This window comes from Stakelama portus (genome assembly GCF_003171655.1).
In the GTDB taxonomy this organism is placed as follows: domain Bacteria; phylum Pseudomonadota; class Alphaproteobacteria; order Sphingomonadales; family Sphingomonadaceae; genus Sphingomonas; species Sphingomonas portus.
On sequence record NZ_QFZL01000003.1, the window covers coordinates 1 to 225,326 of the forward strand.

The following is a 225,326-nucleotide window of genomic DNA, read 5'->3' on the forward strand; positions in this document are numbered from 1 at the left end:
CTTCTCCAAGCTGAAGCACTTCCGCCGCGTCGCCACCCGTTACGACAAGCTCGCAGCCAACTTCCTCGCCATGATCCAGCTCGCCTCAATGCGGCTGTGGCTGCGCGCTTATGAGTCTACGGCCTAGGCCTTCCGGACTTGTCCACGACTTGGTTGCTCTGTCGAAGGTAAGCTTCGTTCCCTTCGGTAGACTCTCTGCGGCAGCTAGATTCTGATTACTTCCGTAATATTATTAGTGCCCGAACCACCCGCGGTTACATGCAAAATTATCTTATCGATATCCTTCTTTATACTACAAATATAGTTTCCCGGCTCCAATGAAATAAATCCGCCGCCCCACGAGCCATCAGGCTCAAATCCTCCGCCGGATATTTCCTCACCAGGCCCATAATATACCTTACCAGTTTCCGTCTTGAAGCTATATCTATGATCAGTCTTAATATCTTGATCTGAAAATATGACCTCATATGTTCCATCCGATCCGAGGTCGCATATTATTATGTTACCTTTATTTATCTCTACAATCTTGTCTGCGTGGATCGACCACCAGTCTCCCGCATCGTCCTTCCGATGCCGAAGGCACGCAAGGTCAAACAGACAAAACGTGGCTGTGTCGGTTGTGATGCTGGTCATACTTGCAACTCTTATCTGAATATCACACTGTTGATTGGAGCCCCTGGGGCGAGGTTGGCACGCTTCGCAGCCTGTCTCAAGGACGAACCTACGCTCTGATTGATTGTGTCGTTCAGCAGCCTAAGCCGTTGATGGGCCGCGCCGCCGATGATCAAATCGACGGGATGGTCGGCATTAAACCTACCGAGATCAAGAAGCTTCCCATACATGCTTTCATAGCGTGCAGCGACATCGGCGCGATATGCTTCCTGCAAGCTTTTGATGCGAACGCTGTCAGTTCCAGGAGAGAATGTAAGCTCGCCGCGATTTGCCGCACGCTGGATCGACAACTCTTTTCTGGAGAACTGCTTCTGCAAATAGGCCAGCTCATCGGGAGGCAAGCTCGCATCGCTCAATATTTTTGGCCTGCTAGCGATCAGGTCAGCGCCACCCCTCTCTGCGGCAACAGAGCGCTTTAGCAAGGTGGTGCCAAGTTTCGCCAAAGGCTTGCCAACCAATGAAACTCCAGCTTTCGCGGCGGCGCCCACGCCGAAAGTGGCAATGCCATCAATAATCATATCGCCCACAAGACCAGCCCCCTTCAACGGCCGATCATTTAGCGCATACATGGTATACTTAGGCTCTTCCAATACACTAATTATAACGGAGTAATCATCCCATGCAAAATATTCAAACTCTTTATCATTCATGTTTTCTTGCATGAAGTATGCAACGCGACGAATTTTTTGGAAATTATCATACGACCTATCACTGTAGTCATCAAATGGACTTTGCCTAAACAACCTCTCTGCCCAACTACCCCATTCTTCATTAGAAACATCTGGATCGCGCCCAGTGAGTCCTATAATTAGTTCTGCAGCTTCATACTTATGTCCATTATCAAGGTAGAACATAATTTCATCTAAATCTTTTAGATCCCCTTCACCGTTTGCAACGCGAACGCCAATTCCCACCTCATTATCAAGCGGATCAAGGCCGTATTCATTGTTAGAAGCGCCTTCTTCTTTATAACTAGAAGAATTTGATGCGCTTGGAGAGTTGTCGTTGTCCTCCGTAACAGTTGGCATATGGCTCGACAAGTCCGCCGCCATCGCCGCTATGTCCCCGGCAGAGAGTAAGCTGGCCGGGGCACCTTCAACAATTAGCCTGCGCAGCGCCTCGCTATTTGCGACGTTTGTATTTCCCGCAGGGGTATCGGCTTTCTCTGCGCCCCCCCCCACCCCGAACGCCACCAGATCCCCAAGCGTCTGGGCGATCACATCGGGCATGGCGGCGCGGAAATTGTCGCCGAAGCTGCCGCCGGAAATCGCGCTGCGGGTGGCCGCGTTCGCCATCGCGCTGACCGTGCGCTGGCCGAGCATCGCCGCGTAGTTGCCCGCGCTGTTATTTTGCGCCAGCGACTCCACGCCGAATGCTTTGCCGGCAGCATAGCCGACACCCGCGCCGATCCCTGCGGCGGCAACGCCGGCAAAGTCAAAATGCGACTGCAATTTCGTCGCCACGCCGATGCCTTGCGTGATCGCACTGCCCGCCGCGCCTCGCGCCGCTGCCCCTGCGATCCGTCCGAAGGTCAGCGACGATTCCGGTTTCGGCCCCGGGAATACCTGGCCGATCCCGGCGGATACACCCGCGCCAATGCCCGCCATCGCGACGGCACTCCAACTGAACTTGTGCTGGATGCCGGTCGCGATCCCGACACCCTGGCTGACTGCGCTGCCGACAGCACCGCCGATGGCGGCAGCTCCGATCATCGCACCAGCGCCGACTTCGCTGGCTACGACGCCGCCAAAGACCGATGTTCCCAGAACGGTCGACATGCCGCCGGCAAGTCCGCCCTCGACTGCACCAGTGGCAGCCAGCACGGCCCCGCTCGTTACCACGGTAACCGCCACTGCGACCACCGCGAGCAGGATCGCGCCGAACACGCCGCATTTGCTGCTCTTCTGAGCGACCTGCGGTGCGGGGTTGGTCGGGCTGGTGTCGCCCAGCGTTTCGGTGGGGTCATAGGGGCGCAGCGTGGTCGACGAATGGTGCGTGCGCTGTACCCCCGCCGGCAGGATCAGCGACTGGCCCGCGACCAGCGTCGTGCTGCCCGACATGCCATTGGCTTCGGCCAGCTTGTACCAAAGGCTCGCATCGCCCCACAGGTTCGCCGCAACCGCCGCCAGGCTCTCGCCGCCCTGCGCGGTGTACATGCCGCCCGAACTCCCCTGTGCATAGCTGGTGATCGCATCATAGCCGAGCCCGAAATCGGCGTTCTGCTGATAGCCCTCGCGGAACGCCGTGTTGCTGCCCTGCACGCGCTGGCGATCAGTTACCGACGCGTCATACGCCTCGTTGCGCGTCCCGTTATTGCCGACATAGCCGATCTGCTTGCCGCCGAAACGATACCATAGCTCATGCGGATCGCCGACGGTCGCGGAACTGGAATCGCTCTCGTCGCGCCGCAGCACCTGGCCGTCGGCTGCGTTGAGATAGGTTACCGTGCGCGGACGCCCGTCGTTGATATGCGCCGATTTAAGCTGGCCCGATCCGTTGTAGCTGTAGGTCGACACATAGACCTGGTTCGATGTCGTTCCGGTATCGCTGTCATATTCGACCTTGTTCTGAACGGCGCCGTCCCACCATTCATAGGTGTTGGTGGTTTTCGTATCGGGAGCTGCGCTGTCACCGCTGGTTGTGCGACTGTTCTTGTAGTTCTTGGTCGTGACACTGGCCGCCGAGCCCAGCGCATAGCTGGTCGTGCCACTGGTGCCATAATTATACGTTGAGTCCGCCAGATAGGTGTCGGCGCCGCGCCGCGTCGCCGTATTCTCCGTCGCGATCCGACCGACGCTGTTGTAGGTCAGCGCGCGGCTATAACCCACCGTCGTGCCGCTGGTATAATCGGTCTGCGTCAACATCCGCCCGGCAAGGTCGTAGGTATAGAGCGCCTTGTTCGTGCCCGTCGTCGGCAGAGCGCCGACATAATTCTGCGCGTCGTTGAACTCGGGATCCAGCTCCCAGGCCGCCTGATTGAAGCTTGATTCCGCCATCTGGACTGTCGTCAGATGCCCGGCATCGTCATAAAGATAGTCTTCGCGCTGATCGACGATGATCGTATCGTGGATGGTGATGATGCCGCCCGGCGGCGCCATCTGAGGTTCCGGACCCGAAGGCGACGACATGGCCGATGCCGAGGAAAGGAAGGGGTCGCCGCCGATAATGACTGCAGTGACGTTGCGCTGCACCGAGCGCGTCACCGAACTTCGCTGACCATCGAGGTGATAGGCGATGTCGGTGCCGCCCACGCCGCGGACAATGGTGGTTCCGGTGGCCCCGGCAGTCCCGCTCAACGTGCCGTTCGCCGTCACCACGCGGTTCATCGCGTCATAGCGGAACCAGTAATCCTGGGTCGTCGTGCCGTCGGCCTGACCATATTGATTGAGCTTGGTATAGGTGGCGTTGGTCCGGCGAATATTGCCGTTGGCGTCATATTTATACGACACCGAAGCCGGCAGGATTTTCGGGTTGCTCTCGCTGCCGCCCGCTTCGGACCAGGTGCTCAACCGACCGAGCGCATCATAGGTAGCGGTGATATTCTGCGTCGTGTTCGACCATGAAACATGATGCGTGATCAGCCCGCCGTTCACGCCATCGTCGAATTTCCAGTTATAGGTTTCATAATATTCTTCGCCGGCATCGACCGTGTTCTGGCGAATCAACTGGCCGATTTTGTCATACTGGTAGGTAGTCGTCAGGCTGGACCAGTTATCCGTTTGGGTGTCACCCGTTGTCGTGGCAATGCTCTTTACCTGACCGTTATTGTAGTAGGTATAGGCAAGGTTCTCGCCAACCGAACTGGTGCGCCCTGAGAGCCGTCCCGCCACGTCATAGCTGAAGGTAAAGTCATGTCCGCCCAGATCGGTCCGGGTGATCATGTGTCCGGCGCTGTCGCTCTTTTCGATCAGTTTTCGGGTGTTGGCGTAGGTAGTCGTGACCGTCCATCCACCGCTAACGGAGATGCCGGATGCGCCTTCGTCATGCCATTCATATTCTATTGTCGTCGTATCGCCGCCGATCGTTGTCGACACCACGCGGCCGAGCGCGTCATAGGCAGTTGTATCGATTGTCGTGTTCGATGCGCTGGACGAATGCAGGACCTGCTGGCCCAGATTGTCGTATCGGATCTGCTCGACCAGCGTGCCTGCACTCGTGGCAGGCCGGATGATCGTTTCCACCCGCCCCATCTGATCATATGCGTAGCTGGTATATTTGCCGCGCTCATTGCGGACCTTTCGCAGGTCGCCGAAGATGTCATAGCTGTTTTTGATGTAGCCTGAGTCGGGATGCCATTCGGTCGCAACCAACGCATCGGAGCCATATCCCGTGCCTGCCAGCAGCAGCTGCGAGATGATGTTGCCGTTCGCATCCTGGGAACCAATTCGCCGGCCAGAGATATCGTAGAAGACATTCTCAGTCGGGCGTGACGGGGCGTTGTCATGGCCGTTTTCAAGGGTAACCGTTACTAACGGGTATTCCGTCTTCGTAAGACGACCCATGGTATTATAGGTATAATTGACCGTATAGCCCAAGGCATTGGTTTCGCTGGCAACCTCGCCAAAGGCGTTATAGGTCCGCGAGGTCGTCAATGTATCTGCCGTCGTCAGGCTGGCGGTATCGTGCTGCCGCCCTTCTTCGGTGACCGTGATTGCCAGATTGCGCTTGTCATAGGTCGTATAAGTCGCATTGACGCCCGATTGGCTGACCATGCCCAACGCAGTTGTGAAACTGGAAACATTGAGGCTGGTGCCGGCCGAAGTAATGACAATCGTCTGATTGCCGTTCTTGTCATAGCCGTAGACCTTCCAGATACCGTCGCCGGCATTGGTCTTCCACAAACGCCCGGCCGAGTCATAATAGTTGGTAATCTGGGTCTGACCGTGCGCGCTGACCGTCACGACCTCGCCAAAGCTGTTATAGGTGGTCTGCGAATAATCGACTTCGCTCATGCTGGTGGAATTGCCAGTATAAACGCCTGAATAGATAACCCGGCCAGCCAGGTCGTAGCGCGTTGCCTGTGCCTCCGTCACCCCGCTTCCCGAGACGCGGGTGTAGCTCTCCTTTTTCACCCGCCCCATTGCGTCATAGCCATAGCTGCGGGTGAAGCCGCTTGCGTCGGTCATGCTAAGGAGCCGCCCTGAACCCGCGGCATAGGTGTAGGAGGTCACCCGGGATGGCAGGCTTCCCGATCCTGCCTGGGTAACGCGCGTCAGATTTCCCAGTCCATCGTAGCGATAGCTTGTGGTCGGCGTCACGGTGGTCGAACCATCGGAAAAGGACGAGCGCGCTTCGCTGGTCAGGCGGCCGGCAGAGTCATAGGTGTAGCTGGATGTTTCATCGGTCGCTTCGGTCTTGGTCAGCACCTGGCCGAGGCCGTTATAGGTGTATTCTATCGTGGAATTTGCGTTCGCTCCGCTCCGCAGCGTCAGCGCGCCGGTGCTGCTGTTGATCGTGTACGACGCGACCGATGCGCGCGTCTCGGACGTACGGTTCCCGGCCTTGTCATATGTGAAGGTGGTAACCCGATCCGCGCCGTTGGTCGAAACCGCCGGCGCCGACGCAGTCGAAACCGTACCGGTCCACCGGGTTGCATAGCGCCGCTCGCTGACGACATTGCCATCCGGATCGTAAGACCATTTGGTCAGATACCCTTCGGCATCGAGCCGCGCAGTCTCGTGATTGCGCTTGTCGTACCAGCTATAGGTCGTCCCCCCATTGGGATCAGTGGTCAGAACTACATTGCCCGCCGCGTCATATTGATAGCTAGTCGTGCGCGTTGCAGAGGCAAAGCCACTTGCAAGCCCCCCCGACATTGCAGACATTGCCGTCGTCGATATCAGCCGGTTCAGCGCATCATAGACATAGGCCACGCTGCGGCTGCTACCGCTCGGAGCCGATGGAATCGTGTGCGAGCTGGAGGACGGCAGCGTGACGGCAGTTGCGTAGACCCGGCTGGCCGACAGATTGCCATTGGCATCATATGTGAACGACGAGTAGGTGCCCTTTGTGTCGCTGGTCTGCGCCAGCTCGCTGATCTTGCGATTGAGGCTGTCATAGCCATACAGCGTGCGCGCGCCACCTGCGTCGATCGTTTCAACGACATTGCCGCGCGCGTCGTAATAGACATATTCAGTGGGAATTACGTTGGTAGTCGCGATCAGACCGTCGTCGATCACCGTCACGGAATCGCCCGCTGTCGATTTCAGGCGATTAAGCTTGTCATAGGTATAGCTGGTCGTTCGTTTATAGCTGAGATTGTCCGCCTCGACCTTTTTCGTAAGGTTGCCCCGCGCATCATATTCATAACGATTGACGACTGTCGACACGGTCCCCAGTCCATTGTCGACCGTAATCGGCGTGGTTTCGGTCAGGACGCGGCCGAGTTTATCGTAGGTGTAAGTAACGGTCGCACCACTCGCCGCGGCCGACGCAGTCGCCGACTTGCCCGTGACCGAGATGCGATTGCCAAACGCGTCGTAGCTATAGCTTTCGACAAATCCGAGTGCGTCCGTCGATGTCAGGACGCGCCCCAGTTTGTCGTAGCTGAACGCGGTAACGGCATCTTCGCTTGTACTGGCCGAAACAGTCGGCAGGCTGTTGGCAGAAGCGGTGCCTGTAGCCTTGTTGTAGCGCTGTGTTACACTGCCCACCTCGCCAAAGGCGGTATAGCTGGTTTCGGTGACATAGCTTTCAGCGTCGCGGGTCGCGACCGTCCGACCCAACGTGTCGAACCAGGCATAGCTAAAATTGCCGCGGGCGTCAGTGGTACGCCAGACCTCACCAAAGGCGTTATAGGCCTGGGCCTGGGTTGACCCGTCATTATAGGTGACCAGCGTCACCCGCCCCAGGCCGTCATAACTATATTGCGTCTGCTGGCCATTGGTCGTGACGCTGACCATTTCGCCAAAGCTGTTATAGGCATAGCTGGTGGTAGCGGCGACCGACGTGCCCTGCGCGTGGATCTCCTCGATCAGTCGTCCAACGGCATCATAATCATAGGTCGTCGTGACCGCGCTCGATGTGCCAAACGCATCCACGCGCTGCGTCAGCTGGCCGTCGGCACGATAGGTGTAAGACGTCTTCCCACCCTCGGCGTCTGTCGCGAGTGTGAGACGGCCATCGATGCCGTAACTATAGCTTTGCGTTGCCGCATCACCTGCGCCCGAAGCCAGGCTAACCACCTGGGAAAAAGTTGTGCTGTCGCTTACGCTGATCGCGTTGTTCCACCGCGTCGTCGCGACGGCACGTCCGAGCGCGTCAAGGTCCTGATGCGTAACATATCCCGCGGCATCGACCGTATAGAGGGCGTCTCCGCGCGCGGAATACCAGCTGCGAGTGATGCGATTGCCGGAATCGCTGGCATGCGATGCGGCCCAGCCATCCATCGTCGCAAGCGAGGGCAGCGACGTAGTGCTCCGCACACTCGCAAAGGCAATCGATTTGATCAGGTTGCCATAGGAATCATAAGTAAATCCGGCAACGCCGCCGCCAGCATCGATGGCATAGGCCAGATGACCTGCTGGGTTATACACGCTCCAACTGGTGCGATTGTTGGTGTTGCCGGCCATCGCGCTGACCAGCGACTGGATATTGTCGAAGCTGTAATCGGTGGTCGCAGCCAGCGTTGCGGCATAGCTGGTCGCGCTGGCGACCTGCCCGGCGGCATTGTAAGTCGATGAAACGACGTGCCGAAGCGGATCGACGGTGTAACGCAGCACGCCAGCGCTATCATACACATAGTGGCTGGTGCGGTCGTTGCTGCTGGTTCCCACACTTGCAACCAACGCTGTGAAGCTGCCGGTTGCCCGGAGGCTCGATGTCGTTGCCGTAGCAAACGCAGTGTCGGATATCTTGCGCCCGGCGGCGTCATACTCGCTGCGCGTCAAATAGCCGTTGCCGTCCAGCGCACCGACCAGATTGCCACTGGCATCGTAGAAATAGCGTGTAACGATATCATTGGTGTGTGCGGTCGGATAGACCGGCGTCGATGGCGCAGTCGTTCGGTAGGTGTTGAGGTTGCTGGCAGAAAGCGTGTTGAAATAGGCCAAGGTGGAAACCAACCGACCCGCAGCGTCATATTTGTAAGCCGTCGCCGTGCCGTCATTGTTGATCCGCTCGACCACGCGACCGGCGCTATCATAAACAGTCCATGACCAAAGGTCGTCCACGGTCGCTGTCGGGCGAATGCTGCTGATATCGAAAGCGGCGTCGGGATTGCTCAGCGTGGTCAGCACCGAAGCGGAAAGCGCCGTCTCATATTGTGCAGTCGCGACGAGTCGATTGTCGTCGTCATAGCGGTATTCGGTCAGCGCGCCGGTGCCATTCGCAAGCTTGATGGCTTCGCCAACCAGTCGCCCTGCCTTGTCATAGATATAGAATTGCTTGCCACCGGCTGCGTCGGTTTTGACACGAACACGACCTAGGCTGTCATAGGCATAGCTGGTCGTGCCGCCGTTGACGTTGGCCCCGCTCGTCACCTGACTGATCAGATCGCCAGCCAGATTATAGGTGCTGGTGACGGTATAACCTGAACCCGTTGTGATCGTGGTCGTCTGCTGAGGCTCGTTGAACAAGAACGTCGTCGTGCCGCCGTCAAGGTCGGTTGATGCGGTAACGCGCCCCATGCCATCATAGACAAAGGTCTCTGCGTTTTGTCCCGAGTGCTGGCGCGACAACAATTGCCCGGCCTGATCATAGACATAGGCGGTCTGCTGCAGCTCGGCGCCGGATGCCGCTGCGCCCGCCGAGGTCAGCTTGCTGTAGGTGGTTTCGCTGACCACATTTCCGCGCGCGTCATACGATACGAATGTCGCCTGCATCGCGTTCTTGTTCTGCGCTGATATCCAGCTCTGCAGCGCCGACTGACTAACCGACTGGTTCGACGCGAGGCCACTGATATTATAGTAGGTTTCACTGAGCGAGCCGGTCTTGAGAACCTGGCCATAGGTGTCGCGTTCGATCGTGGTAACTTCACCACGCGGCCCGATCGTTCCCACCAATCGGCCCACGCCGTCATAGACGTAGCGCGTGGTTTCCGACACAGAGGCGCCACTCTCGTTGATTCCGCTATGGGTCTCGGTCAAAAGCAGACCGCCCGACCCATAGGTTCGCGTCACGACATTATTGAGCGGGTCTGTACTGGTGAGGAGATTGCCGTCCGCGTCATAAGTGAAGCTGCTCAGCTTGCCATTTGCATCGGTCGAACTCGTCAGATCACCATTGCTATTATACGCAAAGCTGACGATCTGTTGCGCGGCTCCGGAATAGGCAGGCGGCGCCTTGATCTGCTTGAGTTGACCCGACGTATCATAGGTAAGCCGCGTGACCTGACCGGACGGATCGGTAACTTCGGTGTAATTGCTACCATAGCTAAGCGTTGTTGTGCGCGAGACACCGGTAGAAGCCGCCTGGGCGATGGTCGCCACCCGCCCGGAGCTGTCATAGCTTATCGAAAGGCTTGAACCGTCACTCTGTTGGATCGTCGTGACGCGCCCAGAAGAATCGTAGAGATACTTCGTCCAACTCGACCGACTGTCGGTCGGAGAGCTATTGTCAGATGGCGTCAGATCGGTGCGCACTTGGGAAAGGCGACCACTGGCATAGACATACCAGACGCGCGTCAGGGTTTTCGACGTGTTGGTCGCAAGATCGGTATAGCCGGTCTGAACATTGGTAATGTTATTGCCCGACCAATTGTACTGGACCCACGCACCGTCTGCGGTCGTTACACGATAGAGTTTGCCGCTCGAATAGGTGAAGGTAAGCGTATTGCCGCTACGATCTGCCTGCTGGGTTATCCTGCCGCCGTTACTGTCATCATAGGTTTCCGTAATGCCGGTGTCGCCGTCGGTCCACACCCAGTTCGTCCCCGACTTGACGATTCTGTCATAGGCTCCGCCGCCAGCTTTGCTGACATAGGCAGCCTTTGACGTGTCATAGGTGTAGACAATCTCAGAACCATCGGCCGCGACACGTTTGATCGTGCTGCCGGCAGTGTTAAGCGTCCCGCTGAGCCCGTAAACTATGCGATCGGTACTCTGACGCCACTTGTCCCCATTATCGTCGGACAACGTCGTCAGGCTGTTATAGCTTCGCGAAATGCCCACATCGGGACCTAGTCCGACCAGAAATTCATCCTGCCGCTGCACGACAAGGTTCCCGGTCGACGCATTGACGTAGACCTTATCTCCAGATCCGCCCTGTGCCGCGCTCCCCAGCAAGCCAGCACCGCCAAGCACCGATGCGGATCCGGATTGCAGCCCCGTGCCCTGACCCGTGAAGATCGCAACCATTGCGTAAGCCCCCTCGTGCGGCACGCACCTGCCTGCCACTTCAGAGGATTAGTCAGGGGATTGCGGGAATAGTTTAGGTCGATCCGACAAAAAAGTTAGAAGTTCTGCGTCCGGGAAAGTTGCAAGGCGGATCGTCGAGATCATTGCGATCCGACCGATCTTGTCTAAGATCATGATTAACGCGGCAGAGCGACAGCCGCCCTGACCAACCGGAGAGTTCGAGTGGAAGCTGATCGCGCGTTGAATCTTCTCGACGATATGCTGTGGAATTGCGCGATCGTGGCTGGGCCGATTCTTTTAGCCATTCTGCTTGTCGGCCTGTTGATCAGCATCGTTCAGGTGGCGACACAGGTTCAGGAAATGACGATCAGCTTTGTTCCCAAGCTGATCGTCGCGGGAACCCTTATGGTTCTGCTTGGACCATGGATGATTGCACGCATTAGTGATTTCGCGCGCGGCCTATATCTGCTTATCCCGACCCTCGCAGGATAAGCTATCCCTCCAACTTTACGATGTCGAACGATTTGAGATCTATTCTGAACGGAATCTCGCTGATCGAAAGGATGGAAAGGCGCGGCAGTGCTCGCCGTGTCAACCCCCGCAAGTGACGGCGCAGTTCGGCGCCACACAGAAGCACCGGCGCCCTGCCTTGTCGGAACATTTCGTCGCTGAGCGGCGCAAGCTTGCGAAGCATCTGCTCCGCCAGACGCGGATCGAGCGCCATTCCCCCGCTGGCGCCTGGGCGGGCTGCTCCGATGATCTGGTTTTCGAGGCGCGGATCAAGACTGAGCACTGCCAAGTCGCTGTGCTGGCCGCGCAGCTTGTGGCAGATCGCGTAGCTCAGCTTCTGACGAACCAGTTCGGTAAGTTCGGCTGGATCCTTCTGATTGCGACCGACATCGGTAAGGTGCTCGATTATGATGTCGAGATTGGCGATCGACACATTCTCCGCCAGCAGATTTTGCAGGACGCGTTGCACATCCGCCATCGATAGAATGTTCGGCACCAGCTCTTCGAAAAGGCCCGGTTGCCGCTCGCGCAGACCATCAATCAAGGCAACTGCCTGCGAACGGGTAAGAAGCGTCGCCGCTTCGCCGCGAACAATCTCGCTGAAATGAGTGATCATCACCGTCAGCGGATCGACCAGCGTATAACCTGCCTCACGCGCCTGACCGGCACGCGACGGATCAATCCAGACCGCGGGCAACCCAAATGCGGGATCAACAGCCTCGATCCCGTTCAGACGCATTTTGACGCCGGGACCCGAAACCGCCAGCTGTTGATCCGGGTATATCTCTGCGGCACCATAGCGAGCGCCGAACAAGCGTATTTCATATTCTTGGCCCCCCAATCCATGCCCATCGGCGATTTGCACAGCAGGAAAACCGATACCCAATTCCTGCTCATATGCCTTTCGCAGCGTCGCGATCCGATCAAGAATTTGGGCGCCATCCCGCCCCCAGGACTCTCCAAGCAATTCGCCAAGGCGAAGCTGGAGTACAGGCGGCTGCTCGGCAGATGCCAAGGAAGCGGAGTCCAGTATGGGCACGTCGTTGTCGGCCTCGCGTGCCCCCTGCCGACGATTTCGCCACCAGGCAATCGCGGTGCCAGTGGCGATGATGACGATCGGCCATTTGGGCATTCCGGGCAGCAGCAGCAGCGCTAACAGAATTGCTGCCACGATCAGCGGAATTCTGGGCTCGGAACCCAGTTGCCGCAGCACTTCTGCTCCGAGCTGCTTATCGGAGCCCGAACGCGTGACGATAATCCCGGTAGCAATGGAGATGATCAGCGCGGGAAGCTGCGTAGAAATGCCATCGCCGATCGTTAGCAGCGTGAACTGGGCCAACGCTTCGGACCAGTCCATTCCCATCTGCGTGATGCCGATGATCCACCCGGCAATGATATTGATCAGCAATATGATGATGCCGGCGATCGCGTCGCCCTTCACGAATTTCGAAGCACCGTCCATCGCGCCGTAGAAGCTCGCTTCTTTCTCGAGCTCCTCCCGGCGGCGAACCGCTTCCTTCTGGTCGATCAGACCCATGTTGAGATCGGCATCGATGCTCATTTGCTGACCAGGCATCGAATCCAGCGTGAAGCGCGCTGCAACTTCGGACACACGCTGTGCGCCGCTTGTCACGACGACATATTGCACCACGACCAGAATGAAAAAGACAACCAGGCCGATGACGAAATTGCCCTGCACGGCGAAAGCGCCGATCGATCCGATCACCTGACCCGCGCTGCCGTGATTGAGAATCAGACGCGTCGCCGCGACATTGAGCGAAAGGCGATAGAGCGTTGCCACCAGCAACAGGGAAGGAAATGTCGAGAATTCGACCGGCTTGGCTACGTAGAAGGTCAGCAGAAGGATCGTCAGAGCAAGCGCGAAATTGATGATGATCGCCAGATCCAGCGCAGCCGGCGGCACAGGCGTAAACAGGATGGCGAGGATCGCCACGGTTGCCGTCACCAGCGCCAGATCCTTCTGGTTGCGCAGGATATTTGCGATCATGCTCAATGCGTCCCCATTCGCTGCGAACTACGCAACAATTCCCCATAGATTTCTGCGACTTCGCGAAATTTTTCGCCCGGTATCGCTTCGCCTTCCGAACAAGCGCGAAACAGCGCGCGGGCAAGCGGGGGCCGCGAAAACACCGGCATGCCAAGCCGAGCCGCCTCCTCCCGCAACGCAAGCGCAAAACGGTTACGTCCCTTAGCGGTGATAATCGGCGCTTCGTCTTCTTCGGCGCGATAGCGCAGCGCCACGGCAAAATGCTGAGGATTAACCACCAGTAGATCCGACCCGGGCAACTTGCCTTTACTCTGGCTTGCCTGGGCGAATTCGGCGTGTAGTTGCTTGCGCCGGTGTCGCAGGCGCGGATCGCCTTCGCGATCCTTTGTCTCGCGGGTGATTTCGCGGCGACTCATCCGCATTTGCTTCAGAAATTCGCCACGAACGAGGATCTGATCGAGCAGCACAAATGCAAGCGCGATCCCGGCAAAGGTGAATGTCGTACGCAATGCGAGCGCGAACATCGCCTCGGACAGCCTCACGGCGCTTCCTCCCGCCTCGGCCAAGCGCGACGCCGCATCGCGCGCCAACAGCCAGGTGGCTACGCCGTACACCAGCGCCTTGAACACCGTCTTCAGCGTTTCTTTCAGCATTCGCGTCGAAAACAATCGCTTAAGCCCGGTCGCTGGATTGAGTCGCGAGAAGTCCGGCTTGAGCGGCTCGGCAGAAAAGACCAGCCCGCGCAGCTGAATGATTTCGAGCAGCAGAATGATCGCAAGCGCCGTCCCACCGAACAGCAGCACCGGTGCGAACATGGCGCTTGTGAATTGCCCGGCCAGGGACAACGCCTGTTCAGGATCGCCACCGGTGGTGCTGACGCTGTCGATCACGGTTCCCGTCAGATCTGCAAGTCGTCCCGCCCAGTGACGACCTGCGACCGACAGAAAGACACCCAGTGCAGCCAGCCCGCCCATAAAGCCCAGTTCGCTGCTACGCGCGACCATACCCCGCTCGCGCGCGCGCTTGAGTTTGTAGGGAGTCGGAGCCTCGCTACGGTTCTGGTCCTGCTGCTCAGCCATTCAGAACAGCCCCGTCATCGTGTCGAACGCGGCCCGCAAAAGGTGCAGAAAAAGCGCCGCCGAAGCCGAGAGCGCGAGCGGAACGACGAGAATGGTCGCAAGTGCCTTCACCTGAAATCCGATGAACAGCACATTCATCTGCGGCAAGGTGCGTGAGAGATAGGCAAGGATGAGATCCAGAAGAAACAGCACCAGCAGCACGATACCAACCATACCGAATGCGATCGCGAGCGCTGACGAAAAGAATTCGATCAGCGTCACCGGTCCGCCCCTCAACGCGACCGCCCCCAACGGCACGGCGCGCAACGACGCAGCAAGGATCGCCAGCAGATCCTGCATGCCGCCCACAGCAAAGAAGACGGCACCGGCAGCATAAACGAACAGCGAACCGACCAACGGCATATTATTGCGCGTCGTCGGGTCGGCCAACATCGCGAGGCCAAATCCTGCCTGGATGTCCACCGTCCGGCCGGCAATCTGGATCGCGGCAAAGGCAAGCTGCAGAGCAAGCGCCAGGGCAATGCCCAGCAGTAACTCCCCCGCCGCCACTCCGGGCAATGCGGAGGTCAGCGCCGGGCTCTGCCAGCTTTCAACCGGATATCCCGACACAAGCCATGCGGAGAGCGACATGGCAATCATCACGCGCGCTACCGTCGGCATTCGCAGCAAGGTGAATGGCTGCCCAAATGCCAGCATCGGCGCTATTCGCAGGCTGGTCAGCAGAGTCGCGACCGCCTGGGCAGTCAGATCGCCCATCGCTTGCATTTACGCTGTGCCAATTCCCAGCCGGACAAGCGACGCAGCGATTGTCCTGCCGCTGGCGTCGATGGGCGTTTCCAGTGCGCGCCGAAAGATCATTTCAGCCCGCGCCTGCTCTCCCGAGCCGGCTGCCAGCAGCGTTGCCGCCAGCGCTCCGGAGAAACATTGGCGATCGAGCCGCAACGCCACCTCAGTGCGCTGACGGGCAGCATCCATGTCGCCGCTGAGCAATTCGACAACTGCCAGCGATCCATGCGCTTCAGCGAAATTGTCATCGATCGCCAGCGCCCTGCCAAAGCGCTGGCGCCCTGCCCCCGTGTCTCCGGCAATCACATATGCCCAACCGGCGGCGATCCAGCTTCCTAGATGCGTGCCGAAAATCTCGGCTCCGCGATCCAGGTCGTTCGCCGCCGCGGCTTCATTGGCGAGCAAGCGGACGAGCCCGCGGCCTATCAGTGCGCGCGGCGATCCGGGATTGCGAGCCAGCGCAGCATCGAACAATTCCCCCGCTGAAGCAGGATCATCGTTTTCGAGGGCGAGTGTTCCAATCGAGGTCAAAGCGTCAGGATGGTCACCCGCAGCCCTGGCGCAGCGCGCGGCCAATTCGCTGTCCTCGATGTCGAGCGCCAGCACCGAAATCGCCGCATTCAACCCCCGATGCTCCGGATGTCGCGCCACATACTGATGCGCCCGCGCAGTTGCCGCGTCCAGATGGCCCAGCTGATGCAAAAGCTGAATCTCCAGCTCGGCAGCCTGCGGCAATGCTTCGCCCGTGCTTTCGTCGAGCAGTTCCAATGCCGCATCGAAATGCTGCTGCATGGAGAGAGACCAGGCAAGATTGAAGCGCAACGGAGGGGCATCGACGCCGTCTGCCCGAAGCGATGCCAACGCCTCTGCCGCGTGCGACCAATCCTGTGCCTGCATCGCTATGACGGCGCTCAGATGCCGCGCCTCGATCGACAGAGGCGCAATCCGCTCGTGACGCGCGAGCAACTCGGCTGCCGCCTGCAACTCGCCTTCATCCAGCGCCGCTTCCGCCGCGTCGACCAGCAGTCGGATATTATCCGGATCCTCTTCAAGGAAGCGTGACAAGGTCGCAAAGCGTCCCGCTTTGGTCATTTCTCCTCCACCCCCAATTGTACGATTGCCCGCTGCATCGCCGCTCGTCCGCGTTCATCCTCGCCCAGCATTGTCACCACCTGCTCAATCACTTTCTGAAATGCCGCATCATTGGCGACGGCCTCGCCAAACTCTTCGGTAAGGATTGCGCGAACCACGAGCCGACGCACATGCCGCTCGTCCAGATCCTCCATAGCCGCCAGCGCGCGAATCCGGTCGATCGGTCTCGCCGCGACGGGCTGCGCTGAACCGGCGCGTCCGCTTCGCGCACTGCCGCGCTGTTTCTCGGCGCGTTGCAGTTGGGCGCGGAGCATCAGCAATATCTGATCAACGCCGCCGATCCGGGTCATCTCAATGCGTCCTTCCCGGCCCAAACTGCCCAAGCAACAGCGACGTTGCCGATGCTTCATCCGCTTCGGCTGACGGGCGCCCGATCAGGCCTTCGCACTCGTCGATGATGAGTTGCATGTCATTGTTGAGCGGTAGGTTTTCCTCATTCGCATCGATCCCCGATCGCAAGGCCAGTACCGTTTCGACAAATTCGTTTCGGATCAGATGGGCCAGGCCCTCGGCAAACCGGCGAAGATATGCAGTATCTGGCAGCGCGCCGAGGGGCTCCCAGGTCGCCAATGCCCGCTGCGCCTCTCCGGAAGTCAGTTCGAAAAATCCCAGCTGGAAACGGGCCAGTGCGAAATCCGGCGCGAGCGCAACTGCACGGCTGAGCGAAGCATGCGCCTCGATTGGTCGACCTGCTCCGGCAAGGATCGACCCGCGCAGAAAATGCAATCGAGCATCCTCCGGATACGCGTCGATCATCTTCTCGGTCAGGACGATTGCATCGTCGGTCTGCACCTGCATCGCACCGAGCAATTGCTGCATTTCATCGTCCGGACATTGGGTCATGTTCCCGCCTCCTTCATCCTATTCGCCAATTCGCCGGCGAAGCGTACGCAAAGCTTTGGCGTGAAGTTGCGATACGCGTCCGGGCGTAACGCCCAGTAACTGCGCCACCTGTCTGAAGCTAACACCGTTGCCGTAATGCTGGCGGATGATCATCGCTTCCCTCTCGGGCAAGCGTTCGATTTCCGAGCGTAGCTTCCCATGCAGCTGGCGCCAGGCAAGGCTCTCATATGCGCTCGGTCGGTGATCTGCCCCGTCCTCGCGTTCGATCATGCCGGTATCGTCCAGCATAACTCCAATCGCCATGCTTGAAACCATTTCGGTCAGAACGGCCAGGGTATCGCCAGCCCCGGTCGCGGCATCCGCCACCGAAGCCAAGCGTTCGGATGCCATTTTGCGTCGATAGCCATACTGCGCATCAAGCTCGTTCAGCCGTGCCGCGCCATCGATGATACAGCCTAGGATCCGGCGGCGCGCGAAGGCACCGAACGGAACCCCGCGAACCGGATCGTAGCGATCAATCGCGTGAAGCAGCCCTTCATAGGCGAACTGCTCCATATCACCCAGTTCGATCCCGTTATCAGGTCTGCGCCGGAGCTGACGCACCGCCAGCCCCCGGGCGAGGTTGCGATAGCGCGAGAAGAGCTGTTCGCGACACCGGATTTCGCGCTCGAAACGCAAGCGGCGCCAAAGCGACGCTTCAACGCGAGGCGGCACCAACACGATGTCGAGCCCGACGCGGGTCACCGGAAGCTGCCCATTACACCCTGCAGTACCAGCCCCCAGCCGTCGATCAGAACGAACATCAGAATCTTGATCGGCAGCGATATCGTTGCCGGGGGAACCATCATCATCCCGAGCGACAGCAAGATGCTGGCGACTACCAGATCAATCAGCAGAAATGGCAGCAGGATGACGAAGCCGATCGTAAAGGCGACCCGGAGTTCGTTGAGCAGAAACGCTGGCGTCAGCTTGAGGATTTCCACGTCTTGCGGCCGTCGTGGCAACGGCGCCTTTGCGATTGCGTAAATGGCCTCGATATCGCTGTCTCGGGTCTGCGCCAGCATGAAGTCGCGCAGTGGCCCGCTCCCCCTGATCATTGCGTCCTGGACGGAAATCCCCCCCTCCATCAGCGGCGTGATCGCCTGGCTGTTCACGGCGGTGAGAGTCGGCGTCATCACAAAGGCCGTGAGAAACAGGCCCAGGCTGATCAGGACCGAACTCGGCGGCGTTTCTGGCATGCCGAACGCATGTCGGATCATCGAAAGAACGACGACGATCCGCAGAAAGCTGGTCATGCTCATCACGATCGCCGGCAGAACCGCCAATATGGTGAGCAGAAGCGCCGTCCGGACGACATCGGTGGAAATGCCGGCGTCCGGCGCCGCAATCGCAGGCAGCGGAAGCGCGCACGCGCCGGTCAACAGGCCGCCGAACAGCAACGCCCGCCGTTTCACTGCGCGCCATCCTCATCGGCAACCTCGATCTGCGCTTCGCGCAGGACACGCTGCTCCCGGGCAGAGGACAGGACCAGATATTCACGGGAATCACAGCGAAAAACGCAAATATCGGCATGCTGGCTGATACGTCGCGTCTCGATTATTTCGATCCGCTGCGGCACCGTTTTGGTGCTCACCAATCCACGCATTGCGGCAAGGTCGATCCGACCACCACCACGCTTGAGAACCAGGGCAACGGCGCCGGCAAGCAGCAGGCAGACAAACAGGGCGCCGAGGATACGAACGATCGAAATATCGGGCGCATGGCCGCCGCCCAGCCGTTGGGCGGCGGCTGGCCCGGACAGCACGAGAAGCAGCAGCGCCCCGCCCGCCGGTATCATTCGGGCCATTGCGTGATCTCGTTCAGCCGCACGGCAAAATGGTCGTCGGCGGCCACCAACTCGCCCCGCGCGATCGTGATTCCGTTGAGTCGCAGTTCGACCGCAGCGTTTAGTGCCGCATCGAGCGGGACGACCGAACCTGGGCTGAGTGACGCAAGTTCCCCGACGCGCATTGTGGCACCGCCCAACACTGCCTCGAGATCGACACTGACGTTTTCGATCAGTCGATTGTTGATCCGCTTCTGCTCTCGCTGGCGGGCGGAATCGTTTTCTGGGGAGATATCGGCGTCAGCCGCCTCAATGGAGTCCATTGCAATGCTTACCTGAACTGAGTTTTGGAAATCTGCAGCGCGAGCCCGCCCGGCGCCTCGATAACCGCACAGGTACCCGCACCGGTCCGATCCGAAACGAGCAGTTCCAGCGGCACCGACAGCGGCTGGTCGAGGCGCAGCACGTCGCCGGTAGCGAGATCGGATAACTCCGCCGCGCTGATCCGGCAGCTTCCCAGCGATGCTCCGATTGCAACGCGCACGTCCGCCAGCGCAGCGGAGCCCGATCCCAGCGGGGCATGCTGCGGCACGGGCAGGGTCGAACGGACAAAGCTGGCGAAAAGGCCCGGCGACAAATGAAACACCAAGTTCAACTGGCGTGTATCGTCGCAAATCTCAAAACTGTGCATCTTCGCCCGGGCAGCCTCCCCCGGAGACGCTTCGACCCAATTTGTGGGCTTGGCGACGCCGAATCGGCTGCCCAGCCGGGCATAGAGATCGGCGAGCGCATCGCAGCCGATCTTCTCCAGCAGCAGGCGATCCGCATCGTTGAAAGGGTGATCGTGCCCAAGCGAAAGTAGCTGTGCACCGACGGCAACCGCCGCTTCCGGACTGACATCAACGAACAACTCGTTTCCGCAGCGAAGCTGCGTCGTGTTAGATATCGATCGCCTGACCGGCTGCGCGAAGAGCTCCCCGACCAATAGCGCCTCGCGACCGACCCACTCCATTGCCCAGCCGTCCACGATCTCAACCAAAGCCACTCTGGCGGGACGCGGCGGTCGGGTTTCGGGGGGCAACCAGCTTCGAACCTTGGCATTCATCCCTGACCTCGAATGCCGAATAGCTGCTGGATCATGTCGTTAGCGACACTGACAATTTGCGAGGACGCCTGAAATCCGCGCTGGACCATGATCAGGTCACCGAATTGCGCCGAAAGATCGACATTGGATGCTTCGAGCCGGTTCGACAGCACGTCGCCCATACGGGGATCAGTGCTGGCGAGCAGAAGCCGCTCGGTAGCGTGCGTCTGTTCGAAAATGCCGCCATCCATTTGGCTGAGCGCCTGGGGATCTCGGAAGTCTGCCAGAGCAAGCGCACCGAGAATGGAAGTCTGCTCGTTCGAATAGCTGAGTTCGATTTCTCCGTCGGCGTTAACAACCAGCCCGGTCACCGTCCCCACGCCAAAACCATCAATTTCCGCAACCCGCAGCGTGGAAACTTCGCCCGCCGAGAACGACGACACGTCACTGAAATCAAGCGTAAGTTCAATTCCGCTATCGGCATCAACAATCGAAAGCGTGCTGCGCTCGGGATCGATCACGCCGTCGGTTCCAAACGAAAATTCCGACGTGGCCACCTGGGTACCATCCTCGTCAGTGACAGCCACCGTCCAGGCATTGCCCTCGGCATCCGTGTTGCGGGTAAAGGTGATGGTCCAGTCATGCGACCCGCCAGAGGAGTCCCAGACGGTAAGATCGCTCACGGAATAGGGGTCGGTGGCGCTTGAAGACAGATAATCGGCAAAGCGGATTTTGGTCGTTGCTTCGGGCGGGTTTGTCCGCTGCGGGTCGATCGACAAGCTGACTGCGCGCCCTGCTGAATTGAGCGTAGCCAACCGATAGCCGGTTTCGGCATGGACGATATAGCCTTGCTGGTCGACTTCGAACGAACCGGTACGCGTGTAAAATACCTTATCGCCGTCCAGCAGCACCAAAAAGCCGTTGCCGCGAACCGCAAGGTCGAGGCTGCTGTTGGTCGTCTGCAGGTCACCGGACGAAAAATCAAGCCGGCTATTGGCCAGTGTTACACCGTTGCCTCCGGTGGGATCGCCCGAATAGTTTACTCCGCTCTGCCCCCCGGAATAGTAATTTCGGAAACTGACCGTACTCCCTTTAAATCCGGAGGAATTGAGGTTGGTAACGTTATTGCTGATCTGTTGCAGGCCTTTCGAATAGGCATTCATGCCGCTCAGACCGATATAGATTGCGCCGAACATCGTTACTCCCCTTCCCTGACTTGCGAGATGTTGTCGATCGACACTGCGGAGATGGTCTGGTCGTTTTCGGTTTCTATGGTGAGCAGCGGCACGCCATCCTTGAATGCGACCGCCGTTACCGTGCCAGTAAGCACCGTGGCGCCGGCCGGCACATCGACAACCCTTCCCAGGATCGAAGTTGCCTGGAATCCAGCCTGCGACTCTGCAATGCGGGTCAGACGATCCGTCATCGTTTCGCCTTGCTGAATCTGCGAGAACTGACCGAGCTGCGAAACGAACTCGTAATTGTCCATCGGCTTGAGCGGGTCCTGATAGGTCAATTCGGTAAGAATGATCTTGAGCAAGGACTCAAAGCTCAGCCCATAGGCATCGGCGGCGCTTTGGGAGCCGGCGTTGCTCGACGAAGTCGAAGTCGACTGTGTGGGCACAAGATCCTGAATCGGCGCGATAGCGCTCATTGGTTTTCCCCCTGTCTGAATGTTTCGGCGCTATTCGATGCCATGATCCGAATGGCCGCAATGGCACGACCGTGCCGCGACAGAAGTCCCGCAACCGTAGCCCGCAATCGATCGCGTTCTTCCTGCGGCAAACCGTTGACATGAATCATCGCGATCTCCCCGCCGCTGCTTGCTTCGAGGACAATCCTGGGCGAACCGCCTTCCCGCCTCGGCTTAGCCGTCCGCGCCGGAGGCGGTGCCTCCGCTTCCGGCGCAGCCGTGCCTGCGGCCGGATGGCTTTCAGCGCGGCCAGCGATGACCGGCAGCAGGTCCAGACGAGGAAGGTTGGAGACCGGTAGCGTAGGAAGGGGCCGCCGCCCTCCCACTCCGACAGCGCAGCTCATCGCTGTCGCAAGCGTATCGGAACGTGCCTTCCCGATTGCGATTTCCAGGCGATCGCCATCCACCGAATGTTTCGCCTGGCGGGAATCAGGCAGCAAGGCGGCAGCATCTCCACCGATATCTGCCGCGCGTTGCGCGCGTTCCCATGCCAGCGATCTGGTCTCAAGGAGCCCATCATGCTCGAACGCCCGCACAGGCCGGATCCGGTGCCCATCCCCGACAGCGTTGTCGGACATGTCCTGAAGCACCGCTGGATCGCCCGGCCCGTTTCCGATCTCAACCGTGGCCGCCCATCGATTTCCAGGAACGTCCGGCTCATATGCTCCGTCGGCAGGTACGCTGATCAGCGCAGCGGGAAGCAACGATGCGAATGGACGACCGGGATGATCCCCGTTCTGACCGCCATTTGCGGACTCGCCACGCTGAGGCGAGAACGGAACGACCGGAGCGATCATCGTGCGCTCCATCGCTGCGTTGCGCGATCCGACAGTGCATTTTGCATCCGCTCGTCTTCGCGCCGCTGTTGCTTGCGCCGCGCGGTCGCCAGCACATCCCTGCTGCTCGACAGTTGCGCCTCGGATCGATCGCGCGCGGATCGCGCAAGGTCGGTTTTCGCCTGCATCGCGTCGCGATGGTCGCTCGCTGCCATCCTCGCTTGCGCAGCATCTATCGCGCGCTGTCCAAATCCCGTCGCAAGCTCGGGAATCATCCTTTGACCAGCCAGATAATCGGCCCATTGCGCGGATGCTTCCGCGCTGCGCTGTTCGGCACGCAACAGGGCCTCGGTCGCTGATCGCTCGCGATCAGAGACTTCCAGCAATCGCTGGGTCGACAACGCATTCTGCGCTTCGCGGATCGCCACAATACGGGCGAGCAGGCGTACTTCCGATCGCCTATTCATGCTGCGCCCCCGCAACGGCATGGCGCAGCGCTGGTATCGCCGTAGCGAAATCAATCCTTTCATCCCAGCGCTGCTGCAAAAACTGGAGCAGTGCCGGTCGAGCAGCCAGCGCTGCGTCCGTTTCCGGATTGGACCCCGGGCGATACACGCCGCTTTCGATAAGGACCCGAGATTCCTCGTAGATGGACAGGATACGTAGCGCCGCTCGCGCGGCGTCGCGATGACCCGGCTCGATGATCCGCTCCGCCTGGCGACTGATGCTGCGTGCAATATCGATTGCGGGAAAATGTCCCCGCTCTGCCAAGGTTCGCGACAAAACGATATGACCGTCGAGAAGCGATTTCATCGTCTCGGTAATAGGATCGTCGACCTCGTCCGTTTCACTGAGGATCGTCATGATTGCCGTGATGGCGCCGCTGCGCCGCCGTGCGCCGCACCGCTCGACCAGGCGTGGCAGCGCAGCGAATACATTTGGTGTATAGGCCCGCACGGTCGGCGGCTCCCCGGCAGACAGTCCGATTTCGCGAAGTGCCATGGCAAGCCGCGTCACCGAATCCGCGATGAAGAGCACATGCTCCCCCCGGTCGCGCCAATGCTCGGCAAGGCAAAGCGCGACATCGACAGCGCGTGCCCGTAATGCTGCGCTGTCATCCGATGTCGCAGCTACCATAGTGAACCGGCTTGCGTCGTTGCGGCCCGCAACCATCCCCCAGATGCCCTCGACTTCGCGCCCACGTTCGCCGACAAGGCACAGGATACACCGATCGCACGCAATCTGGCTGGACAGTTGCTCGATCAGGCTGGTCTTGCCGACACCGCTCGCCGCGAAAATGCCGACGCGCTGTCCCATGCCAAGCGTCAAAAGCCCATCAATGGCCCGAATTCCGGTCGGGACGACAGAGGTAGGACCGACCCTATCGAGCGGAGAAGCCGACACGCCACCGCGCGGCACCAGGGCATCGGGAATAAGCGGCGCGCCACCGTCGATCGCTTCTCCAAGCGGGTTTATCGCTCGCCCTGCAAATGCCTGACCGACGGCGACGTCACCGCCGCTGCGTAGCCGAAAAACGCGGTCTCCGGGGCGAACCTGTCGGATTGTCCGCACCGGCGTCAGGACGACTCCCGATTCCGAAATCGCAACTACTTCGGCGATTGCCACGGCTTCGGTCGGGGCGTCAGATGCGATGATCTCGCAAAGATCACCCACCGCGCAATCGGGCCCAGAAGCCTCAAACCGACTGGCTGTCGTTGCCCGAACCACGGCGAAAGGCCGCAACAATTCCGCGCTATCGAGCAGGTCGAGGTAGCGACGCTTCAGCACGACACCCGTTCCATTTCCGATAGCAGCGCCAGAATGGCGTCTCGTTGCTCACGCACGTCGAGTGCGATTTCCTGCATCCTGCAGCAGATCCGGCATTGCCCTGCGTGGAGATCGTGACCGAACCCCAGTTGATATTCGCCCTGCGCCAGGGCCCCGTCCTGCGGAAGCGTCGCAAAGTCACGTGGGCTGACTTCAATCGCCACCACCGATTTCGTCCGCAGATCGCGCAATGCTCGAAGAACCATAGGCTCAACCATCCGGCTCCAGTTCGCGGGATCGCCAAACAACTTCTGAAGCACCGCATGGATCAGCATCGGCGCCAGTGCATCGAGCTCCGTCATCCGGGCCTGGAAATCGGATATTGCGGCCTTTGCTGCGTCACGAAAGATCGCAAGCTGGGCTTCTGCATCGCGCGCTGCCTGTGCCTGGCCTTCGGCAAGCGCCGCCTTTCGCGCTTCCCGGATCGCTTCTGCATTGCCCGCCTCGTAACGCTTGAGACCTTCGGAAAGGCGCGCGATTTCTCCTCGTAGACGATCGATCTCTACGTCTTTGAGGTCGAGCGCGGACACATGTTGGTCAGCGTCGGCCGTCGTTTTCGGCGCAGCGGCATAGGCACGGATCCCGGTCGCCAGCCTGCTCTTGATAACCGCCGTCATTTGCCGCGCCTTGACGGGACGAAACTGTGCAGCATCGCATCCGCAAGCGAGCGGCCGACGCCACCCTCGCAGGCGAGGGTCGCACGATTGACCGCTTCCCGACTGCGCTGGGTAAGCGTGTCTGTGCCGCGTTTCACCTGGTCGAGCCGCGCCTGCACCTTCGGCGAATATTCGGCTTGGCCTCTGCCCTGCCGTTCGGCAATCCGCAGCAGAAGCCATTGCCGGTCATCCAATTCCAAACGCGCCAGCACGGCCTTGCGCTCACCCGCCGACAGCGCGAGCAGTTCGTCAATGGCCGCTGCCAATTTGCGATCAGACGCCGGCATCGGCACGAGCCTCCCGAATACCGTTGCGCAGTTGATCGGCGAAGTTTTGAAACTGTTCATCCGTCATCATGGGGCGCGAACGAAAGCGACGAACAAGCGTGACAATGGCGATGACGAGAAGCAGCGCGACAAGTCCAGCAACGAGAGTGGGCCACCAGATTCCGCCGGACCTGCGTGTCGTCGGCTGGAGCATTTCGTTCGCCGACGCGCCGGGCAAAGGCACTGTCATGGGTTCCGCAACCGGCGCGACGCTCGGCTCAAGAGGCCCGGTCTCGAATACGATATTATCACCGAGTGCGGGATCGAAACCGATTGCGCGTGCGATCGCGTCGCGCGCTATCGCCACATTATCGGCAGGCATTGCGACAGGCGTCACTACCGTCGCACGCAACGGGAAGCTTCGCTGCGTTGGCGCTCGTTCCTGCGCAGCGATGACCTCTCCCGCAGTTAGAGCAATGCCATCCTCGATCGCCAAAATATGGATACGAAATGCCTGACCCGGAAGCGCCGCGTCGACCGCGCCCCGGGCTCGTGCGTGGTAATAGCTTTGAACCGCGGCACGTTGCTCGGCTTCAGGTGTGAGTTCGGGCCGGACAACCACCGGTTCCGGCGTCAGCAATCGGCCGGAGGAATCGAGCAGAACGACATTTTCCGGATCGAGTTCGGGCACTGCGGCGGCAACCAGATTGCGGATCCCCGCGACCCGGTCCGACGTGGGAGGGCGATCATTGCGTAGAGTCAGCGTCACCGCAGCCTTGGGCGCAACGCCATTGTCGCGGAACAGGGATCGCTCGGGAAGCGCCAGATGCACGCGCGCATCGACAATCCCGTCCATGTGCAAAATGGTGCGCACCAGTTCGCCCTGCAGCGCACGCTGATAGTTGATCTTTTGCGCGAAGCTCGTGAGCCCCATATCGGATTTATTGAACAGCTCGAAACCAATCTCGCCCCGCGCCGCTGCCTCCGACTGAACCAGCGCGAGCCGCGTCGCATCGGCGGCAGCGGACGATACCAGGATCGTCGTCCCGGCATCCTTCAATCGATAGGAGGTATGGCTGGCATCCAGCTCGGAAACGATCGCCGCGGCTTCTTCGGGCCGAAGATCTTGCGCTAGCACGACATAGCCGGGTCGCAGAAATGCAAGATAGGCAATGATCAGGAGTACCGCGATGATCGCGAAAATCGCCGCGCCGATCAGCGGCATACGCATGGAGCGCCGCAGCGCGTCATCGGTTGTCGGGGTTTCGGCCATCTCAAAGCTGCATGTTCATGAGTTCGCGATAGCCTTCGACCAGGCGTGAACGCACCTGCATCGCGAGCTCGACGGAAATCCGGGCCTCGGCCAGCGCCGTCGTGACCTGATGCACCGGCATTGACGGATCGAGTGCGAATGCGCGCGCCAATCCGTCTGCGCTCGCAACCTTCTGATCGACTGACTGAAGCCCCTGCATCAGGATCGATCCAAAGCTCTGGCTGCCGCCAATCGCAGTCGTTGGGACAGGCATATCGAGGCGCAGCATGAGGACCGGATCGACGACCGATGAAATCGCAGCAACGGGTTCGAAACTGGTCATGCGGCCCGCCCATATTCGGCTGCACGCGCATACATTTGCTGCGCGATCGACATAGCGGTCAGATTGGCCTCATAGGCCCGCGACGTTCGGATCAGCAGGGTCATTTCCGCCGCATGGTCGATTTCCGGATAGGCGACATAGCCATAGCCGTCGGCGTCAGGATTTTCAGGTTCATAGGCGAGACGAATATCGCCGGAATCGACACGCGTGACACCGACGCCTCCAAGCTCGTCCGGATTCATCATGGTCGAAAAATCGCCGATCGGGCCCGAAACCAACCGAAGTGCCCGATAGGGCGCGCCGTCCGGACCGCGCGTGCTGTTCATATTCGCCAGATTCTGCGCGATCACTTCCATGCGGCGCCACTCAACGTCCAGACCGGTGGCGCTGATCTCGATTGGTCCCACGATCACCTGCCCCCTTCAATCACGGTACGCATAAGACCCCCGCGTCCCTCCAGGACCGACAGCAGCGCACCGAAACGCAACGCTGTTTGCGAAGCCGTCGCGATCTCCAAGTCGAGGCGCAGCCCTTCCCCCTCTGGAACCAGGCTCATCTGTGGGGTGACGTCGGCCAGGTCCGCCCGGCCGCTTGCTGCAGCCGCCTTCAGACTGTCTTCGAAGGATACGCGCATCGCCCGGTATCCGGGGGAATTGGCGTTTGCGATATTCTGCGCTGTGACGGTCTGACGCGCATAAAGCCCGTCGAGCGCCTTCACGATCAGTTCCGTGGTGAAATTGCCCATAGCCAGCCCTATTGAATGATGATGTCGGCATGGAGCGCGCCGGCGGCCTTGATCGCCTGCAGAACTGCAATGACGCGGCGCGTGTCGACCCTGGCCCGAAACAGTGCCTGAACCAGATCGGCGACCGTAGTACTGGGCAAGGTGATCGCGAGATCGCCGACACCTTCTTCAACCGAAACGTCAGTGTTGGTTACGATCAGGCTCGCAACACCATTGCCGGTAGCGACGGCATAGCCGGGCTGCGAAGCGACGCTTTGCGCCTTTACGCTCACCCTGATGTCCCCCTGCGCCACCACTACGCTCGAAATGGTGACATCGCCCCCCGCGACGACCGTTCCCGTGCGTTCGTTAATGACGATGCGCGGCATGCTGTCCGGTTCCACGGATAAATTCTCGACGCGGGATATGAAGGCCGGAATTTCCGATTCCGCCCCGGAGTAAGCGATACGGATTTCGTCCGCATTGACTGCCGTTGCCGTGCCATAGCCGAGCCGCTGGCTGATCCGTTCGGCAATGCGTTCGGCGGTCGTGAAGCTCGGTTCGCGCAGCAGAAAGCGCAGCGCGCCATCGGTAATGGTTGGCCGAGAATCGAGGTCGCGCTCGATCGTCGCCCCCCCTGGAAGTGTTGCCGCAGTGGGATAATTGCGCTGCTCGCGATCATAGCCGCTATCGAACTGATAGCCACCAGTCACCAAGGACCCCTGCGCAAGTGCATAGGTGCGCTGATCGGGCCCCAGCAGGGGCGTGAGGATCAGCGTGCCACCGGCCAGACTGCGCGCATCGCCAATCGAAGAGATAGTAACATCGATCCGGTCGCCGGAATTTGCCGATGGCGGCAAGGTTGCCGTCACAAGTACGGCTGCGACGTTACGGCTGCTCAGCTCGTCCTCGGTAACGCCAGCACCCAGCCGGGAAAGGATATTGCGAAGCGCACGTCGAGTGACGAGGCTCCGTCGCGAATCTCCTGACCCTGAAAGGCCTGTAACCAGCCCATATCCGACCAGAACATTGTCGCGCCACCCCGCGAACCGACCCAGGCTTTTGATCGGGACGTCCTGGGCGCTTGCCGGAATCGGAACCAGCAATGTCGAAGCACATAGCAACGACAGCAGCCGCCAATATCGCAAGCACATCACAATAGACCCAGAAAGTTGAAAATGCGCGTGATGATACCCGGTCGAGCACCACGCGAGACAAATCCTTTTCCGTCATAATCAATCTCAGCATCCGCAATGCGGCCCGAGGCAATTGTATTGTCGCTTTCAATATCTGCAGGTCGGATACGCCCGCGGACTGCGATGCGCGTATCCTCGCCGTTGACGTGCAACTGCTGCTCCCCCGCGATCCGGAAATCACCATTTGGCAGAATGTCGACCACGGTAACGCTGAGCACCGCGACAAGCCGCTCGCTTCGACGTATTTCGCCGCGACCCGAATATCCGCCACCAAAGCCGAGTTGCGCCGCTTCTGCCACTCCGCTGAAGCCGATATCGCCACTCAGTTGGGTCGAACCATTGGCTGTGCTGGTCTGACTGCTCGACGATTCCGCCTGTTGCTGCACCACCACGGTGATCGCATCGCCGACCGCCGATGCACGACGATCCGCAGCCATCGCGGCCCAGCCCCCCTCGCGATAGAGACTCTGTGCGAGGGCCGGGTGCGCTTCGCACAAAAGCATGGCCGCCAGCGCGCATATGCGAAGGCGCATCAAGGTGCCTCCACCACAAACTGCGCGGCAAATATCGCGCCATCGGCATCTTGCACGAAAATCCGATCGCCCGACCGGCCATGTTGAAGCGCCGACACTGGTCGCTCGATCGTAACCGCCCCCACCGAGGAACGAAGCGTTACCGTATCGCCATTTGCGACAACATCGTCGCCTATCGCAGTGACTTCGCCCAGATAGGTTCCGACCGGTATCAATATTCTTGTCACTGCGACGCCCGCATGCCCGTCATAGGCGAGCATCGCTGCGGGACGCTCCTCCTGTCTGCAAGGCACCGAAACGACGTCTCTCGAAGCCAGGGGCATTCCCGGATCGATGTTGCGGGCCGCAGCATAGCATTGCCCCGGCATCGCAGCGCTCAGATAGGCAAGCATGCCGATCATCGACGCAATCCGTTCGCGACACCCATCAACTGATCCGCAGCCTGGACGATCTGCGCATTTGCTGCATAGGCGCGCTGAACAAGCATCAGGCCCACCATTTCGTCCGACAAGACGACATTCGAGTGCTCGATGGCACCTTGAACGAAGCGCCCCAACCCGTCTTCACCGGCAACCCCTGAAATGGCCGAGGCGCCGTCGCGAAGCCGGTAATAGCCATCATCAAGTTGGTCGACGGAGGCCGCATCGTCAATTCTGACGAGGCCGAGTTGGCCGATTTCCGTAGCGGTGGTCTCGCCATCAATAATCGCGCTAACCGTACCGTCTGGCGAAATAGAGAGCGCCGTCGCGTCCCATGGCACGGTCACCCCCGAGAGCAGGCCGAAACCTTCAGAAGTGGCGAGCAACCCGTCCTCGTTGATGCGCAAACTTCCGCCACGCCATAGCAAGGTCTGACCGCCGGGGCCCATTACTTCGACAAAACCATTTCCCGAAACCGCCACATCCATGGGGTTCCCGGTCCTTTCTATTTCGCCCGGCTGATTAAGCATCAGCTGGGTCGATGCCGCTACACCCGCACTCGTAGACACCTGGCGCGACGGATCAGACGCGTCGACTTCCGGCTGCCGTACGGAAGCCACCAGATCGGAAAAGCGTATCTGGGCACGTTTGAACGCGGGCGTATTCACGTTTGCGATATTGTTGGCGATCGTATCGAGCGCTTTCTGTTGCGCATTCAAACCGGTCGCTGCGACGCTAAAGGCGTCGCTCATTGACCGACCCTCCCCAGCGTGGAGAACACTCTTCCCAACAGTTCATCATAGGTCTGTACTAGTCGGGCACCTGTTTCGAAACCGCGACTGGCCTGCATCGAGCTGACCATTTCGTCGCCCAGGTCGACATTCGAACTTTCGAGCATACCCTGGCGCAGAACAGGGGTGTCGACCAACTCGATCTCACAATCATCCAGCAGCGCGAAGCCATTTGTCGCCGCCGCGGGCATAGCCTCATCCACAACTGCGAACACACCGATCTTCGATACCGGCACCCCAGCGTCGAGCACCACGCCATCGGCTTCAATCGTCACCGCACCGTGATCAAGGACCAGATCTCCGCCGCCAGCCTGCTGCAGGACCATTCCCTGCGGATTGACGACCTCTCCGGTCGATGCGAGCGCGAATTGCCCCGCGCGCGAATAGACATATTGATTGCCGTTCCGGAGACGAAAATATCCGTTACCGCTGACAGCGACATCCAGCGCATTTCCAGTTTCGGTCAAGCCGCCTTGACTATGATCATACCGCACTGACCGCATCGCTGCAGTATCGGCGCTGGATTTCGAGATCAAATCACTGAACGGAATTTCGCGTTTATATCCCGGTGTCGAGATATTGGAGACGTTACGCGCGACCGATTCAAGACGCCTTTCTGCCGCGACCATAATACTGGTCGCACACTCGACAAAATCTGACATACACCCCCCGGCGAATCTGTCCCACAATGGGACACTGAGTCGCAGAGCTTGTCAAGGAGATATTGATTTATGTCATTAATGCAGATTCGACCGAGCCCGCGCGCCAAGGTTTGGCGACTCGTAAAACCAAATACATTTGTCCTGAACCTGCTCGCGATCACGCTTTTGGTGCTGGCAGAGTAGTCGCCCTTACGCGCCACGTTCGCCCTTCCAGGCGGCCTAGGCTTTCTGTTCCGAAGCCTCGTTCAGCATCCGATCGGCGAAAACGCGTTTGTACCAGCGGAGCAGGTCCAGCGCGGCGTCAATCTTCTCGGGCTTGCGGGTGATCAGCCGTTCGATCATCAGTCCGCGAAATGCCGCCTGGTGGAGCGTGTGCATGGCTTCGACCAGATCGTCATTTTCGATCCCTGCCGCCCTGGCTATCCGCTGCGTGCCCTCCAGCTGGAAATGGTCGAGATCATCGGCGACGTCGATCAGCCGCTCCTCCAGCGCCTCGTCACCGCGCTGCGCCATCAATATCTCGAGCGACGCCATCATCTCGGGCGCGGCCATCGTTGCCCAGGTGACGTCGGTAAGTGCCAGGAACCGCTCGACCCCTTTGGGATAGCGCAGGATCTCGTCGCGGCGCATCATGTGCACGCGCTGTTCGATTTCCTGCATCACCGAAACGATCAGGTCGGTCTTGGTGGGGAAATGATGCAGCATCCCGCCGCGGCTGATATTGGCACGCTTTGCGACGGTGATGGTGGTCGTCGCGGCATAACCTTCTTCTGCGAGGCAGGCGATTGCAGCGTCGATCGCGCGTCGCCGCGTCTCCTCGCGCCGCTCGGCCTGGCTGCGGCGCTGGCGCGGGGGAGCACAGGCGGCGGGAGAATTTTCTTCTGACATCATCAAATTATGGCGCTTCAACGAACCAAAGGAAAGATGGGCCCGCACCGATCGGCGCGGGCCGCGCAGGCTATTTCAAAAGCGGGCAGTGAAGCCGGTGAAGAATCGACGCCCGATCACATCATAGGTCGACGTCGCCGTGGTCGCAGGCCCGCCGAACTGAGGCGGCTGTTTGTCGGTAAGGTTGGTCACGCCGGCGCGAAATTCGAACTGATCGCCCACATGGATGCGGCCGATCAGGTCGAAATAGCTCACCGCAGGGACACCTGCGGCAGCGGCAGCGCTGTTGCTGACGGTGGAGGAATCCCGCATCTCGCCGATATACCGCCAGCGCAGCGACAGCGCTCCCGTTTCGCCGCCCAGTGTAAGCGTCGAAACATGCTTCCACCGGGGATGAGTCGAGGAATAGCCGTCGATCTGGGCATTGCCGATGGTGCCGGCATAGTCATAGGTCGGCTCGGATTCGATCGACTGGAGCTTATAGGCGATCACATAGCTGACCGCGCTGTTCAGCGAGACAATACCCAGCCCCTGGACATTCACTGCCGCGTCCAGCTGAAAGTCGATGCCCGAGGTTTCGTACTTGGCAAGGTTGAACAGCGGCTCGTCGATCGAGGCGAGAAGCCCGGAACCGTCGCGCGCGATCAGGGCGCAATACAGGTTGTCCGGATCATAGCCCGGGTTCTGCCCACCGAAGTTGAAGCATTGCTGAAGCGCCACCGGGCTGGTGACGTAACCGATCGCGTCGTCGACGGTGATCTTGTAATAATCGACCGAGACCGTGAAGTTGCGCAGCAATGGCCGCATGAAGGCGGGCCGCACCACCGTGCCGATCGTATAGCTGTCCGCCGTTTCTTCATGCAGATTCGGGTTGCCGACGCGATATGCGGAATTCGCCTGACCGGAATAGGAATATCCGTCGATCAGTGTGGCGGGGACGCCTTGCGCCAGACAGAGCGCACGCACCTGCGCAGGATCGACGCCGGCGACGCCGCCGTTGCGCGCCGCGCCATGCACGTCGCACGGATCGCCTCCGCCCGCCGACGCCAGCCCGATGATCCCGATCGCGCCTTCGCGCGGCGAATAGAGATTGCCGAGACTGGGCGCGCGGATCGCCCGCGAATAGCCGCCGCGGATACTGATGCCGCGCATCGGAGACCAGGTGCCGCCCGCCTTGTAGGTGTGCGTGCCGCCGATCCGGTCATAATCGGAATAGCGATACGCCAGATCGAATTCGAGCAGTTCCAGGAACGGCTGGTTGCGAAACACCGGAAGCAGTAACTCGCCATATAGTTCGCGCACCGCGATATCGCCGGCGGTGGACAATTGTCCCGACGTGCCCAGCGCTTCCGGGGCCGTGGTGACACCCGGCGTGGCAGTCGCGGTCGGACTGTTGCGCGGGTCGATGTCGGCGGAATAGGCATTGCGGCGATATTCCGCGCCGACCGCGAAACCCACGGGGCCCCCGGGAAGGTCAAATATCTCACCGGTGACGTTCCCCTGCACCACCGTCTGCTCATAATGGTAGCGATTGGTGGTGCTGAAGGTCAGATACGCCTGACACCCCGGCGAGGCTGGCGCAAAGCCGAACGGATCATAGCCTCCGTCGCACAGGCTGCGGCCGCCATCGGCGGCGTTTACCACCGCATTGAAGCGCGTGCGGCTGACCTGGTTGCGCGCCGTCGCGTCCTGATCGGTTTCCCCATGGCTGACATAAACGTCGTAGCGCAGCCCTCCGCCCAGATCGCCGCGAAAGCCGCCAAGCCCCTGGAACGCTTCATATTGCTGCTCGACCTCCAGCCGGCCGAGCCGGGTGCTCGTGAAATAATAAGTGATCGGCGCATTCGGCCGCGGCCGCGCGTTCAGCAGCACGCGCAGATCGGACGTAACGAACGGATTGTCGGCGCGAATCTGGATCGGTTCGACCACCGATTGCAGCACGCCCGACCCCGACAGCTGGTTGGTCGTATAGGTGGCGTAGTTGAACTGCGCATAGGCAGTGAGCGCGTCCGAAATCGCGAACTCCGCACGACCAAAGCCGGTATAGCGTTCGATCGGCAACTGCAGCGTGGAATCATACAGCGAACGCTGTCGCACCACGCCGTCCGATACGAGGTAGCCGGTGGCAGGATCGTCGCGCAGATTGATCGCGCCGGTCCGGCCCACCAGGCTTCGGTCGGCGTTGAGCATATAGCTGCTCGAAACCGGCGGCACGGCAGTGCCATAGCCATTGGCGAACAGCTGGCGATACGCCGCCACCGACGCAGGCGCGCCAAATCCGAACGGATTGGTGCCCGACTGGATGATCAGCCCCGAAGTGGGGGAGGATGTGCCATTTTCATCGTCGAAAAAGGACCGCTGATGCTGCGAAGCGGTATCGCGTTCCAGATAGGATCCGGAGAAGAACAGGCCCAGCCGGTCGTCGGCAAAACGCCCGCCCCAGGTCACCGACCCACTATAGGTGGCGGCATCCCCCAGTCCGGAGATCCCGGCATCGCCTTGCACTTCCAGACCGGTGAACCGGTCGTTGAACCGAAAGTTGATCACCCCGGCAATTGCGTCGGAACCATAAACCGCCGATGCGCCGCCGGTGATCACCTCGACATTGGAAACCAGTGCAGTGGGGATTGCGTTCAGGTCGATCGCGCCGGAAGGATCGGATGGCTGGAGCCGGCGACCGTCGAACAGGACGAGCGTCCGCTCGGGCCCCAGACCGCGCAGATTGGCCGTAGACCGCCCGCCCGAGGATCCCGCACCCGACGTGCCGATGGACGACGTCTGCGCGCCCTGCGAGGCTGAAAATTGGGGAAGCGCGTTCAGCGACTGATCCAGCGTCGACGGGCCGCTATTCTGGATGAACGTATCGTCCACCGTGATGATCGGGCTTTCGGCGGTGAAATCGCGACGGGCGATACGCGATCCGGTGACGACGATCTCGGCGGATTGCTCAGTCGGGGAATCCTGTGCCGGAGCACCTCCCGGCGCCTCCTGCGAGAATGCGGGCTGAATCAGAGCGGCAGCACAAACGCCGCCCAGAATTATCGGGCGCATAGCCATCGTGATTTCCTCTCCTCACCGCTTGAGCGGCGTCCTGTTTTCCGGCGCGCTCATCCGGCGCCCCTCGTCGAAAGCTGCGCCATCATTTAACGACCGTCAAGACTGTTTGTAAGTTGCGGCGAGTCGGGCGCTCTAGTAGATGGTCCGTAACGACAGGCAGAAAGCCGCCATTTTCGAACGGGAGGAGAGGATAGAATGCGCAGCAGCTTCAGCGCCGATCGTCGCGTCGTGATCACCGGAATTTGCGCGACGGCGCTTTTGTCGTCGGCGTGCACGCGCGGCATGCCGCAAGGCAGCGCGGCGCGAATTTGGGACTGGCCGCTGGCGGACCCGTCGGCAGTCGGGCTCGATGCAACAAAGCTTGATGCCGCCGCGAAACAGCTCGCCGCGGCGGGCGAGCGGCAGGGGCTGGTGATCGTCAGGGACGGGCATCTGGTCTTCGAACGTTACTGGGCCAACGCCTATCATCGCGCCGAACCCGGCTGGCAGAATGTATCATTCTCCGCCGGCAAATCATGGGGATCAACAATGGTCGGGCGCGCGGTGACGCAAGGGCATCTGTCGGTCGACGATCTTGCGCGCCGCTATGTCCCCGCGGCGCAGACCGGCCTGCATCCCGAAACCCGTATCCGTCATTTGCTGACGATGAGTTCGGGCGGCACGCTGGTGACCAAGCCGAGTTCGAAACCGCCCCGCAGACTGAACGACGATACGCCCCCGGGACCGGCCGAGGAATATAGCCGCTCCGAAGGCCATAGTCGCGAGCGCGGTGCGCCCGATGGCTATGGTGTCTCGCTCGCACCCGGATCGATTTTCTTCTACGACGGCGGCGCCGCAGACCATCTCGCCGAGATCGTATCGGCCGCCGTTGGCGTGCCGAGCTACGATTACATGATGCGCGAAATCATCGCGCCGCTCGGATGCCGCCATACCGATTACCAACCGCAGGGAATCGATTCGAACCGCGACGTGCGCATCGGCGGATCGATGCTGATTTCGTGCCGCGATCTGGCGAGGCTGGGGCGTCTGTATCTGGAGGGCGGCGTATGGAACGGCGAACGGCTGATCTATGCTGATTATATCGCCGCCGCCACCGCTCCCTCGGCGCGCAACCCCGATTATGGCTATCTGTGGATTCTCAACACGAGCGGACGGATCAGCCAGGCGCCGCGATCCATGTATTTCGCCGCCGGTGCGCGGGGGCAATTCTGCTTCGTGCTGCCCGAACAAAGGATCATCGTCGCGACGATGGGGTTCGGGCGCGAACAGCTCGGCTGGGGCGAGGCATGGGACGTGCTGGGCCCGGCACTGCTGACCTGACGTTGCCGCAAAGGGTGCGGCGGAGCAGATGCTGCCCCGCCGCCGCTCACTTCATTCGCTTTCGGCCTCACTGCCGCCGACCTCTTCCCAAAGCGTGCGGAATTCGGCACGTGGATCGTCCTCGACCCGCGTATCGGTGTCGAGGATCAACGTTGCACGGCGGTCGCTGGTATATGCCGGCCAGTCGGGCAGACGCGGGTTGTTGGGATCGCCCTTTTCCGCGAACGAATCCCATGCCGACGCGATGCGATCGGCCATCGCCAGACTACCCGCATTGGGCCCGTTCAGCGCGCTGCGGATATTGTGCAGGCTGGGTGCGACGTCGATCCCGTGCACCGCACCATAGCGCCCGCCCCATGCCGGGCTCGGCCAGGTCCAGAGATATTTCCACACCGGCGCGCCGCCCTGCCGTGCCTTCAGCTCGGCCTGCGTGAACGCAGCTTTGAAGAAACTGCGGTCGCTGTCCATCCGCGCGGCAAGCAAGAAGGGTTTCGCGTCGGGATCCGCCTCGCGATACATGGCAACCACCTCCTGCGCGCGATCGCCGGCGCGGCGGCGCGCAAAACCGAGCAGCTGCTCCTGCGTCATCGCATTCGCCGGCATCCGATAGGCACGCTCGTCAAGCGCGCTGGAAATAATCATCGGCACGTCGCGCGATACGTCGGGCGCATCGGGGAAGAAGGGATGGCGCGGCAGCGTGATCCCGTCGACCACCGGCGCAAAGGATCGCGGCGCTTCGCCCCGTGCACGGTCGGCCGCCTCGAGAGTCGCCTGCGTCTCGAGCAACGTCTGCCACGGCACCTGCTGCAACCGCCGCACGTCGCCCGGGCCAATCTCGAGCGCGTCGAGCAGCCGCCGGGCATTCGCGCGCGCCATTTCGGCGGGCATCATCTTGAGCGCCGATCCGCTCATCACCCCGGCGCGGTGGAACAGCCCCCTGGCGCCCGGCATCGCCATCAGCGTGCTGGTCTTGGCGCCGCCGCCCGACTGGCCGAACACCAGCACCCGATCCGGATCGCCACCGAACTGCGCGACATTCTCGCGCACCCAGCGGAGCGCCGCGACGATGTCCTGCATGCCGACGGTGCCCGATGTGGCAAAATCCTCCCCGGCAAATTCGGCGAGGTGGAGAAAGCCGAACGCGCCCAGACGATGCGTCACGGCGATCACCACGCTGTCGGCGAAGCGCGCCATCTGCTCCCCATCCATGCCGGTCGAATTGCCCGACCCGCCATAAAAGCCGCCGCCATGCAGCACGACGATTACCGGCTTCTTCGCAGTGGCGTCGAGCGTCGGCGTCCACAGATTGAGCGACAGGCAATCCTCGCCCGGGCCGCTCGGCTGGAGATCGAACATGATCAGATCGGCATAATCGTGCCGCCGATCGCCCGGCACCTGCGGCGAGACCTCCGAATAGGCAAGCGCATCGCGGATCCCGGCCCATGGCTCGACCGGCTGGGGCGGCCGGAAGCGGTTTGCGCCGCCGGTCGGCGCGCCATAGCGCACGCCCTTGAAGATCGCGACGCCGCCGGTGTTGGTCCCGCGCAGCTTGCCCTGGGCAGTATCCACCACGGGAAATATCTCTGCAGCGGCAGGACGAAGTCCCGCGAACAGCATCGCGCCGAAGCCGACCCCAAGCGCCGCCCGCCGATTCAAGCCGATTCAAAGTGAAGCTCATCGATTCCTCTCCCAAGCTGCCGGCTCTTGCTGAGTCAGCTTTCGCGCCTTCACGGTGCCTTGCCCGAAGATTGCCCTGCCTCGGCGTTGGGATCAAGAAACAATCTTGACTGTCGATAAATGAACGCCGACTCTTGCCGCAAGAATCCGCAACGACGGACGAACGGGAGAGATATGATGAGAGGCTTTCGGCATTTTCGAACCGCGCGGGCGCTTGTCTGTGCCGCCGCAGCTGCGGCTCTGGCGGCATGCACCGCGCAGGGCATAGCCGAACGACCGGGCGGCAGCGATGCGATCGCGCGACCTCTGCTTCAGACCAGCTACGGACCCATGCTGGGAACCCGCGAAGGCAATGGCAGCGTGATGGTGTTCAAGGGCGTGCGCTATGCCGCCTCCACCGAAGGCCGCCGCTTCCAAACCGCGCTTGCACCGCAGCCGTGGAACACCCCTGCGGATGCGAGCGAATATGGCAATGACTGCCCCCAGATTCCCGGCGGCGACGTGCCGTTGTTCGCAAGCTGGTCCAATGATCGCCCCGACAGCGAGGATTGCCTGTTCCTCAACGTCTGGACACGCGGACTGAACGACGGTGGGAAGCGGCCTATCATGGTGTGGCTGCACGGCGGCGGCTATGTCACCGGATCGGGCTCGGCGCTCGGCTATGACGGCACGCGACTGGCTCAACGCGGCGACGTCGTGATCGTGACGATCAATCACCGGCTCAGCGCCTTCGGCTATCTCTATCTGGCGGAGCTGACCGACGATCCGAAATATGCCGATTCGGGCAATATCGGCAGCCTCGATATCCAGCGCGCGCTGGAATGGGTGCGCGACAATGCGGCTGCGATCGGCGGCGATCCGGACAATGTGACCATCTTCGGCGAATCGGGCGGCGCCGCGAAAGTGTCGACGATGATGGCGATGGAAGGAGCGCGTGCCCTGTTCCACAAGGCGATTGCGCAGAGCGGGTCGATGTCGCTCGCCGGATTCACGCCGCGGGTGGGCACTGCGATTGCAACCGATCTGCTCCACACCGGCGGCATGACGCCCGCCGATATCGACCGGCTCGCGACGATGCCGATCGAGGAATTCGTCCCGATGATGATGCGCTCGCGCAGCCGCGGCGCCTATTTCCGTCCCGTCGTCGATGGCCGTTCGCTCACGCGCCAGCCCTTCACGCCCGACGCTGCGCCCACGTCGCGCGATGTGCCGTTGCTCGTCGGCACGAACCGTACCGAGATGCGGTTGCAGGCCGGCCTGTCGGGCGAAAACTGGAACCTCGGCTGGGAGCAGCTTCCCGAGAAGCTGAAGCCGTTCCTCGGCGCCGATGTCGATCCCGCGCCGATCATCGCCGGGATGCGTGCGGCCCATCCGGATGCGGATGCGAGCGAGGTGTTCTTCCAGGCCGCGACCTATCGCAACTATCGCGGCACGGCGATCACCCAGGCCGAACGCAAGTCGGCGCAGGGCGGTGCGCCGGTGTGGATGTACCGGCTCGACTGGGAGACCCCTGTCGATGGCGGCAAATGGAAAACGCCGCACGCGCTCGACATCGGCTTTGTGTTCGACAATGTGGCACGCTCCACGTCGATGACCGGCAGCGGGCCCGGACAGGACCGGCTCGCCGAACTGATGAGCGAGGCCTGGATCGCGTTTGCGCGCACCGGAAACCCCAACACCGCCGCGCTTCCCGACTGGCCGATTTATGACGCCCGCACACGCGCGACGATGATCTTCGACGTGCCTCCGCACGTAGTGAACGACCCCGACGGCGCCGAGCGCGAACTGCTGTCGCAACTCCCCGAGGGTCGCGGGCTGTGACCGGCATCACCCGGCGGAGTGCGATCGCCGGGGCGCTGGCGGGTGGTGCGATCGGGCCGCTCGCCGCGCAGGCCGCCCGCGCGCGCCCGACGGCATCGCGCGCGCAGGACAGCGAGACGGTGATGCCGGTGATGCCGCCGCTCACCGAATATATCGCGGGCGCGCAGAACGCGGCGGCGCCCGACGCGATCCGCGAACGCGCACGGCTCCACATCCTCGACACGCTTGCGTCGATCGTCGCCTGCCGCGATCTCGAGGCGGCGCGCCTCGGCCGCGCCTATGCGCTCGGCCCCGGCGGCAGCGGCACGACGACGATCCTCGGCACGACCCGGCAGGCCGCGCTTGTCGATGCGGTATTCGCCAGCGCGATGACCGGCCACGCCGCAGAGATCAACGATTTCATCCCGTCCGCCTATGTCCAGCCCGGTCCCGCAATCGTCAGCGCCGCACTGTCGCTGGCGCAGGCGCGCGGGCTGTCGGGTCGACAAGTGGTGAGCGCAGTGATCGTCGGCTATGAACTCGCCGGGCGCATTCCCAAGGCGATCGGCGCCCCGCGCCTCTATCGCTCGGGGCTGGCCAATCACGGTATCGGCCCGGTGTTCGGCACCGGCGCGGCAACCGCTTCGCTGCTCGGGCTCGACCAGACGCAGGTCGCGCACATGCTCAGCTACTGCGCGCAGCAGGCGTCGGGATCGTGGCAATGGCTGCTCGACGTCCGCCACGTCGAAAAAGCGTTCGTGTTCGCCGGCATGGGCGCCCGGAACGGACTTCAGGCAACGTTGATGGCGGAACTCGGTTTCACCGGCGTGCCGGACAGTTTCGATGTCGAGGGTGGCTGGCTGCGCTGGCAATCCTTCGCCGAGGCGGACCGCAGCGTGCTGATCGACGGGCTGGGACGCGACTTCGAATTAAGCCATGCCGCGTTCAAACGCTATCCGACCGGCGGCCCCACCCAGCCTGCGGTGGAGGCTTTGCTGGCACTGCGCGAACAGATACGCCCCGACGCCATCGCGCACATCCTGATCGAAATGCCGGGCCGCGCCGATGCTTTTCGCAGCGCGAATATGCCTGCGCTCAACCTTCCCTATCTTGCCGCAATCATCATGCTCGACGGAAAGCTCGATTTCACTGCGGCCCAATCGCTCGAACGGATGCACGGCGACCGTGCCGTTGCCGCGTTCCGCGAGAAAGTCGCAGTGGTGGAGGATGCTACGCAGGAAGCGGCGGAAGGCGAAGCTCGCGTCGAATCGGCGCGAGTCACCATCGTCCGCTCGCAAGGCGCCCCGCTGGTGAAGTTCATTCCCTATGTGCGCGGCTTCCCATCGCATCCGATGTCGCGGGAAGATGTCGAACGCAAGGCGAGCGAACTTGTCGCCCCCGCGCTTGGTCAGGCCCGTGCTCGCGATCTGATCGACAGAGTCGCCGGCCTGGATACCGCTCGGCCCGTGGACGACCTTGTCGCAATGATCGGCACCTGAACCGCTCGCTCGTCAGCCACGCCATCGGCCGGCGCAATCGACAAGATCGATCCGGTGCAATCGCGAACCTCACATAGGGCCCTGCGCGGCAATTCATGCTATGCGTGCCGGTATGAATGAACCTACGATCATCGAGCGCGCCTTCGCGCTGGCGGAGGGCGGCAGCTGCCGCAGCGTCGCGGACATCCGGCGCGCGCTGGTTTCCGAGCGTTTCGGCAATGTCGATGCGCACCTTGCCGGCAGCGCGATCAAGAAACAGCTCAACGCGATCCTCGCGCGCGCCGCTGCGTCGCGCGAAAACCCCGCGCCGACCGATCCCTAGGCGCCGCGTTTCCGCCAAAGGCCGGACGATGCCCGCCGATATCACGCCGCCGATCCGCATCGCGTCCGCGCTGATCGACGATGGCGCGGGGCGGATGCTGCTGGTCCGCAAGCGCGGATCGCGCTTCTTCATGCTTGCGGGCGGCAAGATCGAGCCCGGCGAATCGCCGGAAGCCGCTTTGTTGCGCGAATTGCGCGAAGAAATCGGCCTGGTCCCCGATCCACGGGCGCCCCGCTATCTGGGCAGCTTCACTGCCGAAGCCGCGAACGAACCGGGCCGGCGCGTCGAGGCCGAACTCTATCACCTGCGAATCGCGCCGTCGCTGGCGCATCCCCGCGCCGAAATCGCCGAGGCGCGCTGGCTCACCGAATCGCAAGCGCGCAGCCTGCCGCTCGCCAATCTGGCGCGCGACCATGTCCTGCCGATCTTCGAATCGCTGCTGCGCGCGGACGCCGGCTGAGCCCGCCCTGGAAACGCTGTCGCGCCGTCCCTCTTTTCGGATCGCACGACAACGCGTATAGCGCGCGGCATCATGGCATCGTCACCTGTATCCGCGTCCGCGCTATCCATGCCCGCCGACTGGCGCGATTTCCTCGCGCTGACCAAGCCGGGCGTGATGCGGCTCGTGGTCTTCACCGGTCTGTGCGGCATGCTTGCCGCGCCGGTCCAGACCCATCCCGTGCTCGCCTTTACCGCGATCCTGTGCATCGCGATGGGCGCCGGCGGCGCCGCAGCGCTCAACCAATGGTATGAGGCCGATCTCGACGCAAAGATGAAGCGCACGCGCGAACGCCCGCTGCCCGGCGGGCGGATGGAGCGCCAGTCGGCGCTGCATTTCGGCGTCGGCCTGTCGGTCGCATCGGTGGTGCTGATGTATTTCGCGATCAACCTGCTGTCGGCAGCGATCCTGACCGCATCGATCCTGTATTACGTCGTCATCTATACGGTGTGGCTGAAGCGCCGCACGCCGCAGAATATCGTCATCGGCGGCGCCGCCGGCGCCTTTCCGCCGCTGATCGGCTGGGCCGCGGCGACCGGACAGGTGTCGTTGCTGCCGGTATTGCTCTTCGCGCTCGTTTTCCTGTGGACGCCGCCGCATTTCTGGGCGCTCGCGCTGTTCGTGAAGAGCGATTACGCCAATGCCGGCGTGCCGATGCTGCCGGTGGTGGCGGGCGAGCGGACGACACGAACCCAGATCGGCCTCTATACGCTGCCGATGATCGCCGCTGCCATCGCGCCCTGGGCACTCGGGCTGACCGGCGCGATCTATGGCGTGGCTTCGATCCTGCTCAACCTGGTGTTCGGTGCGCTGGCGCTGGCCGTCACGTTCCGCCGCACCGGCACCGACGATGCGATGAAGCCTGAAAAGCGCCTCTTTGCGTGGTCGATCGTCTATCTGTTCCTCATTTTCGGCGCACTGGTCGCCGACCGGTGGCTGGCATGACCGACAAACGCGACGACGATCTGATCGCGGGCCGCGCCAGCGCCCCGACCCCGCCGAACGCCGAACAGGAAGCGCGCGACCATGCGATACAGGTGCGCAAGCGCCAGAAATCGCGCGCGCTGGTGATGGCGCTGATGCTCGGCGCGTTCGTGCTTCTGATCTTCGCGATTTCGATCGTGAAGATCGCAGCAGGGGTGGCGCCATGATCAATCGCAAGGTCCGTACCGGCCTGCTGGCGCTGGCCGGCGTGTTCGGCATGACCGGCCTGGGTTTCGCCAGCGTGCCGCTCTATCGCGTCTTCTGCCAGGTTACCGGCCTCAACGGCACGGTCAGCCGCGGGCTTCAGGCGCCGGGCGAAAGCGGGCAGAAGATCGTCATCGGTTTCGATTCGAATATCGATCAGCGGCTCGACTGGAGCTTCAAGCCCGAGCGCCGCACCGAAACGATCGATATCGGCGGGCGCGACCTGGCGTTTTTCATCGCCACCAACGACAGCGATCAGCCGGTTACCGGGCGGGCGACCTATAATGTGACGCCCGCGCGCGCCGGGAAATATTTCCGCAAGATCCAGTGTTTCTGCTTCACCGAACAGACATTGCAGCCGCATCAGACGGTGCGGATGCCGGTGATCTTCTATGTCGACCCGGCGATCCGTGACGACCCCGACACCGCCGATGTCGAAAAAATCACGCTTTCGTACACATTTTACCCTGTGGATTCCGGTCGAAGCCCGAGCTAGAGGGTTTGCGGAAATTCGCGGCATGGGGCATGTCGCTGCCGCCCAGAGCGGGAACAGATCAAAAGGGACAATCGATGGCCGGAGCCAGGAACCACCAATATCACATCCTCAATCCCAGCCCCTGGCCGCTGATCGGATCGATCGCGGCGCTGGTGATGACGTCCGGTCTCGTCATGTACATGCACGAAATTGCGGGCGGTCCCTGGGTCGCGGGCGCGGGCCTGATCGGCGTGCTGTTCACGATGTTCAGCTGGTGGGTCGATGTCATCAAGGAAGCCAATGGCGGCGAACACACGCCCGTCGTTCAGCTTCACCTTCGCTATGGCATGATCCTGTTCATCGCTTCGGAAGTGATGTTCTTCGTCGGCTGGTTCTGGGCGTGGTTCGATTTCGCGCTCTTCCCCTCGAGCGTCGAAGCGGTCGGCGGTCAGTGGCCGCCCAAGGGCATGGAAGTGCTGAACGCGTTCGAACTGCCGCTGCTCAACACCTTCATCCTGCTGCTTTCGGGCACCACCGTCACCTGGGCGCACCATGCGCTGATCCATGGCGATCGCGACGGCCTGAAAAAGGGTCTGTGGCTGACGATCATCCTCGGCATGATCTTCTCCTCGATCCAGGCATATGAATATATCCACGCCCCCTTCCCGTTCGCCGCGGCCAGCGAAGGCGGATCGAGCTATGGCGGCGCCTTCTACATGGCGACCGGCTTCCACGGCTTCCACGTGCTTGTCGGCACGATCTTCCTGATCGTGAACCTGATCCGCGCATATCGGGGCGACTTCACGCCGCGCCAGCATTTCGGCTTCGAAGCCGCTGCCTGGTACTGGCATTTCGTCGACGTGGTATGGCTCTTCCTCTTCGTCTCCATCTATGTGTGGGGCAGCTGGGGCGCCCCGGTCCACGGTGTCTGATCCGCAACCGAAAACACCGGAGCCGGCACCTGTCGACTCCGGTACCAAAGGCAGTTGCCCGCGCTGCGGCGCGGGCACGCTTTTTTCCGGTCCGGTAAAATTCGCCGATCGCTGCAGCGAATGCGGGCTCGATTTCACGCAGTTCAATGTCGGTGACGGCCCGGTCGTTTTTCTGACGCTCGGCATCGGCGCATTCGTCACCATCCTGGCGGTCGTCGTCGAACTCAGCTTCTCGCCGCCCTTCTGGGTGCATGCGGCGCTGTGGATTCCGCTGACGCTGATCCTGGTGGTCGTCACGCTGCGTTTCGCCAAGGGGCTGCTGCTCGCCCTCGAATACCGCAACAAGGCGGCCGAGGGGCGCATCGCGCGCGACGAATAATGCCGCGTCTCCCGATCCTCCCCACCCTGCTTGTCGCGCTTGCGGTCGCGGCGATGATCGCGCTCGGCATCTGGCAACTCGATCGGCGCGACTGGAAGCTGGGACTGATCGAACGCTATTCGGGCAATCTGGAAAAGCCCGAAATCGCCTTTCCCCGGCCGCCCGTCGGCGAACGCTATCTCTTCCGCCGCGCGCATGGCTTTTGCCTGCGCACCACCGGGTGGCAAACGCGCGCGGGCCACAGCGTCGATGGCACGACCGGCTATCGTCAGATCGCCGAATGCGCGACCGGCGGCGCCGAAGGGCCGGTGCTGCTTGTCGATATGGGCGTTACCAGCGATCCCAAGGCGCAACCGCAATGGCGCGGAGGCCCGGTGCGGGGCGTGATCGGCGCGGCGCCGGGCAGCGAATCGGTAATCGGATCGGCGCTTTCGGGAAAGAGCGCGCCGATATTGCTGATGCTGGTTTCCGATACCCCGGCGCCGGGGCTGCAGGCGACTCAGCCGCCCGATCCGGCCAGCCTGCCCAACAATCACCTCGCCTATGCCGTGCAGTGGTTCCTGTTCGCCGCAGTCGCCGTCATCATCTATCTGCTGGCATTGCGCCGCCGACAGCGTCGGGCTGAAACGCCTGACGAGGCCGCACCCAAGTCCTAGGCCGTGAACCCATAAGCGGCGCCGTCGAGGTTTGAGGCAAAATGGCTCAGCGCAAGGAGGCAGGGCGCAGGAATATGGCGATATTTCAAGCTCTGCCGACGCAGCGCCGGGCCATTTTGGTCAAATCCCTTCGGGACGCCGGAATGGCTTCCATCTCGGCCCAAAACGGCCTTGAAAGGGCGCCCAGCCCTCCCGGCGGCCGCTTTGGCCCGATATGTTCGCCATTCCAGCGCCTCGGCGGTGTCGTTTATGGGTTCACGACCTAGTTTCTTGCCGCATGGCGCCCCCGCCGCTAAGCGATCGCCCACCATGCGCTATCAGAGCACCAGAGGCGCCGCGCCAACGCTCGGCTTTCGTGACGTCACGCTGACCGGCCTGGCGGCCGATGGCGGACTCTATGTTCCCGAAACCTGGCCGTCCTTCGCCGCCGCCGACATCGCCGCGTTGCGCGGCCTCAGCTATGTCGAAACCGCCGTCCGGGTGATGCTGCCCTTTGTCGGCGAGGATCTGACCGAGGATGAGCTGCGCGACCTGTGCACGCGTGCCTATGGCCGCTTCGCCCATGCCGCGGTGACGCCGCTCGTCCAGCTCGATCGGCAACAATGGCTGCTCGAACTGTTCCACGGCCCGACGCTCGCGTTCAAGGACGTTGCGCTTCAGCTGCTTGGCCGTTTCTTTGAAAAATTCCTCAAGGGCAGCGACGCCCACCTGACCATCGTCGGTGCGACATCGGGCGATACCGGCAGTGCCGCGATCGATGCCGTTGCCGGGCGCGAAGGCGTCGACATCTTCATGCTCCACCCCAAGGGGCGCGTCAGCGACGTGCAGCGCCGCCAGATGACGACGGTGCTGGCGCCCAACGTCCATAATATCGCGATCGAAGGCAGTTTCGACGACGCGCAGGCGCTGGTGAAGGCGATGTTCAACGATCCCGGCTTTTCGGGACGGTTCCAGCTGTCGGCGGTCAATTCGATCAACTGGGCGCGGCTGATGGCGCAGGTGGTTTATTATTTCTACGCCGCCGTCCGGCTGGGCGCGCCCGAGCGCGAAGTCGCCTTTTCGGTCCCGACCGGCAATTTCGGCGACGTCTTCGCCGGCTATGTCGCGGCAAGGATGGGGCTGCCGGTCGCAAAGCTGATCGTCGCGACCAACGTCAACGACATTCTCCACCGCGCATTGTCGAGCGGCGATTATTCGACCGGCACGGTGACGCCCACCGCCGCGCCGTCGATGGACATTCAGGTCAGCTCCAATTTCGAACGGCTGTTGTTCGACCTCGCCGATCGCGACGGCACCGCGATGGCGGATCAGATGCGCGGGTTCGAATCGAGCCGCGCGATGCGGCTCACCAATGCACAGCGCGAAGGCGCGTCGGCGCTGTTCGTCAGTGACCGGGTGGAGCCCGCGCATATGAGCGAAGCGATGCGCTGGGCCGCGTCCGAAGCGGGCAATGTGATCGATCCGCACACCGCGATCGGCCTTGCCGCCGCGCGCCGCGCCGATATCGACCCGGCCATTCCGATCGTGACGCTGGCGACGGCGCATCCGGCGAAATTCCCCGAAGCGGTCGAACGCGCCACCGGCAGCCGCGCGTCGCTGCCCGGTCGGGTCGGCGACCTGTTCGAGCGACAGGAACGCTATGACGTGCTGCCCGGCACGTTCGAAGCGGTCACCGAATATATCGCCGCCCGCGCGGTGCCGAAAAGCTAAGGACAAGCCATTTGGGCTGAGCCTGTCGAAGCCCTGTTCTTCTTGTCGATCCGGCCACAGGAAGAACTGCCTTTCGACAAGCTCAGGGCAAACGGGCATTGGAGCGACGATGCAACTGGTCACCCTCACCGGCGAACCCTGGGCCGATTATGGCCTGATCGATTGCGGCAATGGTCGCAAGCTCGAACGCTATGGCGACTATCGCTTCATCCGCCCCGAACCGCAGGCGATGTGGGCGCCGGCGAGCGACGACTGGGACGCGCATGCCGAATTCGTCCCCGGATCGGACGAGGATGGCGGCGGCCGCTGGCAATATGACAAGCCGGTTCCGCGCGAAGGATGGCCGCTGCGCTGGAAGCAAGTGACCTTCACGGCGCAGACCACGCCGTTCCGCCACCTCGGCTTTTTCCCGGACATGGTACCGGTATGGGACTGGATGCGCGACCGGCTGGAAGGCGCGCAGGAACCCGAATGCATGAACCTGTTCGGCTATACCGGGGTCGGCACGCTGGCGCTGTCGGCGGCGGGCGCGAAAGTGACGCATGTCGATGCGTCGAAAAAGTCCGTGGCCGAGGGCAAGGCCAATGCCGCGCTGTCGGGCATGGAGGATAATCCGATCCGCTGGATGATCGATGACGCCGGCAAATTCACGGCCCGCGAAGGTCGCCGCGGCCGGCGCTATGACGGGATCATCCTCGATCCGCCCAAATGGGGCCGCGGACCCAATGGCGAGGTGTGGAAGCTTGAGGAAGGGCTGCCGCAGCTGATCGCCGATTGCCGGGCGCTGCTCGACGAAAATTCGCGCTTCCTGTTCCTCACCGTCTATGCCGTGCGCATGTCGGCGCTGGCGATCGGCGAACTGGTCCGCCAGCATTTCGCCGATCTTGGCGGCACAATCGAATGCGGCGAGCTGACCGTGCGCGAGGAATCGCGGGGGCTGTTGCTGCCCACCGCGATCTTCGCGCGCTGGAGCCGCGACTGATCAGCTTTTCACTGCCACCATCGTGAAACGCGCGGTCGCCGCATCGCGCCGTTCCCCGGTCAGCAGGTCTTCGGCGATCAGATCGACCGAAACGAGCACCGAATCGATCCCCGCCATGCGGACGCGCGCGACCAGCTCGACCATTTCCGCTTCGCGCACGGGCGATGTGAAATCGATGCGGTCGGAAGCCGCCATGCCCATTACGGCGCGCGCATGCCGTGTCGCCGCGATGAACGCCGCCCGCCCCATCATCTGAAGCGCGTCGCCGCCATAGAGCGTGCCGTAATGGTTGGTCTGCGGCGGAAACACCATGTCGACGATGCGCAACGTGTCGGGCTCTTCGGGCAAGGTCGCGTCGCGCAGCGGCGGCAGCGGCGCGTCGCCATCGGTCGCGACCAGCGTGAACAGGCCACAGGTGCACAGCCGTCGCTCGCCGGTCAGCGGCGCTTCGGCCTCCAGCGATACTTCGACGTCGAGCGACTTGCGCCCGACACGCACCACCCGGCCCGAAACCTCGACCATATCGCCCAGCAGCGCGGGCGCGGCGAAATCGATCCGGTCCGACGCCGCCGTGACGAATGTGCGACGCCCATGGCGCGTTGCGGCCAGAAAGGCGATCTTGTCCATATGGGCGAGCGCGGCGCCGCCGAACAATGTGCCATGATGATTGGTATCGCCGGGATAGACCATGTCGATCAGCCGCACTGCGGCAAGCGGCGACGCTTCGTAGATCATTGTGCAACCCTTTATTGTTCCGGTCGGGACAACAGGGCGGACACACCTGACCGCGGCGCACAGGCACCGCCGAAACGCGGCCCGACCGGACACCCCGCCGGTGGTCGTTATTGCGTCGCAGGCAGGTCTCCTGGCTCGCGGTTTCTCGCCCGGTCACGCCTTCCCGGCTTTACGCCAGTGGCATGCAGTGACCTGGGCCTGCCGCTTACAGTTGCGGGGGCAGCGCCGGATTTGCGAGCGGACCCGCGCACCGGCTTCCCATCTTCGCTTCGGCATGACCGAAGAACCTGTGACCCGCCCGCGTTCGCAGTGACCCGTGGCGCTGTCAAGAAACATATAAAGAATTCTTTATATCAATGGATGCGCTCGGGGTTGTGGCTTTCCCGGCTGCCGCGCTGCTCGCTCCCAAGAAGAAGATTATCTCACGCAAAGGCGCGAAGGCACGAAGAGAAGAAAACAGGAATTTTGCAGCGAAGCTGCGACTCTTCTCACTTCTGCTTCTTTGTGCCTTCGTGCCTTTGCGTGAGAAAAAACCGTCTAACTCCGCCCCATCCGGATCGCCGCGCCAGCGACAAAGGGGCAACCGGCAACGAGCAACAGCGAAACCGCGCCGAGCAGCTTGAGCGCGCTCGCCTGCCCGTCGATCGATCCGGCTCCGAAGATCAGCAGCGGCACCGCAAAGGGCAGCATCACCAGCCCCGCCAGCGCGCCGGCGCCGCGCAGCCCCGCAACCAGCGCCGCAGTCGCCACGCCCAACGCCGCCAGCCCCGGCGTACCGATCGCCAGCGCGACCAGCAGCTGGCCCAGCTGATCCCCCGACAGGTTGAGCAATGCCGCCGCGACCACCGTCGCCGCGAGCAAGGGTGGCGCAAAGCCCAGCCAATGCCCCGCCATCTTCGCCGCGGCGACCATCGCGTCGGTAATCCCGCGCACGGCATATTGATCGAGCACGCCGGCTTCCTGATCGGGCGCGACCAGCCGCTCGACCGGCAACAGTGCCGCGAGCAACGCAGCCGCCCAGATCACCCCGCCGCCGACCCGCGCCAGCAACTTGCCGTCGGGACCGATCGCAAAGGGAAACAGGATCGCGACCAGCAGGAAGAACGCGACCGGAAAGACCAGCCCGCCCGAACTCCATGCGCGCCGCAATTCGCGCCAGGCGATCGCCGTGAAGGCGCTCATGCCTCACCCTCCCCAAAACCCGGCCGGGCCGAGCCTGACGAAGCCCTGTTCTGCGTCTTTCCTGCGCCGGAAGCAGAGGAAGAGCCGCACTTCGACAAGTTCAGTGCGAACGGAATTGGCCGAGGCAAGGTCACGATCCCAGCTCCAGCGTCTTCACATCCGTCAGCGCGAGCGGCAGATGCGTCGCGACGAGCGCGATCCCGCCGGCCTGCCGATGCGCCGCGATCAGCGCCTCGAGCACCGCGACCGACGCGATATCGAGCCCGTTGGCCGGTTCGTCGAGCAGCCAGACCGGCGCGCCGCTCGCCACCACCCGCGCCAGCGCCGCGCGCCGTCGCTGGCCGGTCGACAGCAACCGCACCGGCACCGGCGCAAGATCGGTCAGGCCGACTGCCGCCAGCGCCGCGCCCACCGCTTCGCCGCGCCCGTCGAGCCGCGCCCAATATCCCAGCGCATCGGCAAGCGCGCGTTCGGGATCGAGCGCGGCGTTTTCCGCCATCAGCGCGCGTGCGCCTTCGCACGCCACCTGTCCCGCCGCCGGAGCCAGCAGCCCCGCGACCATGCGGATCAGGCTGGATTTTCCCGCGCCATTGGGCCCGGTGACCAAAGCCGCCTCACCCGGCCCAAGCGCCAGCGAAACGCCGGTGAACAGCATCCGCCCGCCGCGAAAACAGGCAAGATCGGTCAGGGTCAGGCGCGCAGCCGCGCTCAATCCGCCGAATCCTCAAGCAAATGCATGTCATCGTCGGACAGGCCGAAATGATGCCCCACTTCATGCACCACGACATGATTGACCATTTCCGCCGCCGACACGCCATCGCGATCGGCTTCGGCGAGCATCGGCTGGCGGAACAGGCGGATCATGTCAGGCAACCCGCCGCTGTCGAAACTCGACTTCTCACCGATCGGACGCCCGTGATACAGGCCCAGCAGGCCCCAGGGACTGGCGATTTCCATCCGGTCGAGCGTTTCGCGATCGGCGAACTCCTCGACAATCAGCACCACATTCCCCAGATGCGATGCGAAGGGTTCGGGAATGCGCGCCAGCGCGGCACGCGCGAGCCGTTCGATTGCATCGGCATCGGGGTGATGGGGCTGGCCGGTCATGGTTCAGCCCATAAGCCGCGCAGCGAACCAACGGCAAGGAGTGAAAGATGGTCGACCAACTCAACGACAAGGCGCGACAGAACGCGCTGGCAGAGCTTGGCCAGTGGATTCACGATGCCGAACGCGATGCGATCAGCCGCCGTTTCACCTTCGCCGATTTCTCCGAAGCCTTTGCCTTCATGACGCGCGTCGCGCTGCTCGCGGAAAAGGCCGATCATCATCCCGAATGGTCGAACGTCTATAATCGCGTCGATATCGCGCTGACGACGCATGACGCCGCCGGCCTTTCGGAACGCGACGTGGCGATGGCAAAGGCGATCGAGGCCTTGCTGGCCGACCGATAGGCAGTGCCTAACGGCGCAGCCCGCGCGAGCGCAACTGCTTGCGAACGCGGTTGGGAAAGAAGCGCGCGCCGAATTGCAACCGCCGGGCGGTCTTGCCGACAATGATGTGCAGCGTGTCGCCATGCACTGCCTGCCACACGGTTTCGGCGACATCCTCCACCGGCGTGAATTCCAGCCCCAGCGAACGCACCTGATCGCGCACCTGGCGGTTCGAACCCGTGATCGTTTCGTCGAGCAATGGCGTGTCGATAAAGCTCGGCATCAGGCACGCGACGCGGATGCCGTCCTTCGCCCATTCGGCGTCGAGCGATTCGGAAAGGCCGCGCACGCCCGCCTTGGTCGCCGAATAGATCGCTGCGTTCGCCGAACCCCAGATGCCCGCCGCCGAAGCGGTGTTGAGCAGGCACGCACCCGGCGTAGCCTTCAAATACCGATAGCCGACATGCGCGCCATGAACGACGCCCATCAGATTGATCGCGACGATCCGTTCCAGCTCGGCCGGGTCGGTCTGCGCGAACGGGCCGGAAACCGCGATCCCGGCATTGTTCATCAGCACATCGATTCGCCCGCCGGTGATCGCCGTGAATTCCGCAAGCGTCGCTTCCCACGCCGCGCGGTCGCGCACGTCCATGACATGCGTGCTCGCCTTGCCCTCCGGCAGCAGCGCCGCAGTTTCGGCCAGCCCGGCGGCATTCACATCGGCCAGCCCGACATGCCAGCCTTCGCGTGCGAAACGCTGCGCCACTGCGCGGCCGATGCCCGATCCGCCGCCGGTGATGAAGATCGCCTTTGCCTGTTCGTCCACTTTGCCTCTCCCCGGTGCTTTTGACCTTTGCACCCTCATCCTCCACAATCGGTCCGGATGCCAGAGCCCGCGCGCAGCCTCGGCCAGTCGGTCGCCTTTGACCGACTCTCCAAAACCTATCCCGGCGGCACCACCGCCGTCGGCAGCGTGACGCTGGAAATCGCGGCGGGCAGCTTCGTCGCGCTGGTCGGTGCATCGGGTTCGGGCAAATCGACCTTGCTCAAGATGATCAACCGGCTGATCGATCCCAGCGACGGCATGGTGACGATCGGCGATACGCCGGTCGGCGACACCCCGCCCTATGCGCTGCGCCGCCGGATCGGCTATGTCTTTCAGAATATCGGCCTGTTCCCGCACATGACCGTCGGCGAAAATGTCGCGATCGGCCTGCGCCTGCGCGGCGAAAGCGATACCGGCGATCGCGTCGCCGAACTGCTCGACCTGGTCGAGCTTCCCGCCGATTTCGCCGGCCGCATGCCCGAACAATTGTCGGGCGGACAGCGTCAGCGGGTCGGCGTCGCACGCGCGCTGGCGACCCGGCCGGGGCTGATGCTGATGGACGAACCGTTCGGCGCGCTCGATCCGGTGACGCGCGACAGCCTGGGCAACGCCATCCGCGCGATTCACGACCGGCTGGGCCTGACCACCATCATGGTGACGCACGATATGGCCGAGGCATTGCTGCTCGCCGATCGCGTGCTGGTCATGTCTGCGGGGCAGATCGTCGCCGACGCCACGCCGCAGGAACTGGTCGCGGGCAAGGGTGGCGAGGAAGCCGACGCGCTCGTCGCGATCCCGCGCGAACAGGCGCATCGCCTCGCCGCACTGGAGGGGAAATGAGCGCCGCCTGGTCGCGCGTGCCGGATCTGCTGGCGCAGCATCTCCTCCTGTCCTTTTCGGCGCTGCTGGTCGGATTGCTGGTCAGCCTCGGCCTGATCATCTGGTCGGCACGCAGCGCGACCGTGGCGCGGATCGCGCTGGGCTTTGCCAGTCTGGTCCAGACGATCCCGTCGCTGGCGCTGCTCGCACTCTTCTATCCGATCCTGCTGTGGATGCGCTCGATCGTCGGCGACGGGCTGCCTGCGCTGGGTTTTCTCCCCTCGCTGCTCGCGCTGTCGCTCTATGCGATCCTGCCGATCCTGCGAAACGGCGTGACCGGGCTCGCCAATCTCGACCCGGCGGTGCGCGAAGCCGCAGACGGCGTCGGCATGACGCCGCGCCAGCGGCTGCTGATGGTCGAAGCGCCCTTGGTCGCGCCGGTGCTGATGGCGGGGATTCGCACATCGGCGGTATGGGTGATCGGCGCGGCAACGCTGTCCACCACGGTCGGCCAGCCGAGCCTTGGCGACCTGATCTTCACCGGCTTGCAGACACAGAACTGGACGCTGGTGCTGGCCGGCTGCATCGCCTCGGCGCTGTTCGCGCTCGGCGTCGATGCGCTGCTCGGCCTTGCCGAACATGGCATCCGGGTGCGCAGGCGCTGGATGGCGTTCGGCAGCCTTGGCGTGTTGCTCGCCGGGGTGCTGATCGCGCTGGTGCCGATGCTCCCAACCGGTCAGAAGACCGTCGTGATCGGCGCCAAGGGCTTTTCCGAACAGTTCATTCTCGCCCGGATGATCGGCCACCGGCTGGAAGCGCAGGGCTATCATGTCGAATATCGCGAAGGGCTGGGTTCGGCGGTCGTGTTCGGTGCACTCACGTCCAACGATATCGACGTCTATGTCGATTATTCGGGCACGGTCTGGACCAATTACATGCACCGCGAGGACGTGCCCCCGCGCCCCGAAATCGTCGAGGGCGTGCGGCAATGGGCGGCATCGCAACATGGCGTCACGATGCTCGGCGCGCTGGGGTTCGAAAACACCTATGCCTTTGCGATGCGCGGGGACGATGCGGCGCGGCGCGGCATTACGCGCATCAGCGACTTGCGCGCAGTCGCGCCCGAAATGGCGCTCGGCACCGATCTCGAATTTCTCGAACGCCCCGAATGGGCGGCGGTGGAACGCGCCTATCGCCTGAAATTCCGCGATGCCCGCCCCTATAACCCGACCTTCATGTACCGCGCGATCGCCAGCGGAAAGGCCGATGTCATCACGGCCTTTTCCTCCGACGGGCGGATCGCGGCACAGCATCTCAAAGTGCTCGAGGATGATCGCGGCGCGATTCCCGGCTATGACGCGATCCTGCTGATCGCCCCGAAACATGCCGACGACGCGGCATTCGCCACCGCGCTGAAGCCGCTGATCGGCGCGATCCCGGTCGATGCGATGCGCCAGGCCAATTACATGGTCGACCGCGAGGCGGACAAGAAGTCGCCCGAATTCGCCGCGCGCTGGCTGGAGGACAGGCTGGGGCTGACACCTTAGGCTCTGCCCTGATTAGCTTGAACCGTTTGGCCTGAGTAGCCATTGAGCTTGTCGAAATGGCGTATCGAAGGGCCCTTCGATACGGGTCTTCGTCAGGCTCAGCCCCACTCAGGGCGAACGGAAAGTAATTCCGTCTAAATAGGCCAGACTCTAGGCTTATTCGGTTCCGTTCGTGTCGAGCGAAGTCGCGACACGCTCTCCCGGCGCCCGCCGCACGTCCCTCGACTGCGCTCGGGACGAACGGGTCGCGGCGGGAAGCTACCTCACCCGACCCAGCGCCAGATGCCCGCCGCCCAGCCGGCGAGCGGCATATGCGCCCAGGTAGCTGCGAGCCACAGCACCAGCGCACCGATCCATACCATCGCATTGGGCCATGCCGCCGCCGCCTGTGCGCGGCCATTGGCGATCGCGGCAAAGGGCAGATAGCTCGTCACGCTCTGCCAGCGCGGCCAGAATTCGGGTTGCAGCCGCCGCTTCTTGGCGTCCTGCAACGCCGCGCCGACCAGCGCGAGAACCAGGATCGCCGCCGTCAGCACCAGATTGGCGGGGATCGGAAAGACCAGCGCATGGACCAGCGCCCACAGCGCGAACGCCCACATCATCGGATGCCGGGTGATCGCGAACACGCCGCGCGGGCTGGGCACCGCCTTTGGCTTTCCGGTCGGATCGGGCAGCGCCGGATTGCCGAACAGCGACCCGATAAACAGGATCGATGCCAGCAGCATGACAACCGTGCCGATGCCCCAAAGCATGTCGCCGACGGCCCAGAGCGGCGCCTGCGGCGGCATCGCGGCATAGGCATGCGCCATGCCGGCAAGCGTGATCAGGGCAACCAGCGAATAGACGCCGAGAAACCCCGTTTCGCCGATCGCCGAAACGATCGGCCTTCGTAGCGGATGGGAAAGGAGGAAATGCGTTCCGACGAAAGCGATGCTCATTACGATCAGAAACGACATTTCCCCCTCCCCTGTGGCTTAGTGGCGCGTCTCACCCGCAGTGTTGAAGCCCGCGGCAGCCGGTTCGGCGAGCTCGGGCTCGCCCGCCATCTCGTCGTCCTTCAGCGTGTCGAGATGCATCAGCTTCTTGACGAAGGGCGATACGACCAGCACCGCGACCCCGATCGCGGTCGCACCCCAGCCCACTGTCTGCCAGACCTGCAGATACAGTTCCTTGGCCGCTTCGCCGCCTTCGGCACCTTCGGCACCGGCAAGCGCCGAAATCTGACCCGCGACGAAATTGCCGCCGGCAGTCGCAAAGAACCAGCCGCCCATGATCAGCCCCGCCATATGCCATGGCGCCAGCCGGTTCATCGCCGACAGCCCCACGGGCGACAGCGAAAGCTCACCCATGGTGTGGAGCAGATACAGCGCGACGATCAGCCACATCGAGGTCTGGACGTTGAGGCCCATCGCCGTCGCGCCATAGGTGAGGACCAGAAAGCCCACGCCGACGCCGACGATGCCAAGGCCGAATTTGGCCGGGGTCGAGGGTTCGACGCCCCTGCGTCCCAGCGACGTCCACATCCACGCAAAGACCGGGCCGAGCAGGATGATGAAGGCCGAATTGACCGACTGGAACCAGGTCGCCGGAACTTCCCAGCCAAAGATCATGCGGTCGACATAGCGATCGGTATAGAGATTCACCGATGCGCCGGCCTGTTCGAACAGGCCCCAGAACACCGGCTGAAGCACCAGCAGGAAGATGATCACCAGAATGCGGTCGCGTTCGTGCCGGTTGAGCTTGGTGAAGGCGATATAGGCGATATAGCCGAGCAGCGCCGCGCCAAAGATCAGCAGCAGCCAGCCGACCACCGATGTGAGCTGGATCAGCACCCACAGCACGCCGACCGCCGCCAGTCCGGCAAGGTAGAGCAGCCATTCGCGCGGAACGCCGACGACCTTTTCCTTCAGAAGCGCCGGATTATGCGCCTCGCCCTTGCCGAGCAGCAGGGGTTTGCCGAGCACGAACACGATCAGGCCGAGCAGCATGCCCACGCCCGCCGCGCCAAAGCCGTAGGACCAGCCGTAACGCTCGCCCAGATAGCCCGCGATCAGCACGCCGATGAACGAACCCAGGTTAATCCCCATGTAGAAGATCGTGTAGGCGCCGTCGCGACGCACGTCCGTCTTGGGATATAGCTGGCCGACAATGACCGAGATATTCCCCTTGAGGAAGCCCGAGCCGACGATGATGAACGACAGGGCGAGCCAGAAGATGTTGATCGTCGGATCGCCCTGACCGCCCGCGCCTTCGAACGCCATCAGGAAATGGCCCGCGGTCAGCACCACCGCGCCGAACATCGTCGCCTTGCGTTGCCCCAGATATTTGTCGGCAAGCCAGCCGCCGAGCACCGGCGTGATATAGACCAGCGAGGTATAGGCACCATAGATGACCGAGGCATCGCCATCGGAAAACAGCCAGTGTTTGGTGAGATAGAAGATGAGCAGCGCACGCATCCCGTAATAGGAAAAGCGCTCCCACATCTCGGCGAAGAACAGGATATAAAGGCCGAGCGGATGACCCAGAAAGGTCTTTTCGGCCGCAGTGGCGGAGGTTGCCATCAGGCGTTCAGCTCCCAATTACGTCGGATGGCGGCATGCCGCCAGGATGGCGCGCAGCCTAACGGCGAAATTCGCGCTGTGAAGCCCGGTTGTTGGCACGGCATGCCGCTGATAGTGCAGCGAAATGGATTTCAACGATCGTTCCACGCCGCTTTCGCTGCTGCGTACCCGCCGTTCGGGCAAGCCGCGCGACCTGGTCGCGCCGGGCCCGTCGCCGGCACAGCTTCTGGAAATGGCGGCAATCGCCGCGCGCACGCCCGACCATGGCAAGCTTGCGCCATGGCGGTTCGTGATCGTCCCCGACGATGCCCGCGCGGCGCTTGCCGACGCGATGGTCGCCGCCCAGCGCGCCGACAAACCCGATTGCACGCCACGCGACGATGATACCGCGCGGCAATTCGCGTTACAGGCCCCTTCACTGGTCGTCGTGCTCTTCTCTCCCGTGCCCGAACACAAGATTCCGATATGGGAACAGCAATTGTCGGCGGGCGCGGCGTGCATGAACCTGCTCCACGCCGCGCATGCGATGGGCTTTGCCGGCGGATGGCTGACCGGATGGGCCGCCTATTCGGATCGGGTGCGCGACCTGTTCGGCACGGCGCCCGAGCAGGTGGCGGGATTCGTCTTCCTCGGCACGCCGGCGCGCGAGCTGCAGGAGCGGCCGCGCGGTATCACGGATCGAACCGTCACCCTCTGGAGTTCTACGGGGGTGGACTAACCCCTCAATTGGTGTATTAAAGCAGCATGACAGCCCTTGAGCACGATGATTCGCCAGTTTACTTGAAACTGCGTGCGATTATTGCGGCAGCGATCCTGCGCGGGCAATATCGTGCGGGAGACCAGCTTCCTTCGGTCCGCGCGCTGGCCGCCGAACATGGCGCCAATCCGCTCACCGTGGCCAAGGCCTATCAGAGTTTTCAGGACGATGACTATGTCGAAGTACGCCGCGGCGTGGGCATGTTCATCCTGCCGGGCGCAGTCGAACGGTTGCGCGTTGCAGAGCGCGAGCGCTTCCTGAACGGCTATTGGCCCAAGGTGCGCGATCACATCGCGCTGCTCGGGCTCGACGCCCGCGAATTGTTCGACAACGAACTGGCCTGATTGCGCGCGTCGCGTTCGCGGCGGCCGTTTCAACCCGATCGCGACAGGCGCACTTCCTGCTGACGGCCGGGTCGCTGAGGGTCAGGCCGACTCGCGCTGCGACGGTGTCGGCACCGCCGCTGCATCATTGCCCGCACCCAATGCGCGTTCGGCTTCCGCCATATAATCGCGCGTGATCGGCAAGCCAGTCCGCGAGCGCGAGAACTGAAGCTGGTAATTCACCATCCCGCCCTCGGCAAAGCTGACATAGGAGCCGGCGAGGTAGAAGATCCACATGCGATAGAAGCGCTCGTCATACAGATCGACGATGGCGTCCTTCGCCGCGACGCAGCGATCATACCATTGCTTGAGCGTATAGGCATAATGGAGGCGCAGCACTTCCAGATCGGTCATGAACATGCGCATCCCCTCATATCCCTGCGCGATTTCGGACAGCGCGGGGATATAGCCGCCGGGGAAGATATATTTGGCGGTGAAGGCGTCGGTGACGCCCGGTCGCCCCGCCCTGCCGATCGTATGGATCAGCATCACGCCTTCGGGCGTCAGCAGCTCGCGGCATTTGGCGAAGAAGGTGCGATATTGCGGCGTGCCGACATGTTCGAACATGCCGACCGACACGATCCGGTCGAACGGACCGGCAATGTCGCGATAATCGATCAGTTCGAACCGGACATGATCGGCAACCCCCGCTTCGGCGGCGCGGCGGCGGGCGACCTTCAGCTGTTCTTCGGACAGGGTGATGCCGGTGACATCGGCGCCGGTCTTGCGATGGATATACAGCGCCATCCCGCCCCAGCCGCAGCCGATATCGAGCACGCGCATCCCCGGCGCGATCGCCAGCTTGGCAACGATATGCGCTTTCTTGTCGATCTGCGCCCGTTCGAGCGTTTCGGTTTCGGGGTCGGTCCAATAGGCGCAGCTATATTGGCGGTCGGCATCCAGAAACAGATCGTAGAGCCGGTCCGACAGATCGTAATGATGCGCGACGTTGCGCTTCGAACGGCGGCGCTGATTCACGCGGCCGATCCGGTGCGACACGCCCAGGATCGCACGCTGGAGCGGTCCGGGTTCGAGGACCGGTCGCCCTTCTTCCCAGCGCGTATTGCGCGACACGATCGAAAGCAGGCCGAGAATATCGCCCTGTTCGAAGGTCAGCCCCCCGTTCATGAAGCTTTCGGCTGCGCCCAGACTGGGGTCGCGCGCGATCGCTGCGGCGACGCCCTTGCCCATATGGATGGTGACGGGAGCGAGGTCGGGATCGGGTGCGCCGAATGTCCGCCGACTGCCATCGGCGTGGATAACGGTCAGCTCGCCGCGTTTGATCGTGCGCCCCAGAATACGGTCGATCAGAGCCATAGGCTGCAGTTAAGGACAAATACCTAGCCGCGCCATAGCGATTCCACGATTTTTGCGATCGATTGAATCGATCAGATGCCGGCATACCAGTCGTAATCGGCGACATCTTCCCAAAAGCCGCCCTTGCCGCGCCCGATGTTCGAAAGGCTCGCGACCGCTTCGATGCCCATCACATATTTCGCCTGCTTGTATCCCAGCTGGCGTTCGACGCGCAGCCGCACCGGCGCGCCATGGCCGATCGACAACAGCCGGTCGTTCATCGCCCAGGCAAGGATGGTCTGCGGATGGAAGGCATCGATCAGGTCGATCGATTCATAATAGGCCGTCGATCCGTGCCGGTCGGCGCAATGGAAGACGATATAATTCGCATCCTCGCGCAACCCCGCAAGGTCGAGCAGATGCGACAGGCGTGGCCCCTGCCATTTGCCGATCGCGCTCCACCCCTCGACGCAATCGTGGCGCGTGATCTGCGCGCGCTGCGGCAATGCGCGCAGCTGTGCCAGGCTGACCGACAAGGGGCGGCGGACCAGACCGCGCACCTGCAGCCGCCAGTCGCGAAACCCGTCCGCGGCCAGCGCACGATATTCGTCGGTTCCCGGATTGGTCGCGCCATTGGTGCGAAAGCGCGGGCTCATCTGGTCGGGGCGATATTCGGGCGCGAGCGCGTCGCGCCCCTGCAATCTGCGTTGCAGCGTCCGGTGAAAATCCTCGCCCTGAAACAACAGCGCCTTCGCCGTTTCGTTACGCCCGACTGCGTCGCACCCGGTGAGCAGCGCACCCGCACCGGTGACGAGCCCCGCCGTGACGGCGCGGCGGGATATCAGGCGGCTCATTCCCCGTCTCCTTCGGGCACGCGCCAGCGGCCGGTGATCATCGAACGCACTTCGTTGAACGGCCCGGCCAGGATCACCAAAGTCAGATGGACGATGATGAACAACGTGATCAGCGATGCGCAGATGAAATGCACCGATCGCGCCGATTGCCGCCCGCCGAATATATCGAGCAGCCATGGCCAGGCCGCATCCATCCCCGGCGACAGCGCCAGCCCGGTGAAGATCATCAGCGGGATCAGCAGAAAGATCACCCCGACATAGCTGAGCTTTTGAAAGACATTATAGCGGTCGGGATGCGCCGGATCGTGGAAGCGAAAGGCGAGATGCGCGCGAAAATCATGCCACAGCGCCCGCCAGTGCAGATCGGGCAGGCGCAGCCGCAAATCGCGCTGGAAATGCCGGTTGAACAGGCTGGCGATCATGAAGGCGAGCAGTCCGAACGCAAAGACCAGCGCGAAGAACAAATGCCATCGCCGCGCCAGCGCCAGGCTGTAATAGCTGGGAATGGTGATCTGCCAGTCGCCGATGACCGGCCCGAAATCGACGAACCGCGGCAGGCTGAGCCAGGGCGTATCGAAATTGGCGCCGTAATTGCCCCAATAAAGATGCGGATGCGCGTCCGAAATCACCATGCCGCTGCCGATCAGGATGATGATCGCAACCGCATTGACCCAATGCCAGATTCGCGTTGCCAGCCGGTGCCGGAAAACGACCTGCCGCGCAGGCGCTTGGGTTATCGTCTCCCGCTGCAGTTCTTCGCTCACGCGCTGCCTCCTGTCGCTGCCCGACGATAGACGAACGCGCCGCCCCGGCCTAGGAGTTCGGGCGAGCGCGAGGGGGAAGGGATCATGGCTTCAGACAGCATCTATCTGGGTTCGGCGGGCGACGCGCAAAAGTTACTGATGCTGAAACGCGCCAATCGCCACGGGCTGATCGCGGGCGCGACCGGCACCGGCAAGACCGTGACGCTGCAGGGGATTGCCGAGGGATTTTCCGACGCCGGGGTGCCGGTGTTCGTTTCCGATGTGAAGGGCGACCTGTCGGGCCTCGGCATGGCCGGATCGCCCATGGCGAAAACGCACGAACCCTTTTCGAAGCGCGCGGCCGAAATCGGCTATACCGACTGGGCCTATCGCGCGATGCCGGTGCAATATTGGGATTTGTTCGGCGAACAGGGCCACCCGGTCCGCGCGACGCTTTCCGAAATGGGGCCGCTGCTGCTGTCGCGGCTGATGGACCTCAACGATGTTCAGGAAGGCGTGCTGACCATCGCCTTTCACCTGGCGGATGAGGAAGGGCTGCTACTGCTCGACCTCGACGATCTTCAGGCGATGCTCGCCCATTGCGCCGAGCGCGCCGACGAACTTTCGACGCGCTACGGCAATGTCAGCAAGGCCAGCGTCGGCGCGATCCAGCGCTCGCTGCTCCAGCTGCGCAGCCAGGGCGGGGCGCATTTCTTCGGCGAACCCGCGCTCGACATCGCCGATTTCCTACGCACCGATGACAACGGACGCGGCATCATCAACGTGCTCGCCGCCGACAAGCTGATGGCGAGCCCGCGGCTCTATGGCACCTTCCTGCTCTGGTTGCTCTCCGAACTGTTCGAAACGCTTCCCGAAGTCGGCGATCCGGAAAAGCCCAAACTCGTCTTCTTTTTCGATGAAGCCCATTTGCTGTTCGACGATGCGCCCAAGGCATTGTCGGAAAAGATCGAGCAGGTCGTCCGCCTGATCCGGTCGAAAGGCGTCGGCGTCTATTTCGTCACGCAAAACCCGGTCGATGTGCCCGACGATGTGTCAGGCCAGCTGGGCAATCGCGTCCAGCACGCGCTGCGCGCCTTCACGCCCAAGGAGCAAAGGGCGATCAAGGCGGCGGCGGAAACCTTTCGCGCCAATCCCGGCGTCGATGTCGTCACTGCGATCACCGAGCTGAGGGTCGGCGAGGCGTTGGTGTCGCTGCTGCAGCCCGATGGCGCGCCCGCCCCGGTCGATCGCACGCTGATCAAGCCGCCGATGAGCCGCGTCGGCCCGGTGACGCCGGAGGAACGCAAGCTGCTGATCGAAACCGATGCGGTCGGCGCCCGATACGATATGGCGATCGACCGCGAATCGGCCGAGGAAATCCTTGCCGCCAAGGCGCAGGAAGCCGCCGCTGCCGCCGCGCAGGAAAAGGCGCAGGACGAAGCCGAAAAGGCGGCCGCCGCCCGTGCGAAGGAAGAAGCACGCGCCGCCAAGGAAGCCGCCCGCCAGCAGCGCGAGGCCGATCGCGCCGCCGCCAACTCGCCCTGGGGCAAGATGGCGAACAGCGCCGCCCGCTCCGCCTCCACATCGATCGGGCGCCAGCTCGGCAATGCCGTCGGCGCCGCAATCTTCGGCAAATCAACGCGCCAGTCGCGCGCGGCGGGGCAAAAACTGGTGCGCGGCATATTGGGCGGCCTGTTCCGGGGGTAGCGGACCAACACTCGCCCCCCTTGCGCCCGTGCCCCCGCGACCGCATCTGGCCCGGCATGACCGATTTCCACAGCTACCGCCCCGCCGACGGCCACGGCCTGCCGCACGACCCGCTCAACGCCATCGTCGCGCCGCGACCGATCGGATGGGTCAGCACGCTATCGACCGAGGGCAAGCGCAACCTTGCGCCCTACAGCTTCTTCAACCTGTTCAACTATCGCCCGCCGATCATCGGCTTCTGCTCGGTGGGGTGGAAGGACAGCGTGGCGAACGCAAAGGCGACCGGCGAATTCGTCTGGAACCTCGCGACCCGCGATCTCGCCGAAGTGATGAACACCACATCGGCGATGACTGATGCCGACGAATTCGACCTTGCCGGGCTCGAAACGCATCCATCCGAAACCGTCACCCCGCCCCGCGTCGCGGCCAGCCCGGTGCATTTCGAATGCAAGGTGACGCAGATCGTCCAACTTACTGCCGCCGACGGCAGCGATATCGACAGCTGGATGGTGCTGGGCCAGGCAATGGCGATCCATATCGACAAGGCGCTGCTCGAGAACGGCATCTACCAAACCACCCGCGCCCGCCCGATCCTGCGCGGCGGCGGCCCGGCCGATTATTTCGAAGTAGGCGAGAAGTTCCTGATGCGGCGGCCGGGCTAGGGCGCGTGGACAAATTTGGCAGGGACTGAAAGGTCTGAGATGGGTGGCTTGCTGACTGGCAGGTTCGGAGCGGTGAAAAGCAGAAAGCTGCCGTTCAAATCAAGCAATCAGCCACGGCACCAGTCGGCCCCATTGCGAACATTAAGAAACCTTTTCTCGCGAGGTGCCAAGGGCAGTATCCACTACGAACCATTAAAGGATTGGGGCCGCGCGCGTGTTAAAGCAGCAAAGGGGCGAGCGGAATTCCGATGCAATTCTCAGCAATCGAACAGGAAGCTATCATACTGAGTGCTGTCATCGGCATGGTCGACGACATGGTCAATCACGCGATCTTCTGCCCGCTAGGAGAGAAACGGCACGATACTAACCTGCTTCCGCAAACCTCGGAATCTCTTAGGCTGTTCGGCACTTTGCTGCGTGATTTCCTTTCGCCGGTGAAAGCACTTGGAAGAGCCCCTATTCCCTTCGGACTGCCCAAGCCACCGGAGGGTGGCAGGGCCGTCGATCACACCAGCTTATTCTATCTTCAGCGCGTATGCGACGCCCCGCTAATCGGCAGTGATGTCGTCCAATTGGCTCGGATCGTAGGAGCGTTCAGCGATTGGCTAGAGGACTATGCAGAGGTTGAGCGCGTTTGGCTCGCAAACATTTCCATCAAGCTTGATCTGCGTATTAAGCGGATCGATTTCATCCGGATGAGCGGCGACATAGGCAAGCATAATTTTCTCCGGCTTGGCGGCCAAGCCAAGCGCTTGCAGACCATCCTCGCCGAGAATGGTGTCAAAATCGATGAGAGCCAGGCGTATAGCGCACTCCCTGATTGCTGGGATTGGTTCCACACACATTTACTTGCCTTCCATGCAAGCAATATCGCGGAGTTTCTGAACAACATTCGCTATGCGATCCGGCTTTACGTCACACCTATTGCGAAGGCGCGCTACCGGGTGACCGGTAGGATAGATGATTTCGACCTATACACGTTTGAGCGGCCCGTTGAGATCACAAATGATTTCGCTTGGGCGCGGTATTTTGACTTGCTGCAATCGTCGTTACGACAGCCAAATTTCCCACCGTTCAGCGTCTCCCGCTCCTTCAAAACGCAGTTCTGATCATAGGCCATCTAGACGGCTGCCATCCGCATTAGCCTGGACGAGCGGCGGCTTTCAGAGAAAGATAACGACCGGTGGAATTGCCCAAATTGGGGCGAAACCGGACGTTCAAGTTTGCACACACCCCCTAACCTTGCGCAGGTGTCGCAAAGGCCCAGCGCAGCGTGCCGGCGATGCCGCGCGCGGCACCGCGAAAGGCGGGTTGGGTTAGACGCAAGACGCGCAGGCCGTGCATATCGCGCGCCCAGTCGGGCAACAGATCGACCGCCGCCTGCATCACCAGCGCCTGCACCGGGGCGAGCGCGAGTTTCTGCGGCGGCTGGCGCAGCACCAGCCGCGCGACTTCGGCGCGGCGTGCGTCGGCGCGCAATTCGGGGCGGTAAATGTCGAGCAGCGCCTCCATATCGGCGCGCGTTTTGGGCACCGGATCGGCGCCCAGCGCGCGGGATACATAAGCGACTTCGGCGAAATAGGCGTCCTGATCGGCGGTGCTGATGCGCGGATCGCCATAGCGTTGCCACGCCCTCAGGAAGCTAAGCGATTCGGCCGCATGGACCCAGGCGAGCAGATGCGGATCGTCGGCGCGATAGGGGGTGCCGTCGGGCAAGGTGCCTGCCACCTGTGCATGGATGCCACGCACCCGCGCGATCGCCGCCTCGGCGCGCGCGCGTTCGGCATAGGTGGTAACGGCGATGAACCCCGCGGTGCGTCGCAGCCGCCCGTGCATATCCTGCCGGAAATTGGAAAAGTCCCACACCCCCGCCAGCGCGGCGGGATGCAGCATTTGCAGCAGCAGCGCCGATACGCCGCCGATCATCATCCCCATCACATCGCCATGGACGCGCCATGCAATCGAATCGCGCGGCAACAGCGCATCGTCGGATCGCATCACCGGGCCATCGCCCTTGGCCGCGTCATGAAAAAACGAACGCACTTCGCCGATCATCATCCGGCGCAATGCGTCCGCCGCGCTCATCCCAGCGCGGCCAGAGCTTCGCGGCTGCATGATGCCCCCGGCATCATGCCTCTTGCCGCTCCGCTTCTTCGGCCAGGCGGTCGAGCTCGGCGCGGCTCTTCTTTTCCGACGCAGTTTTCAGCTGTCCGCACGCCGCATCGATATCGCGCCCGCGCGGGGTGCGGACGGGCGCGGAAATGCCTGCTTCGAACACGATGTTGCTGAACGCCTTGATCCGGTCGGGATCGGAACATTCATACGGCGCGCCGGGCCAGGGGTTGAACGGAATCAGGTTCACCTTGGCCGGCAGCTTATATTTCCTGAGCAGCCGGACCAACTCGCGCGCATCATCGTCGCTGTCATTCTTGTCCTTGAGCATCACATATTCAAAGGTGATGCGCCGCGCATTGTTCGCGCCGGGATAATCGGCGCATGCCTGAAGCACCTGCTCGATCCCGTATTTGCGGTTGATCGGCACGATCTCGTCGCGCACTTCCTTGGTCACTGCGTGCAGCGAGACGGCAAGATTGACGCCGATCTCCTGGCCGCACCGCTCCATCTGCGGCACCACGCCCGACGTGGAAAGCGTGATGCGCCGCTTCGACAGCGCAAGCCCGTCGCCATCCATGACAAGCTTGAGCGCATCGCGGACATTGTCGAAATTATACAGCGGCTCGCCCATCCCCATCATGACGATGTTGGTCAGCATCCGCCCCTCGGGCTGGCTCGGCCATTCGCCCAGCGAATCGCGCGCCAGCATCACCTGGCCGACGATTTCGCCGACGGTCAGGTTGCGCACCAGCCGCATCGTCCCGGTATGGCAGAAACGGCAATTGAGCGTGCAGCCCACCTGACTCGACACGCACAATGTCCCCCGATCGGCATCGGGGATGAACACCATTTCATAATCCTGCGCGTCGGGCGAACGCAGCAGCCATTTGCGCGTGCCGTCGGTCGAAACCTGCGCCTCGACGACTTCGGGGCGGCTGATGACGAAGCGCGCTTCGAGCCACGGCTTCATTGCCTTCGAAATGTCGGTCATCACCGAAAAATCGGTCGCGCCGCGATTATAGATCCAGTGCCACAGCTGTTTCGCGCGCAGCTTTGCCTGTTTGGGCTCAAGCTGCGACGTTTCCAGCGCCATCCGCAGATCGTCTTTCGACAGGCCGAGCAGGTCGATGCGGCCATCGGGGCGCGGCACCGGCGTGCGCGGAACGGGCACGGGATCGATATGGCCGGGCATGGCCATGGAAAGCTGCTCAGTCTGCTGCATCGCCGCCATATAAGCGAAACCGCTGCCTTTTTCCATGGCCCCCTTCTCGCGTCCCGGCGTGCGCAAATCCCCATCGGGCTCAACATAAATTGCGCAACGGCAAGCCATGGGTTACAAATAATATATGATCTCCGACGACATCCCTCAGGATTGGGAGCGTCAGCGCGCGTTTTTGACGGTGCTGCGCGAAGGGAGCATTTCCGCCGCCGCGCGCGCATTGGGTCTGGCGCAGCCCACCGTCCGGCGGCGTATCGAGGAACTGGAGGCGCAAACCGGGGCGGCATTGTTCGATCGCTCGCCGACCGGACTGCGCCCCACCGAACTGGCGCTCGCCTTGCGCGACCATGCCGAGGCGATGGCGGCGGCATCCGCAGCGTTCCTGCGGGCGGCATCCGCCCCGCCCGGCGAAGTGGCCGGCACCGTTCGCATCTCCGCCAATGCGGTTCTGGCGGACGAAATCCTGCCGCAGCTGTTCGGCCCGCTGCTCGCCCGGCACGCGGATCTGGCGATCGAGTTTTCCACGACCGGCGACGAAGATGCGCCGCTGGCACGCGACTGCGATATTGCGGTCCGGCTGGCGCAACCCGAACAGAGCGGACTGATCGCGACACGTATCGGATCGCTGACATTGGGTCTCTACGCGCATCGCGACTATCTGAAGGCGCATTGCACGCCGCGATCGGCAGAGGCGCTTCACGATCACGTCCTGATCGGACGCTTCCCCGATGCCGCGATCTTGCGCGCCTGTTCCAGCAAAGGAATTTCAGTCGCGCCGGACCAGCCCCGGCTGCGTTTCGACACATCGTCGGGCGTCCTCGCCGCACTGCGTGCCGGACTGGGCATCGCCCTGTGCCCCGAACCGCTCGCCCGGCGCGATCCGGCGCTGGTGCCGCTGTTCACCGACAGCGCGGATCTTCAGCACGAAATCTGGCTCGCCTATCACGAGGATCTGCGCCCGCTGGCGCGCGTCCGCGCGGTGTTCGATGCACTGGCGGACGCACTGCCGATACGGGCCGGCGCCCCGCTCCAGCGGCTTGCCCCCGCCAACTGGCCCGCCGCACCGACAAGCGACTGACCGGTCAGCGACAGCCCAGCGCCGCCGCGTCGATCGCCGTCGCCGCGCCGCCCAGCGCATAGACATCGGCAAAGCTGCGACCGTTGCGCGCCGTGGTCTCGACGCTCAGGCTCCGCCCCGATCGGATCGCCGAAACGATCGCGGCATCGGTGGCCGCATCCGGCGCCCATGCGTCGCGCTCGCCCGCAATCAGCTCGAACCGCCGCTCGCCGATCGCCAGCGTCACTGCGGCATCGGGATGGCGTTCGCGGCTCAGCCGGACATGCAGCTGGTCGTGAATATGCTCGCCCGGCCAGTTGGCGATGCTGACGAACGGAAGCGGATCGCGATACCGTCCGCGCGCAGGCTCGGCGATGGCATAGCAACGATGTGGCGAGGCATCGCGAAACGCACCCCAGCTTTCGAACACGCCCAGCGATTCGCGTCCCACCACAGTCTGGGCCGCAACATTCTGGGCCGCGACCAGCGCCAGCAGCGCAAGACGGATCATCATGCCGGCGCCGCCGCGCTGGCGCCCGCGCGATGCACCAGCGTTTCGACGCCGCGCTCGATCATCACCAGCGATCCCTGCGGCAGATCGGGCGCGATCGGCGCGTCGAACTGCGGCAACACATCGATGCCGGTCATCACCCCGCGCAGCACCCGGCTCGACATGCCGTGCATCAGCACCAGCCGATCGCCCGGATCGTCGTCGGTATCGTCGAGCCAGTGCGAAACCCGCGCCGCAATGCCGTCATACCATTCGCCCCCGGGCGGTCGCGTCCGATACAGGCGCTGCTCGGCGTCGAGGAACGCCGGCTCCTCCTTCGCCAGATCGGCATAATAGCGGCCCGACCAGTCGCCCAGGCCGATCTCCACCAGCCGGTCGTCATGCCGCGCATCATGCCAGTCGAGCTCGAGATGCTCGGCAATCACCGCCAGCGTCTGCAGCGCGCGGCCTGCCGAAGAGGACCATAGGGTGAGCTTCGGCTGCGGCCCCAATATTTCGCGCAGCGCCGCGCCCATCGCATCGGCCTGGGCAAAGCCGGCTCGCGTCAGCGGCGTATGAAGATGATCCCCCTGCATCCGCCGCGCGGCGTTGAACACGGTTTCCCCGTGCCGGGCGATGAAGTCGCGTCCCCTGCGCTGCGTGCGAGCCGTCATCCGCTCTCTTTCGCCCGTGCCACGGAAAGAACGCAATCTTCTTTTTTCCGCCGCGTTTCGTTCATGTGCCCGCAAGGTGACTTATCTCAATAGCACACCCGTGGCGCCGATCGAGACGCCAGCACAACGATATCCAAGGGAGTGACCCCATTATGCGTACCATGATTCTTGCCGCGCTGGCCGCCTCGGCGCTTGCCACGCCTGCATTTGCGCAGCGGCAGGATACGCCATTCTCCGGCCCGCGCGCCGAAGCGGTGCTCGGCCTCGACATCGTCGTCGATCGCGATGCGGACGAAGGCTATAACGGCCTGCTCTACGGCGGTGCGATCGGCTATGATTACCAGACGAACGGCGTCGTGTTCGGTGTCGAAGGCGAAATCACCGGATCGACGGTCAAGGCGACTGCGACCGACGTGCTCGTTGCCGGCGACACGATGCGCTCCACCCCAGGCCGCGATCTCTATGCCGGGGTCCGCCTCGGCGGGCTCGTGACGCCCAACACGCTCGTCTATGCCAAGGGCGGCTACACCAATGCGCGCATCGATGCCGATTATACCGTCGGTGCGACCAATTTGTCGGACAGCGAAAATCTCGACGGCTATCGCCTCGGCGCGGGCGTCGAACAGCGACTGACCGGCAATGTCTATGTGAAGGGCGAATATCGCTTTTCGCACTATGGTTCGGGCAATGATTTCGATGCCAATGTGAACCGTCACCAGATTGTCGGCGGCGTCGGCATCCGCTTCTGACCCGACCCATCGCAAGCCACGCGGCGCCGCAGCATCTGTGGCAGAAATGCAACGGTTTTTGTTGTTTATCTGGCGTTCATGAAACGCTGCGGCGCCACAAGCGCTTGTGCAATCCGCCCGTGAGTTGATGCGGGCCAGTAAAGTAACGCTTCAAGGAGTTTCCAATGCGTACCCTCATGATCGCCACTGTCGCCCTTGCCGCCACCACGGCGCTTGCGACTCCCGCCGCGGCCCAGTCGTCGGATCCCACCTTCACCGGTCTGCGCGGCACCATTCTCGGCGGCTACGACGGCATTCGCCCCGGCAGCACCGAGGATTCGGACGTTGATGGCGACAACCAGACGGTCGACGGTTTCACCTATGGTTTCGATGTCGGCTATGACATGAACCTGGGCGGCGTCGTTGTCGGCGCCGAAGCCGAACTGACGGATTCGACCGGCAAGGTCGACGCCAACACCTCCGACCCCAATTATTTTGGCTATGGTGAAGTCGGCACCGGCCGCGACATCTATGTCGGCGCGCGCGTCGGCGTTCCGGTCACCCCGCGCACGCTGCTCTATGCAAAGGGCGGCTACACCAACGGCCGTCTCAACGTGCTCGCCACCGACGGCACGACCGAGCTGCGCGATCACTTCGATCTCGACGGCTGGCGCGTCGGCGCGGGCGTCGAACAGGCGATCGGCACCAACAGCTATGTGAAGCTCGAATATCGCTACAGCAACTATACCGACGCCGATTTCACGTTCGACGACGGCACGACGACGAACACGTTCGAAGTCGACACCGATCGTCACCAGGTGATGGCCGGCGTGGGCTTCCGCTTCTGATCGGAAGCGATTTGCACGAATTTGCTGTGCATGAAGGGTCGGAGCAGCTTGCTCCGGCCCTTTTTCGCGTTAGAGAAGATGAACGGCGTGCGGTATCGCGGGCAGCAACCGTGGCCGGAATAATAATGGGCACGATCCCGGGGGTTTGAAGTGATGAAGGCGACGATCGAACGCGCAACGCTGCTCAAGGGGCTTTCCCACGTCCAGTCGGTGGTCGAACGGCGTAATACGATACCGATCCTGTCGAACGTGCTGATCGAGGCACAGGCTTCGGGCACGATCCGGCTGATGGCGACCGACCTCGATCTTCAGATCGACGAAACCATCCCCGCCGCCGTCGATCAACCGGGCGCGACCACGGTTTCCGCGCACACGCTGTTCGATATCGCGCGCAAGCTGCCCGAAGGGGCGCAGGTCGAGCTTTCCGCCTCCGAAGGCCGGATTCAGGTGACGGCCGGCCGCGCCAAATTCACGCTGGCGACGCTGCCGCGCGACGATTTCCCGGTGATCGCCGAGGGCGAATTGCCGACGACGTTCGAACTGCCCGCCGAAACGCTCAAGCAGATCATCGACAAGACGCGCTTTGCGATCTCGACCGAAGAGACGCGCTATTATCTGAACGGCATCTTCCTGCACGTCGCCGACGAATCGACGCCGATGCTGCGCGCCGCCGCGACCGATGGCCACCGCCTCGCCCGCGTCACCGTGCCGCGCCCCGACGGCGCCGAATCGATGCCCGACGTGATCGTGCCGCGCAAATGCGTCGGCGAACTGCGCAAGCTGCTCGACGAAGTCGACGGATCGGTCGGCGTGTCGCTTTCGGGCAGCAAGATCCGCTTCGATCTGGGTCAGGCGATCCTGACCTCGAAACTGATCGACGGTACCTTCCCCGATTACACTCGCGTCATTCCCACCGGCAACGACAAGCTGCTCAAGCTCGATCCCAAAAGCCTGATGCAGGGCGTGGATCGCGTGTCGACCATCGCCACCGAAAAGACGCGCGCGGTGAAGATGGCGCTCGAACGCGACAAGGTGATCCTGTCGGTCACCAGCCCCGAAAACGGCGCAGCGGCCGAGGAAGTGCCCGGCGAATATGCCGCGACCGGCTTCGAAATCGGCTTCAACAGCAAATATCTGATGGATATTCTCGGCCAGATCGAAGGCGATATGGTCGAAGTCCATCTTGCCGACGCATCCGCGCCGACGCTGATCCGCGAAAATGACAAGTCCCCGGCGCTTTACGTACTGATGCCGATGCGCGTGTAATCCGCATCTGACGGGCGGGGTGGAGGATGAAGCTCCGCGCCCGCCCTTTCAGATCGCGTCCTGTTGGCTGAACCCTTCGGCACCGCGAAACAGCGTGCCGACGCCGCGATTCTGCCGCAGCCCGTTCAGGTCATAGGTCCGCACCGGCAGCTTGAACCGCGCCGGATCGGTCCAGCCGTCCTCGACTGCGGTCAGCCGATAGAGATCGTCGGGCACCGCCCGCCCCGGCTTCAGCACCGCGATACGCAACACCGTTCCGCGAGCCGCCAGTTTGGCGAGCGCCGCCGCAACGGGGTTTTCGCGGCCATATATGTCGCGCGGCAGCGCGTCTCCCGGTGCCAGCAACAGCGCGAACAGCCTGCCGACATCCTTAAGCCGCTCGTCCTGCGTCAGCACGACTTCGACATAGCCGCTTTCGTCTTTGTCCTTGTAGGCGATGCGATGGAGTGTGCCGGGAACGCCGGCGACGATTTCCCGCCCCATGTCGATCACCGCGACTTCGGGAAGCGGCTCGGGCTCTGGCGGCTGCATGCCGTTGCGCATCATCACATCGGCATAGGTCTGCATCTGCGCGTCCTGATGCTCGCCCAGGACGATCAGCAGGTCGTGACGCGTGGCGGCCGCATTTTCGCGCACCATCTTGTTGCCTTCGCGGTGCATGTCGGGCCCGATGATGAAATCGGTATCGCCTCGCGTCAGCAGCGACCATGTGCCCGATTCGAGCTTCGCTTCGTCGGTTCGGGTGGCGATATAGACGACCATGCCGTCGCGCACCCCGCCGCGATCAAAATGCGCGATGGTCGCAGGAACGGCACCGTCCCGATCGACTTCGCATCCGCCAAGTGAAAACAGCAATGCTGCGATGAATAGTATGCGCATGCTTCCCCCCGAAAGTTATCGGAATGTTGCCGCAAGTTCTTATTCACGCAAGTCGATTACATCACGGCGTCGCATTTTCACCACGAGCGGGATATAGGCCGCCGGACCGAAACCGATGCAACACGCCCCGATCCCATCGCCGCCCGCGCAGGCCCCCCTGAACCCCGGCGCTCCGCTGCGCCGCGACTGGCGCACGGCGTTCGACGCGCTGCGCCGCCTGCTCGCCAATGGCGACGACACTGCCCAGGTGTTCCGGATCATGCGCGCGCTCAACGCCGATGTGTCGCAGCGCAGCTATCGCCGCCTGCTGGCAACGGCGCAGGGCGGGCAGCTCGCCTATCGCCGGATCGAATTGTCCGAACGGTTTTCCGATCGTGCGTGGATCGATTCGTTGCCCCCGGGGACAGTCGGTGCAGCCTATCGTGCGTTTCTCGACAGCACCGGCTATTCGGCGATGGGACTGGCCGAAGTCAGCCGCAGCGAAGGCGCCTTTCAGCATGGCGATGTCGAACATCCCTATGCCTGGATGGGCCGGCGCGAACGCGACATCCACGACATCTGGCACATCCTGACCGGGTACAAGGCCGACGAACATCTCGGCGAACTCTGCCTCGTCGCGTTCAGCTATGCACAGACGCGCGGGCTCGGCTGGGGCTTCATCGCGCTCGGCGGCGGGCTGAAAAGCGTCCGCACGACCGGCAACCTCGCGGTGCTGCGCGCGATCCGCGAAGGCTATCGCCATGGCAAGGCCGCGCACTGGCTGCATGGCGAGGATTATGAGCGGCTAATGGCCGAACCGCTCGACGCCGCGCGCAGGCGGCTCAACATCGCCGACCCGATTCGCTACCGCGAAGCGCAGGCGCGGCTGGCCGCATCGGGCATTTCCGCTCTCTGACCGCTGCGGGTCAGGCCATCGCCAGCCCGCGCCGCTTACTTTGCCCTGCATAAGTCCAGAACCCTTGAAGACATCGCCCCCTCTGTCCCGCGCGCCCAGCCTCCGCTAGAGACGCTGCATGGCTCTATCCCGCCTGGTCCTCACCGATTTTCGCAACCATGCCGATGCCGTGCTGATGCCCGGCCCGGGCTTTGTCGTGCTGACGGGTGAGAATGGCGCGGGGAAGACCAATGTGCTGGAGGCGGTGTCGCTGCTCGCGCCGGGGCGCGGGCTGCGGCGCGCGGCGCTGGCGGATATGGCACGGCAGGGCGGATCGGGCGGGTTCGGCGTTGCCGCGACGCTGCGCGATGCGGAAATCGGCACCGGCACCGAGCCGCAGGCACCCGAACGCCGCATCGTCCGCATCAACGGCGCGGCGGCCTCCGCATCGGCGCTCGCCGAGCGGCTGAGCGTGCTTTGGCTCACTCCGGCGATGGACCGCATCTTTGTCGAGGCGGCGGGCGAGCGCCGCCGCTTTCTCGATCGCCTCACGCTCGCGCTCGCCCCCGGCCATGGCCAGCATGCCAGCCGATACGAAGCCGCGATGCGCCAGCGCAACCGCATCCTTGCCGACGATGCACGCCCCGATCCGCAATGGCTTGCCGCGCTTGAGGCGCGCATGGCCGAACATGGCGCCGCGCTCGATGCCGCGCGCCGCGATACCGTCGCGCATCTCGGCGCGCGGCTCGCCGATCAGCCCGAGGGGGTGTTCGCCCGCGCCGCACTGGCGCTCGAAGGATGGGAGGGCGATGCCGCCGCGCTCGCCCGTGCGCTTGCCGAGGGGCGCAGCCGCGACGCCGCCGCCGGGCGCACGCTAACCGGCCCGCATCGCGTCGACCTGATCGTCACGCATCTCGCCAAGGATCAGGCGGCGGGCCTGTGTTCGACCGGCGAGCAAAAGGCGCTGCTGCTCGGCATCGTGCTTGCCCATGCCGAGCTGGTTGCCGATCGTACCGGCCGCGCGCCGATATTGCTGCTCGACGAAGTCGCCGCGCATCTCGACCCGCTGCGCCGCGCCGCGCTGTTCGAACGGCTCGCCGGGCGCGGTCAGGTGTGGATGACCGGCACCGAACCCCAGTTGTTCGAAGCCGTCCCCGGCGAAGCAACGCGCTATCGCGTGGCGGACGGCGCCATCGCGACCTGATCCTTTTCGCGGCGCCGCTTGCCGCCCTATCGCCGCGCGCCCGACCGGTTTAGAGCGGCCCCGCACCACCCATATCAAAGGAGACCGGGTCGATGGCAGGCCGGCACGACAGTTACCGCCCGCTCAACGTGCCCAAGCCGGTGGCCGACGATATCTGGATCGTCGACGGTCCGTCGATCGGGTTCGGGATGATGGGGCTCAGCATCCCCTTTCCCACGCGGATGACAGTGGTGCGGCTGCCCGATGGCGGGCTGTGGCTGCATTCGCCGGTGGCATGGCATGACGGCCTCGCCGCGCGGCTCGCCGATATCGGCCCGATCCGCCACATCGTCGCGCCCAACACCATCCATTACTGGTATGTCCCCGACTGGGCGAAGCGCTTTCCCGACGCGCAGCTGCATCTTGTCCCCGGCCTGCCCGAAAAGGCCAAGCGCCCGCTGCCCGACGGAGAAACGCTGACCGGACAGGCGCCGGAGGCATGGGCCGGCACGATCGATCAGCTGCTGGTGTGCGGCAGCATCCTCAACGAAGCCGATTTCTTTCACCGCCCCAGCCGCACATTGATCCTCACCGATCTGATCGAGAATTTCGAACCGCAGCGCGTCCACCCCTGGCTGCTGCGCAAGCTTATCCAATGGGCAGGCGCCGCTGCTCCCACAGGCTCCGCCCCGATCGACATGCGCCTGAGCTTCTGGCGCCACCGCAAGGCAGTACGCGCGGCAGCGCAGCAGATGCTGGCATGGGAACCCGAACGCGTGATCCTGGCCCATGGCGCATGGCACGAAACGGGCGGCGTCGAAGCTGTGCGCAAGGGGTTTCGCTGGGTGTTGTGAGGGCGCGATATGGGCCGGCCATCCATGTCCTGTCGTGGGCCGGTTCGCGACTGTCTGGTTCCCGCTATCTGCCCACCGAAACCGGACATTCGGTTGCCGCCGCAAAACAGCCGGAGTGCCGCACCGACACTCCGCATCGTGAATCGGGGCTGTTGCGACCGGCGCCACCAGTCGGCATAAACCCCTTTGTTCCTTTTCTGCTGCGACGGAGATGCGAGTGGGTGAGCGACTGGAATGACGGCGCCTCTTCCATTCTTCCTGCGAACGGTCGAATCCTCTCTTTCGGAAAGTCTCTCAATGCGTTTGCTTGCTTGCTGCCTCTGGATTTCGATGATCGCCGGCACGGCGGCCGCGCAACAGTCGCCGACGGTGACGGCGGCCGATTATACGCGTGCCATGCACCAGCTGGGTCCGTGGACCGCGCCGCTGGTCGACCATGCGGTACGCTCGGCGCAATGGATCGACGCGCGGCACTTCTGGTATGTCGACACCGACCATGGCGTGCCGACGATCATGCTGGGCGATGCAGCCAACGGCACCAAGGCACCGGCCTTTGATACGGCGGCGTTGCTGGAATCGCTGAACGCGGCCGGGCTGGGCGGACGCGACGCGACGAGGCTGTATTTTGCGGGCTTCGAGCCGGATTTCGACAAGAACAGCGCGATCGTGACGGTTCGCGGCGAGCGCTATGAATGTGGCCTGGCGCAACCATATGGCTGTCAGAAGCTGGCTGCGCAGCCTGGCGAAGGTCCGGGGGTGCTTTCCCCGGACGGTACGCGCGCGGTCTTCATACGCGACTGGAATCTGTGGGTCCGCGACGTCAGCACCGGGGCGGAGCGGCAGCTGACGACCGATGGTGTCGAAAATTTCGGCTACGCCACGGATAATGCGGGCTGGAAACATTCGGATCAGGCGATCGTGATCTGGTCACCCGATTCCCGGAAGGTGGCAACCTTCCAGCAGGATCAGCGCGCAGTCGCCGACTTCTCGACCACGACGACCGAGGTGGGCCACGGCCGCACGGATACGTGGAAATATCCGTTCGTCGGGGACAAGGAGATCATTCAGATTCAGCGTGTCATCGTCGACGTCGACAATGCCCGGGTGACCCGTTTGAACATGCCGGCCGATCTGCACCGGTCCTCGCTGTGCGACGATGTGGTGTGCGGCGATGGCCCGCAGGACATGCAATGGGCAAAGGACAGTCAGACGCTGGCGTTCGTGTCGACCTCCCGCGATCACAAGGTGGAGACGATGCGCATCGCGGATGCGAACACCGGCGCGGTCCGCGATGTGTTCACCGAAACCGTACCGACCTGGTTCGACAGCGGGTATAATGACGAAGGGTTCAACTGGCGCTATCTGTCGGAACGCGGCCAGATCCTGTGGTGGTCTCAGCGCGACGACTGGGGCCATTACTATCTGTACGACGCAGGCACCGGCCGGCTCGTGCGGCAGGTGACGCAGGGGCATTGGAACGTCGACCACCCCGTCTTCATCGATGAGCGCACGGGCAAGATGCTGATTGCCGGTGTCGGGCGGGAACCCGGCGTCGATCCCTATTACCGAAGCATCTATGCGGTCAATTTGAACGGCGGTGCACCGCGGCTGCTGACGCCCGAGAAGCAGGACCATATCGCTATAGCGTCAAGCGATGGGCGCTACTTCGTCGACATCTATTCGACGCCGCAAGAGGCGCAGACCGCCGTGTTGCGCCGCGCCGATGGATCGGTGGTTGCGCAACTGGCGAAGGGCGATCTGACGCGATTGCGCGCGACGGGCTGGCAGCCGCCGGAGAACATTGCCGTCACGTGCAGCGACGGCAAGACGCTGTGCTATGGCCTGCTCTTCAAGCCGGCGGGTTTCGATCCGCAGAAGAAATATCCGATCATCGACTATGTCTATCCGGGGCCGTTCATGGGAACGATTGCCACCCGGCAGTTTATCCCGTCACACGGCGATTCGGATGCGTTGGCGCAGTTGGGCTTTGCCGTCGTGCAGATCGACGGCATGGGAACGCCGCGACGGACAAAGGCCTTTCAGGACTTCTACTATCGCAACATGGGCCTCCAGGCCGTCCCCGACCAGATGACCGGAATCCAGGATCTGGCCACGCGCAATCCGTGGATCGACATCGATCGTGTCGGCATCTGGGGCCATTCGGGCGGCGGCAATGCGACCGCGGCCGCGATGTTCCGCTTTCCCGATTTCTTCAAGGTCGGCATCGCCGAAAGCGGGAACCACGACAACCGCAACTATGAGGATGATTATTACGAGAAATATCTCGGGTTGCTGGAAACGGATGGGAACCGGTCGAATTACGACACCCAGGCGAACGCGGATTTTGCCCATAATCTGAAGGGTAAGCTGCTCCTGGTGCACGGGATGCTCGACGACAACGTCCCCGTCTCGTCAACGCTGCTGGTGGTCGATGCGCTGGAAAGGGCGAACAAGGATTTCGATCTGATCCTCTTTCCGCGAGCGCATCACGGCTATGGCGACATGTCCGGCTATATGATGCGGCGTCGGTGGGACTATTTCGTCAGGAATTTGATGGGAGCGACGCCCCCGGACGAGTTCAGGATCGCCTATCCGGGATTCGGCGGCTGACGTCGCGCAAATCACGACCATGCTGCCGGTTCGGGGAGCGTTGACGCGCCTCTGCGGCGTTTCCGGCTGAATGCGCGGCCGCTGTCGGGCATTCGGCACGGGAGTTGGAAGCTCTTGTTAGGGGCGCAAAGCTGTCGCCAGCGCCCCAAAAAATCCCTGTCCTACAGGCCCGTTCCCGTGCCACCCCTTCGCCATGCGCAATCGCCGCGCGCGTGCATGCGCGCCCGCACGCGCGCAAGATCGTGCGAACCGGTGCGAACTTTGGACGGGGAACTGCGGTTTTTAATAAGGGAACCCAATTGTGCCTTCGCGGCTTCCTAGGGCACGATCGTTACGCTGAAGGAGCAATATGTCCCGCCGTTCGCCCGCCAAGCTGGAAGTCCGCACCGCCACGCCCGCCGACATTACCGGCATCCTCACGCTGATCGGCAATGTCTATACCGGCGTCGAAAACTATACCGCGGGCATGATCCGGGGACAGATCAACAATTTCCCCGACGGCCAGTTCGTCGCGCTTTATGAAGGCGAAGTGGTCGGTTATTGCGCGTCGAGCCGGATCGACGAGGAAGTCGCGCTCGCCCCGCATGACTGGGAATCGATTTCGGGCAATGGCTTTGGCAGCCGCCATGATCCGACCGGCGACTGGCTCTATGGCTTTGAAATGGCCGTCGCGTCGAAACAGCGCGGGCTGCGCATCGGCAAACGCCTCTACGAAGCGCGCCGTGCCCTGTGCGAGCGGCTCGAGCTCAAGGGCATCGTCTTTGCCGGGCGCATGCCCAATTATCGCCGCCACATGCGCAAGGTCGACGGGCCGGACGATTATCTCCAGCAAGTGGTTGAGGGGAAGCTGCGCGACCCGGTGATCGGATTTCAGCTGTCGAACGGCTTCACGCCGATCGGCGTGCTGCGCGATTATCTGGACGAGGACAAGCAATCGATGGGGTTCGCCGCGCACATGGTGTGGCGCAACCCCTATGTCGATCCCGACGAACCGCCCGCGCATCGCGTGCCGCGCGACATCGAAAGCGTCCGCCTCGCCACGTGCCAGCTTCAGGCGCGCGCAGTGAAGGATTTCGACGAATTTCTGCGCAACGTCGAATATTTCGTCGATGTGGCGTCGGGATATCAAAGCGACTTCATTGTCTTTCCCGAACTGTTCACGCTGTCGCTGCTGTCGTTCGAGCGGCGCGACATGTCGCCCGCCGAGGCGATCGAGAAACTGACCCAGCACCGCCGGCCGCTGGTCGATGCGCTGTCAAAAATGGCATTGAGCTACAACATCAACATCATCGGCGGGTCGCACCCCACGCGGATGGACGATGGCGAGATTCAGAACGTCGCCTATGTCTGTCTGCGCGACGGATCGGTGCATGTGCAGGAAAAGATCCACCCTACCCCCAACGAAGCCTATTGGTGGAAGATCAAGGGCGGCGACAGCGTCGATGTGATCCAGACCGATGTCGGCCCGATCGGGGTACTGATCTGTTACGACAGCGAATTCCCCGAACTCGCCCGCCGGCTGGTGGACGAAGGGGCGCGGATCATCTTCATCCCCTTCTGCACCGACAATCGCCAGGGCTATATGCGCGTGCGCTATTGCGCCCAGGCTCGGGCAGTCGAAAACCAGTGTTTCGTGGTGATGAGCGGCAATGTCGGCAACCTGCCCGGCGTCGAGAATATGGACGTGCAATATGCGCAAAGCTGCATCCTCACGCCCTGCGACTTCCCCTTTGCGCGCGACGGGATTGCGGCGGAATCGAGCGAGAATATCGAAACGCTGACGATTGCCGACGTCAATCTGGCCGACCTTACCTGGGCACGGGCCGAGGGCACGGTGCGCAACCTTACCGATCGCCGGTTCGACCTGTATCGCATCGACTGGGATCGCGCCCCGCGCGGCGAGCAGCAACAACCAAGCGGCCATCCGATGGGGCAGCATGGGCCGGGCGGCGGATGATCGCCGCACTAGGTCGTGAACTCATAAACGGCGCCGTCGAGGTTTGAGGCAAAATGGCTCAGCGCAAGGAGGCAGGCCGCAGGAATATGGCGATATTTCGAGGTCTGCCGACGCCGCGCTGGGCCATTTTGGTCAAATCCCTTCGGGGACGTCGGAATGGCTTCCATCTCGGCCCAAAGCGGCCTTGGAAGGGCGCCCAGCCCTCCCGGCGGCCACTTTGGCCCGATATGTTCGCCATTCCGGCACCTCGGCGGTTCCGTTTATGGGTTCACGACCTAGCTCGCTTGCCGCTTGCAACCGGCATTGGCTGATATATTCTGATGCCGCCGGTTTTCGGGGGGATACGCCATGGCCTGGCCGATCACGTCACTTACCGCCGCGTTGCTGGGGCTCGGCCTCGTCACGCTCAGCATGTTCGTCAGCTTCGGGCGGCGATCGACCGGAATCGATCTGGGCGAAGGCGACAGCCCGCTGCTTTCCCGCCGCATTCGCACCCATGCCAATTTCATCGAAACGGTACCGATCCCGCTGGTGCTGCTCGCGCTGTTCGAGGCGCAGGGCCCGGCAAGCGAGCTGCTGTGGATCACCGCCGCGCTGCTGGTTTGCGGGCGGGCGGCGCATGTCGCGGGGATGCTGACGCGCAATCTGCCGCTGCGCGCCGGGGGCATGCTGGCGACGCATGCCGCGACTGCGCTTCCCGCATTCGGCCTGCTCGCCTATGCCAGCAACGCCGTCTGAATTCAGATGCCGCCCGGCGGGGCCGATGCCATGCGTTCGGCCATCGCGATATTGCCGTGCATGACGGCAAGCGACATCGCGCTGTTGCCGTCATGATCCTCCACCGTCGGGTCCGCGCCGTGGCGCAGCAACAGATCGGCCAGCCCCTTGCGATCGAACATCGCGGCGGTCATCAGCGCCGTCTGTCCCATCCGGTTGCGGGCGTTGACGTCGGCGCCGGCTTCGATCAGCAGCCGGGCGATTTCGATCTCGCCCTTGAACGCCACGCCCATCAGCGCGGTGTTGCCGCTTTCGCCATCGCCGCTGTCAAGCTGCGCCCCGGCAGCCAGCAGCACGCGCGTCGCCGCTTCATGGCCGTTGTAGCTCGCCAGGATCAGCGCGGTATAGCCGCGCCCGTCGCGCGCCTCGATATCCGCGCCCGCATGCAACAACGCGGTCAGCGCGTCGGCATCGCCGTCGCCTGCTGCGAGAAACCAGCGCCGGGCGAGATCCGGACTGGTATGCGGGTGAAGCTTTCCAAGCTCGGACATGACGCACCAATATCGCGAATCACTCGCAAGGGATAGCGGGCACCGGGATATTCGCCGCCGGGGCACGCCACCCCGCCGGGGAGCGCCCGGCGTGCCATTTTGCTTCCCTACGCCAATGCCAATCCCTATATGATTGCTATGGCAACTCCTCCTGCAGACGCACCCAAACCCAATGAATATGGCGCATCCTCGATCAAGGTCCTCAAGGGCCTCGATGCGGTGCGCAAACGCCCCGGCATGTATATCGGCGACACCGACGATGGTTCGGGCCTCCACCATATGGTGTTCGAGGTTTCCGATAACGCGATCGACGAAGCGCTGGCGGGCCATTGCGACCGCGTGCTGATCGAACTCAACGCCGATGGTTCGGTGTCGGTAGAGGATAATGGCCGCGGCATTCCCACCGACATCCACAAGGAAGAAGGCGTGTCGGCCGCCGAAGTCATCATGACTCAGCTGCACGCAGGCGGTAAGTTCGAGAATACGACCGAAGGCAATGCGTACAAGGTGTCGGGCGGCCTGCACGGCGTCGGCGTTTCGGTGGTCAACGCGCTGTCCGAATGGCTCGACCTCAATATCTGGCGCGACGGGGAAGAGCATTATATGCGCTTCCGCCACGGCGATGCCGAAGCGCCGCTGAAAGTGATCGGCCAAGCCACCGATGCCAACGGCAATCCCAAAAAGGGCACCCGCGTCACGTTCCTGCCCAGCCCGGCGACGTTCAAGATCACCGAATTCGATTTCGAGAAGTTGACGCATCGCTATCGCGAGCTCGCCTTCCTCAATTCGGGCGTGCGCATTTTCCTGCGCGACCGCCGGCATGAGGATGTGGCCGAAGTCGAACTTTATTATGAAGGCGGCATTGCCGCGTTCGTCCGCTATCTCGATCGCAACAAGACCGCGCTGATTCCCGAACCGATCGCAGTGGTTGGCGACAAGGACGATATCGGCATCGACGTCGCGCTCGAATGGAACGACAGCTATTACGAAAACGTCCTCTGCTTCACCAACAACATCCCGCAGCGCGACGGCGGCACGCATCTGGCCGCGTTCCGCGCCGCGCTGACCCGCACGATCAACAGCTATGCCGACAAGTCGGGCATGCTGAAGAAGGAAAAGGTCACGCTTACCGGCGATGACATGCGCGAAGGGCTGACCGCGATCGTGTCGGTCAAGCTGCCCGATCCCAAATTCAGTTCGCAGACCAAGGACAAGCTGGTCAGCAGCGAAGTGCGCCAGCCGCTCGAAAGCCTGATGTCGGAAAAAATGACCGAATGGCTCGAGGAAAATCCCGCTGAAGCGCGGATGATCATCCAGAAGGTGATCGACGCCGCCGCCGCGCGCGAAGCCGCGAAAAAGGCACGCGAACTCACCCGTCGCAAGGGCGTGATGGATATCGCCAGCCTGCCCGGCAAGCTCGCCGATTGTCAGGAGCGCGATCCCAGCAAATGCGAATTGTTCCTTGTCGAAGGTGACTCGGCCGGCGGTTCGGCCAAGCAGGGCCGCGACCGGCATTTCCAGGCGATCCTGCCGTTGCGCGGCAAGATCCTGAACGTCGAACGCGCGCGCTTCGATCGCATGCTCGGATCAAAGGAAATCGGCACGCTGATTCAGGCGATGGGCACCGGCATCGGCCGCGACGATTTCAACATCGAAAAGCTGCGCTATCACAAGATCGTGATCATGACCGACGCCGATGTCGACGGCGCGCATATCCGCACGCTGCTGCTCACATTCTTCTATCGCCAGATGCCGGAAATCATCACTTCGGGCCATCTCTATATCGCTCAGCCGCCACTCTATAAGGCGTCGCGCGGTCGCTCCGAAGTCTATCTGAAGGACGATGCGGCGATGGACCAGTATCTGGTCGAACATGGCATCGCCAATTCGATCCTCGAAGCCTCTCTGGGCGGCCCGCGCTCGGGCAGCGACCTGCTCCAGCTGGTCGAACATGCCCGGCGCATGCGCACGCTGATGCGCTATGTTCCGCGTCGCTATGATGCGGCGATCATCGAAGAGCTGGCGATGGGCGGCGTGCTCGATCCCGAAATCTCGCGCGAGGAACGTACCCGGCGACTGGAAAAAATCGCCGCCGCGCTCGACCGCACCGACGAGGATGCACGCTGGGCAGCGGATCTGACCGAGGCCGGCAGCCTGCATTTCCAGCGAATCTGGCGCGGCGTGACCGATCACCACATCATCGAAGCGAGCTTCCTGGCTTCGGCCGAAGCGCGCAAGCTGCACACGCTGTCGCAGGAACAGGCCGAAAGCTATGCCGGCGTCGCCAAGCTGGTGCCTGCCCGGAACGCCAATGCCGCCGATGAGGTAGAGGAAGTCGCCGAGGGCGAGGAAATCCCCGTCACCGCCGGCAAGGGCGAGACGCTGGTTTCGCGCCCCAGCCAGCTGCTCGATGCGATCCTGGCGTCAGGCCGCAAGGGGCTGTCGGTGCAGCGCTACAAGGGTCTGGGCGAAATGAATGCCGAACAGCTGTGGGAAACCACGCTCGATCCGACCAACCGCTCGATGCTGAGGGTCGCGATCGATCAGGCCGATGTCGCAGACGAGATCTTCACGCGCCTGATGGGCGATGTCGTCGAACCGCGCCGCGAGTTCATTCAGGAGAATGCGCTGAGCGTCGCCAATCTGGACGTGTAATTCCGATCGATTGGGGGGCGAGTCATGTCGATACTGGCATTGCTGCTGATGCTTGCAGCCCATGATCCGATGGCGCCTGCGCCCCAGGATGGCGGCGCAACGGCACAGCGATCGGAACCGAATGCCGCCGACACCTTTCCTGACCGGTTTTTCGGCGACTGGAAAGAAAACGGCATCGATCATGCCGGCAAGGTGATGCTGGCGATGTTCGTCGCTCCATTCGGCGCCGAATCGAACGCCGAATCCCTGGTTGACGGCGGCCTCGACCCGCTTCGCACCTTTGAGACCGGCTATGGAAAGCTGGTTCGCTGGGAACGCGTGGACTCGCGCATGTTGGGAACCCTTGCGCGACGCGACGTCTATCTGCTCCAGCAGCAAAGAGGCGTCACGCGGTGGATCTTTAACTATGTGAATACGGCTGAGGGCTGGCGGCTTCAGAACTTCAACATGGACGAACACAGCAAGGACTGGTTCGACTAGGCTGAAACTTTCACGCTTTGGCAAGAACATCGTGGTAAATACGCCCCATGTCGGTGTTCGGACATATGGTCATGAAGTGGCGTCTTGCGGTGTTAATGCTGCCGGCCTTTGCCGTGTCGGCATGTGGCGGGTCGGCCATATCCTCCGCGCCGAACAGCGCGTCCTATGCCGTGGTCGATGGCGTCGCGAGCTATTATGCCGACGAATATGCCGGGCGCCCGACCGCCAGCGGCGAGCTGTTCGATCCGTCGAAAATGACCGCCGCGCATCGCACGCTGCCGTTCGGCACCGTGGTGCGCGTCACCGATCCGGCAACCGGGCGCAGCGTTGTCGTGCGGATCAACGATCGCGGCCCGTTCCGTCCCGGCCGCGTGATCGACTTGTCGCGTGCTGCGGCCGCCCAGCTGGGTATCCTTCGCCGCGGCATCGCGCCAGTGCGACTTCAGGTACTCGGCGACCGCGACATTGCCGGTCGCTGATCCCGGCTAATCGTCGCCCAGTTCGCCGAGGCTGGAATTGGCAGGATCGCGGAACAGCGCAAGCGCAACCGACGCCGTCAACACCGCCTTGCGCAATTCGCCATCCCCTTGGTCGGCAAGCCGGATTACCGCAGCCCCGTTAAGGTCCAATGCCGCCACCACACGCCCGTCGCGTTCGAAAATATAGCCGATCGGCGCCGGCGTATCGATCACCGTGCCTTGCAACCGGTGCGCCGAGCGGATCGTCAGCCGCGTGTCGCCGAACAGGATCTCGCCCCGCCGTTCGCGCTTCAGCGTCTCGACCGGCTGTCGCGCCTCCTGCAGTTCGAATCGGATCGGCAGCAGGTTTCCGCCGCCGAACGCGCAGCGATAGGCCATGCGCTGCGGCGTAAAGCCGACAATGCCGATCTGGACATTGCGTTCGCGCATCCGGCATTCCGCTTCGATCGGCGGACCTGCCGGACCCTGCAGCGTGAAGTCGGTATGGCCCGAACGCTGCTCGACCGTGTCGAAAAATGCCAGCCGCTCCTCGGATCGGGTATAGCTGCCCGCATATTCGGTGACGCGAAAGTCTCCGCGATTGCCATGGCCGATACTCCCGATCCGGATCGGCGGTGCCGCAGCCAGATCCGACGGAATCACCATATGTGCCGAACCGATGGCACCGCATCCGCCAAGCAACAGGCCGGCGATGGCCGGCCCCGACATCCGTTTCATCTCAAACGCTCCTCCCGGCCCGTTTCCATGGCGAAACAAGGCGCTTGCTTCCTTGCTTCGGCCTAGCTGAACCGGACTTGTCCGACCGTGGAAAAAACCGTGCCACCATGCTAATCCCGTTTCGGGACGGCATGACGTCACATCGAAAAGGGAGGTTCGATGCGGATCTTAGGCGGCCGCAAACGCGTAATGGCCCTGGCGGCGGGGATAGCGATGCTCAGCGCCGCCTCGATCGCGCAGATGCAGCCGCTGACCCCGGGATCGGTGATCGATGCCGTGGAACGGCTTGCGCCGGGCGATTTCCTCTGGGCGCCGCAGCTCGCCCCCGAAGGGCCGCTGCTCGTCGTCGTCAATCTCTCGACTCAGCGCCTCGTCGTCTATCGCAACGGCGTGCCGGTGGGCGTGTCGACCGTCTCGACGGGACGCGCCGGTCATCGCACGCCAGTGGGCGTGTTCACGATCCTGCAAAAGCGCGTCCGCCATTTTTCGAGCACCTATAACAATGCGCCGATGCCCTATATGCAGCGGCTGACCTGGGGCGGCATCGCGCTCCATGGCGGCAACCTGCCGGGCTATCCCGCTTCGCACGGCTGTATCCGCCTGCCGCATGATTTCGCCCGGCTGCTGTTCGCCGAAACCGGGCTGGGCATGACAGTCGTCATCACCAATCGCGACGAGATGCCACGGCTTGCCCCGGCGGGGGCATTGCTCCAGCAGGCCGGCCTGGCCGATGGCGCGGCGGCGGCGGCGACGGCGGACAGCGTGTGGCAGCCCGATCTTTCGCCCAGCGGCCCGGTCTCGATCGTCGTCAGCGCCGCCGACCGGCGCGTGATCGTCCTGCGCAACGGCGTCGAAATCGGATCGGCGCCGGTTACGATCGCCGAACCGGTCGAGCGGGTGCGAGCCTATACGCTCCAGTCGATCGACGCCTCGGGCTATCACTGGCTGCGCGTACCGCTTCCCGGCGACGAACCCGATCTCTCGCTTGCCGCCAGCGCAGAGGAGGGGGAACGATTTCAGGTTTCGGACGATTTTCGTCGTGCCGTGGGCACCGTCGCCGTTCCGGGAACGACCGTGGTGGTGATGCCCGATTCGCTGACGCGCGGCAGCACGGGCACGCCGATGACCGTGATCGAGGATGACGCCACGTCCACCAGCTAAGTCGCCTTTTCCGGTAGATGACACTGGTGGCATTGACCCGGGAGTTTTTGCAATGCAGCAAGATACCATGGCTGCACGTCCCCCCATCGCGAACAATCCCGACATCCGTTTTCTGGGTCGCCTGCTCGGCGATGTGATTCGCGGCTATGGCGGGGAGCCGCTGTTCAAGCGGATCGAATATATTCGCGCGACATCGGTCGACCGGCATCGCGGCGTTGCCGATTCGGACACGCTCGACCCCGGACTCGACCGGCTGTCGCTCGACGAAACGCTCGATTTCACGCGCGGCTTCATGCTGTTTTCGATGCTCGCCAACCTTGCCGAGGATCGGCAGGGGCTGAGCATCGAGGATGATGCCGATTTCGACAGCGCGATCGAAAAGCTCGCATCGCATGGCATCGATCGCAAGAAGGTGATGGCGCTGCTCGATCATGCGCTGATCGTGCCGGTGCTGACCGCGCACCCGACCGAAGTGCGCCGCAAGTCGATGATCGACCACAAGAACCGGATCGCCGAGCTGATGGCGCTCAAGGATCGCGGGCTTGAAGAGACGCCTGATGGCGACAGGATCGACGAAGCGATCCTGCGCCAGATCGCCCTGCTGTGGCAGACGCGCGTGCTCCGCCGTGAAAAGCTGGGCGTCGCCGACGAAGTCGAAACCGCGCTTTCCTATCTGCGCGACGTGTTCCTGCCGGCGCTGCCCGCGCTCTATGCCCGCTGGGATCGCGCGCTCGGCGAACGCACGCCCAGCTTCCTGCGTCCGGGCAGCTGGATCGGCGGCGATCGCGACGGCAATCCGTTCGTCACTGCCGAATCGATGCGCAACGCGCTGGCCCGCGCCTGCGAAACGGTGCTCGTCCATTATCTAGAATCGGTCCATGTGCTCGGCGCCGAGCTGTCGATCTCCTCGCATTATGCGCCCGTCGACCCGGCCGTGACGCAACTGGCCGAAGCGAGCGGCGACACCGCGCCCAGCCGTGCCGACGAACCCTATCGTCGCGCGCTGTCGGGTATTTATGCCCGGCTTTCCGCCACGCATGAGAAACTGGTCGGCAAAGAGCCGCCGCTGCCCTCGGCATTGCGCGGCGAAGCCTATGCCACGCCGGGCGAATTGCGCGACGACCTGACCGCGATCGCACATGCGCTCGCCGAACAGGGCGGCGGCAGCCTGTCCTCGGGCGGCAAGCTTGGTCGGCTGATCCGGTCTGTCGAAACCTTCGGCTTTCATCTCGCCACGCTCGACATGCGCCAGAACAGTGCCGTGCATGAACGTGTCGTCGCCGAATTGCTCGCGCGGGCGAATGTCGAGGCGGATTATCTCGCGCTCGACGAAGACGCGCGCGTCGCGATCCTGCGGCGCGAGCTCGCCAGCCCCCGGCTCCTAACCAGCCCCTATGCCGAATATTCGGACGAGACGGCGTCGGAACTCTCCATCGTGCGCGAAGCGGCGGCGAGCCACCGCAAATATGGCCGCGGCTGCATCACCAACTATATCGTGTCGATGTCGGAATCGGTTTCCGACCTGCTCGAAGTGCATATCCTGCTCAAGGAAGCCGGACTCTATATCCCCGGCGAAGCGCCGCAGGCGCATGTCATGGCGGTGCCGCTGTTCGAAACCGTCGCCGATCTGGAAGCCGCACCTGCCATCATGGAGCGGTGGTTCGGCCTTCCCGAAGTGCAGGCGATCAATGCCGCGCGCAACCATCAGGAAGTGATGATCGGCTATTCCGATTCGAACAAGGACGGCGGCTATCTGACGTCGACCTGGCAGCTTTCGCGCGGATCGACGGCACTTGCCCCGGTGTTCGAAAAAGCCGGCGTTTCGATGCAGCTTTTCCACGGGCGCGGCGGCGCGGTCGGGCGCGGCGGCGGCTCCGCCTTCTCGGCGATCCGCGCCCAGCCGCCCGGCACGGTGCAGGGCCGCATCCGCATCACCGAACAGGGCGAAGTGATCGCTGCCAAATATGGCACGCGCGAAAGCGCGGCGGCGAATCTGGAAACGATGACGTCGGCGACCTTGCTCGCCAGTCTGGAGCCGGAAAAGCTGAGCCTGCCCGATTATGAGCGGTTTTCGGCGGCGATGGACCAGCTCTCGGACACCGCTTTCCACGCCTATCGCGGGCTCGTCTATGAAACCGAAGGGTTCAAGACCTTCTTCCGCCAGATGACGCCGATCAGCGAAATCTCCGGGCTCAAGATCGGATCACGCCCCGCCAGCCGCAAAAAATCCGACGCGATCGAGGATTTGCGTGCGATTCCCTGGGTGTTCAGCTGGGCGCAGGCGCGGGTGATGCTGCCCGGTTGGTATGGCGTGGGTCAGGCGATCGAGGCGTTCCCGGACAAGGGGCTGCTGCGCGAAATGGCGGCCGGCTGGCCGCTGTTCGCCGCAACGCTCGACAATATGGAACAGGTGCTCGCCAAGTCCGACATGAACATCGCCGAACGCTATGCCGGTCTGGTCGAGGATCGCGCGATGGCGGAGGAGATTTTCGGACGGATCCGGAGCGGGTGGCAGGCGACGCATGACGGGCTGCTGGCGATCACCGATCAGACGCGGTTGCTGGAAAAACACCCCCGGCTCGAAACCTCGATCCTGTTGCGGCTGCCCTATATCGAACCGCTCAATCTGCTGCAGATCGAATTGCTCAAGCGCCATCGCGCGGGCGAAGCGGATTCGCGGATCGGCGAAGGCATATTGCTGTCGATCAACGCGATCGCAACGGCACTGCGCAACAGCGGCTGAGGGCGCGCCGGATCACGGCGCCCCCTCATCTGCCCTTATTGGGTGAGGAAGGGTGCCGCGATATCGTCGCGCACCCGCATCAGCCGCCCGCTTTCGCGGTCGAGCAATGCCCAGGTCGTTTTGGCTTCCACCCGCACGCGCCCATCCGCGCCGGTAAAGCGCATGTGCCGGTCGAATCGTGCGCCGCGCGGAGCTTCCTCGACCCAGGTCTCGGCAATGACGCTCTCTCCTGCCTTCACATTGCCGCGATAATCGATCTCGTGACGCGTCACGACCCAGATATAGGCGGCGCGATGCTCGGCGGGCGCGACGGCATCCCAATGCGCGACGGCGACATCCTGAATCCACTTCACCCAGACCGCGTTGTTGACGTGCCCCAGCTCGTCAATGTCGTCCGGCCCGGCAGTGATGGTCATGGTGAAACGCGGCATATCCGGCCCATAGCAAAGCATGCCGCGCCCGGGGAGCCGTCACGGCCTAGTTCGCGGCGTTGCCGAGAATTTCCGCAACGGCAGGCGTTTCGGCGGGCCGGGCGTCGAGATCGCTCGACCAGATGCGCCAGCTGCGATCCTCTGCCGTCGTGCCGGGGACATCGGCGTTGCGGTGCAGCGTCACCGGGCCTTCGAGCCGAAATTCTCGCCCGCCATCCTTCAACGTTCCAGTCACCACCACCGGGATAGTGACATAGCGATTGCCCGCCCCCGCATCGATGCGGCCCGGCGCGCCGATTTCGGCGGAATAGCTGCGATATTTGTAGAAGGACGCAGCGAAATCCTCCGCGCTCATCCCCGAACGCGCGCCGCTATCGTCCCACAACACCCATGCCGCATGGTAATCGCCATGCGACAGCGCGCGGAAATATTGATCGAGCACCGCCACGGCGGCGGAAGCGCCGGTTTCGGCCTGCGCGCCCGTTTCGCCCGGCCTGGGCGTGGCCATGGCCGCGGGCGATGCGGCCGGGCCGACCGGCGTTCCGGCGTTGACGATGACCGGATCGACCTCGGCATTGTCGGGTTCATTGCCGGGCTGTTGCGAACAGGCGGCAAGAAGGATCAGCGGAACGACAAGAAAGCTGCGCATGCAAAACCCGGTTGGTGATTGATTCGCATCGAACGCGGGCGTTCGCCGATCCGTTCCGCCTTACAGCGCCAGCGGTCGGTTGCCCTGAAAGCCCAGCCGCGTGACGCCCGAACGCTTCACCACCGCCAGGACATGCGCAAACCGGTCATAGGACGCGTCCGGATCGGTCCGCATATGCAGCACCATGTCGGGCTGATCCCGCTGGGCCTGCGCAAGCAGCCCCGGCAGTGCAGCGTCGCTGACCGGCGCGGCATCCCAGAAGAGCCGGCCCGAATTGTCGATCGCCAGCTGATGCGGCGGCGCTTCCACCGGGTTCGTCGCCGGGCCCTGCGGCAAATCCACTGCAATCTTGTGGGTGGCAATGGGAATGGTGAGGATCATCATGATCAGCAGCACCAGCATCACATCGATCAGCGGCGTAATGTTGATCGCCGACATCGGCTCGGGTTCACGCAGGGCAATCGCTTTGGCCATCGTTTCTCTCCCGTGATTTTAGATGTTATACCATAACACAAGCAGACCCGGCGACAATGGCGCTTCGCACAGCAGCTATCGCCCAAGGAAAATCAGCAATTTTCGTATTTCCAATTGCGTCTTTTGCCCTCGCGCAGCCAGGCAATCGTGTCGGCCAGCCTTTTTTTGCGCGTGGCGGGGCGCTTTGCATCGGCGATCCATTCGCAATATTCGCGGCGAGCGCCCGGCGGAAAGCCCCTGAAGGTGGCGGCCGCGGCTGCGTCGCCCGCCAATGCCTCGGCAAGGTCGGGCGGTATTTCGGCTTCGGGCCTGGCGACCTTGCCGGCGCGCTGGGCCGGCCCCGCTTCGACATGCGCCGCAGCCTGGCGAATCAGCGCGGCAAATTCGCGTTCCGGCGGCAGATCGGCGATGCTGGTCAGGCGACCGAACTGCCCCATCGCATCGCCTTCCTTGCCGGTGGCCATCGCGTCGCGTGCCCAGAATCCGAAACTCGCATGCGCCTTGAAACCCGCCATGTTCGCCAGCGGCCGCCCGCGAAGGACAAAGAAGGGCATGCTCCATTTCATGGCTTCGCCGACATCGGGACAGGCGGCATGAACCCGCGCGCGGATCTCGCGCAGGATCGGCTGCGCAAAATCCGCTTGTCTGGCGATATAGGCATCGACGCGCGCATCGATCGGCATGGCGTTCCCTCCGAAGGGACGCGATGCTGGATCCGATGGCGTGTCGGGTCAAGAAGGCCTGGAAGTCTAGGCTTCGGGCGTGGTTTCGCCCCCTTCTTCCAGTTCGGCTTCGCTGATGTCGCCGTCGATCAGCCCGCCGGTGGCATCGTCGGCCTCGCCTTCGATGTCTTCGCCATAATCGGGATCCATGTCGGTCTGGATCGCCCCGTCATTGGGGCCGCCGCGCGTCGTTTCGATCAATTCGGCGCGCTGGCTTTCGTCATAGCCGTCTTCGTCATAGCCGTCGTCGCCGGTGCCGCGCCCGGGTATCTGGTGACCGCCCATCGCAATCCTCGCTTCCTGTGCCGCCGGCGCCAAAACGCACCGGCAGCATTCGAACGGAGCAGGTGCGAGTCGCGTTCCCGCAAAATGCGACGAACCGCCGGTCAGCTCGGCCGGAACATCCGTCCCTTTTCGGCGATCGCAATGGCGAGCATCGCGACAAGGCCCAGCAGGAAAAAGCCCGTATAGAGCGGCACCGTGGTCCCGTTATACGCCTGGCCGATCGCCGCCCCGCCCAGCGCCCCGCCCAGCGTCATGACAAATCCCTGAAAACTCGACGCCGTCCCGGCAATGGCACCCATATTCTCCATCGCCATTGCCGAGAAATTGGCGTTGGCGAGGCCGAAGCACGCCATCATCAGCGCCTGCAGCAGGACAAAGGACCACAGGCTTTCATGCCCGATCACTGCGAGCAGCAGGTGCAGTCCGGCAATCAGGATCATCGCCGCCAGCGCCCAGTGCGAAATGCGCCGGGTGCCCACCCGCATGACGATCCGTGCATTGACGAAGGACGCGACCGACATCGTGCCCGCCACTGCCGCGAACACGACCGCGAGCAGCGTCGGACGATCGAACACATCCGCCATGATCTGCTGGATCGAACCGATAAAGCCGAACAGACCGCCGGTCATCGCAGTCGCGGCAATCGTATAGCCGACCGCCAGCCGGTCGCGCATCACCAGCCCATAACGATACCGCAGCGTCGCGAAATCGAGCCGCGCGCGCGCCTCCGGCGGATGGGTTTCGGGCATGCGCAGCACGAACCAGCCGAACGCGATCAGTGAGATCAGCGTCACGCCGACGAAGATCAGCCGCCATCCGCCGATCAGCGACAGCACCGCCTGGCCAAAGCTGGGCGCGATCACCGGCGTCGCCATGAACAGAATGAAGGCAAGGCTCATTACCCGCGCCATCGCCCGCCCAGAATAACAGTCGCGTACCATCGCGACGGTCACCACGCGGGCGGCCGCCACCGCCGCCCCGCTGGCAAAGCGCGCGATCAGCAGCATCGTGAAGCTGGTCGAAAGCGCGACCACGACATTGCCGATTGCATAGCCGAGCAGCCCGACCGCCAGCACCGGCTTGCGCCCGAAGCGATCGGACAAAGGGCCATAGACCAGATGCGCGAACGAATAGCCGATCAGGAATGTCGTGATGACGAACTGGCGCTCATTCTCGCCCGCCACGTCGAGGCTTTCCCCGATCGCGGGGAGCGCCGGCAGCATCGAATCGATTCCCAGCGCCGTGAGCGCCATCATCATCGCGATCAGCGCGACGAATTCGCCGAAGCGCAGCGGGGCGCCATCGGACTGCCGATCGCGGATCCTGTGTTCCAACGGTTGATCCATGGCGGTGGCCATGGCCGATGGAAGGCGATCCGTCACCCCTCTTTCCTTGACGCGCAACCTCGACTCTCTTAGTGTGTTGCGCAAATAATACAGCATGGAGACGCTTCAGATGATTCGATACACCGCGCCCTTGCTTCTCCTTCTGCCGCTCGCCGCCTGCGGCACCGACGACACGGAGAGCGGAAACGCCACCACCTTCTCGATTTCCGCACGGTCGGAAAACGGCAACACGACCATCACCGGCGACGGGGGCAAGGTCGGGATCAAGGTGCCGGGCTTCGAAGGCACGGTTGCCATTCCCGGCTTCCGCATGAAATCCGACGATTTCGATCTCGACGGCGTCAAACTATATCCCGACACGGCGATCACGCATTTCGGCGTTCAGTCCGATGAGCGCGATGGCGACGATCATGGCCGCGTGGTGGTGGAATTCGAAAGCCCTGCCGCACGCGACAAGGTGGTCGCGTGGTTCCGCGACAAGTTCGAGGACAAGGATTTCCAGTTCAGCGAAACCCGCACCGGCTTCACCGGCGCGACCGAGGATGGCGATCCCTTCACGCTGAACCTGACCGCCGATGGCAGCGACAAGACCCAGGGGAAAATCACGATCGGCAAGTGATCTTGTGGCGGGATGGCGCGGCGGGGTATCCTCCGGCTTTTACAAGTCTCCCCGTTGGAGTCGCATCTATGTTGGATACCCCGCTCGCCCAAGTCCCTCTCGTCAGCCTTGCCCAGGCCGAAAGCGATCCCGACGGATTCGCACAGGCGTTCGGCGATTCGTTCAAACGGTTCGGATTCGCCATGATCCGCGATCATGGCGTTCCCCAGGAACTGATCGACCGCGCCTGGGCGACGACCAAGGCGTTCTTCGACCTGCCCGAGGCGGAAAAGCGCAGCTATTTCATCGAAGGTCAGGGCGGCGCGCGCGGCTATACGCCGTACAAGACCGAAATCGCCAAGGGCGCGAGCCATGTCGACCTGAAGGAATTCTGGCATATCGGCCGCCAACTTCCGCAAGGCCATCGTTTCTCCGATGTCATGCCGCCCAATGTCTGGCCCGACCGGCCCGAAGGGTTTCGCGAGACGTTTCTGGAAATGTTTGCGGCATTCGATCGCGCCGGCGACCGGCTGTTGTCGGCGATCGCCCGCTATCTGGGCCTGGCCCCCGACTGGTTCGACCCGGCAGTGAAGGATGGCAACAGCGTGATGCGGCTGCTCCATTATCCCCCGGTGCCCGCCGATGCGCCCGAAGTGCGCGCCGGTGCACATGAGGATATCAACCTCATCACCCTGCTGCTCGGCGCCGAGGAGGCGGGCCTCGAACTGCTCGACCGGGATGGCAAATGGCTGCCGATCAAGCCGCCCGAAGGCGCGATGGTCGTCAATGTCGGCGACATGCTGCAGCGGCTGACCAACCATGTGCTGCCCTCGACCACGCACCGGGTCGTCAATCCGGCGCCCGAACGGCGCGGTCATTCGCGCTATTCGATGCCGTTTTTCCTGCATCCGGCGCCCGATTTCATGCTGACCGCGCTGCCGCAATGCGTTTCGGAAGAAAATCCGCTGCGCGACCCGCCGATTTCCTCGCATGACTATCTGATGGAAAGGCTGCGCGAGATCGGCCTCACGAAATAGTCGATCTTTGCCGCCGCCAACCACGCAAGGTTTGCAATGCGCAGCCTGCCCGCCTAACCGGCTCGCCGTCCTATTGAAGAAGGCTGGCCGATGACCGAACCGTTGCGCGTTGCACTTGCTGGATTGGGAACCGTGGGCGCGGGCGTCGTCCGCCTGCTCGAAACCAATGGCGAGCTGATTGCGCGGCGGGCCGGGCGGCCGATCGAAGTCGTCGCCGTGTCCGCGCGCGATCGCAACAAGGATCGCGGCATCGACATTTCGCGCTTCGACTGGATCGACGATCCGGCCGAACTGGCGCGCCATGCCAGGGCCGATGTCGTGGTCGAACTGGTCGGCGGTTCGGACGGCCCCGCGCTGGCGCTTGCCCGGGCGGCGCTGGGCGCGGGCAAGAATTTCGTCACAGCCAACAAGGCGATGATTGCGCATCATGGGCTCGAGCTCGCCGGCGCGGCGGAAACCGCAGGCGTCGCGCTCAAATATGAAGCCGCGGTCGCGGGCGGCATTCCGGTCATCAAGGGGCTGCGCGAAGGCGCGGCGGCCAATGTGATCAGCCGCGTCTATGGCATTCTCAACGGCACCTGCAATTTCATCCTGTCGAAGATGGAAGCCGAGGGGCGCGATTTCGACGATATTCTGAGCGAGGCGCAGGCGCTGGGCTATGCCGAAGCGGATCCCGGTTTCGACATTGACGGCGTCGATGCCGCACACAAGCTTTCGATTCTCGCCAGCCTCGCCTTTGGCGCACAGCCCGCCTTCGCCGACGTGGCGACCACGGGCGTCCGTCACGTCATCGCCGCCGACATCGCCGAAGCGGCCTCGCTGGGCTATCGCGTTCGCCTGCTCGGCATTGCCGATGCGTCGGGTGAAAAGCTGTTCCAGCGCGTCCATCCCTATCTGGTGCCGCTCGATCATCCGCTGGCGCATGTCACCGGATCGACCAATGCCGTGGTCGCCGAAGGCAATTATGTCGGCCGCCTGCTGTTCCAGGGCGCAGGCGCGGGCGATGGTCCGACGGCCAGCGCCGTCGTCGCCGATCTGATCGACATTGCGCGCGGTGAATTCGGCCCGCCCTATGCGATGCCGGTCGATTCGCTCGCCGCTATGGCGCCGGCCGACACCGGCGAACGGCGCGGGCGCGACTATCTGCGCTTTACCGTAGCGGACAAGGTCGGCGTGCTCGCCGAAATCGCCGCAGCAATGCGCGACGCGGGCGTTTCGATCGAAAGCCTGATGCAGCGCGGCGCGATGGCGGACGGCAGCGTGCTCGTCGCGATCGTCACGCATGAAGGCCCCGAACGCTGCGTTGCCGCGGCGCTGGAAAAGCTGCGCGGCTCGCCGAGTCTGGTCGGCGAACCGATGTGGATGCATATTCTGGGGAGCTAGGGCGCGATCGGCCGCCGGACCATCGTGGATCCGTCGGCGCCGACCGTCACCGACACGCCGACCGAGCCGCAATGATAGAAAGTGGCGCGATAGCCGCAATCCATCAGCGAATAGTCCTTGGTCAGCTCCGCCTCACGCACCGGAGCCGAATTTTCCGCCGACCAGGCGGATACGAACGGCACACGCCACTGATCGGCGTCACGGCGGCTGCACACCACGATTTCGCCATCGTCGCGCGGCGCTCCGCACCGCACCGCAAATTGCGTGCGATCGCGATAAGTCGCCATCGCCTGCTCGGCCGGCGAACGCGGTTCGACCGGCGCGTCCTGCCGGATCGGTCCGGCATCCTGAAGCAGCGTCAGTCCCGGCAACAACAACATCGCAAGCATGGCACGCCTCCAGCCGTTTGCCGCAACTGATCCGATGCGCGTGGCGAAATTTTGACCATCAGGCGGGTCGGAGTTGCCCCCCGCGCCGCGCTCCCCTATCGCCGCAGCAGAAATTCCTTGGGGGGCAGCATCCGATGCAGACGGCCAGCAATGTTCTTGACCGCGTACTCGTCCTTGAAATGGTCCGGGTTACCGAGGCCGCGGCGATCGCCGCATCCTCGCTGATCGGACGGGGCGACGAAAAGGCGGCGGACCATGCGGCCGTCGAAGCGATGCGTCAGGCTTTCGACACGCTCTATATCGACGGCACGGTCGTAATCGGCGAAGGCGAGCGCGACGAGGCGCCGATGCTCTATATCGGCGAAAAGGTCGGTGGCGCGCCGGGCAAGGGGCCGAAAATCGATATCGCGCTCGATCCGCTGGAAGGCACCACCATCACGGCCAAGGCCGGTCCCAATGCGCTGGCGGTGCTCGCCGCGGCCGAGGAAGGCTGCCTGCTCAACGCGCCCGACGTCTATATGGAAAAGATCGCGATCGGGCCGGGTTATCCCGAAGGCACGATCGACCTGCGCAAGAGCCCGCGGGAGAATATCGAATCGCTCGCCAGGGCCAAGGGCTGCAAGCCCAACGAAATCATCGCCTGTGTGCTCGATCGCCCGCGCCACGAAAAGCTGATCGCCGAGCTGCGCGAATGCGGTTGCGGCGTAATGCTGATCCCCGATGGCGACGTCGCCGGCGTGATCGCGACGACCGATCCCGAAACGACGATCGACATCTATATGGGTTCGGGCGGCGCGCCGGAGGGCGTGCTCGCCTGTGCCGCGCTGCGCTGTGTCGGTGGCCAGTTCCAGGGCAAATTGCTGTTCCGCAACGAGGACGAGCGCGCGCGTGCCCGCAAATGGGGCATCGAGGATCTCGATCGCATCTATGCGCTCGACGATCTGGCCAAGGGTGACTGCATCTTTGCCGCGACCGGCGTGACCGACGGGTCGCTGCTCGACGGGGTCAAGCGGTTCGGCGGCAAGATGACGACCGAAAGCGTCGTGATGCGCGCCAGTTCGGGCACGGTACGCTGGGTAAAGGGCGAACATCGGCTTTGATTCCCGTCGCGCTTCTCGCGATTGCGCTGCTTGCGCTGGCATGGGCGGTCATCGCCGACTTCGATGAGTTCCGCCGCTTTCAGCTGATGGAATATACCCATCGGCGCCAGCGCATGATTCTCTGGTGGACGCTCAAATATTTCCTGCTGTTCGTCGGCATGGGCGCGGCGGGGCTCGCGATACTGGGCCGGCTGGACAATTTGTGGGTGTTCCCCGCCGATTTCACAGCCGCCATCCCCATGTTCGATATCGAAAGCGACAGCATCGGGTTCATCGGCGGGGCAGTGATCGGCGCGTTGCTCGGCGGCGGCATCCTGGGCGGGGCGCTCGCCGCGCGGCGGCCGGAAGCGACCGGGCTGGCAAGCGGCGTTGAATCGATGATGCCGCGCAATGGCGGCGAAACCCGCTGCACCGCGCTGCTGTCGATCAATGCCGGTGTCAGCGAAGAGATATTCTTCCGGCTCTATCTGCCGCTTCTGTTCATGGCGGTCGGCACCGGCGCGATCCTTGCCTTCGTGCTGGCGGGGCTGCTCTTCGCGCTTGCCCATGCCTATCAGGGTTTTGTCGGCATCGTGGTGACGGGGATAGTCGGAGCGGTGCTGACGATCGTCTATCTGATCAGCGGCAGCCTGTGGCTGGTAATCGCCATTCATGTGGCGCTCGACCTGAATGCGCTGGTTCTGCGCCCCACGATCACACGATTCATTCGCCAGCGCGCCGCCGCGCGGCAATAAACGCCGGGCCCAGGTCGTGAACCCATAAACGGCGCTGTCGAGACGCGTTCATGACCTAGAGCAGCCCGCGTACTTCCTCGATAAAGCGCGCAAGCGAGATCGGCTTGGTGACGAACGCATTGGCGCCCGCGCCACGGATGCGTTCCTCGTCCTCATGCCCGGCATAGGCAGTCACTGCCATCACCGGAATCGCCTTCAGCGCGCCGTCACCCTTCATCTCGCGGATCAGGTCGACGCCGTTCACATGCGGCATCTGAATGTCCATGACCACCAGATCGGGCGCAAAGGCGCGCGCGCGATCGACCGCTTCGCGACCGTCGCTGACCGGCTCCGCGACATATTCATGCGCGCGCAGCAGATCGCAGAACAGCTTGAGATTGAGTTCGTTGTCCTCGACAACGAGCACCCTTTTTGCCACGCGGGTCATCCATGAAGTTTCGACATTCTCTAGGCGATGGGCGCCGCGGTGACAAATGATGACGCGATGATCGTCGCATTGCGCGCGCTTGCCTGGGTGGTCGGCGACGGCCCGCGATGCGAACGGCTGCTCGGCACGACCGGACTCGACCCTGCTGCGCTGCGGCGCGGCGCCGACGATCCGACGATATTGGCAGCGCTGCTGGCGTTTCTCGAAGCGCATGAGCCCGATCTGATCAGCTGCGCCGACGCGCTGGACATGGCGCCTGCGGAACTGGTCCGGGCGCATGCGATACTGGAGGCGATGTGAAGCCGCTGCTGATTTGTGACTGCGACGAAGTGCTGCTGCATATGGTGCGGCATTTCAGCGTGTGGCTGGACGAAGCCCATGACATCGAATTTTCGCTCGCAGGCGGCGATTTCGCCCGGTCGATGCGCCGCCGCGCCGACGGAAATTTCGTCGCGAGCGAGGAAATGCCTGCGATCCTCGACGGCTTCTTTCCCGATCAGATGCATCGCCAGACGGCGGTGCCGCACGTTCGCGAAGCATTGGCGGAGCTCTCGCAGGTCGCCGAGATCGTCATTCTCACCAATTTGCGCGACCATTGCCGCGAACATCGCATCGCACAGCTCGCATCGCATGGCATCGTCCACCGGGTCGAATGCAATCAGGGGGGCAAGGGCGGCCCGGTGGCGCGGCTCGTCGCCGAACATGGCAATCCGGTAACGGTGTTCGTCGACGATCTTGCCGTCCATCATCAATCGGTCGCCGGCCATGCGCCCGGGGTGCATCGACTGCACATGATCGCCGAGCCCGCCCTTGCCCCGCATGTGCCCCCTGCACCCGCCGCGCATGCGCGGATCGACGACTGGCTTGAGGCCAAGGAGTGGATTGCCGGCCGCTTCGCCTCCGGCGGGCCGGCGCCGGTGCCGACCCGCGCTTGACCGCCGGCCCGTGCCGGATGCAGAGCGGCAGCATGACTGAAAGCATCGATGCGAAGCTGGCCGAGCTCGGCCTCACCCTCCCCCAGGCCGCAGCGCCGGTCGCCGCCTATCTTCCCGTCGTCGAAGCCGGCGGGATGCTGCACATTTCCGGTCAGCTTCCCTTCAAAGAGGGCGAAGTGATGACCGGGCGGCTCGGTGAAGACCGTGACCTTGGCTATGGCGAGGAAGCCGCGCGCGCCTGTGCGTTGATGATCGTGGCCCAGGTCAAGCGTGCGCTCGACGGCGATCTTTCCCGCGTCGCACAAATCGTCAAGCTCGGCGTGTTCGTGAACAGCGCCCCCGGCTTCACCGATCAGCCCAGGGTCGCCAACGGCGCATCGCAGCTGATGGAAGCCTTGTTCGGCGAATCCGGGCGTCATGCCCGCAGCGCCGTGGGCGTTGCGGTACTGCCACTCGGCGCGGCGGTGGAAATAGACGCAATTGTGGCGGTGCGATAACGGTCGCCGACCGGGCGCCACAATTCTGTTGCTGCAGCGCAACAGTTTAGCAGCAATCGCCTTCGCACCTGCAAAGTAAGTTGTGCGTGAACAGTCCTTTCGGCAATCTTCTGTCGTCAGCCAAGCAATGGCGCGCACCTTTTAGGTAGCAGACGCTGAACAGGCGACGCAGGGCGGAATGTTGCACCGCAAATGAAAGGGTTACGATGCGCACTTCCCATATTCTTATCTCAGCGGCGATGCTGCTTGGAGCCACTCCGGCTTTCGCTCAGGACACCGCACCTCCTTCGCCGATCGCCGTTTCGGGCGGCGCCGACGTTGTCAGCGACTATCGCTTCCGCGGTTTTTCGCAGACCAATGAAGAAGCCACCGTTCAGGGCTGGTTCCAGGTCGATGCCGAAGGCTTTTACCTGGGCACCTGGGGTTCGGGCATCGGATTTAACAACGGCACCGAACTCGACATCTATGGCGGCTATTCGACGACCGTCAGCGGCGTCGGCGTCGATGTCGGCGCGACCGCCTATCTCTATCCGGGCGCGAGCAACTCGACGATCCTCGAGCCCTATTTCAAGCTTTCGGGCGATCTCGGCCCGGCTTCGCTGACCGCCGGCATCGCCTGGGCCCCGTCGGGTCAGGATGCGCTCGGCGACGATAGCGCGATCTATCTGTCGGCGGATCTCGATGTCGGCGTTCCGACTACGCCGATCACCGTGTCGGGCCATGTCGGCTATGCCAAGAGCGACAGCTTCCTTGGCGGTTTCGAAGGCGACGGCAAGGTGTTCGATTACTCGATCGGCGCTTCGGCCAGCTATGGCGCGCTCACTTTCGGTGTCGCCTATATCGACACCGACGAATCGACCGGCGCCCCGAGCTTCGCCAATGCGGTAGGCTCGGACGCAACTGTCGTCTTCTCGCTCGGCGCAGCTTTCTAAGCAGCGCCACAGGAAGCGCCCCGCGCGATATGGGGGTATCGCGCGGGGCGTTTCACGTCCCGAGCAAGTGCCGCGTTGCCGGGTGTCCGGGGGTCGACAACATCCGGTCGAACGGCCCCTGTTCGACAATCTTCCCCGCTTCCATCACTGCGAGCCGATGACAAAGGGAACGGGCGACCGCCAGGTCGTGCGTAATCATCAGGATCGCAAGGTTACGGTCTGCTTGCAGCCGTTGCAGCAGGGACAGAATTCGGCCGGCGACAAGCACGTCGAGCGCCGAAGTCGCTTCATCGAGCAGGATCAGTTCGGGCCCGGCGGCCAGCGCACGCGCGATCGCAACGCGCTGTGCCTGGCCGCCGGATAATTCCGCAGGGCGGCGATCCGCAAAACCGCGGCCCAGCTCCACTTCCTCAAGCAGCGCATCGACACGCGCTGCGCGCGCCGCCGCATCGAGTTCGGGACAAAGATGGCGCAGCGGTTCCGCAATGCTTGCCGCCACCGTCCAATGCGGATCGAGACTGGCGACAGGATCCTGAAACACCGGTTGAACCGCCTTGCGAAACCCGGCGGCCATCCGGTCGCGGCCCGGCACGATCTCGCCACGCCAGCGCAATTCGCCGTCGGTCATCGGCCCGAGCCGGGCGACCGCGCGCGCCAGTGTCGATTTGCCCGATCCCGATCGTCCCGCCAGCGCCAGAGCCTCGCCTTCGGCAATCGTGAAACTGGCATCCTCCACCAGCGTGACCTGCGGCGCCCGCCATCCCCTGCCGGCCACAGTCACGTCGATGCCTTGCGCCGCAAGCAGCGGTGCGCCGGTGGGCGGCAGAGCCGGTCCGGGCGTATCGAGCGACGGGCTTGCCGCGACCAGCGCCCGCGTTTCTGCGGTGAGCGGGCGTGACAATATTTGCCGCGCAGCACCGCTCTCCACCACGCGACCGGCCTGCAATACCGCCACCTGATCGGCATGAAGCGCCACCAGCGGCAGATCGTGACTGACCAGCAACACTGCCATGCCATCCTGGCGCAGCCGATCGATCAGGTCGAGGATGGCGTGACGCAGCGGCGCATCGAGCGCGCTGGTCGGTTCGTCGGCGACCAGCAGGATCGGATCATGGGCGACCGCCGCCGCGATCATCACGCGCTGCCGCTCGCCGCCCGACAGCCGATGCGGCCAGCTATCGAGCCTTGCGTCGGGCCGCGCGATTCCGACGCGGTCGAGCATTGCCGCCAGCGCGCGCCGATCGGGCGACGGCGCGCCGCCCGCCACCACCGCTTCGCGCAATTGTCGACCGATCGTCAGATGGGGCGACAGCGCCGTCGCCGGTTGCTGAAACGCGAATCCCGCACGCGCGCGCAACGGCCGTAACGCCGGCTCGTCAAGGCCGATCAGTTCCGCCCCGTCGAGGCGCGCCGAGCCGGACGCCTTCCCCGCCGCGAGCCCGAACGGCGCGAAACAGCTCATGCTCTTGCCCGATCCCGACGCGCCGACCAGCGCGGTACAGGCCCCGCGCCGCACTTCGAACCCGATGTCGTGCAAAATAGCGGCATCCCCGATCCGCAGCGACAGCCGCTCGACGGCATAGATCGTCATCGCGCCAGCCTCTGCCGCAATCCCTCGCCGATCCGATTGAGCGCGACCACAAGGGCCACCAGCACGGCTCCCGGCACCAACAGCGTCAGCGGTGCGATATCCATGTCATCGGCGCCGTCGTGCACCAGGATGCCGAGCGAGGTCAGCGGCTCCTGCACGCCCAGCCCCAGGAAAGAGAGGAAGCTTTCGACCATCACCACCTGCGGAATGGTGAGCATCAGATAGGCAATGGCGACCGGCGCGACATTGGGGAGAAGATGGCCGCGCAGGATCGCGCCGGTCGGCGCCCCCGCCGCCTCGCTCGCCAGAATGAAGGGCCGGTGGCGCAGCGCCAGCACCTGTCCGCGCACGACGCGCGCCATCGTCAGCCATTCGACCGCGCCGATCCCCAGGAAAACCAGCAGGATCGATCGCCCGAACACCACCATCAGGACGATGACGACGAACATGAAGGGCAGCGCGTATAATCCGTCGACGACTCGCATCATCGCTTCGTCGACTCGCCCGCCGAACCAGCCGGCGATGGCGCCCCATGCCGTCCCGATCAGCAGCGCGACCAGCGCCGCCGCGCTCGCAACCGCCAGCGTCACGCGCGTCCCCGCCAGCGTCCGCGCAAGCAAGTCGCGCCCGACGCTGTCCGTGCCCAGCCAATGCCCCGATGAAAAGGGCGCTGCACGCACCGCGTTCCAGTCGATATCGGCATATCCCCATGGCAGAAAAGGCGGCAGCAGCAACGCCGCCACCGCAATCGCTGCGACAAGGAAAAGCGCGCCCTTCATCCGCGTGCTCGCGGATCGAGCAGACCATAGAGAAGGTCCGCGATCAGATTGAAGAACAGGATCAGCCCGGCGTAGAGGATCACCACACCCATCACGAGCGGGTAATCGCGGTTGAGCGCGCCCTGCACGAAATAGCGACCAAGCCCGGGCAGGCCGAATACCGTTTCGATCACCACCGCGCCCGTCAGCAACCCCGCCGCCGCCGGCGCCAGATAGCTGACCACCGGAATCAGTGCCGGCGCAAGCGCATGCCGCCACAGCACCGCAAAGGGCGAAAGCCCGCGCGCGCGCGCAGTGCGGACATGATCCTGTGCGAGCGTTTCGGAAAGGCCCGTCCGGGTCAGCTTCGCCACGGCGCCCGCCACCGGCAGCGCGAGCGCGATAACCGGCAGGATCAACGATGCCGGACCGTTCAGCCCGGCGACCGGCAACCAGTTGAGCCACAAGGCGAAGATCAACGCGAGCACCGGCCCGGTCACAAATCCCGGCAGCGCGACGGCAAGCGACGCGGCGAAATCGACGGCCCGGTCGCTCCACCCGCCGGGACGCAACGCCCCGGCGATACCGCCGCTCACCCCGGTCATCAGCGCGACCGCCAGCGCCAGCCCGCCAAGCATCAGCGATATCGGCAGTCCCTGCGCGATCAGCGCCGTGACGGTAAAATCCTTATAGACCAGCGATGGTCCGAAATCGCCCTGCGCCAGATTGGCAAGATAGCGGCCAAGCTGTTCGAGCAATGGCCGGTCGAGCCCATAGGCATGGTCGAGCGCGGCGCGCGTCGCCGCATCGAGCGGGCGTTCGGCGTCGAAAGGACTGCCGGGCGCCGCCCGCATCAGAAAAAACGAAGCGAGGACGACCGCGAAGAGAGTCGGGATCGCCGTGGCGAGCCTGCGCAGCAGGATCGCCCGCAACTGCTCCGCCCCGCGTCGCGATTACTGCGGTGTGGAGGCCGACGCGTCGCGACCGTCGCCTTCGGGCGCGGCGACGATGTCGCGCGTCGTATTGCCCTTGTCGACGACATTGGTTTCGGTGCTGCCCGCCGCCGAGCGAATACCCTGCTGGGCAATGCCGCGATCGGCCTGGTCGAGCGTCGCCGATTCCGCGGCGCTGCGCTGCGCCGGGCCGCCGAACAGCGCCTCGAGCGCCTGATCGGCGGGGTTCGCGCCCTGAGTCGGCGCGGCGCCGGGCTGCGGCGGGACGAGCGAATAATCGGGCGGCACCACCAGCGGCGCCTGACGCGAGACTGCGAATTCGTCGGGCCGGTCGCGGTTGAGACCGCTCCTGCCGCAGCCGGAAACCAGCAGGGCGCCCGTCACGACGGCGGCGATCGGCAGCATCTTACGCATTGACTTCATTCTCCACTTGCGGCCGCTCGACCGTATCCTTGTCGCGCAGGAACAATGCGCGGACCAGCAAAATCACGACTCCGATGGTAATGGCAGCATCGGCGACATTGAAGACCAAAAAGGGGCGCCACGCGCCGAAGTGCAGATCGGCGAAATCGACCACGAAGCCCAGCCGCGTGCGATCGACGATGTTGCCGAGCGCACCGCCCAGTACCAGCCCCAGCGCAACGATGTCGCCGGTCTTCTTTTCGCGCCACATCCAGATGCCGACACCGATCGCAATCGCACCGGTCAGCGCCACCAGCCCCCAGCGCATCGTGTCGCTGGTCGCTTCGAGCAGGCCCAGCGACACGCCGATATTTTCGACATAGCGCAGGTCGAAAAAGGGCAGCAGTTCCATCTGCGCCCCGGGATAGGACAATCCCAATGTGCCGGTGACGATATATTTGCTGATCTGATCGACCAGAAACACCAGCACGGCCGTCAGCAGGCCGATTCCGCGCGAAACATTCATCCGTTCACCACCTCGGTGCAGCGGTCGCACAAAGCGCCGTCCTCGGCAACTTCAGGCAGCAATCGCCAGCAGCGACCGCATTTATGCCAATCGGTGCGTGAGACCGTCACATCCCCATCGGCCTGGGTCACTGACGCGACGATGAACAGCTCGGCCAGCGCATCGGCGGGCAGCGGCAATTCGGGCACGGTGACAGCGGCTTCGTTCGACGACCGGATCGTCTTTTCGCGGCGATAGGGCTCGATCGCTTCGGTCACACGCTCGCGCAGCGCGCGCACCGCGCTCCAGTCGGCGGTCAGCCGGTCCTGCGACAGATCGGGAAGTTCGGGCCATTCGAGGAAATGGACCGACCCGTCCTCGCTCGGGAACCGCGCCTGCCACACTTCCTCGGCCGTGAAGGCGAGGATGGGGGCGGCATAGCGGACCAGCGCATGGAACAGCGTGTCGAGCACAGTGCGATAGGCACGCCGCCGGGGATCGTCCGCCGCGTCGCAATAGAGGCAATCCTTGCGGATATCGAAAAAGAAGGCCGACAGGTCCTCATTCGCGAAATCGGTCAGCGCGCGGATATAGACGTCGAATTCGTAATTCTCCGCCGCCTTGCGCAGCGTCGCGTCGAGATCACCGAGCAGATGGAGCACATAGCGCTCCAGCTCGGGCATGTCCTTGACCGCCACCTTTTCGGCATCGCTGAACCCGTCGAGACCGCCGAGCATATAGCGAAAGCTGTTGCGCAGCTTGCGATAGGCGTCGGACGTACCGGCCAGCACCTGCTTGCCGATGCGCACATCCTCGAAATAATCGGTCTGCGCGACCCACATGCGCAGGATGTCGGCGCCCGATTCCTGAATGATCTTCAGCGGATCGACGACATTGCCCAGCGACTTGGACATTTTGCGTCCCTTGTCGTCCAGCGCGAAACCGTGCGTCAGCACGGCCTTGTACGGCGGTTCGCCGCGGGTGCCGCAGGCTTCGAGCAGCGACGACTGGAACCAGCCGCGATGCTGATCCGACCCTTCGAGATAGAGGTCGGCGCGCACGCCCTCGCCATAGCGTGCCTCGAGCACAAAGGCATGGGTGCTGCCCGAATCGAACCACACGTCGAGAATGTCGGTGACGACTTCGAATTCCTCGATGTCGTATTTCTCGCCCAGGATCTTCTGATGATCTGCGGCGAACCATGCGTCGGCGCCGCCGCTCTTGAACGCCTCGATGATCGCGGCATTGACCCATTTGTCGCGCAGATATTCGCCGGTTTCCTTGCGAACATAAAGCGGGATCGGCACGCCCCAGGCGCGCTGGCGACTGATCACCCAGTCGGGGCGCCCCTCCACCATCGAACGGATGCGGTTCTTCGACCGTTCGGGCACCCAGCGCGTCCGCTCGATCCCGTCGAGCGCGATGCCGCGCAGCGTCGGGCCGTTATGCGTCGACATGGGCAGCTCGCCCCCGAACGGACTGGGCACATCGACCGCGACCGGATCGGCGCCCTTGTCCATCGGGATGAACCATTGCGGGGTGGCGCGGAAGATGATCTTCGCCTTGGACCGCCAGCTATGCGGATAGCTGTGGACGAAATCGTCGGATGCCGCGAGCAGCGCGCCCGCTTCGCGCAGGTCGCGACAGATCGGACCTTCTTCCAGCTTGCCGCCATTGCCGCTCGCCGTGAATTTCGGATTGATGACGCTGCCTTCGCCGCCCAGCCACAGCCAGTCGTCGCGATAGCGCCCGTCGCCTTCGACCGCGAAAACCGGATTGATGCCATGCGCCTTGCACAGCAGGAAATCGTCCTCGCCATGATCGGGCGCCATATGGACGAGGCCCGTACCCGCGTCGGTGGTGACGAAATCACCCGGAAGGAACGGGCGCGGCGTGGCAAAGAACCCGCCGAGCTTGTGCATCGGGTGACGGGCGGTGGCGCCGGCGAGTTTCTTGCCACGAAAGAGCTGTCGTTCTCCAGTCTGCTGGAGCGTGACATCAGATGCCGGTTTGATCTTCAACGAAGCACTTGGGTGCGATGGCAACTGAACGCTCGCAAGCAGCTTGTTGATTCTGCCAATGAACGAATCAACTAGATCCTGAGCGATGACAAAGACATCGCTAGCGGGACGAATGCCAAAATTTGCAAGTGCTTCACGAGCTGCGGCGCTGAACTCAGGGCCGCCGTCAGAATAGTGGTCTTCCTTAACCCTCAAAAGGCGGTATTCTATTTCCTCACCAAACGAGAGCGCTTGGTTGACTGGAATTGTCCAGGGGGTTGTTGTCCAAATGATGGCTTTTACGTGGGCGCCTTTCTCAAGGAGCAACTGAATCGAGGGGCATTCCGGCGCCTCGACAATCTCGAACGCCACGTCGATCTGAGTCGAGGTGATATCCTCATATTCGACTTCGGCTTCGGCGAGCGCGGTCTTTTCGACCGGGGACCACATCACCGGCTTGGCGCCGCGATAAAGCTGGCCGCTTTCGGCGAATTTCAAAAGCTCGCCCGCGATCGTCGCCTCGGCTTCGAACTTCATGGTGAGATAGGGATCTTCCCAATCGCCCATCACGCCCAGCCGCTCAAATTGTTCGCGCTGCACCGCCACCCATTTTTCGGCGTACGCACGACATTCGGCGCGGAAGGCGACGGGATCGACTTCGTCCTTGTTCAGCTTCTTCTTGCGATAGGCTTCCTCGACCTTCCATTCGATCGGCAGGCCGTGACAATCCCATCCGGGAACATAGGGCGCATCCTTGCCCATCAGGCTCTGCGAGCGGACGATGATGTCCTTGAGGATCTTGTTCATCGCATGGCCCATGTGAATGTCGCCATTCGCATAGGGCGGGCCATCGTGCAGGATGAAGCGTTCGCGCCCGGCACGCTGTTCGCGCAGCCGGTCGTAAATGCCGATCTTTTCCCAGCGTTCCAGAATGCCGGGTTCCTTGTTGGCAAGGCCGGCCTTCATCGGGAAATCGGTCTTCGGCAGGAAGACGGTGTCGCGCCAGTCGCGCTGTGTGTCGGTCGTGTCGTTCATGGGAATGCGCCGATTAGAGGATGCGCGGCCTTCTGCAAAGCATCAGTTGCATTGCAACGGCCCTGCCGCCCTGCATCCGTTTGGGCTGAGCTTGTCGAAGCCCGGTTCTGCCTTTTGCACCGCGTCGGAAAAAGAAGCTCAGGGCAAGTGGCGCGTGGTCAGTTGCGTGCCAGGGCAGCCTTTGCGTCGTCGCAATCGCGGGCGATCTGGGCCTTCAGCGCATCCATGTCGTCGAACTTTGCCTCGGGCCGCAGATATTCGATCAGTTCGACTTCGATCGTCTGGCCATAAAGGTCGCCCGAAAAATCGAAGAAATGCGGTTCGAGCAATTCGAGCGGCGGATCGATCATCGGGCGGATGCCCAGATTGGCGACGCCATCGACCATCCGTCCGTCGGGCAAACGCCCGCGTACGGCATAAATGCCATAAGCGGGGCGCAGATAGCTGCCGAGCTTCAGATTCGCGGTCGGCCAGCCCAGTTCGCGCCCCAGCTTCGCGCCCGGCTCCACCATTCCTTCGATCGCAAAGGGGCGCGTCAGCAGTGCCGCTGCCTCGCGCGGCTTGCCTGCCTGAAGCAATTCGCGAATGCGGCTGGACGACACCGCCTCGCCTTCGCCGACTATCGGCGCGACGGTTTCGATGCCGAATCCCATCCGCGCGCCCAGATCGCGCAGCACGCTGACATTGCCGCCGCGCGCCTTGCCGAAGGTGAAGTCGTCGCCCGTCACCACACCGGCCACGCCGATCGCATCGACCAGCCGATCCTGCGCGAACGCTTCCGCCGTCAGCCCGGCGAGCGCGCCATCGAAATGAAACACCAGCATCGCATCCGCCCCCGCTTGTGCGAACAGCCGCTGGCGCTGATCGAGCGTCGTCAGGCGAAAGGGCGGGGTATCGGGGCGGAAATGGCGCACCGGATGCGGATCGAAGGTGGCGACGATCGCGGGGCGACCCCGATCCTTCGCCCAGTGGATGGCGCGCCGCACCACTGCCTGATGGCCGAGGTGAAATCCGTCGAAATTGCCGAGCGCGACGATGCCGCCGCGAAATTCGGGCGGGACCGCCGAGCCGCCGTCCAGCCGCTCCATGGCGCGGCCTATAACGACAGCGCGCGCGCTTTCAAATGGCCCACCGGCTCGATCCGGGCTCATGTCCGGCGCACGAGCGTGACAAAGGCATAGGCCGGGCGACCATCGGCGGCCGCATGTTCTTCCCGCGCAGTCTCGTGCCACTGCCGGGAATCGAATTCCGGCACCACCGCGTCCCCGCCGGGCGCGAGATGAACTTCGGTAAGCTCGATACGGTCGGCGCGGTCGAGAAACAGCGCGAAAACCTCCGCGCCGCCGATGACTGCAATCTCCGGCGCATCGCCCGCCAGCGCCAGTGCCTCCTCCGGCGAATGGGCAACCTCGGCGCCATCCGCCTGCCAACTGACATCGCGCGTCAGCACGATATGGCGTCGGCCGGGCAGCGGCGCGGGAAAGCTTTCGAAGGTCTTGCGCCCCATGATCATCGGCTTGCCCATCGTCTGTGCCTTGAATCGCTTCAGGTCGGCGGGCAGCCGCCAGGGCAGCGCGCCATCGACGCCGATCACGCCATTGTCGGCGCGGGCAAGGTGAAAGCTGATCGTCACGATCAGACCGCGACCGGCGCCTTGATATGCGGCTGCGCGACATAGTCGCGAATCGCGAAATCCTCATAGTCATAGGCGTCGATCGACGGCGGGCGGCGCAGGATTTCGAGTCGGGGCAGCGGCCCGGGCTCGCGGCGCAGTTGTTCGCGCGCCTGGTCGAGATGATTGGAATAAAGGTGGCAATCGCCGCCGGTCCACACGAAATCGCCCGGCTCCAGATCGCATTGCTGCGCGAGCATATGCGTCAGCAGCGCATAGCTGGCGATGTTGAACGGCACGCCTAGGAAGATATCCGCCGAACGTTGATACAGCTGAAGCGACAACCGCCCGTTCGCGACATGGCATTGGAACAGACAATGGCAGGGCGCCAGCGCCATCGCGTGCAGCTCGCCCGGATTCCATGCCGACACCACCATCCGGCGCGATCCGGGATTGGTCTTCAGCGTCTCGATCAGTTCGGCGATCTGATCGATATGCTGGCCGTCCGCCGCCTGCCAGTCGCGCCATTGCTTGCCATATACCGGCCCGAGGTCACCCGATTCATCGGCCCATTCGTCCCAGATGCTGACCTTGCGGTCCTGCAGCCAGCGGACATTGGTGTCGCCGCGCAGGAACCACAACAGCTCGACGATGATCGATCGCAGATGCAGCTTCTTGGTGGTCAGCAGCGGAAAGCCCTGCGACAGATCGAAGCGCATCTGATGCCCGAACACGCTGCGCGTGCCGGTGCCGGTGCGGTCCATCACTTCGGCGCCGTGGTCGAGCGCGCGTTCCATCAGGTCGAGATATTGACGCATGGAACGGGCTTACCGCCGCAATCCGCCCGCGCCAAGCGGGCGCGTTCGGTCCATTGCGGAGGAATTTGGGTTCGGAACGGATGCGCCCCTGCTTCGGTTGCACGGCGCCTATGTGCAAATTGGCGGCATGACGTCACTGGCGTTCGAAGCGGAAAAAGCGGCGGAAGCACGCCTTTTGTCGGGTCAGGATGTCGCGCGCCCATTGTTCCGCCCGATCGCGGAAGCGCGCGAGGAGCTGGCAGTGTTCGCCTATCTCGACGCGGAAGGGAATTTGCTCGGTATGCGCCACACGCCCGGGGAAAGCCGCGACAGCTGCGCGATTCCCGTGCGCGATGTCGCCGCCGACGCACTGGCATTCGGCGCGCATGCGGTGGTGATGGCGCATAATCATCCGAGCGGCGACCCCACCCCCAGCCGCGCGGATCGCGAAGCGACCAATGGCCTTGCGCGGGCACTGGGCCCGCTCGACATCCGGCTGGTCGACCATCTGGTGCTGGCGCGCGGCGGCGCCGTCAGCTTTCGCGCGCTCGGCTGGCTTTAGGCGCTGGGAGTCGGAACCGGGGACGAACCCGGATTCGAACAGGGTTGGATATCCTCCGGATCGGGACGCGGCCCGGCGGGCTGGAACACGGCGAGATACCCGCCCGCCGACGGCATCGATTCGATCCGCAGCATGCGATAGCCGACAGCGGCGAATTCGCATTGCAGCAGCGATGGCGGCGTGCCGTGCTGCGAAATCGGGCGATCGGCATCGACCACCACGACCTCCCCATCGGGGCGCATCGACGGGCGCATGTTCCACAGGAAGCGATAGGGTTTTTCGATCTCGTGATACATGTGCACCATCAGCACGCGATCGAAGCTGCTGGGCGGCAATTTGGGATCGTCCGGATCGCCCAGCCGCACGCTGACATTGTCGAGCCGCTCGCGTGCCACGCGCGCAGCCAGCGCATCGCGCACCGCGGGCACGATATCCTCGGCCAGCACGCGGCCATCGGCGCCCACGCGCTGGGCCAGACGGATGGTGTAATAGCCTTCGCCCGCACCGATATCGGCGATCGTCATCCCCTTCTGGATGCCGGTGCGGTTCATCACTTCGCCGGCTTCGTTGAGCCGGTCACGCGCTTCCTCGCTCGACCAGCGGCTGGAAACGATCGTGGCGGCGGGTCGATCGGGCATGGGGAAACCGTCGGCGTCACGCTTTACCGGATCGCCGTCGCTCCCCGAGCATGCCGCCAGCAAGAGCGCGGCGGCGACGCCGCCCCAGTTTCTCAATCGACGTCCTCCACCTCGACCGCCTCGCCGGTTACGCGCTGCGACAGGGCAGCAGCCATAAAGGGATCGAGGTCACCGTCCAATACATCCGATGGCGCCGTGGAGGTAACGCCGGTGCGCAGATCCTTCACCATCTGATAGGGCTGGAGGACATAGGAGCGGATCTGATGGCCCCAGCCGATATCGGTCTTGGTGGCGTTTTCGGCATTGGCCGCCGCTTCGCGCTCCTGCAGCTCGCGCTCGTACAGCCGCGCGCGCAGCTGGTTATAGGCTTCGGCCTTGTTCTTGTGCTGCGACCGCTGATTCTGGCACTGCACGACAATACCGGTCGGCAAATGGGTGATGCGCACCGCCGAATCGGTCGTGTTGATGTGCTGACCACCCGCGCCCGACGCGCGATAGGTGTCGATGCGCAGCTCGCTCTCGTTGATCTCGATATCGATATCGTCGTCGATCACCGGATAGACCCAGATCGACGAGAAGCTGGTGTGGCGGCGCGCCGAGCTGTCATAGGGCGAGATGCGAACCAGGCGGTGCACGCCGCTTTCGGTCTTGGCATAGCCATAGGCATTTTCGCCCTTGATCAGCAGAGTCGCCGACTTGATGCCCGCCTGTTCGCCGGCATGATAATCGACCAGCTCGACCTTATAGCCATGGCGTTCGGCCCAGCGCGTGTACATGCGCTGGAGCATTTCGGCCCAGTCGTTCGATTCGGTGCCGCCCGCGCCCGAATTGATTTCGAGATAGGTGTCGTTGGCATCGGCTTCGCCCGAAAGCAGCGCCTGCACCTTGTCGCGCTCGGCGCGCTGCGCCAGCGCGGCAAGCGCTTCGGTGCCTTCCTTCGCCATTTCCTCATCGCCTTCAGCCTCGGCCATTTCGATGAGTTCGGCGGTATCGTTGAGCTCGCGCTCGATTTCGCGGGTCGCGGTGATCGATTCGTCGAGCCGCCGCCGCTCGCGCATCACTTCCTGCGCTTCCTTGGGATTGTCCCACAGGCTCTGGTCCTCGACCCGCGCATTGAGCTCATCGAGGCGGCGAAGCGCACGATCCCAGTCGAGGAACCGCCGCAACAGCGCCAGTGCCTCGTTGATCTTTTCCACATGAGCCTGCGCTTCGGCGCGCATTCGTCTTCACTCCACCAACAGAAAAAGGGGCATCCGAACGACCGGCGCACCCCATGTGCCAAGCGGTATATAGGCGTTCCCGGCGCGAAATCCCGGTAAAGCGCCGGGAAGGATCGGCTGGCCGCCCTAGTAGATACCGCCCTCTCTTTGCAAGAATTCGCTGTCGCGGGCGCTGTCGTCCTGACGCGGAGCGGCGCGTTCGCGGGGCGCCTCGCGCTGCTCTTCCTCGTCGTCGCGATTTTCCCGGCGCGGTTCGCTTTCGGGCTTGAAGGCCTCCCAGATCACGCTCGCATAGGGATCGTCGGTCGGCCAGGTCCCGAACGCCGGCTTGCCGCTCGCGCGATCGATCCGGACCATGCGCACCCCCGACGGCGCGCGGAAGGTTTCGACCGGAAGCCCTTCGAATGCCTTTTGCGCGAACGCCTTGAAAATCGGCGCGGCGACGGTGCCGCCCTGGGCATAGCCGCCCAGCCGGGTCGGACTGTCATAGCCGATATAAAGGCCCCCGATCATCTGCGGAATGCCGCCCATGAACCACACATCGGTCGGACCCGTGGTCGTCCCCGTCTTGCCCATCATCGGCCGGTCGAGGTCGCGCAGCACCGTTGCCGTGCCGCGCTGGACCACGCCTTCGGTGATATGCACCATCTGATAGGCAGTAATCGCGTCGAGCACCTGGCGGCCACGCACCTGCGGCCGCGGCATCGGCTTGCCGTCCCAATCGGGCGCATTGCACCCTTCGCACGGGCGCCAGTTTTCGGGCAGGATCACCTTGCCGTGGCGATCCTGCACATAATCGATCAGCGTCGGCGTCAGCGCGCGACCATGATTGACCAGGATCGAATAGGCGTTGACCATGCGCATCACCGTCGTCTCGCCCGCGCCCAGCGCATAGGAGAGATAGGGCGGGAATTTCTGGCGGCTGACGCCGATCCGCTGGATCAGGTCGACGACGTGATCCATGCCGACATCATTGGCGATATGGACCGTCATCAGGTTGCGCGACTGTTCGATGCCCCAGCGCAATGTTTTCGGCCCCGCGCCACGCGCATTGCCGAAGTTGCGGAAACATTTTTCCCCAAGATCGGCGCCCTGCCAGACGCAGAGCGGCTCGTCATTGACGATCGACGCCGGCGTCATGCCCTGTTCGAGCGCGGCGGCATAGACGATCGGCTTGATTGTCGAGCCCGGCTGGCGCTGCGCCTGGGTGGCGCGGTTGAACGACTGGATGCGGCTGTCGAAGCCGCCCTGCATCGCCATCACCCGGCCGCTGCGCGGATCCTCCACCACCATGCCGCCCGAAATGCGCGGGATGCTGCGCAGGGCATAGCCCGGTCCTTCGGGCGCGACGGCGATGATGTCGCCGGGCTTGAGCGCGTCGAACGCTTTCCCGCCCTTGCCGCGCACCGCCATCGACGCCGCCGAAGCCGGCAAGGCAACGGATTTGCCGTCATCGAACCCAATCTGGCAGCTGGTGCCTTCCTTCGAAATCACGATGGCGGCGCGCCAATCGTCATAATCGAGGCCGATATTGGTGTTGAGCAGCGCCTGGAGCCAGTTGTCGCCGCTGATCTCGACCGTGCGGATCGGGCCGCTCCAGCCGCGTCCGCGGTCGAAGCGCACCAGTCCGTCGCGCAGCGCCTGCTGGGCATATTCCTGAAGGTCGGGACGCAGCGACGTGCGCACCCATAAACCACCCGAATAAACGCTATAGGGGCCATCCTCGTCGGTTTCGCCGAACTTGTCGATCAGCTGGCGGCGCACTTCCTCGACGAAATATCCGCCCACCCGCTCGAATTTGGGTGTCTGGCGCGGCACCGTGCCCAACGGCTGGGCGACCGCCGTCTGATATTGTTCCTCGCTGATGAAACGATTGCGCAGCATTTCGCTGAGCACCCAGTTGCGCCGCTCCAACGCCCGATCGGCGTGACGCTCGGGATCGTAATTGGCCGGGCCCTTGGGCAGGATGGCGAGATAGGCCATTTGCGAGAGCGAAAGCTGGTCGAGTTCCTTGCCGAAATAGGCATGGCTCGCCGCCTCGACGCCGCCGGCATTGCGGCCGAGCTCGATCGAATTGAGATAGAGTTCGAGAATCTGCTCCTTGGTGAGCGTATCTTCCATGCGCCAGGCAAGGATCGCTTCCTTGAGCTTGCGCATATAGCTGCTCTCGTTGCCGACGAGCAGATTCTTGGCGACCTGTTGCGTGATGGTCGATGTGCCGCGCGGCGTTTCGCCCCGGATCAGCCCCTGAAACGCTGCACGCGCCAGCCCGGGATAATCGAGCCCGTGATGCTGGAAAAAGCTGCGGTCCTCGGCAGAGAGATAGGCTTTGACCAGAAGGTCGGGATATTCGTTGAAGCTCAGCTGAACCCGGCGTTCGCGGGCATAGCTGTGAATCGGTTCGCCGCTATAGTCGCGGACATAGGTCGGCAGCGGCGGCTCATAGGTGCGCAGCGTATCGACCGAAGGCAAATTGCGCGCCACCAGCAGCCAGAGCAGGAACGCACCGATACCGGCAAGCAGGGCCAGCCAGGCGAGCACGCGAAACCACCAGCGGCGGCGAATCCTGTCGAACGCCCCGCCAAGTCCGCCAATTTCGCGCTTCAGACGCAGCTTGATGCTGGAGAGTTCGACATCGACCATATGCGCGGCGGTTTAGCAAGAATCCCGGGGGATGCCAGCCTGCTCGACACCCATGTGTCCTGATGCGCGCGATCGCCCGCACGCCGCCGCGCCGGCCGGGGGGCTAGCGCGACGCCATCTGGGTTGCGAAATGCACCTCGACGGCATGGCGCACGGTCTGGGCGACGCGTTGCTGTCCCTCGCGCGATGCAAGGAACTGCGCATCCGACGCGTTGGAAATATAGCCGGTTTCGAACAGCACCGAGGGCATGTCCGGCGCCTTGAGCACCAGCAGCGACGCCATGCGATGGAAATTGGTCTTCACCGGAATGCGCGGCCCGGCCTCGCGTCCGAGCAGCCGGGCAAACCGCGCCGACACATTCATCGTTTCGCGCTGAGTCAGATCGATCAACAGCGACGACACGTCCGGGCTTGCTTCGCCCAGATCGACGCCGGCGATGATGTCCGCCTTGTTCTCGCGCGCGGCGAGCCGGGCGGCTTCGCGGTCGGACGCCACTTCGGACAAGGTATAGACTGTCGCGCCTGTCGCCGTGGGATTGCCGGCGCTGTCGCAATGGATCGAAATGAACAGGCTGGCACCCAGCCGCCGCGCGATTTCGAATCGCTCGCGATGGACCAGATAACGGTCGTCCTCGCGAGTCAGCGCGACGCGGACCCGGCCCGAAGCGACCAGCGCATCGCGGATCGCCAGCGCGACCTTGAGCGTGATATCCTTTTCATAAAGGCGCCCGTCAGCGGAAATCGCACCGGGATCATGGCCGCCATGGCCGGCATCGATCACCACCAGCGGCCGGGAATCGTCGCTGCCATAGACACGCGGCAATGAAACGGGTGCAGCACGCGCGGGGACGGCAATTGTCTCGGTATAGCGCGGGCGCGGCTCGCTGGCGGCATAGCTGAACGGGGGAAGGAACGTCATCCGCCCCTCCGCCGCGGCGCGGGCGAAACGCGCATCGTCAACGGTGCGCAGTTCCAGCGTCAGCGTGCGACCGTCACCACCGAAGCTGCCTTCGGTAAGGATCGCCGGCCGGGCGAGGTCGAGCACGACGCGCGCACCATCGGAATGGGCGCCCTGGCGGATGCCGGCAACCGGCCCTCCGGCGCTGATCCGGCCACCGGGTCGCGCGCCCTGGATATCCAGTGCGATACGCCGTGGCCCGGCCAGCAGGAAGGCACTTGCCTGCCCGGTGGGGGCGTCGAAACGAACGACCACGCGGTCGCCCTGTACGCGGATATCCTCGACGGATTGTGCCCAGCTCGGAACGCCGGATAACCAGCCGACGAGAAGGGCGATCAATGTAAACACCCGAGCGATATGCCGCGTCAGGCTGTGGGGGGTCCAGCCTAAATGCATAATAGGGGATACTCTTGTTACTCGATACGCTTTCGATCCCTGACCTTCGATGGATTAGCCCAACGCCCCTCAAATCACTGTCAACAGGGGCAGTTAACGCCTTGGTCACCATGAAATGCCCATTATCTCTAATGCATGGAGCAGTTGCCGCGTTCCGCCGGCGGTGCTAGGCATCGGTGGTTAGTGGTTTCGCATCTTGCGAATTCCATCGGTCGCAGCCGGCTCCTCCGGCGCGACAAATCAGGTTGACGCTGCATGAGGCAATTTCCCCCGAGTCACGAACGCATTGCCGCTACGGCATTGCGCGTGGGCGAGGCGGAGCATCCGGGCCGCAGGTCCGGACGTGCCGATGCTGCAGACACGTTTCAGAAAACCAGCATCGCCGGCATCTGGCCGGCGAGCCCCGTACCCCGCGCGCCGAATTTGCCGAAAGGCCGGCGCGCCCGGAGAATAATAAATGACAATGCGTATGCTGATCGACGCGCGCCACCGGGAAGAAACCCGCGTGGCCGTCGTCAAGGGACACCGGATCGAGGAGTTTGATTTCGAGAGTGCCGAGCGAAAGCAGCTCAAGGGCAACATCTATCTGGCCAAGGTAACCCGCGTCGAACCGTCGCTTCAGGCGGCGTTCGTCGATTATGGCGGCAATCGCCACGGCTTCCTGGCCTTCAGCGAAATCCATCCCGACTATTACCAGATTCCCAAGGAAGACCGCGACGCGCTGCTCGCCGAAGAGGCCGAGCATGCCGCGCAGGAAGCGGCGCTGCGCGCCGAAGAGGATGTCGACGACGACGACGGCGCCGAAGGCGAAGTCGAGGTTCTCGAACGCCCGTCCGACGAGGATGAGGAAGCCGCCGAGGATGACGGCGAGGAAGACGAGGCCGAAGAAGCGTCGGGCGACAGGCGTCGCCGCGGGCGCAAGAAGGACAGCGCCGCCGACGAGCTGCGCAAGCGCCGCATGGACCTGCGCCGCCGCTACAAGATTCAGGACGTGATCCGCCGCCGCCAGGTGCTGCTGGTTCAGGTCGTCAAGGAAGAGCGCGGCAACAAGGGCGCGGCGCTGACCACCTATCTCAGCCTCGCCGGGCGGTATTGCGTGCTGATGCCGAACACCGCGCATGGCGGCGGGATTTCGCGCAAGATTTCGAATGCGGGCGACCGCAAGCGCCTCAAGTCGATCATGTCGGACCTCAAGCTGCCGCCGACGATGGGCTGTATCGTGCGCACCGCCGGGCTTCAGCGCACCAAGACCGAAATCAAACGCGATTTCGATTATCTGGCGCGGCTGTGGGACGAAATTCGCGACAATACGCTGCGGGCGACGGCGCCCGAGCTGATCTATGGCGACAGCGACCTGATCAAGCGGGCGATCCGCGACATCTATAATCGCGACATCGAGGAAGTGATCGTCGAGGGCGAGGAAGGCTATCGCCAGGCGAAGGACTTCATGAAGCTGCTGATGCCCAGCCATGCGCGCCGGGTGAAGCAATATGCCGATGCGGTGCCGCTGTTCCAGCGCAGCCATGTCGAGGACCAGCTTTCGGCGATGTACCATCCGGTGGTGCAGCTCAAATCGGGCGGCTATCTGGTCATCAACCCCACCGAAGCTTTGGTTTCGATCGACATCAACTCGGGCCGTTCGACGCGCGAGCATAATATCGAGCAGACCGCGACGGCGACCAATCTGGAAGCGGCGCAGGAAATCGCCCGCCAGCTGCGGCTGCGCGACATGGCCGGGCTGGTCGTCATCGACTTTATCGACATGGACCATTCGTCCAATGTCCGAAAGGTCGAGAAGGCGATGAAGGAGGCGCTGAAGAACGATCGCGCGCGTATTCAGGTCGGCCGCATTTCGGCGTTCGGCCTGATGGAAATGAGCCGCCAGCGGCTGCGCACCGGCGTTCTGGAAGCATCGACCGTCACGTGTCCGCATTGCGAAGGCACCGGGCTTGTCCGCACCGCTTCATCCGCGGGCCTGTCGGCACTGCGCATGATCGAAGACGAAGCCGCACGCGGCCGTGGATCGCAGATCACCCTGCGCTGCAGCCAGGAAGCGGCTTTCTATGTCCTCAACAAGAAGCGCGCCGATATCGCCGAGATCGAGGATCGCTATGGCGTGAGCGTCGAGATCAGTTCGGATGGCGAACTCGAAGGCGCGCGCATGTCGGTCGAGGCTTCCGGCCCGCCCCCGGCACATGCGCCGCGCTTTGAAAAGCTGGTCGAGGAGCCCGAAGAGGACATCGTCGAGATCGACGAAGAGGAATTCGACGAGGAAGAACAGCAAAGTTCGGACGAAGGGTCGCGCAAGCGCCGTCGTCGCCGCCGTGGCCGTCGCGGTCGTGGCCGTCCGGACGAGCAGGAAGGCTCCGAATCCGCGAATGAGGATGAGGAAGCCATTGCCGAAGACGCCGCGCCTGAGGAAGCGGAAGCGCCCGAGAGCAGCGACGAAGAAACCGGCACGCGCAAGCGCCGCCGTCGCGGTCGCCGTGGCGGTCGCCGCAATGGTGGTGGCGCAGAGTCGACCGAGGAAACGGGGTCCGAATCGACTGACACGGCCGATGCCGATACTGCCGAGGCAGAAGCGCCGGCGGCCGAACCGGTCGCAACGGTCGAGGCCGAGGCAGCGCCCGCAGCCGAGGAAAAGCCCAAGCGTCGTCGTCGCCCGCGCGCTCGCGCAGCCGAGGTCGAAGCGACCGAGGCAGCGCCGGCAGAGGCAGTCGCCGAACCGGTGACCGAAGCGCCTGCGCCCGAAGCAGCCGAGAAAGCGCCGGCCAAGCCCAAGCGGACTCGCCGCAAAAAGGCCGAGCCGGTCGAAGCCGAAGCGCAGCCCGAAGCGAGTGCAGAACCGGCTGGCGAAGCCGAAGCACCTGCTCCGGCCAAGCCCAAGCGGACCCGGCGTAAAAAGGCCGAGCCCGCGCCCGAAGCAGCGCAGGCTCCCGAGGAAAGCGCGCCCGCGCCCGCCGAACCCGAGCCGGTGGCGCAAGTCGCTCCGGAACCGGCGCCCGAACCCGTGTCGGAACCGGCGCCCGAAACGGCGACCGAATCCACGCCCGAGCCAGTGGCCGCCGAAGCCGAAAGCACCGACTCTGGCGAAAATGCGGACGAGGCGCCGCGCCGCGGCTGGTGGCAGCGCACGTTCGGCAACTGATCGCCCGTCGTCGTCGAAACTACTGAAGCGGGGCCGCCCGTCGGCCTCGCTTCAGCGGCGGTTCAGCGCAATATCGTAGGAGCGGCGTGCACGGGGCCGTTGCCGTCGGGCGCGAGGGGAGCGATACTATGCCCATGAAACGCTTTGCCATGCTGCTGGCCTGTCTGTGCCTGGTCGGCCTCGCAATCCGGCCCGCCGCCGCGCAGACCGTGTTGCGCGACGCCGAAACCGAAGCGCTGCTCGCGGATATTTCGCGGCCCATCATCGAAGCGGCAGGGCTTTCGCCTGAGAACGTCCATGTCGTCCTGCTGCAGGACGGTTCGATCAACGCGTTCGTCGCCGGTGGCCAGACGGTCTATATTCATTCCGGCCTGATCGACGCCGCCGACAATCTCAATGAGGTTCAGGGCGTCATCGCGCACGAATTGGGCCATGTCGTCGGCGGCCATGTGCCGCTCGCCAATTCGGGCGGCGCGGGCACCATTTCGATCCTCAGCCTGGTGCTCGGCGCCGCGGCGGTCGCCGCCGGATCACCCGAGGCCGGAACCGGTATTTTGATGGCCGGTCAGCGCGCTGCGCTCGGCAAATATCTCGCTTTCTCGCGCACGCAGGAATCCCAGGCGGACGCCGCCGGTGCGCGATTCCTCAACACCGCCGGGATCAACGGCGCGGGGATGATCGATTTCTTCAAGAAGCTGCAGAACATGGAATATCGCCTGGCGATTCCCCAGGATAACAGCTTCAACCGCACCCACCCGCTGAGCGGCGAGCGCATCGCGCATCTGGAGGACACGCTCCACAACGGGCCGGGCTGGCAAAAGCCGACCGACCCCGCGCTCGAGGAACGATTCCGCCGCGTACAGGCGAAATTGCGCGGCTATGTCGACGATCCGCAACAGACGCTGCGCCAATATCCGCTCAGCGATCAGTCGGTCGAGGCGCATTATGCCCGCGCCTATGCCTATCACCTGTCGGGCTATCCCCAACAGGCGGCGTCGGAAACCGCCGCGCTGGTCGCCGCCGATCCCGACGATCCCTATTTTCTGGAGCTGCAGGGGCAGATCATGCTCGAAGGCGGCGATCCGCTCGGGGCGATCGAACCGTTGCGCCGCGCGACCGAGCTTTCGAACAACCATCCGCTGATCGCCACCACCTATGGCCATGCGCTGATCGCGACCGACGATCCGAAATATCTGCCCGAGGCCGAACAGGTGCTGCGGCTGGCGGTGGCGCGCGACAAGGAAAATCCGTTTGCCTGGTATCAGCTCGGCATGGTCTATGAACGCACCGGGGATCAGGCCCGCGCGGCATTGGCAACGGCAGAACGGGCCAGCATGACCGGCGACCCCGGCCTGGCCGCGATCAGCGCGCGTGCCGCCGTCGCCGGGCTGGAAGAAAACACGCCCGAATGGCTGCGGGCGCAGGATATATTGCTGATCTCGCAAAACGCGCTCGAAGATCGCGAGCGCCGGAGGAATTGAAAGCAGGATGATCGAACGCTTGTCACGCAAACCCTGGCTGCTCGCCATCGGTTTCCTGCTCGCCATGGCGCTGGGCGCGGGGCTCTATGCCACGGCGCGCGCGGTTGCCGGCGATGCCGCGCCGACGCCCGAACGCGCGCGGATGGAACGGATCGTCCACGACTATATCCTCAATCACCCCGAAATCCTGCCCCAGGCGATGGAGCGGCTGCAACAGCGTGAGACCGCCAAGGCGATTTCCGATAACCGGTCGGCGGTGTTCGATCCCTTTGCCGGCGCATGGGCGGGCAACCCCCAGGGTGACGTAACCATCTCGGTCTATATGGACTATGCCTGCGGCTTTTGCCGGGCGAGCCTGCCCGCGATCGACAAGCTGCTGAAATCCGATCCCAATGTGCGGATCATCTATCGCGAATTCCCGATCCTGAGCGATGAAAGCGTGACCGCCGCGCGCTGGGCGCTGGCGGCGGCCGAGCAGAACAAGTTCCGCGCATTCCACGACGCCATGTTCGCGGCGGGACAGCTCAATAGCGGGTCGATCCAGCGTGCGGCGCAGGCCGCGGGCCTCGACATCGCACGCGCGCGGACTGCAGTGAGCAGCGACCGGGTCGAAGCGGAATTGCGCAACAACCACGCGCTTGCCCGGTCACTGGGGATCACCGGCACCCCGGCCTGGGTGGTCGGCGACCGCGTCTATTCGGGCGCACAGGATTATGCCGCCCTGAAACGCGCGGTTTCCGAGGCACGTCGCGCCGAATAACGTCTGCCGCTTGTCGCTGCGCCGCCGCGTACCTACCTGAAGGTCCGGCTGCGCAGGGGCATCATGGACAGCATCTTATCGATACGCGGGGTCGGAAAGACCTATTCGTCGGGGCATCGTGCGCTCGAATCAGTCGATCTCGACATTGCACGCGGAGAGATATTCGCGCTGCTCGGGCCGAACGGCGCGGGCAAGACGACGCTGATCAGCATCATCTGCGGCATCGTGACGCCCAGCACCGGCACGATCCTGGTCGACGGGCATGATGCGCGCCATGACCCGCGCGAGGCGCGCATGCGGATCGGGCTGGTGCCGCAGGAAACCAGCGTCGACATGTTCGAAACCGTCTGGTCGACGGTCCGCTTCAGCCGCGGCCTGTTCGGCAAGAAGATGGACAAGGCCTATTGCGAGCAATTGCTCAAGGACCTCACGCTCTGGGACAAGCGCGACGCGCAGATTCGTGAGCTTTCCGGCGGGATGAAGCGCCGCGTGCTGATCGCCAAGGCGTTGAGCCACGAGCCCGACATCCTGTTCCTCGACGAACCCACTGCCGGCGTCGACGTGTCGTTGCGCCGCGACATGTGGAAGCTGGTGAGCGGCCTGCGTTCGCGCGGCACCACCATCATCCTGACCACCCATTATATCGAAGAGGCCGAGGAAATGGCCGATCGGGTGGGCGTGATCGACAAGGGCCGGTTGCTGCTGGTCGATGAAAAGAGCGCGCTGATGAAGCAGCTGGGCAAGCGCGAAATGACGCTGACGCTGCAGGAACCGCTTTCGGCGCTGCCGGCGGAACTCGCCGAATGGAATGTCGACCTGCAGGATGAGGGGCATCGTATCCGCTACACCTTCGACGCACAGGCCGAACATACCGGCATCCCCTCGCTGCTGCGCAAGCTGGGCGATCTGGGTATCGGCTTCAAGGATCTGGAGACCGAGAAATCGAGCCTTGAGGATATCTTCGTCGATCTGGTGGAGAACGACCGATGAAGGGTTTCAACGCACGCGGCGTCCTCGCCATCTATCGATTCGAAATGGCGCGCGCATTGCGGACCATCTGGCAGAGCCTGGCGGCGCCGGTCATCACCACCTCGCTCTATTTCGTAGTGTTCGGCGGCGCGCTGGGCAGCCGCATCCAGACGGTCGACGGCACCGATTACGGCGCGTTCATCGTGCCGGGGCTGATCATGCTGTCGCTGTTGCAACAAAGTATTTCGAACGGGTCGATCGGCATCTATTTCCCGAAATTCACCGGCACGGTGTTCGAACTGCTTTCGGCACCGATTTCGTCGATGGAAATGGTCCTCGGCTATGTCGGCGCGGCGGCGACCAAATCGATGGTGATCGGCCTGGTCATCCTCGCCACAGCGTCCTTCTTTGTCGACCTCAACATCCACCATCCCTGGGCAGTGGCGCTGTTCCTGCTGCTCACCAGTTTCGCGTTCAGCCTGTTCGGCTTCATTCTCGGCATCTGGGCGAAAAGCTTCGAACAGCTCAATTTCGTGCCGGTGCTGGTGGTGACGCCGCTCACGTTCCTCGGCGGCGCCTTTTATTCGATCGACATGCTGCCCCAGCCGTGGCGGACGGTCAGCCTGTTCAACCCGGTCGTCTATCTGGTGAGCGGCTTTCGCTGGAGCTTCTTCGACAAGGGCGATGTCGATATCGCGATCAGCCTGGGGTTCACCACCGGCTTTCTCGCGGTGTGCCTGACGATCATCGCGATCATCTTCCGCACCGGCTGGCGGCTCAAGAACTGAGCCGCCGCCTGTACCTCGCCCGGTGGGCCGAGGTGATGGCTGGCCGTGCAGTTCCTGCACGAATCCCGCGCACGACAAAGGCGAGCCCGCGCGCGGACTCGCCTTTCGTCATTCGCGCCAGCCGCCTCCCGCGCGGGGAAGCGACAGCCGATTACTTGATCTTCGCTTCCTTGAACTCGACGTGCTTGCGCACGACGGGATCATATTTGCGGAAGCTCAGCTTCTCGGTCTTGGTGCGCGGATTCTTCTTCGTGACGTAGAAGAAGCCCGTACCTTCCGAGCTGACGAGCTTGATCTTCACGGTGGTCGGCTTTGCCATGACCCAAAAACCCCAGAATTCGCTAAAAACAAAAAAGCGCGGCGCACGCGAAGGTGGCCGCTGCCAGAGGCGGGCGGATGCGACACCGGGACGCAAATGTCAAGGCAGAGGCCGTGCTTCACGCGCCCTTAACCGCAAAGAGGCAGGATTCGCGCTCACGGAACCGGTAAGGAAGCCCATGCGCATGCGAATCGAATCGGCGCTTTCGCCGAATCGGAAGGACTGATTCGCAGTGGAAGCACTCGTTCCCGCCTTTATCGCTGCACTGGTCATGCAGATCGGCGACCGTTCGGCCTGGCTGACGGCCGTGCTTGCCGACCGCTATGGGCGGCCCTTGCAGGTGGCGATCGCGGCGACGATTGCCCATGGCGCAGGCAACGCAATCGCGGCGACCGCCGGCGGGTGGCTGGCGCCGATGCTGACGCCCAATGCCAAATCGCTGTTCCTTGCGCTCTCGCTCGTCTTCGGCGGCGCGACGCTGATGTGGCGCGTGCGCGGACCCGACCGGCTGGAAGGCTGGAAACTCGGATCGTTCGTGACTCCGCTGCTCGGCATCTTCATTCTCGCGCTCGGCGACCCCACCCAATCCTTCACGCTCGCGCTTGCGGCGCGCAGCATGCCGGGATTCGCCTTTGCGGGCGCGACATTCGGCAGCTTCGTCGTCGCGTTTACCGCCGCGATGCTCGGCGAACTGGCGTGGCGCAGCCTGCCGTTGCGCTGGGTGCGCGCCGCGATCGGGATCGTCGCGCTGATCGGCGGGCTTGTTCTGGGGCTTTCGGCAGTACGGTTGCTGTAACCGGCGATTCGCGCATGGTTCGCGCAAATTCAGCATTTCGATTGCACTGATCGGCTTTATCGCATGTGCAATATGGGAGCCGAATCCCTATTTCGATCGTTCCAGATACGAACCGAAAAAACGCACCGGAGGAACCCATGGCAGACACTTCTGCACTCGACACGCCGACCGACATCAGCAGCAATGCCGCCAAGACCGTGGCACAGGCGCTGAACGGCATTCTGGCCGACAGCTATGCACTGTATCTCAAGACCAAGAATTTCCACTGGCATGTCAGCGGGCCGCATTTTCGCGACTATCACCTGATGCTCGACGAACAGGCGAGTGCCATTCTCGCCACCACCGACGTGATCGCCGAGCGCGTGCGCAAGACCGGCAACACGACGCTGCGTTCGATCGGCGACATCGCCCGGCATCAGACGATCAAGGACAATGACGCCGATTTCGTGAAGCCCGAAGATATGCTCAAGGAGCTGCGCGACGATAATCTCAAGCTGGTCGAGGCGCTTCGCGAAGCCAAGGATATCGCCGATGCGGCGAAGGACAATGGCACCAGCGCGGTGATCGACGAATGGACCGACGCCGCAGAACAGCGCGCCTGGTTCCTGTTCGAAGCCGCCAACAAGGGCTGATCGCGCACGCAGGTACAGCCGCGACGACAAGGAAAAAGCCGGTCGGGAGCGATGCTTCCGACCGGCTTTTGCATGTCAGCGGTTATTCGATGCCGGCAAGATCGGCATCGAGCTTGTCGAGCAGTTCGTCGGTGATCTTGCCCTGCGAATAGGGCGCAAGCTGGCGCAGCGAGAGCGACTTGAACATGTCGTAGCTTTCATGCGTCGAAAGCCCCGGGACATCGGCATCGAGCACCGCCTTGGCCTGTTCGTTCGCAACAAGCTGTTCGATCGGGGTATTGCTGGAATATTTCGCGCCCGCTTCGGCCTCGGTCGCCGGCGCGGCTTCGGTCGCGGCGTCTGCGGCGGGTGCGGCGGGTGCGTCCTGCGCGGCAGCCGCCGGGATCGCCGCAAAGGCTGTGAGCAGCGCGGCGGGCACGATCATCTTCTTCAACATCTGTTTCTCCTGACCCAATAGGAAATCTCTCGCGATCGGCCTCTCGCGCGTCCCGCCTCTTCCGGGCGGATCGGCTCCCTGCGCGCCGCGGCGGAAACCTAGCTGCGAATCATCGGGGACGCGAGCGGAACCCTATCGCCGCCGGTGCGCTTAATCGCCTAGTAAACAGGAGGAATTCTATGTTTCGCTGGGCAATCATCTTTCTCGTCGTCGGCGCGGTCCTTGCGCTGCTCGGCTTCGGCGGTATCGGCGGCGCGTTCGTCGAAATCGCCAAGATCCTCTTCTTCATCGCGATCGCGCTGTTCGTGATCTTCGGCGTGCTGGGCCTGATGGCCGGGCGCGGGATCAAGAACGCGATAGACTAACGCGAATCGGGAGTATCGCCGCCCGGCCGGAGGCTGATCAGCCACCAGTCGGGCGGTGCTCCGAATCGGACCGGCACCATGCTGGTGCCAAGCCCGCCAGTGACGATGATCGTGCGCTCGCCCTCACGCCGGATGCCGCAGACGAATCGATCGCCATATTGCGAAGGCACCATCGGTGCGCCGATCCCCGGCAACACGATCTGTCCGCAATGCGTATGTCCCGCCAATATCGCCCGAAAGCGCATCGGCAGCGACGGCACGACATCGGGGCTGTGCGCGAACAGCAATACCGGTCCCTTTTCGCGCAGGACCTGCCGTATGACCCGCGGAATATCGGCGTGGCCGGTCATCGAATCGCCTGCCCCGGCGAGCAGCAACGGGCCCACGCGCACCACTTCGTTATCGAGCGTCCGAATCCCCGCCCGCTTCAGTGCGGCGTCGATTCCTGCCGCGCCATGCCAGTGATCGTGATTCCCCAGCACCGCAAACACACCCAGCGGCGCCGACAGCCCCGCGAGCGGCGCGACCGTATCGGTGTCCGAATATCGCCGGGTGCTGAGCAGCCGGTCGCTGACGAAGTCTCCGGCCAGCAGGACAAGATCGGGTCGTTCGGCATTCACTTGCGACACGATGCGCGCCAGCCGCGCGGGCGGCATATCGGGCCCCTGAACATGAAAATCGGCAAGCAGCGCGATTCGAATCGGCGGCGCACCGTCGGGCCAGTCGGGAAGCGCGACGGTGGTTCGGCGCAGTTCCGGCTCGCTCACTGCATTGGCATAGCCCAGCGCGCCCAGCACCAGAGGAACAAGCAACAGCAGGGCCAGCAGACGACGCATCGACGCCAGCCTAGCGCGTTCGCCACACAGTCGCCATCTGATCGTTGATGCGCGGCTTTTCCGATCTTCTCGATTCGCTCGTCTTCACGCGCTCGCGCAATGCGAAGCTGCGGCGGATCGGTAGCTATCTGAAGAACACGCCCGACCCCGATCGCGGCTGGGCAATGGCGGCGCTTACCGGCGCGCTCGACCTGCCTGCGATCAAGCCGGCGATGATCCGCGCATTGGTTACCGAGCGAGTCGATCCCGTCCTGTTCGCGCTCAGTCGGGATTTCGTCGGCGACACTGCGGAAACGGTCGCGCTGTTATGGCCGGGCGCCAGTCATGGCGAGGCGAGCGGCGAGCCGCTGCCGCTTGCGAAAGTGGTCGAACAACTGGCGTCGCTGTCGCGCTCCGACGCACCCGCCGCGCTGGCGGCGATGCTCGACCGGCTCGATGCCGACGAACGCTATGCGCTGCTCAAACTGGCAACCGGCGCGCTGCGCATCGGCGTGTCGGCGCGGCTGGCCAAAACGGCGCTGGCCCAGGCGTTCGACCTCGATGTCGATGCCGTGGAGGAAGTGTGGCACGGGCTCAGCCCGCCCTATGCCGAGCTGTTCGATTGGGCCGAGGGGCGCGGCGCACAGCCGACCGCGGAGAACACGCCGGTGTTCCGCCCGTTCATGCTCGCCCATCCGCTTGAGGAAGAGGCCGTCGATCTTCGCGACTATGCCGCCGAATGGAAATGGGACGGAATCCGCGTCCAGATCGTGCATGTCGCGGGGGAAACACGGCTGTTCAGTCGCGCCGGCGACGATATCACCGGCAGCTTCCCCGAAGTCGCAGGGGCCTTCACCACCCCCGGCGTGCTCGATGGCGAGTTGCTGGTCCGGGGCGATGCGCAGGGCGGCGCCGAGGGCGGCGCGGCAAGCTTCAACGCGTTGCAACAGCGGCTGGGGCGCAAGCAGGTGTCGGCGAAGACACTGGCGCAATTTCCCGCCTTCGTTCGCCTCTATGACCTGTTGTTCGACGGCGGAGAGGATCTGCGCGAACTGCCCTGGGCGGCGCGTCGCACGCGACTCGAGCGATTCGTCGCCCGGCTCGATGGCGATCATTTCGACCTTTCGGCGCTGATCGAGGCCGAGGATTTCGCCGCGCTTGCCGCAATCCGCGAAGGCGCGCGCGATGCCGCGATCGAAGGCGTGATGCTCAAACGCCGCGATTCGCCTTATGTCGCCGGACGTCGCGCCGGGCTGTGGTATAAATGGAAGCGCGATCCGCTGACTGCCGATTGCGTGCTGATGTACGCCCAGCGCGGCAGCGGAAAGCGGTCGAGCTTCTATTCCGATTTCACCTTTGGCGGCTGGGCGGAGGACGGCACGCTGCTGCCGGTGGGCAAGGCCTATTTCGGTTTTACCGACGAAGAGCTGAAATGGCTCGACCGATTCGTGCGCAACCACACGGTCAACCGATTCGGCCCGGTACGCGAAGTGGAAAAGCAGCTGGTGCTGGAAGTCGCGTTCGATTCGATCCACGAATCGAAGCGCCACAAATCGGGCCTCGCGATGCGCTTCCCCCGGATCAGCCGCATCCGCACCGACAAGCCCGCGCAGGAAGCCGATACGATCGCCGGATTGCGACGGCTCGTCACCTGACCGGGCTTTGGATAGCATGCCGGCCGGATCGATCTCGGCACGCCTGCTGCAATCGCACGGGCCTCAACGCGGTACGGCCATAGAAAAAGGGCGGAACCCTGCGGTCCCGCCCCTTATCCGTACAACCTGTTTCAGACCGCGCTATTGCGAGGGCTGCAGATTCACCGCCGCATATTTGCCGCGCCGATCGACTTCCAGCTCGAATTCGAGCCGATCGCCTTCGTTGAGCGTCGGCATGCCGGCACGCTCGACCGCCGAAATATGCACGAATGCATCGGGCTGGCCATCATCGCGCTGGATAAAGCCGAAGCCCTTCATCGCGTTGAAGAATTTGACCGTTCCGGTCGCCTTCTCACCGGTCAGCTGCCGCTGCGGACCGCCACGCGGCGCACCGCCGGGAGCACCACCAGCGCCAGCGCCGCCGGGGGCGCCGCCGAAGCCACGTTCTTCCACCGGCATCGGCTCGCCATCGATCTTGATGTCAGTCGCCGAGATGCGGCCACCGCGATCCACCAGCGTGAAACCGAGCGGCTGCCCTTCGGCCAGACCGGTCAGGCCCGCTTGCTCGACAGCGGAGATATGGACGAACACGTCCTCGCCGCCATCATCGCGAACGATGAAGCCGAAACCCTTCTGGCCGTTGAAGAACTTCACGACGCCCGTCGCTTCGCCGACCACCTGGGGAGGCATGCCGCGACCACCGCCGCCGCCGCCGCCGCGGAAACCACCGCCGCCGCCGCCGCCGAAGCCGCCGCCACCACCGCCGCGATAACCGCCACCGCCGCCGCCGCCGCCGAAGCCGCCGCGGTCACCAAAACCGCCGCCACCGCCGCCGAAACCACCGCGATCGCCGAAGCCGCTGCCCCGGTCGCTGAATCCAGAATCAAATCCGCCGAAACTATCGTCGCCGAAACCGTCGCGCTTGTCTCTGCCACGCCCGCCGCGCTCACCGCGGCGTCCTTTATCGAAACCCATGCCCTGTTCGTCTTCCCGGTTCGCCCCTAAATTCAACCACCGAAACCCAAGCGCCGGACGAAAGACGCAGAGTATTCGCGCACAAAAATGCCGTGCAGCGAGAGCGTCATACCGCAAAACCGGACAGGGCGCGAACGAAATTCGACATCAATAGGGCAGTTCATCTGAATCCTGAGTGCTTGCGTCGCTTTGAACGGCGCGGCAGAGGCTGTTCTGATGGAAGCCATTTTCGATCTGCTCGCCAGTCCGGCGGCCTGGGCCGCGCTCGTCACTCTGATCGTGATGGAGGTCGTGCTGGGCATCGACAATCTGATTTTCATTTCGATTCTGTCGAACAAATTGCCCGAAGAACAGCGGAAAAAGGCGCGGCGGCTGGGCATATTGCTCGCGCTCGGCCTGCGCCTGGGGCTGCTCTCGACCATCGCCTGGCTGACTCAGATGACGACGCCGATCTTCGACCTGGGCATCAGCGCGGTCGACGCGACCGGCCATGCAACGTTCGACACCGCTTTCTCGCTGCGCGACCTGATCCTGATCGCCGGCGGCCTGTTCCTGGTCTGGAAAGCCACCACCGAAATCCATCACAATGTCGATTCGGACGAATCGGGCGAAGCGCTCGACAAGAAGGGCAAGAAGGTCGTCGCCTTCGGCGCGGTGATCACGCAGATCCTGCTGCTCGACATGGTGTTTTCGATCGATTCGATTCTGACCGCAGTGGGCATGACCGACGAATTGCCGATCATGGTGGTCGCCGTGGTGTTCGCAGTCGGCGTGATGCTGTTCGCCGCCGACCCGCTCGCCAATTTCATTCACCGCAACCCCACCGTGGTGATGCTGGCACTCGGTTTCCTGCTGATGATCGGCGCGGTGCTGATCGCCGACGGCTTCGGCGTCCATGTGCCCAAGGGCTATATCTACACGGCGATGGCGTTTTCCGCCGGAGTCGAGGTTCTCAACATTCTCGCGCGCCGCGCCCGCGAGCGCAAACGCGTGCAGGGGGGCGATTCGGCGGCACATTAGCGCCATCGGGTGCCCCTTGCCGCGCGCGCGGCCATTGAGCGAAGGCGGAAACGCGCCTATGCGCGCGGCATGAGCGTATTTTTTCACGAAGAAGACCTGCCCGAAGGCGTGTTCGCACCGGGCGCGTCGGTTGCCGTCGATACCGAGACCATGGGGCTGATCACGCCGCGCGACCGCCTGTGCCTGGTCCAGATTTCCGATGGCGGCGGTGACGAGCATCTCGTCCGGTTCGGCCCCGACAGCGATTATGCCGCGCCCAATCTGCGCGCGGTGCTGGCCGATCCCGATCGCCTCAAACTCTATCATTTCGCGCGCTTCGACCTGGCGGCGATCGAGCATTATCTGGGCGTCACGGCAGCGCCGGTATATTGCACCAAGATCGCGTCGCGGCTGATCCGCACCTATACCGACCGGCATGGGCTGAAGGAGCTGGTGCGCGAATTGCTGGGCGAGGAAATTTCCAAGCAGCAGCAATCGTCCGACTGGGGCGCGCCCGAAATCACCGATGCCCAGCGCGACTATGCCGCGTCCGACGTACGCTTCCTGCATGCGATGAAGACGGAACTCGACAAGCGTCTCGTGCGTGAAGGACGTATGGAACTCGCCCAGTCCTGTTTCGACTTCCTGCCCGCCCGCGCGAAGCTCGACCTTGCCGGCTGGCCCGAGATCGATATTTTCGCCCACGCCTGAAAGGTGGTCGCGTGACACGAACTGCGCATCTTCGCCAAGGCCGTACCGATGTCGCGAGAGGCTAGACGCCTGCGCCGGGAGCGCCGCGCCTGGGCGCATCCCAACAGCAACCACGACCGGCTGGTAAAGGGCGCGCTGGTCGTCCTGCCCGTCGGAATCGGCGTGCTTGCAGCGTTTCTGGTGATGTCGCCGGTGTTTCTGGGCGGCGATGTGAGCTTCGTGCTCGACAAGAACAAGGTCGATGTCGCCGGCGAACGGTTGCGCATCGAACAGGCGACCTATCGCGGCCAGGATTCGAAAGGCCGCGCCTTCACGCTGAAAGCCGGCTCGGCGGTTCAGAAAAGCTCGGCCGAACCGGTGGTCAACCTCAAGGATCTTTCGGCCCAGATCGTGCTCGCGGACGGTCCGGCAGAGATTCGCGCCGATTCGGGCCGCTATCTGATCGACAGCCAGCAAGTGGCGATCCAGGGTCCGGTTCAGGTGGAAACCGCCGACGGCTATAATCTCACGACGCATGATGCCACGGTCGATCTTCGCACACGACAGCTCGAAAGCGACGGCGCAGTGACCGGATCGACGCCGATGGGGAGCTTCAGCGCCGACAAGCTGACTGCCGATCTGGAGGGACGCACCGTCTCGCTCAGCGGAAATGCCCACTTGCGGATCGTGCCCAACCGCGCAAATAGGCGATGATGAACCGGGTGCTCCCCCTCCTTCCGCTGCTGATGGCGCTGGCCTCGTGCCTGCCGGCCGGAGCGCAGACGCGCCATAATTCGGACGCGCCGATCGATTTCGACGCGGGCGATATCCAGCTCGACGATCGCGCCAAGCGCGTCGTCCTGTCGGGCAATGTGCGGATTCGGCAGGCGGAACTGTCGCTCAACGCCGCGCGCGTGACGATCAGCTATACCGGCAATGTCCTCGACGGCGCGCCCCAGGCGAATCGCCTCGATGCGTCGGGCGGCGTAACCTTCACACGCCCCGATCAGACCGCGCAGTCGCAATATGCCGTATATGACATCAACCGCCGTACGGTGACGATGATCGGCGCCGTCACGCTGCGTCAGGGCGGCAATGCGATTCAGGGCGGGCGGCTGACCATCGATCTCGACACCGGTCGCGCAGTGATCGACGGTTCGGGCGTCGGCGGAAACAGCGGCAATGTCGAGCGCAGCGGCGGTCGCGTGTCGGGCAGCTTCTCCGTTCCCAAGCGCGAAAGCGAATAGCACCGGCTTTTTCGCGCGATTCGTCGCCCTACCCCTTTGCGCCTTCGGCTGCGAATGACTATTCATGCATGAAACGAGCCAATCGCCGCGGCGCTAAGCCGATGGTAATCCGAGGTTGCGAAAGGGGCCGATGCCCATGAACGATGTTTCGACGCTCGAACAACCGGTGACCGATCCCGCGCCCGAACCCGATCGCGGGCTGGCGGTGGTTTCGATTGCCAAGGCCTATGACAAGCGCGTCGTGCTGACCGATGTGTCGCTGTCGGTCGCGCGCGGCGAAGTGGTGGGGCTGCTCGGCCCCAATGGCGCGGGCAAGACGACGTGCTTCTATTCGGTGATGGGGCTGGTGAAACCCGATTCGGGCCGCATCATGCTCGACAATGAGGATATCACCAAGCTGCCCATGTATCGCCGCGCGATCCTGGGTCTGGGATATCTGCCGCAGGAAACGTCGATTTTCCGGGGCCTTTCGGTCGAGGATAATATCCTGGCGGTGCTCGAACTGTCCGAGCCCGACAAGACGGCCCGCGCCGAACGGCTGGAAACGCTGCTCGACGAGTTCGGGCTCACCCGGCTGCGCGATTCGCCGTCAATGGCGCTTTCGGGCGGCGAGCGCCGCCGCGCGGAAATCGCGCGGGCGCTGGCGGCCAGCCCTTCGATCATGCTGCTCGACGAACCGTTCGCGGGCATCGATCCGATTTCGATCGCCGATATTCGCGATCTGGTGATCGATCTGAAGAGTCGCGACATCGGCGTGCTGATCACCGATCACAATGTCCGCGAAACGCTCGACATCGTCGATCGCGCCTACATCATCTATGACGGCCGCGTGCTGTTTGCCGGTTCGCCCAGCGAGCTGGTCGCGGACGCCAATGTCCGCCGCCTCTATCTGGGCGAGGGATTCTCGCTCTGACGATGATGGGAGCGCGCCTTTCCTCCCTGCGGGGACTGCACGCGTCATGAGCCTCGCGCCGCGTCTCGACCTGCGCCAGTCGCAATCGCTGGTGATGACGCCGCAGCTGCAGCAGGCGATCAAGCTGCTCACGCTGTCCAATCTCGAAATCGAATCCTTCATCGCCGAGGAAATCGAACGCAATCCGCTGCTCGATTCGGGTGGCGGCGAAGGCGGCGATTCGTCCGAACCCGAATCGGCACCGCAGATCGAACGCGACGGCCCCGCCGACAGCGAGGAATTGCTGATGACCGGGGCCGGGTCGGGCGAAGCGGCGCTCGATGTCGATTTCGCGACGGAAAGCTTTCACCATGACAGCGCCGCCGACGGGATCGGCGGGCTCGACGGCGGGCTGAACGCTGGCGGCGCGACGTCCGGCGCGGGTTTGTCCGAGGACGGGAACGATTTCGAAAATGTCGCGGCCGGCGATATCGCGCTTGCCGATCATCTGATGGGACAGGCGGGAACCGCGCTGTCGGGCACCGACCTGTTCATTGCGCAGCATCTGATCGATCAGATCGACGAGTGCGGCTATCTCACCGTCCCGCTGCTCGACATCGCCAACCGGCTCGGCGTTGCGCTGGCGCAGATCGAATCGGTGCTTGAGGCGATCCAGAGCTTCGACCCCACCGGAGTCGGCGCACGCGATCTGGCCGAATGCCTCGCGCTGCAGGCCAAGGAAGCCGATCGCTACGATCCGTGCATGGCGCGGCTGATCGACAATCTCGATCTGGTCGCGCGCGGCGACCGCGCCCGGCTGAAGCGGATGTGCGGTGTCGATGACGAAGATCTGTCGGACATGATCCGCGAGCTGCGCAATTACGATCCCAAGCCCGGCTGCCGCTATGGCGGCGAACCGGTACCCGCAGTGACGCCCGATATCTTCATCGCCCAGCGCGGCGAGGGATGGGCGATCGAGATCAATTCGGCAACGCTGCCCCGGCTGCTGGTCAACCGCACCTATTATGCCGAACTGGCCGGGCCCGCGCGGCAGGACAAGGCGTCGCGTGCCTGGCTTTCGGAATGCCTCGCCAGCGCCAACTGGCTGGTCAAGGCACTCGATCAGCGGCAGCGCACGATCATCAAGGTCGCGAGCGAAATCGTGAAGCAGCAGGAAGCGTTCTTCCTGAAGGGCGTCGCGCATCTCAGGCCGATGACATTGCGTCAGGTGGCCGATGCGATCGAAATGCACGAATCGACTGTCAGCCGCGTCACCAGCAACAAATATCTCAGCTGCGCGCGCGGGCTGTTCGAACTCAAATATTTCTTCACCAGCGCGATCCAGTCCGCCGATGGCGGCGACGCAGTATCGGCCGAGGCCGTGAAAAGTGCGATCAAATCGCTGATCGCGGCGGAGGATCCCAAGAAGATTCTCTCCGACGACACGCTGGTCGACATGCTGCGTGCACAGGGTTTCGACATCGCCCGCCGGACGGTTGCAAAATATCGCGAATCGCTGGGTATCGGCAGTTCTGTGCAGCGGCGGCGGCAAAAGGCACTCGAAGGCGCCGGCTGAATCCGACGCTGAAGGTTGACCCCACCGCCCGGGCTCCTATGCCATGCGACAAAATGTCCCTTTCTCCAGACAGAATGCGGCGGCATCTGCGCATCTTGTGGCGCCGACGCGCGCAGCCGGAGGCCGCTGCGCAGTTGCGCATGCTGCGCAGGCGAATCGCGACCGTCACCGGCGCGATCCTGCTCGGCATCGTCGCGCTGCTGTTTGCGGAAATCGCCGACAGCGCGCATGAATTGTTCCTCTCGGTCGCGGGCAGCTGGCCATGGCTGCCGGTCCTGCTGACTCCGGCGGTTTTCGCCGGAGTCGTCTATGCTACGCGCCGCTGGGCTGCCGAGGCGTCGGGATCGGGCATTCCCCAGGTGATCGCGGCGGGGCGGACATCGGATCGGGTGCTCGCCGACCGGATGGTATCGCTCTACACGGCGGGCAAGAAGCTGGTGCTGACGGTCGTCATGCTGCTGGCGGGCGGGTCGGTCGGTCGCGAGGGCCCGACGGTGCAGGTGAGCGCCGCGATCATGGTGTGGATCCACAAGCTGCTGCGCGTGCCGATCACTGCCGGCGTGCTGATCGCCGGTGGCGCGGCCGGCGTCGCCGCCGCGTTCAACACGCCGCTGGCCGGAGTCGCCTTTGCGATCGAGGAACTCGCCGCCGCCTATGAACAGCGTATCGCGGTGCTGGTGATGGGCGCGGTGATGATCTCCGGTCTCGTCAGCCTCGGCCTCGCAGGCGACTATGTTTATTTCGGCGAAATGGGGCAAACGCTGCCGCTGCACACGGTGCTGATGGCGACACCCATTGCGGGAATTTTCGGTGGCGCGATGGGCGGGCTGTTCAGTCGGCTGGTGCTGCGCTTCAGCCGCGCGACCAGCGGCTTTTTCGGCCTGTCGCGCAAGCGCCCGGTGTTGTTTGCGGCGGCATGCGGCCTGATCGTCGCGCTGCTGGGCATCGCCACGGCGGGAAGCACCTGGGGCACCGGCTATGCGACGACGCGCGACCTGGTCGAGGGCGGCGATATTTCGCTCTGGTTCGGCCCGGCCAAGCTGCTCGCAACGCTCGCGACGACGCTGAGCGGCGCGCCGGGCGGCATTTTCGCGCCTTCGCTCGCCGTCGGGGCCGGGATCGGCAATTTCCTCAAGGAGCTGTTCCCCAACGATGCGGCAGGCGCGATCATATTGCTGGGCATGGCCGCCTATTTCGTCGGGGTGATTCGCGCGCCCTTCACTGCCGTCATCATTCTTTCGGAAACCACTGCCAGCCGTGGCATGATCCTGCCGATGTTCGCGACCGCACTGATCGCCGACGCCGTCAGCGCGCTGGTCTGTCGCGAACGGCTCTATTCCGCGCTCGCACGCGGGTTCCTCGCGCGATCCGATCCGCCGGTGGACCTCAAACACTGATGCTTGGCGGGCGCGCGCGCACCGCTTATCGCTGATGCAGGGGCGATCGGGGGAGGCGCGCGCATGCAGGGATTGTTGCACTGGTTTTCGGGGCTGAGCGCACAAAGCTGGGCCAATATCATTGCCTTCACTGGCTTTGTGCTCGCGCTGTGGAGCTATAATCGCCAGCAGAACAAGGACCGCAAGGTCGAGCGGCAGGAAAATTACCTGCGTCTCGAACTCGAATCGAACGCGGTGTTTCGCTTCGAGGCCGAGCATGGCGACACGCTGCTCGAATATAAGGCACAGACCCGGCCCAGCTCCTATGTTCCCGATGCGCAGCGCGACGGCGTCGCCGATCAGTTTTTCCTGCAACAGCTCAACCTGTTCGAAATCGCCACCCGGTCGCGCCGCCGCCGCACGGTCGAGCCACAGATATTCGGGTCTTGGGTCATCTGGTTCGAAGCGGTGATCCACAGCTGGTGGTTCCGCCAGCGCTGGGTCGAGGATTATGCCGATAACTACACGATGGACCTCTATGCGATCTTCGCGCCTTCGGTCGCCGAATATGACGAGATGCTGATCGAAACCGCCGCCGCCGATGCCGAGGAACGCGAAGCCGCGGCGGAGCGTTTCCGTCGCCGTTTCTTCAGTCATGTCGCGGCACAGATGCAGTGCGGCGAGATATTGAAATGGCTCGATCGTCCCGCGGAGATGACAATGCAATCCTATCGAAACCGTCGCCATGGCGTCTGATCCCGCGCCCCTATTGGCATGGGCGGACAGCCAGGAGGACCGGCGCGATGCGGCGCGGTTTTTCGCGCGCGTGGTGCGTGCCGACCCGGCCTATATCTCGCATGGCGAAATCCAATGGGCACTCAGCCCCGACGGGGTGCGTTGGGCACCCGATCTGGAGGCACGGCTCGAACGCGAATTTGCCGGAAGCGACGCGCCGGCGCTGCTGGTCGCGCGGCTCGACGGCGCGCTTGCCGGTGCCGCTTCGGTTTCCTGGATAGAAGACGCGCCGACTCCCCATGGCGTGCTCAACGACCTTGCCGTTGCTCCCGAGGCGCGCCGCCACGGCATTGCCCGAATGCTGGTGGCGGCAGTCGAGCAGCGCGCGCGCGAACGCGAAATCGGCTGGATGTTCCTCGAGAGCGGGCTGGGTAACGAAGGCGCACATCGTTTCTTCGAGAGCGAGGATTATGCCCCGGTGTCGAAAGTGTTCGCAAAACGGCTTACGCGCGAGTGACCGTTCCGGTTGCCCGAGCCTAGGTCGTGAACCCATAAAGGGCGCCGTCGAGGTTTGAGGCAAAATGGCTCAGCTCAAGGAGGCAGGGCGCAGGAATATGTCGATATTCCAAGCTCTGCCGACGCAGCGCTGGGCCATTTTGGCCAAATCCCTTCGGGACGCCGGAATGGCTTCCATCTCGGCCCAAAGCGGCCTTGGAAGGGCGCCCAGCCCTCCCGGCGGCCGCTTTGGCCCGAGATGGAAGCCATTCCGGCGCCTCGGCGATGCCGTTTATGGGTTCACGACCTAGTTCGCCTGCGCCTCAAGAACGAGCTGCATGAATTCGGGATTGGCGACCAGATGGCCGACCAGCCCGCCAACCTGTCGGACCACGGCAGGATTCTGCATCAGGAAACCGGTCGATTGCGTGCCGAAATCGCGGAAGCTCTGGCCGAATCCGTTCGATCCCTCGGTCTTCAGCACAGCCACCGCTTCCGACCGGCAATCGTCCGTTATCAGCCGTTCGAACAGCGCCGCGGCCCGCGCAGTCAGTTCGGTACGCTGTTCGTCGGAGACATTGGCAAGATCGGCAACCGCCGGATGCGCGGTGATCGCACCGAACGTCCAGCGGATCAGGACGACGCGGTCGGCATCGCTGGTATGGCTGACCAGACATTGCGTAAGCGCCTGGCCCGTCGGGCCTTCCGCAGGCACCTGTGGCGAAACCAGTACGAGCAGCGCAGCCAAACCCGAAATCAGCATGACGAATCCCCCTCCCGAAGAACGCCGGAACTTTGGCACAACCGCATAGGAACGCCACGAAAATCGGCAGGGTCAGTCGTCTTCGTCCTCATAGCCTGAAAGCGCCAGCGCCCGGGCGCGGATCTGATGCAGCCCGCACCAATGGACCAGCGCATCTTCGCGGCCATGTGTCACCCAAACCTCGCGCGGGGCGATTTCGCGAATCGTGTCGGTCAGCTCGTCCCAGTCGGCATGATCGGACAGGATGATCGGCAGCTCGACATTGCGTTGCCGTGCGCGCTGGCGCACGCGCATCCATCCCGACGCCATCGCGGTGACCGGATCGGGCAGCCGCCGCGACCAGCGATCATTGAGCGCAGAGGGCGGCGCCAGGATCAGTCGCCCCTGCAGCTCGCCCTTCGCCACGCCGGTCGCGGGCCGCAATTCGCCCAGATCGACGCCGAGTTCGCCATAAAGGTCGCACAGCCGCTGCAGCGCGCCATGGATATAGATGGGATCGTCGAATCCCATCGCGCGCAGCTCCGCAATCACCCGCTGCGCCTTGCCCAGCGCATAGGCGCCGAGCAGCACGCACCGTTCGGGCTCAGCACGCAGCCGCGCCAGCAGCTTGTCCATTTCGTCATGCGTTTCGGGGTGGCGGAATACCGGCAGGCCGAAGGTCGCTTCGGTAATGAAGACGTCGCACGAAACCGGTTCGAACGGCGCGCAGGTGGGATCGGGCCGACGCTTGTAATCGCCCGATACGATCACGCGCTCGCCGCGATGTTCGAGCAATATCTGCGCCGAACCCAGAACATGACCGGCGGGCAGATAGGTCACATCGACATCGCCGATCCGCAGCGTTTCGCCATAAGCAACCGGCACGCCGCTTTGCGCGCCATAGCGCACGCCCATGATCGCCAGCGTTTCGGCAGTCGCATGAACGACGCCATGGCCGCCGCGCGCATGATCGGCATGGCCATGCGTCACCAGCGCGCGTGGTACCGGACGCGACGGATCGACCCACGCATCGGCGGCGGGGACGTAAATCCCCTCCGGTTTCGGTTCGATCCAGTCTCCCAGCGGCATCAGGGTTAAATGGTTGCGGTGGCGCCGCGTTCCAGCCCCAGCCCTTTGCAACCTCGCGCTGCCGCCCTACCTCGGGCAGCGAATGGATCCGCCGCTCCCCTTGTTCGAAAGCCCCGCCGAAACGCTCCCCGAGCCCATCCGGCGCTGGTTCGAAGCGCGCGGCTGGACACCGCGCCGTCATCAGCGCGAAATGCTGGCGGCGGCGCGCATGGGGCGACATGCCTTGCTCGTCGCACCCACCGGCGCGGGCAAGACACTGGCCGGGTTCCTGCCCAGCATCGCCGATCTGGTCGATCACCCGACCGATCGCCTCCACACGCTCTATATCTCGCCGCTCAAGGCGCTCGCCACCGATGTGCAGCGCAATCTGCTCACGCCGATCGGCGAGATGGACCTGCCGATCCGCGTCGAAACGCGCACCGGCGACACCCCGCATGATCGCCGTCAGCGCCAGCGTGCGCGACCGCCCGAAATCTTGCTGACGACGCCCGAAAGCCTAAGCCTGATGCTGTCCTATGAAGACAGTTTCACGCTGTTTTCCGACCTTAAAACCGTCGTCATCGACGAAATCCACGCCTTCGCCACCGGCAAGCGCGGCGATCTGCTCGCGCTGGCGCTGGCGCGGTTGCAGAAAATCGCACCCGGCTTCCGCCGCGTCGGCTTGTCCGCCACGGTCGCCGATCCCGACGGCTATCGCGGCTGGCTCGCCCCGCATGGCGATATCGACAGCGTCGCGCTGGTGCAGGGCGACAAGGGCGCCGATCCCGATATCGCGATCCTGTTGCCCGATGGCCGCGTCCCCTGGGCCGGGCATTCTGGCCGCTATGCCATCGAACAGGTCATGGCGGAGATCGAGACGCACGGCACCACCATCGTCTTCTGCAACACCCGCGGGCTTGCCGAGCTTATCTTTCAGGATTTGTGGAAAGCCAATGCGATGAGCCTGCCGATCGGCATCCACCATGGCAGTCTGAGCATTGAGGCGCGGCGCAAGGCAGAAGCGGCAATGGCCGATGGCAGGCTGCGCGCGCTGGTCGCGACGGCCAGCCTCGACCTCGGGCTCGACTGGGGCAATGTCGATTGCGTTATTCAGATGGGTGCCCCCAAGGGGTCGTCACGCCTGCTCCAGCGGATCGGGCGCGCCAATCACCGGCTCGATGAACCCAGCGAAGCGGTGCTCGTTCCGGGCAATCGCTTCGAATATCTCGAGGCGCGCGCCGCGCTCGATGCTGTCGATGACGGCGAGCTCGATCGCGACGATTTCCGCCCCGGCGGGCTCGATGTGCTGGCTCAGCATATCATGGCCTGTGCCTGCGCCGCGCCGTTCACTGCCGATGCAGTGCTGGACGAAATCCGCTCGGCGCTCCCCTATTCGGCGCTGACCCAGGAAGAATTTGACCGGGTGCTCGGCTTCATCGCCGATGGCGGCTATGCGCTGCGCGCGTATGACAAGTTCAAGCGGCTGACGCACGGGCAGGATGGGCTGTGGCGCCTCTCCCACCCCAAATTCGCCGCGCAGCATCGCCTGAATGCCGGGATCATTGTCGAAGCACCGATGCTCGACGTGCGGTTCCGCAACGGGCGCAAGCTCGGCAAGGTCGAGGAGCTGTTCGCCGCGTCGCTGTCGCCCGGCGACACCTTCTTCTTCTCCGGCATCGCACTCGAAGTCGAAGGGGTGAAGGATACCGATCTGATCGTCCGCGCAACAAGCCGCCCGGCGCGCGTGCCGAGCTATATGGGCCTGCGCCTGGCGATGACGACCAACCTTGCCGACCGGGTGCGTGGCTTTCTGGCCGATGCGTCGCAATGGGCGCGCTTCCCCGACGATGTCCGCGAATGGCTGGAGATGCAGCGCTACCGCTCGGCGCTGCCGCAACCGGGGCAATTGCTCGTCGAAACCTTCCCGCATGAGGGGCAGCAGCATCTCGTCCTCTACAGTTTCGAAGGATGGAATGCGCATCAGTCGCTCGGCATGCTGATCACGCGGCGGATGGAGGCGCTGGGGCTCAAGCCGATCGGATTCGTCGCCAATGACTATGCGCTGGCCTGTTACGGGCTGGAGAAGATCACCGATCCGGCGGCATTGCTGTCGCCCGACATTCTCGAACATGAATTTGTCGACTGGGTGCAGGAATCGGCGTTGCTCAAACGCGCCTTCCGCGATGTCGCGGTGATCGGCGGGCTGGTCGAGCGCCAGCATCCCGGCAAGCGCAAGACCGGGCGCCAGGTCACCTTTTCGACCGACCTTATCTATGACGTGCTGCGCCGATATGAGCCCGACCATCTGCTGCTCCGCGCCGCCTGGGCCGACGCGCGCGCGCGGATGACCGATGTCGGACGGCTCGGCGACCTGCTCGACCGTGCGCAGGGCACGATGCTCCATGTCGATCTCGACCGGGTAAGCCCGCTCGCCGTGCCGGTGCTGATCATGATCGGCCGCGAAAATGTGACTCAGGCCGCAACCGAGGACGCGATGCTGGGAGAAGCCGAAGCGCTCGCCGCGCTGGCGATGCAGCGTTAGAGCGCTTCGGGCCCGATATCGCCCAGCACATGCGTGCAGAGCTGGCGTTCGGGCGTATCGTCGTCGGTCAGCGCCGCGACAGTGACCCAGCCCTGCGCACGCAACGTCTTCGCGGTTTCAGCATCGGTGCCAAAGGGCAGGAACAGCCGCTCGCGCTTGCCGGTGCCAAGTCCGGCATCGAGCACCGGATCGACATACAGCGAGAAACCGACCGCGGGCTCTTCGCTGCCATCCTCACGCAGCACCATGTAACTGCCGCCGCGCCCGATTTCGTTGCGCACGCCACCCGCGAACAGCGAGAAACCGAGCCAGCTTTGATATTCAAAGCCATGGCGTTCGGTGGGGTCGAGCGTCAGCGCGGCGTGCGGGCTGACTCCGGCGGCGATTTCGGCAAGTCCGTCGAGGCGGCTGGTAAGCAGCCCTTCGCCGTCGAATGCGCGCAGGCGCGTCATCGCGGCATCGAACGGCCCTGCAGCTTCGATCAGCGGCAGATAGCGCGCATCGATCGCGGCAACCCCGCCCGCATCCTTGGCATCGAGCCGTTCGGCTAGCGTCGCAAGCGCGTCCGACGACAGCGTGTCACCGGCCAGCGCCGGCAACAGATCGGGCAGCGTGAAATCGATGGCGATCCTGTCGATCCCGGCGGCCTGCAATGCCTCGACCGCTACTGCCGTGACTTCGCGCGCCGCCGCGACGCTGTCGAGCCCGATCAGCTCGGCACCGATCTGGCGCATCGCACGTTCGGGACGCAGCTCGCTTGCCCGCAATTTGAGCACTGGTCCGGCATAGGACAGCCGTACGGGCCGCGGGTGATGCCCCATGCGCGTCGCGGCAATCCGGCCGACCTGCGCAGTGATGTCGGGACGGATCGCCAACGTGCGCTGCGACACCGGATCGACGAAGCGCACCGCCTGTTCCATCCGCCCGGCCTTCAGCCGCCCGGCAAGCGAATCGGCGAATTCGGCAAGCGGCGGATCGACCTGTTCATAGCCATAGCCACGCGCAACGCGCAGCACCTCCGCCTCCAGCCGCGCGGCCGCGTCGGCGGACGGCGGCAGGCGATCGTGAAATCCTTCAGGGAGGAGTCCGGTCATTCTCTTTCCTCCCTCTCCCCGTCGGGGAGAGGGTCGGGGTGAGGGGCTGCGCCAAGCGCCTCGCCAATTGCGGCAAGCACTCCGTCCAGATTTTCACCGACGTCACGATTGGTGAAACGGATCACACGATACCCCTGCTTTTCCAACCAATTTGAACGCTGGGCATCCCTGCCAACAGAAATGCCATGACTTTCACCGTCGATCTCGACAACCAGCCTGTGCGAGCGCGCGACGAAATCGACGATATAAGCGCCGATAACAACCTGGCGGGAGAATTTCACGCCTTCAAAGCGGCGACCGCGCAAAGCGCCCCACAGTTTCTGCTCAAATGGCGTCGGCTGGGTGCGCATTCTCTTGGCACGATCGAGTAACAAAGGATCGATCTGCGGCACGGCCCCTCTCCCAACCCTCTCCCCAGCGGGGAGAGGGCACAAGGAAGTCAGAACGCCAGCGCCATTGCGGTCTTCACGCCCGGAAGCGCGCGGATCTTTTCGACCAGATCGCCGGTCACTTCCTGATCGACCGAGAGGAGCAGGATCGCTTCGCCACCCGATTCGCGACGACCAAGGTGGAAGGTGCCGATGTTGATCCCCGCCTCGCCCAGCGTGGTGCCGAGGCGGCCGATAAAGCCCGGCGCGTCTTCGTTGACGATATAGAGCATGTCGCCGGCCAGATCGGCTTCGACCTTGATGCCGAACAGTTCGACCAGACGCGGCTTGGCATCGCCGAACAAGGTGCCCGCGACCGAACGCTCCCCGGCATCGGTGTTCACCGTGACGCGCACCAGCGTGTGATAATCGGCTTCGCGCTCATGCCGCACTTCGCGCACGTCCAGCCCGCGCTCCTTGGCCAGATAGGGCGCATTGACCATGTTCACGGTATCCGAATAGCGCTTCATCAGCCCGGCAAGCACCGCGCCGGTGATCGGCTTCTGGTTGAGCTCGGCAGCGGCGCCTTCGACTTCGATCGCAATCGAATTGAGCGCGCCATGCGCCAGCTGGCCGACCAGCGAACCGAGCTTTTCGGCGAGCGCCATATAGGGCTTGAGGCGCGGAGCCTCTTCCGCAGACAGGCTCGGCATGTTGAGCGCGTTGGTGACGCCGCCCGACAGCAGATAATCGGAAAGCTGCTCGGCGACCTGGATCGCGACATTGACCTGCGCTTCGTCGGTCGATGCGCCCAGATGCGGGGTGGAGATGAAATTGGGCGCGCCGAACAGAGCGTTTTCCTTGGCGGGTTCGGTGGCGAACACGTCGAGCGCGGCGCCCGCGATATGGCCGCTTTCGAGACCCGCCTTCAACGCCGCTTCGTCGATCAGGCCGCCGCGCGCGCAATTGATGATGCGCACGCCCTGCTTGGTCTTGGCGAGGTTTTCCGCCGACAGGATATTGCGCGTCTGATCGGTCAGCGGCGTGTGCAGCGTGATGAAATCCGCGCGCGCGAGCAGCGTGTCGAGATCGGCCTTTTCGACGCCGATTTCGATCGCGCGTTCGGGCGTGAGGAACGGGTCATAGGCGACGACCTTCATCCGCAGGCCCAGCGCACGGCTGGCGACGATCGAGCCGATATTGCCCGCGCCGATCAGGCCCAGCGTCTTGCCGGTCACTTCGACGCCCATGAAGCGGTTCTTTTCCCACTTCCCCGCCTGAGTCGAAACATCGGCTTCCGGAATCTGGCGGGCAAGCGCGAACATCAGGGCGATGGCATGTTCGGCGGTCGTGATCGAATTGCCGAACGGCGTGTTCATCACCACCACGCCCTTGGCCGAAGCGGCGGGGATGTCGACATTGTCGACGCCGATCCCGGCGCGGCCCACCACCTTCAAATTGGTCGCGGCTTCGAGGATGTCCCTGGTGACCTTGGTCGACGAACGAATGGCGAGGCCATCATAATCGCCGATGATCGCCTTCAGCTCATCGGGCGTCTTGCCGGTGATTTCATCGACTTCGATGCCGCGCGCACGGAAGATTTCGGCGGCCTTGGGGGACATTTTGTCGGAGATCAGGACCTTGGGCATTTTCAAACCTTTCGTCGCCCCTGCGCAGGCAGGGGCCTATCGCTGTTCGGTGCGCATGGCCGGCTGACACAAGGGCTGTGCGAATTGTGTCAGCGGCCAGCGATGCAATGGAGAGACATGGGCCCCTGCCTTCGCAGGGGCGACGGAATCAGCCGGCCTTGGCAGTGGCATAGGCCCAGTCGAGCCAGGGGCCGAGCGCTTGAATATCGGCAGTGTCGACGGTCGCGCCGCACCAGATACGCAGCCCCGGAGGAGCATCGCGATAACCGGCGATGTCGAGCGCCGCGCCTTCCTTTTCGAGCAGCCCCGCCATCTTCTTGATGAAGTCGGTATCGGCGCCTTCGACGGTCAGACACACGCTGGTCTTCGAGCGAATGCCGCTATCGACCGCGAGATGGCCGAGCCAGTCGCGATCCGCGACGATCTTGTCGAGCGCATGGGCATTGGCGTCCGAGCGCGCGATCATGCCGTGCAGCCCGCCGATCGACTTGCCCCATTCGAGCGCGAAAATCGCGTCTTCGACCGCAAGCATCGACGGGGTGTTGATCGTTTCGCCCTTGAACACGCCCTCGGTGAGCTTGCCACCCTTGGTCAGGCGGAACACCTTGGGCAGCGGCCATGCCGGGGTGTAGCTTTCGAGCCGCTCGACCGCGCGCGGGCCGAGGATCAGCACGCCATGCGCGCCTTCGCCGCCCAGCACCTTCTGCCAGCTGAACGTGGCGACATCGATCTTGTCCCACGGCAGGTCATAGGCGAACACCGCGCTGGTCGCATCGGCGAAGCATAATCCTTCGCGATCGTCGGCGATCCATTCGCCATCGGGAACGCGCACGCCGCTGGTCGTGCCGTTCCAGGTAAACAGCACGTCGTTCGACCAGTCGACCGTGTCGAGATCGGGCAGCTGGCCATAATCGGCGCGCAGCACCGTCGGCTCGAGCTTCAATTGCTTGACCGCATCGGTGACCCAACCCTCACCGAAGCTTTCCCACGCCAGCGTCGTCACGTCGCGCGCGCCGAGCATCGTCCACATCGCCATTTCAAAGGCGCCGGTGTCGGATCCCGGCACGATGCCGATGCGATGGGTGTCGGGCAGGTTCAGCATCTCGCGCATCAGGTCGATGCAATAGGCGAGACGCGCCTTGCCGATCTTCGAACGGTGCGAGCGGCCGAGCGAATCGGACGCGAGCTTTGCAGCATCCCAGCCCGGAGGCTTGGCGCAGGGACCCGAAGAGAAAAAGGGGCGTGCCGGCTTGGCGGCGGGTTTTGCGGACGCAATGGTGGCGTCGGCAGCAGTCGTATCAGTCATGTCAGTCTCTCCTTGCAGAGAGCACGCGCGGCGTTGGGACCGCGTGGCCCGTCGGCCGCACTAAAGATGGCGAGCCGGATGTCAATGGCCTGCGGGCGCCGCTTAACTTCTGAGTAACCACGATGTGCGATACCGGCTGAACGATGGCGACCCCCCGCACCCTCGCTATATTGCTGCCTGTCCTGCTTACCGGATGCCTGTTCGGCGGCGGTGGCAATGATCGCGTCACCAGCAATCAGCCGATTCGCCCACGCGCCAGCGGTCCGATCGAGATGGGCGGCGCGCCGACGGCGGAAACCCGGCAATGCGAGGCCGATCTGACACGCGACAATGTCCGTTTCAGCCCGCTGCCCGATCGCGATTTCGGCGGCGGATGCCTGGTGACGGGCGCAGTCGAGCTGCTCGACATCGGCGTGCCGGTGAGCGGCCTCAAATCGATGCGCTGCCCGCTTGCCAAGACATTCACGGCCTGGGTCCAGCATGGCGTCGCGCCGGCCGCGCGCGAGATTCTGGGCAGCCCGCTGGTCAAGGTCGAAAGCCTGGGCACCTATGCCTGTCGCGGTATCGTCGGGGCGGGCGCCGCGGCTTCGCGGCGACTTTCGGAACATGCCCTCGCCAATGCCGTCGATATTTCGGCATTCGTTCTGGCCGATGGTCGCCGGATCACGATCGAGCATGACTGGCATTCGAACGACCCGGCGATTCGCCAGTTTCTTCAGATTATCCAGCGATCGGCCTGCCGCCGTTTCCGGACGGTGCTGAGCCCGGATTACAATGCCGCCCATTACAACCATTTTCACATGGATATGGGCCGCGGCCCCTTTTGCCGCTGACGCCGCGATGCTTGCGCCGCAGCGCCAATAGAGTATCGCTTGTCCAAATGAACGAAGATGCACGCGTCCCGTCCCGCGTATTCCGACGGGCCGAAGAAGATGCCGAGTCCGCGCGTACCGCCGGCGGAGGCACTCCCCAGACCGAAGACCCCGCATATCGGCTCGCTTTTCAGGATCTCGATTTCCTGCTGCGCGAAGATTTGCGCCCGGTGCGCTTTCAGCTCGAATTGCTCAAGCCGACATTGCTGCTCGACGAAGCGGAAATCGAATCGCTGTTCGTCATCTATGGCTCGGCGCGCATTCCCGAGCCGTACAAGGCGCAATCGCTGCTCGAACTGGCCGACACGCCCGAATCGAAGCGTGTGGCCGAGCGGCTGGTCGCCAAGTCCAAATATTATGATGTCGCCCGCGAACTCGGGCGGCTGGCCAGCGGCTGCCCGCGCGACGAAAACGGCAAGCGCCACTTCGTCGTCTGTTCGGGCGGCGGCCCTTCGATCATGGAAGCGGCGAATCGCGGCGCGTGCGACATGGGCTGCGAAACCGTCGGCCTCAACATCGTGTTGCCGCACGAACAGGCGCCCAATCCCTATGTGACGCCGCACCTCAGCTTCCAGTTCCACTATTTCGCGCTGCGCAAGATGCATTTCCTGCTGCGCGCGCGCGCTGTTGCCGTGTTTCCGGGCGGATTCGGGACGTTCGACGAATCATTCGAACTGCTGACGCTGATCCAGACGGGCAAGATCGAACCGATTCCGGTGCTTTTCTATGGCAAGGAATTCTGGACCCGCGTCGTCAATTTCGAAGCGCTGGTGGAGGAAGGGGTGATCTCGCCGCGCGATCTCAACCTCTTCCACTTCGTCGAAACCGCCGAGGAAGGCTGGGAGATCGTCCAGAATTTCTGGCGCAACCGGCGCGATTCGCAGCAGGACTGAACGCCCGCTACGCGCCAAGCAAAAAGGCCGCTCCCCGATTGGGGCAGCGGCCTTTTTCTTGCTTGGTCCGAACGGTTATTCGGCGGTGGCTTCGGCGGGAGCCGCCTCGTTCGATACCGCTTCGTCGCCAGCCGCATCGCCCGATTCGGCTGCAGGCGCTTCCGCCCCGTCCGCCGGAGTCGCTTCTTCTTCGGCCGGGGCCGGAGGCGGCGGGAAGGGCAGGTTCGAACCCTGGGCGTTGAGATAGGCGATCACGTCGGCGCGATCCTGGGGATCGGGAATGCCGGCGAACGTCATCTTGGTGCCCGAAGCATATTTGCGCGGGCTGGTCAGCCATTCGTCGAGCGCTTCGAACGTCCAGTCGCCCGGCACGCTCTTCAGCGCGTCGCTATAGGCGAAATTGCCGAGATGGCCGTGCGGCTTGCCGACCACCGCCCAGAGATTCGGGCCCAAACCATTGGGACCGCCCTGCGTGTCGGTGTGGCAGGCAGTGCACTTGCCCTTGAAGATCGATTCGCCCTTGGCGAGGTCGACTGCGGCAAGGCGCGTGGCGATCGGCGCCACGGCTTCTTCGCCGCCGCCTTCGGTTTCCGCCGCCTCGACCGGATAGCCTTCCTTCTCGGGATGATGGTCGATGAAGATACCACCGCTCACGATCGAAAGGCCAAGCGCAGCGACTGCGCCAGCCAGAGCCCATCCTGCGATCGTATTCGTGCGGTCCTGCATCTTATCCGGTGCCCCTGGAAGAAAGTGGTGCTCCTTTAGAGCGCCCTTCCTTCCATCGCAAGCCGGGCTTGCAGACAAACGAAAACAGAGGCAATCGCACCGCCCCATGGAAAATTTCGCAGCACCGGCCCGTCCTATCGTCGCCGAAATGATCGAGAAGGCGGCAAAAGAGCCGCACCGGGCCGTCGCCTTTCAGGGCGCACCGGGCGCCAATTCGCATCTGGCCGCGCTCGAAGCCTTTCCCGATTGCCTGCCGCTGCCCTGTTTCAGTTTCGAGGATGCGATCGACGCAGTACGCGAAGGGCGCGCCGATTGCGCGCTGATCCCGATCGAAAATTCGCTGCATGGCCGCGTCGCCGACATGCATTTCCTGCTGCCCGAATCGGGACTGGTGATCACCGGCGAGCATTTCCGCCAGATTCGCCACGCGCTGCTCGGCACCGGCGCGATCGAGGATGTTCGCGAGGCGATGAGCCATGTCCAGGCGCTCGGCCAGTGCCGCCACTGGCTGAAGGAACACGGGATCAAGCCTGTGGCCTATCCAGACACGGCGGGTGCGGCAGCGGTCGTCGCCGAACTCAACGACCCGGCGATCGCCGCGCTCGCGCCGGCGGGATCGGCCGGAATCTATGGCCTGGACGTGCTGGCCGATGATCTTGCCGATGCCGATCATAATATGACGCGCTTCGTCGTGCTTGCGCGGGCGGCGGGCCCGATCGCGGGCGAGGGGCCGTTCATGACGACCTTCATATTCGAAGTCCGCAATATCCCCGCCGCGCTCTACAAGGCGCTGGGCGGGTTCGCGACCAACGGCGTCAACATGACCAAGCTGGAAAGCTATCAGCGCGGCGCGAGCTTTGCGGCTTCGGAATTTTATGCCGATATCGTCGGGCGCCCCGGCGACCCGGCAGTCGATCGCGCGCTCGAGGAACTGGGCTTCCACACCAAATGGGTGCGGTTGCTCGGCACCTATGCCCAGGCGCGCGCGCGTCCCGACTGACGGTTATTCGACTCCGGCCCAGACACTGAGCAGCGTGTGCGCGATGGCGATCGGCGGCGGCGCGCCGAACGGCGCATCGGGATCGCCCGCCAGCGCCGCGCGCACTTCGTCGCGCGTGAACCAGCGCGCATCCTCGATCTCATTGGGATCGATGGTGATGCGGTCGTCCAGCGCTTCCCCGACACAGGCGATCATCAGCGAAGACGGAAACGGCCAGGGCTGGCTGGCGATATAGCGGACATTGGCGACGCGAACGCCCGATTCCTCCAGCGTTTCGCGCGCCACCGCTTCCTCGATCGATTCGCCCGGTTCCAGAAAACCCGCCAGCGCCGAATAGCGCCCCGGCGCCCAGCTCGCCTGACGTCCGAGCAGTGCGCGCCCGTCATGTTCGGCGATCATGATCACGACCGGATCGGTGCGCGGATAATGTTCGGCGCCGCAATTGCCGCATTTGCGCGCCCATCCGGCGCGGAACGGCGCGGTTTCATGACCGCACCGGGCGCAGAATCCATGCCGCTTGTGCCAGTCGGAAACACTGCGCGCGGCGGCATAAAGCGCCGCTTCCCATTCGGGCAGCCGCGTGATCGCATCGAAAATACCGCCATGGCGCGCACCATCGGCAGGCTGCGGATCGAGCCGTGTGAAATGCGCGACATCGTCGATCAGCCCCAGCAGGATGAGCGGTTCGCCGTCATCAACCGTCTGAAGCGGGGTCCAGCCGAGCCGGTCTTCGACCAGCACCGGATCGAGACCGTTCAGATCGAGCAGTTTCGCACGCGGATCCCGCCGGACCTTTTCCAGCGCGGCGGCATCGTGGCGCAGCCAGTCGGCGCGATCGACGATCCCGCCGGTAAATCCCGGCGCCTTCACCGCGCCATGTCTGCATAGACGGCACCGACCGAATCGGCACGCAGCGGCCATTTGTCGGGCGGCATGAAATTGACCATCACCGTGCCGCGTACGCCATTGGTCGGATCGACCCAGGCGACGGTTCCCGCCGCCCCGCCCCAGCCATAGGTGCCCTTGCCCGCACCGCCCGGCACGCTGACCAGATAGACCGACCCGCCCGCGCCATAGCCCAGATTTCCGCCCGTCGTACCGCCGGTAACGCCGCCGATCCCGCCGAACTGCACCCCTTCGGGCAACAGGTTCGACATGGCGAGCTGCACCGTTTCGGGCTTCATCACCCGCACGCCGTCCAGTTCGCCTTGGTTGAGGAGCATGTGAAGGAACCGGTCATAATCGCGCGCCGACATCACCAGCCCCGCGCCACCATAGGGAAAGCTCGGCGGCTGAAGGAAAACCGATGCCTGGCGCGGATCGATCGGAATGCGGCGCGACCCCAGATAGAAATAATTGGTCGCGAGCCGCCCCGCCGCGCTTTCGGGCACGGTCCAATAGCTCGATTTCATGCCGAGCGGATCGAATATCCGCTGTTGCACGAATGCGTCGAACGGCATGCCGCTCGCCACTTCGATCACGCGGCCCATCACGTCGAGGCCGATCGAATAGCTCCATTTGGTGCCCGGATCGGCGATCAGCGGAAGCGTCGCCACGCGATCGGCGAATTCGGCGAGCGTTTCGGGACGCGTCTTTCGGAATTCGACTTCCTGCTGCACATTCACCTGGCCGGGATTGATGCCCAGCCGGTTATATTCGGCGAGCAACGGCCCGGTCGTGATGATCGAATAGCCCAGCCCGGCGGTGTGCGTCAGCAAATGGCGAATCGTGATCGGCCGCGCGGCGGGCCGGCTGTCGAGGCTGTTCTCCGGGTCGGTCAGCACGCGCATCTGCGCAAAGCCGGGGATGAAATCGGAAACCGGCTGGTCGAGCCCGATCTTACCCTCTTCGATCAGGATCATCGCCGCCATCGCCGTGATCGGCTTGGTCATCGAATAGACGCGCCACAGCGAATCGGCATCCGCAGCGGGCGCATCGGCTTGCTCGGCGATCCGCCCCGCGCTGACGAAAACCGGGTCGCCGCGTCCGCCATAGGCGATGACGATGCCCGGCACCTTGTCCTCGGCGACATAGCGGTCGGCCAGCGCCTGGGTTTCGACCGAGGCGGGAACCATGGCGGCGACGGGCGGCGTACGAACGCTTGTCTGGCCGATACAGGCTGTGGTGGCGAGCAGCGCGGCGGCGATGCCGGCAAGGCCGAAACGGTTCAGATTGCGCATCTTTCTCTCCCGAATGCGCGGGCGGCCTTGGCAAACACCGTCGGCAATCCCGCCGCTTCCATCTCGTCCACCGGCCACCATATGCCGCTGTCGATTTCAGGTCGCACGGTTACGCTGGTCTTCGCAAGCGCGACGTCGAGCCGGAAATGGGTAAAGCCATGGCTGACGATCGTTTCGGAAATATGCCAGTCGGCACGGACCGGCGCGCCTTCGGTTCCCGGCGGCGTTGCCTGCCAGGGTCCGGTCGGCAGCGCGCGCATGCCGCCCAGCAATCCCTTGTCCGGCCGCCGCACCAGCAGCACCGCGCCGTCCTGTTCGACCCAGAAAAAAGTGCCGTGCCGCTGCGGGCGCACAGCCTTGGGCGTCTTGCGCGGATAGGTTTCCGGCGCGCCTTCGGCAAAGGCCGCGCAATCGCGCTGCAATGGGCATAGCAGGCATTTGGGCGCGCGCGCGGTGCAGATCATGCTGCCCAGATCCATCATCGCCTGCGCGAAATCGCCGGCCCGGCGTTCCGGCGTGATCGTGTCGGCCAGCGCGTGGATGCGCGGCTTGGCGGCCGGAAGCGGCGCTTCGAGCGCGAACAGGCGCGAAACGACGCGCTCGACATTGGCATCGACCACCACCGCGCGTTCGCCGAACGCGATCGCGGCGACCGCCGCCGCCGTATAGCCGCCGATGCCGGGCAGCGCGCGAAGTTCCGATTCGGTGCGCGGCAATGCGCCGCCATGGTCCTGCGCCACCGCACGGGCACAGGCGAGCAGGTTGCGGGCCCGCGCATAATAGCCAAGCCCCGCCCATGCCGCCATCAGATCGGCGTCCTCCGCCGCAGCCAGCGCAGCGAAATCGGGCCAGCGCGCCGTGAATTTCTCGAAATAGGGCTTCACGGTCGCGACCTGGGTCTGTTGCAGCATCACTTCGGACAGCCAGACGCGATAGGGATCGGCGGGCGGCGCGCCGGGGGGCGCGCGCCAGGGCAATTCGCGGGCATGCGCATCGTACCAGGCGAGCAGATCGCGCGCCGGATCGGACTTTCGGGCGCGAGGAAGATTGTCGGACACACCCCGGCTATGGCATGGGTGGCAGCTAATGAAAAAGCCCGTCCCCACTTCTTCGCGAAAATCGGCCGCCGAGCCGCAGCGCAGCCTGCGCCCGCGGCCCGTCGCCGAGCTGTTGCCGGACGTTGGGCGCGCCACATTCCGCAAATTCGGTTTCGTCCAGCATTCGGTGGTGAGCCGCTGGCGCGAAATCGTCGGCGAACGCTTTGCCGGGGTTTCCGCGCCGGAATCGATTCGCTTCCCGCACGGCAAGCGCGCCGAAGGCGTGCTGACATTGGTGACCGGCGGCGCGCATGCGCCGATGCTCCAGCATCTGGGTCCCGAGATCGTCGAACGCGTCAATCGCTTCTTCGGCTATCCCGCCATCGCCCGTGTGGCGATTCGCCATGGCGAAGTGCCACGCGCGCCACAGCCCCCCGCCCGGCCCGTTCCCGCGCCGATATCGGAAGAGCTGAGCGAAAGCCTGCGCCATATCACCGATCCCGAACTGCGCGCCGTGCTCGAAGCGCTGGCCGCCGGGGTTTCGAAATCGACCCATATTCCCAAGCTGGGCAAGATCAGCTGAGATACCTGCCCCGCCCGTTCGCATAACCGGAGAGAATTGAGATGCGTTCCGTCTTCCGCTTCCTGCCCATCGCCCTTGCCGCGCCCTTGCTGATGCTTGCCGGATGCGGCGGCGGCAATGCCAATACCACCGCCAGCCTTCAGGGCGACCCGGTCGCCAATGTCGCCGCGGCCGAAGGCACGCCCTGGACCGAAGTCGTCAGCAAGACCGAAGAGGGCGGCTATCGCGTCGGCAATCCCGATGCGCCGATCAAGTTCGTCGAATATGGCTCGCGCAGCTGCCCGGCCTGTGCCGCATTCGCGACCACCAGCTATAAGCCGCTGATGGAAAATTATGTAGCTACTGGGCGGGTCAGCTATGAATTTCGTGACTATCTGCTTCACCCGCAGGATCTGGGCGTAGCCTTGCTCGGCCGCTGCGTGGCGAAGGAGCGTTTCTTCCCGATGCTCGATCAGATGTACGTCGCCCAGCCGCAGTTCAACCGCACCGCCCAGGGCCTTTCGCAGCAGACGGTTGTGCAGATTCAGAGCCTGCCGGCGCCGCAGGCCGCGAAGATGTGGGCCCAACAGCTCGGCTATGTCGATTTCGTCAAGCAGCGCGGCGTGCCGCAGGCAAAGGTCGATCAGTGCCTGAACGATCAGGCCGCCGTGACCGAACTGACTTCGATGCTCCGCTATGCCTCGAACGAGCTTGGCGTGAACAGCACGCCGACCTTCTTCATCAATGGTGAGAAGGTGCCCAGCGGCATCGTCTGGTCCGACATCGAACCGCAGATCCGGGCGGCCGGCGCGCGTTAAGGCGCACCGGCGAACGGCGCGGGAGCGGCGATGCAGATCAAGCGCCTGAGGCTCTCCGGCTTCAAGAGCTTCGTCGATCCTGCCGACCTGCGTATCGAACCGGGGCTGACGGGCATCGTCGGCCCCAATGGCTGCGGCAAATCCAACCTGCTCGAAGCGTTGCGATGGGCGATGGGCGAAAACTCGCCCCGTTCGATGCGCGGTTCGGGCATGGAGGATGTCATTTTCGCGGGCACCGCCGCACGGCCCGCGCGCGATTTCGCCGAAGTTTCGATCCTTACCGACGAAGTCGCGGGCGAGGATGACGGCGAAGTCGAAGTCGTCCGCCGGATCGAGCGCGGGGCGGGTTCGGCCTATCGCATCAACGGACGCGATGTCCGCGCAAAGGACGTCGCTTTGCTGTTCGCCGACGCTGCGACCGGCGCGCATTCGCCCGCACTGGTCAGCCAGGGGCGAATCAGCGCCGTCATCTCCGCAAAGCCGGCCGAGCGGCGCGCGATGCTGGAAGAAGCGGCAGGCATCGCCGGGCTCCATGTCCGCCGCAAGGATGCCGAGCAGCGACTGCGTGCCACCGAAACCAATCTGACGCGGCTCGACGAAGTCATTTCCGATCAGGAAGCGCGCGCGTCCGCCCTGCGTCGTCAGGCGCGACAGGCCGAACGCTATCGCGCGCTATCGGACGATATCCGCGTCGCCGAGGCGCGGATGATCTATGCGCGCTGGCGCGATGCCGCTGCCGCCGCCGATGCAGCCAAGGCAGAGGCTGCCGCCGCCGACGCGCAGGTTGCCGAGCGGGCCGCCGCGCAGGAAGCGGCGGGCGAGGCCCAGCGTATCGCTGCGGAAAAACTGGGCGGCGCGCGTACCGCCGCGCTGGCCGTTCGTGACCGCGCGAGCGAGGCGATGCACAAGCTCGCCGGATTGCGCAGCGACCGGGCGACCGTCGATCGCCGGCTTCAGGAACTTGCCGACAGCGAAGTCAGGCTCGCCGCCGACAAGGGGCGCGAGGGAGAGCTGGCGCGCGATGCCGCCGAGGCGCTGTCGCGGCTGGAGGAAGAGGCAAAAGCACTCGACCTTCGCATCGCCGACGCTGCAACGCGCATGCCCCAGCTCGAAACCGCACTGGCGGAGGCGGAGCGGGCCGCGCGCGACGCCGAAGTGGCGCTGGCACAGGCGATGGCCGAACAGGCGAGCGAAGCGGCAGAGGCCCGCGTTGCCGAAGCGGCGCTGAGCGCAGCCCGAACGCGCGTCGAACGCGCCGAACGCGACAAGGCCCGCGTCGATGCCGAGCTCAGGTCGCTGGCCGACAGCGAGCCGCTGCAGGCCGAACGCGTCCGCGCCGCCAGGGCGCGCGAACAGGCGCTGCAACAGGCCGAAACCGGTCGCACCGGGCTTGCCCGCGCCGACGCCGCCGAACGATCGGCGATCGACGCGCGCGACAAGGCGCAATCGAACCGCGCAGGCGCGCATGCCGAACTCGCCCAGCTCGACAGCGAAGCCGCGGCACTGGCCAAGGCGACGCGCCCATCGGGCAAGGACCGGCTGCTCGACCGGCTGAAAGTCGATGAAGGCTATGAACGCGCGCTCGCCGCCGCGCTCGGCGACGATCTGGAAGCAGGGCTGGATGCGACCGCCGAACGTTATTGGGCGGGCGCCGATCCGCTGCCCGGCGATCCCGGCGCCGCGAGCGATACCACGCCGCTTGCCGCGCATGTCGATGCCCCCGCCGCGCTGGCGCGACGGCTGGCACAGGTGCTGGTAGCCGAGAGCGACGCCGGCCAGAAGCTCGCAGTCGGGCAGCGGCTGGTGACGCTCGACGGCAAATTGCGCCGATGGGACGGCTATACCGCACGTTCGGGCGGCGCAGCGGCAGCGCAGCGGCTCGAACGGGTCAATCGCCTCCACGCCATCGAAAAGGCGCGGCCTGCGGCATTGCGCGCCGTGGAAACCGCCGAAGCGCAGCTCGCGAAGATCGAAGAGGATATTGGCGAGGCGCGCCGTGCCGCCGCCGACGCGCGCCGCGTGCTCGAACATGCCGAAGTCGCCGGACGCGAGGCCGCGCGCGCCGAAGATCGCGCCGCCAGCCAGATCGAGCGAATCGAAGCGCAGCGTGCCGACCTCGAAGCGCGGGTCCGCCGCGTCGCAGGCGAAGTCGAAGAGGCCGAGGACGAACGCGCCCGCGCCCAGACCGCGCTGTCGGCCTTGCCCGACGGCCAGGCGACGCGCGACCGGGTGGCGCGGCTGACCGGCGATACCGAGAACCGCCGCGCCGCCGCCGCGAGCGCGCGTGCCGAACGCGCCGCGCAGGAACAGGAAATGAGCCGCGCACGCGAAAGGCTCGCCGCCGCGCAGGCCGAACGCAAAAGCTGGCAGGCTCGCGCCGGCGAAGCCGCACGCCGCAGCGAGGAAATGGACAAGCGCGCCGTCGCGCTCGCGACCGAAAAGGATCAGCTCGCGTCGCGCCCCGCCACGCTCGACGCGCAGATTGCCGAGGCCGAGAAATCGAGCGACACCGCCCGCGCCGAATCCGCCGCCGCCCAGGCCGCCGAAGCCGAAGCCGAAGCCGCATTACGCGTTACCGAAAATGACGTCCGCATGACCGCCGAGCGGCTCGCCGAAGCACGCGAGTTGCGCGCGGGTGCCGCCGCCCGCGCGGAAAATCAGGAGGCGCGGCGCATCGAAATGGGCCGGTTGTCGGGCGAACGGTTCGAATGCCCGCCGCCGCTGCTGGGCCAGCGCGTGGGGTTCGATACCGAAAGCGTCGGCGATCCCGGTGCCGAATCGGCAACGCACGACCGGCTGATCGCCGAGCGCGAGCGGATCGGGCCGGTCAATCTGGTCGCCGAAACCGAACTGGCTGAACTGAGCGAATCAAGCGCCGCCAATGCGAAGGAGCGCGACGAATTGACGCAGGCGGTCAATCAGCTGCGCGGATCGATCGGCACGCTCAATCGCGAGGGACGACAGCGGCTGCTGGCGGCGTTCGAAGCCGTGAACGCCCATTTCACGCGGCTCTTCACGACATTGTTCAACGGCGGCGCGGCGCATCTGGAACTGATCGATTCGGACGATCCGCTCGAAGCGGGGCTGGAAATCATGGCGCAGCCGCCGGGGAAGAAGCTGCAATCGCTGACGCTGCTTTCGGGCGGCGAACAGGCGCTGACCGCCGTTGCGCTGATCTTTGGCCTGTTCCTCACCAACCCCGCACCGATCTGTGTGCTCGACGAAGTCGATGCGCCGCTTGATGACGCGAATATCGAGCGTTTCTGCGATTTGCTCGACCGGATGAACCGCGAAACCCGCACCCGCTATCTGATCGTCACCCACAATGCCGCAACGATGGCGCGGATGGACCGGCTGTTCGGCGTGACGATGGTCGAACGCGGCGTCAGCCGACTCGTCAGCGTCGATCTGGGCGGCGCCGAAAGCCTGCTCGCGGCGGAATAGCGGACAGCAAAACGGCGCCGGAGACTCGTTCCAGCGCCGTTTCAGACAGACGACAGGCCGCGTTATTCGCGTGCGTCGCCGGGCAACTCTTCTTGCGCACGCGCCATTTCACGCGGCTTGCGCGCTTCGAACACCTTGGCGAGACGCGCCTCGGTTTCCTTGCTCAGCTCCTTGGCAGCCGCCGGGAACATCTCTTCCTCTTCCTCATCGATATGATGTTCGTAGCGGTGCTTCATTTCCTTGAATTTGGTCAGCCAGCCGCTCGAGCTCATCTCCATTTCGACCAGCTCGCCCAGAAAATCGTCGATTTCCTTGTGCTCGGACACCGAATGGCGCGCATCGTCGCGCAGATCGGGATCGGCAAGCATCGTCGCATAGAGCGATTCTTCCTCGGCGGCGGCATGCGCCTGAAGCTCGAGCCGCAGCTTTTCGAACAGGGTGCGGCGTTCCTCGCTGTCGCCATGCGTTTCGGCCAGCTGGTCGAGCAGCTTGCGCTGGCGGTCATGATCTTCCTTGAGATCGGAAAAAATGCGAACGTCTGCCACCTGTTTGTCCTCCAATTCTGCTTTGCCTGTTCAATCCGCGAATGCGGCATGCGGTTGCAGATGCGAGTCGATCGCAAGTCGCGGAAATAAGTGAGGAATATGTTCGCCAGCCGGAATCTCGCGCGCTTCGCCTTGCCGGCTGCGCTGGCACTGACCTGCCTGCTGGGCTGGGCATTCAAGGCACATTGCCTCAATCACGGCGGCTGGCCCGGCGCCGTCCAATATAGCAGCGGCTGTTACAGCGACGCTGTGCCTTTCTGGACTGCACGGCACCTGGACCAGGGCGCCATCCCCTATTTCCAGACGCCGATGGAATATCCGGTGCTGACCGGCGCGGCGATATGGGTCGAAGCGATGCTGGCACATGCGACCGGCATCCATCCGACGGCGTGGAACTTCCTGCTCTGGGTGAGTATCGGCAATGCGCTGCTCGCCTTCGCGCTGCTCTGGATGTTCCGGCGCATGGGGATGCCGCAGCGTCGCTTGTGGTGCTGGGCCGCCGCGCCGCCGCTGATCCTCTATCTGGGGCATAATTGGGACCTGATCGCAGTCACCCTGGCGGTGGGCGCGATGTTGCTCGCGCGGCGCGACCGCATCGTCGGCGCAGCCGCGCTTGCGGCACTGGGCACCGCCGCGAAGCTGTTTCCGGTGCTGCTGCTGCCGCTGCTCGGGCTACAGGCGCTGTTCGGCGATCCGGACGCACGCTTTGCCCGGCGGGTCGGCAAGGCGGCGTTGCTGTCCGCCGCGGCGATCGGCGCATGGGCGCTGGTCAACCTGCCGGTCGCGCTGCTGGCTTTCGAAAACTGGTCGGAATTCTATCGGTTTTCCGGCGTCCGGGCGGGGACATCGGCTTCGATCTGGGAGATATTGCACGTCCAGGGCGTCTGGCGCAGCGGCATCGCCGCGCGGAACCTGGCGTCGGCAACTGCCTTTCTGGCCGGAGCTATCGCAATCCTGGCGATCGGCTGGCGCACGCGGCGAACGCGCCTCTGGCTGGTATTCCCGCCGGTCCTCTGCTGGTTCCTGCTCACCAACAAAGTCTATTCGCCGCAATTCGATCTGTGGATCTATCCGATGCTGCTGATCGCCGCGCCACGGCTCTGGCCGGTCGCGCTGTTCGTGCTTGGCGATATCGCTGCCTATTTCACCGAATTCTGGTCGTTCGCGCGGATGGCAGGCGCATGGCCCGCCGCGATGCCGGTCCATATCGCCTGGGCAGCGGCGCTGCGCGGCGCGGCGATGCTGTGGCTGATCGCCGACATGCTCCGGTTTCCGCCGCCGATCTGGCTGACCAAAGCCGAAGCTGGCGACTGAGCGCGATCAGGGGAGCGGCAAATTGGTGTTCCGCGCCGCGCGTTCGCGTGCTTCGGCCGCGCCATCGCGGATTTCCTGAGCGGAGCATCCGGTCTGGCCACCCTGTCCGACCGTCGAGCAGCTGCCGATGCCGGTCGCACCGACATCAAGTATCCCGTCGACTCGCGTCGCCCAGGCCGCGTTCCGCCGCTCGACCGGCTGATTTTCGCGAATCGTCCGGGGAATGCGATAGCGTTCGGTTTCCGGCGCGCGGACGCAGATCTGACCTTCCGGGCACGGATCATTGCCATAGATGGTGACGGTGCCGTTGATCGGCGCGTCCTGCGCCATAGCGGGCGCGGCAAAGCCGAATCCCGCCGCGGCCACGGCAATTGCGATCAACTTCTTCACGCCAACTCTCCTTCGCGATCGATCAAATTCGTTTCGCCATCATATCCGTTTTGACAGCGCAATGGCAGCCCTGCAGCCCAACCGGATCGTGCCTTCGAGCAACGGATAGGCAGGTGCCTGTTCGGCTCCGGCGTCCAGCGCGGCGTCGCGATGTTCGACTTCCTCCGCACGAAATTCGGCTACCGCGCCCGACAATTCCGGGTCTTCATCGCCCAGCGTATCGAGCTGCGCGCCATAATGCGCGTCGATCTCGGTCTCGATCGCCGCCGTGCACGCCATCGCGGCTTCGGGGCCGATCGCCGCCGTCACGGCACCAAGAGCAAAACCCGCGACGTCCCAAAAGGGTTGCAACGCGGTCGGACGCACGCCGCGCCGGGCAATCATCGCATCGAAAAACGCGCGGTGCCGTTCTTCCTGATTGGCCATGCCGGCAATCGCGCGCGCCGCGCTGTTGCGGTCGCCCAGCACGGCGAGCTGGCCCGCATAGATTCGCGTGGCGCCATATTCACCCGCCTGATCGACGCGCAGCATCGCCGCGCGGCTCTCACGCCGGTCTCCCGGCTTCCAGCGGGGCCCCGCGCCGCTCATGCCCGGCGCCTGCGCCCCACCAGCGCGAAAATCACCGCCGCGCTGCCCAGCGAAATGATTGCATTCCATCCGGCAAGCGAAATGCCGAACAGAGTCCATTGCGCCTCGTCACAGCGGACGATCGGCGCGCTGTTGATCGCATTGAGCAGATCGGCATCGCTCAGTTCCATGTTCGCCGATGCCGTGCATCCGGTGATGCCGTGCCACCAGCCATATTCGACGCCCGCATGAAACACGCCAATCGCTCCGCTGAAGGCGATCGATATCGCCGCCAGACAGATGAGCGTCGCACGCATGAACGGTTGCTGGACAAAGAAGGCGGCGAGCGCGATCGGAAGCGCGACATAATGCGGCCAGCGCTGCCAATGGCACATTTCGCACGGGTGCAACCCGCCGAAAATCTGCGATCCCCATGCCCCGGCGAGCAGCGCGAGCGGGACGAGCAATGCGATCCAGCGCGCCTTGACGATGCCGGGAGGAGTCATGCCGGTGCTCAATTCGACGAACGCGGCGAACCGCCTGCATTTGCCGATCGGGTCTGCCCGCCGCCCAGCCGCTTGATCGTGTCCAGCGCATAATGGAGCTGGAAGTCCTTGATCCCCTGGGCCTCAAGCTCTTCGGCAGTGGCAGAGAAGCGCGGGTCTTCGTTGCTGTCCTCTTCCATCGCGGCGTCGTCCACATCGATTTCGTTGATCAGGTGGCGCCGCAGATCGGATTCGCGGAACACCGGACGCGTGCGATAGTCGGGATCGGAAAGCTGCGGCACCTTGATATCCGGCGTGATCCCGCCTTCCTGAACCGATCGGCCCGACGGCGTGTAATAGCGCGCGGTGGTGAGCCGCAGCGCGCTTTCGGGGCCAAGCTGCATCAACGTCTGCACCGACCCCTTGCCGAAGCTGGTGGTGCCCATCACCAGCCCGCGATGATGGTCCTGAAGCGCCCCGGCAACGATTTCCGAAGCCGAAGCGGTCCCCGCATCGATCAGCACGATGATCGGCAGGCCGTGGGTCAGATCGCCCGGCACTACCGATTCGGCATAATAGCGTTCGATATCGGCGCGCGTGCGCCCGCGCTGCGAAACGATTTCGCCATGGTCGAGGAACACGTCGCTGACTTCGATCGCCTGGCTGAGCAGCCCGCCGCCATTGTTGCGCAGGTCGACGATATAGCCGAGCGGCGGATGGCCCAGTTCCTTCTCGATCGCCGCCACCGCCGCGCGCGTATCGGCGCCGGTATTTTGAGAGAAGGTGTTGATGTTGATGATGCCGACGCCGTCGCGCACTTCCCATTTGACCGGCTTTTGAATGATCGTTTCGCGAGTCAGCGTGAAATCGATCGGCTTGTCATGGCCGGGCCGGACGACAGTAAGCGTGATCTTCGTTCCGGGCGGTCCGCGCATCACCGTGATCGCCTCGTCAAGCGTGCCGCCATAGATCAGCTTGCCGTCGAGATGCGTGATGTAATCGCCCGCCTTGATCCCCGCGCGATCGGCGGGCGTATCCTCGGTCGGCGCGACGACCTTCACTGCCCCGTCCTCCATCGTGACGGTCAGGCCAAGGCCGCCATATTCGCCTTCGGTGGCGATGCGCATATTGTCGAAATCGAGTTCGTCGACATAGCTGGAATGCGGATCGAGCGCGGCCAGCATGCCCTGAATCGCGCCCTTGACCAGCGTCTTGTCGTCGACCGGATCGACATAGCTGGTCTTCACCCGGTTGAAGATTTCCATGAACAGGTCGAGCTCGCGGTAATTGCCGGCATCGACCGCCGCCATCGCGCTGGTGGCGAGGGGGACGAGCGCCAGGGCGCTGACGGCAGCCGTAACCTGAAATAGCGAGCGTGGCATCAAGGGACTTTCCAGAAGAAGAACAGAATATTCGCGCGGGACGATAGCGCCAATGCCGGCCCCGCGCAAAGCCGGACAATCACAGAAGCGAGACGATTCAGTCGAGCAGTCGGGTGATGTCCATCGGCCGGTCCTGACGGCGCAGTTCGATCGTGACGCGCGGCGTTTCGCCGCTGCCTGCGCGACCGATCGCGGCCCCCTGCGTAACGCGATCGCCCGGCTTCACGCCGATCGCGTCGACCCCGGCGATCAGGCTGGTCCAGCCCTTGCCATGATCGATGATCACGACCCCGCCATAGCGGCGGAACGGGCGGGCATAGCGGATCGTGCCGCTGGCCGGCGCGACCACCAAAGCCCCCGGGGTCGTTGCGATCGTCAATCCGCGCGATCGCACCCCCGTCGGCGAAAGCTCACCCATGCCGGTGACAAGGCTGCCCGCAACCGGCAGGCGATAGGGCGCGGCGCGGCGGGCGGCGGGCGGCACCGACGACGCCTCCCCCGCCTGTGCCGGGCGCGGCAGCGGACCGGGCAGTGCCGCAAGCTTTTCGCGCACTTCGCCGGCGGCTTCGATCACGTCCATCTGGTCGACAATGTCGCGCGCTTCCTCACCCGCCGCGATCGCCCGATCCGATTCGACCAGCGCGCTGCGGTCGAGCCGCTCCGAGCGCAGCCGGTTCTCCGCTTCCAGATGCACCAGCGCGACGCGTTCGCGTTCCAGCCGCGCGCGCCCTTCGCGCAGATTGGCGACCGCCTGTTCGGCGAGCCGCCGCAGCCCCTGGACGCGCTCCAGTTCGGCACGCACATCGGCGGTGCGTTCGCGCACCACCGGCAGCGTGGTGCCGAGCACGGCGCGGACATGGACGATATCCTCGGTCGATCCGGGCTGGACCAGCCCCAGCGCGGGCGGGCGCCGGACCAGCGACTGAATGGCGGCGATCAGGCGCAGGATGGTCGATTGGCGTTCGGCAAGCCGGGTGCGCTGCACGCGCAGCTGGCGATCGACGATCGCGATCCGCGCGCGCGCCGCATGAATATCGGCCGCTGCCGCTTCGATCCGCTTGGCGGCGGCGGCTTCCTTTGCCTTTGCCTGTTCGGCGGAACTGCGCGCCTGCGCAGCGGCACGTTCAAGCTGGTCCGATTTTGCCTGCGCGGCCTTCGACGCCGCCGTGGCGCGTGCGAGCCGCGATTGCTGCTCCGCCATGCTGGGCGTCTGGGCACGGACCAGGCTGCCGCTGGCAAGAATCGCCAGCATCGCCGCTCCGGTAACCATCCCCCGCCACATCGCCATGCGGCTATCCTTCGCGGTGATAGGGGTGATTGGCAAGGATGGAGACAGCGCGCCACAATTGCTCGGCCAGCATCGCGCGCGCCATCATGTGCGGCCAGGTCGCGTTGCCAAAGGCGAGCAGCAGATCCGCCTCGGCCCGCTGGCCGTCATCGAATCCGTCGGCGGCGCCGATCAGGAAGCGGGTTTCGCGAATGCCGTCATCGCGCCACGCCCCCAGCCGCTGCGCCAAAACGCGCGAGGGAATATTCTCGCCGATTTCATCGAGTATGACCGTGCGCATCGGCGTTTCCGCGGCGGGCATCTTGCCGCCGGTTTCGGGGAGTTCGCTTACCCGCGTCGGCCAGTTGATCCGCTTCAGATAGCGCGCGACCAGTTCGGCCTCGGGGCTGCGCCCGATACGGCCACGCGCGACGATATGCAGCAGCACCGGCGCGTCCGGTCAGGCTTCGCCAGCCGTCGCGCCGTCGCCGAACGCCCACATGCGCTCGAGATTATAGAAGCTGCGCACTTCGGGCCGGAACAAATGGACGATCACGTCGCCGGCATCGATCAGCACCCAATCGGCGGTCGGCAGGCCTTCCACGCGCGCGGTGCGACCGAATTCGGCCTTGATCTTCTCGGCAAGCTTGGTTGCCATCGACGCGACCTGCCGCGTCGACTTGCCCGACGCGACGACCATGTAATCGGCGATGCTGCTCTTGCCCGCGAGCGGGATCGACACGGTTTCGACGGCCTGATCGTCATCAAGCGAGTCGAGCACGAGTCGATGTAACGCCGCGACGCCACTATCGGCGTCGGACGAACTGAGCACAGTAGGCGATGTGGCCAAGGGGACTCCTAGCGTATTCTGCGATTTGTGCCGGGTTCCAGGGACGGCGCATAGCGCCGGTGCCAGGCAGGATCGGTGGCCCGAAGCCGGGTCGCCGAATTTGGGTCGGGGCGAAAGCGCAACAGCACGAGTGCCGGCAATCTCCAACGCGTCCAGTTCTTTGCCTGGCCTGCGGGCCGCACATAGCGCCGCAGCCAACTCATCGCAGGACTTGCGTGAGCATCGCGATTATAGCCCGGCCGCGCGATTACGGCAATGGGAACTTGCCGGGCGATCCGGCGCCACCCGCGCCAGCGATCGAACTGGGCAAGATTGTCCGATCCCATCAGCCAGATGAAGCGATGCCGGGGATAGAGCCGCGTCAGTTTGGCGAGCGTATCGACCGTGTATCGCGTCCGCAGCCGCCGTTCGATCGCAGTGGGGCGAATCGGCGCATGTTTCGCCATCGCGCGCGCCGACGCCAGGCGCGCGGCGAGCGGCGCCATGTCGCTATCGCCGGCCTTGAGCGGATTGCCCGGCGAAACCAGCCACCACACTTCGTCGAGATCGAGCGCGCGCAATGCGTGCAGCGAGATATTGCGATGCCCGCTATGCGCGGGATTGAACGACCCGCCGAGCAGGCCGATGCGCCGGGGGCCGCCCTTTTTCTTTGCCTGTGGCGATTTCGCGGCGATGCGCGACCGGCGGGCCGGTGTCAGGGCCGTGCCTGCCCGGAACCGCGGACCTGCCACTTATAGGTGGTGAGCCCTTCGAGCGCGACGGGACCGCGCGCATGCAGCCGCCCGGTCGAAATCCCGATTTCCGCGCCCAGCCCGAACTCACCGCCATCGGCGAATTGCGTCGAGGCGTTCCACATCACGATCGCGCTGTCGACGGTGTTGAGGAATCGCTCCGCCGTCTCCGCATCTTCGGTGACGATCGCATCGGTATGGCCCGAACTGTGGCGCGCGATATGCGCCATGCCGCCTTCGACACCATCGACCAGCTTCACCGACAGGATCGAATCGAGATATTCGGTGTCCCAATCCTCGTCGCTCACCGGCAACACGTGGCTGTCGAGCGCCTGCACGTCGCTTTCGCCGCGCAATTCGCATCCGGCATCGGCCAGCGCCGCCAGAATCGGTTTGGCATCGGCAAATGCCTTGTCGATCAACAGCGTTTCGGTCGCGCCGCAGATGCCGGTCCGGCGCATCTTGGCATTGACCGCCAGTGCCTTTGCCGTCTCCGGATCGGCATTGCCGTCGATATAGGTGTGACAGATGCCGTCGAGATGCGCGAGCACGGGAACGCGCGCGTCGGACTGGACGCGTGCGACCAGCGACTTGCCGCCGCGCGGCACGATCAGGTCGATGACGCCGTCGGCGGTCAGCATCGCACCCACCGCCGCGCGGTCCTGCGTCGGAACCAGCTGCACTGCATCGGCCGGCGCACCCGAAGCCTCCAGACCCGCCCGCAGCGCCTTCAGGATCGCGCGGTTCGAATATTTGGCTTCCGATCCGCCGCGCAGAATCGCGGCATTGCCCGCCATGACGCACAGCGCCCCGGCATCGGCGGTCACATTGGGGCGGCTTTCGTAAATGATGCCGATCACGCCGATCGGCACGCGCACGCGGCTGAGCTGCAGCCCGTTGGGCCGCTCGCTGCGGTCGATCACCTGACCCACCGGATCGGGCAGGCCCGCAATCGCCTCGACACCGTCGATCATGCCGGCAAACCGCTTGGAATCGAGCTTCAGCCGGTCGAGCAGCGCGCCGGTCAGGCCCTTTGCCTCGCCTTCGGCCATATCCTTGTCATTGGCCGCAAGGATATCCGCTTCGGCGTCGCGCAATGCCTGCGCGGCGCTGCGCAGCGCCTTCGCCTTGGCCTGCGTCGTCATCTGCGCCAGTTCGCCGGCGGCAGCGCGCGCGCGCGCGCCCATCTCGGCGATCAGCGTTTCGGGTTTGGTTTCGAGCATCATATCAGTCATGCCCCCTTACTTGGGGAGAATCGCGTCGCGATCAACCGCAAGCGGCCTGTTCGCGCCGTCTCCCATGTCGCGCGACCTTGTGATAGCAGACACGTCATGGGGGAATTCGACGCGGCAGGCGAGATCATTACCGGGGCGCTGATCGGGCGCGCAGTGGAGCCGCGCGCGGGCGAACCGGGCGGCGAGGGCACGATGTGCCTCAATTGCGGAACCGGGCTGATCGGCGCGCATTGCCATCGCTGCGGACAGGCCGCGCATGTCCATCGTTCGATCGGCGCGATCTGGCACGAAATCCTGCACGGCGTCGTCCATTTCGACGGCAAATTATGGCGCACGCTGCCGCTGCTTTGTTTCCGCCCGGGCATCCTCACCCGCCGCTATATCGAAGGCGAGCGCGCGCGCTTCGTCTCGCCGATGGCGATTTTCCTCTTCTCGCTATTCACGATGTTCGCGGTGTTTCAGATCGCGGGCATTTCGCCGCCGACCGATCTGAAGGGCAGCGCCGATGTCACCGAAAGCATCGCCGAATCGCGCCAGAAAATCGAAGTTTCGCGCAAGAAGGCGGAAAAGATCCTTGCCGAAGCGAAACCGGGATCGCCCGAATATAGCAAGGCGCAGGAGGATATTGCGGAAGCCGAAGCGGGCGACAAGGCACTGAGCCGCGCGGTGATGATCGCCGATCCCACCGGGGGCGAGAGCGAGGAAGTGCACACCGGCTGGGCGCGGCTCGATCACGGGCTTGAGAAATGGAAGAAGAATCCGGGGCTGATGCTCTATAAGCTTCAGTCGAACGGCTATAAATTCTCCTGGCTTCTCATACCGTTATCGCTGCCGTTCGTCTGGCTGATGTTCGCATGGAAGCGCGGCTATGGCGGCTATGACCATGCGGTGTTCATCACCTATTCGATCGCGTTCATGTCGATGCTGTTCATCGGCCTGACCATTGCCGGAAGTCTGGGCGTTCGGATGCAATGGCTGGCTCTGATCGCGACGCTGGTGCCGGTGGTTCATATCTACAAGCACCTCAAAGGGGCCTATCAGCTGCGCCGGTTCCCGGCATTGCTGCGCACGATGCTGCTGCTGCTGCTGATTTCCGCGTTGATCGTCCCGCTGTTTATCCTCGCCCTGGTGTTTCTGGGGCTGGTCGGCTGATCGGAACGGGCGCCCGGGCCCGTCACGACCCTATTCGCAGCGAAACTGCTGATCGAAGAAGCGATAGCTTGCCTCGCGCAGCGACGTCGTGGCGCGTTCGTCCTCGGGAATCGCACGCAGCATCTCGGCAAATTCCTCAAGCTTGAACGCATGCGAGCCCGGCGGCGGGAGGCAGCTACGCGGCGTTTCACCCGCCGCCTTTTGCGCGTCGACCAGCGCGCGATAGTCCTGACCGTAACGTTGCTGCGCAGCGAACAGCCGTTGAAGAAACGCCTTTTCGTCGTCGGTCGGAGCAAAGGTCTCGCCCGATTGCGCGCGCGCGCGCGCATCGGCGAACAGCGCGTCGATCCCCGCAATCGCCTCGGGCAGAGTCATTTCCGCATCCTGCTGGCCCTGCGTACCGGCAGAAGGCTCGCCTGAAAAAGCCGGTGACGCCACGACACCGCACCACGCCCATGCCAAAATGATCAGAGCCGTTATCCGCATAGAAAATCCCCGCCGAAACTGGTCCGGCGGGGATGATCGTTGGTTCATGAACGCACGCTGAGCGCGATCACGCGCCTTGCGGCGTCGGGTTGCCGAACGGCCCCTTGGGCCGGCGGATCTTGGGAATCGAAGTTCCGCCCGCCGCCACCGGCTGCGCACTCGCGCCCGGATCGTCGCGACCGATATCCTCACCGGCGATCAGCCGCTTGATCTCCTCGCCCGTCAGCGTTTCATATTCGAGCAGCGCCTGCGCCAGGCTGTGCAACTGATCGATATGTTCGGTCAGCACATTCTTCGCGCGTTCGAGCCCGCCTTCGACCAGCTGCTTGATTTCGGCATCGATCAGCTGCGCGGTTTCGTTCGACATCTGTGCCGGACGGTTCATCTGATAGCCCAGATAGCTGTCGTCCGATCCGCCATATTCCAGCGGCCCGACCTTGTCCGACATGCCCCAGCGGGTGACCATGTCGCGTGCCAGGCTGGTCGCATATTGGATGTCGCCCGATGCGCCCGAGGACACCTTGTCATAGCCGAAGATCACTTCCTCGGCGATGCGGCCGCCCATCGAAACGGCAAGGTTCGCGTACATCTTGTCGCGATGATAGCTGTAGCTGTCGCGTTCGGGCAGGCGCATCACCATGCCCAGCGCACGGCCGCGCGGGATGATCGTCGCCTTGTGGATCGGATCCGACGCCGGTTCGTGCAGCGCGACGATGGCGTGCCCTGCCTCGTGATAGGCAGTCATCCGCTTTTCGTCCTCGGTCATCACCATGCTGCGCCGTTCGGCGCCCATCATGACCTTGTCCTTGGCGTCCTCGAATTCCTGCATCGCGACCAGGCGTTTGCCGCGCCGCGCGGCAAGCAGCGCCGCTTCGTTGACCAGATTCGCCAGATCGGCGCCCGAAAAACCCGGCGTGCCGCGCGCGATGACGCGCGAATCGACGTCGGGCGCCAGCGGCACCTTCTTCATATGAACCTGCAGGATCTTCACCCGGCCTTCGATATCGGGGCGCGGGACGACCACCTGACGGTCGAAACGGCCCGGACGCAGCAGCGCGGGGTCGAGCACGTCGGGACGGTTGGTCGCGGCGATGATGATGATGCCTTCATTGGCTTCGAAACCATCCATTTCGACCAGCAGCTGGTTGAGCGTCTGTTCGCGCTCGTCATTCTGGTTGCCCAGACCCGCGCCGCGCGAACGGCCGACCGCATCGATTTCGTCGATGAACAGGATGCACGGCGCATTCTTCTTGGCCTGTTCGAACATGTCGCGGACGCGGCTGGCGCCGACGCCGACGAACATTTCGACAAAGTCCGAACCCGAAATGGTAAAGAAGGGCACGCCCGCCTCACCCGCGATCGCGCGGGCGAGCAGCGTCTTGCCAGTGCCGGGCGAACCGACCAGCAGCGCGCCCTTGGGGATCTTGCCGCCAAGCCGCGCAAATTTGGTCGGGTCCTTCAGAAACTCGACGATTTCCTGCAATTCTTCGCGCGCTTCGTCGATACCGGCAACGTCATCGAACGTGACCTTGCCTTCCTTCTGCGTCAGCATCCGCGCGCGCGACTTGCCAAAGCCCATCGCGCCCGATCCCGAGCTTTTCTGCATCTGGCGCAGCACGAAGAAGGCGATGCCGACGAACAGCAGGAACGGCAGCGAGTTATAGAGCATGTAGAGCCAGATCGACGGCGTCTCTTCGGCGCGCGCCTTGATCGTCACGCCCTTGTCGCGCAGGCGCTGGACAAGCTGCGCATCGCCCGGATTGTTCGTCCGGAACGTCTGCTCGTCGGTATAGATGCCCGTGATCGCGCCGGTGCTCGGCGTCAGATTCACTTCCTTCACTTCGCCCGATTCGACGCGGTCGAGGAAGGTGGAATAGGGCACGGTGTTCGCGGCCTGCTGCGTGCTCGAACCATTGAAGAAGCTCACGAACAGCGCCAGCGCGGCAAGAATGCCGACCCAGATCAACAGGCTTTTCATCCAGGGGCTGGGGCCGCCCTCAGGCTGTTTGTCGTTATTGTCGCTCATGCGGAATCGGTACCTTTCACGACAAGATAGATAGGACGGCGCAGGTTAATGGCAATGGAACGGGCAACGCATTGGGTCGATCAGTGTGATCGACGCGATGGAGCAAGTCGAAATCGCCAGGCATTGCCGCGCGGATGCGCCATCACCTCGGCAAGCGTCGCCGCATCGCCGCGATCGAGCGCGGCGGCGAATCGGTCGAGCCCCTGATCGCCCCAGGGGCGCGTCAGCCCGCCGGCCGCCCGCACGCTGTCGATCGCGTGCCGCGCCAGCCGCCGACGAAGCTCATAGGGAAGGTCGGCGACATCGACTGTCAGATCCGCTCCTTCGCCGGCGATTCGTTCGGGCAATTCGCGCGCCAATGCCCAGGCGATCGCATCTTCGGCATGGCGCAGATTGCGTGCCGCCAGGGCCAGCCGCCCGGCGGGCAGTTCGTCGCATTGTGCGATCACGCCGCGCATCCGGCTGCGATCATAGCGCGGATCTTCATTGCTGGGATCCTCGACGAACGGCACCCCGGCACAGCGCGCCACGCCCGCCAGTTCCGCCCGGCTCCAGTCGAGCAGCGGTCGGACCAGCAGAGGCGCGTCCGCAACATCGTCGAGCATCGCGCGCGCTGGGAGGATCGCCGCCATGCCGCCCACGCCCGATCCGCGCCGCGCGCGCATCAGAAAGGTTTCGGCGACATCGTCGCGCTGATGCGCCACGGCGACCCAGCGGACCGATTCCCGTATCGCCCAGTCGGCGAGCAGCCGATAACGCAGCGCCCGCGCCTGTTGTTGAACATTGCCGCAAAAGCCATGATCGGCCGGCCGTTCGAGCGTGACATGCGGCACCTTCAGCGTGTCGCACACTGCACGCACCATCGCCGCTTCATCCGCAGCTTCGACGCGCAACCCGTGATCCACCGTGGCGGCACGCACCGCGCCGGGCCATGCCGCGGCGGCAAGCGCCAACATCGCCATGCTGTCGGAACCGCCCGAAACCGCAAGGCCGAGCGGCGCATCCGGTTCGGGCGCGCCGCCGGTCAGCGATTCCAGATCGGCACGAAACCGCGCTACCCGCGCGGCATCGGGCCGGGCGATCGTGCCGTTACTGACAGCGTAGTTGCGACTGGCGGGCCTGGACATCAGCCTTCATCTGGTCCGAAAGCCGCTCGCCATACAGCGAATTCAGCTCGTCATAGACCTTGCAGATTTCGCTGGCGGGCTTGTCGAGCCGGCGCAGCGCCTCGGCGAGGTAGAACAGGCTGTCCGCCGCGCGCTCGCCATTGGGGTTGTTCTTGAAATTATCATAGAATGCCACTGCCGCGAGCGACGGCGCCCCGGCATCGAGATAGGATCGGCCGAGCAGATTCTGCGCATAGCTGGCGCGGCGGTGATTGGGATATTGCTGCACCACCTTTTCAAGCTGCGCGCGCGCTTCGGGATAGAGTTTGGCCGCCCAGAGGCGATAGCCATAGATATAGAGATCCTCGGGCGCATCGCCCGTATCGGGCCGCGCCACGGCGGCAACCTGTTCGGCGCGCGATCCCGATGCGGCAGGCGTTTCCGCCGCGGGCTGAGACGGTCGCGTGGCCGGCGGGGTCGATCCCGACGCGGTGCCCGACGGCAGCTGGAGCGTCCCGCCGCCATTGGCGGCCGGCGTGGTCTCTGCCGGGGCCAGACGCGCCTCCAGCGCGCGAATCCGCGCATCGGTTTCGTTGCGATAGGCAGTGAAGTTCGCCTCGCTCTGACGGATGCGATATTGCGCCTGCTCGACCTGACCGGTCAGCGTCGCAATCTGGCCCTCCAGCGCGGCGACGCGCTGCGTCAGATCGGCGACCGGGCTGGTCGCCGGGGTGCCGGGCATGGGGGTGCTGGTTTGCGGCGGCGCGATTTCGGGCTCGAAATACTGGCCCGCACCGCCCGGAAACACCTTGCGCTGCACGGCGCGCATTTCGCGCTCCAGCCGATCGACTCTGCTTTCCAGCGCGTTCTGCGCATGCGCGCTTCCGGTTCCGCCGACTATGGCGGCCACCATCGCCACGGCAAAGATCAAACGCATTCCATCATCCCCCGGGGGTCAGTTCGTGCAGCGACTATAGCCTAGAGACAGCGCCTGTCTCCAGCCTTAAGCCCTATTCACCATTGCCGGAATCGCGATTGCGCAGCGCCTCGGGCGTCAGGCCGATCTCGACATTGCGGTTACCCGGGCCCAGCAGCCCCGCATCCGATCCGTTGATCGTCACGCGCAACTGATCGGCGCGACCGGTCTTGACCTGGGGACCCTTGGTGCCCGGCGGCACGTCATAGCTTTCGCCCGACGCCATTTCCTTTTCGAACAGGCGATTGCCGTCGGCATCGGTAACGCGCAGCCAGACCTTGTCGGTCGCCGTCAACGTCACTTGCCCGCCGGTCGGTATCGCCGTCGGGGTGGGAGTGGGCGCCGGCACCGCGATCTGGTCTTCGGGCAAGGTCAGCGGATCGCGCGAAGGCGGCGCGCTGCCGTGCAGGATGCCCGAGCTGTAGACGACCACCACCGCTACCGCGAGCAGCAACGCAATCACCACGCCGCCGATCACCAGCCCGCTGGGCGGCGTGCGCGTGGGATCGGTCATTTCATAAGGCGGCGGCGAAGGTTCGCGATCATAGACGCTGCCCAGCTCGCCGCGCAGGCTGCGCGCGATCGCCACTTCGTCCGCGCCGACCGCCCGGGCATAGGCCTTGGCAAAGCCCAGCGCATAGGTGGGCGAGGGCATCGAGGAATAATCGCCTTCCTCGATCGCTTCGAGATGCCGCTTGGGAATTCGGGTACGTGCCGCGATATCGGCGAGTTCCAAACCTTGCGAAATACGCGCATCGCGAAGCTTTTCGCCGACGCTGGTCGGGAAAAGGGAAGGGTTTTCGGCGGCTTCGCCGTCCATATTATTCTCCGGAATTCCTGTCATGCGACCGGGCTTGCCCCCTATGGGCCGGTGTCGGTCACTCGGCCCGCCCTGTCAACGCCGCGCAGCGCGTTTCGTCCCGCCGGTCAGTCCAGTTCGACGCCATTTGCAGCCGCCCAGCCCTCCAGCGTGCTGCGGATCGAATCGGGCGGCGCCACGAGCAGCGTCGCCAGCAGTTCGGCAAGCGCGGCGCGATCGAGCGAGCGGATCATTGCCTTTACCGGTCCGACGGCGGCCGGCGTGATCGACAGCCGTTCGATGCCGAGCCCGACCAGCGCCATCGCTTCGAGCGGGCGTCCGCCCATTTCGCCGCACACCGCGACCGGCACTCCGGCCTCATGGCATTGCCGCGCGACGCGGCGCACGAAACGCAGGATCGACGGGCTCAGCCAGTCATAGCGCATCGCCAGCTTGGGATGGGCACGATCGGCGGCGAACAGGAACTGGGTAAGATCGTTGGTCCCGATCGACAGAAAATCGAGCCGCGGCAGCAACAGATCGAGCACTTCGGCAAGCGCCGGCACTTCGAGCATCGCACCATAGCGGATGTCGACCGGCATCTTGCGATTGCGCGCGGCAAGCCAGGCGCGCTGCGCTTCGAACAGCGATCGCGCTTCGTCGAATTCCCAGGGTTCGGAAATCATCGGGAACATGACGTTGAGCGTCTTGCCCGCCGCCGCTTCGATCAACGCACGCGCCTGGGCCTTCATCAACCCGTCGCGATCGAGCGCGAGCCGGATCGCGCGCCAGCCCATTGCGGGATTTTCCTCTTCGCCTTCCTCGTCATGGTTGAGGTAGGGCAGCGACTTGTCGCCGCCGACATCGACCGTGCGGAACGTCACCGGCCGGTCGCCGGCGGCGTCGAGCACGTCCTTGTAGAGGCGCTGCTGGCGTTCGCGCTGCGGCAGCGTCGCCGATACCAGAAACTGGAACTCGGTGCGGAACAGGCCGATGCCGTCGGCGCCGGTCAGATCGAGCGCGGCGACATCGTCGCGCAGTCCGGCATTGACCATCAGCGTGATCCGCTGGCCATCGCGCGTGACAGGCTGCTCGGCGCGCAGCTTTGCAAACTCGGCGCGGCGCTTCTGCGTAATAAGCTGCTTGGCTTCGAACGCCTCTTCCATCGCCGCATTGGGGCGGACATGGACGCTGTCCTCGCCGACATCGAGCAGCAGCCGGTCGCCTTCCGCAATCTCGCGACGCACGCCGCGCACCCGGCCCAGCACCGGCACGCCCATTGCGCGCGCAACGATGGTGACGTGCGCGGTCAGCGACCCTTCCTCAAGCACCACGCCCTTCAGGCGGCGGCGGTCATATTCGAGCAGCTCGGCCGGCCCCAGATTGCGTGCGATCAGGATCGAATCCTGTCGCAGGCCCAGTTGCGCCGCCGTGCCCAGCTGACCCGCGACGATCCGGATCAGGCGATTGGAGAGGTCCTCCAGATCGTGCATCCGATCCTGCAACAAGGGGTCGGCGATCTCGCGCATCCGCATCCGCGTGCGCTGTTGCACCCGCTCGATCGCCGCCTCGGCGGTCAGGCCGCTATCGATCGCCTCGTTGATGCGCCGGCTCCAGCCTTCGTCATAGGCGAACATCTTGTAGGTCGCGAGAACCTCTTCATGTTCGCCGCCCAGGCCGAATTCGGCCTGGCTCGACATGCGGTCGATCTGTTCGCGCATCTTGTCGAACGCGGCATAGACGCGGTGGCGTTCGGCCTCGACATCCTCGGCGACCGTATGTTCGATGGTGATGCGCGGCTGATGATAGACGGCAACCCCCGCCGCCATGCCCTCGACCAGCTTGAATCCCTGCAGCCGCACCGCCGCCGTCGATTGCGGCCGTTCGGTCGTGGTCCCCGTCGTATCGATCAGCCCGGCATTGGCGATCAGTTCGGAAAGCACCATCGCAACGGTCTGCAGCGCTTCGATCTCGACATCTTCATAGCGGCGCGGATCGGCATGCTGGACCGCGAGCACGCCGACCGCGCGTTCCTTGCGGATGATCGGCACGCCGGCAAAGCTGTGATAGCGTTCTTCGCCCGTTTCGGGGCGATAGGCGAAGTCGGGGTGCGTCGCCGCTTCATCAAGGTTCAGCGTCTCGACATTCGCCGCGATCGTGCCGACCAGGCCTTCGCCCATCGCGAGTTTGGTGACGTGCACGGCGTCCTGCGCCAGGCCGCGAGTCGCAAACAGTTCGAGCACGCCTTCGCGCAGCAGATAGATCGAGCAAACCTCGCTTTCGAGCGCTTCGCCGATGATATCGACCACTGCGTTGAGCTTTGCCTGCGCGGGCAGCCGCGACGCCATCACATCGTGAAGACGCGTCAGAATCTCTCGTGCAGAGGCGACTGCGGAAATCGGCATGGGACAGCGCTACCAGATGCGCACGAAACCGCCAAGAAAGCGCGAGCGAAGATGCTTTTCGCTGTCTTAACAGGCCGGGGTCGCAGCGGCCGCCGCAGCTAGCCGCATTTTATACCTTGCATCGCACAGTACTATGCACCATACAGTGTATGACACACACGATATGGGACACAGCACGTGCCGATCGAGGATGACCTGTTTGAAAAATTGCGAATCGAGCTGCGCCGGGGATCGCTGATTCTCGCCGTTCTCGGGGCGCTCCGCCGCGAACGCTATGGCTACACGCTGCGCCAGAGCCTTGAGGCGGCTGGCCTGCCGATCGACGAAGGCGCGCTGTATCCGTTGCTGCGCCGGCTCGAATCGCAGGGGCTGCTCACCAGCCAGTGGCGCGAGGAAGGCCGTCGCAACAAACGCTTTTATCAGCTGTCGCCCGACGGCGTGATCGTCCTCGGCCAACTGCTTGCCGAATGGAATGCCATTTCCGAATCGATTGTCCGCCTGACTGAGGGAGAGGAATAATGGAGCTGATCGACCGCTATCTTGGCGCTGTCCGCTGGAATCTCCCGCGCGACAAGGCCGACGACATCCTTGCCGAGCTGGCCGACGTGATCGCCACGCGTATCGAAGAGCGCGAGGATGCGCTCGATCGCGCGCTCAACCGGGCTGAAATCAGCGAGGTACTCAGGGAATTCGGGCACCCCATCGCCGTTGCAGCGCGCTATCGCCCGCAACAGGTGCTGATCGGGCCCGAGCTGTTCCCGTTCTACTGGTTCATATTGCGGCTGATGCTTTTCATCGTCGTGCTGGTCCAGGCAATCGACGTGGCGACGTCGCTGGTCAGCACGTCGGAACCGCTGATCCGCGCCGCCATCCAAGCCGGAAGCGACCTGTTCCAAGCTGCGCTGTACAATGCGGCGATCGTCACGCTGCTATTTGCGCTGATCGAACATACCGGGCTGCTCGGCAAATATCTCGCTCGGTGGCAGCCCGATAAACTGCCGAAGATCGCGATCAAGCCGCCGCGCAAGCGCCAGTTGAACCCCTTTTTCGCGATCGCGTTCAGCATCGGGTTCCTGCTCTGGTGGTCGGGGTTGATCGACATCGATCCGCTGCGGACCGCCGGCAGCGACTATGCGATGCACGGGACTGCGGTCTGGCAGCGACTGCACATGCCGATCTTCGCGCTCGTTTCCGCCGGTCTGATCCTGCATCTGGTCACCTTGCTCCGCCCGCAGGCCAGGCTGGTGCGTGCCGCTCTGCTGATCGCAATCGCAGCCGGTACGATCCTGATCGCGGCAACGCTGCATCAGGCCGGCTCCCTCATTGCTCTGACGCCGCTCACCGCCAACGGCGCGGCGCATCTGGCCGAGGCGCAATCGGGCATCAACGAAGGGCTGAACGCCGCGACGCTGGGCATCGGCATCCTTGCGGCATTCCGGTGCGTGATCGAACTCTGGCTCATGCAGCGCAAACAAGGATAGGTATCGCGGCGTCAGTCCTTTCCGAATTGCACGGCGATATGGGCCGGGATGTCCTCGGCCACTTCGCCGTTGCGAGTCGGCGGTCGCAGGCGAAACAGGTGCGACGCGCTGAGCGCCGCCCTGCCGAACCCCGATCCTTCGGGAGTTTCGCCTTCTATCGTGCACCCATGGACGCGATGGTTGCGACGGACATAGCAAGTGAGAATGCCCCAGCCGGAAATGCCCTGCCTGCGCGCCGCCGGCGGATAATATCTCGCGGTTTCGAATGCGCTGGGCGGGCCGTGCAACCAATCGGCGGGCACGATATGCGTCCGCTCACCCTCGCCGCTACCGGCACTGCCGCGTCCCGAACCATCACCATTGCCCTGGCCGGTGCCATTGCCGGTGCCGCCGACGCCGCCTGGTCCCGACGGCATGCTGAGCCGGGGCATTGGCGGTGCTTCGAACGCGAAGCTGGCGTCCAGTGGCACCTGCTCGGCGATGGGTGGCAAGGCTGTCCGATCCGGCGTCGGCACGCGCGGCCTCCCGCCGGATTTGCCTTCGGGCCGATGACTCGGGCGCGGCCTTGTTTCGGGCTCTTCGGGGGGCGGAGGCGGTGAGGCGACATCGAACGTCGCGATGGGACGGCTATCGCGCAATTGCCGGGGCATCGCGACCGGCAACAGCATCAACGCCACCAGCGCGGCGATGATACCGAGCGATGTCGCAACGGCGATCAATCGATTTGCCGGCCCTCCGGATCGATAGCCTTGTCTGGCAGCAGACATGCCATCACCATGCGCTCACTTTCAGGCAACAGGCAATCGTCTGGACGCGCCGTGCGCGCCTGCGGCGATCAGGCCGCGCGTTTTTCCAGCGCGGCGGCGGCTTCGGTCATCAGCTTCGCGATGATGTCTGCAACCGGCTCTTCGGCCTTGACCATGCCGACCGACTGGCCGGCCATCACGCTGCCATGTTCGACATCGCCGTCGATCACTGCGCGGCGCAGCGCCCCTGCCCAATAATGTTCGATCTGCAACTGCGCCTCGGCCATCGCGACGCTGCCTTCGTCGAGCGCCTGTGCCACTTCGCGCTGCTTGGCCGTAAACAGCTCGCTCGATGCGTTCTTGAGCGCGCGGACCGGGATCACCGGCAGGCGCGGATCGATCTGGACGCTGGCGACCGCATCGCGCGCCGAAGCACGGATGAACGCCTTTTTGAAATTGGCGTGCGCGATGCTTTCGGTCGCACAGACGAACCGCGTGCCGAGCTGAACGCCCGCGGCGCCCATGTCCAGATAGCCCGCAATCGCTTCGCCGCGACCGATGCCGCCGGCGACGAACACCGGCACGTCGGCAGCGACTTCGGGCAGGATTTCCTGCGCGAGCACGCTCGTCGACACCGGACCGATATGACCGCCGGCCTCATTGCCTTCGACCACCAGCGCGTCGACGCCCGAGCGGATGAGCTTCTTCGCCAGCGCCAGCGCGGGGGCGAAGCAGATCAGCTTGGCGCCCTTGCCCTTGATCGCATCGAGGCTGCCCGCCGGCGGCAGTCCGCCCGCCAGCACGACATGGCCGACGCCGTGTCTGGCGCAGACATCGATCAGGTCGAACAGCTGCGGGTGCATGGTGATCAGGTTGACGCCGAACGGCTTGTCGGTCAGCGCCTGCGTCCCCGCAATCTCGGCATCGAGCAATTCGGGAGTCATCGCGCCGCATGCGATCACGCCGAACCCGCCGGCATTGGAAATCGCCGCGACCAGGTTGCGTTCGCTGACCCAGGACATCGCCCCGCCCAGAATCGCAACATCGGTTCCCAAAAATTCGCAGCCGCGCGCCATGCGACGGGCCAGGCGCTCTGCGCCCGAAGATATCCGGTCAGTCATCATATGCCACTAGCGCCGCGAAGCCGCGCTCGGCAAGCCTCGCCGCGATGCGGGGTCCGCTAACGCGGATAATCCTGATCCGATTGTCTGAAATGGTGCGGTCGAGAAGACTCGAACTTCCACGGCCTTTCGGCCACAACGACCTCAACGTTGCGCGTCTACCAGTTCCGCCACGACCGCACGTGAAACACCGCCGGAAAAAGCACCCGGCGGCTGGCAGGCGCAGGCCCCTAGCAAAGCGGAAGGTTGCTGGCAATGCCCGGAAATGCACTTTCCGTGCGCGGTCGATTGCGGCAAAGCGCCGCGGCCATGCCGCATGCCACCCCCCTGATCGCCGAAACGCGTCGCATCCTTGCGCTGGCATGGCCGGTGATGGTCACCAGCCTCAACTGGAACATCATGCAGATCACCGACATCGCGCTGCTCGGGCTGATCAGCCCGGGCGAAGTCGCGGCGCTGGGCGCCAGCCGCGCGCTGACGCTGGTGATCATCGTGATGGCGATCGGCGCGATGAGCGGCGTGCTGGTCCAGGCCGCGCGCGCCGACGGCGCAGGCGATCTGGCCGCATCGGGGCGCGTCTATCACGAATCGCTGGCGCTCGGGCTGACGCTGGGGCTGATCTTCGGCGCATTATTGTTGCTGTTCGCCGATCCGATGCTGATGCTGATCGGCGTGGCGCCCGATGTCGTGCCGCGCGGCGGCGAAGTGGTGCGGACGATCGCGATCGCCTTTCCGTTTCAGCTGACGCTGATCGCGGCAAGCTTTTTTCTCGAAGGGCTCAGCCATCCGCGCCGCGTGATGGCGATCAACCTGGCGATGCTGCCGTGCAACGCGCTGCTCACCTGGGCGCTGTCGGGAGGACATCTCGGCCTTCCGATGCTCGGCGCGGTCGGGGCGGCGCTCGGCACGGCGCTTTCCTCTGTCGCGGGCGCGATCGGGCTGCTGGTCGCGGCATGGCATCTGCCGCAGGCACAGGCGCGCGGCATTCGCAACTGGGCGCGCATCGCCAGCGGCGCGACGGCGCGCGGCGCGATCGCGCTGTTCCGCTTCGGCATCGCGCCGGGGATCGCCTCGGGGCTCGAAATCATGGGCTTTTCGATCCTCATCGCCCTGTCGACGCAACTGGGCAATGCAACCGCACATGCGTTTCAGATCGTCTTTTCGGTGCACAACCTCACTTTTGCGCTGGCGCTGGGATTCGGATCGGCGGCGGGCGTTCGCGTCGGCAATGCCGTGGGCGAGGGGAAACGCGACACCGTGCCGATGCGCGTCGCCATCGCGGCGGGGCTTGCCGCAGTGACCACCGGCGCGATCGCGATGCTGTTGATGGGCGCCGGCAGCGCCATCGTCGGGCTGTTCCCGGCGCCCGAGCCCGTCCATGCCATTGCCGCGATGGTGCTTGGGCTCTGGGCGCCGTTCATCCTGTTCGACGGGGTGCAGGTGGTGCTCGTCTATGCGCTGCGCTCGCTGGGCGATCAGCTGGTGGCGGGCATCAACAGCACGATCGCCTTTTTCGGCGTGACCACCGCGCTCGGCCTGTTCCTGATCCATGGCGCCGGCTGGGGGCCATCCGCGCTGGCGATCGCTTCGGGCGCGGGCATGGTGACGTCGGCGCTGCTCAATGGCGGCCGGTTCGCCTGGATCAGTTGGCGAGCTCGCCGGCAAAGCTGAGCTGAACGACTCGCGCGGTATCGGGCACATCGATCTGCGCGCTGTTGAACGCCACCGCGCCCTGGGGTTCGAGTGTCCGCTTCTCCGGCGTCACGCGCCAGCTCTTGATCGGCCGGTCGCTGCCGTCGCGCAATTCGATGCGGATATCGGGAACGCGCTGTTCCTCGCCGGTCGGATTGACCACCTTGCCCGACACGGCGAACAATTCGCTGCCGCTGGGCAAGGTCCGCCGTTCGACATTCTTGTCGGTGAAGCGCAGCACCGTTTCCGTCGGCCCCATCGCCAGTCCGAGCTGCGAAGCAATTCCCGGCGCACCGGTATAAAGGATCGCGCCGGTACCCAGCAGCATCGAAAAGCCGGCGACAAAGGCCGCTGCCGTCCAGCGCTTCGCCGGATTGCGGCGCGGGCGCCGCGCGGGCGCGGCAAAGGGATCATAGCCCTGTTCGGCCGCCGTCGGCACACCCCGCGCGCGCGGCGTTTCGGCCAGCGACGCATCGTCCCGCGCCGGCTTGCGCGCCGATCGCGGTTCTGTCCGCGTTTCCGATCGCGGTTCGCGGCGCGGCTCCGTCCGGGGCGCGACATCCTCGTCCGCCGCGGTTGCGCGCGTGGCGAGATCAAGCACCAGCGGCGCCTGGAACCAGCTATGCTTGCAGCTGGCACAACGCACGGTGCGCCCTTCGGCGCCTATCGCGCTGTCCGGCACCAGATACCGGGTGCGACACTGGCTACATTCGAGAATCATGGCCCGCCGTTCAAATCCTGCCGACCGCCGCCCCGTGGCCGGTGCCCGATTCTAGACCTCAAGCACCGCTACAGGCAAGTGTTGCAATCATGTGTACATTGCCTGCGTTGCGCAGCCGCCAAGGCTGTGCGATGGCTGGTTTCTGGGGCAAGGATGGAGCGGCCGGGCGCCGGAAATGGCCAATATCGTCCAATTCGAAAATGTCGGGCTGCGCTATGGTACCGGCCCTGAGACGCTGTCCGACGTCAGCTTTTCGTTGCGGTCGGGCGCCTTCTATTTCGTCACCGGTGCCTCGGGGGCGGGCAAGACCAGTCTGCTCAAGCTGCTGTACCTCGCCCAGCGGCCGACGCGCGGCGTCGTGCGATTGTTCGGCGAGGATACCGTAACCTTGCCGCGCAAGCGCCTTCCCGGCTTTCGCCGGCGGATCGGCGTGGTGTTTCAGGATTTCCGCCTCGTTCCGCATTTGTCGAGCTATGACAATATCGCGCTGCCGCTCCGCGTCGCGGGGATTCCCGAAAGCGATATCGAAGCGCCGGTGCGCGAGATGCTGGCATGGGTCGGGCTCACCGATCGCGGCAAGGCAAAGCCGCTGACACTGTCCGGCGGCGAGCAGCAGCGTATCGCCATTGCCCGCGCGGTGATCGGGCGCCCCGAAATCCTGGTCGCCGACGAACCGACCGGCAATGTCGATCCCGACATGGCCGAGCGGCTGTTGCATTTGTTCGAATCGCTCAACCGGCTGGGCACTACCGTGGTCGTCGCGACCCACGACTTCCATTTGCTCAACCGTATTCCGACCGCGCATATGATGCGGCTCGACAAGGGGCAGATTCACGATCCCACCGGCGCATTGCGCCATCCGGCGGGATCGACCGAATGAAGTTCAGCCTCAATCCGGCCGCCCCGGATCGCCGCCTGCTCGACCGCAGCCGCCGCGCACGCGCGATGAGCTGGATCATGGCGATCATGCTGTTCCTCACCGTGCTCGCCGGCGCGCTCGGCCTGGGCATGTTCGCCGCGCGCGGATCGCTCGACCGCCAGCTTTCCGGGCGGCTGACCGTTCAGATCGTCGAACCCGACGCCGCCGCGCGCGACCGCGATACCCAGGCGATGGCCGATGCGTTCCGCAAGATGCCGTCGGTAAAGCGCGTCGAAGTGGTCGATCGCGAGCGGCTTGCCGAACTCGTCCGCCCCTGGCTCGGCGATGCCGGGCTCGATCCCGACCTGCCGATGCCCGCAATGATCGACGTCGACCTGTCCGACGGCAGCGACGCCGCCGTGTCGCGCGTCGCCCAGGCGGCGAAGGCGATTTATGCCGATGCCCGCGTCGATCGGCATGCCCAATGGCTCTCGCCCGTGCGCAGCTTCATGACGACCATGAGCTGGCTGGCCGCCGGTCTGGTGCTGCTGATGGCGACCGCGACCGCAGCGGTGGTGTTGCTGGTCGCGCGATCCGGGCTCGACACGCATCGCGACACGATCGAAGTGCTGCACATGCTGGGCGCCACCGATATTCAGGTCGCACGCCTGTTCCAGCGACGGATCGCATTCGACACGCTGCTCGGCGGGCTGCTCGGCGCGGGCGCGGCGATGGGGCTTGTCGCGTTCCTGCAATCGCGGCTCGGCCTGCTCGGATCGGAAATGCTCAGCGGCGTCGCACTGCAACAGCGCGACTGGTTCCTGTTGCTGATGCTGCCGATCCTGTTCGCACTGATGGCGACGTTCGCCGCACGCGTCGCCGTGCTGCGCGCATTGGGACGCGTGCTGTGATCTGGCGCACCGCAGCCATCCTCGTTGTCGCATGGGCGCTGGGCTTTGCCGTCTTCATGATGTCGCTCGGCAAGCCGCTCGCAGGGGAAAAGACCGACGCAATCGTCGTGCTGACCGGCGGGCCGGGCCGGATCGATCGCGGGCTCGCGCTGATGCAGCAGCATGCGGCGAAGCGGATGCTGGTCAGCGGCGTCGACCCCGATGTCCGCCCGCAGGAGCTGGCCGCCGAATATAAGGTCAGCCGCGATCTGTTCCGCTGCTGCATCGATCTGGGCCACGAAGCCGTCGATACCCGCTCCAATGCCGACGAAACCGCGCGCTGGGTGCGCGAACATCATTATCGTTCGGTACGGCTGGTCACATCGGACTGGCACATGCCCCGCGCGCGGCTCGAACTCGCCCATGCGCTGGGCAGTAATGTCGAACTGATCGGCGATTCGGTCGCGACAAAGCCGCGGCTGCGCATGTTGTTCGCCGAATATCACAAATATCTGGTCCGCCGGGTCGCGCTGCTCGCGGGTTTCGATTAATCCGGCCGAACCGATGAACCGCCTGCGCACCATTTTGTTTCAGCTGCTGTTTTTCGGCATTTCGGTGCCGATGGTGCTGCTCGCCCCGCTCGCCGCGCTGATCGGCACGCGCGCGTTGCAGCGGTACGGCAATCTCTGGATCGCGCTGCTGCGCTGGTCGATGCGGCACGTCGCGGGCATCGAAACCCGGATCGAAGGCACGATTCCGCCCGGCCCCGTATTGTTCGCGGCAAAGCACCAGTCGATTTTCGAACCGCTCGAACTTGCCCGGCTGCTCGATGCCCCGGCGGTGGTGATGAAAAAGGAACTGACGCGCATACCCGTCTGGGGCTGGTGCGCGCGCCGCTATGGCGTCATCGCCGTCGATCGCAAGGCTTCGGCCAAGGCATTGCGCGGTATGATGCGCGAGGCGCAGGCAGCGCTGGCGGGCGGGCGTTCGGTGATGATCTTTCCCGAAGGCACGCGCGTCGCCCCGGGCGAGGCACCCCGGCTGCAATCGGGCTTTGCCGGTCTGTACCGGATGCTGGGGCTGCCGGTCGTGCCGGTAGCGGTGCAAAGCGGCCATGTCTGGCCCAGAAACGGGCCGATGCGCCCCGGAGTGGTTACGATGCGCTTTGGCGAGCCGATCCCGCCCGGCCTGCCCCGCCCCGAAATCGAAGCGCGCGTCCATGCCGGGATCAACGTGTTCGAAACTGCCGGCCCGCCCGAAGCCTAATCGTGCGAGCGCCCGAAATCGGGCCGCGCATCGTCCTGTCCTTCCTCGAGGATGCTGCGCCGGATCGCGCGGGTGCGCGTGAACAGTTCGAACAATTCGTCGCCCTTGCCCCAGCGGATCGCGCGCTGCAGCGCCGACAGATCCTCCGAAAAACGCTGGAGCATGTCGAGCACCGCTTCCTTGTTCGACAGGAACACGTCGCGCCACATCGTCGGATCGGACGCGGCGATGCGCGTGAAATCGCGAAAGCCACCCGCCGAATATTTGATCACTTCGGATCGCGTGACTTCCTCAAGATCCGATGCCGTGCCGACGATCGTATAGGCGATCAGGTGCGGCAAATGGCTGGTCACCGCGAGCACGCGATCATGATGATCGGGCGCCATCATTTCGATTTCGGCACCCAGCCGACGCCAGAATTCGCACACGCGCTCGACCGCCAGCGGATCGGCGCCTTCGGGGGGCGTCACGATGCACCAGCGATGCTGGAACAGCGTGGCAAAGCCGGATTCGGGGCCGCTGTTTTCGGTACCCGCCACCGGGTGCGCGGGGATAACCCTGGCTTGCGGCAACGCTGCCATCAGCTGCGCGGCGACGCTTTCCTTGCACGATCCGACATCGCTGACCACCGCGTCGGGCGGCAGATCGGCGGCGATTTCCCCGGCCGCCGCGCCCATTGCGCCCACCGGAACACAGAAGATCACCAGATCGGCATCGGTAACCGCCGCGCCGCCGCTGTCGGCGATATCGTCGCACAGGCCGATCGCCTGCGCCGTCACGCGCACTTGCGGGTCGGCGTCATATCCCGTCACCCGGACGCTCGGCATATATTTGGCCACGGCTCGCGCGATCGACGACCCGATCAGGCCCAGCCCGATAATGGTGACACGCGAAAAAGGCAGCATCACCCGCTCACAATCTCGCGAAGCGCCGCGGTGATGCCGACCATGTCTTCTTCAGTGCCGATGGTAATGCGCAGCCCGTGGGGCAATCCCTGCCCGGGCAGCCAGCGGACGATATAACCGCGCTCCATCAGCGCATGATATGCCTGTTCGGCAGTCACGCGCCCTTCGAACAGCACCAGCGAGAAATTGGCTCGCGACGGCACCGCGCGCAGCCCGGCATTGCCCATGCTCGCGACCTGGTCCTCGAACCAGCGCAGCCATTTGGCGTTGTGGTCCCGGCTCGCCGTGACGAAATCCTGCGATTCGAGTGCGGCGATCGCGGCATGCTGGCCGGCGGTCGTCACATTGAACGGCGCACGGATGCGGTGCAGCGCATCGATGATCGCCGCCGATGCATAGCCCCAGCCGATCCGTTCGGCGGCGAGGCCATAGATTTTGGAGAAGGTCCGCGTCACCAGCACATTGGGCGCGTCGATGGCGAGCTCCATCCCGCCATCCTCCTCCGATGCGTCGAGATATTCGGCATAGGCCTGATCGAGCACAAGCAGCACATCGCTCGGCAACCCGGCGTGGAGCCGCATCACTTCGCTGTGCGGCATGAAGGTGCCGGTGGGATTGTTCGGATTGGCGACGAACACCACCCGCGTCTTGTCAGTGACACAGCCAAGCAGCGCATCGACATCGGTCGCATAGTCCTTGTCCGGCGCAATCACCGGAGTCGCGCCGACGCGCCGCGCGGCGATATCATACACTGCAAAGCCATAGCGGACATAAATGATCTCGTCGCCCGGACCGGCAAAGGCACCGGCGGCAAGGTGCAGGACTTCATCCGATCCGGTGCCATAAATGACGCGCGCGGGATCGAGGCCATAGCGCGCCGCAATCGCTTCGCGCAGCGCCGCCGCCGATGCGTCGGGATAGCGTTCGAGGCTGGCATGCGCCGCGTCGAAGGCAGCACGCGCCGCTGGCGGCGTACCCAGCGGGTTCTCGTTCGACGAAAGCTTGGTCGCCTTCGCGCCACCATCGGTGGTCGAGCGGCCGGGCACATAGGGGGCGATGCCCATGATCCAGGGCTTGGGAGCGGGTGCGTTCATGCGCGGCGGATTGGCCGAACGCTTACCGGATAGCAAGGTGCGGACGTTATTGCGCTCTCCCGAGAGGAGATCGAGAGGGGCAATGCGGGGAAGTGGAGGCATCTGGCGCGCGCTGTCACAGGCGCGGCGCGACAATCTTGCCGACTCGGGCGAAGCCGTACCGACACGCGAATCGCCCGCGACGACGCGGCGTGCGTTGCTGGCCGCGATCGCCGCGACCGGCGCGGTCGGTGCCATGGCGGCGCTTCCGCGCGCCAGCCGCGCCTTTGCGGGCGGGCGAGTCGCAATCATCGGCGGCGGCATGGCGGGGCTTTCGGCGCTGCACCGGCTGACCGCGGCGGGAATCGACGCGCATCTTTATGAAGCGGGCGGGCGACTCGGCGGGCGCATGTTCACGCGCCGTCCCCGCGACGGCGGCCCGGCATTCGAAGAGGGCGCCCAGCTGGTCAATACCGACCATGAAGATATGCACGCATTGCTGCGCGAATTCGGCATCGCGCTGATCGACCGCAAGCCCGCCGCGCATGAAACGCTGGTGATGGCGGGCGGCAAGCCGGTTCCCCAGGATCGGCTGGCCGAGGCACTGCGCCCCATCGCCGCACAGATCGGCGCCGATGCCGACCGGCTGGACAAGGATTATGGCGCGGTCGCCCCGGCGCTCGACCGGCTGTCGATCGCGCAATATCTCGATCTGCACCGCGCGCTTGTGCCGCATCCCTGGGTCCGCCGCCTGCTCGAAGCGACCAGCCGCACCGAATATGGTGTCGAACCCGATGCCGCTTCGGCGCTCGGCCTGATCTTCAACCTGCCGACCGTCGATGGCCGCCGAGTCGAAATATTGGGCGGCGCCGACGAGCGTTACGTGGTCGAAGGTGGCAGCAGCGCACTGATCGACGCCATGGCCACACGCCATGCCGCGCGGATCGAAACCGGGCGCAGGCTGGTGCGAATCGCACGCAAGGGCACGGCGCTACAGCTCCATTTCGCCGATGGTTCGCGCGAAAGCGCCGAAAGCGCGATCGTCGCGCTGCCCGCCGGGATCGCCGGGCGCATCGATTATGCCGCGCCGATCCCGCCCGAATGGCATGGCTTTCACAAGGCAATCGCGCTCGGCTGCAACGAAAAGGTCCAGGTCGCGACATCGGCCGCGCCCGGTGCGCAGCTCTGCGGCAGCGGCGGCGAAGTGTGGCAGACCGATGCGGGCGCCGGCTGGTCTCAGGGCTGGGACGGGTCGGTGCATCGCAAACAGGGCGTTTCGCCGGTCTGGACCTGGTATCTGGGTGGCGGCGAAGCACTGTCGCGCAGCAAGGCGCCACGCGATCAGGCGAACAGCTTCGCCGATGCCGTCGCCGCGCAACTGCCCGAACTGGCGCCGCACAACCGGCTCGTCCGCCGCACCGCATGGCATCGCAACCCGCTGATCGGCGGCGGTTACGTCAATTATGCGCCCGGCGTGCTCACACGCTATGGCAAGCTGCTGTGGATCGAAGGGTCCGAGCATCTTCATTTCGACAGCGGCCGCATCCAGTTTGCGGGCGAACATCTGTCCGACGCATTCCCGGGATATATGAACGGCGCGGCACAGACCGGGCGGATGGCCGCCGAAGCGCTGATCGACGGGGGCATGCGCGGCGCGACAGCCTGATACGCACCGCTTGAACGGCGTCGCTTCGCGTCCTAACGCACCGCCATGTCCGACGACGCGCGTTTTGGCCTCGGCCGCACCGTGAAGCTGCCGGGGCCGCTCAGGCTCGATGGCGGTGCCATGCTGGCACCCGTCGAAATCGCGTATGAAACCTATGGCACGCTGGCACCCGATGGCGGCAATGCGATCCTGGTCTGCCACGCGCTGACCGGCGACCAGCATGTCGCGTCCGAACATCCGCGCACCGGCAAGCCGGGTTGGTGGTCGCGTGTCGTCGGCCCCGACAAGCCGATCGATACGAACCGGTTCTTCGTCATCTGCGCCAATGTGCTGGGCAGTTGCATGGGATCGTCCGGCCCGGCGAGCATCGATCCGGAGACCAGCGCGCCCTATGCCATGGCATTTCCGGTGATCACCATCCGCGACATGGTGCGCGCCCAGGCGATGCTGCTCGATCATCTCGGCATCGGGCGGCTGTTCGCGGTGGTCGGCGGATCGATGGGCGGCATGCAGGCGCTCAGCTGGACCGCGACCTATCCCGAACGCGTTGCCTCCGCCGTCGTCATCGCCTCGACTGCGCGCCATTCGGCGCAGAATATCGCCTTTCACGAAGTCGGGCGTCAGGCCGTGATGGCCGATCCGCGCTGGTCGAACGGCGATTATTACGCATCGGGCGAAGGGCCGAGCGCGGGGCTCGCGGTCGCGCGGATGGCGGCGCACATCACCTATCTTTCCGAAGCGGGCCTGACCGAGAAATTCGGGCGCAAGCTGCAGGGGCGCGATGCCAAGACCTTCGGCTTCGACGCCGATTTCCAGGTCGAAAGCTATCTTCGCTATCAGGGGATCAGCTTCACCGACCGGTTCGACGCCAATAGCTATCTCTATATCACCCGCGCGATGGATTATTTCGACCTCGCCGAAGAGCATGGCGGACTGCTTGCCAACGCCTTCCGCCACAGCGGTACGCGATTCTGCGTCGTCAGCTTCGATACCGACTGGCTCTATCCCACGTCCGAATCGCGCGCCGTGGTGCGCGCGCTCAACGCGGCGGCGGCAGCGGCGAGCTTCGTCGAACTGAGCTCGCCCTTTGGTCACGACGCCTTCCTGCTGGAAAATGCCGAGCTTGCGCGCGTGATCGACGGGTTCCTGCGCGCGGGGGAAAGCCGGTGAGCCAGCTTCGCCCCGACCTTGCGATCATCGCCGACAATGTCTCGCCGGGCAGCCGCGTGCTCGATGTCGGCTGCGGCGACGGCGCGCTGATGGCGGCATTGCGCGACCAGCGGCAATGCGACGCACGCGGGCTGGAGATCGACGGCGGCAATGTCGCCGCCGCAATGGCACGCGGGCTTTCGGTGGTTCAGGGCGATGCCGACACCGATCTTGCCGATTATCCCGACGCCGCGTTCGATTATGCGATCCTCAGCCAGACGCTGCAGACGACGCGGCATCCCGACCTGGTGCTCGAACATCTGCTGCGGATCGGGCGGCGGGCGTTCGTATCCTTCCCCAATTTCGCGCATTGGCGGATGCGCGCATCGCTGTTGACGCATGGGCGGATGCCGATCACGCGCCAGCTTCCGCTGCGCTGGTACGACACGCCCAATATCCACCATCTGTCGATCGACGATTTCCGCGATTTCCTGAAGACGCGCGGGATCACTGTCGAAGGTTGCTGGTTCCTTGCCGGTGAGCGGCGGCGCGGTTCGACGATGGCGAACCTGCTCGCCGCGCACGCAGTGTTCCTGCTCCGGCGATAGGAGGCGATGATGGCAGAACGACAGGTAAAGGCGCTGCATGGCGCCTATCGCGACGATATCGGCGATCTGGTGACGCGCCGCCCGGTGCCCGGACCCGGCCTCGACCGGATCGGCGCGTTCCTGTTCCTCAATCACCATGGCCCGCAACGCTATCCGCCGAACAATCGCGGCCTGCCGTTCGGCCCGCACCCGCATCGCGGTTTCGAAACCGTCACCTTCATCCTCGACGGCGAACTGGCGCATGCCGATTCGGCGGGGCATGAAAGCGTGATCCGCGCGGGCGGCATCCAGTGGATGACCGCGGGCAAGGGCGTGGTTCATGCCGAACTCTCCCCCGCGAGTTTCAAGGCGCAGGGCGGGCCGATGGAAATCCTTCAGCTCTGGGTCAATCTTCCCGCCCGCCTCAAAATGACCGAGCCGCGCTATATCGGCGCGCAGGCCGATGCGATCCCCGACGTCGCGACCGACACCGGCGCGACAGTGCATCTCGTTTCCGGCACCTATGGCGGCGCGACCGGCCCGGTCGATTCGCTGACCGGCGTGTTTCTGAGCTGGGTCGAGATCGCGGCGGGCGGATCGGTGACGTTCGACGGCCTGTCGGGCCGCGACGTGTTCCTCTATGCTGCACGCGGCGATGTGGCAGTGGCGGGAGCGGCGATACCGCAATTCTCGCTCGCCGAACTTGGCGAGGGCGACACCGTGACGATCGGCGCCGACGCGCCTGCGCTGATCCTGTTCGGCCATGCCGATCCGATCGACGAGCCGGTCGTCGCGCACGGCCCCTTCGTGATGAACAGCGCCGACGAAATTCGTCAGGCCTATCGCGATTATCAGGCCGGGCTGTTCGGCAACGCCCGGATCGTCGAGGCCTAGAAGAAAGCCGAACTCGCCTTGCGCAGCCGGTCGACCACATTGGTCGCGCGGATCCGGCGATAACGCGCCATCACCAGGCTGAAGACACCGAAGGTCAGCAGCCCCAGCGCGACGCCATTATACAGCCACGCCGTCTCGCGCAGCGAATCGAGCGCGGCCTGAAAGCTGAGTTCCTCATGGCTTTCGCCGAAGGTGAAATCGAGCACCTGCCACGCCAGCGCCGCGAACACGGCGGCGCGGGCAGCATAACCGACGCGACCGATCACTTCGGTCCAGTGCGGCGCATCGGCGTCGAGCAGGTCCATGAACTTGCCGGTCGCGGCCTTCACGCCCTGATTGACCGCCGCTCCGGCGAGGCCGAGCCCGACCACGAGCAACAATATCTCCCCGCCGGGCAGGCGCAGGATGCTTTCCGCCGCCTGGGTGCCGCCATTGCCTGCATCGCCACCCGAAAGCGCGATCTTCGTCGCCAGATAGGCAAGCACCAGATGGGCGATCCCGCTGGCGGCATGGCCAATCCGCTTGGCCAGCCCCCTGGCATCCTCGCCATCGTCGCGAATGTCGATCGCCGCGCCATAGCTGCGAAAAATACCATAGCCGAACAGCCCGGCGGCAGTGAGCAACAGCAAGGGCGTGCCCAGCGGCATGTCGCGTATGTCGGCCAGAACGCTCGCCGTGCCTTCGCTATGCCCGCTCGACAGCGTCAGATAGCCGATCAGGAAATAGACAAGCGCGCGCGCCAGATAGCCGATCCGCGCGAAAGTCTCGATCTTGACGACATTGTCCATCCGACGCTCTCCCGACCTGTTCCCAGCTCAGAGCGTTTGGCAGGCGCAACCGGTTCCGCCTGCGCCCCTCAGTCGTCGGGCGCGCGAAGGCGGCGGCGATCGAGCTGGCGCGTCAGGCACGAACGCTCCGCCGCTGCTTCCTTCAGACCATAGGCGAACAGATCGCGCATGAATGTCTGGTCGAACAGGTCGGGATCGGTCTCTGGAAAGTCCTCGCCGATCGCGCACAGCGCGAAACGATAGCCGTTGCGCGCGGCATAGCGGCGCACCTCGCCGATCGAACGCCGGTCGGCTTCGGTCAGCGCCGTGGTCAGCGACCGGCTCATGATCTCGAACGTGGTCGGTTCGGTCACTTCGAAATGCGGCGTGATACGGCCATTATACAGCAACGTGATCTGGGCGCCGCGCGGCGCCGCCGCCGCTTCGTCGGCATCCAGCAACGCGCGCGGCAGCGTCAGAAAGCCGGACGTGACTCCGCCATCGACATGCATTTCAATAAATTGCCTGCCCCCGCCGGTGACTGCGATCGGCACCGGCGGAAACGCGCCCGGTATGGCGGCCGAAGCGAGCAGCACCTGGCGAAACAGCGCCAGCTTGCGCGGATATGTGCTCGCGGCAATCGCGCCCATGTCCCAGACGACACCGCGCTGCGCATCCAGATTGGTGGTCATCACCAGCAGGCGTCGGCCCCTGGCATGTTCGCTTGCGATCTGCGCGAGCAGTTCGGGGGTGACATTGCGCGCGATCAGTTCGGCCAGCGGCGTGCTGTCGAGCAGGCTCGTCCCGCCCAGCAGGCCGCTCAGATATTGCGCGCGGTAAATGTCGCGGGCAGTGATGCCGGTATAGAATCGCTCCAGCGCATCGTCATAATCGCTGCCCAGAAAGGCAAAGGGCGCGATCAGCGCGCCGGTGCTGACGCCGGTGACGACCGTGAATTCGGGCCGCGTCCCCGCCCTGCTCCACCCCACCAGCAGGCCCGCCGAATAGGCGCCCTTGTCCGATCCTCCGGAAATGGCGAGCAGCCGGATCGGTTCGCCGCTTCGCGCCGCGGCCAGCGTGCGCTGCTGCCAGGCGGCGAAAGCATCGGCGTCGGCATCGGCCCAATATCGAATGGGTTCGCCGGGGATCGCCTGTGCATCGGCCTGATCCGACGCGCTGTGCGGCACCCGGTCAGGCCATGCGGCCGCACAACCGCCCGATGTGAGCGCCAGCAGAAGAGCGGGAAATACGCGTTTCAGCACCGGCTGGCGATCCTTGCACGGTCAGGGAACGATCGGGGGTCCCGATCAGAAGGGAACGTCGTCGTCCAGATCGTCGGGGAAGTCGCTGCCGCCGCCAAAGCCGCCGCTGCCGCCCGAACGCGCCGATCCGCCGTCGTTGAACCCGCCGCCACGGCCCGAGGACTGGCCGGCGAAATCGCCGCCGCCGCCCCAATCGTCACGACCCGCGCCGCCGCCGCCGCCCTGGCCGCCACCGCCGGGCGAATCGAGCATCGTCAGCACGCTGTTGAAACCCTGCAGCACGACTTCGGTCGAATAGCGGTCGTTGCCCGACTGGTCCTGCCATTTGCGCGTCTGGAGCTGGCCTTCGATATAGACCTTGCTGCCCTTGCGCAGAAAACGTTCGGCAACATTCGCCAGACCTTCGTTGAAGATCGCGACGCTGTGCCATTCGGTGCGCTCCTTGCGCTCGCCGGTGTTGCGATCCTTCCAGCTTTCCGACGTCGCGATGCGCAGGTTGCATACCTTGCCGCCGTTCTGGAACGTCCGGACCTCGGGATCGCGGCCGAGATTTCCGACGAGAATAACCTTGTTGACACTACCCGCCATGAAGACTCCGCCTTGCAATCGATGATATCAGGGGCGCGCGGAAACGCGCCTTGCCGCGCATCATGCGCGGTAAGGATCGGAGCTACTATCGATGGCTGAAATCATCAACCTGAACCGCGCGAGAAAGCAGCGCGCCGCAGCAGCGAAAAAAGCGGTGGCGGAGGCCAATCGCGCCCGCTTTGGACGAACCAGGGCGCAGAAACAGGGCGATGCCGCCGAAATCGCCCGAATCAACCGCGCGATCGATGACGCCAGGCGCGAGGATTAGGTCGTGAACCCATAAACGACGCCGTCGAGGTTTGAGGCAAAATGGCTCAGCGCAAGGAGGCAGGGCGCAGGAATATGGCGATATTTCAAGGTCTGCCGACGCAGCGCCGGGCCATTTTGGTCAAATCCCTTCGGGACGCCGGAATGGGTTCACGACCTAAAGCCCGATCGCCACGGCGCTCCAATAGGTGATTCCCGCGGCGATATAGGCAAGCGCGAACAGATAGCCGACCATGAACGCCGGCCATTTCCAGCCATTGGTCTCGCGCCGGGTGATCGCGATGGTCGAAATGCACTGCGGCGCGAACACGAACCACATCAGGAACGCCAGCGCGGTCGGCAGGCTCCAGCGCGTCCTGAGATTGTCGCGCAATGCCGTTTCGCCCGCGCCGCTTTCGCTGTCGTCGATCGCATAGACGGTCGCGATCGACGATACCGCCACTTCGCGCGCGGCCATGGCGGGCAACAGCGCCAGCGAAATGTCGCGGTTGAAGCCGATCGGCGCGACCAGCACTTCGATACCCGCGCCGATCCGGCCCGCAATCGACTGTTCGATCTGGCTCTGTCCTTCCGGCGCGCGCGGAAACGTCAGCAGCGCCCACAGGATGATGGTGGTGACCAGAATGATCGTGCCCGCGCGTTTCAGAAAGATCATCGCGCGCTGCCACAGGCCCAGCAACACGTCGCCCAGCCGCGGCCATTGATATTTGGGCATTTCCATCATGAAGCCGGAAGACGCGCCCTTCGCCACCGTCCGGCGCAGCACCAGCGCCGCGATCAGCGCGCCGATGATCCCGGCGACATACAGGCCGAACATCACCAGCCCCTGCAGCCCCAGCCCGGGAAGGATCGCCGTATTGGGAATGAACGCAGCGATGATCACCGTATAGACCGGCAGCCGCGCCGAACAGGTCATCAGCGGCGCGATCAGGATCGTCGCCAGCCGTTCCTTCTCATCGCTGATCGTGCGCGTCGCCATGATGCCGGGCACTGCGCAGGCGAAGGAAGACAACAGCGGAATGAAGGCGCGACCCGAAAGCCCCACGCTCGCCATCAACCGGTCCATCAGGAACGCGGCACGGACCATATAGCCCGTGGCTTCCAGGATCAGGATGAAGGTGAAGAGGATCAGGATCTGCGGCAGGAACACCACCACCGATCCGACACCGGCAATCACGCCATCGACGATCGCCGAACGGATCAGCCCGTCGGGCAACGCGCCGCCGACGATATCGCCCAGCGCACCGATTCCCGCTTCGATCGCGTCGGCGGGAATGGTGGACCAGGTGAACACCGCCTGGAACATCACCAGCATCAGCGCGGTAAAGATCGCCATGCCCGCAACCGGATGCAGCACGACCGAATCAATGCGGTGCGTCCAGCGCCGCGTCGCGGTTTCGGAAAGCGTCGCCGCCGTCGCGATCTGGCGCGCGCGGCGTTGCAGCGCGACGATATCATGCTCGACCTGGTGAGCGCCCGGCGCTTCGGCTGCGCGCGACGCCGCTTCGCCGATCCGGGCGCGCAGGTCTTCAAGGCCCCGGCGGCGCACCGCGACGGTAGCGACCACCGGCACGCCCAGTTCGCGTTCGATCACTGCCGGATCGAGCGTCAGCCCGTCGCGTTCGGCCAGATCGACCATGTTCAGCGCGATCACCACCGGCAATCCCAACGCGATCAGCTGCAGTGCGAATCGCAGGTGATTGTCGAGATTGGCGGCATCGACCACGATCAGGATCGCATCGGGACGCCGCTCGCCCGCCTGATTGCCGAGCAGGACGTCGCGCGTCACTTTTTCATCAAGGCTCGAGGGATCGAGGCTGTAGGCACCGGGCAAGTCGACCAGTTCGATCGGTCGCCCATCGGCAAGCGTCATGCGACCGGCGTGCCGTTCGACGGTAACGCCGGGATAATTGCCGACTTTCTGGCGCGCGCCGGTCAGCGCATTGAACAGGGCGCTCTTGCCGGCATTGGGATTGCCGGCGACGGCCACCAGCGGTGTATGATTCATCTTGGTATCAGCCGCCCTGTTCCACGCGGATCGCGCCCGCGACATGGCGCCGCAGCGCCACCGTCATCCGGCCGATCCGGCACGCCACCGGCCCGCCGAGCATGCCCGGCCCCCGGGTCAGCGCGACCTCGACGCCTTCGTCGAGACCCAGTTCGCGCAGCCGCCGCGCCTCGGGCGGAGAAAGCAGCGCCCAGTCCACTTCGGCAACGCGCGCGGGAAGGTTGCGTGGCAGGTCGAGCAGACGGAGCGGAACGGTGATGTCAGGTACGGTCGCCATTATCGCGATTGATTATCAATAACGACGGAGCATTTCCAGTGATTCTTGACGGCGCGATCGGGAAAGCGCGCCGATCATACCGCCGGATAGCGCAGCCGCCCGATGAATCGCGACAGGCTGGGGCGATATTGGGTGGAGCCCAGCCATTTCGCCTTGGTCTTTTCGAACTGCATCACATTATCGATTCGCCGCGACAGGAATGCGCGCGTTTCCGCCCAATCGTCGCTTTCATCGTCGACAAAGACAATCGCAGTGGCGGCATAGATGCCCGCGAGCAGCGCGCGCTTCGAATAATGATTATAATCGGTCGCGCTATCGCCGGCGAGCCGCCACATCCGGTCTGCGGTCCGCCAGCCGAGCCGGGCGGCACGGCGCAGATTCTGCGGCATTGCCAGGATCGCCTGTGCGCGGCGCAATGCCTCGCGCTTGCCCGACAACAGCTCCAGACGCGCTTCGACCAGCGCCGCGATGCGCTGGCGAATCTTCATATTGTCGAGCGCGCCACCGTCGAATCGCTGCGCCATGGCGTCGTCGATGCTTGCGAACCAGGCGTCGATCATGTCGGGCGCGCCGCCGGGATAGACCAGCATCGCGACATCGGCATCGACTCCGTTCGCCAAAGCGGCCATCGCCACGGCCTGGGCGTTCCACCCGTCGAATGCGGCATTGGCCGCGACATCGTCGGCCAGCGCCAGCCGCAATTCGTCGAGCGTCGCATCGGATAGGTCACGCGACATCGGTCAGTCTCCTTCGCGACTCGATCTAATGGCATCGCGCTCGCGTGCAAGCGCCGCGGGCGGCGGACCGCGCCGCACCAGCACCAGCGCGACCGCGACAAGCAGCGCGCCGATCCAGTCGGCGCCGGTCAGCCGCTCGTCATAGACGATCCATCCGGTAATTCCCGCGACGATCGGCTGGAGCAGCAGGGCAAGGCCGATCAGGATCGGCGGCAGATGCCCCAGCGCATAGCTCATACACCCCTGGCCCAGCAGCTGGCTCGACAGCGTCAGGATCAAAAGCGGCACCCAGTTGCCCGGCACCACCCGCTCGCCCAGCGCCAGCGAGAGCAGCAGCAGGGGAAGCAGCGTCGCAAGCGAGAAGAGCGCGAGCGCGGGCGCGGTGGCGACGCGCTGTCGCGCCCGCGCCATGCAGATGAAATAGACCGCATAGAGCATGCCCGCGAACAGACAGAACAGGTCGCCCGCCAGGTTGCGCGCCGAAAGCTCCGCCGAACGTCCCATCAGCAATGCCGCGCCGCCGGTCGCCAGCAACAGCGCCACGGCCTGCCATCGCGTCGGCCACATCCGCGCGATCAGAAATCCATAGATCGGATAGATGAACGTCGCCGAATTGCCGAACAAAGTCGCATTGGCGAGCGTGGTGCGCGTGATTCCGGTGTGCCAGCTCGCCAGGTCGCCGGCAAAGGCCAATCCGCCCAGCACGACCAGCCACCCGATCCCGCGCAATTCGCGAATCGGGTTCGACCCCATCGCGAGCGCGACCATGAACAGCACCGGCACCGCCATCGCCATCCGCCAGAACGCGGCGGCCACCGGCCCGACATCGGACATCCGCACCAGCAACGGCCCGAATGCGAGCGCGACATTGGCGAGGATGATCGCCGCGACCGGACCCGCACTCACGGTGCCGCCCGGCCGCTCGCTTGGGCCCCGGCTAGATTTTCTACTGTCTCCCGTGTCGTGCATGCCGCCCCATAACGTCCTATCTTGCGCGCGTCGCCACAATGTGAGGAACGTGAATGCCCAGCCTGTTCGACCCGATCCGATACGGCGCAATCGAAGCGCCCAACCGCATCGTCATGGCCCCGCTGACGCGCGGGCGCAGCACGCAGGATCATGTCCCCACTGCGATCATGGCCGATTATTATGCGCAGCGCGCGAGTGCCGGGCTGATCATTACCGAAGCCACGGGGATCAGCCGCGAAGCACTGGGCTGGCCCAATGCGCCGGGCCTGTGGAGCGAAGAACAGGTGGCGGCATGGAAGCCCGTGCTCGATGCCGTTCACCGGGCCGGCGGGCGGATCGTCGCCCAGCTCTGGCATATGGGGCGCCTCAGCCCGCCCGATGTCACTGGCATGCAGCCGATTTCCGCTTCGGCAACGCTCGCGCCGCCGCGTCCGGGCGGCAGCGGTCGCAACCCCTATGTCGAGGCGCGGCCCGCGACCAGAGACGATATCGCACGCGTGCTCGACGATTTCTCCACCGCCACCCGCAACGCGATGGCCGCCGGGTTCGACGGCGTTCAGCTCCATGGCGCCAATGGCTATCTGATCGACCAGTTTCTGCGCGATGGCACCAATTTCCGCGACGACGATTATGGCGGCTCGCCCGAAAACCGCATCCGCCTGCTCGTCGAAGTGACGCAACGCCTGATCGGCGAGGCCGGAGCCGACCGGGTCGGCGTACGGCTGTCGCCCAATGGCGAATCGCAAGGGTGCGACGATAGCGACCCCGAATCGGTGTTCGTGCCGGCCGCCGCGGCACTGGCGGAACTTGGCATAGGCTCCCTCGAATTGCGCGAAGTCGGCGCCGACGGCAGTTTCGGCAGAACCGACGTGCCCAAACTGTCGCCTGAGATCCGCAAGGTTTTCCCGGGCCCGCTGATCCTAAATCAGGATTATTCGCTCGAAACCGCGCAGGCCGATCTCGATTCGGGCGTGGCGGACGCGATTTCGTTCGGGCGGAAATTCATCGCCAATCCGGACCTGCCCGAACGGCTGCGCATCGGCGCCGGGCTCAACACGCTGGATGCCGATACGCTCTACACCCCCGGGCCGGCGGGCTATAGCGACTATCCGTCGCTGGCGTCGGCCGATTCCTGAGCGATCCCGTCGATCACACCCGCCATTCCGGCACGGATGCGGTCGCGAATCGGCGCATTCGCGACCGCGAAACCGAGTATGAGGAACAGCCAGGGCTGAAACAGGCAGACGATGATCACGACCGCCGCCGCGACGACCATCAGCGCGGCAACCGGCTGGACGGCCTCGGCGGCATTGCGGCGTAGCGTCACCGTACGCGGCCCCTTGCCGTCCCACCAGCCGGCGGTGCGCAACAGCATGCGGCCTTCGGCATCCTGCCCCAGCGGCGAAAGCCGCGAACTGCGCGTGCGCGGCGCTTTCCATGCCGCGTCCTGCCGTCGTGGCGCGGCGTCGCGCGGGCGACGCTCTTCGCCCAGATCCCTGGGTATCGGCGATCGTGGCGAGGCGGGAGGGCGCCCGTGGTTCCAGGTATCGACGACTTCCAGCCGCCGGTTGCGCTCGATCACGCGATAGCGCGAAGGCGGCGCTTCAACCGCCATCAGCCGGCGAATCGATCCCGCAGCGCAAGCATCGCCAGCGCCGCGTTCACCGCTTCGCCGCCCTTGTCCTTCTGCGCCGGATCGGCACGGACCAGCGCCTGCTCCTCATTTTCGACTGTCAGAATGCCGTTGCCGATCGGAATCCCGTCCATCGTCAGCGCCATCAGGCCGCGCGCGCTTTCGTTCGAGACGATTTCGAAATGATAGGTTTCGCCCCGAATGACGATGCCCAGCGCGACGAACGCGTCATAGCGTCCGGTTTCGGCCGCCATTGCAATCGCGCCGGGCACTTCGAGCGCGCCGGGAACCGTGATCGTTTCGAACTGATGCCCCGCCGCCGCGACTGCGTCGCGCGCACCCTTGAGCAACAGATCGTTGAGATGGCCATAGAATCGCGATTCGACGATCAATATCCGCGCCATGACCTTACTCCGCCGTGATCGGGCGTTCGCCGACGATCGACAGCCCATAGCCGTCGAGCCCGACCAGCGTGTGATGCGAATTGGTCAGCAGTTCCATTTCGCCCACGCCCAGCTCGGCCAGGATCATTGCGCCAACGCCATAATCGCGCAACTCGTTCATGTCGCTTTCCTGCAACGTCCCGGCGCGCGCCTGCAGCGCGATGGTGAAGGCATCGGCGCGGCGCTTGTTGATCACCACGATCACGCCCGCGCCTTCCTTGCCGATGATCTTCATCGATTGCTGGAGCAGATGGCCGCGCGGCCCGGCTTCGCCAAACAGATCGGTGAAGGGCGAGGTTGCGTGCATCCGCACCAAAGTCGGCTTGTCGGGGTCGATGCGGCCTTTCACCAGCACCAGCTGTTCGGTGCCGGTCGCCTTGTTCCAGAAGGTCATCGCCGTCCAGTCGCCGCCCCATTGGCTGGTGAAGCGCGCCTCGGCCCGTTTTTCGACAAGATGGTCGTGGCGCAGGCGATAGGCGATCAGGTCGCGAATCGTACCGATCTTCAGATTGTGATGCTGCGCAAACGGCATCAGATCGTCGAGGCGCGCCATGGTGCCGTCCTCGTTCATGATCTCGCAGATCACGCCCGCCGGGGTCAGCCCCGCCAGCCGCGCGACATCGACTGCCGCTTCGGTGTGCCCGGCGCGGACCAGCACGCCGCCGTCGCGCGCGACGAGCGGAAAGACATGGCCCGGCGACACAATGTCCTGCGCGCCCTTGCTCGCGTCGATCGCGACCGAAATAGTGCGCGCCCGGTCCGCCGCCGAAATGCCGGTGGTGACGCCCTCGCGCGCTTCGATCGATACCGTGAAGGCGGTTTCGTGCCGCGTCCCGTTCGAACGCGTCATCAGATCGAGCCCCAGCGTCTCGACACGCGATTTGGTCATCGCAAGGCAGATCAGCCCGCGGCCATGTTTCGCCATGAAGTTGATCGCATCGGGCGTCGCCATCTGCGCCGGGATCACCAGATCGCCTTCATTCTCGCGATCTTCATCGTCGATCAGAATGAACATGCGGCCGTTGCGCGCTTCGTCGATCAGCTCTTCGGGGCTGGAAAGAAATCCGTGGCGCAGATGCGCGAGTTCAGCCTTGGGCACGATAGGTCTCCATGCGCTTGAGATAGCGGGCAAGCACGTCGATCTCCAGATTGACGAGCTGGCCCACGTCGAGCGCACCCAATGTGGTTACAGTGAAAGTGTGCGGAATGATGTTGAGGTCGAAATCGGTCGTTTCATCGTGATCGCGAACATCGTTTACGGTCAGCGACACGCCATCCACCGTGATCGACCCCTTGGGTGCCAGAAACGGCGCGATCTCGCGCGGTGCCGATATGGTCAGCCGATGCGACGCGCCATCGGCGACGATGTCGACCACTTCGCCGATACCGTCGACATGGCCGGTGACGATATGCCCGCCCAGCTCGTCGCCGACCTTCATCGCGCGCTCCAGGTTGAGCCGGCGCCCGGCGACCCACATGCCCGAAGCGGTGCGCGCTATGCTTTCGCCCGAAACATCGACGGCGAACCAGCCTTCGCCCTTGTCGACGACGGTAAGGCACACGCCCGAACAGGCGATCGAGGCGCCCATCGCGATGTCGCCGGTCGGATAGGAAGTGGCGATGCGGATGTGCAGATCGCCACGGTTTTCGACCGTTTCGATGGTGCCGATATCGGTGATGATGCCTGTGAACATAAATCCTCTCAGGCGCGCAGGTAGTCTTCCATCCGGTCGATGCCAAGCATGCGCGTGTCGGCAAGCCGGTATTTGCCATGCGCGTCGGCCAGCGAATCGAGCCCGATATCGCCCAGCGAGGCCCGGCCCGCACCGATCAGGATCGGCGCGCGATAGAGGAGCAGCCGGTCGACCAGATCCGCCGCCAGGAACGCCGCCGCCGCCGCCGCACCGCCCTCGACGAAAAGATGATCGACCTGATCCAGCGCGGCAATCTCCGCCGGGGCATGGACCGCATCCCAGCCCGCCGGCGCCGCGCCATGCGTCAGCACGATGCGCCTTGGCGCGCGCGATTCGAGGCCGGGCAGCCGCACGTCGAGCCGCGGCGAATCGGCTTCGAATGTGCCGCGCCCGACCAGAATCGCGTCGTGCCGCGCGCGTTCCAGATGGACATGCGCACGCGCCTGCGGCCCGGTGATCCACCGGCTCTCGCCCGACGCCATCGCGATCTGTCCGTCGAGCGAAGTGGCGAGCTTGAGCGTGACGAACGGGCGCCCCAGCGCGCGGCGGGTGAGGAACCCCGCCATCGCCCTGCGCGCTTCCTCGCCCAGAATATCGGTTTCGACGACGATCCCCGCATCGCCAAGCCGCGCCGCACCCTGCCCGTCGGTGCGCGGATCGGGATCGCCGGTCGCATAGACGACACGCGCCACCGCCGCCGCCGCAAGCAGGTCCGCACAGGCCGGTCCGCGTGGCGATCGGTGCGCACAGGGTTCGAGCGTGACATAGGCCGTCGCGCCCCGCGCCGCCGCGCCCGCCTGGTCCAGCGCGACCGCTTCGGCATGCGGCCGTCCGCCCGGCTGAGTCCAGCCGCGCCCGACCACCCGGCCCTGCTGCACGATCACGCATCCGACATTGGGATTGGGCGCGGTTTGCCCGCGCGTGCGCTGCGACAGCGCAATTGCCGCCGCCATCCAGCGCCGGTCGTCGCTCAGAAGCCCCATTCGCTCATGCTATTGTCGAGCCGCTGGAACTCGGCCTGCCGTTTGGCGCGTTTTTCCTCGAGCGCGGCTTCGGCGACGCGCCGTTTTTCGGCGTCGATCTTCTGCTGGGCGATGATCTCGGCGTCGGACCGGTTGAGCGGCCAGCTTTCGACATAGATGATGTCGCGTTCGTACGGCGTCTTGAAGCTCGAATCCATCCAGAAGGCGAACAGGATATAGCCGGTGATCGCGGCCGCCAGCGCGGCAAAGACCAGCTTGTGGCGCCGCTGCCCGCCCAGAAACGCGCGCAGATCGCGCACCGCCCGGACCGGCGAAAAGAGTTTCAGGAGGTTCATCAGCCCCGCTAGATAGGCGCGCGCGGGGCTCAGGGCCAGCCCCGCGCGCAGCCGCCTCCCCCCAAGGGAGGTGGCTCAGTGTTCGATGGTGAAGCGGACGGTCATCGTCTTCCAGCTTTCCTGGGGCACATCGCCGCGCGTCGCCGGTTTGAACCGCCAGCGGGTCAGCGCCTGGCGCCGGGTCGCTTCGTAAAAGGCGTCATTGTCGCCGCGCACCTTCTGCACCTGCTTCACGCGGCCGTCGGTGCCGATCTGAACACGCACCACGACCACCCCTTCGGCGCCGCGACGGCGCTCGACTGCGGGATAATCGGGCTGAAGATAGCGGGCATAGCGCGGATCGACCTGCGCATCGACCAGCGGCAAGGGGGTGGGCGTCGGAGTCGCGGTACCTGCCCCGCCGCCCGAAGGAATGCCGATATTGTCGATCGGCCCGATCGGCGGAAGGTCCGGCGGAAGCAGTGTCGTTCCTTCGATCGGATTGGTCGTTTCGGTGGGAACGATCGGATCGGGCGTGACGATTTCGCGCTGCACCGGCTGTTCGGTCACCGTTTCCGGTTTCGGTTTGGTTTCCGCGATCGGATCCGGCGGCGGAGGCGGCTCGGGAATAGCGATCAGCTTGAAGTCCTTGATGGATTCGGTGATGCCCAATTTGGGCGCCGCATAGATGATCCCCAATATCATCGCGCCATTGATCAGCAGGGCGGCGGAAAAGCTCGCCGCGCGCGAGCCGGGGGAAATTCGGGAACGACCAGCATACATGATCAGGCCTCCTTCTCCACGACCGGGCTGTTACCCGGACAAGAGGCGATGATACATCATAACAACATGCTGTAAAGCGTGATGTTATTTTATCACATGTCGCTAAGTCGATGAAATGATCGGCAATCAGCCGCCGCGCAACCGCGCGATCGCCCGCTCGCGTCCGATCAGCGGCAGCAGCGCGGCCATTTCCGGACCGTGATCGCGCCCGGTCAGCGCCTGGCGCAGCGGCAGGAACAATGGCTTGCCCTTGCGCCCGGTCTGCGCCTTCAGCGCACCGGTCAGCGCCGCCCAGGGCGCATCGTTCCAGTCGATCGTTTCGGCAATCCGGGCCGCGTCGGTCAGAAATGCGCGATCGTCGCCGGAAAAATCGGGGGCCGCCACCGGCCCTTCGATCACCTGCCACCAATCCGCCGCTTCGGAAACGCGCGTCAGATTGGGACGCACCGCTTCCCATGCGTGGGCGTCCATACCGGCGGGAATGCGCCCGGCGACCTGCGCGGGTTCGAGCTGGTGGACGATCCGCGCATTGAGCGCCGCCAGTTCGGCTTCGTCGAACCGCGCCGGCGCACGGCCGAAGCGGGAAAAATCGAAGCTTTCGATCAGCGGCGCGGGATCGGCAAAGGGTTCGACCGGATCGGACGTGCCCAGCCGCGCAAGCAGCGCGATCAGCGCCTGCGGCTCGATCCCTTCCTCCCGGAAATGCGCGACGCCCAGCGAACCCAGCCGCTTCGACAGCTTGCCTTCGCTGCCGGTCAGCAGCGCGGCATGGGCAAAGCGCGGCGGCGCGGCGCCCAGCGCCTCGAACATCTGGATCTGTGCGGCGGTGTTCGACACATGGTCTTCGCCGCGCACGACATCGGTAATCGCCATGTCGATATCGTCGATCACCGAGGGGAGCAGATAGAGCCAGCTGCCATCGCCACGCCGGATCACCGGGTCGCTCAGCGCCGCCGGATCGAATTTCTGCGGCCCGCGCACGCGATCGTCCCACAGGATCGGCGCGTCGTGATCGAGCCTGAACCGCCAGTGCGGCGTGCGCCCCTCCGCCGCATAGGCAGCGCGCTGTTCCTCGGTCAGGCGCAGCGCCGCGCGATCATAGACCGGCGGCAGTCCCCGCCCGAGCAGGATCTTGCGTCGCAGATCGAGTTCGTCGGGCGTTTCATAGGCGGGATAGACCCGGCCGGCCGCGACCAGCTCGGCAAAGCGTGCTTCATAGCGATCGAACCGGTCGGACTGGCGCGCCTCGCCATCGGGCACGATCCCCATCCAGGCGAGGTCGGCGCGCGCCGCATCGACATAGTCCTCGCGCGACCGTTCGGCGTCGGTATCGTCGATGCGCAGCAGGAATTTTCCCCCCTGCGCGCGCGCGAACAGCCAGTTGTGCAGCGCGGTGCGCAAATTGCCGACATGCAGAAGTCCGGTCGGGCTGGGCGCAAAGCGGGTTGTGACGGTCATCGGCTCGCTCTATGCGGCCCGCAACGAGGCGGCAATGCCTCTTTGCTCAACACGCTTTCCGGCGATATTGTCGGGCAGCCCCAGGCCGATACGGAACCCGCGCATGAAACTGATCGCCGGCAATTCGAACCTTCCGCTGGCTCAGGCTGTTTCGAGCTACCTCGAAATTCCGCTGACCGAGGCCAATGTCCGCCGCTTCGCCGATGAGGAAATCTTTGTCGAGATCCTCGAAAATGTCCGTGGCGAGGACGTGTTCGTGGTCCAGTCGACCAGCTATCCGGCGAACGACAATCTGATGGAGCTGCTGATCATGGTCGATGCGCTCAAACGCGCTTCGGCCCGTCGCATCACTGCGGTGCTCCCCTATTTCGGCTATGCCCGCCAGGACCGCAAACCCGGCCCGCGCACGCCGATCTCTGCCAAGCTGGTCGCCAATCTGGTCACGACCGCAGGTGCCGACCGCGTCCTGTCGGTCGATCTGCACGCCGGGCAGATCCAGGGCTTTTTCGACATTCCCACCGATAACCTGTTCGCCGCGCCGGTGATGTCGGCCGACGTCAAGTCGCGCTATATGGGCAAGGACTGGATGGTCGTGTCGCCCGATGTCGGCGGCGTGGTGCGCGCCCGCGCGCTCGCCAAGCGACTCGACAACGCGCCGCTCGCCATTGTCGACAAACGGCGTGAGCGCGCCGGCGAATCCGAAGTGATGAACATCATCGGCGACCCTTCGGGCCGCTTCTGCATCCTGATCGACGATATCGTCGATTCGGCGGGCACGCTGTGCAACGCCGCCGCCGCGCTGAAGGCGGCGGGCGCCGAAGATGTCGTCGCTTATTGTACGCATGGCGTGCTTTCGGGCGGCGCCGTCGCCCGTGTCGAAGCATCGGTGCTCAACGAACTGATCATCACCGATTCGATCGGCAACCACGAAATCGTCAAGGATTGCCAGCACATCCGCCATTTGACGATCGCGCCGCTGATCGCCGAAGCGATCCGCCGCATCGCCGATGAATCGAGCGTGTCGAGCCTGTTCGACTGATCGCCGCCGGAAGCGTCAGAAAAGCCCGTCCCAGACCAGCTTCACGCCGACCGCGATCATCAGGATATAGATAGCGGTATAGAAGCGTTCGGCCGGCACCCGGCGCACCAGCCACACGCCCGCCATGGTCGACAGGATCGCGACCGGCATCAGCATCGCCGATATGGTAAGGTTCGCGCGGGTAAATTCGCCCAGCGCGGCATAGGCGGGCACCTTCATCCAGTTGGTGGCGGCAAAGAAGATCGCAGTCGTTCCCACCAGCACGTCGCGCGACAGCTTGCGCGGCAGCACCCATAGCTGAAAGGGCGGCCCGCCGGCATGCGCGACCTGGCTGGTAAAGCCCGCCGCGACGCCGTGCAGCGTCCCCACCCATCCCGGCGAGCGCGACTCGGCCAGCACCCCGCGCCGCTCGACCCATAGCCGATAGGCACCGAACAGGATCGAGATCGCACCGACCAGCGCCAGCACCGTTTCGGGCGAAACCGATGCGGCGAAATAATAGCCGAGCGCGATGCCCAGCGCCGCGCCCGGCAATGTCCATCCGATGACATGCCAGTCGACGGTCCGCCGGAATGCCCAGACGCCGACCACATCCTGCACGATCAATATCGGAAGCAGGATCGCGGCGGCGCGCACCGGGTCGAGCACCAGCGCGACCATCGGCATCGACAAGGCGCCCATGCCCGCAAATCCGCCCTTGGACAGGCCCAGCAGGATCACCGCCGGAACCGCCACTGCCCAAAAGACCGGATCGGCGATCACGCAGTCAAAGGCCCGATTCGCCACCCATCGGCGCGCGCACCCCGGCATTGCCGCGCGCATTGAGCTGCGCCTTCAGCACTTCGGGCTTCGGCGCCCAGAGGAAACCGAAGCTCACCGTGCCGTGCTTGGTTTCGACCACATGGTGCAGCCGATGCGCCTGGATGATCCGCTTCATATAGCGTGACCGCGGGACATAACGGTGCCCCACCCGGCGATGGACGATGACGTCGTGAAATCCGAAATAGATCGCCCCATAAGCGGCGATTCCCGCGCCGATCCAGGTACAGCCCGGCCACCAGCCGAGCTGCACGCCGCCGAGCAGCAGCACGAACGACGGCACAGCAAATATCGCAGCATAGAAATCGTTGAGTTCGAACCAGCCGCTGCGCGGGCGATGATGGCTGGCGTGCAGGAACCATCCCGGCCCGTGCATGACCCAGCGATGCGCCGCATAGGCGACGATTTCCATCACCGCGACCGTGGCGACGAACAACAATATTCCGGAAAACAGGTCCATGACGATTGCCCATAGCCGTAGCGGCAGCGCGATGCGAGTGGTTGACGAGTCTGCGAAGGGGTGGATTCGCGCTCTGTGCTGTGCTTAAGGCACGCTCGAAATCTCACCAACAGGCAAGGCGGGCTGCGCATGAACATCCACGAATATCAGGCCAAGGAACTGCTTGCGAAGTTCGGCGTCCCCGTGCCGGCCGGCTATGCGGCGATGAGCGCCGAAGAAGCCGTCGCGGCGATGAAGAAGCTGCCCGGACCGCTTTATGTCGTGAAGGCGCAGATCCACGCCGGTGGCCGCGGCAAGGGCAAGTTCAAGGAACTGCCGCCCGAAGCCAAGGGCGGTGTCCGCCTCGCCAAGACCGAACAGGAAGTGCGCGAAGCCGCGAACGAAATGCTCGGCAACACGCTCGTCACGGTCCAGACCGGCGAAGCGGGCAAGCAGGTTCAGCGCCTCTACATCACCGATGGCGTCGACATCGAAAAGGAATTCTACCTCGCGCTGCTGGTGAACCGCGCGACGGGCCGCATTTCCTTCGTCGCTTCGACCGAAGGCGGCATGGACATCGAAACCGTGGCGCATGACAGCCCGGAAAAGATCCATACGATCGACGTCGATCCCGCGACCGGCTTCATGCCGCATCATGGCCGTTCGGTCGCCGCCGCGCTCGAGCTGGAAGGTGATCTCGCCAAACAGGCGGCAAAGGTCGCCAGCACGCTCTATGCCGCGTTCCTCGGCACTGATGCCGCACAGATCGAAATCAACCCGCTCGCCGTCACCGGCGACAAGCAGCTGATGGTGCTCGACGCCAAGGTCGGCTTCGATTCGAACGCGATGTTCCGGCACAAGGATCTGGCCGAACTGCGCGACCTGACCGAAGAAGACCCGATGGAGATCGAGGCGTCGAAATACGACCTCGCCTATATCAAGCTCGACGGCGACATCGGCTGCATGGTCAACGGCGCCGGCCTGGCCATGGCGACGATGGACATCATCAAGCTCAACGGCATGTTCCCCGCCAACTTCCTCGACGTCGGCGGCGGCGCCAACACCGAAAAGGTGACGGCGGCGTTCAAGATCATCCTCAGCGACCCGGCGGTGAAGGGCATTCTCGTCAACATCTTCGGCGGCATCATGAAGTGCGACGTCATTGCCGAAGGCATCGTCGCGGCGGCCAAGGAAGTGAACCTTTCGGTGCCGCTCGTCGTTCGTCTCGAGGGAACCAATGTTCAGCAGGGCAAGGACATTCTTGCCAATTCCGGCCTTCCGATCGTGCCGGCGAACGACCTGGGCGACGCCGCCCAGAAGATCGTTGCCGAAGTGAAGAAGGCCGCCTGACCCGGGACGCCGCGCATAGCGGCAACCGGCGACCGAAAAACGGGAAGGAAGCAAATGAAGGTACTCGTACCGGTCAAGCGCGTGCTTGATTACAACGTGAAACCCCGCGTGAAGGCGGACGGCAGCGGCGTCGACCTTGCCAACGTCAAGATGTCGATGAACCCGTTCGACGAAATCGCCGTCGAAGAGGCGATTCGCCTGAAGGAAGCGGGCAAGGTTACCGAGATCGTCGCGGTGTCGATCGGCGAAGCCAAGGCGCAGGAAACGCTGCGCACCGCGCTCGCCATGGGCGCCGACCGGGCGATCCTGGTCACTGCCGAGGAAAAGGTCGAGCCGCTCGGCGTTGCCAAGATTCTCGCCAAGATCGTCGAAGAGGAATCGCCCGAAATGGTGATCCTGGGCAAACAGGCGATCGACGATGACAACAACCAGACCGGCCAGATGCTCGCCGCACTGCTCGGCTGGGGTCAGGGCACGTTCGCCAGCAAGGTCGAAATCGCCGACAGCACCGCCAAGGTGACGCGCGAAGTCGATGGCGGGCTCGAAACCGTCAGCCTCAAGCTGCCGGCGATCGTCACCACCGACCTTCGCTTGAACGAGCCGCGCTATGCCTCGCTGCCCAACATCATGAAGGCGAAGAGCAAGCCGCTCGCGAACAAGACGCCTGCCGATTACGGCGTCGATGTCGCGCCGCGGCTCACCACGCTCAAGGTCACCGAGCCGCCCAAGCGCCAGGCCGGCATCAAGGTGCCCGATGTCGACACGCTCGTCGCCAAGCTCAAGGAAATGGGCGTCGCCTGATTTGTGATCCCCTCTCCGTTCGTGTCGAGCGCAGTCGAGACACGCTTGCACGAACGGTTCTCGACTTCGCCCGAAACGAACGGGTGAGGCTGAAAGGAATAGAGACATGAAGACTCTGGTTTGGGTCGAACACGACAATGCGTCGGTCAAGGACGCGACGCTCGCCGCCGTCACCGCAGCTTCGAAGCTGGGTGAAGTGCACCTTCTGGTCGCCGGTTCGGGCTGCGCCACCGTTGCCGATGCCGCCGCGAAGATTGCGGGCGTGGGCAAGGTCCACCTCGCCGACGATACGGTCTATGAACACGCGCTCGCCGAAAATGTCGCGCCGCTGATCGCATCGCTGATGGCCGATCACGACGCGTTCGTGACGCCGGCGACGACGACCGGCAAGAATATCGCGCCGCGCGTCGCCGCGCTGCTCGATGTCATGCAGATCAGCGACATCCTGTCGGTCGAAAGCGACGATACGTTCACGCGCCCCATCTATGCCGGCAACGCGATCGCCACCGTCCAGTCGAAGGACGCGAAAAAGGTGATCACGGTACGCGGCACTGCGTTCGAAAAGGCCGCTCCCGAAGGCGGTTCGGGCACGGTCGAATCGGTTTCGAGCGAAGGCGACAAGGGGCTTTCGACCTTTGTCGGCGCCGAAATCGCCAAGAGCGAGCGCCCCGAACTGACCAGCGCCAAGATCGTCGTGTCGGGCGGTCGCGCGCTGCAGAATGGCGAGAATTTCAAGGAAATCATCGAACCGCTCGCCGACAAGCTCGGCGCTGCGGTCGGCGCATCACGCGCCGCGGTCGATGCGGGCTATGTTCCCAACGACTATCAGGTCGGCCAGACCGGCAAGATCGTCGCCCCGGAAGTCTATATCGCGATCGGCATTTCGGGCGCGATCCAGCACCTTGCCGGCATGAAGGATTCCAAGACGATCGTCGCGATCAACAAGGACGAAGACGCGCCGATCTTCCAGGTCGCCGACCTGGGCCTCGTCGCCGACCTGTTCAAGGCAGTGCCGGAGATGACCGAAAAGCTCTGAGCTTCACCCGTGAATCTCGACGAACATGGGGCGGCGCACCTTCCCGGTGCGGCCGCCCCATTTCTTGATGCGCTCGACGCGATGGCTGCGGCGCTGCCCCAATCGCGCGCCGGGGTTCGCCTGACCGGCGTGCCGCAACTTGGCCCGCTGCTCGCCGCCAATGCGCTGGGTCGCCACGCAGCCACCCTGCTTGGCCCGTCATCGCGTCCGGTGCGTGCGGTGCTGTTCGACAAGAGCCCCGAAACCAACTGGGCATTGGGCTGGCATCAGGACCGCACGATCGCGGTACAGGCGCGCGCCGACATGCCCGGCTTTGGCCCCTGGACCGCCAAGGCGGGAATGATCCACGTGGAACCACCCTTCGCGCTGATCGAAGCGATGGTGACGGTCCGGATTCACCTCGATCCGGTTGGCCCCCAAAATGCGCCGCTGCTGATTGCCCCGGGATCCCACGCGATGGGAAAGCTGCGCGACGATGCCATAGCGCCTGCCGTCTCGCGCTGCGGCAGCCATGCCTGTCTGGCCGGGCGCGGCGATATCTGGCTGTATCGCACGCCGATCGTCCACGCCTCGGCCCGCGCCGAAAACCCGACCCGGCGGCGCGTGCTTCAGGTTGATTATTCGGCCGACAATCTGCCGCCTCCGCTGGCGTGGTCAGGGGTATAGGGGAGCTTCGTGCTCCGGCGTCGCCGGTACGACCAACCCTGCCTTACGGTCATCCGCGCCCAGGACCATCCGCAATCCCTCGCAAATCTTGGTCGGGCCGAATTTTCCACGCAGCATCAAGGCACCCAATGTGCCTGTCGCGGCAGGATGACCATGATCGCGGGCATAATCCAGCAACGGGCGCACGGCGCGGCAATCCGCCCGCGACAGCGACCGCTCCAGCCGCATCATCGCGAGCCGATAATGCGCCGGAGCAAAGCCGGCGCCGACGCAATCTTCCAGCGTCTTTTCAGCCAGAACAGGATGCCCTGCCTGATTCAGCAGATTGGAATAGGCCAGCATCGCGACCCACGATCCCGCCCGCGCGCTTCGGAAATAATGATCGATCGCAACGTCGCGATCGGCTTCCACCAAAGTACCGGTCCAGTAATGCCAGCCGATGGTTTCCAGCGCGAACGGCGACTCCATCGCAGCCGCACATTGCATCAGCGCGAAGCTTTGGTGCGGCTCCTTCAGACGCAACGCGTCCGATTCGGTCAACAAAGCCCATGTTTCGTCGGTTTCGGCGCCAAGCCAACCGCCGCGCTCAGCATAAGCCTGCTCCCAGCGACGTATTTCCTCCCATCGCGACGCGCAGATTTCGTCGCGATCGAGACCCAGCATCCCGGCCAATCGAGAGCAGAAGCGACAGGTGATCTCCATCCCCCAGCATGTTGCGAGCCGGGATCATAAGGCGAATCTGTCGATGTAGCCAATCCATCGGGGCTGCCGACGCGATCGGAGGGAGCTGGCCTGATATTCCCGATTCCGACAGCGGCCTTACCGCCCGCCCTCCGATGGCGCCGGGTCCGACGGCACGGCGATACCGCCCCCTGTAACGCGCACCGGATCGGCCGCGCCGGGGATGTCGATCGGATAGCTGCTCTCGGAATCGAGCATGGCCAACGGTGCGGCCGTGTCGCTGCGCTGGAATATCAGCGTCGGCCCGGGCGTGTCGGCCCAGTCAAGCGTCGCAGAACCATCGGTCTGAATAGTGAAATCCATCGCTTCGGTGCGGGTGCTGCGCGGGGACAGGAACACGATATGCAGCCCCGTATCGCTCGATTCGGCGCTTTTTGCGACCTGCGTCACGCTGCCGCCATCGGCCTTGGTCAACACTGTTGATTCGTGATTGAGCAAAAACTGGGCGGGCCGGGTCCACACGGCATGCCAGCCGCCCTCTGCCGTGGAATCGCGCGTCACATCGATACGCATCAACACCTGTCCGCGCGACGTCATCGTCCAGTGGCCCTCGGGATCACCCGCTTCCTGGGCATGGGCAACCGACATCATCGACATCAGCAACAACGCAATTGCCGCAACCATCCTACGCATAGCTACTCCCATTCTCACACGGTCTTCAGCCTTAACGCCGATCATGTCGTTTTGGCGGCAAGATCGGGCCACCCACCGCGTCGGCTTGCCGGAATCGCACGCCGGGCTGCAATGCCCACCGGCGGCACCGCAAATTGCATAGCCACTTGTCATCGACGTCCACCCCATCCCAGACGCGCCGCTGTCCGGCGGTCGGATCCACTTCGCGCTCGGCACCACCGAATTCGCGACGATGCGCCCGCCGCCCTATTTCGCGCCGGAACTGGACTTTGCGGCGCCGACCGCCGCTGCGTGCTTCGCGCCGATTCTTCGGCCGAATCCTATCGTGCGCCCTCAGCCGGCCTGGTGTCCGACGGCGCCGGGATCGTGATACCGCGATCCGAATCATAGCGTTCGCGCTGGCGCTCCTGCTCGGCCAGCGGCGGAACGCCCAATGCGGCGCGCAGCGCATCGGGCAACAGGTCGCGATTATAGGGTTCCTGAGTCGCCGGTCGGTCGTTCGGCAGCGAATATTGCGTCCCGAACACCTGGGGCTGGCCGATCTGCTTGAGATACCGGTCAAGCGTCGCAGCAGCAATCCAGCTGGCGTCGTCCCGTCCGCGTGCCATCGCAACCATCGCAAAGCTGTGCGCGAGGAGATAATCGTCGGGCCTGTCGCCATGCTGAAAAATGAACGCGGCGTGATAAAAGTCGGTGCCGCTGTCGAGTTCGCCGGCCTCAAGCAATTGGCGCGTTCGCCTGCGGCGGTCCGCGTCCGCCATACGCACGACATCCCAGTCGATTGGTCCGTCGCTGCGCGCAGCCTGATCGGCGGTAAACATGGCGGTCAATTCGGCGTTGGTGGTACGGGTAATGTCGATCGGATACCGCATGTCCGGATCGAGGCTGCCGAGCGTCAGATCATCAATATTGCGCTTGAAAATCAAGGCCGGCCCGGAAAATTCGGCCCAGGAAAGGTGCGCCGAACCATCGGGCTGAACGGCGAAGTCAACGATATTGCCATCGCTGCCGCCCGAGGCGTCGAAGGTGATGCGCAGTCCTGTGTCGGTCGATACGATGTTGCTGGCCACCTGCGTCACGATATCGCCGCTGACGTGACTCATCACCGTCGCCGCGCGATCGAGCTGAAAATGTGCCGGGCGCGTCCACATGACGTGCCAACCACCATCCGCAGACGCATCATGCGCCACGTCGATTCGTATCAGTGCGACGCCGCGCGAAGTCACCACCCAGCTACCTGCCGGATCTTCGGCCCCGTTGGCTCGCGCGCCCGACATTGCGAATGCCAGCATCAGCGCCAGTGCAGTAATGAGCCCGCGCATATGCTCTCCCATTTTTCCAGTGCGTGGCGAATCCCCTGAAATCTTGGCGGTTTCGTGGCCTGGCGGGCCGCATATATGGCGTGTACGGGCTGCCGCCGCGCGCTTGTCCGCACCCCGCATCCGCTTGACGCTGCACCGCAGCATAGCCATCTGCCCTCGATGCAATCGCGCCCTCAGCATCACAGCTATCCCGTCGGCCTGGTCCACTTCGCGCTCGCCATGGGCGGGTTTGCGATCGGGACGACCGAATTCGCGACGATGAGCCTGCTGCCCTATTTCGCGCCGGGGCTGGGCATTGACGAACCGACCGCCGGCCATGTGATCAGCGCCTATGCCGCCGGTGTCGTTGTCGGCGCGCCGCTGCTCGCGGTACTCGGCGCCCGCATGCCGCGACGCCGCCTGCTCGTGCTGCTGATGGCAGTGTTCGCACTCGCCAACGGGCTCAGCGCGCTCGCGCCCACCTATCACTGGATGCTGTTGTTCCGCTTTATCAGCGGGCTGCCGCACGGGGCCTATTTCGGCGTCGCCGCGCTGGTCGCCGCCTCGCTCGTCCCGCATGAAAAGCGGACCCAGGCGGTCGGCCGGGTAATGCTCGGCCTTACCGTCGCGACCGTGATCGGCGTGCCACTCGCCAACTGGCTGGGTCAGGTCGCCGGCTGGCGCTGGGGCTTTGCCGTTGTCGCCGCGCTCGCCGCCGCCACTGCGGCGACGGTGTTCGCCGTCGCGCCGCGCGTCCCCGCCGATGCCGATGCCAGCCCGGCAAAGGAACTCGCCGCGCTCAAACAGGGGCAGGTGTGGCTCACGCTCGGCATCGGCGCGATCGGCTTTGGCGGCATGTTCTGCGTCTATACCTATGTCGCCTCGACGCTGCTCGAAGTGGCACAGGTTTCCGATGGCTGGATCCCGGTGGTGCTCGCGATTTTCGGCCTTGGCATGACGGCGGGCAACATCATCGTGCCGCGCTTTGCCGATCGTGCGCTGATGCCGACGGCGGGCGCGCTGCTGTTGTGGAGCACGGCGATGCTGGCGCTCTACAGCGTCATGGCGGGCAATGTCTGGACGCTGACGATCACGGTTTTCGCGATCGGATGGGGCGGCGCGCTCGGCGCGATTTTGCAAACCCGGCTGATGGATGTTGCAAAGGATGGTCAGGGGCTCGCCGCGGCGCTCAATCACTCGGCATTCAACATCGCCAATGCGATCGGCCCGCTGCTCGGCGGGATGGCGATCGCCGCGGGCTGGGGCTTTCCGTCGACCGGCCTGGTCGGCGCCGGGCTCGCCTTTGGCGGCTTCCTCGTCTGGCTGGTCGCGATCACCGTCGACCGCCGCAGCCGCAGCGTCGTCGCCCCCGCCTGTTAAAAGGCGTCGAGAAACGTCCTGACGTTCGCGCCGATCGCTTCGACCGTATAGCCGCCTTCCATCAGGATCGCGCTCGGCCATCCGCGCGCGGCGATGTCGCGCGCCAGCACGGCATAATCGTCCGTCTCGATCCCGAAAAAGGAAATGCGGTCGCCGGCATAGGTATCGACGCCCAGACTGACGATCAGCAGTTCCGGCCCGAACGCCGCAATCGCATCGAGCGCGCACGCCAGTGCCTCGCGATAGGGCGCCAGATCGGTCCCGCGCGGCAGCGGCAGGTTGCGTGTCGCTCCCGCGCCCGCCCCTTCGCCCCGTTCATCGGCATGGCCCCAGAAAAACGGATAATCGGTCGCCGGATCGGCATGGATCGATGCGTAGAACACGTCATCGCGGTCTAGGAAAATGTCCTGCGTCCCGTTGCCGTGATGATAATCGATGTCGAGGATCGCGACGCGCGCTTTGCCCGCATCGCGCGCCGCCTGCGCCGCGATGGCGGCATGGTTGAGATAGCAATAGCCGCCGCAATAATCGGCCCCGGCATGATGGCCGGGCGGGCGGCATAGCGCAAAGGCGGTGCGCTCACCCGCCAGCACCGCATGCGTCGCCGCCAGCGCGCACTGGCTCGCCCAATAGGCGCTGGTCCAGCTGTCCGGCGTGATCGGGGTCGATGCGTCGAAACTATACTGGCCGATCAGCGCGTCGACGCGCGAAAGGTTCAGCGGCCGCCGCCCGACCACCGGCCAGACATAGCCGGTGGCATCGCCGCTGCGCCCGGCATCGGCCCATAGCTGCGGCACGCGCTTCAGGAACGCGATATAGGCCGCATCGTGCACCGCCAGGATCGGCGCTTCGCCGCGATCCTCCGGCACTTCCAGCCCCGGCAGCGCGGCGGCCACAGCCTCCGCGCGCGCCGGGCTTTCGGCATAGGCCATATAGCCGCCATTATGCAGCTCGCGTTCCGGCGCGTGGAGCACCTGGCGCCGGTCGAAAAAGCCGCGCATCAGCCGTCGACCAGCGCCTTATATTCGGCCGGCGTGCGCCCGCCCCGCTTTGCCTTGCGCACCTTCGCCACCTTTCGCGGCGTCGGCGCGAAACGCAGCACCATGAAGCCGACCAGTGCCGACAGGATCGAACCGACCAGCACGCCGATCTTCACTTCATCGACCAACAGCTCATTGCCCGGAAAGGCCAGGCCGCCGATGAACAGGCTCATCGTGAAGCCGATCCCCGCCAGCAGCGACACGCCATAAATCTGTGCCCAGGTGGAGCCCCCCGGTCGCGGCGCGAAGCCGGTCTTGTGCGCGACCCAGATGCTGCCGAAAATGCCGAGCTGCTTGCCCAGGAACAGGCCCGCGGCAATGCCCAGCGGCAACGGCAGCAACAGCACGTCGGGGCCCAGCCCGGCGAGCGACACGCCGGCATTGGCAAATCCGAACAACGGCACGATCAGATAGTTCGACCAGGGCGCGATGCCATGCTCCAGCTTGTGCAGCGGCGATTCCTCATCGTCGGGATGGCCGGGCGATTTGGTGATCGGAATCATCATCGCCGCCAGCACGCCCGCGATCGTTGCATGCACGCCCGACAGGAAGACGAAATACCACAGCAATGCCGCGAGCAGCAGATAGAGCCAGAGATGGCGCACGCCGCTGCGGTTCAGGACATACATCACCGCCAGGATGAACGCCGCGCCGAGCAGCGCCAGCGTGTTGATATGCGCGGTATAGGCCAGCGCGATGATCGCCACCGCGCCCATATCGTCGACAATCGCGACCGTGGTGAGAAACAGCTTGAGCGACGTCGGCGCACGACGGCCCAGAATCGCCAGCACGCCGATCGCAAAGGCGATATCGGTCGCGGCGGGCACCGCCCATCCGGCATGCACATCGACCGGGCTGCTTGCAGTGATGGCGAGATAGATCGCCGCCGGCACGACCATGCCCGCGGCAGCCGCGACCACCGGCAACCGCCGCCGCGTCCAGCTGTTCAGCCGCCCGTCGACGAACTCGCGCTTGATTTCCAGCCCGACCAGCAGGAAGAAAATCGCCATCAGCCCGTCGTTGATCCACAGGTGGAGCGTCATCGGCCCGTGATGCTGGGAAATCGTCGGCCCGATCTTCCAGTGCAGCGCATCGAAATAGGTTTCCGAGATACCCGAGATATTGGCGACCACCAACGCCAGCGCCGCCGCGGCGATAAGCATGATGCCGCCGGCCGCTTCGCTCGCCAGAAAGTCGCGCAGAGCCGATTGTCGATGCCGCTTGGTCGAATGGGCCATGGGTCTCCTCTATATACTCCGCTTCTCACCTATCCGCTTCGGCGCCGGGCGCAAACCCCCATGGGCATTGCGGCGGCACGAAACAGCGCTTAATCCCCCGCGCATGGAAGCGCACCCCGGGATCGGCCTTCGTCACAATCCTCTGCTGGACTGGTGGCGCGGGCATATCGTCGCCACGATCGAGCATGTCCGCGTGGTCGAAAAAGTGGGCGCAGAGAGCCAGTGGAACGCGCGCTATGCGTTCATGGTGCTGATGTCTGCGGGCATCGCGGTGCTCGGCCTCCTCCAGTCCTCGGCGCCGGTGGTGATCGGGGCGATGCTGCTTTCGCCGCTGATGGGCCCGATCATGGGGCTGGGCTTCGGCCTGGCGACGTTCGACTGGGCAGAGATCCGTACCGCCACCTTCGCGCTGGCGCTCGGGTCGCTGATCGCGGTGCTGTTTACCGCGACGATCGTGCTGTTTTCGCCGCTGCAGAATGTCACGCCCGAAATCGCCGCGCGCACCCGCCCCAATTTGTTCGACCTCGGCGTCGCGCTGTTTTCCGCGCTGGCCGGTGCCTATGCGATGGTGCGCGGGCGCGAGGGGACGATCGTCGGCGTCGCCATCGCCACGGCGCTGATGCCGCCGCTCGCGGTGATGGGGTTCGGGCTCGCCACGCTCAACGGCACGGTGCTGGGCGGCGCGACTCTGTTGTTCGTCACCAACCTGATGACGATCGCGGTCACCGCCGCGGTGGTTGCGCGCTTCTATGGTTTCGGCACGCATCTTTCGCCGCAGCATACGGTGCTGCAGACGGTGGTCGTGCTCGGCATCCTGATCGCCTTCGTCATTCCGCTGACACTGTCGCTGCTTCAGATCGTCTGGGAAACCAATGCCTCGCGCCAGATTCGCGACGTCATCACCAGCCAGTTCGAAAACGACGCCCGCGTCGATCAGGTCGAAGTCGATTATCGCACCGATCCGATCACTGCGACCGCGACGATCCTGACTCCCGAATTCCAATCCGACGCCGAAAAGGATTCGGAAGCCACGCTCGCCCGCCTGCTCGGTCGACCGGTCGACGTCACGCTCGAACAATATCGCGTCAACACCAGCGCGCAGGCCGAAGCGCAGCAAATCGCCTCGGCTCAGGCCAGCGCGCGCGCGCAGGCTGCCGATCGCATCGCAACGCGCACCGTCGAACAGCTCGCGCTCGTCGCCGGCGTCGATCAAAGCGCGGTGCTGCTCGATCGCGATCATCAGCGCGCGGTGGTGACTGCGGCGACGCTGCCGGGCGCGACGCTCGCCTCTTATTATGCCCTCGAAAAGCGCGTTGCGGCGGCGGCAAAGGACTGGACGATCACGCTGATCCCGCCCGCAGCGCCGCTGCCGCAGGTCAGTTTCGGCGAAGCCACGACCAATGACGACGGCGAAACCATTCCCGCCGCGCCCGATGCCGAAGGAAAGCGCGCGCTCGACATCGCGGCATGGGGCGCGCGCCGCCTGAACGTACCGGTCGGCGTGTCGGGCAATGCGGAACGCGTTGCGCTGGTCGTCGATGCACTGCGCAAGGCAGGGGTCAACGCAGTGGCGCGCGACGGCCGCACCGGCCGCGAAAACGGCGTCCGCCTCGAATGGCTGGCGCCGAGCGAAGCGGGCGAAACGGCGCAATAGCGCCGGTTCGTTGCGTCAGGCGGCTTTGCCGAGCGCTTCGCCGATCAGCTTGCGACTGTTTTCGATGCCATAGAGCGCAATGAAACTGCCCATGCGCGGCCCCTGCGAGGATCCCAGCAGCGTTTCATACAGCGCCTTGAACCAGTCGCGCAGCGCTTCCTTGCCGAAATGCGCCTTGCCGATTTCATAGACGGCGTTCTGGATATCCTCGGCCGAAGCATCCGCCGGCATCGCCGCCAGCTGCGCGTCGAGTTCCTTGAGCGCCGCCACTTCGACACCCTCGGGCGCGCGCCGCTGCAGCGTCGGCACGACGAAATCGCGCGCATAGGCGAGCGCCTTGTCGATCAGCGAATCGAGCGCGGGATAAGTCGCCGGATCGGCATCGGGCACATAGTTGGAGAGATAGCCCCAGACCTGTTCCTTGGTCGCATCGCCCATCACCCCGACCAGATTGAGCAGCAGGCCAAAGGTGACCGGCAGCTTTTCCTCGGGCGGCGGGCCATTATGGATATGGTGCACCGGATTGCCGAGCCGCTGTTCGACCGGCTGATCGGCATAGCGCTCGCGGAACTGCCAATACTCGTCCACCGCACGCGGGATCACGCCCATATGCAGCGCCTTGGCCTTTTTCGGCTCGCGAAAGATATAGAAGGCGAGGCTCTCGTCCGACCCATAGGTCAGCCATTGGTCGAGGCTGAGGCCATTGCCCTTCGACTTTGAAATCTTCTCGCCCTTTTCGTCGAGGAACATCTCATAGTTGAAGCCTTCGGGCGGCCGCCCGCCGAGTACGCGGCAGATTTTCGAGCTCTGGATCACCGAATCGATCAGGTCCTTGCCTGCCATTTCATAATCGACGCCGAGCGCATACCAGCGCATCGCCCAGTCGACCTTCCATTGCAGCTTGGCCTGCCCGCCGAACACGCTCTGTTCGATCCGTTCACCGTCATCCTCGAACGCGATCATGCCGGTTTCGGGGTCGAGCACTTCGACCGGCACCTGCAACACGATACCCGACTTCGGGCTGACCGGCAGGACGGGCGAATAGGTTGCCTGCCGCTCGGCACGCAGCGTCGGCAGCATCACGTCCATGATGCCCTGATATTTGCGCAGCACCTGGCGCAGCGCATCGTCGAACGCGCCCGACCCATACATGTCGGTCGAGCTGATAAATTCATAGTCGAACCCGAACCGGTCGAGGAATTCGCGCAGCATTGCGTTGTTGTGCGCGGCAAAGCTTTCATGCGTGCCGAACGGATCGGGAATGCGCGTCAGCGGCTTGCCCAGATGCTCGGCCAGCATCGCGCCATTGGGGACATTGTCGGGCACCTTGCGCAGCCCGTCCATATCGTCGCTGAACGCGATCAGCCGGGTCGGAATGTCCGAAATCGTCTCGAACGCGCGCCGCACCATCGTCGTGCGCAGCACTTCGTTGAACGTGCCGATATGCGGCAGCCCCGACGGGCCATAGCCGGTTTCGAACAGCACATGGCCTTTCTCCGGCGCGCCCTTTTCATAGCGTTTGAGCAGCTTGCGCGCCTCTTCAAACGGCCATGCCTTGGACGTCAGTCCTGCGGAGCGGAGATCAGGAGTGTCTGTCATTGTCCCGCGCATCTGGCGCCTGCGCGCAAAAATCGCAATGCTTGGGTGTGACTCGGGGGAGAGGCGGCGTGAAACGGATCATGTTCGGACTGGCCTGCGCGGTGCTGGGGTTCGTCCTTGGGCCGTTGTTGGTTGCGGTGGTGGGTGCGGCTCTCGACGCACGCAATCCCTCGGAGCTTGCGGCCGATGAAGCACTTCAAGCGCTCGTCCGCGAGGTGCAGCGCAATGAACCGGTCCCGGCGCTGAACACGCTCTCCTACGACGGTAGAACCGAATGTGGATATGACCTCGGCACGCTTTTCGACCCGGATGCCTCCCCCTTTGAATATGAGGCGGGTTATCACTGGTTCTCCAACATCATGCGTGATGGCGCAAACGCTGAACGCAGGCGACTTTGGTTCGCTGATAACCGAAGTCGGTTTGACGTCGAATTTTGGACGCGTTGCATGCGACAAACCGTTTTCGCGCCAATCTGTCGCATGCGCGCCGCGTCGGCCCTGGCCTCAGCAGATGCGGGCCCGCTGCCCCCGGATCATGAAGCGCTATCGAAAATCACCTGTTCCTATCTGGATGGCGTCGCGTCTTTGAAGGGCATCCCGGTGGTCGAGCGCCCGACCAGCCCTGCGACGGAATGAAGGCCGGCCGCTCCCAACAACCTTCATCGCCCCGGACTTGACGCTTCTTCCTGCCTTCCAACCGTCGCGGAAAGGCGGCGGGACCCCGGATCAAGTCCGGGCTGACGGGCAAGGGAAAGCTATAAAATCCCCCGCACCCCCTGTCCTACGGCGGAACATTCGTGCAACATTGCGCCCATGGCGCACGTCCTCGCCCCGCTGATCCTCTCGCCTCTGCATTCGCGCCACCGGTCCGCCCGCACGGCCGCACGCGCATATAGGTGCGAACCGGTGCGAACTTGGCACGGTTTTCCGCGGTTTTTGCCATGAGTATCGAAATGCCCTGGCCCGCGCTCCACGCCAGCCATTCGGGCGTGTGGATCACCACGCCCGAGGGCGATTCGCGCGGGCTCAGCCGCGGCGAGGCAATCCGGCTTGCCGCCGATACGCCGGTGATCCTGCTCAACGCGCCTTTGGTCGGGCAACGGCTCGGCCATCCCGAGCTTTCCGGGCTCGATCTGCTCGAACTCTATGCCTTTCTGCGGCCCGCACGCTTTGTCGTGCCGACGCCCAGGGGGCTGGCGCGCGCAGTCGATCTGTCGCCGCCCGAAAGCGACGCCGATATCGCGCCGTTCCTGCGCGAAGCCGCCGCGTCCTTGCTGGCAATGGCCGAAGGAGACTGGCCCGAGCGCGAAGGCGCATGGACCGGGTTGCAATCGCTCGCCCGGCTGCGCTGGCCCTGGGCGCCGACGCTCACGCCGCGCATCGCCAGGCCCGAACGGCACGAACGCTGGCTGTTCTCACGCCTGCCCGAATGGGACGAAACGGCGAATCGCCCGCCGCCGCGCGCCGTCGTGCTCGCCCCCGATGATGTCCGCGACCGGCTGGCACAGCTCACCGGCGCCGGCGCCGAAACGCGTCAGGGCCAGCGCGATTATGCCGCTGCGGCGACCCATGCCTTTTCCCCGCGCGATCGGCGCGACGAGCCCAATATGGTGCTGGCCGAAGCCGGCACCGGCATCGGCAAGACATTGGGCTATCTCGCCCCCGCATCGCTCTGGGCACAACAGGCGGGCGGCGCGGTATGGGTATCGACCTATACCAAGGCGCTGCAACGCCAATTGGGGCATGAGGGCGAACGGATCTTCCCCGATGCCGCCGAGCGGCGCCAGCGTGTCGTCACGCGCAAGGGGCGCGAAAATTACCTCTGCCTGCTCAATCTGGAGGATGCGCTGCAGGGCGGCTTTGCCGGGCGCGCCGCGATCCTCGCGCATCTTGTCGCGCGCTGGGCGGCATACAGCGCCGATGGCGACATGATCGGCGGCGACTTGCCCGGATGGCTCCCCACCCTGTTCCGGCGCAACGGCTCCACCGCGCTGACCGACCGGCGCGGCGAGTGTATCTATGCCGGGTGCCCGCATTACCGGAAATGCTTCATCGAGCGCGCCGCGCGGGCGAGCGCCGATGCCGATATCGTCATCGCCAATCATGCGCTGGTGATGGTCAACGCCGCGCGTGGGCGTGAGATGAACAGCCGCCCGACACGCTATGTCTTCGACGAAGGCCATCACCTGTTCGACGCCGCCGACGCAATGTTCGCCGCCGCGCTGACCGGACAGGAAGCGATCGAGCTGCGCCGCTGGATCATCGGCCCCGAATCAAAGGCGCGCGGCCGCCGACGCGGCCTTGCCGCACGGCTTTCCGATGTCGCCAGCTATGACGAGGAAGGCGCGCGCGCAATTTCGCAGGCCGTCGACGCCGCACGCCATTTGCCGTCGGACCAGTGGCTGCAGCGACTGAACGAAGGCGAACCGTTCGGGCCGATCGAATCGCTGCTCGCCGCGGTGCGCGGCCTCACCTATGCGCGCGCCGCCGACGCCGCAGACGCCGGCTATGGCCTTGAAACCGAACTTGCCGAACCCGATGCGGCGCTGGTCGAAGCCGCCGGACCCGCCAGCGAAGCGCTCGAAGCATTGTTGCGTCCGCTCGTCACGCTCGGACGGCGGCTCGAAGCGGTGCTCGACGAATCGCCC

General features: G+C 64.1%; 224 protein-coding genes, 1 tRNA gene, 1 pseudogene and 1 riboswitch (1 of these 227 running past the window's edge). Of the genes and pseudogenes, 97 read left to right on the forward strand and 129 right to left on the reverse strand.

Annotated features, from left to right (window positions below; all coding sequences use genetic code 11):
- A pseudogene (locus tag DKB74_RS08440) lies at positions 1 to 127 on the forward strand (IS5/IS1182 family transposase); the annotation flags it as partial.
- Positions 128 to 204: 77 nt separating this feature from the next.
- Here DKB74_RS08440 and DKB74_RS18560 read toward each other — a convergent pair.
- Both DKB74_RS18560 and DKB74_RS08445 read right to left on the reverse strand, forming a co-directional pair.
- Positions 205 to 633 (reverse strand): DUF6386 family protein, encoded by a 429-nt coding sequence (locus DKB74_RS18560; protein WP_145960931.1) that lies wholly within the window; start codon positions 631 to 633, stop codon positions 205 to 207.
- A gap of 11 nt (positions 634 to 644) precedes the next feature.
- On the reverse strand, positions 645 to 10,967 hold the full coding sequence (locus DKB74_RS08445; protein ID WP_109807729.1) for an RHS repeat domain-containing protein: 10,323 nt from the start codon (positions 10,965 to 10,967) through the stop codon (positions 645 to 647).
- 222 nt (positions 10,968 to 11,189) lie between these two features.
- On the opposite strand from DKB74_RS08445, the gene DKB74_RS08450 reads away from it, so the two are divergent.
- Complete coding sequence (locus tag DKB74_RS08450) at positions 11,190 to 11,459, forward strand: flagellar biosynthetic protein FliQ (RefSeq protein ID WP_109807730.1); 270 nt, start codon at positions 11,190 to 11,192, stop codon at positions 11,457 to 11,459.
- Position 11,460: 1 nt separating this feature from the next.
- Here the strand turns inward: DKB74_RS08450 and DKB74_RS08455 are convergent, their stop codons facing one another.
- The 29 genes from DKB74_RS08455 to DKB74_RS08595 form a co-directional block, all read right to left on the reverse strand.
- The gene (locus tag DKB74_RS08455; protein ID WP_109807731.1) at positions 11,461 to 13,485 is read right to left on the reverse strand and encodes a flagellar biosynthesis protein FlhA; all 2,025 of its coding nucleotides are present in this window, start codon (positions 13,483 to 13,485) and stop codon (positions 11,461 to 11,463) included.
- Positions 13,486 to 13,487: 2 nt separating this feature from the next.
- On the reverse strand, positions 13,488 to 14,564 hold the full coding sequence (locus DKB74_RS08460) for an EscU/YscU/HrcU family type III secretion system export apparatus switch protein (RefSeq protein WP_109807732.1): 1,077 nt from the start codon (positions 14,562 to 14,564) through the stop codon (positions 13,488 to 13,490).
- Positions 14,565 to 15,329 carry a flagellar biosynthetic protein FliR gene (locus DKB74_RS08465; protein WP_109807733.1) on the reverse strand — a complete coding sequence of 255 codons (765 nt, stop codon included), beginning with the start codon at positions 15,327 to 15,329 and terminating at the stop codon, positions 14,565 to 14,567.
- Positions 15,330 to 16,442: a tetratricopeptide repeat protein gene (locus tag DKB74_RS08470; protein WP_109807734.1), complete on the reverse strand. Its 1,113-nt coding sequence runs from the start codon at positions 16,440 to 16,442 to the stop codon at positions 15,330 to 15,332. It abuts the gene before it with no gap.
- On the reverse strand, positions 16,439 to 16,792 hold the full coding sequence (locus tag DKB74_RS08475; protein ID WP_109807735.1) for a hypothetical protein: 354 nt from the start codon (positions 16,790 to 16,792) through the stop codon (positions 16,439 to 16,441). The genes DKB74_RS08470 and DKB74_RS08475 overlap by 4 nt, the downstream gene beginning before the upstream one ends.
- A 1-nt stretch (position 16,793) precedes the next feature.
- Complete coding sequence (locus DKB74_RS08480; protein WP_161956838.1) at positions 16,794 to 17,300, reverse strand: tetratricopeptide repeat protein; 507 nt, start codon at positions 17,298 to 17,300, stop codon at positions 16,794 to 16,796.
- A gap of 63 nt (positions 17,301 to 17,363) precedes the next feature.
- Complete coding sequence (locus DKB74_RS08485; RefSeq protein ID WP_161956839.1) at positions 17,364 to 18,089, reverse strand: sigma-70 family RNA polymerase sigma factor; 726 nt, start codon at positions 18,087 to 18,089, stop codon at positions 17,364 to 17,366.
- Positions 18,086 to 18,784 (reverse strand): flagellar type III secretion system pore protein FliP, encoded by a 699-nt coding sequence (fliP, locus tag DKB74_RS08490; protein ID WP_239987432.1) that lies wholly within the window; start codon positions 18,782 to 18,784, stop codon positions 18,086 to 18,088. Before fliP ends, DKB74_RS08485 begins: the two co-directional genes overlap by 4 nt.
- Before the next feature lie 11 nt (positions 18,785 to 18,795).
- On the reverse strand, positions 18,796 to 19,182 hold the full coding sequence (locus DKB74_RS08495) for a hypothetical protein (protein ID WP_109807738.1): 387 nt from the start codon (positions 19,180 to 19,182) through the stop codon (positions 18,796 to 18,798).
- The gene (locus DKB74_RS08500; RefSeq protein ID WP_109807739.1) at positions 19,179 to 19,493 is read right to left on the reverse strand and encodes a FliM/FliN family flagellar motor switch protein; all 315 of its coding nucleotides are present in this window, start codon (positions 19,491 to 19,493) and stop codon (positions 19,179 to 19,181) included. The genes DKB74_RS08495 and DKB74_RS08500 overlap by 4 nt, the downstream gene beginning before the upstream one ends.
- A gap of 8 nt (positions 19,494 to 19,501) precedes the next feature.
- Complete coding sequence (locus tag DKB74_RS08505) at positions 19,502 to 20,080, reverse strand: FliM/FliN family flagellar motor C-terminal domain-containing protein (RefSeq protein WP_161956840.1); 579 nt, start codon at positions 20,078 to 20,080, stop codon at positions 19,502 to 19,504.
- 191 nt (positions 20,081 to 20,271) lie between these two features.
- The gene (locus DKB74_RS08510; protein WP_109807741.1) at positions 20,272 to 21,450 is read right to left on the reverse strand and encodes a flagellar hook protein FlgE; all 1,179 of its coding nucleotides are present in this window, start codon (positions 21,448 to 21,450) and stop codon (positions 20,272 to 20,274) included.
- Positions 21,451 to 21,452: 2 nt separating this feature from the next.
- On the reverse strand, positions 21,453 to 21,908 hold the full coding sequence (locus tag DKB74_RS08515) for a flagellar hook capping FlgD N-terminal domain-containing protein (RefSeq protein WP_109807742.1): 456 nt from the start codon (positions 21,906 to 21,908) through the stop codon (positions 21,453 to 21,455).
- Positions 21,905 to 22,744 carry a hypothetical protein gene (locus DKB74_RS08520; RefSeq protein WP_145960932.1) on the reverse strand — a complete coding sequence of 280 codons (840 nt, stop codon included), beginning with the start codon at positions 22,742 to 22,744 and terminating at the stop codon, positions 21,905 to 21,907. The genes DKB74_RS08515 and DKB74_RS08520 overlap by 4 nt, the downstream gene beginning before the upstream one ends.
- Positions 22,741 to 23,190 carry a hypothetical protein gene (locus DKB74_RS08525; RefSeq protein WP_145960933.1) on the reverse strand — a complete coding sequence of 150 codons (450 nt, stop codon included), beginning with the start codon at positions 23,188 to 23,190 and terminating at the stop codon, positions 22,741 to 22,743. The genes DKB74_RS08520 and DKB74_RS08525 overlap by 4 nt, the downstream gene beginning before the upstream one ends.
- On the reverse strand, positions 23,183 to 24,511 hold the full coding sequence (locus DKB74_RS08530) for a FliI/YscN family ATPase (protein ID WP_109807745.1): 1,329 nt from the start codon (positions 24,509 to 24,511) through the stop codon (positions 23,183 to 23,185). Before DKB74_RS08530 ends, DKB74_RS08525 begins: the two co-directional genes overlap by 8 nt.
- Positions 24,505 to 25,167, reverse strand: a complete 663-nt coding sequence (locus DKB74_RS08535) for a FliH/SctL family protein (protein ID WP_109807746.1) — start codon at positions 25,165 to 25,167, stop codon at positions 24,505 to 24,507. Before DKB74_RS08535 ends, DKB74_RS08530 begins: the two co-directional genes overlap by 7 nt.
- Positions 25,164 to 25,493: a hypothetical protein gene (locus tag DKB74_RS08540; RefSeq protein ID WP_109807747.1), complete on the reverse strand. Its 330-nt coding sequence runs from the start codon at positions 25,491 to 25,493 to the stop codon at positions 25,164 to 25,166. Before DKB74_RS08540 ends, DKB74_RS08535 begins: the two co-directional genes overlap by 4 nt.
- A complete protein-coding gene (gene fliF, locus DKB74_RS08545; protein ID WP_161956841.1) occupies positions 25,480 to 26,703 on the reverse strand; it encodes a flagellar basal-body MS-ring/collar protein FliF in 1,224 nt (407 codons plus the stop codon). Before fliF ends, DKB74_RS08540 begins: the two co-directional genes overlap by 14 nt.
- A 43-nt stretch (positions 26,704 to 26,746) precedes the next feature.
- The gene (fliE, locus tag DKB74_RS08550) at positions 26,747 to 27,067 is read right to left on the reverse strand and encodes a flagellar hook-basal body complex protein FliE (RefSeq protein ID WP_109807749.1); all 321 of its coding nucleotides are present in this window, start codon (positions 27,065 to 27,067) and stop codon (positions 26,747 to 26,749) included.
- Complete coding sequence (flgC, locus tag DKB74_RS08555) at positions 27,064 to 27,480, reverse strand: flagellar basal body rod protein FlgC (RefSeq protein ID WP_145960935.1); 417 nt, start codon at positions 27,478 to 27,480, stop codon at positions 27,064 to 27,066. Before flgC ends, fliE begins: the two co-directional genes overlap by 4 nt.
- Positions 27,477 to 27,812, reverse strand: coding sequence for a flagellar basal body rod protein FlgB (locus DKB74_RS08560; protein ID WP_109807751.1), 336 nt, complete (start codon positions 27,810 to 27,812; stop codon positions 27,477 to 27,479). Before DKB74_RS08560 ends, flgC begins: the two co-directional genes overlap by 4 nt.
- Before the next feature lie 8 nt (positions 27,813 to 27,820).
- Positions 27,821 to 28,945, reverse strand: a complete 1,125-nt coding sequence (locus DKB74_RS08565; RefSeq protein WP_109807752.1) for a flagellar basal body P-ring protein FlgI — start codon at positions 28,943 to 28,945, stop codon at positions 27,821 to 27,823.
- A complete protein-coding gene (locus tag DKB74_RS08570; protein WP_109807753.1) occupies positions 28,945 to 29,520 on the reverse strand; it encodes a flagellar basal body L-ring protein FlgH in 576 nt (191 codons plus the stop codon). Before DKB74_RS08570 ends, DKB74_RS08565 begins: the two co-directional genes overlap by 1 nt.
- Positions 29,520 to 29,921, reverse strand: a complete 402-nt coding sequence (locus DKB74_RS08575) for a flagella basal body P-ring formation protein FlgA (RefSeq protein WP_109807754.1) — start codon at positions 29,919 to 29,921, stop codon at positions 29,520 to 29,522. The genes DKB74_RS08570 and DKB74_RS08575 overlap by 1 nt, the downstream gene beginning before the upstream one ends.
- Positions 29,918 to 30,691, reverse strand: a complete 774-nt coding sequence (locus DKB74_RS08580; RefSeq protein WP_109807755.1) for a flagellar hook-basal body protein — start codon at positions 30,689 to 30,691, stop codon at positions 29,918 to 29,920. Before DKB74_RS08580 ends, DKB74_RS08575 begins: the two co-directional genes overlap by 4 nt.
- Positions 30,688 to 31,392, reverse strand: coding sequence for a flagellar hook-basal body protein (locus DKB74_RS08585; RefSeq protein ID WP_109807756.1), 705 nt, complete (start codon positions 31,390 to 31,392; stop codon positions 30,688 to 30,690). Before DKB74_RS08585 ends, DKB74_RS08580 begins: the two co-directional genes overlap by 4 nt.
- Positions 31,393 to 31,611: 219 nt before the next feature.
- On the reverse strand, positions 31,612 to 32,283 hold the full coding sequence (locus DKB74_RS08590; protein WP_109807757.1) for a TetR/AcrR family transcriptional regulator: 672 nt from the start codon (positions 32,281 to 32,283) through the stop codon (positions 31,612 to 31,614).
- 72 nt (positions 32,284 to 32,355) lie between these two features.
- Positions 32,356 to 35,337: a TonB-dependent receptor plug domain-containing protein gene (locus tag DKB74_RS08595; protein WP_109807758.1), complete on the reverse strand. Its 2,982-nt coding sequence runs from the start codon at positions 35,335 to 35,337 to the stop codon at positions 32,356 to 32,358.
- Positions 35,338 to 35,532: 195 nt separating this feature from the next.
- Between DKB74_RS08595 and DKB74_RS08600 the strand changes: the two genes are divergently transcribed.
- Complete coding sequence (locus tag DKB74_RS08600) at positions 35,533 to 36,657, forward strand: serine hydrolase domain-containing protein (protein WP_109807759.1); 1,125 nt, start codon at positions 35,533 to 35,535, stop codon at positions 36,655 to 36,657.
- A 51-nt stretch (positions 36,658 to 36,708) separates the two neighbouring features.
- Here DKB74_RS08600 and DKB74_RS08605 read toward each other — a convergent pair whose 3' ends face one another.
- Complete coding sequence (locus tag DKB74_RS08605; RefSeq protein ID WP_239987433.1) at positions 36,709 to 38,229, reverse strand: carboxylesterase/lipase family protein; 1,521 nt, start codon at positions 38,227 to 38,229, stop codon at positions 36,709 to 36,711.
- Between the two features lie 282 nt (positions 38,230 to 38,511).
- Here DKB74_RS08605 and DKB74_RS08610 point away from each other — a divergent pair, with 282 nt between their 5' ends.
- From DKB74_RS08610 to DKB74_RS08665, 12 genes are all read left to right on the forward strand, one after another.
- Positions 38,512 to 40,155, forward strand: coding sequence for a carboxylesterase/lipase family protein (locus tag DKB74_RS08610; RefSeq protein ID WP_109807760.1), 1,644 nt, complete (start codon positions 38,512 to 38,514; stop codon positions 40,153 to 40,155).
- Positions 40,152 to 41,633, forward strand: coding sequence for an MmgE/PrpD family protein (locus tag DKB74_RS08615; protein ID WP_239987434.1), 1,482 nt, complete (start codon positions 40,152 to 40,154; stop codon positions 41,631 to 41,633). The genes DKB74_RS08610 and DKB74_RS08615 overlap by 4 nt, the downstream gene beginning before the upstream one ends.
- Positions 41,634 to 41,745: 112 nt before the next feature.
- Positions 41,746 to 41,955 (forward strand): hypothetical protein, encoded by a 210-nt coding sequence (locus DKB74_RS08620; protein ID WP_109807761.1) that lies wholly within the window; start codon positions 41,746 to 41,748, stop codon positions 41,953 to 41,955.
- A 28-nt stretch (positions 41,956 to 41,983) separates the two neighbouring features.
- Positions 41,984 to 42,415, forward strand: coding sequence for an NUDIX hydrolase (locus tag DKB74_RS08625; protein WP_109807762.1), 432 nt, complete (start codon positions 41,984 to 41,986; stop codon positions 42,413 to 42,415).
- A gap of 72 nt (positions 42,416 to 42,487) precedes the next feature.
- Entirely contained in the window at positions 42,488 to 43,399 is a 912-nt protein-coding gene (locus DKB74_RS08630; protein ID WP_109807763.1) for a heme o synthase, read from the forward strand.
- Positions 43,396 to 43,605 carry a hypothetical protein gene (locus DKB74_RS18830; RefSeq protein ID WP_109807764.1) on the forward strand — a complete coding sequence of 70 codons (210 nt, stop codon included), beginning with the start codon at positions 43,396 to 43,398 and terminating at the stop codon, positions 43,603 to 43,605. The genes DKB74_RS08630 and DKB74_RS18830 overlap by 4 nt, the downstream gene beginning before the upstream one ends.
- The gene (locus DKB74_RS08640) at positions 43,602 to 44,138 is read left to right on the forward strand and encodes a cytochrome c oxidase assembly protein (RefSeq protein ID WP_109807765.1); all 537 of its coding nucleotides are present in this window, start codon (positions 43,602 to 43,604) and stop codon (positions 44,136 to 44,138) included. The genes DKB74_RS18830 and DKB74_RS08640 overlap by 4 nt, the downstream gene beginning before the upstream one ends.
- Positions 44,139 to 44,212: 74 nt before the next feature.
- Positions 44,213 to 45,049, forward strand: coding sequence for a cytochrome c oxidase subunit 3 (locus DKB74_RS08645; protein ID WP_109808232.1), 837 nt, complete (start codon positions 44,213 to 44,215; stop codon positions 45,047 to 45,049).
- Complete coding sequence (locus DKB74_RS08650; RefSeq protein ID WP_239987435.1) at positions 45,042 to 45,428, forward strand: DUF983 domain-containing protein; 387 nt, start codon at positions 45,042 to 45,044, stop codon at positions 45,426 to 45,428. Before DKB74_RS08645 ends, DKB74_RS08650 begins: the two co-directional genes overlap by 8 nt.
- Positions 45,428 to 46,084 carry an SURF1 family protein gene (locus DKB74_RS08655; protein WP_109807767.1) on the forward strand — a complete coding sequence of 219 codons (657 nt, stop codon included), beginning with the start codon at positions 45,428 to 45,430 and terminating at the stop codon, positions 46,082 to 46,084. The genes DKB74_RS08650 and DKB74_RS08655 overlap by 1 nt, the downstream gene beginning before the upstream one ends.
- A 309-nt stretch (positions 46,085 to 46,393) precedes the next feature.
- Complete coding sequence (thrC, locus tag DKB74_RS08660; protein ID WP_109807768.1) at positions 46,394 to 47,794, forward strand: threonine synthase; 1,401 nt, start codon at positions 46,394 to 46,396, stop codon at positions 47,792 to 47,794.
- A 109-nt stretch (positions 47,795 to 47,903) separates the two neighbouring features.
- Entirely contained in the window at positions 47,904 to 48,776 is an 873-nt protein-coding gene (locus DKB74_RS08665; protein ID WP_109807769.1) for a class I SAM-dependent rRNA methyltransferase, read from the forward strand.
- Here the strand turns inward: DKB74_RS08665 and DKB74_RS08670 are convergent, their stop codons facing one another.
- The 4 genes from DKB74_RS08670 to DKB74_RS08685 all read right to left on the reverse strand — a co-directional run bounded on the left by DKB74_RS08670 (position 48,777) and on the right by DKB74_RS08685 (position 51,800).
- The gene (locus DKB74_RS08670; protein WP_205007866.1) at positions 48,777 to 49,511 is read right to left on the reverse strand and encodes an acyl-CoA thioesterase; all 735 of its coding nucleotides are present in this window, start codon (positions 49,509 to 49,511) and stop codon (positions 48,777 to 48,779) included.
- Positions 49,512 to 49,614: 103 nt separating this feature from the next.
- A riboswitch (cobalamin riboswitch) is annotated at positions 49,615 to 49,817 on the reverse strand.
- Positions 49,818 to 50,048: 231 nt separating this feature from the next.
- The gene (locus tag DKB74_RS08675) at positions 50,049 to 50,693 is read right to left on the reverse strand and encodes a heme exporter protein CcmB (protein WP_109807770.1); all 645 of its coding nucleotides are present in this window, start codon (positions 50,691 to 50,693) and stop codon (positions 50,049 to 50,051) included.
- A 130-nt stretch (positions 50,694 to 50,823) separates the two neighbouring features.
- Positions 50,824 to 51,405 carry a heme ABC exporter ATP-binding protein CcmA gene (gene ccmA / locus DKB74_RS08680; protein WP_275658165.1) on the reverse strand — a complete coding sequence of 194 codons (582 nt, stop codon included), beginning with the start codon at positions 51,403 to 51,405 and terminating at the stop codon, positions 50,824 to 50,826.
- A complete protein-coding gene (locus DKB74_RS08685; RefSeq protein ID WP_109807771.1) occupies positions 51,402 to 51,800 on the reverse strand; it encodes a metallopeptidase family protein in 399 nt (132 codons plus the stop codon). The genes ccmA and DKB74_RS08685 overlap by 4 nt, the downstream gene beginning before the upstream one ends.
- Positions 51,801 to 51,847: 47 nt before the next feature.
- Between DKB74_RS08685 and DKB74_RS08690 the strand changes: the two genes are divergently transcribed.
- Complete coding sequence (locus DKB74_RS08690) at positions 51,848 to 52,144, forward strand: 4a-hydroxytetrahydrobiopterin dehydratase (RefSeq protein WP_109807772.1); 297 nt, start codon at positions 51,848 to 51,850, stop codon at positions 52,142 to 52,144.
- A gap of 7 nt (positions 52,145 to 52,151) precedes the next feature.
- Here the strand turns inward: DKB74_RS08690 and DKB74_RS08695 are convergent, their stop codons facing one another.
- Positions 52,152 to 52,949 carry an SDR family oxidoreductase gene (locus tag DKB74_RS08695; protein ID WP_239987436.1) on the reverse strand — a complete coding sequence of 266 codons (798 nt, stop codon included), beginning with the start codon at positions 52,947 to 52,949 and terminating at the stop codon, positions 52,152 to 52,154.
- Positions 52,950 to 53,006: 57 nt separating this feature from the next.
- On the opposite strand from DKB74_RS08695, the gene DKB74_RS08700 reads away from it, so the two are divergent.
- The gene (locus DKB74_RS08700) at positions 53,007 to 53,789 is read left to right on the forward strand and encodes an ATP-binding cassette domain-containing protein (RefSeq protein WP_109807774.1); all 783 of its coding nucleotides are present in this window, start codon (positions 53,007 to 53,009) and stop codon (positions 53,787 to 53,789) included.
- Positions 53,786 to 55,315 (forward strand): ABC transporter permease/substrate-binding protein, encoded by a 1,530-nt coding sequence (locus DKB74_RS08705; RefSeq protein WP_109807775.1) that lies wholly within the window; start codon positions 53,786 to 53,788, stop codon positions 55,313 to 55,315. Before DKB74_RS08700 ends, DKB74_RS08705 begins: the two co-directional genes overlap by 4 nt.
- A 263-nt stretch (positions 55,316 to 55,578) precedes the next feature.
- On the opposite strand, the gene DKB74_RS08710 is transcribed toward DKB74_RS08705, so the two are convergent.
- The gene (locus DKB74_RS08710) at positions 55,579 to 56,271 is read right to left on the reverse strand and encodes an NnrU family protein (protein ID WP_109807776.1); all 693 of its coding nucleotides are present in this window, start codon (positions 56,269 to 56,271) and stop codon (positions 55,579 to 55,581) included.
- A gap of 18 nt (positions 56,272 to 56,289) precedes the next feature.
- Positions 56,290 to 57,876: a peptide MFS transporter gene (locus tag DKB74_RS08715; protein WP_109807777.1), complete on the reverse strand. Its 1,587-nt coding sequence runs from the start codon at positions 57,874 to 57,876 to the stop codon at positions 56,290 to 56,292.
- 124 nt (positions 57,877 to 58,000) lie between these two features.
- Between DKB74_RS08715 and DKB74_RS08720 the strand changes: the two genes are divergently transcribed.
- Positions 58,001 to 58,594 (forward strand): nitroreductase family protein, encoded by a 594-nt coding sequence (locus DKB74_RS08720; RefSeq protein ID WP_109807778.1) that lies wholly within the window; start codon positions 58,001 to 58,003, stop codon positions 58,592 to 58,594.
- Positions 58,595 to 58,620: 26 nt separating this feature from the next.
- Positions 58,621 to 58,977 carry a GntR family transcriptional regulator gene (locus DKB74_RS08725; RefSeq protein ID WP_109807779.1) on the forward strand — a complete coding sequence of 119 codons (357 nt, stop codon included), beginning with the start codon at positions 58,621 to 58,623 and terminating at the stop codon, positions 58,975 to 58,977.
- An 81-nt stretch (positions 58,978 to 59,058) separates the two neighbouring features.
- Here DKB74_RS08725 and DKB74_RS08730 read toward each other — a convergent pair whose 3' ends face one another.
- The 3 genes from DKB74_RS08730 to DKB74_RS08740 form a co-directional block, all read right to left on the reverse strand.
- Positions 59,059 to 60,333: an SAM-dependent methyltransferase gene (locus DKB74_RS08730; RefSeq protein WP_109807780.1), complete on the reverse strand. Its 1,275-nt coding sequence runs from the start codon at positions 60,331 to 60,333 to the stop codon at positions 59,059 to 59,061.
- Between the two features lie 71 nt (positions 60,334 to 60,404).
- Positions 60,405 to 61,166: a molybdopterin-dependent oxidoreductase gene (locus DKB74_RS08735; RefSeq protein WP_109807781.1), complete on the reverse strand. Its 762-nt coding sequence runs from the start codon at positions 61,164 to 61,166 to the stop codon at positions 60,405 to 60,407.
- Positions 61,163 to 61,930, reverse strand: coding sequence for a cytochrome b/b6 domain-containing protein (locus DKB74_RS08740; RefSeq protein ID WP_420822402.1), 768 nt, complete (start codon positions 61,928 to 61,930; stop codon positions 61,163 to 61,165). Before DKB74_RS08740 ends, DKB74_RS08735 begins: the two co-directional genes overlap by 4 nt.
- Before the next feature lie 84 nt (positions 61,931 to 62,014).
- On the opposite strand from DKB74_RS08740, the gene DKB74_RS08745 reads away from it, so the two are divergent.
- The 3 genes from DKB74_RS08745 to DKB74_RS08755 all read left to right on the forward strand — a co-directional run bounded on the left by DKB74_RS08745 (position 62,015) and on the right by DKB74_RS08755 (position 65,387).
- Positions 62,015 to 63,616 carry a helicase HerA-like domain-containing protein gene (locus DKB74_RS08745; protein ID WP_109807782.1) on the forward strand — a complete coding sequence of 534 codons (1,602 nt, stop codon included), beginning with the start codon at positions 62,015 to 62,017 and terminating at the stop codon, positions 63,614 to 63,616.
- A gap of 56 nt (positions 63,617 to 63,672) precedes the next feature.
- Entirely contained in the window at positions 63,673 to 64,278 is a 606-nt protein-coding gene (locus DKB74_RS08750; RefSeq protein ID WP_109807783.1) for a flavin reductase family protein, read from the forward strand.
- A 248-nt stretch (positions 64,279 to 64,526) separates the two neighbouring features.
- Positions 64,527 to 65,387, forward strand: a complete 861-nt coding sequence (locus tag DKB74_RS08755; RefSeq protein WP_109807784.1) for a hypothetical protein — start codon at positions 64,527 to 64,529, stop codon at positions 65,385 to 65,387.
- 127 nt (positions 65,388 to 65,514) lie between these two features.
- On the opposite strand, the gene DKB74_RS08760 is transcribed toward DKB74_RS08755, so the two are convergent.
- Complete coding sequence (locus DKB74_RS08760) at positions 65,515 to 66,363, reverse strand: oxygenase MpaB family protein (RefSeq protein ID WP_109807785.1); 849 nt, start codon at positions 66,361 to 66,363, stop codon at positions 65,515 to 65,517.
- Between the two features lie 43 nt (positions 66,364 to 66,406).
- A complete protein-coding gene (rlmN, locus tag DKB74_RS08765; protein ID WP_109808236.1) occupies positions 66,407 to 67,591 on the reverse strand; it encodes a dual-specificity RNA methyltransferase RlmN in 1,185 nt (394 codons plus the stop codon).
- Positions 67,592 to 67,739: 148 nt separating this feature from the next.
- Between rlmN and DKB74_RS08770 the strand changes: the two genes are divergently transcribed.
- Positions 67,740 to 68,690 (forward strand): LysR family transcriptional regulator, encoded by a 951-nt coding sequence (locus tag DKB74_RS08770; protein ID WP_109807786.1) that lies wholly within the window; start codon positions 67,740 to 67,742, stop codon positions 68,688 to 68,690.
- Positions 68,691 to 68,694: 4 nt separating this feature from the next.
- Here the strand turns inward: DKB74_RS08770 and DKB74_RS08775 are convergent, their stop codons facing one another.
- A complete protein-coding gene (locus DKB74_RS08775; RefSeq protein ID WP_109808237.1) occupies positions 68,695 to 69,180 on the reverse strand; it encodes a hypothetical protein in 486 nt (161 codons plus the stop codon).
- Entirely contained in the window at positions 69,180 to 69,833 is a 654-nt protein-coding gene (locus DKB74_RS08780) for a histidine phosphatase family protein (RefSeq protein WP_109807787.1), read from the reverse strand. The genes DKB74_RS08775 and DKB74_RS08780 overlap by 1 nt, the downstream gene beginning before the upstream one ends.
- Positions 69,834 to 69,985: 152 nt before the next feature.
- Here DKB74_RS08780 and DKB74_RS08785 point away from each other — a divergent pair, with 152 nt between their 5' ends.
- From DKB74_RS08785 to dnaN, 3 genes are all read left to right on the forward strand, one after another.
- Positions 69,986 to 70,582 carry an outer membrane protein gene (locus DKB74_RS08785; RefSeq protein WP_109807788.1) on the forward strand — a complete coding sequence of 199 codons (597 nt, stop codon included), beginning with the start codon at positions 69,986 to 69,988 and terminating at the stop codon, positions 70,580 to 70,582.
- 164 nt (positions 70,583 to 70,746) lie between these two features.
- Positions 70,747 to 71,409: an outer membrane protein gene (locus tag DKB74_RS08790; RefSeq protein ID WP_109807789.1), complete on the forward strand. Its 663-nt coding sequence runs from the start codon at positions 70,747 to 70,749 to the stop codon at positions 71,407 to 71,409.
- Positions 71,410 to 71,562: 153 nt separating this feature from the next.
- A complete protein-coding gene (gene dnaN / locus DKB74_RS08795) occupies positions 71,563 to 72,675 on the forward strand; it encodes a DNA polymerase III subunit beta (protein ID WP_109807790.1) in 1,113 nt (370 codons plus the stop codon).
- Between the two features lie 48 nt (positions 72,676 to 72,723).
- Here the strand turns inward: dnaN and DKB74_RS08800 are convergent, their stop codons facing one another.
- Positions 72,724 to 73,554 (reverse strand): hypothetical protein, encoded by an 831-nt coding sequence (locus DKB74_RS08800; protein WP_109807791.1) that lies wholly within the window; start codon positions 73,552 to 73,554, stop codon positions 72,724 to 72,726.
- 115 nt (positions 73,555 to 73,669) lie between these two features.
- Between DKB74_RS08800 and DKB74_RS08805 the strand changes: the two genes are divergently transcribed.
- The 6 genes from DKB74_RS08805 to DKB74_RS08830 all read left to right on the forward strand — a co-directional run bounded on the left by DKB74_RS08805 (position 73,670) and on the right by DKB74_RS08830 (position 81,770).
- Positions 73,670 to 74,449, forward strand: coding sequence for a Coq4 family protein (locus tag DKB74_RS08805; protein WP_109807792.1), 780 nt, complete (start codon positions 73,670 to 73,672; stop codon positions 74,447 to 74,449).
- A 118-nt stretch (positions 74,450 to 74,567) separates the two neighbouring features.
- On the forward strand, positions 74,568 to 75,632 hold the full coding sequence (gene recF / locus DKB74_RS08810) for a DNA replication/repair protein RecF (protein WP_109807793.1): 1,065 nt from the start codon (positions 74,568 to 74,570) through the stop codon (positions 75,630 to 75,632).
- A gap of 92 nt (positions 75,633 to 75,724) precedes the next feature.
- Positions 75,725 to 76,465, forward strand: coding sequence for a DUF4336 domain-containing protein (locus tag DKB74_RS08815; protein ID WP_109807794.1), 741 nt, complete (start codon positions 75,725 to 75,727; stop codon positions 76,463 to 76,465).
- Positions 76,466 to 76,762: 297 nt separating this feature from the next.
- The gene (locus tag DKB74_RS08820; RefSeq protein WP_109807795.1) at positions 76,763 to 79,075 is read left to right on the forward strand and encodes a S9 family peptidase; all 2,313 of its coding nucleotides are present in this window, start codon (positions 76,763 to 76,765) and stop codon (positions 79,073 to 79,075) included.
- Between the two features lie 349 nt (positions 79,076 to 79,424).
- Positions 79,425 to 81,032, forward strand: coding sequence for a bifunctional GNAT family N-acetyltransferase/carbon-nitrogen hydrolase family protein (locus tag DKB74_RS08825; RefSeq protein ID WP_109807796.1), 1,608 nt, complete (start codon positions 79,425 to 79,427; stop codon positions 81,030 to 81,032).
- Between the two features lie 348 nt (positions 81,033 to 81,380).
- Positions 81,381 to 81,770, forward strand: a complete 390-nt coding sequence (locus tag DKB74_RS08830; RefSeq protein ID WP_109807797.1) for an MAPEG family protein — start codon at positions 81,381 to 81,383, stop codon at positions 81,768 to 81,770.
- 2 nt (positions 81,771 to 81,772) lie between these two features.
- On the opposite strand, the gene DKB74_RS08835 is transcribed toward DKB74_RS08830, so the two are convergent.
- Positions 81,773 to 82,300 (reverse strand): ankyrin repeat domain-containing protein, encoded by a 528-nt coding sequence (locus DKB74_RS08835; protein WP_109807798.1) that lies wholly within the window; start codon positions 82,298 to 82,300, stop codon positions 81,773 to 81,775.
- A gap of 138 nt (positions 82,301 to 82,438) precedes the next feature.
- Between DKB74_RS08835 and gyrB the strand changes: the two genes are divergently transcribed.
- The 3 genes from gyrB (at position 82,439) to DKB74_RS08850 (ending at position 85,914) form a co-directional block, all read left to right on the forward strand.
- Complete coding sequence (gene gyrB, locus DKB74_RS08840) at positions 82,439 to 84,955, forward strand: DNA topoisomerase (ATP-hydrolyzing) subunit B (protein ID WP_109808238.1); 2,517 nt, start codon at positions 82,439 to 82,441, stop codon at positions 84,953 to 84,955.
- 24 nt (positions 84,956 to 84,979) lie between these two features.
- Positions 84,980 to 85,435, forward strand: coding sequence for a hypothetical protein (locus DKB74_RS08845; RefSeq protein ID WP_109807799.1), 456 nt, complete (start codon positions 84,980 to 84,982; stop codon positions 85,433 to 85,435).
- Between the two features lie 71 nt (positions 85,436 to 85,506).
- Complete coding sequence (locus DKB74_RS08850; RefSeq protein ID WP_109808239.1) at positions 85,507 to 85,914, forward strand: septal ring lytic transglycosylase RlpA family protein; 408 nt, start codon at positions 85,507 to 85,509, stop codon at positions 85,912 to 85,914.
- Between the two features lie 6 nt (positions 85,915 to 85,920).
- Here the strand turns inward: DKB74_RS08850 and DKB74_RS08855 are convergent, their stop codons facing one another.
- Positions 85,921 to 86,631 carry a VV20781 family protein gene (locus DKB74_RS08855; RefSeq protein WP_109807800.1) on the reverse strand — a complete coding sequence of 237 codons (711 nt, stop codon included), beginning with the start codon at positions 86,629 to 86,631 and terminating at the stop codon, positions 85,921 to 85,923.
- 159 nt (positions 86,632 to 86,790) lie between these two features.
- Between DKB74_RS08855 and DKB74_RS08860 the strand changes: the two genes are divergently transcribed.
- On the forward strand, positions 86,791 to 87,792 hold the full coding sequence (locus tag DKB74_RS08860; RefSeq protein ID WP_239987438.1) for a L,D-transpeptidase: 1,002 nt from the start codon (positions 86,791 to 86,793) through the stop codon (positions 87,790 to 87,792).
- Positions 87,793 to 87,859: 67 nt separating this feature from the next.
- Positions 87,860 to 90,535 (forward strand): phosphoenolpyruvate carboxylase, encoded by a 2,676-nt coding sequence (gene ppc / locus DKB74_RS08865; RefSeq protein ID WP_109808240.1) that lies wholly within the window; start codon positions 87,860 to 87,862, stop codon positions 90,533 to 90,535.
- Between the two features lie 35 nt (positions 90,536 to 90,570).
- Here the strand turns inward: ppc and DKB74_RS08870 are convergent, their stop codons facing one another.
- From DKB74_RS08870 to DKB74_RS08895, 6 genes are all read right to left on the reverse strand, one after another.
- A complete protein-coding gene (locus DKB74_RS08870) occupies positions 90,571 to 90,966 on the reverse strand; it encodes an acyl-CoA thioesterase (RefSeq protein WP_109807802.1) in 396 nt (131 codons plus the stop codon).
- Positions 90,967 to 91,012: 46 nt separating this feature from the next.
- Positions 91,013 to 91,615 (reverse strand): hypothetical protein, encoded by a 603-nt coding sequence (locus tag DKB74_RS08875; RefSeq protein ID WP_109807803.1) that lies wholly within the window; start codon positions 91,613 to 91,615, stop codon positions 91,013 to 91,015.
- Between the two features lie 60 nt (positions 91,616 to 91,675).
- Positions 91,676 to 92,089 (reverse strand): ExbD/TolR family protein, encoded by a 414-nt coding sequence (locus DKB74_RS08880; protein ID WP_109807804.1) that lies wholly within the window; start codon positions 92,087 to 92,089, stop codon positions 91,676 to 91,678.
- 92 nt (positions 92,090 to 92,181) lie between these two features.
- A complete protein-coding gene (locus tag DKB74_RS08885) occupies positions 92,182 to 92,772 on the reverse strand; it encodes a YdeI/OmpD-associated family protein (RefSeq protein WP_109807805.1) in 591 nt (196 codons plus the stop codon).
- 66 nt (positions 92,773 to 92,838) lie between these two features.
- Positions 92,839 to 93,096 (reverse strand): DNA primase, encoded by a 258-nt coding sequence (locus DKB74_RS18990; RefSeq protein ID WP_239987439.1) that lies wholly within the window; start codon positions 93,094 to 93,096, stop codon positions 92,839 to 92,841.
- 101 nt (positions 93,097 to 93,197) lie between these two features.
- Complete coding sequence (locus DKB74_RS08895) at positions 93,198 to 94,430, reverse strand: multidrug effflux MFS transporter (protein WP_239987440.1); 1,233 nt, start codon at positions 94,428 to 94,430, stop codon at positions 93,198 to 93,200.
- A 121-nt stretch (positions 94,431 to 94,551) separates the two neighbouring features.
- On the opposite strand from DKB74_RS08895, the gene DKB74_RS08900 reads away from it, so the two are divergent.
- The 3 genes from DKB74_RS08900 to DKB74_RS08910 all read left to right on the forward strand — a co-directional run bounded on the left by DKB74_RS08900 (position 94,552) and on the right by DKB74_RS08910 (position 97,460).
- The gene (locus tag DKB74_RS08900) at positions 94,552 to 95,061 is read left to right on the forward strand and encodes a hypothetical protein (protein WP_145960937.1); all 510 of its coding nucleotides are present in this window, start codon (positions 94,552 to 94,554) and stop codon (positions 95,059 to 95,061) included.
- Positions 95,062 to 95,129: 68 nt separating this feature from the next.
- Entirely contained in the window at positions 95,130 to 96,077 is a 948-nt protein-coding gene (locus tag DKB74_RS08905) for an isopenicillin N synthase family dioxygenase (protein WP_109807807.1), read from the forward strand.
- A 90-nt stretch (positions 96,078 to 96,167) separates the two neighbouring features.
- Positions 96,168 to 97,460, forward strand: a complete 1,293-nt coding sequence (locus DKB74_RS08910; protein ID WP_109807808.1) for a homoserine dehydrogenase — start codon at positions 96,168 to 96,170, stop codon at positions 97,458 to 97,460.
- On the opposite strand, the gene DKB74_RS08915 is transcribed toward DKB74_RS08910, so the two are convergent.
- Entirely contained in the window at positions 97,457 to 97,849 is a 393-nt protein-coding gene (locus DKB74_RS08915; protein WP_109807809.1) for a hypothetical protein, read from the reverse strand. The genes DKB74_RS08910 and DKB74_RS08915 overlap by 4 nt on opposite strands.
- Positions 97,850 to 97,983: 134 nt before the next feature.
- Between DKB74_RS08915 and glpX the strand changes: the two genes are divergently transcribed.
- Both glpX and DKB74_RS08925 read left to right on the forward strand, forming a co-directional pair.
- Positions 97,984 to 98,949 carry a class II fructose-bisphosphatase gene (gene glpX / locus DKB74_RS08920; protein WP_109807810.1) on the forward strand — a complete coding sequence of 322 codons (966 nt, stop codon included), beginning with the start codon at positions 97,984 to 97,986 and terminating at the stop codon, positions 98,947 to 98,949.
- Positions 98,946 to 99,683, forward strand: coding sequence for a CPBP family intramembrane glutamic endopeptidase (locus DKB74_RS08925; protein ID WP_109807811.1), 738 nt, complete (start codon positions 98,946 to 98,948; stop codon positions 99,681 to 99,683). The genes glpX and DKB74_RS08925 overlap by 4 nt, the downstream gene beginning before the upstream one ends.
- Before the next feature lie 55 nt (positions 99,684 to 99,738).
- On the opposite strand, the gene DKB74_RS08930 is transcribed toward DKB74_RS08925, so the two are convergent.
- Complete coding sequence (locus DKB74_RS08930) at positions 99,739 to 100,101, reverse strand: response regulator (protein WP_109808242.1); 363 nt, start codon at positions 100,099 to 100,101, stop codon at positions 99,739 to 99,741.
- Positions 100,102 to 100,149: 48 nt separating this feature from the next.
- Here DKB74_RS08930 and DKB74_RS08935 point away from each other — a divergent pair, with 48 nt between their 5' ends.
- The 4 genes from DKB74_RS08935 to DKB74_RS08950 all read left to right on the forward strand — a co-directional run bounded on the left by DKB74_RS08935 (position 100,150) and on the right by DKB74_RS08950 (position 102,474).
- Positions 100,150 to 100,410, forward strand: a complete 261-nt coding sequence (locus DKB74_RS08935; RefSeq protein ID WP_338062887.1) for a DUF3572 family protein — start codon at positions 100,150 to 100,152, stop codon at positions 100,408 to 100,410.
- Positions 100,407 to 101,045, forward strand: coding sequence for a hypothetical protein (locus DKB74_RS08940; RefSeq protein WP_109807813.1), 639 nt, complete (start codon positions 100,407 to 100,409; stop codon positions 101,043 to 101,045). Before DKB74_RS08935 ends, DKB74_RS08940 begins: the two co-directional genes overlap by 4 nt.
- A 32-nt stretch (positions 101,046 to 101,077) precedes the next feature.
- Entirely contained in the window at positions 101,078 to 101,542 is a 465-nt protein-coding gene (locus DKB74_RS08945) for a RidA family protein (RefSeq protein WP_109808243.1), read from the forward strand.
- A 206-nt stretch (positions 101,543 to 101,748) separates the two neighbouring features.
- Entirely contained in the window at positions 101,749 to 102,474 is a 726-nt protein-coding gene (locus DKB74_RS08950; protein ID WP_109807814.1) for a TorF family putative porin, read from the forward strand.
- Positions 102,475 to 102,526: 52 nt separating this feature from the next.
- Here the strand turns inward: DKB74_RS08950 and DKB74_RS08955 are convergent, their stop codons facing one another.
- From DKB74_RS08955 to DKB74_RS08995, 9 genes are all read right to left on the reverse strand, one after another.
- Positions 102,527 to 104,065 (reverse strand): ATP-binding cassette domain-containing protein, encoded by a 1,539-nt coding sequence (locus tag DKB74_RS08955; RefSeq protein WP_109807815.1) that lies wholly within the window; start codon positions 104,063 to 104,065, stop codon positions 102,527 to 102,529.
- Positions 104,062 to 104,844 (reverse strand): ABC transporter permease, encoded by a 783-nt coding sequence (locus DKB74_RS08960; RefSeq protein ID WP_109807816.1) that lies wholly within the window; start codon positions 104,842 to 104,844, stop codon positions 104,062 to 104,064. The genes DKB74_RS08955 and DKB74_RS08960 overlap by 4 nt, the downstream gene beginning before the upstream one ends.
- Positions 104,841 to 105,755, reverse strand: coding sequence for an ABC transporter permease (locus DKB74_RS08965; RefSeq protein ID WP_109807817.1), 915 nt, complete (start codon positions 105,753 to 105,755; stop codon positions 104,841 to 104,843). Before DKB74_RS08965 ends, DKB74_RS08960 begins: the two co-directional genes overlap by 4 nt.
- 21 nt (positions 105,756 to 105,776) lie before the next feature.
- Complete coding sequence (locus tag DKB74_RS08970) at positions 105,777 to 106,190, reverse strand: DUF3035 domain-containing protein (RefSeq protein WP_109807818.1); 414 nt, start codon at positions 106,188 to 106,190, stop codon at positions 105,777 to 105,779.
- A complete protein-coding gene (gene lspA / locus DKB74_RS08975; RefSeq protein WP_109807819.1) occupies positions 106,183 to 106,704 on the reverse strand; it encodes a signal peptidase II in 522 nt (173 codons plus the stop codon). Before lspA ends, DKB74_RS08970 begins: the two co-directional genes overlap by 8 nt.
- Complete coding sequence (locus tag DKB74_RS08980) at positions 106,701 to 109,718, reverse strand: isoleucine--tRNA ligase (RefSeq protein WP_109807820.1); 3,018 nt, start codon at positions 109,716 to 109,718, stop codon at positions 106,701 to 106,703. The genes lspA and DKB74_RS08980 overlap by 4 nt, the downstream gene beginning before the upstream one ends.
- A 158-nt stretch (positions 109,719 to 109,876) precedes the next feature.
- Entirely contained in the window at positions 109,877 to 110,806 is a 930-nt protein-coding gene (locus tag DKB74_RS08985; protein ID WP_109807821.1) for a bifunctional riboflavin kinase/FAD synthetase, read from the reverse strand.
- Between the two features lie 59 nt (positions 110,807 to 110,865).
- Positions 110,866 to 111,351, reverse strand: coding sequence for a dihydrofolate reductase (locus DKB74_RS08990; RefSeq protein ID WP_239987441.1), 486 nt, complete (start codon positions 111,349 to 111,351; stop codon positions 110,866 to 110,868).
- Positions 111,352 to 111,353: 2 nt separating this feature from the next.
- Positions 111,354 to 112,148: a thymidylate synthase gene (locus DKB74_RS08995; protein WP_109807822.1), complete on the reverse strand. Its 795-nt coding sequence runs from the start codon at positions 112,146 to 112,148 to the stop codon at positions 111,354 to 111,356.
- 127 nt (positions 112,149 to 112,275) lie between these two features.
- On the opposite strand from DKB74_RS08995, the gene DKB74_RS09000 reads away from it, so the two are divergent.
- On the forward strand, positions 112,276 to 112,689 hold the full coding sequence (locus DKB74_RS09000) for a JAB domain-containing protein (protein ID WP_205007868.1): 414 nt from the start codon (positions 112,276 to 112,278) through the stop codon (positions 112,687 to 112,689).
- On the opposite strand, the gene DKB74_RS09005 is transcribed toward DKB74_RS09000, so the two are convergent.
- The 4 genes from DKB74_RS09005 to DKB74_RS09020 all read right to left on the reverse strand — a co-directional run bounded on the left by DKB74_RS09005 (position 112,686) and on the right by DKB74_RS09020 (position 118,544).
- Positions 112,686 to 113,423, reverse strand: coding sequence for a class I SAM-dependent methyltransferase (locus tag DKB74_RS09005; protein ID WP_420822403.1), 738 nt, complete (start codon positions 113,421 to 113,423; stop codon positions 112,686 to 112,688). The two genes, DKB74_RS09000 and DKB74_RS09005, sit on opposite strands and share 4 nt — an antisense overlap.
- On the reverse strand, positions 113,420 to 114,547 hold the full coding sequence (gene prfB / locus DKB74_RS09010; protein ID WP_109807825.1) for a peptide chain release factor 2: 1,128 nt from the start codon (positions 114,545 to 114,547) through the stop codon (positions 113,420 to 113,422). The genes DKB74_RS09005 and prfB overlap by 4 nt, the downstream gene beginning before the upstream one ends.
- Positions 114,548 to 114,673: 126 nt before the next feature.
- The gene (locus DKB74_RS09015) at positions 114,674 to 117,190 is read right to left on the reverse strand and encodes a penicillin-binding protein 1A (protein WP_109807826.1); all 2,517 of its coding nucleotides are present in this window, start codon (positions 117,188 to 117,190) and stop codon (positions 114,674 to 114,676) included.
- Between the two features lie 103 nt (positions 117,191 to 117,293).
- Entirely contained in the window at positions 117,294 to 118,544 is a 1,251-nt protein-coding gene (locus DKB74_RS09020; protein WP_109807827.1) for an N-acetylmuramoyl-L-alanine amidase, read from the reverse strand.
- Positions 118,545 to 119,001: 457 nt separating this feature from the next.
- Here DKB74_RS09020 and DKB74_RS09025 point away from each other — a divergent pair, with 457 nt between their 5' ends.
- The 5 genes from DKB74_RS09025 to DKB74_RS09045 all read left to right on the forward strand — a co-directional run bounded on the left by DKB74_RS09025 (position 119,002) and on the right by DKB74_RS09045 (position 125,690).
- Positions 119,002 to 121,692, forward strand: coding sequence for an Rne/Rng family ribonuclease (locus DKB74_RS09025; RefSeq protein ID WP_239987443.1), 2,691 nt, complete (start codon positions 119,002 to 119,004; stop codon positions 121,690 to 121,692).
- A gap of 134 nt (positions 121,693 to 121,826) precedes the next feature.
- Entirely contained in the window at positions 121,827 to 123,173 is a 1,347-nt protein-coding gene (locus tag DKB74_RS09030) for a M48 family metalloprotease (RefSeq protein ID WP_239987444.1), read from the forward strand.
- 7 nt (positions 123,174 to 123,180) lie between these two features.
- A complete protein-coding gene (locus DKB74_RS09035; RefSeq protein ID WP_109807829.1) occupies positions 123,181 to 123,933 on the forward strand; it encodes a DsbA family protein in 753 nt (250 codons plus the stop codon).
- A 63-nt stretch (positions 123,934 to 123,996) separates the two neighbouring features.
- On the forward strand, positions 123,997 to 124,923 hold the full coding sequence (locus DKB74_RS09040; protein ID WP_109807830.1) for an ABC transporter ATP-binding protein: 927 nt from the start codon (positions 123,997 to 123,999) through the stop codon (positions 124,921 to 124,923).
- Positions 124,920 to 125,690: an ABC transporter permease gene (locus tag DKB74_RS09045; RefSeq protein WP_109807831.1), complete on the forward strand. Its 771-nt coding sequence runs from the start codon at positions 124,920 to 124,922 to the stop codon at positions 125,688 to 125,690. The genes DKB74_RS09040 and DKB74_RS09045 overlap by 4 nt, the downstream gene beginning before the upstream one ends.
- A gap of 151 nt (positions 125,691 to 125,841) precedes the next feature.
- Here the strand turns inward: DKB74_RS09045 and rpmG are convergent, their stop codons facing one another.
- A complete protein-coding gene (rpmG, locus tag DKB74_RS09050) occupies positions 125,842 to 126,009 on the reverse strand; it encodes a 50S ribosomal protein L33 (RefSeq protein WP_109807832.1) in 168 nt (55 codons plus the stop codon).
- A 232-nt stretch (positions 126,010 to 126,241) separates the two neighbouring features.
- Between rpmG and DKB74_RS09055 the strand changes: the two genes are divergently transcribed.
- Both DKB74_RS09055 and DKB74_RS09060 read left to right on the forward strand, forming a co-directional pair.
- Entirely contained in the window at positions 126,242 to 126,805 is a 564-nt protein-coding gene (locus tag DKB74_RS09055) for a TMEM165/GDT1 family protein (RefSeq protein WP_109807833.1), read from the forward strand.
- Positions 126,806 to 126,942: 137 nt separating this feature from the next.
- The gene (locus DKB74_RS09060) at positions 126,943 to 127,437 is read left to right on the forward strand and encodes a Dps family protein (RefSeq protein ID WP_109807834.1); all 495 of its coding nucleotides are present in this window, start codon (positions 126,943 to 126,945) and stop codon (positions 127,435 to 127,437) included.
- A gap of 82 nt (positions 127,438 to 127,519) precedes the next feature.
- Here the strand turns inward: DKB74_RS09060 and DKB74_RS09065 are convergent, their stop codons facing one another.
- Complete coding sequence (locus DKB74_RS09065) at positions 127,520 to 127,873, reverse strand: hypothetical protein (RefSeq protein ID WP_109807835.1); 354 nt, start codon at positions 127,871 to 127,873, stop codon at positions 127,520 to 127,522.
- A 179-nt stretch (positions 127,874 to 128,052) separates the two neighbouring features.
- Here DKB74_RS09065 and DKB74_RS09070 point away from each other — a divergent pair, with 179 nt between their 5' ends.
- Positions 128,053 to 128,238 carry a DUF1328 domain-containing protein gene (locus tag DKB74_RS09070; protein WP_109807836.1) on the forward strand — a complete coding sequence of 62 codons (186 nt, stop codon included), beginning with the start codon at positions 128,053 to 128,055 and terminating at the stop codon, positions 128,236 to 128,238.
- On the opposite strand, the gene DKB74_RS09075 is transcribed toward DKB74_RS09070, so the two are convergent.
- Positions 128,235 to 129,074 (reverse strand): metallophosphoesterase, encoded by an 840-nt coding sequence (locus DKB74_RS09075; protein WP_239987445.1) that lies wholly within the window; start codon positions 129,072 to 129,074, stop codon positions 128,235 to 128,237. The genes DKB74_RS09070 and DKB74_RS09075 overlap by 4 nt on opposite strands.
- Before the next feature lie 47 nt (positions 129,075 to 129,121).
- On the opposite strand from DKB74_RS09075, the gene DKB74_RS09080 reads away from it, so the two are divergent.
- The gene (locus tag DKB74_RS09080; protein ID WP_109807837.1) at positions 129,122 to 130,708 is read left to right on the forward strand and encodes a cisplatin damage response ATP-dependent DNA ligase; all 1,587 of its coding nucleotides are present in this window, start codon (positions 129,122 to 129,124) and stop codon (positions 130,706 to 130,708) included.
- A gap of 141 nt (positions 130,709 to 130,849) precedes the next feature.
- Here DKB74_RS09080 and DKB74_RS19075 read toward each other — a convergent pair whose 3' ends face one another.
- Positions 130,850 to 131,683 (reverse strand): cold-shock protein, encoded by an 834-nt coding sequence (locus DKB74_RS19075; protein WP_109807838.1) that lies wholly within the window; start codon positions 131,681 to 131,683, stop codon positions 130,850 to 130,852.
- Between the two features lie 216 nt (positions 131,684 to 131,899).
- On the opposite strand from DKB74_RS19075, the gene DKB74_RS09090 reads away from it, so the two are divergent.
- The 9 genes from DKB74_RS09090 to DKB74_RS09130 all read left to right on the forward strand — a co-directional run bounded on the left by DKB74_RS09090 (position 131,900) and on the right by DKB74_RS09130 (position 139,715).
- Positions 131,900 to 132,703 carry a TerC family protein gene (locus tag DKB74_RS09090; RefSeq protein ID WP_109807839.1) on the forward strand — a complete coding sequence of 268 codons (804 nt, stop codon included), beginning with the start codon at positions 131,900 to 131,902 and terminating at the stop codon, positions 132,701 to 132,703.
- Between the two features lie 69 nt (positions 132,704 to 132,772).
- Entirely contained in the window at positions 132,773 to 133,393 is a 621-nt protein-coding gene (locus DKB74_RS09095) for a ribonuclease D (protein ID WP_109807840.1), read from the forward strand.
- Positions 133,394 to 133,441: 48 nt separating this feature from the next.
- Complete coding sequence (gene lptC, locus DKB74_RS09100) at positions 133,442 to 134,086, forward strand: LPS export ABC transporter periplasmic protein LptC (protein WP_109807841.1); 645 nt, start codon at positions 133,442 to 133,444, stop codon at positions 134,084 to 134,086.
- Complete coding sequence (locus DKB74_RS09105; protein WP_109807842.1) at positions 134,086 to 134,619, forward strand: LptA/OstA family protein; 534 nt, start codon at positions 134,086 to 134,088, stop codon at positions 134,617 to 134,619. The genes lptC and DKB74_RS09105 overlap by 1 nt, the downstream gene beginning before the upstream one ends.
- A gap of 136 nt (positions 134,620 to 134,755) precedes the next feature.
- Positions 134,756 to 135,532 (forward strand): LPS export ABC transporter ATP-binding protein, encoded by a 777-nt coding sequence (gene lptB, locus DKB74_RS09110; RefSeq protein WP_109807843.1) that lies wholly within the window; start codon positions 134,756 to 134,758, stop codon positions 135,530 to 135,532.
- Between the two features lie 46 nt (positions 135,533 to 135,578).
- Positions 135,579 to 137,087 carry an RNA polymerase factor sigma-54 gene (rpoN, locus tag DKB74_RS09115; protein WP_109807844.1) on the forward strand — a complete coding sequence of 503 codons (1,509 nt, stop codon included), beginning with the start codon at positions 135,579 to 135,581 and terminating at the stop codon, positions 137,085 to 137,087.
- A 53-nt stretch (positions 137,088 to 137,140) separates the two neighbouring features.
- The gene (locus tag DKB74_RS09120; protein ID WP_109807845.1) at positions 137,141 to 138,484 is read left to right on the forward strand and encodes a chloride channel protein; all 1,344 of its coding nucleotides are present in this window, start codon (positions 137,141 to 137,143) and stop codon (positions 138,482 to 138,484) included.
- Between the two features lie 63 nt (positions 138,485 to 138,547).
- The gene (locus DKB74_RS09125; RefSeq protein WP_145960938.1) at positions 138,548 to 139,219 is read left to right on the forward strand and encodes a hypothetical protein; all 672 of its coding nucleotides are present in this window, start codon (positions 138,548 to 138,550) and stop codon (positions 139,217 to 139,219) included.
- Positions 139,209 to 139,715, forward strand: a complete 507-nt coding sequence (locus tag DKB74_RS09130; protein ID WP_109807847.1) for a GNAT family N-acetyltransferase — start codon at positions 139,209 to 139,211, stop codon at positions 139,713 to 139,715. The genes DKB74_RS09125 and DKB74_RS09130 overlap by 11 nt, the downstream gene beginning before the upstream one ends.
- A 285-nt stretch (positions 139,716 to 140,000) precedes the next feature.
- On the opposite strand, the gene DKB74_RS09135 is transcribed toward DKB74_RS09130, so the two are convergent.
- Together DKB74_RS09135 and DKB74_RS09140 are read right to left on the reverse strand one after the other, a co-directional pair.
- On the reverse strand, positions 140,001 to 140,456 hold the full coding sequence (locus tag DKB74_RS09135) for a hypothetical protein (protein WP_109807848.1): 456 nt from the start codon (positions 140,454 to 140,456) through the stop codon (positions 140,001 to 140,003).
- A 72-nt stretch (positions 140,457 to 140,528) separates the two neighbouring features.
- Positions 140,529 to 141,524, reverse strand: coding sequence for a ligase-associated DNA damage response exonuclease (locus tag DKB74_RS09140; RefSeq protein ID WP_109807849.1), 996 nt, complete (start codon positions 141,522 to 141,524; stop codon positions 140,529 to 140,531).
- Positions 141,525 to 141,606: 82 nt separating this feature from the next.
- Between DKB74_RS09140 and DKB74_RS09145 the strand changes: the two genes are divergently transcribed.
- Positions 141,607 to 144,045, forward strand: a complete 2,439-nt coding sequence (locus DKB74_RS09145) for a ligase-associated DNA damage response DEXH box helicase (protein ID WP_109807850.1) — start codon at positions 141,607 to 141,609, stop codon at positions 144,043 to 144,045.
- On the opposite strand, the gene DKB74_RS09150 is transcribed toward DKB74_RS09145, so the two are convergent.
- The 4 genes from DKB74_RS09150 to DKB74_RS09165 form a co-directional block, all read right to left on the reverse strand.
- On the reverse strand, positions 144,042 to 145,139 hold the full coding sequence (locus tag DKB74_RS09150; RefSeq protein WP_109807851.1) for an ATP phosphoribosyltransferase regulatory subunit: 1,098 nt from the start codon (positions 145,137 to 145,139) through the stop codon (positions 144,042 to 144,044). The two genes, DKB74_RS09145 and DKB74_RS09150, sit on opposite strands and share 4 nt — an antisense overlap.
- Positions 145,136 to 145,531 carry an endonuclease domain-containing protein gene (locus DKB74_RS09155; RefSeq protein ID WP_239987447.1) on the reverse strand — a complete coding sequence of 132 codons (396 nt, stop codon included), beginning with the start codon at positions 145,529 to 145,531 and terminating at the stop codon, positions 145,136 to 145,138. Before DKB74_RS09155 ends, DKB74_RS09150 begins: the two co-directional genes overlap by 4 nt.
- A 47-nt stretch (positions 145,532 to 145,578) precedes the next feature.
- The gene (gene serA / locus DKB74_RS09160) at positions 145,579 to 147,156 is read right to left on the reverse strand and encodes a phosphoglycerate dehydrogenase (RefSeq protein WP_109807853.1); all 1,578 of its coding nucleotides are present in this window, start codon (positions 147,154 to 147,156) and stop codon (positions 145,579 to 145,581) included.
- Between the two features lie 148 nt (positions 147,157 to 147,304).
- Positions 147,305 to 148,462 (reverse strand): phosphoserine transaminase, encoded by a 1,158-nt coding sequence (locus tag DKB74_RS09165; RefSeq protein WP_109807854.1) that lies wholly within the window; start codon positions 148,460 to 148,462, stop codon positions 147,305 to 147,307.
- 143 nt (positions 148,463 to 148,605) lie between these two features.
- Between DKB74_RS09165 and DKB74_RS09170 the strand changes: the two genes are divergently transcribed.
- Positions 148,606 to 149,295, forward strand: coding sequence for an extensin family protein (locus tag DKB74_RS09170; RefSeq protein WP_109807855.1), 690 nt, complete (start codon positions 148,606 to 148,608; stop codon positions 149,293 to 149,295).
- Between the two features lie 47 nt (positions 149,296 to 149,342).
- Positions 149,343 to 150,227 carry an LOG family protein gene (locus tag DKB74_RS09175; protein WP_109807856.1) on the forward strand — a complete coding sequence of 295 codons (885 nt, stop codon included), beginning with the start codon at positions 149,343 to 149,345 and terminating at the stop codon, positions 150,225 to 150,227.
- Between the two features lie 75 nt (positions 150,228 to 150,302).
- Here the strand turns inward: DKB74_RS09175 and DKB74_RS09180 are convergent, their stop codons facing one another.
- The gene (locus DKB74_RS09180) at positions 150,303 to 150,953 is read right to left on the reverse strand and encodes a c-type cytochrome (RefSeq protein WP_109807857.1); all 651 of its coding nucleotides are present in this window, start codon (positions 150,951 to 150,953) and stop codon (positions 150,303 to 150,305) included.
- Positions 150,954 to 151,059: 106 nt separating this feature from the next.
- On the opposite strand from DKB74_RS09180, the gene DKB74_RS09185 reads away from it, so the two are divergent.
- The gene (locus DKB74_RS09185; RefSeq protein ID WP_109807858.1) at positions 151,060 to 151,953 is read left to right on the forward strand and encodes a prephenate dehydratase; all 894 of its coding nucleotides are present in this window, start codon (positions 151,060 to 151,062) and stop codon (positions 151,951 to 151,953) included.
- Between the two features lie 3 nt (positions 151,954 to 151,956).
- On the opposite strand, the gene nudC is transcribed toward DKB74_RS09185, so the two are convergent.
- Genes nudC through mutY form a run of 3 tightly spaced genes read right to left on the reverse strand, consistent with a single transcriptional unit; the run spans position 151,957 to position 155,191 of the window.
- On the reverse strand, positions 151,957 to 152,823 hold the full coding sequence (nudC, locus tag DKB74_RS09190; protein ID WP_109807859.1) for an NAD(+) diphosphatase: 867 nt from the start codon (positions 152,821 to 152,823) through the stop codon (positions 151,957 to 151,959).
- Complete coding sequence (locus DKB74_RS09195; RefSeq protein ID WP_109807860.1) at positions 152,820 to 154,133, reverse strand: serine hydrolase domain-containing protein; 1,314 nt, start codon at positions 154,131 to 154,133, stop codon at positions 152,820 to 152,822. The genes nudC and DKB74_RS09195 overlap by 4 nt, the downstream gene beginning before the upstream one ends.
- Entirely contained in the window at positions 154,121 to 155,191 is a 1,071-nt protein-coding gene (gene mutY / locus DKB74_RS09200) for an A/G-specific adenine glycosylase (RefSeq protein WP_239987448.1), read from the reverse strand. Before mutY ends, DKB74_RS09195 begins: the two co-directional genes overlap by 13 nt.
- Positions 155,192 to 155,219: 28 nt before the next feature.
- Here mutY and DKB74_RS09205 point away from each other — a divergent pair, with 28 nt between their 5' ends.
- From DKB74_RS09205 to smc, 3 genes are read left to right on the forward strand one after another with little or no spacing between them, the layout of a single operon-like run.
- A complete protein-coding gene (locus tag DKB74_RS09205; RefSeq protein ID WP_109807861.1) occupies positions 155,220 to 155,753 on the forward strand; it encodes a DUF721 domain-containing protein in 534 nt (177 codons plus the stop codon).
- Positions 155,754 to 155,794: 41 nt separating this feature from the next.
- Positions 155,795 to 156,550 carry a thioredoxin domain-containing protein gene (locus DKB74_RS09210; RefSeq protein ID WP_109807862.1) on the forward strand — a complete coding sequence of 252 codons (756 nt, stop codon included), beginning with the start codon at positions 155,795 to 155,797 and terminating at the stop codon, positions 156,548 to 156,550.
- A gap of 30 nt (positions 156,551 to 156,580) precedes the next feature.
- Positions 156,581 to 159,994: a chromosome segregation protein SMC gene (smc, locus tag DKB74_RS09215; RefSeq protein WP_109807863.1), complete on the forward strand. Its 3,414-nt coding sequence runs from the start codon at positions 156,581 to 156,583 to the stop codon at positions 159,992 to 159,994.
- A 62-nt stretch (positions 159,995 to 160,056) separates the two neighbouring features.
- On the opposite strand, the gene DKB74_RS09220 is transcribed toward smc, so the two are convergent.
- A complete protein-coding gene (locus DKB74_RS09220) occupies positions 160,057 to 160,539 on the reverse strand; it encodes a hemerythrin domain-containing protein (RefSeq protein ID WP_109808248.1) in 483 nt (160 codons plus the stop codon).
- 99 nt (positions 160,540 to 160,638) lie between these two features.
- On the opposite strand from DKB74_RS09220, the gene DKB74_RS09225 reads away from it, so the two are divergent.
- Entirely contained in the window at positions 160,639 to 161,853 is a 1,215-nt protein-coding gene (locus DKB74_RS09225; RefSeq protein WP_109807864.1) for a glycosyltransferase 87 family protein, read from the forward strand.
- Positions 161,854 to 161,859: 6 nt separating this feature from the next.
- Here DKB74_RS09225 and DKB74_RS09230 read toward each other — a convergent pair whose 3' ends face one another.
- From DKB74_RS09230 to DKB74_RS09270, 9 genes are all read right to left on the reverse strand, one after another.
- A complete protein-coding gene (locus DKB74_RS09230; RefSeq protein ID WP_109807865.1) occupies positions 161,860 to 162,243 on the reverse strand; it encodes a hypothetical protein in 384 nt (127 codons plus the stop codon).
- Between the two features lie 39 nt (positions 162,244 to 162,282).
- Positions 162,283 to 162,831: a demethoxyubiquinone hydroxylase family protein gene (locus DKB74_RS09235; protein ID WP_109807866.1), complete on the reverse strand. Its 549-nt coding sequence runs from the start codon at positions 162,829 to 162,831 to the stop codon at positions 162,283 to 162,285.
- Complete coding sequence (locus tag DKB74_RS09240) at positions 162,828 to 163,316, reverse strand: disulfide bond formation protein B (RefSeq protein WP_109807867.1); 489 nt, start codon at positions 163,314 to 163,316, stop codon at positions 162,828 to 162,830. The genes DKB74_RS09235 and DKB74_RS09240 overlap by 4 nt, the downstream gene beginning before the upstream one ends.
- 8 nt (positions 163,317 to 163,324) lie before the next feature.
- Positions 163,325 to 164,677, reverse strand: coding sequence for a S41 family peptidase (locus DKB74_RS09245; RefSeq protein ID WP_109807868.1), 1,353 nt, complete (start codon positions 164,675 to 164,677; stop codon positions 163,325 to 163,327).
- A gap of 97 nt (positions 164,678 to 164,774) precedes the next feature.
- Positions 164,775 to 165,965: a murein hydrolase activator EnvC family protein gene (locus DKB74_RS09250; RefSeq protein ID WP_239987449.1), complete on the reverse strand. Its 1,191-nt coding sequence runs from the start codon at positions 165,963 to 165,965 to the stop codon at positions 164,775 to 164,777.
- A 4-nt stretch (positions 165,966 to 165,969) separates the two neighbouring features.
- Positions 165,970 to 166,392: a 23S rRNA (pseudouridine(1915)-N(3))-methyltransferase RlmH gene (locus tag DKB74_RS09255; protein ID WP_109807869.1), complete on the reverse strand. Its 423-nt coding sequence runs from the start codon at positions 166,390 to 166,392 to the stop codon at positions 165,970 to 165,972.
- A 12-nt stretch (positions 166,393 to 166,404) separates the two neighbouring features.
- Entirely contained in the window at positions 166,405 to 166,776 is a 372-nt protein-coding gene (gene rsfS, locus DKB74_RS09260; RefSeq protein ID WP_109807870.1) for a ribosome silencing factor, read from the reverse strand.
- A gap of 26 nt (positions 166,777 to 166,802) precedes the next feature.
- A complete protein-coding gene (locus DKB74_RS09265) occupies positions 166,803 to 167,468 on the reverse strand; it encodes a nicotinate-nucleotide adenylyltransferase (RefSeq protein ID WP_109808251.1) in 666 nt (221 codons plus the stop codon).
- Positions 167,469 to 167,488: 20 nt separating this feature from the next.
- Positions 167,489 to 168,760, reverse strand: coding sequence for a glutamate-5-semialdehyde dehydrogenase (locus tag DKB74_RS09270; protein ID WP_420822404.1), 1,272 nt, complete (start codon positions 168,758 to 168,760; stop codon positions 167,489 to 167,491).
- A gap of 96 nt (positions 168,761 to 168,856) precedes the next feature.
- Here DKB74_RS09270 and DKB74_RS09275 point away from each other — a divergent pair, with 96 nt between their 5' ends.
- Positions 168,857 to 169,912 (forward strand): DUF3667 domain-containing protein, encoded by a 1,056-nt coding sequence (locus DKB74_RS09275; RefSeq protein WP_109807871.1) that lies wholly within the window; start codon positions 168,857 to 168,859, stop codon positions 169,910 to 169,912.
- A gap of 30 nt (positions 169,913 to 169,942) precedes the next feature.
- Here the strand turns inward: DKB74_RS09275 and DKB74_RS09280 are convergent, their stop codons facing one another.
- The 6 genes from DKB74_RS09280 to ptsP all read right to left on the reverse strand — a co-directional run bounded on the left by DKB74_RS09280 (position 169,943) and on the right by ptsP (position 177,710).
- Entirely contained in the window at positions 169,943 to 170,398 is a 456-nt protein-coding gene (locus DKB74_RS09280) for a hypothetical protein (protein WP_145960939.1), read from the reverse strand.
- Between the two features lie 67 nt (positions 170,399 to 170,465).
- Entirely contained in the window at positions 170,466 to 172,424 is a 1,959-nt protein-coding gene (ftsH, locus tag DKB74_RS09285) for an ATP-dependent zinc metalloprotease FtsH (RefSeq protein WP_109807873.1), read from the reverse strand.
- 80 nt (positions 172,425 to 172,504) lie between these two features.
- Positions 172,505 to 173,551: a tRNA lysidine(34) synthetase TilS gene (tilS, locus tag DKB74_RS09290; RefSeq protein WP_109807874.1), complete on the reverse strand. Its 1,047-nt coding sequence runs from the start codon at positions 173,549 to 173,551 to the stop codon at positions 172,505 to 172,507.
- A complete protein-coding gene (locus DKB74_RS09295) occupies positions 173,514 to 174,467 on the reverse strand; it encodes a tetratricopeptide repeat protein (RefSeq protein ID WP_109807875.1) in 954 nt (317 codons plus the stop codon). Before DKB74_RS09295 ends, tilS begins: the two co-directional genes overlap by 38 nt.
- A gap of 73 nt (positions 174,468 to 174,540) precedes the next feature.
- Positions 174,541 to 175,326, reverse strand: a complete 786-nt coding sequence (locus DKB74_RS09300; protein WP_161956842.1) for a helix-turn-helix domain-containing protein — start codon at positions 175,324 to 175,326, stop codon at positions 174,541 to 174,543.
- 107 nt (positions 175,327 to 175,433) lie between these two features.
- A complete protein-coding gene (gene ptsP / locus DKB74_RS09305; RefSeq protein WP_109807877.1) occupies positions 175,434 to 177,710 on the reverse strand; it encodes a phosphoenolpyruvate--protein phosphotransferase in 2,277 nt (758 codons plus the stop codon).
- A 177-nt stretch (positions 177,711 to 177,887) separates the two neighbouring features.
- Between ptsP and DKB74_RS09310 the strand changes: the two genes are divergently transcribed.
- On the forward strand, positions 177,888 to 178,229 hold the full coding sequence (locus tag DKB74_RS09310; protein ID WP_109807878.1) for a PadR family transcriptional regulator: 342 nt from the start codon (positions 177,888 to 177,890) through the stop codon (positions 178,227 to 178,229).
- Positions 178,229 to 179,191 carry a hypothetical protein gene (locus DKB74_RS09315; protein WP_109807879.1) on the forward strand — a complete coding sequence of 321 codons (963 nt, stop codon included), beginning with the start codon at positions 178,229 to 178,231 and terminating at the stop codon, positions 179,189 to 179,191. The genes DKB74_RS09310 and DKB74_RS09315 overlap by 1 nt, the downstream gene beginning before the upstream one ends.
- A gap of 11 nt (positions 179,192 to 179,202) precedes the next feature.
- Here the strand turns inward: DKB74_RS09315 and DKB74_RS09320 are convergent, their stop codons facing one another.
- The 3 genes from DKB74_RS09320 to DKB74_RS09330 all read right to left on the reverse strand — a co-directional run bounded on the left by DKB74_RS09320 (position 179,203) and on the right by DKB74_RS09330 (position 181,238).
- A complete protein-coding gene (locus DKB74_RS09320; protein WP_161956843.1) occupies positions 179,203 to 179,910 on the reverse strand; it encodes a TonB family protein in 708 nt (235 codons plus the stop codon).
- A 116-nt stretch (positions 179,911 to 180,026) separates the two neighbouring features.
- On the reverse strand, positions 180,027 to 181,058 hold the full coding sequence (locus tag DKB74_RS09325) for an NAD(P)H-dependent flavin oxidoreductase (RefSeq protein WP_420822405.1): 1,032 nt from the start codon (positions 181,056 to 181,058) through the stop codon (positions 180,027 to 180,029).
- A 93-nt stretch (positions 181,059 to 181,151) separates the two neighbouring features.
- Positions 181,152 to 181,238: transfer RNA gene (locus tag DKB74_RS09330), tRNA-Leu, on the reverse strand.
- Positions 181,239 to 181,367: 129 nt separating this feature from the next.
- Between DKB74_RS09330 and DKB74_RS09335 the strand changes: the two genes are divergently transcribed.
- Entirely contained in the window at positions 181,368 to 182,729 is a 1,362-nt protein-coding gene (locus DKB74_RS09335) for an MATE family efflux transporter (protein ID WP_109808252.1), read from the forward strand.
- Here the strand turns inward: DKB74_RS09335 and DKB74_RS09340 are convergent.
- Complete coding sequence (locus DKB74_RS09340) at positions 182,701 to 183,471, reverse strand: zinc-ribbon domain-containing protein (RefSeq protein ID WP_109807882.1); 771 nt, start codon at positions 183,469 to 183,471, stop codon at positions 182,701 to 182,703. The genes DKB74_RS09335 and DKB74_RS09340 overlap by 29 nt on opposite strands.
- Before the next feature lie 175 nt (positions 183,472 to 183,646).
- Here DKB74_RS09340 and ftsE point away from each other — a divergent pair, with 175 nt between their 5' ends.
- The 4 genes from ftsE to DKB74_RS09360 are packed head-to-tail and all read left to right on the forward strand — an operon-like array spanning position 183,647 to position 186,486.
- The gene (ftsE, locus tag DKB74_RS09345) at positions 183,647 to 184,351 is read left to right on the forward strand and encodes a cell division ATP-binding protein FtsE (protein ID WP_109807883.1); all 705 of its coding nucleotides are present in this window, start codon (positions 183,647 to 183,649) and stop codon (positions 184,349 to 184,351) included.
- Positions 184,348 to 185,241 (forward strand): cell division protein FtsX, encoded by an 894-nt coding sequence (locus DKB74_RS09350; RefSeq protein WP_109807884.1) that lies wholly within the window; start codon positions 184,348 to 184,350, stop codon positions 185,239 to 185,241. Before ftsE ends, DKB74_RS09350 begins: the two co-directional genes overlap by 4 nt.
- On the forward strand, positions 185,238 to 185,771 hold the full coding sequence (locus DKB74_RS09355; RefSeq protein WP_239987450.1) for a YdcF family protein: 534 nt from the start codon (positions 185,238 to 185,240) through the stop codon (positions 185,769 to 185,771). The genes DKB74_RS09350 and DKB74_RS09355 overlap by 4 nt, the downstream gene beginning before the upstream one ends.
- A 13-nt stretch (positions 185,772 to 185,784) precedes the next feature.
- Positions 185,785 to 186,486, forward strand: coding sequence for a lysophospholipid acyltransferase family protein (locus DKB74_RS09360; protein ID WP_109807885.1), 702 nt, complete (start codon positions 185,785 to 185,787; stop codon positions 186,484 to 186,486).
- Here DKB74_RS09360 and DKB74_RS09365 read toward each other — a convergent pair.
- Positions 186,483 to 187,391 (reverse strand): prephenate/arogenate dehydrogenase family protein, encoded by a 909-nt coding sequence (locus DKB74_RS09365; protein ID WP_109807886.1) that lies wholly within the window; start codon positions 187,389 to 187,391, stop codon positions 186,483 to 186,485. The two genes, DKB74_RS09360 and DKB74_RS09365, sit on opposite strands and share 4 nt — an antisense overlap.
- On the reverse strand, positions 187,391 to 188,485 hold the full coding sequence (gene hisC, locus DKB74_RS09370) for a histidinol-phosphate transaminase (protein WP_109807887.1): 1,095 nt from the start codon (positions 188,483 to 188,485) through the stop codon (positions 187,391 to 187,393). Before hisC ends, DKB74_RS09365 begins: the two co-directional genes overlap by 1 nt.
- Before the next feature lie 82 nt (positions 188,486 to 188,567).
- Between hisC and DKB74_RS09375 the strand changes: the two genes are divergently transcribed.
- From DKB74_RS09375 to DKB74_RS09390, 4 genes are read left to right on the forward strand one after another with little or no spacing between them, the layout of a single operon-like run.
- Positions 188,568 to 190,130, forward strand: coding sequence for a flavin monoamine oxidase family protein (locus DKB74_RS09375; RefSeq protein ID WP_239987451.1), 1,563 nt, complete (start codon positions 188,568 to 188,570; stop codon positions 190,128 to 190,130).
- A 45-nt stretch (positions 190,131 to 190,175) separates the two neighbouring features.
- Positions 190,176 to 191,300 carry a homoserine O-acetyltransferase MetX gene (metX, locus tag DKB74_RS09380; protein ID WP_109807888.1) on the forward strand — a complete coding sequence of 375 codons (1,125 nt, stop codon included), beginning with the start codon at positions 190,176 to 190,178 and terminating at the stop codon, positions 191,298 to 191,300.
- Positions 191,297 to 191,887 (forward strand): methionine biosynthesis protein MetW, encoded by a 591-nt coding sequence (metW, locus tag DKB74_RS09385; RefSeq protein ID WP_109807889.1) that lies wholly within the window; start codon positions 191,297 to 191,299, stop codon positions 191,885 to 191,887. Before metX ends, metW begins: the two co-directional genes overlap by 4 nt.
- Positions 191,888 to 191,896: 9 nt before the next feature.
- Positions 191,897 to 192,760 (forward strand): pirin family protein, encoded by an 864-nt coding sequence (locus tag DKB74_RS09390; RefSeq protein WP_109808254.1) that lies wholly within the window; start codon positions 191,897 to 191,899, stop codon positions 192,758 to 192,760.
- Here the strand turns inward: DKB74_RS09390 and DKB74_RS09395 are convergent.
- The 3 genes from DKB74_RS09395 to ssb form a co-directional block, all read right to left on the reverse strand.
- Positions 192,757 to 193,548 carry a DUF1206 domain-containing protein gene (locus tag DKB74_RS09395; RefSeq protein ID WP_109807890.1) on the reverse strand — a complete coding sequence of 264 codons (792 nt, stop codon included), beginning with the start codon at positions 193,546 to 193,548 and terminating at the stop codon, positions 192,757 to 192,759. The two genes, DKB74_RS09390 and DKB74_RS09395, sit on opposite strands and share 4 nt — an antisense overlap.
- A 68-nt stretch (positions 193,549 to 193,616) precedes the next feature.
- Entirely contained in the window at positions 193,617 to 194,789 is a 1,173-nt protein-coding gene (locus DKB74_RS09400; protein ID WP_109807891.1) for a patatin-like phospholipase family protein, read from the reverse strand.
- A gap of 45 nt (positions 194,790 to 194,834) precedes the next feature.
- Positions 194,835 to 195,377, reverse strand: a complete 543-nt coding sequence (ssb, locus tag DKB74_RS09405; RefSeq protein ID WP_109807892.1) for a single-stranded DNA-binding protein — start codon at positions 195,375 to 195,377, stop codon at positions 194,835 to 194,837.
- Between the two features lie 91 nt (positions 195,378 to 195,468).
- Between ssb and DKB74_RS09410 the strand changes: the two genes are divergently transcribed.
- Positions 195,469 to 195,645 carry a DUF4169 family protein gene (locus DKB74_RS09410; protein WP_109807893.1) on the forward strand — a complete coding sequence of 59 codons (177 nt, stop codon included), beginning with the start codon at positions 195,469 to 195,471 and terminating at the stop codon, positions 195,643 to 195,645.
- Between the two features lie 156 nt (positions 195,646 to 195,801).
- On the opposite strand, the gene feoB is transcribed toward DKB74_RS09410, so the two are convergent.
- From feoB to DKB74_RS09430, 4 genes are all read right to left on the reverse strand, one after another.
- Positions 195,802 to 197,652, reverse strand: coding sequence for a ferrous iron transporter B (gene feoB / locus DKB74_RS09415; protein ID WP_109807894.1), 1,851 nt, complete (start codon positions 197,650 to 197,652; stop codon positions 195,802 to 195,804).
- 7 nt (positions 197,653 to 197,659) lie between these two features.
- Positions 197,660 to 197,929: a FeoA family protein gene (locus tag DKB74_RS09420; protein WP_109807895.1), complete on the reverse strand. Its 270-nt coding sequence runs from the start codon at positions 197,927 to 197,929 to the stop codon at positions 197,660 to 197,662.
- A gap of 74 nt (positions 197,930 to 198,003) precedes the next feature.
- Positions 198,004 to 198,666, reverse strand: a complete 663-nt coding sequence (locus tag DKB74_RS09425; protein WP_109807896.1) for a COQ9 family protein — start codon at positions 198,664 to 198,666, stop codon at positions 198,004 to 198,006.
- 3 nt (positions 198,667 to 198,669) lie between these two features.
- Entirely contained in the window at positions 198,670 to 199,572 is a 903-nt protein-coding gene (locus DKB74_RS09430) for a DMT family transporter (RefSeq protein ID WP_239987452.1), read from the reverse strand.
- Between the two features lie 116 nt (positions 199,573 to 199,688).
- Between DKB74_RS09430 and DKB74_RS09435 the strand changes: the two genes are divergently transcribed.
- Complete coding sequence (locus DKB74_RS09435) at positions 199,689 to 200,771, forward strand: alkene reductase (RefSeq protein ID WP_109807898.1); 1,083 nt, start codon at positions 199,689 to 199,691, stop codon at positions 200,769 to 200,771.
- Here DKB74_RS09435 and DKB74_RS09440 read toward each other — a convergent pair.
- From DKB74_RS09440 to gltX, 8 genes are all read right to left on the reverse strand, one after another.
- The gene (locus DKB74_RS09440) at positions 200,741 to 201,250 is read right to left on the reverse strand and encodes a hypothetical protein (RefSeq protein WP_109807899.1); all 510 of its coding nucleotides are present in this window, start codon (positions 201,248 to 201,250) and stop codon (positions 200,741 to 200,743) included. The genes DKB74_RS09435 and DKB74_RS09440 overlap by 31 nt on opposite strands.
- Positions 201,250 to 201,672, reverse strand: a complete 423-nt coding sequence (gene ribH / locus DKB74_RS09445) for a 6,7-dimethyl-8-ribityllumazine synthase (protein WP_109807900.1) — start codon at positions 201,670 to 201,672, stop codon at positions 201,250 to 201,252. Before ribH ends, DKB74_RS09440 begins: the two co-directional genes overlap by 1 nt.
- Before the next feature lie 4 nt (positions 201,673 to 201,676).
- Entirely contained in the window at positions 201,677 to 202,810 is a 1,134-nt protein-coding gene (gene ribB / locus DKB74_RS09450) for a 3,4-dihydroxy-2-butanone-4-phosphate synthase (RefSeq protein ID WP_109807901.1), read from the reverse strand.
- Positions 202,797 to 203,405, reverse strand: coding sequence for a riboflavin synthase (locus DKB74_RS09455; RefSeq protein WP_109807902.1), 609 nt, complete (start codon positions 203,403 to 203,405; stop codon positions 202,797 to 202,799). Before DKB74_RS09455 ends, ribB begins: the two co-directional genes overlap by 14 nt.
- A gap of 8 nt (positions 203,406 to 203,413) precedes the next feature.
- Complete coding sequence (gene ribD / locus DKB74_RS09460; RefSeq protein WP_275658166.1) at positions 203,414 to 204,388, reverse strand: bifunctional diaminohydroxyphosphoribosylaminopyrimidine deaminase/5-amino-6-(5-phosphoribosylamino)uracil reductase RibD; 975 nt, start codon at positions 204,386 to 204,388, stop codon at positions 203,414 to 203,416.
- A complete protein-coding gene (locus DKB74_RS09465) occupies positions 204,376 to 204,723 on the reverse strand; it encodes a hypothetical protein (RefSeq protein WP_109807903.1) in 348 nt (115 codons plus the stop codon). Before DKB74_RS09465 ends, ribD begins: the two co-directional genes overlap by 13 nt.
- A 75-nt stretch (positions 204,724 to 204,798) precedes the next feature.
- The gene (locus DKB74_RS09470; protein ID WP_109807904.1) at positions 204,799 to 205,485 is read right to left on the reverse strand and encodes an energy transducer TonB; all 687 of its coding nucleotides are present in this window, start codon (positions 205,483 to 205,485) and stop codon (positions 204,799 to 204,801) included.
- A gap of 126 nt (positions 205,486 to 205,611) precedes the next feature.
- Complete coding sequence (gene gltX, locus DKB74_RS09475) at positions 205,612 to 206,943, reverse strand: glutamate--tRNA ligase (protein ID WP_109807905.1); 1,332 nt, start codon at positions 206,941 to 206,943, stop codon at positions 205,612 to 205,614.
- A gap of 103 nt (positions 206,944 to 207,046) precedes the next feature.
- On the opposite strand from gltX, the gene DKB74_RS09480 reads away from it, so the two are divergent.
- The gene (locus DKB74_RS09480) at positions 207,047 to 207,982 is read left to right on the forward strand and encodes a ribose-phosphate pyrophosphokinase (protein WP_109807906.1); all 936 of its coding nucleotides are present in this window, start codon (positions 207,047 to 207,049) and stop codon (positions 207,980 to 207,982) included.
- A 15-nt stretch (positions 207,983 to 207,997) separates the two neighbouring features.
- Here the strand turns inward: DKB74_RS09480 and DKB74_RS09485 are convergent, their stop codons facing one another.
- Entirely contained in the window at positions 207,998 to 208,744 is a 747-nt protein-coding gene (locus tag DKB74_RS09485) for a sulfite exporter TauE/SafE family protein (RefSeq protein WP_109808256.1), read from the reverse strand.
- 4 nt (positions 208,745 to 208,748) lie between these two features.
- Positions 208,749 to 209,261: a sterol desaturase family protein gene (locus DKB74_RS09490; RefSeq protein ID WP_109807907.1), complete on the reverse strand. Its 513-nt coding sequence runs from the start codon at positions 209,259 to 209,261 to the stop codon at positions 208,749 to 208,751.
- Between the two features lie 129 nt (positions 209,262 to 209,390).
- Between DKB74_RS09490 and sucC the strand changes: the two genes are divergently transcribed.
- From sucC to DKB74_RS09510, 4 genes are all read left to right on the forward strand, one after another.
- A complete protein-coding gene (gene sucC / locus DKB74_RS09495) occupies positions 209,391 to 210,590 on the forward strand; it encodes an ADP-forming succinate--CoA ligase subunit beta (RefSeq protein WP_109807908.1) in 1,200 nt (399 codons plus the stop codon).
- Between the two features lie 54 nt (positions 210,591 to 210,644).
- A complete protein-coding gene (locus tag DKB74_RS09500) occupies positions 210,645 to 211,391 on the forward strand; it encodes an electron transfer flavoprotein subunit beta/FixA family protein (protein WP_109807909.1) in 747 nt (248 codons plus the stop codon).
- 106 nt (positions 211,392 to 211,497) lie between these two features.
- Positions 211,498 to 212,427 (forward strand): electron transfer flavoprotein subunit alpha/FixB family protein, encoded by a 930-nt coding sequence (locus DKB74_RS09505; protein ID WP_109807910.1) that lies wholly within the window; start codon positions 211,498 to 211,500, stop codon positions 212,425 to 212,427.
- A 9-nt stretch (positions 212,428 to 212,436) separates the two neighbouring features.
- The gene (locus DKB74_RS09510) at positions 212,437 to 213,093 is read left to right on the forward strand and encodes a phytanoyl-CoA dioxygenase family protein (protein WP_239987453.1); all 657 of its coding nucleotides are present in this window, start codon (positions 212,437 to 212,439) and stop codon (positions 213,091 to 213,093) included.
- On the opposite strand, the gene DKB74_RS09515 is transcribed toward DKB74_RS09510, so the two are convergent.
- From DKB74_RS09515 to DKB74_RS18935, 3 genes are all read right to left on the reverse strand, one after another.
- Positions 213,082 to 213,756: an SEL1-like repeat protein gene (locus DKB74_RS09515; protein ID WP_109807911.1), complete on the reverse strand. Its 675-nt coding sequence runs from the start codon at positions 213,754 to 213,756 to the stop codon at positions 213,082 to 213,084. The two genes, DKB74_RS09510 and DKB74_RS09515, sit on opposite strands and share 12 nt — an antisense overlap.
- A 156-nt stretch (positions 213,757 to 213,912) precedes the next feature.
- The gene (locus tag DKB74_RS09520; protein WP_145960940.1) at positions 213,913 to 214,467 is read right to left on the reverse strand and encodes a hypothetical protein; all 555 of its coding nucleotides are present in this window, start codon (positions 214,465 to 214,467) and stop codon (positions 213,913 to 213,915) included.
- Positions 214,468 to 214,787: 320 nt separating this feature from the next.
- On the reverse strand, positions 214,788 to 215,789 hold the full coding sequence (locus DKB74_RS18935) for a hypothetical protein (protein WP_193504410.1): 1,002 nt from the start codon (positions 215,787 to 215,789) through the stop codon (positions 214,788 to 214,790).
- 159 nt (positions 215,790 to 215,948) lie between these two features.
- On the opposite strand from DKB74_RS18935, the gene DKB74_RS09530 reads away from it, so the two are divergent.
- Positions 215,949 to 217,148, forward strand: coding sequence for an MFS transporter (locus DKB74_RS09530; protein ID WP_109808258.1), 1,200 nt, complete (start codon positions 215,949 to 215,951; stop codon positions 217,146 to 217,148).
- Here DKB74_RS09530 and DKB74_RS09535 read toward each other — a convergent pair.
- Both DKB74_RS09535 and nhaA read right to left on the reverse strand, forming a co-directional pair.
- Complete coding sequence (locus DKB74_RS09535) at positions 217,145 to 218,149, reverse strand: histone deacetylase family protein (protein ID WP_109807913.1); 1,005 nt, start codon at positions 218,147 to 218,149, stop codon at positions 217,145 to 217,147. The two genes, DKB74_RS09530 and DKB74_RS09535, sit on opposite strands and share 4 nt — an antisense overlap.
- Positions 218,149 to 219,426 carry a Na+/H+ antiporter NhaA gene (gene nhaA, locus DKB74_RS09540; protein WP_109807914.1) on the reverse strand — a complete coding sequence of 426 codons (1,278 nt, stop codon included), beginning with the start codon at positions 219,424 to 219,426 and terminating at the stop codon, positions 218,149 to 218,151. The genes DKB74_RS09535 and nhaA overlap by 1 nt, the downstream gene beginning before the upstream one ends.
- A 103-nt stretch (positions 219,427 to 219,529) precedes the next feature.
- Here nhaA and DKB74_RS09545 point away from each other — a divergent pair, with 103 nt between their 5' ends.
- Positions 219,530 to 221,080, forward strand: coding sequence for a DUF389 domain-containing protein (locus tag DKB74_RS09545; protein WP_161956844.1), 1,551 nt, complete (start codon positions 219,530 to 219,532; stop codon positions 221,078 to 221,080).
- 15 nt (positions 221,081 to 221,095) lie between these two features.
- Here DKB74_RS09545 and DKB74_RS09550 read toward each other — a convergent pair whose 3' ends face one another.
- Positions 221,096 to 222,679 (reverse strand): lysine--tRNA ligase, encoded by a 1,584-nt coding sequence (locus tag DKB74_RS09550; RefSeq protein ID WP_109807916.1) that lies wholly within the window; start codon positions 222,677 to 222,679, stop codon positions 221,096 to 221,098.
- Positions 222,680 to 222,747: 68 nt separating this feature from the next.
- On the opposite strand from DKB74_RS09550, the gene DKB74_RS09555 reads away from it, so the two are divergent.
- Both DKB74_RS09555 and DKB74_RS09560 read left to right on the forward strand, forming a co-directional pair.
- Complete coding sequence (locus DKB74_RS09555) at positions 222,748 to 223,314, forward strand: hypothetical protein (RefSeq protein ID WP_109807917.1); 567 nt, start codon at positions 222,748 to 222,750, stop codon at positions 223,312 to 223,314.
- 305 nt (positions 223,315 to 223,619) lie between these two features.
- On the forward strand, positions 223,620 to 225,326 hold the 5' portion of the coding sequence (locus tag DKB74_RS09560; RefSeq protein WP_109807918.1) for an ATP-dependent DNA helicase. Its footprint extends 1,014 nt past the window's final position; 1,707 of the gene's 2,721 nt are visible here — the first part of the coding sequence; it begins with the start codon at positions 223,620 to 223,622; the stop codon falls past the right edge of the window.

Coding starts and splice junctions, on each gene's coding strand:
- DKB74_RS18560 (WP_145960931.1), bottom strand. CDS start 633: ATGACCAGCATCACAACCGACACAGCCACGTTTTGTCTGTTTGACCTT.
- DKB74_RS08445 (WP_109807729.1), bottom strand. CDS start 10,967: ATGGTTGCGATCTTCACGGGTCAGGGCACGGGGCTGCAATCCGGATCC.
- DKB74_RS08455 (WP_109807731.1), bottom strand. CDS start 13,485: ATGATCGCAAATATCCTGCGCAACCAGAAGGATCTGGCGCTGGTGACG.
- DKB74_RS08460 (WP_109807732.1), bottom strand. CDS start 14,564: ATGGCTGAGCAGCAGGACCAGAACCGTAGCGAGGCTCCGACTCCCTAC.
- DKB74_RS08465 (WP_109807733.1), bottom strand. CDS start 15,329: ATGCAAGCGATGGGCGATCTGACTGCCCAGGCGGTCGCGACTCTGCTG.
- DKB74_RS08470 (WP_109807734.1), bottom strand. CDS start 16,442: ATGACCAAAGCGGGACGCTTTGCGACCTTGTCACGCTTCCTTGAAGAG.
- DKB74_RS08475 (WP_109807735.1), bottom strand. CDS start 16,792: ATGACCCGGATCGGCGGCGTTGATCAGATATTGCTGATGCTCCGCGCC.
- DKB74_RS08480 (WP_161956838.1), bottom strand. CDS start 17,300: ATGCAGGTGCAGACCGACGATGCAATCGTCCTGACCGAGAAGATGATC.
- DKB74_RS08495 (WP_109807738.1), bottom strand. CDS start 19,182: ATGATACCGGCGGGCGGGGCGCTGCTGCTTCTCGTGCTGTCCGGGCCA.
- DKB74_RS08500 (WP_109807739.1), bottom strand. CDS start 19,493: ATGGACTCCATTGAGGCGGCTGACGCCGATATCTCCCCAGAAAACGAT.
- DKB74_RS08510 (WP_109807741.1), bottom strand. CDS start 21,450: ATGTTCGGCGCAATCTATATCGGTCTGAGCGGCATGAATGCCTATTCG.
- DKB74_RS08515 (WP_109807742.1), bottom strand. CDS start 21,908: ATGAGCGCTATCGCGCCGATTCAGGATCTTGTGCCCACACAGTCGACT.
- DKB74_RS08520 (WP_145960932.1), bottom strand. CDS start 22,744: ATGATCGCTCCGGTCGTTCCGTTCTCGCCTCAGCGTGGCGAGTCCGCA.
- DKB74_RS08525 (WP_145960933.1), bottom strand. CDS start 23,190: ATGAATAGGCGATCGGAAGTACGCCTGCTCGCCCGTATTGTGGCGATC.
- DKB74_RS08535 (WP_109807746.1), bottom strand. CDS start 25,167: ATGACGGCGGTTATCAAGAGCAGGCTGGCGACCGGGATCCGTGCCTAT.
- DKB74_RS08540 (WP_109807747.1), bottom strand. CDS start 25,493: ATGCCGGCGTCTGATCGCAAATTGGCAGCGGCCATTGACGAACTGCTC.
- fliF (WP_161956841.1), bottom strand. CDS start 26,703: ATGCGTATGCCGCTGATCGGCGCGGCGATTTTCGCGATCATCGCGGTA.
- fliE (WP_109807749.1), bottom strand. CDS start 27,067: ATGACCAGTTTCGAACCCGTTGCTGCGATTTCATCGGTCGTCGATCCG.
- DKB74_RS08560 (WP_109807751.1), bottom strand. CDS start 27,812: ATGGGCAATTTCACCACGGAACTGATCGTGAAGGCGCTCGACGGGCTT.
- DKB74_RS08565 (WP_109807752.1), bottom strand. CDS start 28,945: ATGTGCTTGCGATATTGGCGGCTGCTGTCGTTGCTATGTGCTTCGACA.
- DKB74_RS08570 (WP_109807753.1), bottom strand. CDS start 29,520: ATGCGCCTTCGCATATGCGCGCTGGCGGCCATGCTTTTGTGCGAAGCG.
- DKB74_RS08575 (WP_109807754.1), bottom strand. CDS start 29,921: ATGATCGGCATGCTTGCCTATCTGAGCGCTGCGATGCCGGGGCAATGC.
- DKB74_RS08580 (WP_109807755.1), bottom strand. CDS start 30,691: ATGAGCGACGCCTTTAGCGTCGCAGCGACCGGTTTGAATGCGCAACAG.
- DKB74_RS08585 (WP_109807756.1), bottom strand. CDS start 31,392: ATGTCAGATTTTGTCGAGTGTGCGACCAGTATTATGGTCGCGGCAGAA.
- DKB74_RS08590 (WP_109807757.1), bottom strand. CDS start 32,283: ATGATGTCAGAAGAAAATTCTCCCGCCGCCTGTGCTCCCCCGCGCCAG.
- DKB74_RS08595 (WP_109807758.1), bottom strand. CDS start 35,337: ATGGCTATGCGCCCGATAATTCTGGGCGGCGTTTGTGCTGCCGCTCTG.
- DKB74_RS08600 (WP_109807759.1), top strand. CDS start 35,533: ATGCGCAGCAGCTTCAGCGCCGATCGTCGCGTCGTGATCACCGGAATT.
- DKB74_RS08610 (WP_109807760.1), top strand. CDS start 38,512: ATGAGAGGCTTTCGGCATTTTCGAACCGCGCGGGCGCTTGTCTGTGCC.
- DKB74_RS08620 (WP_109807761.1), top strand. CDS start 41,746: ATGAATGAACCTACGATCATCGAGCGCGCCTTCGCGCTGGCGGAGGGC.
- DKB74_RS08625 (WP_109807762.1), top strand. CDS start 41,984: ATGCCCGCCGATATCACGCCGCCGATCCGCATCGCGTCCGCGCTGATC.
- DKB74_RS08630 (WP_109807763.1), top strand. CDS start 42,488: ATGGCATCGTCACCTGTATCCGCGTCCGCGCTATCCATGCCCGCCGAC.
- DKB74_RS18830 (WP_109807764.1), top strand. CDS start 43,396: ATGACCGACAAACGCGACGACGATCTGATCGCGGGCCGCGCCAGCGCC.
- DKB74_RS08640 (WP_109807765.1), top strand. CDS start 43,602: ATGATCAATCGCAAGGTCCGTACCGGCCTGCTGGCGCTGGCCGGCGTG.
- DKB74_RS08645 (WP_109808232.1), top strand. CDS start 44,213: ATGGCCGGAGCCAGGAACCACCAATATCACATCCTCAATCCCAGCCCC.
- DKB74_RS08655 (WP_109807767.1), top strand. CDS start 45,428: ATGCCGCGTCTCCCGATCCTCCCCACCCTGCTTGTCGCGCTTGCGGTC.
- thrC (WP_109807768.1), top strand. CDS start 46,394: ATGCGCTATCAGAGCACCAGAGGCGCCGCGCCAACGCTCGGCTTTCGT.
- DKB74_RS08665 (WP_109807769.1), top strand. CDS start 47,904: ATGCAACTGGTCACCCTCACCGGCGAACCCTGGGCCGATTATGGCCTG.
- DKB74_RS08670 (WP_205007866.1), bottom strand. CDS start 49,511: ATGATCTACGAAGCGTCGCCGCTTGCCGCAGTGCGGCTGATCGACATG.
- DKB74_RS08675 (WP_109807770.1), bottom strand. CDS start 50,693: ATGAGCGCCTTCACGGCGATCGCCTGGCGCGAATTGCGGCGCGCATGG.
- DKB74_RS08685 (WP_109807771.1), bottom strand. CDS start 51,800: ATGACCGGCCAGCCCCATCACCCCGATGCCGATGCAATCGAACGGCTC.
- DKB74_RS08690 (WP_109807772.1), top strand. CDS start 51,848: ATGGTCGACCAACTCAACGACAAGGCGCGACAGAACGCGCTGGCAGAG.
- DKB74_RS08700 (WP_109807774.1), top strand. CDS start 53,007: ATGCCAGAGCCCGCGCGCAGCCTCGGCCAGTCGGTCGCCTTTGACCGA.
- DKB74_RS08705 (WP_109807775.1), top strand. CDS start 53,786: ATGAGCGCCGCCTGGTCGCGCGTGCCGGATCTGCTGGCGCAGCATCTC.
- DKB74_RS08710 (WP_109807776.1), bottom strand. CDS start 56,271: ATGTCGTTTCTGATCGTAATGAGCATCGCTTTCGTCGGAACGCATTTC.
- DKB74_RS08715 (WP_109807777.1), bottom strand. CDS start 57,876: ATGGCAACCTCCGCCACTGCGGCCGAAAAGACCTTTCTGGGTCATCCG.
- DKB74_RS08720 (WP_109807778.1), top strand. CDS start 58,001: ATGGATTTCAACGATCGTTCCACGCCGCTTTCGCTGCTGCGTACCCGC.
- DKB74_RS08725 (WP_109807779.1), top strand. CDS start 58,621: ATGACAGCCCTTGAGCACGATGATTCGCCAGTTTACTTGAAACTGCGT.
- DKB74_RS08730 (WP_109807780.1), bottom strand. CDS start 60,333: ATGGCTCTGATCGACCGTATTCTGGGGCGCACGATCAAACGCGGCGAG.
- DKB74_RS08735 (WP_109807781.1), bottom strand. CDS start 61,166: ATGAGCCGCCTGATATCCCGCCGCGCCGTCACGGCGGGGCTCGTCACC.
- DKB74_RS08745 (WP_109807782.1), top strand. CDS start 62,015: ATGGCTTCAGACAGCATCTATCTGGGTTCGGCGGGCGACGCGCAAAAG.
- DKB74_RS08750 (WP_109807783.1), top strand. CDS start 63,673: ATGACCGATTTCCACAGCTACCGCCCCGCCGACGGCCACGGCCTGCCG.
- DKB74_RS08755 (WP_109807784.1), top strand. CDS start 64,527: ATGCAATTCTCAGCAATCGAACAGGAAGCTATCATACTGAGTGCTGTC.
- DKB74_RS08760 (WP_109807785.1), bottom strand. CDS start 66,363: ATGAGCGCGGCGGACGCATTGCGCCGGATGATGATCGGCGAAGTGCGT.
- rlmN (WP_109808236.1), bottom strand. CDS start 67,591: ATGGCCATGCCCGGCCATATCGATCCCGTGCCCGTTCCGCGCACGCCG.
- DKB74_RS08770 (WP_109807786.1), top strand. CDS start 67,740: ATGATCTCCGACGACATCCCTCAGGATTGGGAGCGTCAGCGCGCGTTT.
- DKB74_RS08775 (WP_109808237.1), bottom strand. CDS start 69,180: ATGATCCGTCTTGCGCTGCTGGCGCTGGTCGCGGCCCAGAATGTTGCG.
- DKB74_RS08780 (WP_109807787.1), bottom strand. CDS start 69,833: ATGACGGCTCGCACGCAGCGCAGGGGACGCGACTTCATCGCCCGGCAC.
- DKB74_RS08785 (WP_109807788.1), top strand. CDS start 69,986: ATGCGTACCATGATTCTTGCCGCGCTGGCCGCCTCGGCGCTTGCCACG.
- DKB74_RS08790 (WP_109807789.1), top strand. CDS start 70,747: ATGCGTACCCTCATGATCGCCACTGTCGCCCTTGCCGCCACCACGGCG.
- dnaN (WP_109807790.1), top strand. CDS start 71,563: ATGAAGGCGACGATCGAACGCGCAACGCTGCTCAAGGGGCTTTCCCAC.
- DKB74_RS08800 (WP_109807791.1), bottom strand. CDS start 73,554: ATGCGCATACTATTCATCGCAGCATTGCTGTTTTCACTTGGCGGATGC.
- DKB74_RS08805 (WP_109807792.1), top strand. CDS start 73,670: ATGCAACACGCCCCGATCCCATCGCCGCCCGCGCAGGCCCCCCTGAAC.
- recF (WP_109807793.1), top strand. CDS start 74,568: ATGGCTCTATCCCGCCTGGTCCTCACCGATTTTCGCAACCATGCCGAT.
- DKB74_RS08815 (WP_109807794.1), top strand. CDS start 75,725: ATGGCAGGCCGGCACGACAGTTACCGCCCGCTCAACGTGCCCAAGCCG.
- DKB74_RS08820 (WP_109807795.1), top strand. CDS start 76,763: ATGCGTTTGCTTGCTTGCTGCCTCTGGATTTCGATGATCGCCGGCACG.
- DKB74_RS08825 (WP_109807796.1), top strand. CDS start 79,425: ATGTCCCGCCGTTCGCCCGCCAAGCTGGAAGTCCGCACCGCCACGCCC.
- DKB74_RS08830 (WP_109807797.1), top strand. CDS start 81,381: ATGGCCTGGCCGATCACGTCACTTACCGCCGCGTTGCTGGGGCTCGGC.
- DKB74_RS08835 (WP_109807798.1), bottom strand. CDS start 82,300: ATGTCCGAGCTTGGAAAGCTTCACCCGCATACCAGTCCGGATCTCGCC.
- gyrB (WP_109808238.1), top strand. CDS start 82,439: ATGGCAACTCCTCCTGCAGACGCACCCAAACCCAATGAATATGGCGCA.
- DKB74_RS08845 (WP_109807799.1), top strand. CDS start 84,980: ATGTCGATACTGGCATTGCTGCTGATGCTTGCAGCCCATGATCCGATG.
- DKB74_RS08850 (WP_109808239.1), top strand. CDS start 85,507: ATGAAGTGGCGTCTTGCGGTGTTAATGCTGCCGGCCTTTGCCGTGTCG.
- DKB74_RS08855 (WP_109807800.1), bottom strand. CDS start 86,631: ATGAAACGGATGTCGGGGCCGGCCATCGCCGGCCTGTTGCTTGGCGGA.
- DKB74_RS08860 (WP_239987438.1), top strand. CDS start 86,791: ATGCGGATCTTAGGCGGCCGCAAACGCGTAATGGCCCTGGCGGCGGGG.
- ppc (WP_109808240.1), top strand. CDS start 87,860: ATGGCTGCACGTCCCCCCATCGCGAACAATCCCGACATCCGTTTTCTG.
- DKB74_RS08870 (WP_109807802.1), bottom strand. CDS start 90,966: ATGCCGCGTTTCACCATGACCATCACTGCCGGGCCGGACGACATTGAC.
- DKB74_RS08875 (WP_109807803.1), bottom strand. CDS start 91,615: ATGCGCAGCTTTCTTGTCGTTCCGCTGATCCTTCTTGCCGCCTGTTCG.
- DKB74_RS08880 (WP_109807804.1), bottom strand. CDS start 92,089: ATGGCCAAAGCGATTGCCCTGCGTGAACCCGAGCCGATGTCGGCGATC.
- DKB74_RS08885 (WP_109807805.1), bottom strand. CDS start 92,772: ATGCCGATCGATGCGCGCGTCGATGCCTATATCGCCAGACAAGCGGAT.
- DKB74_RS18990 (WP_239987439.1), bottom strand. CDS start 93,096: ATGGGCGGTCACCAGATACCCGGGCGCGGCACCGGCGACGACGGCTAT.
- DKB74_RS08900 (WP_145960937.1), top strand. CDS start 94,552: ATGATTCGATACACCGCGCCCTTGCTTCTCCTTCTGCCGCTCGCCGCC.
- DKB74_RS08905 (WP_109807807.1), top strand. CDS start 95,130: ATGTTGGATACCCCGCTCGCCCAAGTCCCTCTCGTCAGCCTTGCCCAG.
- DKB74_RS08910 (WP_109807808.1), top strand. CDS start 96,168: ATGACCGAACCGTTGCGCGTTGCACTTGCTGGATTGGGAACCGTGGGC.
- DKB74_RS08915 (WP_109807809.1), bottom strand. CDS start 97,849: ATGCTTGCGATGTTGTTGTTGCCGGGACTGACGCTGCTTCAGGATGCC.
- glpX (WP_109807810.1), top strand. CDS start 97,984: ATGCAGACGGCCAGCAATGTTCTTGACCGCGTACTCGTCCTTGAAATG.
- DKB74_RS08945 (WP_109808243.1), top strand. CDS start 101,078: ATGACTGAAAGCATCGATGCGAAGCTGGCCGAGCTCGGCCTCACCCTC.
- DKB74_RS08950 (WP_109807814.1), top strand. CDS start 101,749: ATGCGCACTTCCCATATTCTTATCTCAGCGGCGATGCTGCTTGGAGCC.
- DKB74_RS08955 (WP_109807815.1), bottom strand. CDS start 104,065: ATGACGATCTATGCCGTCGAGCGGCTGTCGCTGCGGATCGGGGATGCC.
- DKB74_RS08960 (WP_109807816.1), bottom strand. CDS start 104,844: ATGAAGGGCGCGCTTTTCCTTGTCGCAGCGATTGCGGTGGCGGCGTTG.
- DKB74_RS08970 (WP_109807818.1), bottom strand. CDS start 106,190: ATGCGTAAGATGCTGCCGATCGCCGCCGTCGTGACGGGCGCCCTGCTG.
- lspA (WP_109807819.1), bottom strand. CDS start 106,704: ATGAATGTTTCGCGCGGAATCGGCCTGCTGACGGCCGTGCTGGTGTTT.
- DKB74_RS08980 (WP_109807820.1), bottom strand. CDS start 109,718: ATGAACGACACGACCGACACACAGCGCGACTGGCGCGACACCGTCTTC.
- DKB74_RS08985 (WP_109807821.1), bottom strand. CDS start 110,806: ATGGAGCGGCTGGACGGCGGCTCGGCGGTCCCGCCCGAATTTCGCGGC.
- DKB74_RS08995 (WP_109807822.1), bottom strand. CDS start 112,148: ATGCGTCAATATCTCGACCTGATGGAACGCGCGCTCGACCACGGCGCC.
- DKB74_RS09000 (WP_205007868.1), top strand. CDS start 112,276: ATGACGTCACTGGCGTTCGAAGCGGAAAAAGCGGCGGAAGCACGCCTT.
- prfB (WP_109807825.1), bottom strand. CDS start 114,547: ATGCGCGCCGAAGCGCAGGCTCATGTGGAAAAGATCAACGAGGCACTG.
- DKB74_RS09015 (WP_109807826.1), bottom strand. CDS start 117,190: ATGGTCGATGTCGAACTCTCCAGCATCAAGCTGCGTCTGAAGCGCGAA.
- DKB74_RS09020 (WP_109807827.1), bottom strand. CDS start 118,544: ATGCATTTAGGCTGGACCCCCCACAGCCTGACGCGGCATATCGCTCGG.
- DKB74_RS09025 (WP_239987443.1), top strand. CDS start 119,002: ATGACAATGCGTATGCTGATCGACGCGCGCCACCGGGAAGAAACCCGC.
- DKB74_RS09030 (WP_239987444.1), top strand. CDS start 121,827: ATGAAACGCTTTGCCATGCTGCTGGCCTGTCTGTGCCTGGTCGGCCTC.
- DKB74_RS09035 (WP_109807829.1), top strand. CDS start 123,181: ATGATCGAACGCTTGTCACGCAAACCCTGGCTGCTCGCCATCGGTTTC.
- DKB74_RS09040 (WP_109807830.1), top strand. CDS start 123,997: ATGGACAGCATCTTATCGATACGCGGGGTCGGAAAGACCTATTCGTCG.
- DKB74_RS09045 (WP_109807831.1), top strand. CDS start 124,920: ATGAAGGGTTTCAACGCACGCGGCGTCCTCGCCATCTATCGATTCGAA.
- rpmG (WP_109807832.1), bottom strand. CDS start 126,009: ATGGCAAAGCCGACCACCGTGAAGATCAAGCTCGTCAGCTCGGAAGGT.
- DKB74_RS09060 (WP_109807834.1), top strand. CDS start 126,943: ATGGCAGACACTTCTGCACTCGACACGCCGACCGACATCAGCAGCAAT.
- DKB74_RS09065 (WP_109807835.1), bottom strand. CDS start 127,873: ATGTTGAAGAAGATGATCGTGCCCGCCGCGCTGCTCACAGCCTTTGCG.
- DKB74_RS09070 (WP_109807836.1), top strand. CDS start 128,053: ATGTTTCGCTGGGCAATCATCTTTCTCGTCGTCGGCGCGGTCCTTGCG.
- DKB74_RS09075 (WP_239987445.1), bottom strand. CDS start 129,074: ATGCGTCGTCTGCTGGCCCTGCTGTTGCTTGTTCCTCTGGTGCTGGGC.
- DKB74_RS09080 (WP_109807837.1), top strand. CDS start 129,122: ATGCGCGGCTTTTCCGATCTTCTCGATTCGCTCGTCTTCACGCGCTCG.
- DKB74_RS19075 (WP_109807838.1), bottom strand. CDS start 131,683: ATGGGTTTCGATAAAGGACGCCGCGGTGAGCGCGGCGGGCGTGGCAGA.
- DKB74_RS09090 (WP_109807839.1), top strand. CDS start 131,900: ATGGAAGCCATTTTCGATCTGCTCGCCAGTCCGGCGGCCTGGGCCGCG.
- DKB74_RS09095 (WP_109807840.1), top strand. CDS start 132,773: ATGAGCGTATTTTTTCACGAAGAAGACCTGCCCGAAGGCGTGTTCGCA.
- lptC (WP_109807841.1), top strand. CDS start 133,442: ATGTCGCGAGAGGCTAGACGCCTGCGCCGGGAGCGCCGCGCCTGGGCG.
- DKB74_RS09105 (WP_109807842.1), top strand. CDS start 134,086: ATGAACCGGGTGCTCCCCCTCCTTCCGCTGCTGATGGCGCTGGCCTCG.
- lptB (WP_109807843.1), top strand. CDS start 134,756: ATGAACGATGTTTCGACGCTCGAACAACCGGTGACCGATCCCGCGCCC.
- rpoN (WP_109807844.1), top strand. CDS start 135,579: ATGAGCCTCGCGCCGCGTCTCGACCTGCGCCAGTCGCAATCGCTGGTG.
- DKB74_RS09120 (WP_109807845.1), top strand. CDS start 137,141: ATGTCCCTTTCTCCAGACAGAATGCGGCGGCATCTGCGCATCTTGTGG.
- DKB74_RS09125 (WP_145960938.1), top strand. CDS start 138,548: ATGCAGGGATTGTTGCACTGGTTTTCGGGGCTGAGCGCACAAAGCTGG.
- DKB74_RS09130 (WP_109807847.1), top strand. CDS start 139,209: ATGGCGTCTGATCCCGCGCCCCTATTGGCATGGGCGGACAGCCAGGAG.
- DKB74_RS09135 (WP_109807848.1), bottom strand. CDS start 140,456: ATGCTGATTTCGGGTTTGGCTGCGCTGCTCGTACTGGTTTCGCCACAG.
- DKB74_RS09140 (WP_109807849.1), bottom strand. CDS start 141,524: ATGCCGCTGGGAGACTGGATCGAACCGAAACCGGAGGGGATTTACGTC.
- DKB74_RS09145 (WP_109807850.1), top strand. CDS start 141,607: ATGGATCCGCCGCTCCCCTTGTTCGAAAGCCCCGCCGAAACGCTCCCC.
- DKB74_RS09150 (WP_109807851.1), bottom strand. CDS start 145,139: ATGACCGGACTCCTCCCTGAAGGATTTCACGATCGCCTGCCGCCGTCC.
- serA (WP_109807853.1), bottom strand. CDS start 147,156: ATGCCCAAGGTCCTGATCTCCGACAAAATGTCCCCCAAGGCCGCCGAA.
- DKB74_RS09165 (WP_109807854.1), bottom strand. CDS start 148,462: ATGACTGATACGACTGCTGCCGACGCCACCATTGCGTCCGCAAAACCC.
- DKB74_RS09170 (WP_109807855.1), top strand. CDS start 148,606: ATGGCGACCCCCCGCACCCTCGCTATATTGCTGCCTGTCCTGCTTACC.
- DKB74_RS09175 (WP_109807856.1), top strand. CDS start 149,343: ATGAACGAAGATGCACGCGTCCCGTCCCGCGTATTCCGACGGGCCGAA.
- DKB74_RS09180 (WP_109807857.1), bottom strand. CDS start 150,953: ATGCAGGACCGCACGAATACGATCGCAGGATGGGCTCTGGCTGGCGCA.
- DKB74_RS09185 (WP_109807858.1), top strand. CDS start 151,060: ATGGAAAATTTCGCAGCACCGGCCCGTCCTATCGTCGCCGAAATGATC.
- DKB74_RS09195 (WP_109807860.1), bottom strand. CDS start 154,133: ATGCGCAATCTGAACCGTTTCGGCCTTGCCGGCATCGCCGCCGCGCTG.
- DKB74_RS09205 (WP_109807861.1), top strand. CDS start 155,220: ATGAAAAAGCCCGTCCCCACTTCTTCGCGAAAATCGGCCGCCGAGCCG.
- DKB74_RS09210 (WP_109807862.1), top strand. CDS start 155,795: ATGCGTTCCGTCTTCCGCTTCCTGCCCATCGCCCTTGCCGCGCCCTTG.
- smc (WP_109807863.1), top strand. CDS start 156,581: ATGCAGATCAAGCGCCTGAGGCTCTCCGGCTTCAAGAGCTTCGTCGAT.
- DKB74_RS09225 (WP_109807864.1), top strand. CDS start 160,639: ATGTTCGCCAGCCGGAATCTCGCGCGCTTCGCCTTGCCGGCTGCGCTG.
- DKB74_RS09235 (WP_109807866.1), bottom strand. CDS start 162,831: ATGAGCGGCGCGGGGCCCCGCTGGAAGCCGGGAGACCGGCGTGAGAGC.
- DKB74_RS09240 (WP_109807867.1), bottom strand. CDS start 163,316: ATGACTCCTCCCGGCATCGTCAAGGCGCGCTGGATCGCATTGCTCGTC.
- DKB74_RS09245 (WP_109807868.1), bottom strand. CDS start 164,677: ATGCCACGCTCGCTATTTCAGGTTACGGCTGCCGTCAGCGCCCTGGCG.
- DKB74_RS09250 (WP_239987449.1), bottom strand. CDS start 165,965: ATGGCGATGTGGCGGGGGATGGTTACCGGAGCGGCGATGCTGGCGATT.
- DKB74_RS09270 (WP_420822404.1), bottom strand. CDS start 168,760: ATGACTGATATGATGCTCGAAACCAAACCCGAAACGCTGATCGCCGAG.
- DKB74_RS09275 (WP_109807871.1), top strand. CDS start 168,857: ATGGGGGAATTCGACGCGGCAGGCGAGATCATTACCGGGGCGCTGATC.
- DKB74_RS09280 (WP_145960939.1), bottom strand. CDS start 170,398: ATGCGGATAACGGCTCTGATCATTTTGGCATGGGCGTGGTGCGGTGTC.
- ftsH (WP_109807873.1), bottom strand. CDS start 172,424: ATGAGCGACAATAACGACAAACAGCCTGAGGGCGGCCCCAGCCCCTGG.
- tilS (WP_109807874.1), bottom strand. CDS start 173,551: ATGTCCAGGCCCGCCAGTCGCAACTACGCTGTCAGTAACGGCACGATC.
- DKB74_RS09295 (WP_109807875.1), bottom strand. CDS start 174,467: ATGCGTTTGATCTTTGCCGTGGCGATGGTGGCCGCCATAGTCGGCGGA.
- DKB74_RS09300 (WP_161956842.1), bottom strand. CDS start 175,326: ATGGACGGCGAAGCCGCCGAAAACCCTTCCCTTTTCCCGACCAGCGTC.
- ptsP (WP_109807877.1), bottom strand. CDS start 177,710: ATGCCGATTTCCGCAGTCGCCTCTGCACGAGAGATTCTGACGCGTCTT.
- DKB74_RS09315 (WP_109807879.1), top strand. CDS start 178,229: ATGGAGCTGATCGACCGCTATCTTGGCGCTGTCCGCTGGAATCTCCCG.
- DKB74_RS09325 (WP_420822405.1), bottom strand. CDS start 181,058: ATGACTGACCGGATATCTTCGGGCGCAGAGCGCCTGGCCCGTCGCATG.
- DKB74_RS09335 (WP_109808252.1), top strand. CDS start 181,368: ATGCCGCATGCCACCCCCCTGATCGCCGAAACGCGTCGCATCCTTGCG.
- DKB74_RS09340 (WP_109807882.1), bottom strand. CDS start 183,471: ATGATTCTCGAATGTAGCCAGTGTCGCACCCGGTATCTGGTGCCGGAC.
- ftsE (WP_109807883.1), top strand. CDS start 183,647: ATGGCCAATATCGTCCAATTCGAAAATGTCGGGCTGCGCTATGGTACC.
- DKB74_RS09350 (WP_109807884.1), top strand. CDS start 184,348: ATGAAGTTCAGCCTCAATCCGGCCGCCCCGGATCGCCGCCTGCTCGAC.
- DKB74_RS09360 (WP_109807885.1), top strand. CDS start 185,785: ATGAACCGCCTGCGCACCATTTTGTTTCAGCTGCTGTTTTTCGGCATT.
- DKB74_RS09365 (WP_109807886.1), bottom strand. CDS start 187,391: ATGCTGCCTTTTTCGCGTGTCACCATTATCGGGCTGGGCCTGATCGGG.
- hisC (WP_109807887.1), bottom strand. CDS start 188,485: ATGAACGCACCCGCTCCCAAGCCCTGGATCATGGGCATCGCCCCCTAT.
- DKB74_RS09375 (WP_239987451.1), top strand. CDS start 188,568: ATGCGGGGAAGTGGAGGCATCTGGCGCGCGCTGTCACAGGCGCGGCGC.
- metX (WP_109807888.1), top strand. CDS start 190,176: ATGTCCGACGACGCGCGTTTTGGCCTCGGCCGCACCGTGAAGCTGCCG.
- DKB74_RS09390 (WP_109808254.1), top strand. CDS start 191,897: ATGGCAGAACGACAGGTAAAGGCGCTGCATGGCGCCTATCGCGACGAT.
- DKB74_RS09395 (WP_109807890.1), bottom strand. CDS start 193,548: ATGGACAATGTCGTCAAGATCGAGACTTTCGCGCGGATCGGCTATCTG.
- ssb (WP_109807892.1), bottom strand. CDS start 195,377: ATGGCGGGTAGTGTCAACAAGGTTATTCTCGTCGGAAATCTCGGCCGC.
- DKB74_RS09410 (WP_109807893.1), top strand. CDS start 195,469: ATGGCTGAAATCATCAACCTGAACCGCGCGAGAAAGCAGCGCGCCGCA.
- feoB (WP_109807894.1), bottom strand. CDS start 197,652: ATGAATCATACACCGCTGGTGGCCGTCGCCGGCAATCCCAATGCCGGC.
- DKB74_RS09420 (WP_109807895.1), bottom strand. CDS start 197,929: ATGGCGACCGTACCTGACATCACCGTTCCGCTCCGTCTGCTCGACCTG.
- DKB74_RS09425 (WP_109807896.1), bottom strand. CDS start 198,666: ATGTCGCGTGACCTATCCGATGCGACGCTCGACGAATTGCGGCTGGCG.
- DKB74_RS09435 (WP_109807898.1), top strand. CDS start 199,689: ATGCCCAGCCTGTTCGACCCGATCCGATACGGCGCAATCGAAGCGCCC.
- DKB74_RS09440 (WP_109807899.1), bottom strand. CDS start 201,250: ATGGCGGTTGAAGCGCCGCCTTCGCGCTATCGCGTGATCGAGCGCAAC.
- ribH (WP_109807900.1), bottom strand. CDS start 201,672: ATGGCGCGGATATTGATCGTCGAATCGCGATTCTATGGCCATCTCAAC.
- DKB74_RS09455 (WP_109807902.1), bottom strand. CDS start 203,405: ATGTTCACAGGCATCATCACCGATATCGGCACCATCGAAACGGTCGAA.
- ribD (WP_275658166.1), bottom strand. CDS start 204,388: ATGGGGCTTCTGAGCGACGACCGGCGCTGGATGGCGGCGGCAATTGCG.
- DKB74_RS09465 (WP_109807903.1), bottom strand. CDS start 204,723: ATGAACCTCCTGAAACTCTTTTCGCCGGTCCGGGCGGTGCGCGATCTG.
- DKB74_RS09470 (WP_109807904.1), bottom strand. CDS start 205,485: ATGTATGCTGGTCGTTCCCGAATTTCCCCCGGCTCGCGCGCGGCGAGC.
- gltX (WP_109807905.1), bottom strand. CDS start 206,943: ATGACCGTCACAACCCGCTTTGCGCCCAGCCCGACCGGACTTCTGCAT.
- DKB74_RS09480 (WP_109807906.1), top strand. CDS start 207,047: ATGAAACTGATCGCCGGCAATTCGAACCTTCCGCTGGCTCAGGCTGTT.
- DKB74_RS09490 (WP_109807907.1), bottom strand. CDS start 209,261: ATGGACCTGTTTTCCGGAATATTGTTGTTCGTCGCCACGGTCGCGGTG.
- sucC (WP_109807908.1), top strand. CDS start 209,391: ATGAACATCCACGAATATCAGGCCAAGGAACTGCTTGCGAAGTTCGGC.
- DKB74_RS09500 (WP_109807909.1), top strand. CDS start 210,645: ATGAAGGTACTCGTACCGGTCAAGCGCGTGCTTGATTACAACGTGAAA.
- DKB74_RS09505 (WP_109807910.1), top strand. CDS start 211,498: ATGAAGACTCTGGTTTGGGTCGAACACGACAATGCGTCGGTCAAGGAC.
- DKB74_RS09515 (WP_109807911.1), bottom strand. CDS start 213,756: ATGCTGGGTCTCGATCGCGACGAAATCTGCGCGTCGCGATGGGAGGAA.
- DKB74_RS09520 (WP_145960940.1), bottom strand. CDS start 214,467: ATGCGTAGGATGGTTGCGGCAATTGCGTTGTTGCTGATGTCGATGATG.
- DKB74_RS18935 (WP_193504410.1), bottom strand. CDS start 215,789: ATGCGCGGGCTCATTACTGCACTGGCGCTGATGCTGGCATTCGCAATG.
- DKB74_RS09530 (WP_109808258.1), top strand. CDS start 215,949: ATGCAATCGCGCCCTCAGCATCACAGCTATCCCGTCGGCCTGGTCCAC.
- DKB74_RS09535 (WP_109807913.1), bottom strand. CDS start 218,149: ATGCGCGGCTTTTTCGACCGGCGCCAGGTGCTCCACGCGCCGGAACGC.
- nhaA (WP_109807914.1), bottom strand. CDS start 219,426: ATGGCCCATTCGACCAAGCGGCATCGACAATCGGCTCTGCGCGACTTT.
- DKB74_RS09545 (WP_161956844.1), top strand. CDS start 219,530: ATGGAAGCGCACCCCGGGATCGGCCTTCGTCACAATCCTCTGCTGGAC.
- DKB74_RS09550 (WP_109807916.1), bottom strand. CDS start 222,679: ATGACAGACACTCCTGATCTCCGCTCCGCAGGACTGACGTCCAAGGCA.